The organism is Pseudomonas sp. B34(2017), from assembly GCF_002112915.1.
Taxonomy (GTDB): domain Bacteria; phylum Pseudomonadota; class Gammaproteobacteria; order Pseudomonadales; family Pseudomonadaceae; genus Aquipseudomonas; species Aquipseudomonas pharyngis.
This window is the reverse complement of record NZ_NEJA01000006.1, coordinates 1-230686: the sequence shown is the minus strand read 5'-3', so window position 1 is coordinate 230686 and position 230686 is coordinate 1. Positions and strand designations below refer to the sequence as shown.

Annotated in this window: 190 protein-coding genes and 5 pseudogenes; 90 read left to right on the top strand and 105 right to left on the bottom strand. The window is 60.8% G+C overall.

The window, feature by feature from the left end:
- Nucleotides 1-356 precede the first annotated feature (356 nt).
- Complete coding sequence (locus CAF80_RS20355; RefSeq protein WP_074687770.1) at nucleotides 357-902, top strand: RNA 2'-phosphotransferase; 546 nt, start codon at nucleotides 357-359, stop codon at nucleotides 900-902.
- Nucleotides 903-913: 11 nt separating this feature from the next.
- Here the strand turns inward: CAF80_RS20355 and CAF80_RS20350 are convergent, their stop codons facing one another.
- From CAF80_RS20350 to CAF80_RS20315, 8 genes are all read right to left on the bottom strand, one after another.
- Nucleotides 914-1288 carry a hypothetical protein gene (locus CAF80_RS20350; RefSeq protein WP_074687771.1) on the bottom strand — a complete coding sequence of 125 codons (375 nt, stop codon included), beginning with the start codon at nucleotides 1286-1288 and terminating at the stop codon, nucleotides 914-916.
- Nucleotides 1285-5979: an RHS repeat-associated core domain-containing protein gene (locus tag CAF80_RS20345; RefSeq protein ID WP_074687772.1), complete on the bottom strand. Its 4695-nt coding sequence runs from the start codon at nucleotides 5977-5979 to the stop codon at nucleotides 1285-1287. The genes CAF80_RS20350 and CAF80_RS20345 overlap by 4 nt, the downstream gene beginning before the upstream one ends.
- The gene (locus tag CAF80_RS20340; protein ID WP_074687773.1) at nucleotides 5980-6717 is read right to left on the bottom strand and encodes a DUF4123 domain-containing protein; all 738 of its coding nucleotides are present in this window, start codon (nucleotides 6715-6717) and stop codon (nucleotides 5980-5982) included. It abuts the gene before it with no gap.
- Nucleotides 6707-8749 carry a type VI secretion system tip protein TssI/VgrG gene (gene tssI / locus CAF80_RS20335; RefSeq protein ID WP_085667839.1) on the bottom strand — a complete coding sequence of 681 codons (2043 nt, stop codon included), beginning with the start codon at nucleotides 8747-8749 and terminating at the stop codon, nucleotides 6707-6709. Before tssI ends, CAF80_RS20340 begins: the two co-directional genes overlap by 11 nt.
- 130 nt (nucleotides 8750-8879) lie before the next feature.
- The gene (locus CAF80_RS20330) at nucleotides 8880-9395 is read right to left on the bottom strand and encodes an Hcp family type VI secretion system effector (RefSeq protein WP_039767797.1); all 516 of its coding nucleotides are present in this window, start codon (nucleotides 9393-9395) and stop codon (nucleotides 8880-8882) included.
- 314 nt (nucleotides 9396-9709) lie between these two features.
- Nucleotides 9710-11095 carry a VOC family protein gene (locus CAF80_RS20325; RefSeq protein ID WP_085667838.1) on the bottom strand — a complete coding sequence of 462 codons (1386 nt, stop codon included), beginning with the start codon at nucleotides 11093-11095 and terminating at the stop codon, nucleotides 9710-9712.
- 111 nt (nucleotides 11096-11206) lie between these two features.
- Complete coding sequence (locus tag CAF80_RS20320; RefSeq protein WP_085667837.1) at nucleotides 11207-12145, bottom strand: alpha/beta fold hydrolase; 939 nt, start codon at nucleotides 12143-12145, stop codon at nucleotides 11207-11209.
- Nucleotides 12146-12161: 16 nt separating this feature from the next.
- Entirely contained in the window at nucleotides 12162-13616 is a 1455-nt protein-coding gene (locus CAF80_RS20315) for an NAD(P)/FAD-dependent oxidoreductase (protein ID WP_074687777.1), read from the bottom strand.
- Nucleotides 13617-13806: 190 nt separating this feature from the next.
- Here CAF80_RS20315 and CAF80_RS20310 point away from each other — a divergent pair, with 190 nt between their 5' ends.
- The 3 genes and pseudogenes from CAF80_RS20310 to CAF80_RS20300 all read left to right on the top strand — a co-directional run.
- Nucleotides 13807-14880 carry a diguanylate cyclase gene (locus tag CAF80_RS20310; RefSeq protein ID WP_039767803.1) on the top strand — a complete coding sequence of 358 codons (1074 nt, stop codon included), beginning with the start codon at nucleotides 13807-13809 and terminating at the stop codon, nucleotides 14878-14880.
- Between the two features lie 84 nt (nucleotides 14881-14964).
- Nucleotides 14965-16191, top strand: a complete 1227-nt coding sequence (locus CAF80_RS20305; protein ID WP_085667836.1) for a M20/M25/M40 family metallo-hydrolase — start codon at nucleotides 14965-14967, stop codon at nucleotides 16189-16191.
- A gap of 129 nt (nucleotides 16192-16320) precedes the next feature.
- Nucleotides 16321-16512 (top strand): annotated as a pseudogene (locus tag CAF80_RS20300) (hypothetical protein); the annotation flags it as partial.
- Between the two features lie 78 nt (nucleotides 16513-16590).
- On the opposite strand, the gene CAF80_RS20295 reads toward CAF80_RS20300, so the two are convergent.
- From CAF80_RS20295 to CAF80_RS20260, 8 genes are all read right to left on the bottom strand, one after another.
- Nucleotides 16591-17460 (bottom strand): oxaloacetate decarboxylase, encoded by an 870-nt coding sequence (locus CAF80_RS20295; protein ID WP_007956238.1) that lies wholly within the window; start codon nucleotides 17458-17460, stop codon nucleotides 16591-16593.
- Between the two features lie 160 nt (nucleotides 17461-17620).
- Nucleotides 17621-18655, bottom strand: coding sequence for an arginine N-succinyltransferase (gene astA / locus CAF80_RS20290; RefSeq protein WP_074687779.1), 1035 nt, complete (start codon nucleotides 18653-18655; stop codon nucleotides 17621-17623).
- Nucleotides 18656-18710: 55 nt separating this feature from the next.
- Entirely contained in the window at nucleotides 18711-19727 is a 1017-nt protein-coding gene (locus CAF80_RS20285; RefSeq protein WP_039767807.1) for an arginine N-succinyltransferase, read from the bottom strand.
- Between the two features lie 118 nt (nucleotides 19728-19845).
- Entirely contained in the window at nucleotides 19846-21195 is a 1350-nt protein-coding gene (locus CAF80_RS20280) for an APC family permease (protein WP_039767808.1), read from the bottom strand.
- 87 nt (nucleotides 21196-21282) lie between these two features.
- On the bottom strand, nucleotides 21283-22035 hold the full coding sequence (locus tag CAF80_RS20275) for an N-formylglutamate amidohydrolase (protein WP_085667835.1): 753 nt from the start codon (nucleotides 22033-22035) through the stop codon (nucleotides 21283-21285).
- Nucleotides 22019-23350, bottom strand: a complete 1332-nt coding sequence (locus CAF80_RS20270) for a glutamine synthetase family protein (RefSeq protein ID WP_085667834.1) — start codon at nucleotides 23348-23350, stop codon at nucleotides 22019-22021. Before CAF80_RS20270 ends, CAF80_RS20275 begins: the two co-directional genes overlap by 17 nt.
- The gene (locus tag CAF80_RS20265; RefSeq protein ID WP_039767811.1) at nucleotides 23347-23991 is read right to left on the bottom strand and encodes an isochorismatase family cysteine hydrolase; all 645 of its coding nucleotides are present in this window, start codon (nucleotides 23989-23991) and stop codon (nucleotides 23347-23349) included. Before CAF80_RS20265 ends, CAF80_RS20270 begins: the two co-directional genes overlap by 4 nt.
- 2 nt (nucleotides 23992-23993) lie before the next feature.
- Entirely contained in the window at nucleotides 23994-24848 is an 855-nt protein-coding gene (locus CAF80_RS20260; protein WP_074687784.1) for a MurR/RpiR family transcriptional regulator, read from the bottom strand.
- A 319-nt stretch (nucleotides 24849-25167) separates the two neighbouring features.
- On the opposite strand from CAF80_RS20260, the gene CAF80_RS20255 reads away from it, so the two are divergent.
- Nucleotides 25168-25737: a histidine phosphatase family protein gene (locus CAF80_RS20255; RefSeq protein WP_074687785.1), complete on the top strand. Its 570-nt coding sequence runs from the start codon at nucleotides 25168-25170 to the stop codon at nucleotides 25735-25737.
- Nucleotides 25737-26492: a precorrin-6A synthase (deacetylating) gene (cobF, locus tag CAF80_RS20250; RefSeq protein ID WP_039767814.1), complete on the top strand. Its 756-nt coding sequence runs from the start codon at nucleotides 25737-25739 to the stop codon at nucleotides 26490-26492. The genes CAF80_RS20255 and cobF overlap by 1 nt, the downstream gene beginning before the upstream one ends.
- Here cobF and ftrA read toward each other — a convergent pair.
- A complete protein-coding gene (ftrA, locus tag CAF80_RS20245; protein ID WP_039767815.1) occupies nucleotides 26461-27450 on the bottom strand; it encodes a transcriptional regulator FtrA in 990 nt (329 codons plus the stop codon). The two genes, cobF and ftrA, sit on opposite strands and share 32 nt — an antisense overlap.
- A gap of 100 nt (nucleotides 27451-27550) precedes the next feature.
- Between ftrA and CAF80_RS20240 the strand changes: the two genes are divergently transcribed.
- The 4 genes from CAF80_RS20240 (at nucleotide 27551) to CAF80_RS20225 (ending at nucleotide 31042) form a co-directional block, all read left to right on the top strand.
- Entirely contained in the window at nucleotides 27551-27985 is a 435-nt protein-coding gene (locus tag CAF80_RS20240) for a rhodanese-like domain-containing protein (protein ID WP_039767816.1), read from the top strand.
- Between the two features lie 253 nt (nucleotides 27986-28238).
- The gene (locus CAF80_RS20235; protein ID WP_039767817.1) at nucleotides 28239-29018 is read left to right on the top strand and encodes an ABC transporter substrate-binding protein; all 780 of its coding nucleotides are present in this window, start codon (nucleotides 28239-28241) and stop codon (nucleotides 29016-29018) included.
- Between the two features lie 128 nt (nucleotides 29019-29146).
- The gene (locus tag CAF80_RS20230) at nucleotides 29147-30259 is read left to right on the top strand and encodes a succinylglutamate desuccinylase/aspartoacylase family protein (RefSeq protein ID WP_074687786.1); all 1113 of its coding nucleotides are present in this window, start codon (nucleotides 29147-29149) and stop codon (nucleotides 30257-30259) included.
- A 66-nt stretch (nucleotides 30260-30325) separates the two neighbouring features.
- A complete protein-coding gene (locus CAF80_RS20225) occupies nucleotides 30326-31042 on the top strand; it encodes an alpha/beta hydrolase (protein WP_074687787.1) in 717 nt (238 codons plus the stop codon).
- 3 nt (nucleotides 31043-31045) lie between these two features.
- On the opposite strand, the gene CAF80_RS20220 is transcribed toward CAF80_RS20225, so the two are convergent.
- Nucleotides 31046-31612, bottom strand: coding sequence for a hypothetical protein (locus CAF80_RS20220; protein WP_074687788.1), 567 nt, complete (start codon nucleotides 31610-31612; stop codon nucleotides 31046-31048).
- A gap of 86 nt (nucleotides 31613-31698) precedes the next feature.
- Nucleotides 31699-32472 carry a hypothetical protein gene (locus CAF80_RS20215; protein WP_074687789.1) on the bottom strand — a complete coding sequence of 258 codons (774 nt, stop codon included), beginning with the start codon at nucleotides 32470-32472 and terminating at the stop codon, nucleotides 31699-31701.
- A gap of 147 nt (nucleotides 32473-32619) precedes the next feature.
- On the opposite strand from CAF80_RS20215, the gene CAF80_RS20210 reads away from it, so the two are divergent.
- Together CAF80_RS20210 and CAF80_RS20205 are read left to right on the top strand one after the other, a co-directional pair.
- On the top strand, nucleotides 32620-33159 hold the full coding sequence (locus tag CAF80_RS20210; RefSeq protein ID WP_074687790.1) for a chalcone isomerase family protein: 540 nt from the start codon (nucleotides 32620-32622) through the stop codon (nucleotides 33157-33159).
- 76 nt (nucleotides 33160-33235) lie between these two features.
- On the top strand, nucleotides 33236-34555 hold the full coding sequence (locus tag CAF80_RS20205) for an Nramp family divalent metal transporter (RefSeq protein ID WP_085667833.1): 1320 nt from the start codon (nucleotides 33236-33238) through the stop codon (nucleotides 34553-34555).
- Nucleotides 34556-34669: 114 nt separating this feature from the next.
- Here the strand turns inward: CAF80_RS20205 and CAF80_RS20200 are convergent, their stop codons facing one another.
- Nucleotides 34670-35563, bottom strand: a complete 894-nt coding sequence (locus CAF80_RS20200; RefSeq protein WP_074687791.1) for a LysR family transcriptional regulator — start codon at nucleotides 35561-35563, stop codon at nucleotides 34670-34672.
- Nucleotides 35564-35678: 115 nt separating this feature from the next.
- On the opposite strand from CAF80_RS20200, the gene CAF80_RS20195 reads away from it, so the two are divergent.
- On the top strand, nucleotides 35679-36281 hold the full coding sequence (locus tag CAF80_RS20195; RefSeq protein WP_074687792.1) for an NADPH-dependent F420 reductase: 603 nt from the start codon (nucleotides 35679-35681) through the stop codon (nucleotides 36279-36281).
- A 106-nt stretch (nucleotides 36282-36387) separates the two neighbouring features.
- Here the strand turns inward: CAF80_RS20195 and CAF80_RS20190 are convergent, their stop codons facing one another.
- From CAF80_RS20190 to CAF80_RS20180, 3 genes are read right to left on the bottom strand one after another with little or no spacing between them, the layout of a single operon-like run.
- Complete coding sequence (locus tag CAF80_RS20190) at nucleotides 36388-37569, bottom strand: acetyl-CoA C-acetyltransferase (protein WP_039767824.1); 1182 nt, start codon at nucleotides 37567-37569, stop codon at nucleotides 36388-36390.
- An 11-nt stretch (nucleotides 37570-37580) separates the two neighbouring features.
- A complete protein-coding gene (locus CAF80_RS20185; RefSeq protein ID WP_039767826.1) occupies nucleotides 37581-38246 on the bottom strand; it encodes a CoA transferase subunit B in 666 nt (221 codons plus the stop codon).
- Nucleotides 38247-38270: 24 nt separating this feature from the next.
- Nucleotides 38271-38969: a CoA transferase subunit A gene (locus tag CAF80_RS20180; RefSeq protein WP_007956274.1), complete on the bottom strand. Its 699-nt coding sequence runs from the start codon at nucleotides 38967-38969 to the stop codon at nucleotides 38271-38273.
- Nucleotides 38970-39243: 274 nt separating this feature from the next.
- Here CAF80_RS20180 and CAF80_RS20175 point away from each other — a divergent pair, with 274 nt between their 5' ends.
- Nucleotides 39244-40122, top strand: coding sequence for a LysR family transcriptional regulator (locus CAF80_RS20175; RefSeq protein WP_039767829.1), 879 nt, complete (start codon nucleotides 39244-39246; stop codon nucleotides 40120-40122).
- Here CAF80_RS20175 and CAF80_RS20170 read toward each other — a convergent pair.
- Together CAF80_RS20170 and CAF80_RS20165 are read right to left on the bottom strand one after the other, a co-directional pair.
- Nucleotides 40106-40954 (bottom strand): NAD-dependent protein deacetylase, encoded by an 849-nt coding sequence (locus CAF80_RS20170; protein ID WP_074687793.1) that lies wholly within the window; start codon nucleotides 40952-40954, stop codon nucleotides 40106-40108. The genes CAF80_RS20175 and CAF80_RS20170 overlap by 17 nt on opposite strands.
- Before the next feature lie 81 nt (nucleotides 40955-41035).
- The gene (locus CAF80_RS20165; protein WP_074687794.1) at nucleotides 41036-42082 is read right to left on the bottom strand and encodes a class I SAM-dependent methyltransferase; all 1047 of its coding nucleotides are present in this window, start codon (nucleotides 42080-42082) and stop codon (nucleotides 41036-41038) included.
- Between the two features lie 343 nt (nucleotides 42083-42425).
- On the opposite strand from CAF80_RS20165, the gene CAF80_RS20155 reads away from it, so the two are divergent.
- Both CAF80_RS20155 and CAF80_RS20150 read left to right on the top strand, forming a co-directional pair.
- Nucleotides 42426-43265 (top strand): DUF692 domain-containing protein, encoded by an 840-nt coding sequence (locus tag CAF80_RS20155; protein ID WP_074687795.1) that lies wholly within the window; start codon nucleotides 42426-42428, stop codon nucleotides 43263-43265.
- The gene (locus CAF80_RS20150) at nucleotides 43258-44007 is read left to right on the top strand and encodes a DUF2063 domain-containing protein (RefSeq protein WP_074687796.1); all 750 of its coding nucleotides are present in this window, start codon (nucleotides 43258-43260) and stop codon (nucleotides 44005-44007) included. The genes CAF80_RS20155 and CAF80_RS20150 overlap by 8 nt, the downstream gene beginning before the upstream one ends.
- Nucleotides 44008-44009: 2 nt before the next feature.
- On the opposite strand, the gene CAF80_RS20145 is transcribed toward CAF80_RS20150, so the two are convergent.
- The 4 genes from CAF80_RS20145 to CAF80_RS20130 all read right to left on the bottom strand — a co-directional run bounded on the left by CAF80_RS20145 (nucleotide 44010) and on the right by CAF80_RS20130 (nucleotide 49345).
- Entirely contained in the window at nucleotides 44010-45044 is a 1035-nt protein-coding gene (locus CAF80_RS20145) for an NAD(P)/FAD-dependent oxidoreductase (protein ID WP_074687797.1), read from the bottom strand.
- A complete protein-coding gene (locus CAF80_RS20140; protein WP_074687798.1) occupies nucleotides 45031-47211 on the bottom strand; it encodes a hypothetical protein in 2181 nt (726 codons plus the stop codon). The genes CAF80_RS20145 and CAF80_RS20140 overlap by 14 nt, the downstream gene beginning before the upstream one ends.
- A gap of 92 nt (nucleotides 47212-47303) precedes the next feature.
- On the bottom strand, nucleotides 47304-48608 hold the full coding sequence (locus CAF80_RS20135; RefSeq protein ID WP_074687799.1) for an ATP-binding protein: 1305 nt from the start codon (nucleotides 48606-48608) through the stop codon (nucleotides 47304-47306).
- Complete coding sequence (locus CAF80_RS20130) at nucleotides 48605-49345, bottom strand: response regulator (RefSeq protein ID WP_011333526.1); 741 nt, start codon at nucleotides 49343-49345, stop codon at nucleotides 48605-48607. Before CAF80_RS20130 ends, CAF80_RS20135 begins: the two co-directional genes overlap by 4 nt.
- Nucleotides 49346-49651: 306 nt before the next feature.
- Between CAF80_RS20130 and CAF80_RS20125 the strand changes: the two genes are divergently transcribed.
- From CAF80_RS20125 to CAF80_RS20115, 3 genes are all read left to right on the top strand, one after another.
- Nucleotides 49652-49921, top strand: a complete 270-nt coding sequence (locus tag CAF80_RS20125; protein WP_039767844.1) for a DUF2790 domain-containing protein — start codon at nucleotides 49652-49654, stop codon at nucleotides 49919-49921.
- Between the two features lie 29 nt (nucleotides 49922-49950).
- Entirely contained in the window at nucleotides 49951-50331 is a 381-nt protein-coding gene (locus CAF80_RS20120) for a hypothetical protein (RefSeq protein ID WP_085667832.1), read from the top strand.
- A 77-nt stretch (nucleotides 50332-50408) separates the two neighbouring features.
- Entirely contained in the window at nucleotides 50409-51623 is a 1215-nt protein-coding gene (locus tag CAF80_RS20115) for a cytochrome c biogenesis protein DipZ (RefSeq protein ID WP_085667831.1), read from the top strand.
- An 18-nt stretch (nucleotides 51624-51641) separates the two neighbouring features.
- Here CAF80_RS20115 and CAF80_RS20110 read toward each other — a convergent pair whose 3' ends face one another.
- Complete coding sequence (locus tag CAF80_RS20110; protein WP_085667830.1) at nucleotides 51642-52103, bottom strand: GNAT family N-acetyltransferase; 462 nt, start codon at nucleotides 52101-52103, stop codon at nucleotides 51642-51644.
- A gap of 228 nt (nucleotides 52104-52331) precedes the next feature.
- Between CAF80_RS20110 and CAF80_RS20105 the strand changes: the two genes are divergently transcribed.
- Together CAF80_RS20105 and CAF80_RS20100 are read left to right on the top strand one after the other, a co-directional pair.
- A complete protein-coding gene (locus CAF80_RS20105) occupies nucleotides 52332-52604 on the top strand; it encodes a DUF4242 domain-containing protein (RefSeq protein WP_039767851.1) in 273 nt (90 codons plus the stop codon).
- A 25-nt stretch (nucleotides 52605-52629) separates the two neighbouring features.
- Nucleotides 52630-53442, top strand: a complete 813-nt coding sequence (locus tag CAF80_RS20100; RefSeq protein WP_074687803.1) for a class I SAM-dependent methyltransferase — start codon at nucleotides 52630-52632, stop codon at nucleotides 53440-53442.
- A 63-nt stretch (nucleotides 53443-53505) separates the two neighbouring features.
- Here the strand turns inward: CAF80_RS20100 and pcsA are convergent, their stop codons facing one another.
- Complete coding sequence (gene pcsA / locus CAF80_RS20095) at nucleotides 53506-54228, bottom strand: phosphatidylcholine synthase (RefSeq protein ID WP_039767868.1); 723 nt, start codon at nucleotides 54226-54228, stop codon at nucleotides 53506-53508.
- 261 nt (nucleotides 54229-54489) lie between these two features.
- On the opposite strand from pcsA, the gene CAF80_RS20090 reads away from it, so the two are divergent.
- The 4 genes from CAF80_RS20090 to ligD all read left to right on the top strand — a co-directional run bounded on the left by CAF80_RS20090 (nucleotide 54490) and on the right by ligD (nucleotide 60287).
- Nucleotides 54490-55215 (top strand): tellurite resistance TerB family protein, encoded by a 726-nt coding sequence (locus CAF80_RS20090; protein WP_085667829.1) that lies wholly within the window; start codon nucleotides 54490-54492, stop codon nucleotides 55213-55215.
- 166 nt (nucleotides 55216-55381) lie between these two features.
- Entirely contained in the window at nucleotides 55382-56758 is a 1377-nt protein-coding gene (locus CAF80_RS20085; RefSeq protein WP_074687805.1) for an iron-containing redox enzyme family protein, read from the top strand.
- Nucleotides 56759-56769: 11 nt separating this feature from the next.
- Nucleotides 56770-57723, top strand: a complete 954-nt coding sequence (locus CAF80_RS20080; protein ID WP_039770963.1) for a methyltransferase — start codon at nucleotides 56770-56772, stop codon at nucleotides 57721-57723.
- 17 nt (nucleotides 57724-57740) lie between these two features.
- Nucleotides 57741-60287, top strand: coding sequence for a DNA ligase D (gene ligD / locus CAF80_RS20075; RefSeq protein ID WP_074687806.1), 2547 nt, complete (start codon nucleotides 57741-57743; stop codon nucleotides 60285-60287).
- Here ligD and CAF80_RS20070 read toward each other — a convergent pair whose 3' ends face one another.
- Both CAF80_RS20070 and CAF80_RS20065 read right to left on the bottom strand, forming a co-directional pair.
- The gene (locus tag CAF80_RS20070) at nucleotides 60288-60692 is read right to left on the bottom strand and encodes a hypothetical protein (RefSeq protein WP_170928291.1); all 405 of its coding nucleotides are present in this window, start codon (nucleotides 60690-60692) and stop codon (nucleotides 60288-60290) included.
- A gap of 117 nt (nucleotides 60693-60809) precedes the next feature.
- Entirely contained in the window at nucleotides 60810-61124 is a 315-nt protein-coding gene (locus CAF80_RS20065) for a DUF2388 domain-containing protein (protein ID WP_039770957.1), read from the bottom strand.
- A gap of 247 nt (nucleotides 61125-61371) precedes the next feature.
- On the opposite strand from CAF80_RS20065, the pseudogene CAF80_RS29275 reads away from it, so the two are divergent.
- Together CAF80_RS29275 and CAF80_RS29270 are read left to right on the top strand one after the other, a co-directional pair.
- Nucleotides 61372-62130 (top strand): annotated as a pseudogene (locus CAF80_RS29275) (MCP four helix bundle domain-containing protein); the annotation flags it as partial.
- Complete coding sequence (locus CAF80_RS29270; protein WP_371855266.1) at nucleotides 62122-62985, top strand: methyl-accepting chemotaxis protein; 864 nt, start codon at nucleotides 62122-62124, stop codon at nucleotides 62983-62985. The pseudogene CAF80_RS29275 and the gene CAF80_RS29270, both read left to right, overlap by 9 nt.
- A 42-nt stretch (nucleotides 62986-63027) precedes the next feature.
- On the opposite strand, the gene CAF80_RS20055 is transcribed toward CAF80_RS29270, so the two are convergent.
- The 3 genes from CAF80_RS20055 to CAF80_RS20045 all read right to left on the bottom strand — a co-directional run bounded on the left by CAF80_RS20055 (nucleotide 63028) and on the right by CAF80_RS20045 (nucleotide 65348).
- Complete coding sequence (locus CAF80_RS20055; RefSeq protein ID WP_052266594.1) at nucleotides 63028-63534, bottom strand: hypothetical protein; 507 nt, start codon at nucleotides 63532-63534, stop codon at nucleotides 63028-63030.
- A complete protein-coding gene (locus CAF80_RS20050) occupies nucleotides 63531-64766 on the bottom strand; it encodes an AAA family ATPase (RefSeq protein WP_074687809.1) in 1236 nt (411 codons plus the stop codon). Before CAF80_RS20050 ends, CAF80_RS20055 begins: the two co-directional genes overlap by 4 nt.
- Before the next feature lie 156 nt (nucleotides 64767-64922).
- A complete protein-coding gene (locus CAF80_RS20045) occupies nucleotides 64923-65348 on the bottom strand; it encodes a nuclear transport factor 2 family protein (protein WP_039770952.1) in 426 nt (141 codons plus the stop codon).
- A gap of 433 nt (nucleotides 65349-65781) precedes the next feature.
- On the opposite strand from CAF80_RS20045, the gene mqo reads away from it, so the two are divergent.
- Complete coding sequence (mqo, locus tag CAF80_RS20040) at nucleotides 65782-67431, top strand: malate dehydrogenase (quinone) (RefSeq protein ID WP_074687810.1); 1650 nt, start codon at nucleotides 65782-65784, stop codon at nucleotides 67429-67431.
- A gap of 67 nt (nucleotides 67432-67498) precedes the next feature.
- Here the strand turns inward: mqo and CAF80_RS20035 are convergent, their stop codons facing one another.
- From CAF80_RS20035 to CAF80_RS20020, 3 genes are all read right to left on the bottom strand, one after another.
- A complete protein-coding gene (locus CAF80_RS20035) occupies nucleotides 67499-67927 on the bottom strand; it encodes a nuclear transport factor 2 family protein (protein ID WP_074687811.1) in 429 nt (142 codons plus the stop codon).
- 401 nt (nucleotides 67928-68328) lie between these two features.
- A complete protein-coding gene (locus CAF80_RS20025) occupies nucleotides 68329-69195 on the bottom strand; it encodes a CAP domain-containing protein (protein WP_039770949.1) in 867 nt (288 codons plus the stop codon).
- 130 nt (nucleotides 69196-69325) lie between these two features.
- Nucleotides 69326-70096: an alpha/beta hydrolase gene (locus CAF80_RS20020; protein ID WP_074687812.1), complete on the bottom strand. Its 771-nt coding sequence runs from the start codon at nucleotides 70094-70096 to the stop codon at nucleotides 69326-69328.
- A 111-nt stretch (nucleotides 70097-70207) separates the two neighbouring features.
- On the opposite strand from CAF80_RS20020, the gene CAF80_RS20015 reads away from it, so the two are divergent.
- Nucleotides 70208-71152 (top strand): aldo/keto reductase, encoded by a 945-nt coding sequence (locus CAF80_RS20015; protein ID WP_085667827.1) that lies wholly within the window; start codon nucleotides 70208-70210, stop codon nucleotides 71150-71152.
- Here the strand turns inward: CAF80_RS20015 and CAF80_RS20010 are convergent.
- Nucleotides 71149-72063 carry a LysR family transcriptional regulator gene (locus CAF80_RS20010; protein ID WP_039770944.1) on the bottom strand — a complete coding sequence of 305 codons (915 nt, stop codon included), beginning with the start codon at nucleotides 72061-72063 and terminating at the stop codon, nucleotides 71149-71151. The two genes, CAF80_RS20015 and CAF80_RS20010, sit on opposite strands and share 4 nt — an antisense overlap.
- Before the next feature lie 136 nt (nucleotides 72064-72199).
- Between CAF80_RS20010 and CAF80_RS20005 the strand changes: the two genes are divergently transcribed.
- Together CAF80_RS20005 and CAF80_RS20000 are read left to right on the top strand one after the other, a co-directional pair.
- On the top strand, nucleotides 72200-73255 hold the full coding sequence (locus tag CAF80_RS20005) for a tartrate dehydrogenase (RefSeq protein WP_039770942.1): 1056 nt from the start codon (nucleotides 72200-72202) through the stop codon (nucleotides 73253-73255).
- A 108-nt stretch (nucleotides 73256-73363) separates the two neighbouring features.
- On the top strand, nucleotides 73364-74707 hold the full coding sequence (locus tag CAF80_RS20000; protein WP_039770940.1) for a dicarboxylate/amino acid:cation symporter: 1344 nt from the start codon (nucleotides 73364-73366) through the stop codon (nucleotides 74705-74707).
- Between the two features lie 84 nt (nucleotides 74708-74791).
- On the opposite strand, the gene paoC is transcribed toward CAF80_RS20000, so the two are convergent.
- The 4 genes from paoC to CAF80_RS19980 all read right to left on the bottom strand — a co-directional run bounded on the left by paoC (nucleotide 74792) and on the right by CAF80_RS19980 (nucleotide 80559).
- Complete coding sequence (gene paoC / locus CAF80_RS19995) at nucleotides 74792-76990, bottom strand: aldehyde oxidoreductase molybdenum-binding subunit PaoC (RefSeq protein ID WP_085667826.1); 2199 nt, start codon at nucleotides 76988-76990, stop codon at nucleotides 74792-74794.
- Nucleotides 76987-77943 (bottom strand): xanthine dehydrogenase family protein subunit M, encoded by a 957-nt coding sequence (locus CAF80_RS19990; protein ID WP_085667825.1) that lies wholly within the window; start codon nucleotides 77941-77943, stop codon nucleotides 76987-76989. The genes paoC and CAF80_RS19990 overlap by 4 nt, the downstream gene beginning before the upstream one ends.
- Nucleotides 77940-78563 carry an aldehyde dehydrogenase iron-sulfur subunit PaoA gene (gene paoA / locus CAF80_RS19985; protein ID WP_371916420.1) on the bottom strand — a complete coding sequence of 208 codons (624 nt, stop codon included), beginning with the start codon at nucleotides 78561-78563 and terminating at the stop codon, nucleotides 77940-77942. The genes CAF80_RS19990 and paoA overlap by 4 nt, the downstream gene beginning before the upstream one ends.
- Nucleotides 78564-78804: 241 nt before the next feature.
- The gene (locus CAF80_RS19980) at nucleotides 78805-80559 is read right to left on the bottom strand and encodes an L-lactate permease (protein ID WP_085667823.1); all 1755 of its coding nucleotides are present in this window, start codon (nucleotides 80557-80559) and stop codon (nucleotides 78805-78807) included.
- Nucleotides 80560-80793: 234 nt separating this feature from the next.
- Between CAF80_RS19980 and CAF80_RS19975 the strand changes: the two genes are divergently transcribed.
- Entirely contained in the window at nucleotides 80794-81000 is a 207-nt protein-coding gene (locus tag CAF80_RS19975) for a hypothetical protein (RefSeq protein WP_039770932.1), read from the top strand.
- A 43-nt stretch (nucleotides 81001-81043) separates the two neighbouring features.
- On the opposite strand, the gene CAF80_RS19970 is transcribed toward CAF80_RS19975, so the two are convergent.
- On the bottom strand, nucleotides 81044-81316 hold the full coding sequence (locus CAF80_RS19970; RefSeq protein WP_039770930.1) for a hypothetical protein: 273 nt from the start codon (nucleotides 81314-81316) through the stop codon (nucleotides 81044-81046).
- A gap of 223 nt (nucleotides 81317-81539) precedes the next feature.
- On the opposite strand from CAF80_RS19970, the gene CAF80_RS19965 reads away from it, so the two are divergent.
- Nucleotides 81540-82619: a hypothetical protein gene (locus CAF80_RS19965; RefSeq protein ID WP_085667822.1), complete on the top strand. Its 1080-nt coding sequence runs from the start codon at nucleotides 81540-81542 to the stop codon at nucleotides 82617-82619.
- A gap of 2 nt (nucleotides 82620-82621) precedes the next feature.
- The gene (locus tag CAF80_RS19960) at nucleotides 82622-82975 is read left to right on the top strand and encodes a DUF1428 domain-containing protein (protein WP_039770926.1); all 354 of its coding nucleotides are present in this window, start codon (nucleotides 82622-82624) and stop codon (nucleotides 82973-82975) included.
- Nucleotides 82976-82990: 15 nt separating this feature from the next.
- Here the strand turns inward: CAF80_RS19960 and CAF80_RS19955 are convergent, their stop codons facing one another.
- Nucleotides 82991-83185, bottom strand: a complete 195-nt coding sequence (locus tag CAF80_RS19955; protein WP_007957125.1) for a hypothetical protein — start codon at nucleotides 83183-83185, stop codon at nucleotides 82991-82993.
- 107 nt (nucleotides 83186-83292) lie between these two features.
- Here CAF80_RS19955 and thpR point away from each other — a divergent pair, with 107 nt between their 5' ends.
- Complete coding sequence (gene thpR / locus CAF80_RS19950) at nucleotides 83293-83832, top strand: RNA 2',3'-cyclic phosphodiesterase (RefSeq protein WP_085667821.1); 540 nt, start codon at nucleotides 83293-83295, stop codon at nucleotides 83830-83832.
- A gap of 261 nt (nucleotides 83833-84093) precedes the next feature.
- Here the strand turns inward: thpR and CAF80_RS19945 are convergent, their stop codons facing one another.
- The 5 genes from CAF80_RS19945 to CAF80_RS19925 all read right to left on the bottom strand — a co-directional run bounded on the left by CAF80_RS19945 (nucleotide 84094) and on the right by CAF80_RS19925 (nucleotide 89170).
- Nucleotides 84094-85191, bottom strand: coding sequence for a polyamine ABC transporter substrate-binding protein (locus CAF80_RS19945; protein ID WP_039770922.1), 1098 nt, complete (start codon nucleotides 85189-85191; stop codon nucleotides 84094-84096).
- Nucleotides 85192-85260: 69 nt separating this feature from the next.
- The gene (locus CAF80_RS19940; RefSeq protein ID WP_074687818.1) at nucleotides 85261-86139 is read right to left on the bottom strand and encodes an ABC transporter permease subunit; all 879 of its coding nucleotides are present in this window, start codon (nucleotides 86137-86139) and stop codon (nucleotides 85261-85263) included.
- Entirely contained in the window at nucleotides 86136-87050 is a 915-nt protein-coding gene (locus CAF80_RS19935; protein WP_064595393.1) for an ABC transporter permease subunit, read from the bottom strand. Before CAF80_RS19935 ends, CAF80_RS19940 begins: the two co-directional genes overlap by 4 nt.
- Nucleotides 87047-88189 (bottom strand): polyamine ABC transporter ATP-binding protein, encoded by a 1143-nt coding sequence (gene potA, locus CAF80_RS19930; protein ID WP_007957110.1) that lies wholly within the window; start codon nucleotides 88187-88189, stop codon nucleotides 87047-87049. Before potA ends, CAF80_RS19935 begins: the two co-directional genes overlap by 4 nt.
- A gap of 219 nt (nucleotides 88190-88408) precedes the next feature.
- Nucleotides 88409-89170 carry a gamma-glutamyl-gamma-aminobutyrate hydrolase family protein gene (locus tag CAF80_RS19925; protein WP_074687819.1) on the bottom strand — a complete coding sequence of 254 codons (762 nt, stop codon included), beginning with the start codon at nucleotides 89168-89170 and terminating at the stop codon, nucleotides 88409-88411.
- 282 nt (nucleotides 89171-89452) lie between these two features.
- On the opposite strand from CAF80_RS19925, the gene CAF80_RS19920 reads away from it, so the two are divergent.
- The 6 genes and pseudogenes from CAF80_RS19920 to CAF80_RS19895 all read left to right on the top strand — a co-directional run.
- Nucleotides 89453-90829 (top strand): glutamine synthetase family protein, encoded by a 1377-nt coding sequence (locus CAF80_RS19920; protein WP_011333558.1) that lies wholly within the window; start codon nucleotides 89453-89455, stop codon nucleotides 90827-90829.
- 270 nt (nucleotides 90830-91099) lie between these two features.
- On the top strand, nucleotides 91100-92590 hold the full coding sequence (locus CAF80_RS19915) for an aldehyde dehydrogenase (protein WP_064595397.1): 1491 nt from the start codon (nucleotides 91100-91102) through the stop codon (nucleotides 92588-92590).
- A 53-nt stretch (nucleotides 92591-92643) separates the two neighbouring features.
- Nucleotides 92644-93927 (top strand): FAD-binding oxidoreductase, encoded by a 1284-nt coding sequence (locus CAF80_RS19910; RefSeq protein ID WP_074687820.1) that lies wholly within the window; start codon nucleotides 92644-92646, stop codon nucleotides 93925-93927.
- 205 nt (nucleotides 93928-94132) lie between these two features.
- On the top strand, nucleotides 94133-94681 hold the full coding sequence (locus CAF80_RS19905) for a cupin domain-containing protein (protein ID WP_011333561.1): 549 nt from the start codon (nucleotides 94133-94135) through the stop codon (nucleotides 94679-94681).
- A 44-nt stretch (nucleotides 94682-94725) separates the two neighbouring features.
- Entirely contained in the window at nucleotides 94726-95370 is a 645-nt protein-coding gene (locus tag CAF80_RS19900; RefSeq protein WP_074687821.1) for a hypothetical protein, read from the top strand.
- A 54-nt stretch (nucleotides 95371-95424) separates the two neighbouring features.
- Nucleotides 95425-95604, top strand: a pseudogene (locus tag CAF80_RS19895) (cupin domain-containing protein); the annotation flags it as partial.
- Between the two features lie 86 nt (nucleotides 95605-95690).
- On the opposite strand, the gene CAF80_RS28690 reads toward CAF80_RS19895, so the two are convergent.
- Both CAF80_RS28690 and CAF80_RS29105 read right to left on the bottom strand, forming a co-directional pair.
- Nucleotides 95691-96551, bottom strand: coding sequence for a hypothetical protein (locus CAF80_RS28690; RefSeq protein ID WP_074687822.1), 861 nt, complete (start codon nucleotides 96549-96551; stop codon nucleotides 95691-95693).
- 485 nt (nucleotides 96552-97036) lie between these two features.
- Complete coding sequence (locus CAF80_RS29105; protein WP_074687823.1) at nucleotides 97037-97312, bottom strand: fructose-bisphosphate aldolase; 276 nt, start codon at nucleotides 97310-97312, stop codon at nucleotides 97037-97039.
- A 602-nt stretch (nucleotides 97313-97914) separates the two neighbouring features.
- Between CAF80_RS29105 and CAF80_RS19885 the strand changes: the two genes are divergently transcribed.
- The 6 genes from CAF80_RS19885 (at nucleotide 97915) to CAF80_RS19860 (ending at nucleotide 101683) form a co-directional block, all read left to right on the top strand.
- Nucleotides 97915-98328, top strand: coding sequence for a hypothetical protein (locus tag CAF80_RS19885; RefSeq protein WP_074687824.1), 414 nt, complete (start codon nucleotides 97915-97917; stop codon nucleotides 98326-98328).
- Between the two features lie 201 nt (nucleotides 98329-98529).
- A complete protein-coding gene (locus CAF80_RS19880) occupies nucleotides 98530-98919 on the top strand; it encodes a hypothetical protein (protein WP_074687825.1) in 390 nt (129 codons plus the stop codon).
- 14 nt (nucleotides 98920-98933) lie between these two features.
- The gene (locus tag CAF80_RS19875) at nucleotides 98934-99356 is read left to right on the top strand and encodes an HD domain-containing protein (protein ID WP_074687826.1); all 423 of its coding nucleotides are present in this window, start codon (nucleotides 98934-98936) and stop codon (nucleotides 99354-99356) included.
- A gap of 39 nt (nucleotides 99357-99395) precedes the next feature.
- Complete coding sequence (locus CAF80_RS19870; protein WP_074687827.1) at nucleotides 99396-100418, top strand: AbrB family transcriptional regulator; 1023 nt, start codon at nucleotides 99396-99398, stop codon at nucleotides 100416-100418.
- Between the two features lie 149 nt (nucleotides 100419-100567).
- Nucleotides 100568-101044 carry a hypothetical protein gene (locus CAF80_RS19865; protein ID WP_074687828.1) on the top strand — a complete coding sequence of 159 codons (477 nt, stop codon included), beginning with the start codon at nucleotides 100568-100570 and terminating at the stop codon, nucleotides 101042-101044.
- 192 nt (nucleotides 101045-101236) lie between these two features.
- Nucleotides 101237-101683: a YMGG-like glycine zipper-containing protein gene (locus CAF80_RS19860; RefSeq protein WP_074687829.1), complete on the top strand. Its 447-nt coding sequence runs from the start codon at nucleotides 101237-101239 to the stop codon at nucleotides 101681-101683.
- On the opposite strand, the gene CAF80_RS19855 is transcribed toward CAF80_RS19860, so the two are convergent.
- The 3 genes from CAF80_RS19855 to CAF80_RS19845 are packed head-to-tail and all read right to left on the bottom strand — an operon-like array spanning nucleotide 101668 to nucleotide 105338.
- Entirely contained in the window at nucleotides 101668-102705 is a 1038-nt protein-coding gene (locus CAF80_RS19855) for a DUF2955 domain-containing protein (protein ID WP_074687830.1), read from the bottom strand. The two genes, CAF80_RS19860 and CAF80_RS19855, sit on opposite strands and share 16 nt — an antisense overlap.
- Nucleotides 102695-103792, bottom strand: coding sequence for an HlyD family secretion protein (locus tag CAF80_RS19850; RefSeq protein WP_074687831.1), 1098 nt, complete (start codon nucleotides 103790-103792; stop codon nucleotides 102695-102697). The genes CAF80_RS19855 and CAF80_RS19850 overlap by 11 nt, the downstream gene beginning before the upstream one ends.
- Nucleotides 103785-105338 (bottom strand): efflux transporter outer membrane subunit, encoded by a 1554-nt coding sequence (locus CAF80_RS19845; RefSeq protein ID WP_092163861.1) that lies wholly within the window; start codon nucleotides 105336-105338, stop codon nucleotides 103785-103787. Before CAF80_RS19845 ends, CAF80_RS19850 begins: the two co-directional genes overlap by 8 nt.
- Before the next feature lie 131 nt (nucleotides 105339-105469).
- Here CAF80_RS19845 and CAF80_RS19840 point away from each other — a divergent pair, with 131 nt between their 5' ends.
- Nucleotides 105470-105985, top strand: a complete 516-nt coding sequence (locus tag CAF80_RS19840; protein ID WP_074687832.1) for a transporter suffix domain-containing protein — start codon at nucleotides 105470-105472, stop codon at nucleotides 105983-105985.
- A 269-nt stretch (nucleotides 105986-106254) separates the two neighbouring features.
- Entirely contained in the window at nucleotides 106255-107040 is a 786-nt protein-coding gene (locus CAF80_RS19835) for a DeoR/GlpR family DNA-binding transcription regulator (protein ID WP_039770886.1), read from the top strand.
- A 48-nt stretch (nucleotides 107041-107088) separates the two neighbouring features.
- Here CAF80_RS19835 and CAF80_RS19830 read toward each other — a convergent pair whose 3' ends face one another.
- The 8 genes from CAF80_RS19830 to CAF80_RS19795 form a co-directional block, all read right to left on the bottom strand.
- Nucleotides 107089-108372, bottom strand: coding sequence for an FAD-binding oxidoreductase (locus tag CAF80_RS19830; protein WP_074687833.1), 1284 nt, complete (start codon nucleotides 108370-108372; stop codon nucleotides 107089-107091).
- A 143-nt stretch (nucleotides 108373-108515) separates the two neighbouring features.
- The gene (locus CAF80_RS19825; protein ID WP_064595435.1) at nucleotides 108516-109880 is read right to left on the bottom strand and encodes a glutamine synthetase family protein; all 1365 of its coding nucleotides are present in this window, start codon (nucleotides 109878-109880) and stop codon (nucleotides 108516-108518) included.
- 424 nt (nucleotides 109881-110304) lie between these two features.
- On the bottom strand, nucleotides 110305-111648 hold the full coding sequence (chrA, locus tag CAF80_RS19820) for a chromate efflux transporter (protein ID WP_074687834.1): 1344 nt from the start codon (nucleotides 111646-111648) through the stop codon (nucleotides 110305-110307).
- 284 nt (nucleotides 111649-111932) lie between these two features.
- Entirely contained in the window at nucleotides 111933-112394 is a 462-nt protein-coding gene (gene moaE, locus CAF80_RS19815; protein WP_074687835.1) for a molybdopterin synthase catalytic subunit MoaE, read from the bottom strand.
- Nucleotides 112395-112397: 3 nt separating this feature from the next.
- Nucleotides 112398-112649 carry a MoaD/ThiS family protein gene (locus CAF80_RS19810; protein ID WP_074687836.1) on the bottom strand — a complete coding sequence of 84 codons (252 nt, stop codon included), beginning with the start codon at nucleotides 112647-112649 and terminating at the stop codon, nucleotides 112398-112400.
- Nucleotides 112646-113131, bottom strand: coding sequence for a cyclic pyranopterin monophosphate synthase MoaC (gene moaC, locus CAF80_RS19805; protein ID WP_039770876.1), 486 nt, complete (start codon nucleotides 113129-113131; stop codon nucleotides 112646-112648). Before moaC ends, CAF80_RS19810 begins: the two co-directional genes overlap by 4 nt.
- The gene (fdhD, locus tag CAF80_RS19800) at nucleotides 113128-113970 is read right to left on the bottom strand and encodes a formate dehydrogenase accessory sulfurtransferase FdhD (protein WP_074687837.1); all 843 of its coding nucleotides are present in this window, start codon (nucleotides 113968-113970) and stop codon (nucleotides 113128-113130) included. The genes moaC and fdhD overlap by 4 nt, the downstream gene beginning before the upstream one ends.
- Nucleotides 113971-114130: 160 nt before the next feature.
- Entirely contained in the window at nucleotides 114131-115030 is a 900-nt protein-coding gene (locus tag CAF80_RS19795) for a LysR family transcriptional regulator (protein WP_007957027.1), read from the bottom strand.
- Nucleotides 115031-115328: 298 nt separating this feature from the next.
- On the opposite strand from CAF80_RS19795, the gene moaB reads away from it, so the two are divergent.
- The gene (moaB, locus tag CAF80_RS19790; RefSeq protein WP_039770868.1) at nucleotides 115329-115868 is read left to right on the top strand and encodes a molybdenum cofactor biosynthesis protein B; all 540 of its coding nucleotides are present in this window, start codon (nucleotides 115329-115331) and stop codon (nucleotides 115866-115868) included.
- Nucleotides 115865-117070 carry a gephyrin-like molybdotransferase Glp gene (gene glp, locus CAF80_RS19785; protein WP_085667820.1) on the top strand — a complete coding sequence of 402 codons (1206 nt, stop codon included), beginning with the start codon at nucleotides 115865-115867 and terminating at the stop codon, nucleotides 117068-117070. Before moaB ends, glp begins: the two co-directional genes overlap by 4 nt.
- A 6-nt stretch (nucleotides 117071-117076) precedes the next feature.
- On the opposite strand, the gene CAF80_RS19780 is transcribed toward glp, so the two are convergent.
- A complete protein-coding gene (locus CAF80_RS19780) occupies nucleotides 117077-117874 on the bottom strand; it encodes a MipA/OmpV family protein (protein WP_080770647.1) in 798 nt (265 codons plus the stop codon).
- A 100-nt stretch (nucleotides 117875-117974) separates the two neighbouring features.
- The gene (locus CAF80_RS19775; protein ID WP_085667819.1) at nucleotides 117975-118463 is read right to left on the bottom strand and encodes a GFA family protein; all 489 of its coding nucleotides are present in this window, start codon (nucleotides 118461-118463) and stop codon (nucleotides 117975-117977) included.
- A 354-nt stretch (nucleotides 118464-118817) separates the two neighbouring features.
- Here CAF80_RS19775 and CAF80_RS19770 point away from each other — a divergent pair, with 354 nt between their 5' ends.
- Nucleotides 118818-120203 carry a hypothetical protein gene (locus tag CAF80_RS19770; RefSeq protein ID WP_085667818.1) on the top strand — a complete coding sequence of 462 codons (1386 nt, stop codon included), beginning with the start codon at nucleotides 118818-118820 and terminating at the stop codon, nucleotides 120201-120203.
- A 99-nt stretch (nucleotides 120204-120302) separates the two neighbouring features.
- Here the strand turns inward: CAF80_RS19770 and CAF80_RS19765 are convergent, their stop codons facing one another.
- From CAF80_RS19765 to CAF80_RS19755, 3 genes are read right to left on the bottom strand one after another with little or no spacing between them, the layout of a single operon-like run.
- Nucleotides 120303-120923 carry a DNA-3-methyladenine glycosylase gene (locus CAF80_RS19765; protein ID WP_085667817.1) on the bottom strand — a complete coding sequence of 207 codons (621 nt, stop codon included), beginning with the start codon at nucleotides 120921-120923 and terminating at the stop codon, nucleotides 120303-120305.
- Between the two features lie 3 nt (nucleotides 120924-120926).
- On the bottom strand, nucleotides 120927-121724 hold the full coding sequence (locus tag CAF80_RS19760; RefSeq protein WP_085667816.1) for an isocitrate lyase/phosphoenolpyruvate mutase family protein: 798 nt from the start codon (nucleotides 121722-121724) through the stop codon (nucleotides 120927-120929).
- 23 nt (nucleotides 121725-121747) lie between these two features.
- Nucleotides 121748-122830 (bottom strand): bifunctional transcriptional activator/DNA repair enzyme AdaA, encoded by a 1083-nt coding sequence (locus CAF80_RS19755; RefSeq protein WP_085667815.1) that lies wholly within the window; start codon nucleotides 122828-122830, stop codon nucleotides 121748-121750.
- A gap of 109 nt (nucleotides 122831-122939) precedes the next feature.
- Between CAF80_RS19755 and CAF80_RS19750 the strand changes: the two genes are divergently transcribed.
- On the top strand, nucleotides 122940-123353 hold the full coding sequence (locus tag CAF80_RS19750) for a VOC family protein (protein ID WP_039770856.1): 414 nt from the start codon (nucleotides 122940-122942) through the stop codon (nucleotides 123351-123353).
- On the opposite strand, the gene CAF80_RS19745 is transcribed toward CAF80_RS19750, so the two are convergent.
- The 3 genes from CAF80_RS19745 to CAF80_RS19735 form a co-directional block, all read right to left on the bottom strand.
- Nucleotides 123350-123970: a LysE family translocator gene (locus CAF80_RS19745; protein WP_085667814.1), complete on the bottom strand. Its 621-nt coding sequence runs from the start codon at nucleotides 123968-123970 to the stop codon at nucleotides 123350-123352. The genes CAF80_RS19750 and CAF80_RS19745 overlap by 4 nt on opposite strands.
- A gap of 122 nt (nucleotides 123971-124092) precedes the next feature.
- Nucleotides 124093-124908, bottom strand: coding sequence for an HNH endonuclease (locus tag CAF80_RS19740; protein ID WP_134333566.1), 816 nt, complete (start codon nucleotides 124906-124908; stop codon nucleotides 124093-124095).
- A 53-nt stretch (nucleotides 124909-124961) separates the two neighbouring features.
- On the bottom strand, nucleotides 124962-126491 hold the full coding sequence (locus CAF80_RS19735; protein ID WP_074687846.1) for an AAA family ATPase: 1530 nt from the start codon (nucleotides 126489-126491) through the stop codon (nucleotides 124962-124964).
- A gap of 456 nt (nucleotides 126492-126947) precedes the next feature.
- Between CAF80_RS19735 and CAF80_RS19730 the strand changes: the two genes are divergently transcribed.
- Nucleotides 126948-127553, top strand: a complete 606-nt coding sequence (locus CAF80_RS19730; RefSeq protein WP_074687847.1) for a biliverdin-producing heme oxygenase — start codon at nucleotides 126948-126950, stop codon at nucleotides 127551-127553.
- Nucleotides 127550-129787 (top strand): ATP-binding protein, encoded by a 2238-nt coding sequence (locus CAF80_RS19725; protein WP_074687848.1) that lies wholly within the window; start codon nucleotides 127550-127552, stop codon nucleotides 129785-129787. Before CAF80_RS19730 ends, CAF80_RS19725 begins: the two co-directional genes overlap by 4 nt.
- Before the next feature lie 8 nt (nucleotides 129788-129795).
- Here CAF80_RS19725 and CAF80_RS19720 read toward each other — a convergent pair whose 3' ends face one another.
- On the bottom strand, nucleotides 129796-130551 hold the full coding sequence (locus CAF80_RS19720; RefSeq protein WP_074687849.1) for a type 1 glutamine amidotransferase domain-containing protein: 756 nt from the start codon (nucleotides 130549-130551) through the stop codon (nucleotides 129796-129798).
- 143 nt (nucleotides 130552-130694) lie between these two features.
- Between CAF80_RS19720 and CAF80_RS19715 the strand changes: the two genes are divergently transcribed.
- A complete protein-coding gene (locus CAF80_RS19715; protein ID WP_074687850.1) occupies nucleotides 130695-131321 on the top strand; it encodes a LysE family translocator in 627 nt (208 codons plus the stop codon).
- Nucleotide 131322: 1 nt separating this feature from the next.
- On the opposite strand, the gene CAF80_RS19710 is transcribed toward CAF80_RS19715, so the two are convergent.
- The 6 genes from CAF80_RS19710 to CAF80_RS19685 form a co-directional block, all read right to left on the bottom strand.
- A complete protein-coding gene (locus CAF80_RS19710) occupies nucleotides 131323-134976 on the bottom strand; it encodes a hypothetical protein (protein WP_085667813.1) in 3654 nt (1217 codons plus the stop codon).
- Nucleotides 134977-135308: 332 nt separating this feature from the next.
- Nucleotides 135309-136142 carry an AraC family transcriptional regulator gene (locus tag CAF80_RS19705; RefSeq protein ID WP_085667812.1) on the bottom strand — a complete coding sequence of 278 codons (834 nt, stop codon included), beginning with the start codon at nucleotides 136140-136142 and terminating at the stop codon, nucleotides 135309-135311.
- Nucleotides 136143-136209: 67 nt separating this feature from the next.
- Nucleotides 136210-136620, bottom strand: coding sequence for a hypothetical protein (locus CAF80_RS19700; RefSeq protein WP_134333565.1), 411 nt, complete (start codon nucleotides 136618-136620; stop codon nucleotides 136210-136212).
- A gap of 117 nt (nucleotides 136621-136737) precedes the next feature.
- On the bottom strand, nucleotides 136738-137241 hold the full coding sequence (locus CAF80_RS19695) for a VOC family protein (RefSeq protein ID WP_074687852.1): 504 nt from the start codon (nucleotides 137239-137241) through the stop codon (nucleotides 136738-136740).
- Nucleotides 137242-137359: 118 nt separating this feature from the next.
- Nucleotides 137360-138031: a bifunctional 2-polyprenyl-6-hydroxyphenol methylase/3-demethylubiquinol 3-O-methyltransferase UbiG gene (locus CAF80_RS19690; RefSeq protein ID WP_085667811.1), complete on the bottom strand. Its 672-nt coding sequence runs from the start codon at nucleotides 138029-138031 to the stop codon at nucleotides 137360-137362.
- A gap of 38 nt (nucleotides 138032-138069) precedes the next feature.
- On the bottom strand, nucleotides 138070-139218 hold the full coding sequence (locus CAF80_RS19685; RefSeq protein WP_085667810.1) for a GGDEF domain-containing protein: 1149 nt from the start codon (nucleotides 139216-139218) through the stop codon (nucleotides 138070-138072).
- 109 nt (nucleotides 139219-139327) lie between these two features.
- Between CAF80_RS19685 and CAF80_RS19680 the strand changes: the two genes are divergently transcribed.
- Nucleotides 139328-139720, top strand: a complete 393-nt coding sequence (locus CAF80_RS19680; protein WP_085667809.1) for a GFA family protein — start codon at nucleotides 139328-139330, stop codon at nucleotides 139718-139720.
- Nucleotides 139721-139758: 38 nt separating this feature from the next.
- Here CAF80_RS19680 and CAF80_RS19675 read toward each other — a convergent pair whose 3' ends face one another.
- Nucleotides 139759-140589 carry an alpha/beta fold hydrolase gene (locus tag CAF80_RS19675; RefSeq protein ID WP_085667808.1) on the bottom strand — a complete coding sequence of 277 codons (831 nt, stop codon included), beginning with the start codon at nucleotides 140587-140589 and terminating at the stop codon, nucleotides 139759-139761.
- A 240-nt stretch (nucleotides 140590-140829) separates the two neighbouring features.
- On the opposite strand from CAF80_RS19675, the gene CAF80_RS19670 reads away from it, so the two are divergent.
- From CAF80_RS19670 to CAF80_RS19645, 6 genes and pseudogenes are all read left to right on the top strand, one after another.
- Entirely contained in the window at nucleotides 140830-141285 is a 456-nt protein-coding gene (locus tag CAF80_RS19670) for a (2Fe-2S)-binding protein (protein WP_007956954.1), read from the top strand.
- A gap of 17 nt (nucleotides 141286-141302) precedes the next feature.
- The gene (locus CAF80_RS19665; RefSeq protein WP_085667807.1) at nucleotides 141303-143465 is read left to right on the top strand and encodes a xanthine dehydrogenase family protein molybdopterin-binding subunit; all 2163 of its coding nucleotides are present in this window, start codon (nucleotides 141303-141305) and stop codon (nucleotides 143463-143465) included.
- 1 nt (nucleotide 143466) lies between these two features.
- Complete coding sequence (locus CAF80_RS19660; protein WP_085667806.1) at nucleotides 143467-144045, top strand: hypothetical protein; 579 nt, start codon at nucleotides 143467-143469, stop codon at nucleotides 144043-144045.
- Nucleotides 144046-144106: 61 nt separating this feature from the next.
- Nucleotides 144107-145072 (top strand): diguanylate cyclase, encoded by a 966-nt coding sequence (locus CAF80_RS19655; protein ID WP_085667805.1) that lies wholly within the window; start codon nucleotides 144107-144109, stop codon nucleotides 145070-145072.
- Between the two features lie 144 nt (nucleotides 145073-145216).
- Nucleotides 145217-145411 (top strand): annotated as a pseudogene (locus CAF80_RS19650) (LysR family transcriptional regulator); the annotation flags it as partial.
- Between the two features lie 193 nt (nucleotides 145412-145604).
- A complete protein-coding gene (locus CAF80_RS19645; protein ID WP_085648920.1) occupies nucleotides 145605-146816 on the top strand; it encodes a hypothetical protein in 1212 nt (403 codons plus the stop codon).
- A 63-nt stretch (nucleotides 146817-146879) separates the two neighbouring features.
- Here CAF80_RS19645 and fabI read toward each other — a convergent pair whose 3' ends face one another.
- From fabI to gloB, 8 genes are all read right to left on the bottom strand, one after another.
- Nucleotides 146880-147674 (bottom strand): enoyl-ACP reductase FabI, encoded by a 795-nt coding sequence (fabI, locus tag CAF80_RS19640; RefSeq protein WP_003202751.1) that lies wholly within the window; start codon nucleotides 147672-147674, stop codon nucleotides 146880-146882.
- 19 nt (nucleotides 147675-147693) lie between these two features.
- Nucleotides 147694-149304 carry an ABC transporter ATP-binding protein gene (locus CAF80_RS19635; RefSeq protein ID WP_039770818.1) on the bottom strand — a complete coding sequence of 537 codons (1611 nt, stop codon included), beginning with the start codon at nucleotides 149302-149304 and terminating at the stop codon, nucleotides 147694-147696.
- Nucleotide 149305: 1 nt separating this feature from the next.
- Nucleotides 149306-150325, bottom strand: a complete 1020-nt coding sequence (locus tag CAF80_RS19630) for an ABC transporter permease (RefSeq protein WP_007956945.1) — start codon at nucleotides 150323-150325, stop codon at nucleotides 149306-149308.
- A gap of 1 nt (nucleotide 150326) precedes the next feature.
- The gene (locus tag CAF80_RS19625; protein ID WP_039770815.1) at nucleotides 150327-151400 is read right to left on the bottom strand and encodes a microcin C ABC transporter permease YejB; all 1074 of its coding nucleotides are present in this window, start codon (nucleotides 151398-151400) and stop codon (nucleotides 150327-150329) included.
- A gap of 4 nt (nucleotides 151401-151404) precedes the next feature.
- Nucleotides 151405-153246, bottom strand: coding sequence for an extracellular solute-binding protein (locus tag CAF80_RS19620; RefSeq protein ID WP_085667804.1), 1842 nt, complete (start codon nucleotides 153244-153246; stop codon nucleotides 151405-151407).
- Nucleotides 153243-155075: an extracellular solute-binding protein gene (locus CAF80_RS19615; RefSeq protein ID WP_085667803.1), complete on the bottom strand. Its 1833-nt coding sequence runs from the start codon at nucleotides 155073-155075 to the stop codon at nucleotides 153243-153245. The genes CAF80_RS19620 and CAF80_RS19615 overlap by 4 nt, the downstream gene beginning before the upstream one ends.
- Before the next feature lie 175 nt (nucleotides 155076-155250).
- A complete protein-coding gene (locus CAF80_RS19610) occupies nucleotides 155251-156726 on the bottom strand; it encodes a transglycosylase SLT domain-containing protein (protein WP_039770809.1) in 1476 nt (491 codons plus the stop codon).
- Nucleotides 156727-156825: 99 nt separating this feature from the next.
- On the bottom strand, nucleotides 156826-157593 hold the full coding sequence (gloB, locus tag CAF80_RS19605; protein ID WP_085667915.1) for a hydroxyacylglutathione hydrolase: 768 nt from the start codon (nucleotides 157591-157593) through the stop codon (nucleotides 156826-156828).
- A gap of 65 nt (nucleotides 157594-157658) precedes the next feature.
- Here gloB and CAF80_RS19600 point away from each other — a divergent pair, with 65 nt between their 5' ends.
- A complete protein-coding gene (locus tag CAF80_RS19600; protein ID WP_007956935.1) occupies nucleotides 157659-158417 on the top strand; it encodes a methyltransferase domain-containing protein in 759 nt (252 codons plus the stop codon).
- Between the two features lie 92 nt (nucleotides 158418-158509).
- Nucleotides 158510-158971, top strand: coding sequence for a ribonuclease HI (gene rnhA, locus CAF80_RS19595; RefSeq protein WP_039770807.1), 462 nt, complete (start codon nucleotides 158510-158512; stop codon nucleotides 158969-158971).
- On the opposite strand, the gene CAF80_RS19590 is transcribed toward rnhA, so the two are convergent.
- Nucleotides 158972-159277: a DUF2388 domain-containing protein gene (locus tag CAF80_RS19590; RefSeq protein WP_052266592.1), complete on the bottom strand. Its 306-nt coding sequence runs from the start codon at nucleotides 159275-159277 to the stop codon at nucleotides 158972-158974. It lies immediately after the preceding gene.
- A gap of 188 nt (nucleotides 159278-159465) precedes the next feature.
- Here CAF80_RS19590 and dnaQ point away from each other — a divergent pair, with 188 nt between their 5' ends.
- From dnaQ to CAF80_RS19575, 3 genes are all read left to right on the top strand, one after another.
- Nucleotides 159466-160224: a DNA polymerase III subunit epsilon gene (gene dnaQ / locus CAF80_RS19585; RefSeq protein ID WP_039770804.1), complete on the top strand. Its 759-nt coding sequence runs from the start codon at nucleotides 159466-159468 to the stop codon at nucleotides 160222-160224.
- A gap of 155 nt (nucleotides 160225-160379) precedes the next feature.
- Nucleotides 160380-162635 (top strand): arginine/lysine/ornithine decarboxylase, encoded by a 2256-nt coding sequence (locus tag CAF80_RS19580; protein WP_085667802.1) that lies wholly within the window; start codon nucleotides 160380-160382, stop codon nucleotides 162633-162635.
- Nucleotides 162636-162649: 14 nt separating this feature from the next.
- Nucleotides 162650-163264 (top strand): GNAT family N-acetyltransferase, encoded by a 615-nt coding sequence (locus CAF80_RS19575; protein WP_039770802.1) that lies wholly within the window; start codon nucleotides 162650-162652, stop codon nucleotides 163262-163264.
- Here the strand turns inward: CAF80_RS19575 and CAF80_RS19570 are convergent.
- Together CAF80_RS19570 and CAF80_RS19565 are read right to left on the bottom strand one after the other, a co-directional pair.
- Nucleotides 163230-164123 carry a LysR family transcriptional regulator gene (locus tag CAF80_RS19570; RefSeq protein WP_085667801.1) on the bottom strand — a complete coding sequence of 298 codons (894 nt, stop codon included), beginning with the start codon at nucleotides 164121-164123 and terminating at the stop codon, nucleotides 163230-163232. The two genes, CAF80_RS19575 and CAF80_RS19570, sit on opposite strands and share 35 nt — an antisense overlap.
- An 85-nt stretch (nucleotides 164124-164208) precedes the next feature.
- Nucleotides 164209-164445, bottom strand: a complete 237-nt coding sequence (locus CAF80_RS19565) for a hypothetical protein (RefSeq protein WP_007956926.1) — start codon at nucleotides 164443-164445, stop codon at nucleotides 164209-164211.
- A gap of 185 nt (nucleotides 164446-164630) precedes the next feature.
- Here CAF80_RS19565 and CAF80_RS19560 point away from each other — a divergent pair, with 185 nt between their 5' ends.
- Nucleotides 164631-165188, top strand: coding sequence for an NADPH-dependent FMN reductase (locus CAF80_RS19560; protein ID WP_039770799.1), 558 nt, complete (start codon nucleotides 164631-164633; stop codon nucleotides 165186-165188).
- Between the two features lie 102 nt (nucleotides 165189-165290).
- Nucleotides 165291-166574, top strand: coding sequence for an arsenic transporter (locus CAF80_RS19555; protein WP_085667800.1), 1284 nt, complete (start codon nucleotides 165291-165293; stop codon nucleotides 166572-166574).
- Here CAF80_RS19555 and CAF80_RS19550 read toward each other — a convergent pair.
- Nucleotides 166571-167521, bottom strand: coding sequence for a DUF1853 family protein (locus CAF80_RS19550; protein ID WP_039770796.1), 951 nt, complete (start codon nucleotides 167519-167521; stop codon nucleotides 166571-166573). The genes CAF80_RS19555 and CAF80_RS19550 overlap by 4 nt on opposite strands.
- A 114-nt stretch (nucleotides 167522-167635) precedes the next feature.
- On the opposite strand from CAF80_RS19550, the gene CAF80_RS19545 reads away from it, so the two are divergent.
- Genes CAF80_RS19545 through pepN form a run of 6 tightly spaced genes read left to right on the top strand, consistent with a single transcriptional unit; the run spans nucleotide 167636 to nucleotide 174149 of the window.
- The gene (locus CAF80_RS19545) at nucleotides 167636-168526 is read left to right on the top strand and encodes an NAD(+) kinase (protein WP_011333623.1); all 891 of its coding nucleotides are present in this window, start codon (nucleotides 167636-167638) and stop codon (nucleotides 168524-168526) included.
- Nucleotides 168523-169497, top strand: coding sequence for a metallophosphoesterase (locus CAF80_RS19540; protein ID WP_371916421.1), 975 nt, complete (start codon nucleotides 168523-168525; stop codon nucleotides 169495-169497). Before CAF80_RS19545 ends, CAF80_RS19540 begins: the two co-directional genes overlap by 4 nt.
- The gene (locus CAF80_RS19535) at nucleotides 169494-170363 is read left to right on the top strand and encodes a rhomboid family intramembrane serine protease (protein ID WP_039770792.1); all 870 of its coding nucleotides are present in this window, start codon (nucleotides 169494-169496) and stop codon (nucleotides 170361-170363) included. Before CAF80_RS19540 ends, CAF80_RS19535 begins: the two co-directional genes overlap by 4 nt.
- A gap of 30 nt (nucleotides 170364-170393) precedes the next feature.
- Entirely contained in the window at nucleotides 170394-170654 is a 261-nt protein-coding gene (locus CAF80_RS19530; RefSeq protein WP_011333626.1) for a YeaC family protein, read from the top strand.
- Nucleotides 170651-171481, top strand: a complete 831-nt coding sequence (locus CAF80_RS19525) for a DUF2797 domain-containing protein (RefSeq protein ID WP_039770790.1) — start codon at nucleotides 170651-170653, stop codon at nucleotides 171479-171481. Before CAF80_RS19530 ends, CAF80_RS19525 begins: the two co-directional genes overlap by 4 nt.
- 10 nt (nucleotides 171482-171491) lie before the next feature.
- Nucleotides 171492-174149: an aminopeptidase N gene (pepN, locus tag CAF80_RS19520; protein ID WP_085667799.1), complete on the top strand. Its 2658-nt coding sequence runs from the start codon at nucleotides 171492-171494 to the stop codon at nucleotides 174147-174149.
- Between the two features lie 331 nt (nucleotides 174150-174480).
- Here the strand turns inward: pepN and katG are convergent, their stop codons facing one another.
- Entirely contained in the window at nucleotides 174481-176748 is a 2268-nt protein-coding gene (gene katG, locus CAF80_RS19515; protein ID WP_085667798.1) for a catalase/peroxidase HPI, read from the bottom strand.
- Nucleotides 176749-177075: 327 nt separating this feature from the next.
- On the opposite strand from katG, the gene CAF80_RS19510 reads away from it, so the two are divergent.
- A complete protein-coding gene (locus CAF80_RS19510; RefSeq protein WP_085667797.1) occupies nucleotides 177076-179112 on the top strand; it encodes a TonB-dependent receptor in 2037 nt (678 codons plus the stop codon).
- A 49-nt stretch (nucleotides 179113-179161) separates the two neighbouring features.
- On the opposite strand, the gene CAF80_RS19505 is transcribed toward CAF80_RS19510, so the two are convergent.
- On the bottom strand, nucleotides 179162-181372 hold the full coding sequence (locus tag CAF80_RS19505; RefSeq protein WP_085667796.1) for an LTA synthase family protein: 2211 nt from the start codon (nucleotides 181370-181372) through the stop codon (nucleotides 179162-179164).
- A gap of 288 nt (nucleotides 181373-181660) precedes the next feature.
- On the opposite strand from CAF80_RS19505, the gene CAF80_RS19500 reads away from it, so the two are divergent.
- The 3 genes from CAF80_RS19500 to CAF80_RS19490 all read left to right on the top strand — a co-directional run bounded on the left by CAF80_RS19500 (nucleotide 181661) and on the right by CAF80_RS19490 (nucleotide 184423).
- Complete coding sequence (locus tag CAF80_RS19500; RefSeq protein WP_085667914.1) at nucleotides 181661-182692, top strand: sterol desaturase family protein; 1032 nt, start codon at nucleotides 181661-181663, stop codon at nucleotides 182690-182692.
- Nucleotides 182693-182834: 142 nt separating this feature from the next.
- Nucleotides 182835-183848: an ABC transporter substrate-binding protein gene (locus tag CAF80_RS19495; protein ID WP_074687870.1), complete on the top strand. Its 1014-nt coding sequence runs from the start codon at nucleotides 182835-182837 to the stop codon at nucleotides 183846-183848.
- 158 nt (nucleotides 183849-184006) lie between these two features.
- Entirely contained in the window at nucleotides 184007-184423 is a 417-nt protein-coding gene (locus tag CAF80_RS19490) for an organic hydroperoxide resistance protein (protein WP_007956881.1), read from the top strand.
- Nucleotides 184424-184506: 83 nt separating this feature from the next.
- On the opposite strand, the gene CAF80_RS19485 is transcribed toward CAF80_RS19490, so the two are convergent.
- The 4 genes from CAF80_RS19485 to CAF80_RS19470 form a co-directional block, all read right to left on the bottom strand.
- A complete protein-coding gene (locus CAF80_RS19485; protein WP_074687871.1) occupies nucleotides 184507-184983 on the bottom strand; it encodes a copper chaperone PCu(A)C in 477 nt (158 codons plus the stop codon).
- On the bottom strand, nucleotides 184983-185588 hold the full coding sequence (locus CAF80_RS19480) for an SCO family protein (protein WP_039770777.1): 606 nt from the start codon (nucleotides 185586-185588) through the stop codon (nucleotides 184983-184985). Before CAF80_RS19480 ends, CAF80_RS19485 begins: the two co-directional genes overlap by 1 nt.
- Nucleotides 185589-185739: 151 nt before the next feature.
- Nucleotides 185740-187158: an AdeC/AdeK/OprM family multidrug efflux complex outer membrane factor gene (gene adeC, locus CAF80_RS19475; protein WP_074687872.1), complete on the bottom strand. Its 1419-nt coding sequence runs from the start codon at nucleotides 187156-187158 to the stop codon at nucleotides 185740-185742.
- Nucleotides 187159-187220: 62 nt separating this feature from the next.
- Nucleotides 187221-188015: a helix-turn-helix transcriptional regulator gene (locus CAF80_RS19470; protein WP_074687873.1), complete on the bottom strand. Its 795-nt coding sequence runs from the start codon at nucleotides 188013-188015 to the stop codon at nucleotides 187221-187223.
- Nucleotides 188016-188507: 492 nt separating this feature from the next.
- On the opposite strand from CAF80_RS19470, the gene CAF80_RS19465 reads away from it, so the two are divergent.
- The 5 genes from CAF80_RS19465 (at nucleotide 188508) to CAF80_RS19445 (ending at nucleotide 219581) form a co-directional block, all read left to right on the top strand.
- Nucleotides 188508-194918, top strand: a complete 6411-nt coding sequence (locus tag CAF80_RS19465) for a non-ribosomal peptide synthetase (RefSeq protein WP_085667795.1) — start codon at nucleotides 188508-188510, stop codon at nucleotides 194916-194918.
- 185 nt (nucleotides 194919-195103) lie between these two features.
- Nucleotides 195104-208111: a non-ribosomal peptide synthetase gene (locus CAF80_RS19460; protein ID WP_085667794.1), complete on the top strand. Its 13008-nt coding sequence runs from the start codon at nucleotides 195104-195106 to the stop codon at nucleotides 208109-208111.
- Nucleotides 208108-216408: a non-ribosomal peptide synthetase gene (locus CAF80_RS19455; RefSeq protein ID WP_085667793.1), complete on the top strand. Its 8301-nt coding sequence runs from the start codon at nucleotides 208108-208110 to the stop codon at nucleotides 216406-216408. The genes CAF80_RS19460 and CAF80_RS19455 overlap by 4 nt, the downstream gene beginning before the upstream one ends.
- 66 nt (nucleotides 216409-216474) lie before the next feature.
- The gene (gene macA, locus CAF80_RS19450) at nucleotides 216475-217623 is read left to right on the top strand and encodes a macrolide transporter subunit MacA (protein WP_074687877.1); all 1149 of its coding nucleotides are present in this window, start codon (nucleotides 216475-216477) and stop codon (nucleotides 217621-217623) included.
- A 2-nt stretch (nucleotides 217624-217625) separates the two neighbouring features.
- On the top strand, nucleotides 217626-219581 hold the full coding sequence (locus CAF80_RS19445) for a MacB family efflux pump subunit (RefSeq protein WP_085667792.1): 1956 nt from the start codon (nucleotides 217626-217628) through the stop codon (nucleotides 219579-219581).
- Nucleotides 219582-219646: 65 nt separating this feature from the next.
- On the opposite strand, the gene CAF80_RS19440 is transcribed toward CAF80_RS19445, so the two are convergent.
- Nucleotides 219647-220417, bottom strand: a complete 771-nt coding sequence (locus CAF80_RS19440; protein ID WP_074687879.1) for a helix-turn-helix transcriptional regulator — start codon at nucleotides 220415-220417, stop codon at nucleotides 219647-219649.
- A 255-nt stretch (nucleotides 220418-220672) separates the two neighbouring features.
- Here CAF80_RS19440 and CAF80_RS19435 point away from each other — a divergent pair, with 255 nt between their 5' ends.
- Nucleotides 220673-220900, top strand: a complete 228-nt coding sequence (locus CAF80_RS19435) for a hypothetical protein (protein ID WP_052266591.1) — start codon at nucleotides 220673-220675, stop codon at nucleotides 220898-220900.
- 16 nt (nucleotides 220901-220916) lie between these two features.
- Here CAF80_RS19435 and glcF read toward each other — a convergent pair whose 3' ends face one another.
- Genes glcF through glcD form a run of 3 tightly spaced genes read right to left on the bottom strand, consistent with a single transcriptional unit; the run spans nucleotide 220917 to nucleotide 224701 of the window.
- Nucleotides 220917-222134 carry a glycolate oxidase subunit GlcF gene (gene glcF / locus CAF80_RS19430; RefSeq protein ID WP_085667791.1) on the bottom strand — a complete coding sequence of 406 codons (1218 nt, stop codon included), beginning with the start codon at nucleotides 222132-222134 and terminating at the stop codon, nucleotides 220917-220919.
- Nucleotides 222135-222137: 3 nt separating this feature from the next.
- The gene (glcE, locus tag CAF80_RS19425; RefSeq protein WP_085667790.1) at nucleotides 222138-223202 is read right to left on the bottom strand and encodes a glycolate oxidase subunit GlcE; all 1065 of its coding nucleotides are present in this window, start codon (nucleotides 223200-223202) and stop codon (nucleotides 222138-222140) included.
- Complete coding sequence (gene glcD / locus CAF80_RS19420) at nucleotides 223202-224701, bottom strand: glycolate oxidase subunit GlcD (protein WP_039770759.1); 1500 nt, start codon at nucleotides 224699-224701, stop codon at nucleotides 223202-223204. Before glcD ends, glcE begins: the two co-directional genes overlap by 1 nt.
- Nucleotides 224702-224854: 153 nt before the next feature.
- Here glcD and CAF80_RS29265 point away from each other — a divergent pair.
- From CAF80_RS29265 to CAF80_RS19410, 3 genes and pseudogenes are all read left to right on the top strand, one after another.
- Nucleotides 224855-224929 (top strand): annotated as a pseudogene (locus CAF80_RS29265) (LysE family translocator); the annotation flags it as partial.
- A gap of 141 nt (nucleotides 224930-225070) precedes the next feature.
- On the top strand, nucleotides 225071-226198 hold the full coding sequence (locus tag CAF80_RS19415; protein WP_085667789.1) for a saccharopine dehydrogenase family protein: 1128 nt from the start codon (nucleotides 225071-225073) through the stop codon (nucleotides 226196-226198).
- Nucleotides 226199-226200: 2 nt separating this feature from the next.
- Complete coding sequence (locus tag CAF80_RS19410) at nucleotides 226201-226692, top strand: DUF2269 domain-containing protein (RefSeq protein WP_085667788.1); 492 nt, start codon at nucleotides 226201-226203, stop codon at nucleotides 226690-226692.
- 57 nt (nucleotides 226693-226749) lie between these two features.
- Here the strand turns inward: CAF80_RS19410 and yghU are convergent, their stop codons facing one another.
- From yghU to CAF80_RS19395, 3 genes are all read right to left on the bottom strand, one after another.
- Nucleotides 226750-227589 carry a glutathione-dependent disulfide-bond oxidoreductase gene (yghU, locus tag CAF80_RS19405; protein ID WP_085667787.1) on the bottom strand — a complete coding sequence of 280 codons (840 nt, stop codon included), beginning with the start codon at nucleotides 227587-227589 and terminating at the stop codon, nucleotides 226750-226752.
- Nucleotides 227590-227781: 192 nt separating this feature from the next.
- Nucleotides 227782-228258, bottom strand: coding sequence for a hemerythrin domain-containing protein (locus tag CAF80_RS19400; RefSeq protein ID WP_039770748.1), 477 nt, complete (start codon nucleotides 228256-228258; stop codon nucleotides 227782-227784).
- Nucleotides 228259-228512: 254 nt separating this feature from the next.
- A complete protein-coding gene (locus tag CAF80_RS19395; protein WP_074687883.1) occupies nucleotides 228513-229355 on the bottom strand; it encodes an AraC family transcriptional regulator in 843 nt (280 codons plus the stop codon).
- Nucleotides 229356-229449: 94 nt separating this feature from the next.
- On the opposite strand from CAF80_RS19395, the gene CAF80_RS19390 reads away from it, so the two are divergent.
- Nucleotides 229450-230406 carry a threonine dehydratase gene (locus CAF80_RS19390; RefSeq protein WP_074687884.1) on the top strand — a complete coding sequence of 319 codons (957 nt, stop codon included), beginning with the start codon at nucleotides 229450-229452 and terminating at the stop codon, nucleotides 230404-230406.
- Nucleotides 230407-230686: the final 280 nt, after the last annotated feature.

Below are 230686 nucleotides of genomic sequence, written 5' to 3'. Positions count from 1 at the left end.
CGACCAGGGGCTGAAGACGAAAAATAAATCTGTCCCCTTTAGTTCTCTTGACAGGCTTGTCGCAATAGTAGCTTCCCATCTTGTGCAGCGAAATCAAGATAAATTCAATTTCCGCTAGAACCTCAAGGGCGTCCTCTCCATTGATTTCTATTGTTTTATTGTTTTCTAACATTGATTTTTCCGAAAGTGAGACGATTATTTTTGTCATGAAAAATTGGCTGGTGAGAAAGGTCGGATTTGTTTTCTTTGGCGGAAAATAAATTTGTAGCCTTTAATTGGTGATTTGTTTTTATGTTTTAATTGTTATATATTTTTGTATGGTCGTTATTCGTGCTCTTTGCTATTAGGAAATTGTTATGACTGGTGAAGTTGATCGTCTAAGTAAAACCATGAGTTTTCTGCTGCGTCATAAACCTGAATCTGTTGGGCTGCATTTAGATTCAGAGGGTTGGGCAAGGCTCGACAGTCTTCTGATAGGGATGCAAAAGTTAGGGGTGGTGGCGGATGATGAGGTTGTGAAGAGGGTAGTGTTGGGAAGCGATAAGCGACGATTTGAGATCTCAGAGGATGGGGTGTATGTTCGTGCTGTACAAGGGCATTCGTCAAAATTGGTAACTCGTGATTACCCTGTCGTTCAGCCTCCTTGTTATTTATATCATGGTACTGCCTATCGCTTTGTTGACTCAATTTTTAAAGAAGGGTTGCAAGCTGGGGCTAGGCATTACGTGCACTTGACTGAAAATAAGGGCTTAGCTTTTGACGTTGGTCAGCGGTATGGGTCATCCGTTGTTCTACGCGTGAAAAGTCATGAAATGTTTCTTGATGGGTTCGTTTTTTTTAGGGCAGAGAATAATGTTTGGTTGATATCCTCAGTGCCCCCTGAGTATTTAGATAAAATTTAATAGTTATTTTTTCAATTTTCTTCGTTCCATTCTGCATGGGTCTCAATGGCTGTTTTTAGCCAAGTGCAAAAATCAGGATATTCTCCATGAAGCTCCCATCCTTCCGAAGCATAGGCGTGTATTATTAAAACTTTTGGATTTCCAGATAAATCTTCGCCCTCAAAACAAGCAATGTCATCATTCGCGCTGAATTTTGCGAAAGGCACTAGAGTGCGTTTTGGGTAAAGTTTTTTTAGTGTGTTGTGCCAATTGTTTATTTTTCCTTCTTTGTATACTAATAGCCACCAAGGCTCAATGTCTGGTTTAGGCTCCATAGTTGCGAATTCTATAAATTCGCTTGGGAAGTTATAGTTTTCTATTTGTTCAATATCAAGAAAGATCTTCATTTTTTTCCTGTTAGTTTTGGCAAGTCGTCAGAGCCATGTGGGTTTTCATTGCCAAATCTTTTCGGCTTTTGTTTTTGAATTCTAAGTTGCAATGCCTCACCCCACGTGTCGGGCATCACATCGTTTACCTCAAATCGCTCTCTGTTACTTTCTGATAGTGGATCGTTTGGCTTCCACTCTCTCGCCTCAACTTTTATACCTGCCTCTCGTGCAGCTCTAACACGGGTGTTATCCATGCTGGTAAGCTTTCCATCTGGCATGCGGACTACATCAATAGGATCGCCCTGCCATCCATTTTTCTTCATCGAGCTGACAAGATCATCATAGTTGAAGTTTGCACCGGTTCCTCTATCCACTTTGTTATAGGAAACGCTATTTTGGGAGAAGCGTATCTCATTAGGGTCTATGGATTGAACTTTTGGACAAGCGCCAGGTGTGCAGCTCAGACCTAATGGATCGACCCATCCGGTAGGGTTGGGCACATACTGATAGCTGTTCAACCCACCCGCAAGCTTGATCGGGTCAGGGGTCAGAAAACGTCCAGACTCTGGATTGTAGTAGCGATGACGGTTGTAGTGTAGGCCTGTCTCCGCATCGAAGTACTGACCCTGGAAGCGCAACGGGTTATCGATTTCACTGACGTCCAGCGCCGCGAGGTTGCCGTAGGCGCGGTACTTCGCGGACCACATGATCTCGCCACTGTAGTCGGTGAGCTCCTGCGGTGTGCCGAGATGGTCGAGCTGGTAGTAGAACGGCGTTGCCTTGCGCGGGCCTTCGCCGTCGAGCATGGCCAGCGGGCGGAAGCTGCCGGGTTCGTAGATATAAGTGCGATAACGATTGTCACCGCTTTCGGCAATCAGACGTTCGCCTTGCCACAAGAATTCGGTGGTATGGCCATCGACAGTTTTCTCGATGCGACGACCGAAAGCGTCGTACTTGTAGGACGCGGTGCTGCCACCCGGCAGGCTCGCGCCGATCAGTCGATGCTGGGAGTCGTAGCGGTATTCAGTGACGAGTTTCTGGCCAGCGCCACGGCGTTCGCGAATCAGGTTGCCAAAGGCGTCGTAGTCGTAGTGGCGGTCGCCCTGCATCAGCAGACGGTTGCCTTTGACGTTGGCGAGGTTGGCTGTGCCTTCGTTGTTCTGGCCGAGCAGGTTACCGGCCGGATCATGAGCAAAGCTTTCCGGTGTCGAGCCACGAACGCTGATCAAGCGATCAAGCGGGTCGTAGTGGTAGCTGCGGCTACCTTTGCGGCTGTCGTCGATACCGGCGAGGTTGCCGTTTGCGTCGTAGTTGTAGCGGCGCTGGAACAGGTTTTTGTCGCGTTGGCTGACACTGTGAGCCTGCAAGCGGCCCTGTTCGTCATATTGATACTGGCTGAGCAGCAGGCCCTGCTGGCGCTGCTGTTCGCGACCACCGCTGAACTGGTGAGACGTCAGGCGCGAGCCGTTGAGATCGATGCCGCTGAGCAGGCCGCCGGGTTGATGGCGGTAATCGAGTTTGCTGCCATCGGGCAAGCGACAGTGCTTGAGCTGGCCGACGCTGTCGTACTCATAGCGCAAGGTGCCCCAGCCTTGGTGTTCGGTGACGAGGCGATCTTGCAGGTCGTATTCGTAGGCGAGCGGCCAGTGTCCGTCGTCGACGTTGACCAGGCGGCCGAGGGCGTCGTAGCTGTAGTGAATTTCTTCGCCATCGGGAAGAGTTTTCACCAGAAGCCTGCCTGCGGCATCGCGTTGGTATTCAGTCACCAACTCGCTGCCGTCATCGCCGAATTCGGTTTTCTTCAGCAACTGGCCATTTAGGTCGTATTCGTATGCAGTGCGACGACCGTCGAAGCCGGTTTCTTGCTGGATCAGGCCATTCGGGAAGTAATCGAGGTGGTAATGCTCGCCGCGTTCGTTTTCGATTTCGGTCAGCAGCAGGCGCGAGTTGTCGTAGCGATAGCGCAGCTGGCTGCCGTCAGGATTGATGCGACGGCTGACAAGGTGCAGGTTGTCGGCATATTCGTAACGGGTGACGCGGCCGAGTTCGTCGCGTTCGGCAGTCACGCGCCCATATGGGTTATAGGTGTAAGCGCGAGTGGCTCCGCCTGGCAGGGTGATTTGCGAGAGACGGTTAGCGGCATCCCACTGATACTGGGTAATCTGGCCGGACTCATCTTGGCGCGTGATTTGCCGGCCGAGTGCGTCGTAGCGATATTTACGCTTACCGCCGTCGGGGAGGCGCTCCTCCAACAATTGGCCAAGGTTGTTCCAGCCCAATTGATGACGGCCACCGTCGGCGTAACTGATTTCCAGCAGTCGTCCCCGGTTGTCGTAGCTGTAGTGGGTCGTGTTGCCATCTGGATCAGTCTGCTGCGTTACATCGCCCTGGTTGTTGCGTTGGTACTTCCAAGTGGCTTTTCCGCGACTGACCTTGCTCACGAATCCACGGCTGTACTCATAGCCGGTGGGTTCGTCTTCTGGTGGAATAACCGCAATCAGTCGCCCGGTTTCGTTGTAATGGAATTCAGTAATTGCACCTAAAGGATCTTGCTCTGCGACCAAACGACCCTTGTCATCATAGGCTTTGAGATTTTCAGCACCGTCAGGGTCAACTTTGGCGACCAGTCGTGCTTTGTCATCGTGGGTGTAGACCTCTTCACTGCCGTCCGCATTGGTGACAGTGACACTACCTTTATCATCCCAAGCGTAGTGCGTGTCCATTTGCGAAAAGTTAGCCCAGTGATGGATGCACCTGGCAGATTTACCTTCCTTCTCCCATTCCCAGTAAAAGATGGCACCACCAGCCAGGCGCCGTTCTAGGATTACGTTCTGAGCGTTGTATGCGTAGTGCTCCGTTTCACCTGCTGCGTTTTTTGCCGCGATCAGTCGATGTTCTGAGTCGTAGCTATAAGCAACTATGGTCTGGATTGTGCTCCATGCATCTTCCAGAGTGTCTGCTGGGATGAATTGCTGATATTCGATGGCTACGATGTGTTTGCGGTCATACCTCAGAAGCAACGCACGACCTGCGCCGTTATCGACTCGCTTGATGCGGCCATGGATATCGCGAGTGATATGCAGCCTGTTGCCATACGCGTCGCTGACAGCAATCAGTGTTGCGCCGGTGCGGTTGTAGCGGAAATGATAAAACTGGGAGCGTTCGCCAGCCTGAGCAAGGATGAGCTCAGAGGGATCATCACCAATAAAAATTGCGGCTTCAGAAAGGCTGTTTGTTATTGCTGGACGTTGCAGGCTCGGCAGCGGGAATGTGATAACTCGATTTTCGTGGTCAGTCCAGACTACTTCATCATTGTTGACGTCAACCCGTTGTGCCAGCGCATGACTCCAGCCATAGCCAAGGCCGCAATCGATTTCTGCTGCGCTAGTGCGATAAAGACGAGTCCAGGAAAAAGGCAAAGTACCATCCAGTTCCCCATCAGTCAGTGTCAGCAGTTCTTCGCCGGTCACCATCGAAACCGGGCAACCATTCGTGCATGTGTTTTTAGCGCAAGTTGCACTTTTTTCGTCAGGCGTCTTGGATTGTGCAGGCGCGTCGTGATGGGCTTTTGGTGCTTCGACGGTTGTCACTCGCTTACCGTCAAAACGCAATTCCGAGATGCCGTTTCTCACCTTTGCCGTCACCCCACGCGCCGCAACGGCGGTGTATTTGGCGACGTATTCCATGAATCCTTTGATGATCTTGAATACCGACTCCACAAAACCAGTGACAGCCTTGATGATGATTTGGCCGTATTTTTTCAGGCGGGCGGCGAGATAGATTACGCCCGTACCTTCGGCAGCAATGGTCAGCACGATACCAATCACGATGTCGATGGCGATGCCGACCACCACCGCAGTTGTCATCTTTGCTGATTCACCTGCCAGTTTCGTTGGTGGTAAACCTGCCAACCAGATCACGGCACTGCGTACCATCAAGAACAATGCAGCTTCGTCGCTGGCCAGTAACATCGCCTTTTTCATGACGTCTGGAGATTGTTTGGCCAGATCAATCAACTTTTGAGTGCCCGCTCCCAAATCTTTGGCAAACTTTCCCGGATCCTGAAGGATGTCGAGCACTAGGCTGATGCCATCCCACACCCCTTTGATGGCTTCCCAGCCACCCTCAAGAATCCCGCTGCCAACAGCCATAGCCATGCCGGATGCGGACAAATTCGACCATTGCGGTTTGAACCCGGCCCATTCTTTGCGCAGGAAGCCTTCCAGATCAGCCGTGATTCCTTTGTAGGAATTGAACAATGTATCGATCTGGCCAGGCGTCACTTCGCTGTGAACGCGGATTTTGTAAAACTTGCCGGGAATGCCGCCAGTCCAGCTTGCCTTACCTTGGGCGTCGAGCTTGACCTTGCTGATTGCCCCACCTTCCACAGCAATGATTTCGACGTCGATATTGCCCAGTGGAATGTCATAAACCGATTCGAATTTGCTTTCGATCAGCAGGGGGCCTTTCAGCGGGCACCGAGCCACGTTCGACGTGAAGTCGCCGTCGGTCATGCTCACCGATTTGCTGGTACTTCCGACCTTTATGATGCGTTCCATGCCCAACAGTGAAGGCAAGTCTGCAGTTCGGCTGCCTTTGTCAGCAAGTTGTGCATACCAGGTTTTTGTTTGCTCCTGATAAAGCGTCAAGCTGTCTTTGAAGGTGTTGAGTTGTTTGTCAATGAAAGCAATGCGTTCCTTCGCGATCATTTAGCCTTGCTCCAGAATCAGGTGGTTTAACAGTGCTTCTTTAAGGTTGTCCGGAGCATCCGGGCGACGTACGAAACGGGTGATTTTCAGTTTCAGGTTGTTCTCGGGCCACGCGCTGTAGACGTCCGGGCGTGCCTCTTCGAGCCATTGCATCAAGTTGCCGATCAAGGTCGTGTGATCCTCTTTTGCCAACTGATCCAGCAACTTCTTCGGCACCTCCCACCACGGCCAATCCTTCGCCTTCGGCACCACCCTCGGTCCGACCTCCAGGCTCCGCCCGTTGATCAGATACCGCTCAAATACCGGCAACACTTCCCCAGCCGTCTCACCCAACCCTTCAAGAATCGGATAGATATGCCGCCCATCCCAAAACCGGAAAAACACCTCGGTCTCGTCCGGCATTTTCACTTGGGTCAAACTGCGCAGGTGTTCGAAAACTTCGTTGGGCTCCGAGCGGGAGACCGCCAGCCAGCCCCAGTCGAGGGCGTCGGTTTCGGTGATCCAGGGCAGGAAGGCCGAGTTGGCCTTGAGTTCGGCGACGTAAGGCATCACCGGTTGCCAGGTGGAGTAGGGCGTTCCACCCCAGACGGGAATGGCCTGGACGGACGGTTCGCTCTGATACAAGGCCTTGAGCGCTTCGGCATCACTGGCGGCGCTGACGATCAGATACAGACGTTCATCTTTTTGCAGCGGCTGTTGTGCCAGCCAATCCTTGGGTGTCAGTCGATTAGATGGCACAGGCACCTGCCTTGCATTTTTCACATTCTTCACAGAACGGCGCATTACGCTTGAGGGTATTGATCTGCGCGGGCGTCAGTACAGCGCCAGCCTTGTCGGCATCCGCCTGCTTCAACACGCCCGGCATCAACGGCGCAGCACCGGTGCCGCTCCCCGGTCCACCACCGGAGTTGATGTTGATCGCCGGCCCGCTCATGGTCACGCCGCCGCCATCGATCTTGATGAAGCTGCCACCGCCGACCAGCGTCAGCTCAGCCCCGGCCTCCAGCACCACCTTCATGCCGCTGCTCAGGTGAATTTCCTGGCCGGCGTCGATGAATTGCCCGGTGCCGATCTTGATGTGCTGGTTCACGCCCACGGTCAGGTGGTCGTTGGCCCGTGCTTCGACTTTGCGGTCTTCGTAGACGGTGTGGTGTTCTTCGGCCTTGAATTCCGTGTAGCTGTTTTTTTCCACGACGTCGTGGCGTTCGTTGCCGACGCGGATTTTCTGGTCGTGTTCGATGTTCTCGTCCCAGTCGCGCTGGGCGTGGAGGAAGATCTGTTCCTGGCCTTTCTTGTCTTCGATGCGCAGTTCGTTGAAGCCGCCGCCACCCATCGAACTCAGGGTCTTGAAGGTGGTGCGGGTCTTGTTTGCCGGCAGGGCGTACGGGACGGTGTTTTCCTTGTGGTACAGGCAGCCGCTGATCAGCGGCTGGTCGGGGTCGCCTTCGAGGAAGGTCACCAGCACTTCCATGCCAATGCGGGGGATGGCGATGCCGCCGTACTGGGCGCCGGCCCAGGCGCTGGAGACGCGCAGCCAGCAGCTGGTCTTGTCGTCGGCCTGACCTTCACGATCCCAGTGGAACTGGACTTTGACGCGGCCGTATTCGTCGCAGTGGATTTCTTCACCTTTCGGTCCGGTGACCACGGCGCTCTGGCTGCCGAGGATGCGCGGTTTCGGGTGGCGCAGGGGCGGGCGGTTCGGCACGTCCCACGGGGTGGCCTGGAAGCGGTTGCGGTAGCCCTGATGGAAATCGTCTTTCAGCGCGGTGGTGTCGCTGGTGACCGACTCTTCCAGCACCTGCGGCTGCTTGCCTTCGTGGTGGACTTCGGTGAGCAGCCACAGATCATTCCACTTGGCCTTCGGGTGTTCTTTCAGCGCGAGGAAATGGCCGCTGACCAGCAACGGCTGGTCGCTCTTGCCTTCGGCGAGCTGGAAGTCGCTGCGATGGCGTTCGAGGGCGCGTTTGGCCAGGTGCTTGCCGCGTTCGCGGTCGATGAAACGGCCCGGGTAATCGTAGTCCTCGAGGTCGGGCAGGGCGTCGCCGCGGTTTTCGCTTTCCAGCGTCAGGCGCGGTTTTTCGAAGTCGTAGTCGCGGCGGGTGGTGCGGCTGGTACGGGTTTCCAGGCGCAGGTCGAAGCGTTTGATCACCGGGTTGCTGGCGACCATGCCGGAGTCCTGCTGATAGGCCACCGGCGCCAGTTTCTTGAACACCGTCTGGTCATCGCCGAACACCAGTTTGTGGCCCGTGGCGCTGTGCTGGAAGTGGTAGTGAATGCCCTCTTCTTCGCACAGGCGCTGGATGAAATGCAGGTCCGATTCGTCGTATTGCACGCAGTAAATGCGGTCGGGGTAGATCGAACCGGTCTGGAAGGCGTAGGCGTTGCCCTGGATGCCGTGTTCTTCGAGGACCTTGCCGATGATTTTCGGCACGCTGAGGTTCTGGAAGATCCGCTGGTTGATCCGGTGCGCCAGGTACGCCAGTTGCGGGCGCAGGGTCACGGAATAGCGCGTCAGGCGCTTGCCGGAATCGCCTTGCGCGGCGCGGTAGATCAGGCCGTGGATGCCGCTGCCGTCGGGCGACAGCTGCAGGAAGGCCGGTTTGTGCAGCAGGGTTTCGAGGTCCAGCGACGGCTGCTCACTGACCAGCTCCACCTCGAACACAAAAGGCTGGCTGATGGCTTCCCGACCGGTGAGGGTAAACACCTGAAAGTCGGCGGAAAGACCTTCGATGGTCAGGGCAAAGTGGGTTTCATTGGCCGGCGCGAACATCCCTTGTTCCTCGTGCTGCATACGGCGTGTGTCGACGACCGCCAGGCGGTTCAACGCACGCGAAATTCTGGAGGGGCGTAAACAACATCGACCAGCAGAGCTGGCCGATGCTTGTAACGATCAGCCGTAATTAAACGACTGGAGCACGCCAGTCATCGGAACCCGAAGTACCGGATACTTCGTGGGTCCAGGTGATTTTGCGGTAGGTGAACTGCACTTCTTCCAGGTGGGTGAAGTGGGCGTTCGATGGATCCTGGCAGTTGTGCATCTTGTTGTTGATGGCGACGATGATCGCGTCTTCCAGTTTGGTGGTGTAGTAGTGCTCTTGGGTGCCTTGAGCCGAAGTGCGGTACCACTGGATAACGATTTCGCTCATGCGCTCGCCGGAGGTCAGAGCAGCTTGCAGCAGTGGCGAAGCCTTGTCGTAGACCTTGGTGATGATCACTGGCTTGTGAACGCGCTGACCGGTTGGCTGACCGGATTGCGGGTCACGCGGGATGATCACGTCGTGGCTGAAAGCCTGAACCATGACCTGGTCTTCGTGGCCTTCCTGGTAGGTGTTGCCAACGGAGTCGGCGGTGAAGGCGCCGGCAGTGATCAGGCCTTGTTTTTCGCCGGTAACCGACATGTACGCTGGTGTTGCCATGGGATGCTCTCCTTGCGGATAAAGTTAGGGTGCCCGGGAGGCGAAATCGCCCGGTGGGTGCCTGACTGTTATCAAGGAGCGTGCCAGCTTTTTCCACGTCCCCGGGAGCCGGGGACTTGACCGCTTTGCATCGCGGGTTTGAGCGTATTTTGATCAGCCAGGTAGCTCAAAGTGCGCAAGAAGTTGCGCAGTACTGCGCAACTTCTTGCGCACTTGGCTGGAGGCCTTTAAACACATGGCCTCCAGCGGAATCGGTGAGCATTTTTACGAAACAAGTGCGCAACTTCTTGCGCAGTATGGCCAATCGCCGCTTTTCACGCGGATCGGGCGATTGTAGCGAGACATTCCTCAATCGAACGTTGCTGGGTTTCGGCATACAGGCCCAACTCATCAATGGTCGAACGCCCCAGGGCCAGCTCGAACGCCTGTCGATTGGAATGCTCGCCATAGTGTGTCTGCGCCGCATCCCCCAGGTTCGACTGAAAAATCCCTGCCGCACTGACTGGCAGGAAATCTTCGTACACCAGCGGTTCGGCTTTCACATAGCCTTCGCGTAATAACCCTTGCAGCGAAACATCAGCGGGACGACTCGCCTCAAGCCCTTTATCTGTCAGGAAATAACGGAAATACGCCAATTCCTGCTCGCGCATGCCCTCGAGGCTGTCAGGGAATTCGCTGAAGTGCCGGGCCATCAGCGAGTTGTAGCGTGAGGCATTGGCTTCGTTGGGGAAATCGCCCAGTTCATCGCGTGCCGCGTTCAGCAGCCGGTCGTACAACGCACGGCCCTTGGGGGTCAGCGCCGCGCCACGTTGTTCGATTTCGCCGAAGCGGGCGCTGTGGCTGCCGCGGGTTTGCGTCTGGTCGGTGAAGGCAATCGGCTCGTCCAGCGCCTTGAAACTAGTCTGACGCAACAGGATCGGATGCTGCCGGCGCGGAGGGCCTTCGATCACCGCTTTGGGCGTGATGCCATGCAGTGGCATCTGCGCCTGAACGATGTCGATGTCCAGCGTGCGTGGGGTCAGGTGGTTGATGTGCGGGCCCTTGAACGCGACGACATCGGCGATCAGGCGATGCTGGGCGCTGAGCGTCTGGTACTGCGCGGCAGTGACGGTGGCGCTGTGGTGCCAGCGAAAAGTCTCCAGCGCTTGCAGGATAAATTCCCCAGCCTCGGACTCATTCAGGCCGCCAGCAGATTCAGCCTGTTCGATCAGCCTTAGCGCCAATGGCGTAAAGATCGAACGCTTATCCAGCACCGATTCAGCAAAGGCCCGCAGCTCAGGATCTTCAATCAACTCCAGTCGCAACAACGAAGTGAACACCCGGAACGGGCTGACCTGCAGCGCATCTTCATGCACCGCCCGGAACGCCGTGGAATGCACTGGCACCCCGGCAGGGGTCAGGTCGTAATAGCCCACCGGTTGCATGCCCATCACTGCGAACAAACGGGCGAGGGTGGCGAGTTCGGTGGCGGTGCCGACGCGGATGGCGCCGTGGCGCTCCATGTCCAGCCGTTCGATTTCGCCGGTGCTATGCAGTTGACTGGCGACTTGCGGCTCGCGTGCCAGCACGTCGCGGTTGGTCTGTTCCACCAGTTCCATCAACGCGCCGTACAGCGGCACTTCTTCGCGGTACATGTCGGACATCGCTTTGGAGAAGCGTTGGCGGATCAGGTCGGGGCTGACGAAAGGCTGCACGGTCATGAAAAAAATTCCTGGCACGGTCACGTAAAGGATGTCGGAAAAGATCGCAGCCTTCGCCGACGCGGGCAAACGAAGAATCCTACGAACTTCATTCTGCCAACGACTGACCGTTTACCTGTCCTGGCGCGAGTTTTCCCCCAGAAACTCCCGATATAGACGTGCCGTGTTCGACGGCTGTTCGACCATCGGCATATGGCCGACGCCATCCCAGACATCGACCCGCAGATTGCTGATGCCTTTGCTCCACACCGGCACGCTGCTGACGTCGATCAGCCGGTCCTTGCGGCCCCATAGCAACAGCGCCGGGCATTTGATGTCCGGCAGTTTCGGTTCCATCGGCGGGCTGGCGCGAAAATCCCGGAAGATCTCTTCCAGTTCGTCGCGGCATTGTTCGTAGCGCTGGGCGATCGCGTCGAGCACCAGACCGGGCACCCACGGTGGCGAGGCCATGGTCATAGCATAGAAGCGTCGGAATTCTTCCCGGGAATTGATCAGAAACGGATTGTGCCCACGGGCCAGATGACGCTCCATGTCGCTGGGCTCGGGCGCGGTGACGCCGGCCGGGTCGATCAGCGCCACCGAAGCGATGCGATCCGGGTAGGTCGCCGCCAGCCACGCGGCGATGTAGCCGCCCATGGAGTTGCCGATCACGTGGACTTTCTCGACGCCGCAGACGTCGAGCAACTGGATCATGCGTTTGGCCTGCACCGGAATGTCGTAGCCACCGCCGGCCTTGAAGCCGGTTTCACCATGACCGGCGAGGTCCGGGATGATCACCCGATACTGCCCGACAAAATGCCGGGCGAAGCGCAGCCACAGGTTTTTTTCAGCGCTGTAGCCGTGCAGCATCAAAATGCTGCTCGACGCTTCATAAGGCCCGCCTTGCCAGGTCGACACGGTCATTTCGGCAATCGGCACTTCAATCTTGTGCAACCGGTATAGCCTGGCCTCCAGGGCCGCGCTCAGATCGTAGAGCCAGTGGCCGACCGCCGGGTAACTCGACCAGCTCCAGGCCACGAAAACCGCGAGGGCGACAAACAGCAAAAGCATCGTGGGTCTTCCTTGTTCAAGACAGAATGTGGTCGGCCGGTTTCAGCGCCCGGGTCAACCGGTGGTAGCTGAAACTGAAGCCGGGGAACATCGCGATCACATGACCGCTTTTGCTTTGATACCAACTGTGGCAGCCGCCGGTTTTCCAGACCGTGCGTTCCATTTCCCGGTGAATCATCTGAGTGTAGGTACGTTCTGCTTCGGGGCGAACCTCGATGCTGCGCAGACCATTGGCCTGCAAGATGCGGATGCAGTCGAGGATGTAGTTCATCTGCGATTCGATGATGAACAGCGCCGAGGTGTGGCCGATGCCGGTGTTCGGCCCGGTGACGATAAACAGGTTGGGAAAGTCCGGCAGGCTCGTGCCGAGGTAGGCGCGCGGGTACTGCGCCCAGACATCGCGCAGTTGCACGGCGTTTTTTCCGCTGACCGGGTAGGAAATCACGCCGTCGGTGGCGTCGTAACCGGTCGACCAGACGATCAGATCGACGTCGATGTGCTGGCCATCGGTGGTGACGATGCCGGTTTCGTCGAGGCTGGCGATGCCTTGCTCGCGGCTGTGCAACGTGACGTTGGGCCGGGTCAGTGCCGGGTAGTAGGTGCTGGAGAGCAGCACCCGTTTGCAGCCGATGGTGAAGTCCGGTGTCAGTTTTTTCCGCAACTCGGGGTCAGTCACCTGGCGTTTGAGAAACTTCAGGGCGTGTCGCTGCACCATGTGAATCGCCGGTTTCGAGTATTTGAAAGCGATGACCCGGGTTTCGAATTGCCAGTAGATCATCCAGCGCAGCAGTTTGTAGGCCGGTTTCAGACCCAGCAGCCAGCGCTGGAATCGCCCGAACGTACGATCAGCCCGGGGCAGCACCCAATGCGCTGTGCGCTGAAACACATGCAATTGGGCGACCTTCGGTGCAATGGCCGGAATCACCTGTGCCGCACTGGCACCGCTGCCGACAATCGCCACGCGTTTACCGTGATAGTCGTAGCTGTGATCCCAATTGTTTGTATGAAAGGTCTTGCCCTGAAAGCGATCCTGGCCGGGAAAGTGTGGGATAACCGGCTGGCTCAGCGGCCCGGTGGCATTGATCAGGAACTGCGCATAAAAAATGCCTTTGGTTCCGGTGTATACGGCCCAGCGTTTGTCGTTGTCGTTCCATTCGACGCGCTCGACATTGGCCTCCAGTTCTACCCGATCACCGAGGCCGAAGCGCTCCACCACATGGTCGGTGTAGCGGTGCAGTTCAGCCTGTTCGGCGAACATCTGCGTCCAGCGGTAAGGCGCAAACGATAGGGAATACAGCGGCGACGGCACATCCACCGCCGCGCCGGGGTAGGTGTTCTGGCACCAGGTGCCGCCGAAGAAGTCGCGGCGCTCCAGCAAGCGAAAGTCGTCGATACCGGCCTTGAGCAGGTTGACCGCCGCGCACTGGCCGCCAAAACCGCTGCCGATGATCAACACTTGATAGGTCTGCATGGGCCTCCTTCTTAGAGTCTTTTTTCCATTTTCTTCCTTTCATGTATAGCCAATCATTTGCTCGCCGTGTGGTGCTGATGACGGGGTATTCGGCCCGCTGGCCGGTGATGGCTATTTGACGTTGCCCTGATAGACTCCCAATACATCGGGTCTGCGGTCTGCGCAGTGCCGTCGAGTGGTCGAGGCCCCTATGGGAAGAACGGGAGGAAAGGGACTTTCACTGGCCAGGAGGCTCTATACATCGCGAATCCTCGGGCTGGTTCTGGGGCTTTTGTGCGTGAGCGTCGCGATGTATCCACTCGATCCGCCGGCCTGGGTCTGGGCGGTGATGCTGTTCAACGGCCTGGTCTGGCCGCACCTCGCGTATCAATGGGCGCGCCGGGCGAAGGTTCCGTACCACGCCGAACACCGTAATTTGTTGATCGACGCCTTTCTCGGTGGCTTCTGGGTCGCCGCCATGCACTTCAATCCCTTGCCCAGTGCCACGACCATTTCGATGATGGCGATGAACAACGTCGCTATCGGTGGTGCTCGTTTTCTATTGGCCGGAGCGGCGGCGCAGTTGCTCGGCGTCGGCGTCGGGCTGGTGGTGTTTGCCCCCGCGCTCGTCCCGATGACCACGCCGGCACAGCTCTATGCCTGTCTGCCGTTGTTGATGCTGTATCCGCTGGCGCTGGGCTGGATCTGCTTTCGCCAGGCCTACACCCTCGGCTTGCATAAACGCGAATTGCTGGCCCTGAGCCGCACCGACAGCCTCACCGGTCTGCTCAATCACGGCGCCTGGAAGGATCAACTGGAAGTCGAGTTTCAACGCTGCAAACGCCAGCAGAGCGGTGCGGCGATTGCGCTGATCGACATCGACCATTTCAAGGCGATCAACGACACCTACGGCCATGTGGCTGGCGATATCGTCCTGCGCCAGCTGAGCAAGATGCTCAAGCAGAACCTGCGTTTGGCCGATGTGGCGGGGCGCTACGGCGGTGACGAATTTTGCGTGATCCTGCCGGACTTGCCGCTGTTCAATGCGGTGCAGGCGATGGAAGCCTTGCGTGAGCGTTTTTCCTTTCTGGTGTACGAACAGAACCCGGCGCTGAAAGTCAGCCTGAGCATCGGTCTGGCGGCACTCGATCCGGCCCAAGGCGACGCGACGCGCTGGCTCGATGACGCCGATCAGGCGCTGTACGAAGCCAAGGCCGGCGGGCGTAACCGGGTGATTTGCTGCAGCGACGACAAGCCGCGGCGCGAGGTATTCGATTCGGTTTGAACGGATCGGGTGTCGCATCCGGGATGGAGCCTTGGGGCGATGTCAGGTACGGTTCAGTACCCGACACGAAACAAGGATTGATTCATGACGTTCAAATTCCGTCGTTCTCTGCTGGCCGGCCTGTCCCTCACTTTTGCAGCCTCCGGTGTTTTTGCCGAACCGCATAAACAAGTGCTGGCCGATGCCGAGCAATACAAGCCCGAAGCCCTGAAGTTGCTCGAGCGCCTGGTCACTATCGACTCCGGTTCAGGGTATGAGCCGGGGCTCAAGCAAGTCAGCGACATCGCCATCGACGAGCTGAAAAAGCTCGGCGCCACCATCGAGCTGGTGCCCAATACGCCGGAAAAAACCAACCACGTGCTCGCCACGCTCAAGGGCACCGGCAAGGCGAAAATCCTGCTGATGGCGCACATGGACACGGTGTTCAAGGAAGGCTCCGCCGCCGAGCGACCGTTTCACATCAAGGACGGCCGCGCCTACGGGCCGGGTGTGATGGACGACAAGGGCGGGATCGTCGCCGGCATCTACGCGCTGAAAATTCTGAAGAACCTCGACTTCAAGGACTACGCGCAAATTACCTTCCTGCTCGATGCCAGCGAAGAAACCGGCTCGGACGTCGCCACCGACCTGATCAAGAAAACCGCCAAACTCCACGACGTCACCCTCAACCTTGAACCGGGCCGTCCGGCCGATGGCCTGGTGGTGTGGCGCAAGGGCAGCGCAACCGCTCTGGTCGAAGTCAAGGGCAAGGCGGCCCACGCCGGCGTCGCGCCGGAACTGGGGCGCAACGCGGCGATGGAGGCGGCGCACCAGATTCTGCAACTGGGCAAGCTGGGCGACGAGGCCAGGAAAACCACCATCAACTTCACCGTGCTCAAGGCCGGTGATCGCACCAACGTGATCCCGGATCAGGCCACGGCCAAGGCTGACGTGCGGGCGGCGGTGCCGGAAGAATTTGACCGGATCGAGAAGGATCTGGCGCGGGTGTCGCAGGACAAGTTGATCCCCGATACCGAAGTGAAGACCTCGCTGCAACGCGGCTTGCCACCGATGCCGCAGACGGCGGAGTCGGATCGTTTGATGGCGATGGCGCAAGGGATTTACGGCGAAATCGGCCGCAAGTTGACCGAAGAAGGCAGCGGCGGGGCGGCGGATGCGAGCCTGTCGGCCGGAGTGGGGACGCCGACGCTGGACGGGTTCGGGATTGTTGGCGGCAACATTCATACGCCGGAGGAATACGCGGAGGTGGAGAGCGTGGCGCCGCGGATTTATCTGTTGTCGCGGATGATTATGGAGTTGGCGAAACGGTAACAGCCGCCTGATCGTTCCCACGCTCTGCGTGGGAATGCCTCAACGGACGCTCCGCGTTCGGCTCTGGAAGGGACGCAGAGCGTCCCGGGCTGCATTCCCACGCGGAGCGTGGGAACGATCGACGATCAGGTTCACCGTTTTGTAGTCGTGCGCGATCTGGCCGACACGTTTTCCAGTCTCGACCTCAAGGGCATTTCCGATTGTGATCTGACGCGCATTACCAGCGCAGTGCATCTGCTGATACGGGAGGGCTGCGCCATTCTGAACGTGATTCAGACGCGATCATTACAGCGAGAGGAAGGCTTCAAGACAGCGGTCTAGCGGTTTCGCGGCGGGCGCCATGCGAGTGGACTCGTGATGGCGTCGGGCCGCTCTGCCTCTTTGTAGCGTGGTGCGAGGTTACTCTTTGACGCTCATGTATTCCTTGGCCCAGAGGATGTATTCCTCAGGCTGGGTGTAGGTGTGGGTCAGTTCGGTGGCGCTCAGGTCGGAAGCCTGGGTGAAGATCTGGCGCTGTTCGCGAAGGCTGTCGTAAGTCGCTTTGATCGCCGCGAAGTAGGCACCGTGGCCGTCGATGGTCACGCGCACACCCAGTTCGGCCAAGCGTTTGTCGTCGCGCAGCGCCGGGTTGCCGTAGGTCACCAGCATCAGCGGGACGGTCAGGTGTTCGGCGATCTGCTCGAGCTGGTCGAAGTCCTGGATACCCACCATGCAGATACCGTCGGCACCGGCGGCCTGGTACTGCTTGGTGCGGCTGATGATTTCCTGGTTCGGCAGGATGCCGGCGTTGGTCCGGGCGATGATCGCCATTTCCGAATCGACCCGGGCTTCCAGTGCCGCGCGGATTTTGCCGACGCCTTCTGCGACGGTGATCAGGTCGGTGGATTTGCGGCCGAATTGTGCTGGCAGCAGGGTGTCTTCGATGGTCAGCGCGGCGACGCCAGCGCGTTCCAGTTCAACGATGGTGCGCATCACGTTGAGCGCATTGCCGTAGCCGTGGTCGGCGTCGGCGATCACCGGTAATTGGGCGACGCGGCCGATGCGGGTGGCCTGCTCAGCGAATTCGCTGAGGGTGATCAGAGCAAAGTCCGGAGCGCCCAGCACCTGCAATGAGGCGACCGAGCCGCCGAGAATCCCTACTTCAAAACCCAGGTCAGCGGCGATGCGGGCAGACATCGGATCGAACACCGAGGCGGTGTGATAGCAGGTGTCGGAAGCCAGCAGCTGACGGAAGTTACGGCGCAAATCTTGATGAGAAAGCCTGGTCATACGAGTTCCACCAATACAAAGGAATGGAAAGGCTTGAGCAAAGGTGTCAACGCCGAAGGTGAAAAGGCTATCACGCCAATGGGTCAAGGATCATGACGAATTAACGAGGACGTTAACCAGGAAAAACCTGTTCAGGCGCTTTCTCTCCAGGAATTTGAGCTCAGGCCGCCACCGCCTGCTGCTGTCGATTGGGCAACGGCACCGCCCGCACCGAGTTGCCCGGTTGCAATTGCAGGCGTTTGGCGGTCAGGCGGTCGATCACCAGACTACTGCCGACCCGGCGTCCCGCCGCGACGGTGATGCGGCAGTTTTCCAGGCGCCGATTGTGGATCAGCCACAGCGGCGCCTGATCGTCCGGCGTGCCGATGCTCAGGGTCAGTTCCAGGCTGTCGCGCACCGTGCGGATGCTTCGGATCGGCGCCTCGATCACCGGGCCGCCGTCAAATATGTCGATATAGCCTTTATGGGCAAAACCCTCGGCCTGGAGGATTTTCAGCGCCGGCTCGGTGTTCGGGTGGGCCTGGCCGATCACGGCCTGGGCCTGTTCGGTGAGCAGGCAGGTGTACAGCGGCTGGCGCGGCATCAGTTCGGCGATGAAGGCCTTGTTGCCGAGCCCGGACAAGTGGTCGGCGTGGCTGAAGTCCATCTGGAAGAAGTGCCGGCCCAGACTGTCCCAGAACGGCGAACGGCCTTGTTCGTCGGCACTGCCGCGCAGTTCGGCGATCATTTTTTCGCCGAACAGGTGCGGGAATTCGGCAACAAACAGCAAACGCCCCAGCGACAGCAGACGTCCATTGCTGCCGTGGCGCTGGTCGTGGCGCAGGAACAGCGAGCACAGTTCCGATTGGCCGGTCAGTTCATTGTTGAGGAACAGCGTCGGAATCTGCCGCTGAATACCCAGGTCCGGCGCCGAACTGACGGTCAGCCCGACCCGATAGTTGTACCACGGCTCGCGCAGGCCGACGGCCCCGGCCAGGGCGCTGACGCCGACCACGCGCTGTTCGTCGTCTTCAAGCACGAACAGGTAATCGGCATCGGCCCGCTCGACCTGCTCGGCGAACGCCCGTTGTGCCCAGCGCACCCGGTGGGCCAGGCGATCTTCGTTGGCGGGCAGGGTGGTGAACCCCGGCCCGGCCTGTTGCACCAGCGTCATCAACGCTGGCAGGTCGCTGACTTGGACCGGACGGACAATCATGCTGCAACTCCTTTTGCGCGCCTGCTCGGGCACTGTCGTTGGGTAGAGGCGCGGTTCACAGGGCGATTACCCGGATCGTACCGCCAGTGCGGACGTTGAGCGCCGCGCACAGGGCCGGGTCAAGCGCCAGGGGCTGACCGGGCTGGAAATCCAGCTCGGCGACCACCGCCCGAAAGCCATGCAGCGCCTCATTGCTCACCAGATAGCGACCGCGGGCATCAATCAGGGATTGCTCCTGAACCGTGGCGGTCTGGCTCTGCGCGATCGAACGGATGTTGGCGGTACGTGCATACAAGGTCGGGCCGGCATCGAACAGGTCGATGTAGCTGTTGGTTTCGAAACCTTCGCGCTCGAGGATGTCGAAGGCTTCCTGACCGTCCGGGTGGATGCGGCCGATGCAGTCCTGCGCCGCTTGCGGCAGCATTGGTACGTAGATCGGGTATTGCGGCATCAGCTCGGCGAGAAACGTACGGCTCTGCAAGCCGCACAGGCGCTCGGCCTCGACGTAGGGCAGGTCGAAGAAATGTTTGCCCAGCGCATCCCAGAACGGTGAATGCCCTTGCTCGTCGCTGTAACCGACGATTTCGGTGATCACCGCTTCAGCAAATCGAGGCGCGTGGCCGGCGATGAACAGCAGCCGTGCCCGCGACAGCAATTCGGAAAACGGCGTGCGCACCAGTGCCGCGTCGATGTGGAAACCGCGCAGCAGCGTATGCCCGCTCAGGTCGTGACACAGCGACAGCGCCGGCACGCCGTGCTCGATATTCAGCTCCCGCGAGGCGCTGGTGAAGTGGCGGTTGCGCAGACTGTAGAACGGCTCGTTGAAACCTGCGGTGGCGAGAATTTCCGAACAGCCAACCAGTTGGCGGCTGCCCAGGTCTTCCAGTACGAAGAAGTAATTTTCCGGGCCCTGGGCCTCAGCATCGCTGTCGAACGAGGCGCAGGACGCGGCGATTTTCTCGCCCAGGCGCTCGCTGTCGTCCGGCAGGGACGTGACGCCCACCAGACTGTCGCGCGCCAATTGTTGCAATTGAGGCAGGTCGTTTGGCTCGACTGGACGTAAGACCAGCATGGATGCACTCCTGTATCAAAAGGTTCGGCCCATTCGCCGAACCTGACTATCACTGTCGGTTTCCACGCGTTAAAGCGGCGGTCGCCTGATTTGTTGTCAGACGCCGCTCTTTTTCTTGTCAGCCATTGCTCGGGTCAGGCAGCGCGGTACTGGCGCCGAGCTTGTTCAGGAAGAACAGGTACACCAGACCCAGTGCGATCCAGATCAGGCCGAGTTTTTGTGCATCGACGCCCATGTTGTACATGATGGCCGCGACGATGATGAAGCCGATCACCGGGCAGATCAGGTGACGGATCACCTGTCCGGATCTCTGCCGGCGCCAGTAGTAGTTGATCACGGTCAGGTGCAGCAGCATGAAGCCGCTCAGGGCACCGAAGTTGACCAGCGAAGTCAGGGTGTCCACCGAATTGATGAACAGGTAGCAGATCACCAGCGACAGCACGGCCACCAGATAAATGCTCAGGTACGGCGTGTTGTGTTTCGGGTGCACCTTGGCCAGCACTTTCGGCAACTTGCCGTCGCGGGCCATGCCGAACAGCAGGCGCGAGACCGCCGCTTGCGAAGTGATTGCCACCGCCACGCCCCAGGCCAGGGCCGTGGCCACGCCGGTCAAGGTCGCGAGCCAGCTGCCGGCTGCGATTTCGGCGATTTCATAGAACGCAGTGTCGGCGGACTTGAAGCCCATGCCCGCTGCCAGATCGGTAGCGATCCAGGTTTGCGCGACGAAAATCACACCCATCACCACCAGCGTGATCAACGCCGCTTTGCCGACGCTGCGGCCCGGATCGCCCTTGATCTCCTCGGCGAGGGTGGAGATCGCATCGAAGCCGAGGAACGACAGCACCGCAATCGACACCGCTTGCATCAGCAGGGCGAAGTTGAAGGTTTCCGGGTGATACAGCGGCGCGAGGGTCAACTGGCCGTTGCCGCCACCGTTGTGCAGGGCGTTCCAGGCGTAGAACAGGAAAATCCCCAGTACCACCAGTTGCGCCAGCAGGAACAGGATGTTCATGCGAGCAGTGAAGGTGATGCCGCGCAGGTTGACGAAGGTCGCGCTGACCAGGAACGCCAGAATGAAGCCGACTTTCGGGATGTCCGGGTACAGATGGTTGAGCGCCATCGCCGCGTAGACGTAAAGCAGCGGCGGAATCAGCAGGTAATCGAGCAGCATCAGCCAGCCGGCGATGAAGCCGACGTGTTGATTCAGACCCCGTTGCGCGTAGGAATACACCGATCCGGCAATCGGAAAGGCTCGGGCCATGCTGCCGTAGCTGAGCGCGGTGAAAACCATCGCCACCATGCCGATGATGTACGCCAGAGGCACCATCCCCGGTGCCTCGGCGTTGACGTAGCCATACACGCCAAACGGGGCGATGGGGATCATGAAGATCATCCCGTACACCACCAGGTCGGTCAGTGTCAGGCTACGTTTCAACTCCTGTTTGTAGCCGAACTCTTCTATTTCCATGAAGCGCAACTCCTTGTCAGCCAATCGGTCGTTTTAGTTGTTATATCGGTCCGTCGTTTACAGCATCAGCAGTGGTTACAACATTTTTTACAGCAGTGGTGCCAGATAATTCGCCCAGCGAGAAACCGCTTCCGGGCTGCGCAGCAGGTCGTTGCGCACTTCGATCAACACCGAATCGAGGCCCCGGGCGTCGCCGTGCACCGGCACGGTCATGTCGCCCAGCGGGTCGATCTTGTACGGCTGGTTGCCGGCGACTTTCAGCGGGTGTCGTTCCAGACCGTCGAGCATCCGTTGGGCATAGGCCCGGGCCTGACCGAACAGTACGCCGACTTCCAGCTCGCGCGGCTGGCCGTAATACACCGGGGTGAAACTGTGAATCCCTACCACCCGCACCGGTCGACCTTCGGCCAGACGTGCATCGATCAGTTGTTGCAGCCGCGTGTGAAACGGCTTGAACAGGCACTGGCGACGGTATTCGCGGGTGGCCTCGTCGAGCTCACGGTTGCCCGGCACCTGATAGATCTCGCTCTGCGCCGAGATGCTGTCGGGCGCATGCCGGGGGCGATTGAGGTCGATCAGCAGGCGCGAATAGTTGGCGCTCAGCAGCGTCGCACCCAGTCGCTCCGACAGTTGCTCGGCCAGCGCCAGGGCTCCAATGTCCCAGGCGATGTGTTCGCGCGCGGCCGTGTCATCCAGGCCCAGGTTGTTCAGGGCCTCGGGGATGTAGCGGCTGGCGTGTTCGCACACCAGAATCAGCGGGTGCGTCGAATCTTCACGGCTCAGGTTGTAGACCGGTCGGGTGTACAACCCAAGCTCAACGGATTCAGTACAGGCGTGCATAGTGCTCACAAAGATCAGCGGGCGAGAGCTGTTCCGTCAGCGCCAGTTCCTCGGTTTTAAGGGCGAAAAAAGTATCGAGCAACGCGCTTGGCAGCGCTTCGACCAGCGCTTCACTGCGACGCAGGCAATCCAGTGCCTGGGCCAGGGAGGCGGGCAGGGCAACGATGCCCCGGGCCTTGCGTTGTTCGTCGTTGAGTGAATCGGGGATTTCATCGGTGATCGCGTTCAGCGCCAGACGCTGCTCGATGCCCAGGCGTCCGGCGATCAGCAGCGCAGCCATTGCCAGATGCGGTGAGGCGGTGGCGTCCATGGCGCGGAATTCCAGGTTGTATTGCCTCGCCACGGGCTTGTTGCCCACGCTCACGGTCGGGCAGATGCGCAGCGCCGCTTCGCGATTCTGCTGGCCCAGACAGGCGTAGGACGCGCTCCAGTGATGCGGTTGCAAACGCTCATACGACACCGGCGTCGGTGCAGTGAACGCGCACAGTGCCGGCAAGTAATGCAGCACACCCGCCGCCCAATGCTGGCCGAGGGTCGACAGGCCATTGCTGGTGCCGGCGTCGTAGAACATCGGCTGACCGGCCAGATCGAGCAGGCTGACGTGCAGGTGCACGCCATTGCACACCGCGTCGGCAGCGGTCTTCGGCGCAAAGCTCAGATCCAGGCCCATCTGCCGGGCGATTTCGCGGGTGATCTCGCGCACGTTGACCGCGCGATCGGCTGCCGCCACGCCGAGGGTCGGGCGGCAGGTGATTTCGTATTGGTGCTTGCCGTATTCGGGCAGGAACATTTCCGGCTCGACGCCACCGGCGCGCAACGCGCTGAGCAGCCAGCCACCGAATTCGGCGCCCTGGCGCTGGGCTTCGAGCGAGAACGCCAGATGTTCGGCAAACCCGGCGTGCAGGTTGAATTCGTGTTCGAACGCGGCGTTGATCTGCAGGCCAAGCTCATCGCGGTAGCGCTCGACCTCGTTGCGCAACAGCGTGCGCGGGCACGCCGCCCATGGCCGGCCATCAGTCTCGCGGATGTCGGCGTGGATGAAATCCAGCGCCGGCGCTGCGGCGTCCGGGCCGTTGCCGACGGTGACGCGACTGGTCAGATCGGGAATCAGCCGCAGATCGCCATAAGCGCCCCACGGACTGGTCGAGGCAATGATGTCCTGCGGCGTCAACGCGCTGTTGGCCGGCACCCAGCCACAACCGGCGGCCTGATAGTGCTCCAGCTCATCGCTGGGAAACGAGCGGCCACGGGTGACGCCGATCAGGTCGGTGGTGACGATGGTGGTCATCGGCAACGGCGACAGGCGTTCGCTCATGGCTGCATCTCCTGCAACCGGCCGAGCACGGTGTCGGTGTCGGTGATCCAGCAGTAGCCCTTGATCGCGTTCAGGCAGGCGTCGTGGCGTGCTTCGGTCCAGGTCGCGCAGGCGTCCGCCACCAGGGTGACGAGGTAGCCACGGTCGGCGGCGTCGCGCACAGCCATGTCCACGCATTGGTCGGTGACGATCCCTGCGATGATCAGGTGACGGGTTTGCAGATTGCGCAGCACGTAGTCGATGTTGGTCGAGTTGAAGACGCCGGAAGAGGTCTTCGGCAGCACGATTTCGTTTTCCACCGGGCTCAGTTCGGCGATCACCTGTGCCTGCGGGCTGCCCTTGGGCAGGTGCATGTCCGACAGCTTGTGATCCAGCGAGCGGTCGCGGCCGTCGGCGGTCAGGCTTTCGATCAGGGTGTGCAGTACGTTCTGCCGAGCGTCGCGGAAGGCCTTGAGCAGGCGGACTTGATTGGGCACCACTTGCGAGCGCGTGCGGTTGAGGAAGTACGCGGCGTCCGGGCCTTCGAGGTGCGGGTCGAACTGCGGCTCGAGCCAGGCACGCTGCATGTCGACCAGCAACAGGGCGGTGTGGTCGGTGACAAACGGCAGGTCCCGTGGCGAGCGATGGGGAAGGCTGAACATCCTTATTTATCCTCCAGCAAGTGGGTGTCGAAGTCGTTGCGCAGGGCATCGATGCCTTCCAGGCGATCGGCCAGGTCCGGGCTGCGCAGGGTCAGGCAGGCAATCAGTGCTTCAACCTGAGCCAGCGCCGGGACCATCGTGTCGAACGGCGAAGCCGACTCCACCGGGGCGCTGATGATCATGTCGGCCAGTTCGCGCAGCGGTGAGGCATAGATGTCGGTGAACAGCACGACGCGAGCATTGTTGTTTTTCGCGGCGCTGGCCACGCGCAAGGCCTGGGTCTGGTAACGGCGATAGTCGAACACCAGCACTACGTCCTGGCGTTGCAGATCGAACAGACGATCGGGCAGTTGCGCGTTGTCTTCCAGCGCAAAGCAGCCGGGGCGCAGCAGACGCAAATGATTGAGCAGGTAAGTCGCCATCAGGCTGCTGAAGCGTCCGCCGAAGCAGTAGACCTGATGCCGGGTGTCGAGCAGCCAGTCGGCGAGAATGCGCACGTCTTCCGGTTGGGTCAGGGCCTGGGTTTCGGCCAGCAGGTTGTGGCTGTGAGCCAGGTAATGACTCCAGGCATCGTCCTTGTTCTGATGCGAGCGCGGCTGCAACAGGGTACGCGGCGAGCGCAGGCGATGGTCCATGTCGCTGAGCAGGGCGTCCTGGAAGTCGGCGTAACCACCGAAGCCGAGTTTTTTCACCAGCCGCACGATGGTCGGATCGCTGACGCCGGCATGTTCGGCCAGGCGCGCCATCGGGCCAAGTCCGTTGCGTGGATACAGATCGAGCAAGGCGCGAACGACTTTGCGCTCCGACGGCGTCAGGTCAAGGCCGGGGTCGGTGATCAGGTCTCTTAAAGGGGGCATCCGGGCTCCTGCTGGATGGGGTGTTGAATTCGCTTCACAATCCGTTAAAACAGTATTTATGTAACTGGCGCTACATGTCTAGCGAATTTTTCGGCGTTTAGACCAGGCCCCAAAATGGGGCGCAATGCCCGTAACGCAAGGGCTACACGGATGTCGATCAGTCTTGTAGTCCATTGCCCATCGTGGTGTCAGACATTGCCGCTTTCAAATGCTTAAGGCATCAATCGACTTGTCCGGAGCCTCCCGGTTTACGGCACAATTGCCGCCGCATCAGCGACTTTGTCGATGACCGTCCTGTCTTCCAGCCGAGTGACTCCCCGTGCAGACCACCCGTTTGACATTGATCTGCCATGCCAGAACCGTCGCACAAAAATTGGCGTGTTTTCCTACGAACGAACCTGTTGAAGAAACGGCGCTGGCGTCCTGCTCGCTGGCTTTGCGTTTCGACACAGCATCGCGTCTGATTTGCGCCCCGGAACTGCGCACTCGCCAGACGGCGGCGTGGTTCGGCCATGAAGCGCAAATCGATCAGGCCCTGCGTGATTGCGACTGGGGACGCTGGCAAGGTCAGTCGATCAAGTATTTGCAACGGAACGAACCCGAGGCCTTGCAAACCTGGCTCGAAGATCCGCACGCCGCCCCCCATGGCGGTGAGTCGGTGGCGCAGTTGCGTGAGCGGGTCGCCGCGTGGCTGGTTTCACTGCAAGCCACCCCAGGGCACGTGGTGGCGGTTACCCATCCGTTCGTGATTCGTGCTGCCTTGATGCAGGTCGTGCAGGGTGAGGCGTTTCACAGCCTGGATGTCGAGCCGCTGGCGGCGGTCGATCTGCGATTTGCCGGGCGCTGGCGACTACGCTTGTCCGGCATGAGCCTGGAAGGAGCAGAGTAATGAAGCGATTGCTGGTGATCGGCATCGGTGCCGGTAACCCGGACTACATCACGATGCAGGCGGTGAAGGCGCTGAATCGGGTGGACGTGTTTTTCCTGATGGACAAGGGCCAGAGCAAGGACAAGCTGATCGACCTGCGGCGAGAAATCTGCGAACGCTACATCACCGATCGTACCTACCGTTTCGCCGAAGCCCACAGCCCGGAACGCGAGCGTGGCGATGTGGACTACAGCGCCAGCGTCGATGATCTGAACCGCGCCAAGCAGCAAACCTTCGAACGCCTGATCAATGACGAATTGTCTGACGGGCAGTGCGGCGGTTTTCTGGTGTGGGGCGACCCGGCGTTGTACGACAGCACCATTCGCATCCTGCAGGCGATTCTGGCCTCGGGGCGATGTGCGTTTGAATTCGAGGTCATTCCCGGCATCACCAGCGTTCAGGCCTTGGCGGCGCAACACAAGGTGCCGTTGAACACCATCGGCCGCTCGATTGAGATCACCACCGGCCGACGCCTGGCGGCGGGGCAGGTGAGTGACACGGACAGTCTGGTGGTGATGCTCGACGCGGAAGATTCCTACCACCAGGTGGCGGATCGGGAGACCGAGATTTACTGGGGCGCCTACCTCGGCACGCCGGACGAAATCCTCATCCATGGCAAGCTCAGCGACGTTGCCGATGAGATCGAGCGGGTGCGCAAAGCTGCGCGGGTCGAGCATGGCTGGATCATGGACACTTATCTGTTGCGCAAGCCTTGATCTCTCGACCAAAGCGTTCGCGATACACCGACGGCGGCACCCCGACCACGCTGCGAAACGCCACACGAAAGCTTTCCACCGAGCGATAACCGCAGCGCAAGGCGATCTGCTCGGTGTTCTGCGGCGTGCTTTCCAGTAATTCCCGGGCTCGGGCCAGGCGTTCGTGCTGCAACCAGGCCTTGGGTGACTGGCCGCTGGCTTCGCTGAATTTGCGCAGGAAGGTGCGTTCGCTCATCGCCGCTTCGCTGGCCAGATCGCGCACTTCCAGCGGTTCGTGCAGGCGCTCGCGGGCCCACTGCATCACGCGCGACAGATCGCTGCGCGGCGTCGGGCTGACCGGCGTCGGAATGAATTGCGCCTGACCGCCGGTACGTTGTGGCGACATCACCAGCCGTCGCGCCACCGAGTTGGCGATCTGGGTGCCGAAGTCCCGCGCCACCAGATGCAGGCAGGCGTCGATCCCGGCTGCGCTGCCGGCCGAGGTAATCAATTGGCCGGAATCCACGTAAAGCACATCCGGATCGACATCGATGGCCGGAAAGCGCTCGGCCAGCTCCGAGGTGTAGCGCCAGTGAGTGGTGGCGCCGTGCCCGTCGAGCAGGCCGCTGGCCGCCAGAACAAACACCCCGGAGCAGATCGACAGCAACCGGGCGCCGCGTGAATGGGCATCACGCAATGCTTCAAGCAAGGCTTCCGGCACCGGCGCATTTCGGTCGCGCCAGCCGGGAATGATGATGGTCCGCGCATCCGCCAACAATTCCAGACCACCGTCCGCCAGCACCTGAATCCCGCCCATCGCGCGCATCGGCCCTTGATCGACCGCCGCAATGCAGTGCGCGTACCACGGGAAATCGAACTCCGGCCGGGCCAGGCCAAAGATCTCCACGGCGATGCCGAACTCGAATGTGCAGAGGCCGTCGTAGGCCAGAATCGCGACCAATCCAGGTGAATCAGGCATTTGGCGGAAAATTCCCGGTGAGTGTCTTGTGCGCCACTGTAGCGGCAAGCGGCGCCTCGATAAAGTCTGTTCATGCCCACCGACAACGGAGTGATTCAACATGCCCAGCCTGGTTCGCGAGATTCCTGCAGCGCCTTCGGCCATTGCCCTGATGCATTTCAGCAACCGTCTGACCTTCGAAACCGATTGTTCCGATGTCTTCAGCAGCCAGCAGGCCGGCGAAGTCGACTTTGTGCTGGTGGACGTGCGCGGGCCGCTGGCCTTCGAGCGTGGACATGTGCCAGGGGCGATCAACATTCCCGGGCGTTTGCTGACGGCGGAAGGGCTGGTGGACTACCCAAAAAACACGCTTTTCGTGGTTTATTGCGCCGGCCCTCACTGCAATGGTGCCAATAAGGCCGCGGTGAAGCTGGCGGCGTTGGGCTATCCGGTCAAGGAGATGATCGGTGGAGTGACCGGGTGGCTGGATGAAGGCTTTCAGTTGAGTGTTGCGACACCACGCGTCGCCACCGCGCCGATCGCCTGCGATTGCTGATAGCCGGAGGGTTGCCGCTTCGGCGGCACTTTTGTCGGCTTTGTCCTACAACCCTCGCACCGCTCCGGCGCACACTTTTCCCACGTGATGGCACTCGCCGATTTTCTGTAAGTATTTGTCGCTTAAAAACAATTTGCCCCGTGCGCGCCGCCATAGACTGCCGGCCACTTCGGTTTTTTTGCGCTGTACAGCCCAAGGCCGAACCTGACAATCGAAAGCTGCCAATAAAAGCCTCCGCACACGGGAGTAATAAATGAAAAAGCTGGTTATGTTCGGTGCCCTGGCACTGTCGATGTTGTCCCTGACCGCCGTGGCCGAAGACGCCAAGCCGATCCGTATCGGTATCGAAGCCGGTTACCCGCCATTCTCGATGAAAACCCCTGACGGCAAACTGGCCGGTTTCGACGTGGACATCGGCGACGCGCTGTGTGAGCAGATGAAAGTCAAATGCACCTGGGTCGAGCAGGAGTTCGACGGCCTGATCCCGGCGTTGAAAGTGAAGAAGATCGACGCGATCCTGTCCTCGATGACCATCACTGACGACCGCAAGAAAAACGTCGATTTCACCATCAAGTACTACCACACCCCGGCGCGCTTCGTGATGAAGGCCGGTTCCGGCGTGAAAGACCCGCTGGTCGAGCTCAAAGGCAAGAAAGTCGGCGTGCTGCGTGCCAGTACCCACGACCGTTACGCCACCGAAGTGCTGGTGCCGGCCGGGATCGAGCTGGTGCGTTACGGCTCGCAGCAGGAAGCCAACCTGGACATGGTCTCCGGTCGTATCGACGCGATGCTGGCCGACTCGGTCAACCTGAGCGACGGCTTCCTGAAAACCGACGCCGGCAAAGGCTTCGAATTCGTCGGCCCGACCTACGAAGACGCCAAGTACTTCGGCGGTGGCGCCGGTATTGCGGTGCGTAAAGGCGATACCGAGCTGGCGGAGAAATTCAACGCCGCCATCAACGAAATCCGCGCCAACGGCAAGTACAAGCAAGTGCAGGACAAGTACTTCGACTTTGACGTGTACGGCCATTAATACGCCGTAGAAAAAAGTGGCCCCGTTGACGCGGTGGCCACTTTTTTTTCGCCCGTGATTTATCCTGTCAGCACATTTTCAATGCAGTCATTGCCTCGGCAACGACTACAGAATTTCCGGAGTTCCCCATGCAACGCATCGACCACCTTCTGCCCTGGAGCCACCTGGGCAGCGAACGTTCCCTGAGCGTGTTTCGTTACGGCGCCGGCCCGCGCAAGGTCTACATCCAGGCCAGCCTGCACGCCGATGAACTGCCGGGCATGCGCACCGCGTGGGAGCTGAAAAAACGCCTGGCCGAACTGGAAAGCAACGGCCAGTTGCAAGGCGTGATCGAACTGGTGCCGGTGGCCAACCCGATCGGCCTCGATCAGCACCTGCAAGGCAGTCACATGGGGCGTTTCGAGCTGGGCAGCGGCAAGAATTTCAACCGCTCCTTCGTCGAACTCAGCGCGCCGGTGGCCGAGCGCATCGGGAGTCAGTTGGGCGGTGATGCCCAAGCCAACATCGCGCTGATCCGCCAGGCCATGGGCCAGGTACTCGATGAACTACCAGCCCCGGCCTCGCAACTGGAAGCACTGCACCGTCTGTTGCTGCGCCACGCCTGTGAGGCCGACATCACCCTCGATCTGCATTGCGACTTCGACGCCGCAATTCATATTTACGCACTGCCGCAGCACTGGCCACAGTGGCAATCCCTCGCCGCACGGCTGAAGGCTGGCGTGGCGCTGTTGTGTGAAGACTCCGGCGGCAGTTCGTTCGATGAATCCTGCTCCTCGCCGTGGTTGCGACTGGCCCGGGCTTTCCCGAACGCGGCGATTCCACCGGCCAACCTCGCCACCACCCTGGAGCTGGGTAGCATGGGCGACACCCGCGTCGATCAGGCCCAGGCCAATTGCGAGGCGATCCTGGGCTTCTTGGCCGAGCAGGGCTTTATCAGCGGCGAATGGCCGAAAGCGCCGGACGAATGCTGCGAAGGCATGCCGTTCGAAGGCACCGAATACCTGTTCGCCCCGCACCACGGCGTGGTGAGTTTCCTGCGGGATGCAGGTGAGTGGGTCGAGCGTGGCGATGCGCTGTTCGAAGTGGTCGATCCGCTGAACGACCGCGTGACCACCGTTCGCGCCGGCACCAGCGGCGTGTTGTTCGCCATCGATCGCGGACGCTACACCCAGCCGGGGATCTGGCAGGCGAAAGTGGCGGGGCGTGAGCCGATTCGAGTCGGGAAGCTGATCAACGACTGACACCCTATCCTCCGGATCACAGTGTTAGGCTCTGCCCCGAACCCTGCACTGTGTGAAGGAAGGCTTATGTTGAAGGTGTTTGCGCTGTTGACGCTGCTGGCGTCCACTGCCGTTCAGGCTCAGACCTCGCTGCAAAACGATCTGCCGCTCAACTACCTGGCCCAGGTGCACCCGGACGCCGAACCGCGTCCGCTGGTGATTTTCCTGCATGGCTATGGCAGCAACGAAGCAGACTTGATCGGTATGAAATTTCAGCTGCCCAAGCAGTACAACTACCTGTCGGTGCAGGCACCGATGGCGTTGGGAGAAGGGCGTTTCCAGTGGTTTCGCAAGAAAGGCGAAGGTGCCTACAACGGCGAGACTGATGATCTGAAGGCCAGCAGCCAGAAACTGCGGGCCTTTATTGCCGCTGCAGCGCAGAAATATCACGCGCAACCGGAGAAGGTGTACCTGATCGGTTTCAGCCAGGGCGCGATGATGACCTACGAGGTCGGACTGCGGCAGCCAGCGGCGGTGGGTGGCATCGCGGCGTTGAGCGGGCGGCTGTTGCCGGTGCTCAAGAGCGAGCTGAAGTCGGAGCAACAGCATCCGCCGCTGGAAATCTTCATCGGCCACGGCACGGCGGATGACCGGGTGCCGTACAGCGGTGGCACCGAAGCCGATGCGTTGTTGCAGAAGCTGTCGTACAAAACGCAATTTCATGCCTATCCCGGCGTCGGCCACAGCATCAGCGCGGCCGAGCTTCGGGATTTGAACGACTGGTTGCAGCAACTCAACCCGTGAAGATCATTTTTCCTTGAGGATGGTTTTCACCAGCGCCTCGTGACCGCTCTTGTCGCTGGCCCGGGAAATCACCTGGACCAGCGCCATGCGCGTGCCGGAACCGGCCAGCAACGTGGTGTTGAGAGTCTGGCCGCCGCCCTGGGTGGCGGTGCTGTCGACTTGGCGCAGGCCCAGGCCGTTGCCTTTCTGGGTCAGGCTCTTTTCGCTGAGCTTGTTGAAGTCCGGCAGGGCCTTGCGTTGGGCGTCGATGAAATCGGAGACGGTGCCGTCCAGAAACGCACTGTCGTTGTCCTTGACGTTTTTGCCTTCGGGAATCTGGTTTTCGGCGACGATGACCACAGTCTTGGTGGCGTCGTTGCTGTACATGGTGCCCTTGGCACCGGTCGGGCCGGCGGGCAGCGGGTCGCCGACAAAGCCCTTGGGCAGGACGAAACTGAATTTGCCTTCCAGCATCGAGACTTTCTCGGTGACAGCCTTCTCTTTGGCCTTGGCTGCCTGAGCATTGATGGCGCCGAAACCGGCCACCGCCGCCAGCAACAGGACGACGGCTTTCTTGCTAAGCAATGACATTCGAATCTCCGAGGGATGGTCGCGCTTGGGCGGCGATCATCCCACGGAGCACACCTGGCACTCCAGAGCGGTTTGTCCGGGCGGGTTCAGTTCGGCGAAGGTGCCGACGCGGGTTTGGCCAGCAACTGCCGGGTGACGCCCAGCATCGCCACCGAAACGGCCACGGCCACCACGAAACCACCGAAACCCAGATTGGGAACCGTCAGCGCCAGCACCAGACAAAACGCCGAAAACGAATACATCCCCGTCGCCGTCGCCTGCAACAACGCGGCGGTAAACGCCGGGCCACGGGTCTGCTGGGAGAACACCGCCATCACGCTGCCGAGCACCGGGAACACCGCGAGCAGACCGCTCCAGCGTTCGCCGACGGTGCTGGCCAGCATTGTCACCACCAGCGTGAGCGCGGCCCCGGCAATCATCCGCCAGACCAGCTTGTCCGACTTCGGCGCCGGGCCACTCACCACCGGTTGCACCTTGGGAAACAGGTATGGCGCGGCAAGAAGGGCAGTTGCAGCGGCGGCAATCGAGAGGGGCAGAGAGGCCGGTATCAGCGACAGGATCAACGCCAGCACGGCCCAGACCGATAAAGAAACCACCAACGCCAGCGGCCAGCTCGCCCGCTGCGCCACCTGCGCGTAAGTGATGCAAAACGCGATCATCGCAAACATGGCCGACAGCGCCGCCACCGCCGATTGCGCGGCAAACGCCGGGCCTTGCTCGATGGCGAGGAAAAACAGAATCGGCCCGACTACCACCGGCAACCCCGACAGCCACCCGGCGACGCTGGGGCCCCAACGCTTGCCCGCGAGGGAAATCAGCAGCAGGAAACCGGGAATCAGCAGCAGTTTGAGGATCAGCACGCAGGTGTCTCCTTCGGGTCAATAAGGGCCACGTTAGCATTGTGGTTCACGGATTGCTGCATATGCATGCAAAACATGTATACAAAAACATGGGTGTGATTGCCGACTATGCTCTGGGTATCAGGGTTTACCGGAGTCGATATCGCGATGAGCAATACACCGAAGTTGTTGCGTGGATGCTGCGGGATCGGCTTGTGGGCCTTGTTGCTGACACCCACCTGGGCCAGTTGGCAAGACGTGGTGCCCGGTGCGCAAATCATTGGCACCGGCGATTTCAGCATTTTCGGTTTCGACGTTTACAACGCCCGGTTGTGGAGCGCCGCGCGTCCATTGGCCGATGGTCAGCCCTTCGCCCTGGAGCTGATCTACCGGCGCAGCGTGTCCCGCGAAGATTTGGTCAAGGCCAGCGTCGACGAGATCAAACGCCTGGCAGGCGCCTCCATCAGTCCTGCGCAACTGGCGGTGTGGCAGGCCCAGATGCAGCAATCGTTCGTCGACGTGCAGGCCGGCACGCGGATCACCGGGGTGTATCTGCCGGGGCAGGGCGCGCGGTTCTTTGTTGGCCAACAGTTGCAGCACGAAATCAACGACCCGTTGTTCGCCCAGGCTTTTTTCAACATCTGGCTGGATCCACGCACACGCAATCCCGAACTGCGCCGGCAATTGCTGGGTACTGCCCAACCCTGAACGCAGCACATCGGCGCTTGGGCCTGCCGACTGAAACGTCTAAGCTGCGCCTTTCGACTTGTTTCTGGATGTGTTTGTGAAGTTCAGCTTGCCCAAAATCGCCACGGCGCCGTTCTGCCCGCCGGAAGTGGCCGGAAGTGTCCCGGTCGATCCCAACGCCTCGTTCTTCAAACGCGTGCTGCGCTTTGCCGGCCCCGGTTTGCTGGTGTCGATCGGCTACATGGATCCCGGTAACTGGGCCACCGCCATCGAGGCCGGTTCGCGTTTCGGTTACAGCTTGCTGTTCGTGGTGTTGCTGGCGAGTCTGGCGGGCATGGTTGTGCAATGCCTGTGCTCGCGGCTGGGCATCGCCACCGGGCGTGATCTGGCGCAGCTTTCCCGCGAACGCTACAGCACTCCGACGGCGCGGCTGCAATGGGTGCTGGCGGAAATCTCGATCATCGCCACTGACCTTGCGGAAGTACTCGGCTGTGCGCTGGCGTTTCACCTGCTGCTGGGTTGTTCGTTGACGTTCGGCATCGCGCTGACCGCATTCGATACGCTGCTGGTGTTGGCCCTGCAAAACCGCGGTTTCCGCCGGCTGGAGGAGATCATGCTGGTGCTGGTGGGCACCATCGGCGCGTGTTTCTTCGTCGAGCTGCTGCTGATCAAACCGTACTGGCCGGACGTCGCCCAAGGCTTCAAACCCTCACTGTCGGCGATCAGCGATGCCGCGCCGTTGTACCTGGCCATCGGCATCCTTGGCGCCACGGTGATGCCGCACAACCTGTACCTGCACACCTCGATCGTGCAGACACGGTTGATCGGCAAGGATCTGGCCAGCAAGCAGGACGCGGTGAAACTGGCGCGCATCGACACCATCGGTTCACTGGCGCTGGCGTTATTGGTCAACGCGGCGATCCTGATTCTCGCGGCGGCAGCCTTTCATCAGTCCGGGCACACCGACGTGGTCGACATCCAGGACGCCTATCACTTGCTCGATCCGCTGGTGGGCGGCGCGCTGGCCAGTGTGCTGTTCGGCGTGGCGCTGCTGGCTTCGGGGCAGAGTTCGACCTTCACCGGCACCATCGCCGGGCAAGTGATCATGGAAGGCTATCTGAAACTGCGAATCCCTTGCTGGCAGCGACGCCTGATTACCCGTGGGCTGGCGCTGATTCCGGCGTTCATCGGCGTGTGGCTGATGGGCGACGGCGCGGTGGGCAAGTTGCTGGTGCTGAGCCAGGTAGTGCTGAGCCTGCAATTGCCGTTTGCGCTGTATCCGCTGATTCGCATGACCAACGACAAACGGCTGATGGGGCCGTTTGTGAACCGGTTGCCGACCAAGATTCTCGCGTGGGGATTGTTTGTAGTGATCAGTGGGGCGAATGCCTGGCTGATTCTGCAACTGGCCGCGTAGCCGGTGTGATCGGCCCGACACTCCGCGCTCCAATGGGACGCAGAGCGTCCCCGGCTGCATTCCCACGCGGAGCGTGGGAACGATCATGCGTGAAGCGTGGGGCGATCATTACGATCATGAGCCAAACGCTTCGACTACAAAATCAATGAACACCCGGGTCTTGGCCGGCAGCAAGGTACGGCTCGGGTAGTACAGCGAAATCGCGCCGGCATCGCATTGCCAGTCGGGCAACAGCCGCACCAGTTCACCGCGTTCGATCTGCGCGCTGACATCCGGCAGCACCAGCATCGTCACGCCCAAGCCCAGCAGCGCAGCCTTGCGCATGGCCATCGGATCATTCAGCACGATGTTCGGGTTGAGCAGGGCGCTGGCCTGTTCGCCGGCCTCGTTGTGCATCTGCCATTGGCGCAGGCGCCCGGTGCGCAGGCCGCGCATGACGATGCCGTGGTGATCGGCGAGATCGGCCGGATGTCGCGGCAGTGTGCGGCCCGCCAGATACGCCGGCGACGCCACCGCCAGCACTTCGGCGGACGACAATGGCCGGGCGACCACGCCGGGCGTCAGCTCGAAGCCGCCACCAATCGCCACGTCATAACCCTCGGCGATCAGATCCACCTGACGATTTTCGAAGTTCCATTCCGGGCGAATCAGAGGATAACGCGCCAGAAACTCCGGCAGCAGCGGCAGCATGTGATCGATGCCGAATGTCGGCGGCAGGCTGATCTTGAGCACACCCGCCGGCTCGCCGCGCTCGGTCGCCACCGTCGCAATCGCTGCCTGCAAGGCGTCGAGGTTGCCGCCGATACTCGCCAGAAAACCCTCACCGGCCTCGGTCAGCGATAGTTTGCGGGTCGAGCGTTGAAACAGCCGTACGCCGAGGTTGCGTTCAAGAATCGCCACGTTGCGACTGACCGCCGCCGGAGTCAGCGCCAGCAACCGCGCAGCAGCAGAGAAGCTGCCGGTCTCGGCGCTGCGAACGAAGGATTCGAGATTGGCGAGGGTTTCCATGGATTTCGACCTGATAGTGATACTTGAAGATCATTCAAGGCATTACCGGCTAATCAAGTGGGAATGGCAAGCGCAAGATTCGTTTCGAGTCTTACCCCACTTTGAGGAGAACACCATGAGCACTATCGGAATCATCGGCGCTGGCGCCATCGGTTCAGCGTTTGCCAAAGCCTTGTCGCGTCAGGGCATCCCGTTGGTCATCGCCAACAGTCGCGGGCCGGAGACTTTGGCCGAACTGGTCGCAGAACTCGGCCCGACTGCCCGTGCCGTTACCCGAGAAGAAGCGGCGGCCCAAGACATCGTGCTGGTCGCGGTGAACTGGTCGAAACTGCCGATGGCACTGGCCGGGCTGCCGGACTTTGGCGGGCGGATCGTCATCGACGCCAACAACTCGATTGAAGCGCCATCGTTCAAACCGGTGGACTTGCAGGGTCGACCTTCCAGCGAAGTGTTCGCCGAGTGGGTGCCGGGCGCGCGGGTGGTCAAGGCGTTCAACCATTTGCTGGCGCGCTTGCTGGAAGCGGATCCGGCGTCGGAGGGGGGCAAGCGCGTGTTGTTCCTGTCCGGGGATGATGCGCAGGCCAAGGCGGAAGTGGGTGCGCTGATCGATCAGCTCGGCTTCTTCGGTATCGATCTGGGCGAATTGAGCGTGGGCGCGCGGCTGGTGCAGTTCCCGGGCGGGCCGTTGCCGGTGCTGAATCTGGTGAAGTTCGCCTGACGTCCGGGCAAAAAAATACCCGGTGCGACGTGAGTCGTACCGGGTTTGTTGCCAACGGGCAGTGGATGTCGTGGATCCGCCGCCCGCTGTTGAACCTCTTTTGCGCTTAAGCGCGTTCCAGTGCCAGGGCCACGCCCTGACCGCCGCCGATGCACAGGGTCGCCAGACCCTTTTTCGCATCACGCTTGATCATTTCGTGCAGCAACGTCACCAGCACACGGCAGCCCGACGCACCGATCGGGTGACCGAGGGCAATGGCGCCGCCGTTGACGTTGACCTTGTCCAGATCCCATTGCAGATCCTTGGCCACCGCCAGGGACTGTGCGGCGAAGGCTTCGTTGGCTTCGATCAGGTCGAGTTGGCCGATGCTCCAGCCGGCCTTGTCCAGGCAGCGGCGAGTGGCGGAAACCGGGCCGATGCCCATGATCGCCGGGTCGACGCCGGCGTTGGCGTAGGCGGCGATTTTCGCCAGCACCGGCAGGCCCAGGGCCTTGGCTTTTTCGGCGCTCATCAGGATCACGGCAGCCGCGCCGTCGTTCAGCGACGAAGCGTTGCCGGCCGTGACGCTGCCGTCCTTCTTGAAGGCCGGACGCAGTTTGGCCAGGGATTCGGCGGTGGTGTCGCCGCGTGGCTGCTCGTCGACCTTGAACGCCACCGGATCGCCTTTGCGCTGCGGGATCAGGATCGGGGTGATTTCATCGACAAAACGACCGGCCTCGATGGCGGCGGCGGCTTTCTGTTGCGACGCGGCAGCGAAGGCGTCTTGCTGTTCGCGGCTGATCTCGTATTTCTCGACCAGATTCTCGGCGGTGATGCCCATGTGGTAATCGTTGAACGCATCCCACAGGCCATCGCTGATCATGGTGTCGACGATTTGTGCGTGACCCATGCGCAGACCGGTGCGCGCGCCCGGCATTACATAGTTGGCCAAGCTCATGTTTTCCTGGCCACCGGCGATGATCACGTCCGCGTCGCCGCAACGGATCGCCTGAGCGCCGAGGTGCAGGGCCTTGAGGCCCGAGCCACAGACCTTGTTCAGGGTCATGGCCGGTACGGCGTGGGGCAGACCGGCCTTGATCGCCGACTGGCGCGCCGGGTTCTGGCCGGCGCCGGCGGTCAGCACTTGGCCCATGATCACTTCATCGACCTGGGCACCGTCCAGACCGGTCTGCTCAAGCAACTGGCGGATGACCGCTGCGCCCAGATCCACGGCGGAGACGCTGGCCAGCGATCCCTGGAAACTGCCGATCGCGGTACGCGTGGCGGCAACAATGACGACGTCTTGCATTTTCGAATTCCTCACTCGGCAGCGAACTGCATTTCTGGTACGTGATCCGGGACGATCAGCTTACCAGCGGTTTTGGCGACGATTTCCTCGACGCTGACGCCAGGTGCGCGTTCCTTGAGGACAAAAGCGCCATTTTCGATTTCCAGGTAGGCCAGGTCAGTCAGGACGCGCTTGATGCACCCGGCGCCGGTCAGCGGCAGGCTGCACTGGCTCAGCAACTTGGACTCACCGTCCTTGGACGCGTGGGTCATGATGACGATGATGTTGTCGGCGCTGGCTACGAGGTCCATCGCGCCGCCCATGCCCTTGACCAGTTTGCCGGGGATCATCCACGAGGCGATGTTGCCTTGTACGTCGACTTCGAAGGCGCCGAGCACGGTCAGGTCGACGTGGCCGCCGCGGATCATCGCGAAGGACTCGGCGGAGTTGAAGATCGACGCGCCGATACGGGCGGTCACGGTTTGTTTACCGGCGTTGATCATGTCGGCGTCGATGGTGTCTTCAGTCGGGAAAGGGCCCATGCCGAGCAGGCCGTTTTCCGATTGCAGCATGACTTCCATGCCTTCGGGGATGTAGTTGGCGACCAGGGTCGGGATGCCGATACCGAGGTTCACGTAGTAGCCGTCCTGCATTTCGCGGGCGACGCGTTGAGCCATTTGTTCGCGGGTAAGTGCCATGTTCTTGTTCTCCGTCAGCCTGGATTATTTGCGGATGGTGCGTTGTTCGATGCGTTTTTCGAACGTGCCGCAAATGACCCGGTCGACGTAGATGCCGGGCGTGTGGATGTGTGCCGGATCCAGCTCGCCGGGTTCGACGATTTCTTCGACTTCGACCACGGTGATCTTGCCGGCGGTGGCGGCCAGCGGGTTGAAGTTCTGCGCGGTGTGGCGGTAGATGACGTTGCCGAAGTGGTCGGCTTTCCAGCCTTTGACGATGGCGAAGTCGCCGGTGATGGATTCTTCCATCAGGTACTTGCGACCGTGGAATTCACGCACTTCCTTGCCTTCGGCGACCGGGGTGCCGACGCCAGTGGCGGTGAAGAACGCCGGAATGCCGGCACCGCCTGCGCGCATTTTCTCGGCGAGGGTGCCTTGCGGGGTCAGGACGACTTCGATGTCGCCTTTGAGCAGTTGCTCTTCGAACAGTTTGTTTTCGCCGACGTAGGAGGCGACCACCTTGCTGATCTGGCGGTCGGTCAGCAGCACGCCGAGGCCGAAGCCATCGACGCCGCAGTTGTTGGAGACGACGGTGAGGTCGCGGGTGCCCTTGCGCTTGATCTCGGCGATCAGGTTTTCCGGAATGCCGCACAGGCCGAAGCCGCCGGCGATCACGGTCATGCCGTCTTCAAGACCTGCCATGGCTTCCTCGTAGGAATACACGCGCTTGTCGAAACCTGCCATATGCACCTCTTTTATTGTTTGTCGGGCGGCTGGCTAGCCGAATGACTGGAGTGTCGCGCTCAAGGATATATTTGTTAAGTTGATTTTTAAGGTTGATTGATTGATAAAGCTCAATAGTTGGCTTTGTTGATCGTTCCCATGCTCCGCGTGGGAACGCCTCCGGGGACGCTCTGCGTCCCAGTGACGCGGAGCGTCACGGGCTGCGTTACCACGCAGACGGTTCGACGCCTCGACGTGGGAACGATCAAGACTCTGATAGGGAAGCATAGCGTTCATGACCATCAAGCAGATCCGCGCCTTTCTCGCCGTCGCCCAGAGCCTGAGCTTCGCCGTGGCCTGCGAGCGTCTGCACCTGTCGCAGTCGGCACTGAGCCTGACCATCAAGGCGCTGGAAGAAGGCCTGGGCGGGCGCCTGTTCAGTCGCAACACGCGCAACGTGGCGCTGACCCCGGAAGGGGAATCGCTGCTGCCGCTGGCCCGGCGCCTGATCGCCGATTGGGACAACGCCGAAGACGAAATGCGCCAGCGCTTCAGCCTTCAGCGCGGGCGGGTGACGCTGGCGGCGATGCCGTCGTTTGCCGGCAATCTGCTGCCGCCGATCCTCAAGACCTTTCGCGCGCGTTATCCGAACGTCAACGTCACGGTCAACGACGTGATCAACGAGCAAGTGCTGGAAATGGTTCGTGATCGTCAGGTCGAACTCGGCGTGGCCTTCGAGCCGATGCAGAACACCTCGCTGACGTTCACGCCGCTTTACCGCGATCGTTTCGTTGCCGTGGTGCCGCAGGATTCGCCGCTGGCTGATCGCAGTGACATTGATTGGCAGACCTTGCTGCAGGAGCCGTTCATCACCCTGCAACGACCGTCCACGGTGCGTGTGATGCTGGAAGAACACTTGCAGGCTCGAGGGATGAAACTGCCGGTGGAATTTGAAAGCCATCAACTGGCGACGGTCGGGCGGATGGTGGCGAGCGGGCTGGGCGTCAGTGCGGTGCCGGCCTTGTGTGCCGGGCAGATGCGCGAGTTGGGCGCGCATTGCCTGACCTTGCACGAGCCGGTGGTGGAGCGGGCGATTGGCGTGCTGACGGATCCGGGGAATGAACTGTCGGCGGCGGCGCAGGCGTTGTTCGACATCCTTAAGGCTGAGCATTGAGGCGTTGTGCCAGTAGCGGCAGCAACTGTTCGCACGACGCTTCAATCTTCAAATCCAGCAACTCATCCGCCCGCGTCTTCCCCAGATTGATCGCAATCAGCGGCTTGCCCCGATCCGCAATCACCCGGCACAAGCGAAACGCCGAATACGCCATCAGCGACGAACCGACCACCAGCATCCCGGCGGCATTTTCCGCCAGCGCCATGGCCCGCGCCGCCGTCGGCTGTGCCACGTTCTCGCCAAAAAACACCACGTCCGGTTTCATCCGCTCGCCTGCGCAATGCGGGCAATGCGGCACCTGAAAGCGCGCCTCGAAAGCCGGATCGAGCAGAGTATCGCCGTCCGGTGCCTGCACGGCATCGACGCCCGCCAGATACGGGTTCTGCGTTTCCATCAGTTGCTGAATCGAGTCCCGCTCGCTGCGCTGGCCGCAATCCAGACACAGCACCCAGTGCAGGCTGCCGTGCAGTTCGATGACATCGCGACTGCCGGCCTGATCGTGCAGGGTGTCGACGTTCTGGGTAATCAGGCCGCCGATCCGGCCGTGGCTTTGCAGACTGGCCAGCGCCTCATGGGCAGCGTTCGGTCGCGCCTGGCGCACCCGTGGCCAGCCGAGCATGGCCCGGGCCCAATAGCGCCGGCGCGATTGCGGGGCAGCGAGGAATTCCTGGTACATCATCGGCTGCCGGCCCCGGCGCACACCGTCGCTGTCGCGGTAGTCCGGAATGCCTGACGGCGTGCTGATGCCGGCGCCGGTCAGCACAATGAAGTCGCCGTCGGCCATGACCTGTTGCAAATAGTCGAGCGGGTCGGGGAGGGGACGGTCGAGCATGATCAGCGCTCCGCAGGCGGTAAGTGCCTTGCAGGTTAGCACCGACGGACGCCTCTTTTCAGAGGCGTCCGCTGCCCGAGGTTACTTGCGCGCCTCCAGAATCAGGTTGAACGGCGTCTGCGTCGCCCGCCGGAAGTGTTTGAAGCCCGCTTCGGTAAATACCTTGCGCAGGCGCAACTCGCCGGCCTGCGCACCGAGGCCGAGGCCCACTTCCTGGGACAGCGAATTTGGTGTGCAGATGAACGTTGACGCGGCATAGAACAAGCGTCCGACCGGCGTGATGTTTTCGTCCAGGGTGTCGTTGGCAAACGGCTCGACCAGCAGCACCGTGCCGTCGTCTTTCAAGGATTCAAAGGCGTGTTTGGCAGCTCCGACCGGGTCGCCCATGTCGTGCAGGCAGTCGAAATAGCAGATCAGGTCATAGTCATCGCCGGGATAGCTTTTCGCCGTGCCCTGGAAGAACCGCGCGCGACTGCTGACGCCGCCTTCTTCGGCCCGTTGGGTGGCGACGGTGATCGAAGGTGCGTGATAGTCGAAGCCGACGAACCGCGAGTTGGGATAGGCCTGGGCCATGATCACCGTGGACGCACCGTGACCGCAGCCGATGTCGGCGACCTTGGCGCCTGCTTCGAGTTTGGCCACCACGCCGTCCAGCGCCGGCAGCCACTCGGCGATCAAATGCCCCTTGTAGCCGGGGCGGAAGAAGCGCTCGGTGCCGGTGAACATGCACGGATGGTGATCGCCCCAGGGCAGGGCGCCGTTGCCGCGCATGGCTTTGACCAGTTTGTCTTTGTCATGGAAAAACGACGCCACCACGCCCAAGCCGCCGGCCACGTACACCGGCGAATCCTCCTTGGCCAGGGCCAGCGCCTGTTCTTCCGGCAGACGAAATTTGCCGTCGTGGTGTTCCATGTAGCCGGACGCCGCGTGGGCGCTCAGCCATTCGCGCACCAGTCGCGGGTTGCAGGTGGTTTTTGCAGCGAGGGTTTCGGGGCTGATCGGCTGGCTGTCGGCCATTGCCCGATACAGGCCGAGTTCTTCGCCGACAATGACATTGGCCAGCATCGCCGCGCCGCCCATGTCGTTGACCAGTTTGCCCATGAATTCATTGAGTCTGGCCTCGTCCATTTCATGTGCTCCTTTGACAGGATCACAGTCCGGTGGCGTTGGGGGTCGAGGCATTCACCACCGGGCGGTGGTCGTGGAAACGGGCAGGGCGACACTGCTGTCCTGCGTCCCCCTCGACTGGGTACTGATTGAGTCTAGCCGCTGTTGGCGCTGGCGGGAGCGGGCTGTGTGGATTTCGGGGTTGTGTATCGCGACGGTGTCTGTATCCCACTGTGTACAGGCCCGCCGCCGATACAAATCCCGCCACTTCCCCCGCATTACCCACACAGCCGCGATACACCCGCCGGTTTTACTGAACCTGTCAGTCGCCACGCCCGGCGGCTCCTCAGTAGAGATCTTGCCCATGCAGATTCCCCACCCCTCCTTGCAGGCCAGCGTCGGGCTCGGCCTGCGTCGCGGCCTGATGAAAGACCTGCAGGCCGCGCGCACCGGCGATTTCGACTTTCTCGAAGTGGCGCCGGAAAACTGGATCGGCGTCGGCGGTGCCCATGGCGCCGCGTTGCGCGAGCTGGCCGAGCGCTATCCGTTGTCCTGCCACGGGTTGTCGTTGTCGCTCGGCGGTTCGGCGCCGCTGGACGTGGGCTTTCTCCGGGAAGTGCGAACCTTTCTCGATCAGCACAAGGTGCCGCTGTACAGCGAACACCTGAGCTATTGCAGCGACGACGGTCACCTCTACGACCTGCTGCCGCTGCCGTTCACCGAAGAAGCGGTGCACCACGTCGCCGCGCGGATTCGCCAGGCCCAGGACATTCTCGGCAGGCGGCTGGCTGTGGAAAACGTTTCCTACTACGCCGCGCCCCGGCAGGACATGGACGAAGTGACCTTCACCAACGCCGTGCTGCGCGAGGCCGATTGCGACCTGCTTCTCGACGTGAACAACGTCTACGTCAACTCGATCAACCACGGTTTCGACCCGCAGACGTTCCTGGCCGCCATCGAGCCGGGCCGGGTGGTCGGGATGCACGTGGCTGGGCACTTTGACGAGTCCGACACGCTGAAGATCGACACCCATGGCGCCTCGGTCAAACCGGTGGTCTGGTCGTTGCTGGCCGACGCTTATGCCCGATTCGGCGCGCAGCCGACCTTGCTGGAGCGGGATTTCAATTTCCCCGCGTTCTCTGAACTGGTGGCCGAGCTGCAAACCATTCGCCGTCTGCAAATCGAAGGAGGCCCGCGTGGATAATCTTCTGCGGCAACAACAGGCGTTGACCCGCTACCTGCGCGATCCAGAGCATGAAGCGCCGCCCGCCGACATGAACGCGGCACGGGTCAATGTCTATCGCGATCTGGTGTTCAACAACGTCTCGCAACTGCTGGGCAGCACGTTTCCTGTGCTGATCCGGATCATCGGCCAGGAACGCTGGCGCACATTGATTCGTGGCTTCCTGCGGGACTACCGGGCGCAGACGCCGAAATTCGGCGAGATCGCCGAGGAGTTTGTCGGTTACCTGGCGTCGGAGCCCGCTGTATTGAGCGCGGGTGACTGGCCGGCGTTTCTGGTGGAACTGGCGCATTACGAATGGGTGGAAATGGTATTGCAGCAGTCTGACGCTGAACCCTTGCCTGCGAGCAATCCGGCGCACTTGTTGGAGCGGCCGTTGCAGGTCTCGGCGCTGGCCTGGGCATTGGCGTACACCTGGCCGGTGCAGATGCTCGGGCCGGATCATCAACCGGCCACGCCGCCGGCCCAGCCGACGCTGTTGCTGGTGCGGCGCACGACGGACTGGAGTGTGAAGTTTTCCGAGTTGAGCCCATTGGCGTGGCGGCTGTTGCAGCGGATCGACGAGTTCCCGTTGCTGAGCGGTCGCGAGCAGTTGCAAGGGTTGGCGATGGAGGCGGGATTGCCCGGAACTGCGTCGTTCATGGACAGCGGACTGGCGTTGCTGCGCCAGATGCATGAGGACGGTGTGATCGGCATTGTCTGAAATCAGTCGTCAGCAGCCAGCCAGCGTGGAGGATCAGGATGAAGGCGGTAGAAGCGACGCAGTTGTGCCATGTCCTTCTCGAACCAGTCACCCAGCCATTGTTTGTATTGCCGCTGAGCCGACGTTTGGACAGAGGGTTGCCCGAGGCAGTCATACACCGCCTGCGCGGCTTGCATGCCGGTCATCAAGGCCTTGAGCACGCCATGGGAAGACGCCGGGTCAAGCTGACTGGCCGCGTCGCCGACCATGAAGTAGCCGCCACCGGCTGCTGCGGTGCTGATGCGCCACGTCACATCGGCGCCGTGGATGGCGCCTTGCGTGGGCAAGTGTTGCAGCGGTTCCGGCACGGTTGGGTGGCCAAGGTTTGGCGCTTCGAATGCCAGATGCGTCCAGTGCGTCAATTGCGCCTGTACCCTGGCGATCCACGTCCATCCAGCAGGGCCCGCCGACAAGTGCGGTGCGTGTTGGTAAGCGAGTGGACAACCCCGGACGTAACCGTAGCGGGCAATCAGGCGTGGCGAACAGCGGCGGATGGTCAATCCCAGCTGTCGATGCAGCCAGGCTGACGCGCCGCTGGCATCGATCACATAGTCGGCGTGCAACGGGCCTGAATCGGTTCTGACACCGGTCACACGATTTTTCTCGCTGAGGACGGCGAGCGCGCGAGACGGCTGGTACACCATCACCCCCAGCGCTGCGGCGTGCTGCAATAGCGCTGTGTCCAGCGTTGCCCGGGGAATCTGAAAGCCCCGCCATGGACCCTTGTCGTCACTACCGAAACCGTTGAAACGCAACGGCTCGTTCCATTGCACCCAATACCCGTTGAAACGCAACGCATCCTGCGCACACAGTTGCCCGGCGACGCCCAGTTGCTGCAAAACAGGTTCAATGCCTGGATGCAGGCTCTCACCGGGACGAAATCGCGGGAAGTCATGACGCTCGATCAATGCCGCGCGCAAGCCGCGCTGTGCGCAACCGATCGCCGCCGCAGACCCTGCCGGACCGCCGCCGATCACCACGACATCAAAGGACTTCAAGGGCGAGCTGCCACGTGGTGTTTTCGTGTTTGACCAGTATCGTTTCGGCGCTGGCAAACAGTCGTACCAGTTGCTTGACCTGCACATCCCTCCATCTGAAGTCTTCGACAGGGATGCTTTCGGTGCCACGTTTGTATATCAGGAAGCGAAAGACCCAACCGCGTAACACGATGCCGACCTGCTGTTGCGCCGAATCAAGTTCCGGGTCGGGGCGCTGCACACGGATGAAGGACAGCAACGGCCACGTATTACGCAAGGTCATGTCGGTTCCCGCACCGAGTACGTTGTACACGCGGTACATCGAGAGCACCCGGTCTTGATATTCCTGCTGGGTTATTGCGCCGGTCTGTTGCAGGGAGAATCTGTTTTCAAGGGCGACTTGTGTGTAATCGCTGTATTCGTAGGCGCGATAGCGGACGAACATCCGACCCTGATTCTGGATCAGTTGCGGGGGTGGCTGGTTGTCCCAGGCGACGTTGCCGGTTCCGGTTTCCGCATCGGTCAACGGGATGATGGTGGGCAGGCTGGAGCGTGGTTCGTATATGCGAGCGGAATCGGGTGCCAGGCCTGGCCAGAAAGAGCCCAATGCTGCGCAGATTCTTGCATCCTCGGGAAAAGGGCTGGCCATCTGGTAACCGGCGAGACGGTTGATCCAGCTGCCGTCCGGGCTCTGCTCGCGAACCTGGCCCACCCCCCACCCGGGGGCGAAAAGCCCGGCTTCGCCGTCCGGCAATGTAGAAGGGCGATCAATACCGGGAAGGTGTGTGCCTGCCAACGGCGTTGAGCCAAGCTTGTGCGGCAAGCCGACTATCGCGGTGACTCCTCGATCCTCCGGGGAGAACGGTTGACCCTTGAGGGCCAGGTTGGGGCAATAGCGCACATTCGATAACGCCTGCAGTCGGGCATGCCAGATGTTCGGGTCGGTAAAGGCTGGCACCTGGCTGGCCCAGTGCATCAGGCGGCGCGGGTGGCAAAACGGAAAGAAATCCGGGGGGGCAATGATCGAATAGGCAGGTATCGACTGCAGATGCCCCAGCGACGTGCAGTGCGCACTGATACAACCGTCGGCCGTGCCGTCCCGATGGTGCAGGGCGCGATAGCCGCCTTGCCTCACCAGCTCGGCGACACCCTCGCGGTGGTTCAGATCTTCGATCGTGCCATCGTCGTGGAGCATTGACCGACCGTGGATCATGCCTCCCGAGTCCCTGGGCATCGTGAATGACAACAACTGGCCCCGGTAATGGGCCTGCTCGGCGAGCCTGGGTCTGGGCCGGGGCAACAGTAGACTCGACCCCGATCCGCGCTCCACCTCCAGCGTTGCCAGACCATCGGTGATGACAAATGGGTATTGGGAAATATCCGGTTCTTGCCAGCCGGTGTCGCTGTGACGCAGATGGATGTGGCGAATCTTTTCATTGATATGAAAAGCTTTGAATTTCACCTCCAGATCCAGTCCCGCAAGGCATTCCTTGCCATCGAACAGCTTGTGCATCGGCACCCAGAATTTCAGTGCGGGATCGACGTCTGGCTGAGCATCCATCGGGCCGAACTGTTCGTGATTTCCTTGGCGTTGCACGGCGATATAGGCGCTGTAATGCACCGGCATTATGCGAATGCCATAGGCGTCATTCTCAACGAAGGGCAAGAATGAGCGCAGATCGGGGGAGTACAGTTCGCTGCTATTGCCTACACGGGCAATGCCTGTACGCGAATAACACAGATCGGCGTGCTCACCATGCACCGTGTCGGCGGCGCAACGGTATTCGCTGGCAAACACTGCCACGGCCAGCGGTTCGCCCTGGACTTGTCGCTGTAAATCCTTGAGCGTGGGCGGCTGGACGCCGAAGACATAGTTCAGCACCGCCTCGATTTCGGCTGGGGTTGGATACGTTTGCAGGGGCTGACCGCCCGCGTCGCGCGTGACCCGTGGTGACGCCAATGCATGAAAGAGCAGGCTCTGAGCGGGCCGGGAAGGTTCGATCGCTCGATTGCCGGCCGGGCAAAAGTCCTCGAAACCGGGAACAGTCCGGTCGATACGCAGCGGTTTGAGCAGTTCGGCCTTGAGCGGTACCGCAAGAATGTCCAGACCATGGGCCAGCAACAGCGAGTGCCAGCCACCCGGCGCGAGCCGCTGGCATGCTTGATTGACAGTTTCGAGCAGAGACATGGTTCACCACGCGACGGCTGAGCGAGGTGTCATCCCACAATAATTCTGCCCGGCCGGCTACTGTCAGATCTGACAGTAGCGACCGCTGGCGCTCAGCTCAGTGGCAATTTCAGCTCCGCACACAATCCGCCACCTTCACGATTGCTCAGGGTCAGCGAACCGCCCAGTGCCATCGCCAGTTGCTGGGCAATCGCCAGCCCCAGCCCGGTGCCGCCGGTGCTGCGGTTGCGCGAGTTTTCCACGCGGTAGAAGGGCTCCATCACCTGGGCCAGCTCTTCTTCGGCGATGCCCGGGCCGCGATCCATGACCTTGATCGAGAGGCCGTTCCTGTCGCGTTGAATCAGCAGTTCGGCAGCGCCGGCGAACTTCAACGCGTTGTCGGTCAGGTTGACCAGCACCCGGCGCAAGGCGTGGGGGCGGGTGTCGATGACCGCCTCACTCTTGCCGCTCAACTGCACTTGCTTGCCCATGTCCTGATAGTCGAACACCAGGCTGTCGAGGAACGAATCCAGGTTGGTGCGCCGGCTTTCCTCGGTCGAGCCGTGGATGCTGCGGGCATAGGCCACGCCTTCGCGCACCAGATGTTCCATCTCGCCGAGGTCGTTCCACAGTTTGTCTTTCTCGGCCGAATCGTCCATGAACTCCGCCCGCAGTTTCATGCGGGTGATCGGGGTTTGCAGGTCGTGGGAGATCGCCGCCAGCAGTTGCATGCGCTCTTTCAGGTACGCGGCGATGCGCGCCTGCATCGAGTTGAAGGCGCGGGCGGCGTAGGCCACTTCGTTCGGGCCTTTTTCGTCGAGGTTGATCGGGTGAGCGTTGGGGTCGAGGGTTTCCACGGCGTTGGCGAGGCGGGTGAGGGGGCGGATGGCGATGCGCACCGCCAGCCAGGTGCAGGCGAGCATCAGCGCCAGTTGCCCGAGCAACACCACCGGCAGCCACGGTGACAGCGGCACCATCGACGGGCGCACATCGATGGTCACCGGGCTGCCGTCGCTCAGGCGCAGGTGGCCCTGAAAGTGTTTTTTCGGGCCGGGAATATCGGTGAAGGTCAGCGGGTACGCTTCGCCGATCGCATCGGTGATCGAGGTGACGGCAATCGGCACGTCCTGCGGGTCCAGCGGTGTGCCCGGTTCGCCCTCGCTCAGCAGATAGCCGTAATTCTTGCGGGCCAGGCGCTTGAGCCACATCGGGCGTTCTTCGGCGGGCAGACGGTCGAGGATGGCAATCGAGGTCGAAACGTCGGTTTCGAGGTTGCCGAGCATGGTGTTTTTCGCGCTTTCGTAGCGCTCGTAATACTGTGCGCCGAACGACAGCGCCTGAGCGAGGATCAGGCCGATCAGGAAAATCAGCGACAAGCGGGAGGCGAGGGTGCGCGGCCAGCGCAGGGCGAGATTCATGCGGGGGCTCCGAGGACTTCGACCGGCAGCGAGAACACATAGCCTTCGCTGCGCACGGTCTTGATGTAGGCCGGTTCACGGGCGTCATCCAGCAGGCGCTGGCGCAGACGGCTGACCAGCAGATCGATGGAACGGTCGAACAGATCGGCGTCGCGGCCCTGGGTCAGATTCAGCAATTGATCGCGGCTCAACACCCGTTGCGGATGGTCGAGGAACACGCGCAATAGACGGTATTCCGCGCCACTCAGCGCGACCATGGTGCCGTCCTTGTCCAGCAGATGCCGGGCCGATGTGTCGAGCTGCCAGCGACCGAACGCCAGCAGCCGGCCACTTTCGGTGACCACCAGATTCGGCGGCAGCATTCGCGTGCGGCGCAGCACGGCGTTGATCCGCGCCAGCAGCTCGCGGGCGGCGAAGGGTTTGGTCAGGTAGTCATCGGCGCCCATTTCCAGGCCGAGGATGCGGTCGGTTTCATCATTGCGCGCGGTGAGCATCAGGATCGGCGTGGCCTTGTGTTTGCCCGAGCGCAATTCGCGGCACAGCAGCAGGCCATCGTCGCCGGGCATCATGATATCGAGCACGATCAGGTCGACGGTGTTGGCTTCCAGAAAACTGCGCATCTGCCGGCCATCGGCAACTACTGTGGTGCGCAGGCCGTTCTTCTTCAGGTAATTGCCGACCAGTTCGCGAATCTCGCGGTCGTCGTCGACGATCAGGATGTGATCGACATGTTCCATGGGGCCAAACCTCAATCAAAGGGGATTGCCGGGCAGTCTATCGAGCCTGCGCGAGGCCGCCTGCCTGCCTTTGTATTGCAGTGTATCCAGCGCTGTGACGGATACACACCGACGCAAAAAGCGGATTTTTACAGGGTTTTGTATCGCTGTGTATCCCGGGCGGGCGCGGATACGTAGCGATTTATACACGGCATTTGCCGACACATGCGCGATACCTCGCGAGCTTTAAATGAGCTCCATCGAGGCACACACAGAACGCCTCGGCCCAATCAACGATTCAACCATTGAAGCCCCGAGGAAAACGCCATGAACGCCAAGACCAAATCGATCGCTGCCGCTTGCCTGTTTGCCGCTCTGAACATCTGCACCCTGTCGGCCCGCGCCGAAGCCGATGTCACTCCGCAAACCTACTCCTACGGCAGCCACCTGGACATCCAGAAAGTGGTGTCGCTGAAACAGGACAACTCGATGACCTGCGGCATCGTCGACGCCCGCCTGACCTACCTCGACTCGGCCGGCAAGACCCAGGTGCTCGACTACCGCAAATTCGCCGACGGCTGCAACGAAGACAACTGATTACCTACCTCTATAAAAGGAACATCGCCATGAACAACGTATCGCGCTATCTGACCGCTGTTGCCTTCTCCCTCGCCGGCGTCGCGGCCCACGCCAACGCTGCCGTCGAACAGAACAGCTGTGGCAGCAGCACCTGCTTCCAACTGGCCCCGGTGGCCAAGCCGGGCAGCGACGGCCTGATCGCCGCCGACGGCGCCAGCCGCACACCACAAGGCCAAACACTGGCTGCCGACGGCTCCAGCCGCACGCCACAGGGCCAGACATTGGCTGCCGACGGCTCCAGCCGTACGCCACAGGGCCAGACATTGGCTGCCGACGGCTCCAGCCGTACGCCGCAAGGCCAGACGCTGGCCGGGAACGGTGCCAGCCGCACGCCGCAAAGCCAATGGCTGGACAGCCAGACGGTTTGAGGATTGAAGGGGGCTGCCCGTAACGGGCGCCCCCCGAACCACTCAACAGACCACCCCTCATTCAAAAGGTGAACCTCATGTTTCTCATCGCTTTCCTGGGCGGTCTGTTGACTGTCCTCAGCCCGTGCATCCTGCCGGTGGTGCCGTTTCTGTTCGCCGGAGCCGACCGCACCCGTTCTTCGATCCTGCTGACCCTCGGCGGCATGGCCCTGACCTTTGCCCTGATCTCCAGCCTGGCGGTGGTCAGCAGTGAGTGGGTGATTGAGGCCAGCAACACCGGTCGCCACATTGCGCTGGCGGTGATGGTGCTGTTTGCGCTGTCGCTGATTTCCGCGCGCATCGGTGACTGGCTGGCGCGGCCCTTCGTGCTGCTGGGCAATCGCCTCGACCCGGACAGCCGGAAAAAGACCGGCCCGATGGCGTCGATCATGATCGGCGTGGCCACCGGTCTGCTGTGGGCGCCGTGCGCCGGGCCGATCCTCGGCGTGATCCTCACCGGTGCCATGCTGCAAGGCGCCAATGCCCAGACCAGCCTGTTGCTGCTGGCCTACGGCGTAGGCAGTGCGCTGTCGCTGGGAACGCTGATCTTCGCCGGTCGCGGCCTGGTCAACCGACTGAAACCGTCGATTCCTTTCACTGGCTGGTTCCGCCGCGGTGCGGGTGTTGCGGTGCTGGCGACGGCGGCGGTGATCGCCACCGGTGCCGACAACCTGCTGCTGGCCAACACTTCGTCCCAAGGCGTGGCATCGGTCGAGAAAAGCGTGCTGGAGAACGTGCCGAAAGTCGTGGACTACTTCGTCAGCAAAGTCCGTGCAGACTCGACTGAAGACGAGGCGGGCAAAGGCGCGATGCCGTCGCTGTCCGGTGCGGTGCAATGGCTGAACTCGCCGGAACTGACGGCTGAGTCCCTGCGCGGCAAAGTGGTGCTGGTGGACTTCTGGACGTATGACTGCATCAACTGCCAGCACACCCTGCCGTACGTCAAAGAGTGGGAGAAGAAGTACGGCAAGGACGGTCTGGTGGTGATCGGCGTGCACACCCCGGAATACGGCTACGAGCGGATCATCGACAACGTCAAGGATCAGGTGAAGAAGCTTGGCATCACCTACCCGGTGGCCATCGACAACAACTACGCGATCTGGCGCAACTTCGATAACCAGTACTGGCCGGCGCATTACCTGGTCGACGCCAAGGGGCAGGTGCGTTACACCCACTTTGGCGAAGGCAGTTATCAGGCGCAGGAGCAGATGATTCAGCAACTGCTCAAAGAGGCCAAGGCGCCTGCTGCGTAAACCGCGAAACTCAATGGCTCACAGGTCGCGCACCATGAGCCATTGTTCGTTGCCCCAGGCATGAAAGCGTTCCAGCACCGTCCAGCCGCGTTTGGCGTAATAGTCCTGTTTGTTCTGGGTGTGCAGGTAGAAACGCGGCAGACCCCGTTTTTTCGCCTCGTCAGCAATTCCCTCGATCAACCTCTCTGCCAGGCCCTGGCCGCGTGATTCGGGGCTGACCAGCACACAGGCCAGCCACGGCCCCAGATCCGGTCGAAGGGCCAGATCCGCCCGGGCCAGTGCCGCACCGCCCAGCAGTCGATCCCCGTCCAGCGCAATCAGGCAACGCCAGTCGCCATTGGTCTGGCCCTCGGCAAATTCGCGCTGCCATTCGGCCAAAGGTTGCTCGGCATATTCGTAGTGAAACTGGCGGTGGATCCACGCCGCGTAAGTGTCGCTGTGCTGCAGGTGATCGGCGAGCCATTCGAAGCGCAAGGACATGATCGAATTCCGTTCCGGTGAGGGCCTGCATGAGAGCCGATCAGCCGGCGCGTTGGCAACCCCCGACAGTGTTTCGGGGCCTTTACAAAATCCCGCCATTCATCGGCCAATGCCCGGTTTTACGGGCTCTCCGGACGATTGGCAGGGACGCCGGACAGCGCCCGCGCGATAGTGGGCGAGCAGGGCCGCCAACGGCTCTGACATCCATAAAAAGAATGCGAGGTTGCCATGCCGAAGTTCGTGATTGAACGCGAGATTCCAGGAGCCGGAAAGCTATCGGAGCAAGAACTCAAGGCCGTATCGCAAACGTCCTGCAACGTGCTGCGTGAACTCGGGCCAGAGGTGCAGTGGCTGCAGAGTTATGTGACTGCCGACAAGATCTATTGCGTGTACATCGCACCCAACGAGGAACTGGTACGCGAACACGCCAGGCGTGGGGGATTTCCGGCCAACAGCGTGGCCCGGGTGACGAGCATCATCGACCCGACCACCGCCGATTGACCCCTCTGCCGTGGAGCACCGATTCATGAGTACCCCCATTGATCTCACCGCCCTGAAGGAACGCCAGAAAGTCGCCTGGGCCAGTGGCGACTACGCCGTGATCGGCACCACGCTGCAAATCGTCGGCGAAACCCTCGCCGAAGCCTGCGACCTGCGCTGCGATGAAGAAGTGCTGGATGTCGCCGCCGGCAACGGCAATGCCACGCTCGCGGCGGCACGCCGTGGTTGTCTGGTGACGTCCACCGACTATGTCGCGGCGTTGCTGGAACGCGGCCAGGATCGGGCGCGCGCCGAGCATCTGGAGGTGACCTTTCAGGTCGCCGATGCCGAAGCGCTGCCGTTTGCCGATTCCAGTTTTGACGCAGTGCTGTCGACGTTCGGTGTGATGTTCGCCCCGGATCAGGCGAAAGCGGCCAAGGAGCTGGGTCGGGTCTGTCGCCGTGGCGGACGGATCGGCCTGGCCAACTGGACGCCGGAAGGCTTCGTCGGCCAGATGTTCAAGACCCTCGGTCGCTACCTGCCACCGCCACCCGTTGCGCAACCGCCCTCGAACTGGGGCGCGGAAGCCTGGCTGCATTCGCATTTCGACGATCGCCAGTTTCAGTTGCAGGTGACTCGGCGCCACTTCAACTTCCGCTATCGCTCGGCGGCGCATTTCATTGATGTGTTTCGCCACTGGTACGGCCCGGTACACAAGGCGTTCGCGGCGTTGCCGCCGGAGAGCGGGCAGGCGCTGGAAACAGACCTGACGCTACTGATCGACGGGCTGAACCGGGCGGGGGCGGAATCGATGGTGGTGCCGAGTGAGTATCTGGAGGTAGTCATCACCAAACGCTGAGCGTCATGCAAAACAACTGTGGGAGCGAGCAGGCTCGCTCCCACAGGGATCGCGACAGGGCTTCTATTTCAGATGCGCGCTGTCAAACCACTCCAGCGCCGTGCGCCAGATGCAGATGCCGAGAAAGTACGCCGACGCCAGCAGCCACAGGCCCATCACCAGCGGGTTGATCACCGGGTGGTTCAGCACCAGTGACAAGCTGCACAACAGCCAGATCGCCGTCACCGCAATGTTGATCGGCATGAACCGGCGTACCCGGAACGGATGCAGGAATTTCATGCGGGTCACGGTCAGCAGCGCCAGGCCAATCACCGTCAGGAAGGTGAGCCACGGCCCCGGATCGATGATGTACAGACACAACGCAACCACGTTCCAGGCGGCGGGGAAGCCGACGAAGTAGTTGTCCTTGCTCTTCATGTTGACGTTGCAGAAGCAGAACAACGACGACACCAGAATCAGCGACACGGTCAGCAGCAGGGTGTAGTCAGGCAGGGGAATGTAGCGATAGATGAACAGCGCCGGGATGAACACGTAGGTCAGGTAATCGATCACCAGATCGAGGATCGATCCGTCGAAACTCGGCAACACCGACTGCACGTTGACCTTGCGCGCCAGCGCCCCGTCGAGGCCGTCGACGATCAGCGCCACGCCCAGCCACATCAGGCAGTGGATTGGCTGGTTTTCCAGCAGGGCAAGGGTGGCCAGGAAGGCGGTGACCACGCCGGTCGCGGTGAAACCATGGGCGCCCCAGGCCTTGAGCCTGGCGATGTGGACGGTCGATATCACGAAGGCGTTCTCCAGAAAATGCAGCAAGCCGCGTAAACCCTCGGGCAGCAAGGGCGGCGACCAACCGGGTCGGGGTTGCAGCTATCGACCGGTCGGGCCGGGTCAAGGTTCACCCATTCGTGAAGATTAGCTGGCCGGGGAAAAATTTCTCTGGAGAATCACTCGCCCCAGGGCCACGTCAGCCAAACGGTGCTGGCGCAACGCATCAGGAGGGCTATCGTTGCCTGACGCAGTCATACCCCTTTGCCTGAGGACGACGTCATGAACACCAGCGATCTGCTCGAACAACTGCTGCGAGGCCAGGCCTCGGCGGGACAACCAGGTGGCGCGTCGGCCGGCGGGGGAGCGGGTGGGCTTGGCGGGTTGCTCGGCGGTCTGCTGGGCGGCGGCAGTGGCGGCGGTTCTGCTGCCGGAGGGCTGGGTGGCCTGGGCGGGTTGCTTGGCGGATTGCTCGGCGGTGGCGGGGCGCTGGGTGGCGGCACGCAGCGTCGGTCCGGCGGCACCAATTACGCGGCGCTGGCTTCGCTGGGCATGATGGCTTTCCAGGCGTATCAAGCCTGGCAACGCAGCCAGGCGTCCGCCGCGCCGCAGCAGACGCCGCAAACTGCGGACCTGTTGTCCGGCCCGCAAGTCGAAGAACACAGTCACGCCGTTCTGCGTGCATTGATCGCGGCGGCCAAGGCTGACGGGCGGATCGACGAGTCGGAAAAACACCTCATCAGCAGCGAAATCGGCAAGCACACCGATGACCTGAACCTGCAGCAATGGCTCGACGACGAGGTCGCCAAACCGCTGGATCCCACCGAAGTGGCGCAGGCGGCGCAGAACGATCCGGCCATGGCCGCCGAGATGTACCTGGCCAGCGTGATGCTGGTGGACGATCAGCAGGACGCCGAGCGCAATTATCTGGATGAACTGGCAGCGGCGTTGCAGATCGACCCCGAGTTGCAGGTTCACTTGGAACAGCAGGCCAAGGGCACGGCCTGATCTCTCCTCTCAAAGCCTTCGACCGTTCCGTTCAAGCAAGGAGCGAGCCGAAGGCTCCGTCCGTCAGGGCAATTTTCAAGCCGATTGAATTTTTGACGCGCCAAGCCTCTCTGCTTTATTAGAGGCGAGTGACTGAGCGTCCTGCCAATCGATCGAGAATATTGCCATGACTGTCCTGACTCACCTGCAAGCTGCCCCCGCCCCATCGCGTCCGCTCGATTCTCCGGGTGGGTTGCGGCGTATCCATGCAGCACTTTTAGCCGACGAACATCCGCAGCCGCTGGCGTGCGCCTTTCTGGAAGATCAACTGCTGCAGGCCGCGCAGTTGAAGGATGAGCTGCCATCGGACCCCGCGCAGTGGCATGCCTGGGTGGCCGAGCACTGTGCCGATGTCGCCCGGCAATACGCCGACTACCTGCAACAACGCAAGGCTGGAGGCGCGCGGCAGTTCTTCAGTTGCAAGGCTCATGCGCTGTATTTCCTGCAAGCGGTGGCGCCGACCAAACTGGTCGATGGCGCCTGGCTCTACGGCTTGCTCGGACAGTGGCGCGATCCGCGCTTCAGCAGCCTGATCAGCACTTATCTGGAAGAACTGGGCGAGGGCAATCCGGCGCAGAACCACGTCGTGATCTACCGCCAGCTGCTCGCCGAACAGGGCCTCGAGCCGAGCAGTCCACTGCCCGACGAACGCTATCTGCAAGGCGCGCTGCAATTGGCCCTGGGTGCCGGCGGCATGGATTTTTTGCCGGAGGTGATCGGTTACAACCTTGGCTACGAGCAACTGCCCCTGCACCTGTTGATCAGCAGTTACGAACTCAGTGAACTGGGGATCGATCCTTACTACTTCACTCTGCACGTGACCATCGACAATGCCAGCACCGGTCATGCGCAAAAAGCCGTTCAGGCCGTTCTGGATCTGCTGCCTCTGGAGGCCGATCGCCGCGATTTCCTGCGTCGGGTATCGCTGGGCTATCGGCTCAATGACCTGGGACAGGGCAGTCGCGCAATCATCGAGGGGTTCGATCTGGAGCGCGAACTGTTGGCGATGCTTGAACGCAAGTGTCCGTTCGCTCAACACATGCACTCCGACTATTGCCGCTTCGAAGGCAAGACCGTCAATCAGTGGCTGGCCGATCCGCAGCAGCTGTCCGGGTTCCTGCAGGCCATGCAGGACAAGGGCTGGATCAAGCGCCACGAAGATCCACAGGGCAGCCGCTTCTGGCAATTGATCGATGGCGACGGTGCGGCGATGTTCGGCGTGTTCAGCGCCTATGAAAAACAACTGGTGCACGACTGGATTGCCGGTGACTGGATTTCTGCGGACAAAACCGTCGCGTTCCGCCGCCGCCCCTCAGTCCCCGCGCCGATCGAGGTGCCCGAGCAGGACCCCGATGTGCAACGCCTGAATGCGGCACTGCAAGGGCAGGACGCACACACCAGGTTCGCAACGTTGATCCCCTGGCTCGCGCCGGCCCGGCACGCGCATCCGGCCGGGCTGCTTGCCACTCGCCAATTCATCCAACTCAAATCCGGCCTGCGTTAAGGAAATATTCAATGAATCAGGAAGAACAACTGTCTGCCAACGATCTGGTGCTGCTGCAACTGGGGCGGCGCCTGCAGGCCGACGGCTATCGTTTCATCACCCCGACGCCGCTGACCCATCAACGGGTCAACCAGCGCGACGAAGGGCAGGCCGCCGATTGCCTGCGGGATGTGTTCGGATGGTCGCGCCCGTTCGAACCGGGCCTGCTGTCTGCCGATGAACAGCGACAATTGCAGGACGCCCAGGTGATTGATGCGTTCGACGGACGCTTGAAGAGCCGGGTGCGCTGGTCGAGCCTGGATGACTTGCTGTTCGTGCATTCCGGGTTTCCCACCGATGCCGCCGATTCGGTGTTCTTCGGCCCGGATACCTATCGCTTTGCCCAACTGATTCACAGCCATTTGCAGCAGAACTTTGCGCCTATCCACCGGGCGGTGGACATCGGTTGTGGCGCCGGAGTCGGCGCGATCCTGATTGGCCGTGCCCGGCGCGAAGCGCAAGTGCTGGCGGTGGATATCAACCCTGCTGCGCTGCGCCTGACCACGATCAACGCGGCGCTGGCCGAAGTGGCCAACGTCGAGGTGCGCGCCAGTGATGTACTGCAAGGCGTCGATGGTGAATTCGACCTGATCGTCGCCAACCCGCCGTACATGGCCGATCCGGCCGGACGAGCTTACCGCCATGGCGGTGGGACGCTGGGGGCGGGGCTGTCGTTGCGCATCGTCGAACAGGCGCTCAATCACCTGACGCCCGGTGGTTCGCTGCTGCTGTACACCGGCGTGGCGATGGTCGATGGCCGCGATCCTTTCCTCGACACGGTATTGCCACGGCTGGATGAAAAACGCTTCGGCTGGACCTACCGCGAACTCGATCCCGATGTGTTCGGCGAAGAGTTGCTCAATCCCGGCTATCAGCGCGTCGACCGGATTGCCGTGGTCGCGCTGACGGTGACTCGAACAGGTTGAAACAAGGCAGGTGCAGGATGAGCAGGAATCTCGACGACTACAACCGGATGCGCGACTTCTCGGCAACCTCGGAACCGGCAGCCGACCACCGGCGGGGCAAGAAGCCCGGCGGTGAGCAGGCTTTGCAATTCTGCATCCAGAAGCATGACGCCTCGCACCTGCATTATGACTTTCGCCTGGAACTCGACGGCGCGCTCAAGAGCTGGGCGGTGCCCAAGGGCCCGTCGCTGGATCCCAAGGTCAAGCGGCTGGCGGTGCACGTCGAGGATCACCCGCTGGATTACGCGACGTTCGAGGGCAGCATTCCCGAAGGGCATTACGGTGCCGGCGATGTGATCGTCTGGGATCGCGGCGTGTGGATTCCGCTGGAAGACCCGGAGAAAGCCTACGCCAAGGGCAAGCTCAAATTCGAACTGCGCGGCGAGAAGCTCGCCGGGATATGGAACCTGGTGCGCACCCACATGCCGGGCAAGAAAGAGCAGTGGTTTCTGATCAAGCATCAGGACAGCGCCGCACGCCCGCAAAGCGATTACGACGTGCTGGTCGCCGAGCCCGACAGCGTGCTCAGCGAGCGCACGATCGTCGACAAACCCCGGCTGAGTGCGAAGCAGGTCAAGCCACTGAAAGGCCCGGCGAAAGCACCGCGCAAGCCAGCTTCCGGCAAACTCACTGGCGCCCACAAGGCGAGTATCCCGGCGCAGTTGAAACCTCAACTGGCGACTCTGGTGGAGAGCGCGCCGGAAGGGGATTGGCAATACGAAATCAAGTTCGACGGCTATCGGATCATGGCGCGCGTCGATCAGGATGAGGTGCAGTTGTTCACTCGCAATGGCCATGACTGGACGCACAAATTGCCGAAACAGGCGCAAGCCCTGGCGGCGCTGGGCCTGGAGTCTGCGTGGCTGGATGGTGAGATGGTGGTCGCCGACGCGGACGGCGTACCTGATTTTCAGGCCCTGCAAAACGCGTTCGATTCGGGACGCAGCGAAAACATCGTCTATTACCTGTTCGATCTGCCGTATCTGAACGGCGTCGACCTGCGCGAGGTGCCCGTGGAGGAACGGCGTGCTGCGCTGGCCACGGTGCTGAAAACCCATCAAGACCCGCTGCTGCGTTTCTCCGAAGCGTTCGACGAAACCCCGCAGGCCTTGCTTAACAGCGCCTGCCAGATGCGCATGGAAGGCCTGATCGGTAAACGCCTCGGCTCGTCTTACGTGTCGCGCCGCAGTAGCGACTGGATCAAGCTCAAGTGCAAGCATCGCCAGGAATTCGTGATCGTCGGCTACACCGATCCGAAAGGCGCGCGCAGTTCGTTCGGCGCGTTGCTGCTGGGTCTGCATGATCGTGACAGCGGCGAGTTGCGGTACGCCGGCAAGGTCGGCACGGGATTTAATGAAACCACCCTCAAGAGCATCCTCGCGCAGCTCAAACCCTTGCGGGTGAAGAAGCCGGCGGTGGCCAACCCGCCCACGGGGTTCGAGGCCAAGGGTGTGCACTGGCTCAAGCCGAGTCTGCTGGCGGAAGTCGCGTTTGCCGAAATGACCCAGGACGGCTCGGTGCGTCACGCCGTTTTTCATGGCTTGCGCGAGGACAAACCGGCCAAGGACATCACCGAGGAGCGCGCCAAACCCATGAAGACTTCAAAGACTGAATCTACCGCGCCGTCGCAATCCGGCCTGGCCGACGGCAAGGTGCGGATCACCCATCCCGACCGAGTGATCGACGCCAGCAGTGGCACCACCAAAATGCAGCTGGCCGAGTATTACGCCAGCGTCGCCGAATGGATTCTGCCGCAGCTCAAGGATCGCCCGGTGGCGCTGGTGCGCGCGCCGGACGGTATCGCCGGTGAGCTGTTCTTCCAGAAGAACGCCGAAAACCTGGCGATCCCCGGCATCCGCACGCTGGACAAGGAACTGACCGGCCAGCCGGTGATGCTGATCAACAACGCCGAAGCCTTGATCGGCGCTGTGCAGATGAGCACGGTCGAACTGCACACCTGGAACGCTACCACCACCGATCTGGACAAGCCCGACCGTTTTGTCCTCGACCTCGACCCGGACCCGGCGCTGCCGTGGAAAAGCATGGTCGAAGCCACAGCGCTGACCCTGACCGTGCTGGACGAGCTGGGCCTCAAGGCGTTCCTCAAGACCAGCGGCGGCAAGGGCATTCATCTGGTGGTGCCGCTGACCCGCAAGCATGGCTGGGACGAGGTCAAGGATTTCAGCCACGCCATCGTCACGCACATGGCGAAATTGTTGCCGGAGCGTTTTTCTGCGGTGTCCGGGCCGAAAAATCGCGTAGGGCGGATCTTCATCGATTACCTGCGCAACGGCCTGGGCGCCACCACCATTTGCGCCTACGCGGCGCGTACCCGTGAAGGGTTGCCGGTGTCGGTGCCGCTGTTTCGGGAGGAGGTCGGCGAGATAAAAGGTGCCGATCAATGGAACGTGCGCAATGTTCACGAACGGCTGGCGGAAGTGGGCGATGAACCTTGGGCGGATCTGAAGAAAACCCGGCAGAGCATCACAGCGGAGATGCGCAAGCGGGTGGGCATGAAGAAATGATCAGGTGTCGCGCAGCAAGTCGTGGGCGTTGAGCAGATCGAAGGCGACTTGCGGATTGTTTTCCAGGCCACGGCGAATAGCGGCGGGGATGGTTTTTCGGGTTTTTCGACAGAGCCCCGGAAGCTCTTCGACCTCGATTTCAATGCCGCCTCGCACAGTCCGTACTTCACCGAACCTCGGTGCGATCAGCACACGAATGCCTAGCTGATCGAACATCTTGCCTTGCAGCCGCTGGAGGTCGACGAGGTCTTTGAGGTTTTCCAGACGCTCGAGCAGACGCTTTTCTTCCTCGCGGGTCAGCAACAGGATGCGCACATCCGCGCCGGGCGTATCCAGCAGCGGATCACGCCCGCAGATGCACAGACCCGGCGGGCAAGGGGAGCGGAGTGAGGCGGAAATCGTCATGGCCTCCATCATAGAGGCCGTTCGACGGTTTTGCCCATGGTCGTTCGCCAGCCGTCCATCGGCAGGGCGTAACGGTGGCAAGTCCGTCAGCCACCATCATCATCGAACGTGCCGTGGTTACTGCGACAGACCTTCGTAGTGAACCAGGATGGCGTTGGCCAGCTCTTCATCGCTGGCGTTCAGCCCAGGATTGTCCTGACGCACCTGCTGCAGTACCGATTCCAGGTACACGCCACGGATCGTTCCGCCGCTGGCGACGAATGCCGACAAGTCGTCACGGGCCGGAATCACCATTTTGTGATCCTTGAACGTGGAATACAGCGAGGCGGAAACGCCGGCCGAAGTCGCGACATCCCCCGCATCCACGCGGGCGAAAGCCGAACCGAAAGGCAGGCACAGCATAAGAGACGAAACCAGTAGTAAACGACGCATGACGGTGTTCCTCCAGCAGCGTAAAGCGAAAAGGAAGTACCACATAATGTGAGAGGTGTCGGCGGGCACGGGAGTTCCGTAAGTCGGCTCAGGCCGTAGGGGGCTGAATGAGAACCGTCGCACAGTGCGGCATTTTTACTGAATGTAACGACACACGCTGAGACGCTCTAACGCAGCGGGTTCATGGAAATAGGCTTAACTGAAGCGTTGAAAGGCGCCGTGTGGCGCAGCCTGGGAGGAAATCACGGTGTCGATCAAACTGCGTTTGGTGTTGCTGATTGCGACCAGCCTGCTGACGGCGCTGATCGTGAGCCTAGTCAGTTATGTGGGCAATCAGCGGATGGCTTCGGCGGTCAGTGATAACGCGGTCAGCATGAGCGCGCTGCGCAACCACATGGAAGCCGACATGATGCACGACGCCCTGCGCGCGGACGTGTATTCGGCGATGCTGGTGGGGCTGGGCAAAAGCACCAGTTCGGCGGACGAGGTGCGAAGTTCGGTCGAAGAGCATGCGGCGCATTTTCGCGAGGTGCTGGGTGAAAACCTCAAACTGCCGGTCAATCCCACGATCAAGTCCGCGCTCGAGCAGATCAAGCCTAGCCTCGACACCTACATCAGCGCCGGCGAGCAGATCGTCGGTCTTGCACTGGAAGATCCGGACAGCGCCCAGCAGCAACTGGGGACCTTCAATACCGCGTTCAGCCAGCTCGAAGAACAGATGGCCGCTCTCAGCGAGCTGATCGAAACCAATACCCGGCAAACCAGCGAAGGCACCGAGGCGGCGATCCACAATGCCAATATCGCTCTCGGCATTGTCCTGGTCGCCAGTCTGTTGCTGCTGTTGGCCCAGGGCCGCTGGGTGATCCTGAGCATCATGGGGCCGCTGAAATCCGCCAGCCGCATCGCCGAAAGCATTGCTCACGGCAACCTCAGCGAGCCGATCGCCGAACCGTCCGGCAAGGACGAAGCCAGTGCGCTGATCCGCACGCTGGCCACGATGCAGCGCGACCTGCGGGACATGATCGACGTGGTGCGGCGCAACGCCCACGGCGTCAGCGGCATGAGCGAACAATTGAGCCACGGCTGCCATCAGGTGGCCGACAGCAGTCAGCAGCAAAGCACCGCCGCCGGCACCATGGCCGCCGCCGCGAGCCAGATGACCGCGAGCATCGAGGAAATCACCCGGCACGCCGAGCGTGCACTGGACATGGCCAGCCAGGCCGAGTCACTGGCGAAGAATGGCGGACAGGTGATCCATCAGGTCGTCAGCGACATGGACGACATCGCCCGTTCCGCCCAGCAATCGGCGCAAGTGATCCGCACCCTCGATCAGGAATCCGAAGGCATTTTCAACATCATCCAGGTGATCAAGAGCATCGCCGACCAGACCAACCTGCTGGCGCTCAACGCAGCTATCGAGGCGGCCCGGGCGGGTGAGCAGGGCAGGGGCTTTGCGGTGGTGGCCGATGAGGTGCGCAGTCTGGCTGCGCGCACCAGCGCCTCGACCCAGGAAATCGCCGCGATGGTCGCGCGCATCCAGAACAGCACCCGCGAGGCCGTCAGCAGCATGGAGGCCGGTGTCGCCCAGGTCGACAAAGGCATGGCGGTCACCGCCGACGTCGAACGCGCCATCCGCGAAATCCTCGAGGCCACTCTCAGCACCACGCAGCTGGTCAACGACATCACCCGCACCATCGGCGAACAGAGCCAGGCGAGCAACGAGATCGCCCATCAGGTGGAAATGATCGCGGGCATGTCGGAGGGCAACAGCAAGGTCATCGGCCAGACGGCCAATACCACGGACGAGCTGTCGAGTCTGGCGGGGCGGCTGGCGCAGTCGGTGGACCGGTTTCGGTTGTGAGGGGAATGTAAGTATCTGCTCAAGGTGAGATGAGCCAGCGGATCACTGATCCGCTTTTCGCCGTACATTAATGGTCGCCTCAACCTTCAATCTGAAGTTGTACTTCTTGAAGCGGTTCTTCGCATTGAGTTCTGGTTTAACGAAGGGGGACTTTTTGTTGCAGACGTAGGCAATTTTGGGGTGGTAGTTAGCCAGGAATTGCTCGCCGTGTGCATCAATCAAAAATTGAATTGTAGACTCCAATTGTTTGATCCCTTGTCCTTGCCAGCCCCCTCCATCTCGGTCTTTCAACTCTACAAGGTACAGCGCGTCATCAGTCCTCAGCATGCAGTCACATCGATCCCGACCTATTTCCTCAGCGTCTTTGATCACGCATTTGTCAATTGCGGTAAAGACGATCGTTCTTTGGAGCGGGTTCGATACCGTGGCTACCCATTCTTTCGAATTGTCCAAGTCGACATAAGCGAGAGGGTGCTCTTGATCGTCGCGTAGTCCAAATTCGGCATCAGTAAACGGGCCTGTCTGGCAGCGGATATCAAGAAAATTCACCCTTTAAGCTCCTCCTCGATATCGAGGAGTGCGTCAAATAAATCATTGCCTTCTTGCAAGGATCTGTTCAGAAAATTGTCATCGGAAGGAATGCCATCAACCATAGGCAGTTTCGTGATCGATCCTGTTCTTTCATCGGCTTGGTATATCGCCAACTCTTCAGCGTCTAGCAAGGCATGCAAAGGAATAACGGCGGAGAGTTTAGGGAGTAGATCCTTGTCGCGCTTTTTCTGGAGAATGCTGTCTTGCAGGTGCTTGCCTTGTACCGAAATGGTCAGGTAATTCACTACGTATGGGCTGTGGGTTGTCAGCACCAGGCGGTTGGCCCGGCCTTGGTTGAATTGCAGAAGACTCTGCAAAACGCTCCATTGTGACTGGGGATAAAGGTTCTGCTCAGGCTCTTCGACGATGTTGATGAACGCTGACTTGTTGAATCTGGAGGATAGCGTGGAGAGAGCAATGCGCCTTTGTTCTTCTGTCAGCGAATCAATGGCAAAGATCTCTTTAACCTCTTTCCTGAAGCGATCCAGCTCATCGGCGCTCATGGTTTCCTGCCGCTCTTCGCTACGCTCTTGAACCGCGTTGGACAGGTAGTGGCTTACCAGATGCAATGGCACGGCAGACTGAAAGCCACTGGAGGCGTCTGCCAACCTGAGTTTGTAGTCGGACTCACGAATATTGAGGATATCGTTGAGCTTGTCATATTCGAGTTCTGCCTGATTGATAGGCAATAACAAAGTGCCTTTCATACTGGCTTTTGCAGCATCGAATTCGGTCAGGAATTCCTTGAGAGAGTCAGAGGACAGTTTTAGCTCGCGAGGGTGTCTGACATAGGAGATGAAGTTGCGCTCGGCAGGCACGTACATGATCTGAGGTAGATGGTAGCTACTACCTTTTGATTCAGTGATATGCAGCTGTCCCCTAATGAAAAAAATCGAGTAGGCCTCGCCCTCGTATTCGATCTCTGTTGCATCGGAGAGGTAGTGTTCCAGCCTGTGATAGGTCAGATACGGTTTGATGAATTTGTTCTTTCGTTCAAACCATTTCTTATCGTAATCACCCCGCACCAACGACTTCTCTATCCAGGAGAATGTCGAGTAAAGCTTGGCCAGCGTGCTCTTCCCGGAGCCCTGATTACCGACGAAAACCGTCACGCGTTTGAACTCTATCCAGCCATTGTTCTTAACACCATCGCGGATAGGGCCGAAATGCTTGACGCGTAGTCGGGTCATTGATCACTCCATAGGACGAGCTTGTACGGTTTAGCGATGCAGCATATCAGGGCAGGGGACAAACGGCAGGAGCAAATTGGAGCCAAATGGCAGGTAGGGGAAGTGCTGCCAGGGAGAGAGCTCTGACGAGGTACTCGACAGAGCCTTCTGCTTCAGTCAGAACTTGTACGCCTGACGCCCCACCAGCAACCACTTGCCAGACTGCTTCTGCCAGATCTGGAAGTTCTCGATTTCCGTCGGCACGACTTCGGTGCCTTTGAGGGCCTGCGCCGAGAAGTGATGGCGTACCAGCGCGGTGTCCCCGGACAGGGTGATGGTCTGGTTCTGCATCTCCAGGGTCTTGAACGCGCTCTTGCCGGTTTCGATATCGGCGATGAAGGCTTTCTTGTCCTGGATCTTGCCGCTGGAGTGGCCGTAGGTGAGGTTGTCGGCGGTCAGGGCGTTCAGTTCGGCGATGTCCTTGTGCAGCATCGCCTGGGTCAGGTGATCGACGGCCTGGGCGACATCCTGTTCCGCCGGGGCGGCGGCGACGTAACCACTGAAGAGGCAGGCGAGAACGAGCAGCAATCTGGTTTTGTTCATGGCTATTCCTTGTTGTTGTAGGTGATGAGAGCGACCGAAATATTTGTCAGTCGTCGTACAACTTAGCAGGAATTCATCGGCGTTAGAAAGCGCTTGAGGAACCAATCGAAAACTATCCGGTCGCGAACAGACGCGCGGGTTTGCCATGACGTGATATTCTTCGCGCCACTTGTTTTGACCCAATTCAGTCTGGTGCGCTTTTCGGCGGGCCAGGCAGAACCCCTGTCGCTCAAGTAGCTGAAGCCAATAATGATAAGAAGTCAGTTCAGAAGGGACATATAACTGAGGTCGACACTGCCTGTCGGTCTTGTGTGCCCACCCGTCAAAATTGAAGTGTGCCGGAACCCGCGACGCTGGCCTGAGTGTCGCTAAAGAGGGGACCTCATACGTACAACAGCGGCGGGCGGAAGGCGTTTTATCATAGGTGCAACAGATGTTTAAAAAAGTGAACACAGCCTTGCTGGGGCTGGCTTTGGCGATGGGGATGTCTTCCGCCAATGCCGAAGAAGCGAAGAAAGTCGACGTCCTGCTGATCGGCGGCGGCATCATGAGCACCACCCTGGGTGTGTGGATCAATGAGCTGGAACCGACCTGGTCGATGGAAATGGTCGAGCGCCTCGATGGCGTCGCCCTGGAAAGCTCCAACGGCTGGAACAACGCCGGTACCGGTCACTCGGCGCTCGCCGAGTTGAACTACACCCCGGAAGACGACAAGGGCAATGTCACCATCCCGAAAGCCGTCGAGATCAACGAAGCGTTCCAGGTCTCCCGTCAGTTCTGGGCCTGGCAGGTTCGTCAAGGCGTCCTGAAGGACCCTCGTTCGTTCATCAACACCACTCCGCACATGAGCTTCGTGTGGGGCGATGACAACATCAAGTTCCTGAAAAAACGCTACGAAGCCCTGCAAGCGAGCCCGCTGTTCGCCGGCATGCAGTACTCCGAAGACCCGGCTGTGATCAAGAAGTGGGTTCCGCTGATGATGGAAGGGCGTGACCCGAACCAGAAAATCGCGGCCACCTGGAGCCCGCTGGGTACCGACATGAACTTCGGCGAAATCACCCGCCAGTTCGCCGGTTACCTGCAGACCAAGCCTAACTTCAACTTGAAGCTGTCCAGCGAAGTACAGGACATCACCAAGAATGCCGATGGCACCTGGCGCGTCAGCTACAAGAACCTGAAAGACGGCACCAAGACTGAAACCGACGCCAAGTTCGTGTTCATCGGCGCCGGCGGCGGTGCCCTGCACCTGCTGCAGAAGTCCGGTATCGAAGAAGCCAAGGAATACGCTGGCTTCCCGGTAGGCGGCTCGTTCCTGGTGACCGATAACCCGGCCATCGCCGAACAGCACCTGGCCAAGGCCTACGGTAAAGCTTCGGTGGGCGCGCCTCCGATGTCCGTTCCGCACCTGGACACCCGTGTCCTGGACGGCAAGCGCGTCATCCTGTTTGGCCCGTTCGCGACTTTCAGCACCAAGTTCCTGAAAGAAGGTTCGTACCTGGACCTGCTGACCACCACCACCACCCACAACATCTGGCCTATGACCAAGGTCGGCATCAAGGAATACCCGCTGGTCGAGTACCTGGCCGGTCAACTGATGCTGTCGGATGAAGACCGTCTGAACGCGCTGAAGGAATACTTCCCGAACGCCAAAGCCGAAGACTGGCGCCTGTGGCAAGCCGGCCAACGCGTGCAAATCATCAAGCGTGATGAAACCGCTGGCGGCGTGCTGAAACTGGGCACCGAAATCGTTGCTTCGAAAGACGGCTCCATCGCCGGTCTGCTGGGCGCATCGCCAGGCGCATCGACCGCTGCACCGATCATGCTGAGCGTGCTGCAGAAAGTCTTCAAAGACAAAGTCGCTACCCCTGAGTGGCAAGCCAAACTGCACCAGATCGTTCCAAGCTACGGCACCCAGCTGAACAACGATCCAGCCAAAGTGGCTGAAGAGTGGGCTTACACCGCCAAGATCCTGCAACTGCCAACCCCTCCGGTGATTGGCCAGGTTGCAGCTCCAGCGGCGGACGCCTCGGCTGAAAAAGCCCCGGCTCCGAAAGAAAGCGCTGCACGTGACATGGCTCTGTAATTCAGACGCCTGACACAAGAAGCCCACTGAACCGGCGACGGTCAGTGGGCTTTTTTGTGTCCGGGTTTCAGGCTTTGGCGGCCGCCAGATAAGCTCCCAACCGCCGTCCCATCTCTTCGCCCAACGCCTGCAACCCGCTCAGCGGCCGCACCATCACCTCGAACTCGACGATCTTGCCCTGTTCATCGAAGCGGATCATGTCGATGCCCTTGAGCTCTTTTGAACCCACTTTGGCGCTGAATTCCAGCACCACATTCAGGCCATCGGCTGTCGCCAGTTCACGGTGGTATTTGAAGTCTTCAAACACCTCGAACACGGTATTGAGGATCATCGAAACCACCGGCGCGCCTGGATAAGGCGTGTGGGCCATGGGCGAGCGGAACACCGCTTTGGGACCGAGCAATTCGGGCAGGGCCTTGAGATTGCCGGTGCGGATCATTTCGTGCCAGCGGTTCAGGGATTCGGCGGCGTTGGTGTGCAGGTTCAAATCGGACATGGTTTCACTCCTGTATTTTTGTTGTTCTTGGCGCGGCGCCCATGACTCTAGATCAAAGCGGCGCGATGGAAACCCTCTGTACCGATCTGAATATCGCCCCATGCGTCAGCCCGATCCATCTGATCCGCTTTTTCCTGTCGAATCTGCATCTGTAACCATCTCAGCCACGGGCCCAAAATGGCCCTGCCGTTCGGCCATACGCGACGCGCTTCATTCCGAAGCGCCCGGTGCGCCGGACATTCAGTATTCAGGAGGCCTTCATGGCTAAGATGGCGATTTTCCTCGGCGGCTTTCTTGTGTTGACCATCATGATTGGCGTCCTTGCCACGATTTCTCCGGTCTGACGATCAGCTGTTGCGTTGCGGCATGCAGCGTTCTTCAACGTTTTGAAAGGAACCTGATCAAGGCGCCCCGAACAGCATCGTCCAGTAAACCCCTTCATCACTGCGCGCCTCACTGGCATATCCGGCGCCGACCTGGGTGAACATCGGGTTCATCAGGTTGGCGCAGTGTCCGGGGCTGGCCAGCCAGCCGGCCATGGCCTTGCCCGGTGAGCTTTGTCCGGCGGCGATGTTTTCGCCGATCTGCCGGCCACGGTAGCCGGCCGCACGGGCGCGATCTGCCGGGCCGTCGCCGTCCGGGTCGCGGTGGGCGAAGTAGTTGCCGTAGGCCATGGCCTTGCTGTGCCCTTGGGCGGCGGCGCCAAGGGCCGGGTTCCAGCTCAACGGGCGGGCGGCGGCGAAGCGCTGGCGGCCGCACATGCGCGGTCGGGCGCGGGCGGCGTTGACCTCGGCCAGCAAGGCCTTGCCGACACTGCGGTTGTCGCCGACGCGACTGTCGAGCACCGGCCGGGCCAGCACCACCTGCCATTCGCTGCGGGCGCGGCTGATGCCGATGTCGGCGTATTGACCGTCGAGCAGCGCGCCGCAGTAATCGTCTTGCAGCATTTCGAACGCCTCTTCGGCGTCCTGTGCGCCGACGATCCGGATGCTGCGCACCGCCACGGCGGCATAGCCGGAGTCTTTCAATCGTTCGCGCAATCCACCGCCGTAGCCATAGCCGACCGGCAACGCCAGATTCGACTTCAACGTCAGCGGCGCCAGCCGTTGGGCCGGGCGACGGTCACAACGTTGCGGATGGGCGCGGTAGTCGTTGATGGCGGCCACCAGTTGCCGCTCGGCGCCGGCGTGGGCAGAGGGAGAAAGCAGGGGAGAAAGGATCAACAGGCACAGCGAAACGAAGCGAGACGAACGAACGGCGTGGCGCATGGGACGCAAAGCTCTGAACAAAGACAAGGCTGAAGGAAAGTGAACCGCAGAACGCGGCGCGGGTAGGACTGGCCTTTTTGCACTTGGTTCACGAAGCAGCGCCGGGTTTCATCGACTGCCGACGAAGTGCTCAGCGATTCAACGCATCCTCGATCCATTGCAGGTATTGCGGCCGTTCGGAAATCGAATTGTGTGCCGAATCCGCCACCACTTTGAGCGTGGCCACACCGTCGGGAAAACTGTGCAGCAAGCGCTCGGTGCTGGCCCGTGGAATCACCTCGTCGTCGCTCGCCGCCAGCAGCAACGTCGGCACGCGGATGTGCGCCGCGTACTGGCCCGACCGGAAACGATCCTTGAGCAACCACTGCACCGGCACCCACGGGTATTGACGGGCGGCGATTTCCTCGAGGCTGTTGTAAGGCGTGACCAGAATCAACCGTTCCACCGGTCGCTGGCTGGCCAGCCGCACCGCGACCCCGGAACCGAGGCTGCGCCCCAGCAGCGCGACCTGCGGATGACTGGCATATACCTGATCGAACAGCGCCAGCGCATCCTCGGCGATCGCTTCTTCGGAGGGCGAACCGCCGCTGCCACCAAAACCCCGGTAATGCAGCAGATACAGCGAATAGTCAGGAAACGCCTCGGAAAACTCCGGCAGATTGCGCGAAACATCCTCGGCATTGCCGCCGAAATAGATCAGCGCTCTGGGGCCGGCGCGCTCGCGCACCGTCACGCGGATCTCGGCGTCGGGCATGGCCAGCGTCAACCGTGACTCCGGCGAATCGAGGGCGGCGGGCTGCGGAAAATAGATCAGCGCCCGCTGAAACACGAACAGCGCCGCGCACAGGATCAAGTACACGGCGAGGATCAATGCGACGAGTGACAACAGGGTTCTGGACATTCGACTAACGTTAACCGGGCGCGCAGGTTGGCTGTCGCAGTGTAGTCCAACGGTTTTGCGGGCTGCATCCAAACACAAGGTGCAACAGATCCACAGGGCAAGGGCGCCAGCATGAACCACACTGAGGGATATTCCCGCCGCCGGTTGCTGACGCTGGCAGCCGGGGTGTCAGCGGTTTTCACCTTTGACCGGGCGCTGGCCGCCATTACGTCGCCGAACGCCACAGGAGCCCAGACCATGCAGACCCGCGCCATCCCTTCGAGCTCCGAGCCACTGCCGCTGGTGGGGTTGGGCACTTATCGCGGTTTCGACGTCGGCCCTGGCGATCCGGTCTACAAACAATTGCCGGCGGTGCTCGGCGAGCTGTTCAAAAAGGGCGGCACGATGATCGACAGCTCGCCCATGTACGGCCGCGCGGAAGAAACCACCGGTGAATTGCTGTCGATCCATGAACCGCGCTCACCGGCATTTCTGGCGACCAAGGTCTGGACCCGTGGCCGCGAAGAGGGCATTGCGCAGATGGAGCAGTCGTTCAGCCTGCTGCGCACCGAGCGCATCGACCTGATGCAGATCCACAACCTGCTCGACTGGCAAACCCACCTGCCGACCCTGCGCGACTGGAAAGAGCAGGGCCGCATCCGCTACATCGGCATCACCCACTACACGCCTTCGGCCTATGACGAGGTCGAAGCGGTGCTCAAGGCCGAGCCGCTGGATTTCCTGCAAATCAACTACGCGCTCGATGATCGCGGGGTCGAGAAGCGCATCCTGCCGCTGTGCCGCGAGCGTGGGGTGGCGGTGATCTGCAACCGGCCATTCGGCGGTGGCGACCTGCTCGCGCGGCTCAAGGGCAAACCGCTGCCAGGCTGGGCGGCGCAAGTCGGGGCCAGAAGCTGGCCGCAACTGGCGCTGAAATTTCTATTGGCGCATCCGGCGGTGACTTGTGTGATTCCCGGCACCAGCAATCCGCTGTACATGGCCGACAACGCCGGCGCCGGGTTCGGGCTGATGCTGACCGATGCGCAGCGTCAGCAGTTGATTGCCTTGGTCAGTTAGTCGCCTGGGTCATCCAGATTGTCGATGTGCTTGAAGCGCTCCACCAGAAAATCGATCAGGCTGCGAACCCGTGCCGACAGGTGCAGCTGTTGCGGATACACCGCGTACACATCGGCGCGGGTCGGGGTCTGGTCTTCCAGAACCAGGCGCAAACGGCCGCTGCGCACGTAGCGGGCGATGTCCCATTCGGCACGCAGCAGAATGCCATAGCCTTCCAGGGCCCAATTCAAAGCCACCTCACCATCGTTGCAACCCAGGGCACCGCGCACTTTGATGTTTTGCGTCCGTCCGCCGTCAGTGAAACTCCAGACGCCGTAGGGCGTTTCGTTCTGCCGCAGGAATATACAGTTGTGTTGCGGCAGGTCCGACAGTTTCTGTGGCACCCCGTGTTTCTCCAGATACAGCGGCGAGGCACAGAGCAAGCGGCGGTTGGAGGCGATCTTGCGGGCATGAAATGCCGCGTCGGGCAGGGTGCCGAAACGGATCCCCAGATCAAAGCCGTGGGTCGTCAGATCCAGTGGGTGGTCGCTGATTTCCAGCTGGATTTCCACCTCCGGGTATCGGGCAAAAAACGCCGCCAGGGCCGGACCGATGTAGCGACGACCAAAGCCCAGCGAGGCATTGACCCGGATCAGCCCTTTAGGGGTTGCCCGGCTGGCGCCGATCAACTGCTCGACCTCGTCGATCTGCGTCAGGATCCGCGCCGCATGGGAAAAATACAGTTCGCCTTCTGCCGTGAGACTCATTGAGCGCGTGGTGCGATTGACCAGCCGCACACCCAGACGAGCCTCCAGCGCACTCAGGCGTTTGCTTACGGCTGGAGGCGTCACACCCAATTCCCGAGCCGTGGCGGCCAGGCTGCCTTTGTTGGCCAGCAAATGAAAAAACGACAGATCGAGGGTCTGGCTCATTGGTAACTCAAAGTTATGGATGTAGTGATTTTCTGTAACTCACCGCTTTCTGGTCACTACATATACTCCGATCACACCCCGCCTGACAGCCCTGTCCGGCAGGCAAAACAAAAACGTGAAGAGAGTGGAGTTGACCATGAGTGCATACAAGATTGCAGCGGTTCCGGGTGATGGCATTGGTGTGGAAGTGATTGCCGCCGGCGTCGAAGTACTACAAGCCCTGGCGAAAAAATCCGGTTTTGAACTGGATTTCAAACACTTCGACTGGAACTCCGACAACTACCTGAAAAACGGTCACTACATTCCTGAAGGCGGCTTGCAGGAACTGAAAACCTTCGACGCAATTTTCTTCGGTGCGGTCGGCGCACTCAATGTGCCGGATCACATTTCCCTGTGGGGCCTGCGTCTGCCGATCTGCCAGGGTTTCGATCAATACGCCAACGTGCGTCCGGCCCGCGTGCTGCCGGGGGTGAAAAGTCCGCTGCACAACGGTGAGCAGATCGATTGGGTCGTGGTCCGGGAAAACTCCGAGGGCGAGTATTCCGGCAACGGCGGCCGCGTTCATCGAGGCTTGCCGGAAGAAGTGGCGACCGAAGTGTCGGTGTTCACCCGTGCCGGGGTCGAGCGCATTCATCGTTTCGCCTTCGAACTGGCGCAAAGCCGCCCGCGCAAACATTTGACCATGGTCACCAAATCCAATGCCCAGCGGCACGGCATGGTGCTGTGGGACGAAATCTTCTACGAAGTCGCCAAGGACTTTCCGGACGTGAAGATCGACAAGGAACTGGTCGATGCCGTGACCACTCGCATGGTGCTCAAGCCGGCGACGCTGGACGTGATTGTCGCGACCAACCTGCACGCCGACATTCTGTCTGATCTGGCCGCTGCGTTGTCCGGCAGCCTCGGCATTGCGCCCACGGCCAACCTCAATCCAGGGCGTGATTTCCCTTCGATGTTCGAGCCGATCCACGGCTCGGCGTTTGATATCACCGGCAAAGGCGTGGCCAATCCGATCGCGACGTTCTGGACTGCCGCGATGATGCTTGAGCATCTGGGCGAAAAAACAGCCGCCAAACACCTGATGTCGGCAATCGAGGCAGTCACGGAAAGCGGTCTGCACACCCCGGATCTGGGTGGCACCGCCACGACGCGCCAAGTCACCGACGCGGTGATCGCGCTGATCAACCGCTGATCAACCGCTGATCCCTCTGCAATTCAAATCAGTACTGCGGCACACCGCCGAGGGGCGTATCGCGCCCCTCGGCATTTCCTGACAACAATAAAAAATCAGGGCCCTGTCATGAAAAGAATATTCGGCAAACTTTACGTACAAGTCCTTGTCGCCGTGATCCTCGGCGCACTCATCGGCGTGCTGGTGCCCGAGACCGGCACCGCGCTCAAACCCTTGGGCGACGCCTTCATCAAACTGATCAAAATGCTGCTGGCACCGGTGATTTTTCTCACGGTGGTGACCGGTATCGCCCGCATGGAAAACATGAAGGAGCTGGGTCGGGTCGGCTTTCGTGCTTTGATTTATTTCGAGGTGGTGTCGACGCTGGCGCTGGTCATCGGGCTGATCGTGGTGGACGTGTTCAAGCCTGGCGCGGGCATGAATGTCGATGTCGCCAGTCTCGACACCAGCAGCCTGGCGACGTACACCACAGCGGCCAAACATGCGTCGTTCATGGATTTTGTGATGGGCATCATCCCCGACACGATCGTCGATGCATTTGCCAAGGGCAATGTTTTGCAAATCCTGTTGTTTTCGATCCTGCTGGGCATCGCCCTGGCCCATGTCGGGCCGCGTGGCAAGGTGTTTGTCGATGCGCTTGAGAGTCTGATGCAGGGCATGTTTCGAATCGTCAACATGGTCATGCGTCTGGCGCCGATTGGTGCGTTCGGCGCCATTGCCTTCACCATTGGCAAGTACGGTTTCAGTTCGCTGTTTTCGCTGGGAAAACTGATGGCCTGCGTTTACCTGACCTGTGCGGTGTTCGTGATTTTTGTGCTCGGCCCGATCTGCCGTTACAGCGGTTTCAGCTTGTGGAAATTCCTCAGGTTCATCAAGGAAGAGCTGTTTACGGTACTCGGCACCAGCTCCTCGGAGTCGGTGCTGCCGCAGATGATCTCGAAGATGGAAAAGGCCGGCGTATCGAAACCGGTGGCCGGGATGATCATCCCCTCGGGGCTGACCTTCAACCCGGACGGCCAGGCCATCTACTACACCATCGCGGCGATCTTCATCGCTCAGGCGACGAACACACCGCTGACGCTGACCGACCAATTGATTGTGCTGGCGGTGTTGATGTTCACCTCCAAGGGCTCGGCGGGGGTAACCGGTTCAGGGTTCATCATACTGGCCGCGACATTGGCCTCGCTCGGCACGATTCCGGTGGCAGGCATGGTGCTGTTGCTCGGGGTCGATCGCTTCATGTCGGAGGCTCGGGCAATCACCAACACCATCGGTAATGGCGTGGGCACCATGGCCATCGCCAAATGGGTCGGGGCGCTCGATAGCGAAAAAATGCACAGGGCGCTCAATGGCGAGGCCGAGGAACGGAGTGCGCAGGTGCCGGAAGCCGAGATCACTCTCCACGCCAGCGAATCTCTGCGCCCAGGCCTTGAGCGCGTGGCCGCCAGGTAGACGAATCGGATACAGCAACCGCAGGTGCCATGCCGTCTCAGGCACAAAAACGCCCGGCTCACGCCGGGCGTTTTTCATTCGGTTTCAGATCATCTCAGGCAACGCATCCAGAACCTTGTCCAGAGTAATCGGATACTCCCGCACCCGTGCACCGGTGGCGTTATAGATCGCATTCGCCACCGCCGCACTCACGCCGCAGATCCCCAGTTCACCGACCCCCTTGGCTTTCATCGGCGAGGAAATGGGGTCGGTTTCATCGAGGAAAATCACCTCCTGATGCGGGATGTCGGCATGCACCGGCACTTCGTAGCCCGCCAGGTCATGGTTGACGAAAAAGCCCTGGCGCTTGTCCACCGCGAGTTCTTCCATCAATGCTGCGCCGACGCCCATGGTCATCGCGCCGATCACCTGGCTGCGGGCCGATTTCGGATTGAGAATCCGCCCGGCGGCGCACACCGCGAGCATGCGCCGCACGCGGACTTCGCCGGTGGCGGCATCGACGGCGACTTCGACGAAGTGCGCGCCGAAGGTCGATTGCTGGTACTGCTTGGCGAGGTCGGCGAATTCGATGCTGTCCTCGACTTCGATCGGGGCATGTTGCGCGGCCTCGCGTAACGGCACGTTCTTGCTGCCCAGTCGCACGTGGCCATCGGCAAACTGCGCATCACCCGCACTCATGCCGAGTTTGGCCGTGATCGCTTCGCGCAGTTTCATGCAAGCCGCGTAAACCCCGGCGGTCGAGCAATTGGCGCCGAACTGGCCGCCGGAGCCTGCCGACACCGGGAAATTCGAATCGCCGAGTCGCACCACCACATCGTCCAGGCTGACCCCCATCATTTCCGCTGCAGTCTGACCAATGATCGTATAGCTGCCGGTGCCAATGTCGGTCATGTCGGTTTCAACGGTGATCTTGCCGTCGCGCTCCAGTCGTACCCGTGCGCCGGACTTCACCAGCAGGTTGTTGCGAATCGCCGCCGCAACGCCCATCCCGATCAGCCAGCGACCTTCGCGACGGGTGCCGGGCGTCGCATTGCGCTTATCCCAGCCGAAGCGTTCGGCACCGGTTTGCAGGCATTCGATCAGGCGTCGCTGGGAGAACGGCCGCTCGGTTTTCACCGGATCGACCTGCGTGTCGTTGAGGATGCGGAACTGGATCGGATCGAGTTTGAGCTGTTCCGCCATCTCGTCCATGGCGATCTCCAGTGCCATCAGCCCCGGCGTTTCACCCGGTGCGCGCATGGCGTTGCCTTCCGGCAGATCGAGCGGCGCAAGGCGCATGGTCACCAGGCGATTTTCTGCGGCGTAGAGCAACTGACTCGGCTGCGCCGCGACTTCGACCTTGCCGTCGGCGAGGTTGCCCGACCAGCCTTCATGGGCGATGGCGGTGAGTTTGCCGTCAGTCGTGGCGCCCATGCGAATGCGTTGAATGGTGGCGGGTCGGTGGGTGGTGTTGTTGGCGATCTGCGGGCGGGCGAGGGCGACCTTCACTGGCCGGTTCGCCAGCCGTGCACCCAGAGCGGCGAGGATCGCGTCGGCGCGAATGAACAGCTTGCCGCCGAAACCGCCACCAATGTACGGCGAGATCAACCGCACGTTTTCCTTGGGCAGGCCGAGGGTGGCGGCAATGTCGCCGACGCTCCAGGCGATCATCTGGTTGGAGGTCCAGAGCGTCAGTTGATCGCCTTTCCACGCGGCAAGTGTCGCGTGGGGCTCCATCATCGCGTGGGACTGATCCGGCGTGGTATAGGTCTGATCGAATTGCACGGGTGCGGCGGCAAAAGCGCTGGCGAAATCGCCGTGTGTGACGTCCGGCAATTCGTCTTTCGGCTCCACGCCCTGATCGCGCACGCTGGCCAGATCAAATTGGCCCTTGTCTTGCGCGTATTCGACGTTGACCAGTTGCGCAGCGGCCCGCGCCTGTTCGAAGGTTTCGGCGACCACCAGCGCTACTGCCTGGTGATAGTGCTGCACTTGCGGCCCGGCCAGCAGGTGTGCGGCGTTGTATTGGCCTTTGCCGAGCTTGCCGGCATTGGCGGCGGTGACGATGGTCAGCACGCCCGGCGCGGCGCGGGCGGCCTCCAGATCGATGCGGGTGATGCGACCCTTGGCAATGGCCGAACCGACCATCACGCCATAGGCCTGATTCTTGACCGCCTCATGTTGCTCGTAGGCGTAAGGCGCCTGGCCGCTGGTTTTCAGCGGACCTTCGATGCGGTCGGTGGGTTTGCCGATGACGTTCAACTGATCAATTGGGTTGGTCGTGGCGGGCGTGTCGAATTTCATGCTTCGTCCCTCGCTTGGGCCAGCACCGAGGCAATCGTGCGCTCGACCAATGTCACTTTGAACTGGTTGTCAGAAGTAGGCGTGGCGCCGTCGAGCAGGCGCGCACTGACGGCTTTCGCACCTTGCGGCAGCAGCGCTTCCGCCGCTTCGACTCGCCAGGGTTTCGGCGCGATGCCACCGACGGCGATGCGGCCGCTGCCATCCTTCTGCAGGATCAGGCCGACGGAGACCAGGGCGAAGGCGTACGACGAGCGGTCGCGCACCTTGTGATAGACATGGGTACCGCCCACTGGCGCGGGCAGGGTGACGGCGGTAATCAGCTCGCCCGGCATCAGACTGGTTTCGACATTCGGTGTGGTGCCGGGTAATTGATGGAAATCCGCCATGGCGATGCGCCGGGTGCTGCCATCGGCCTTGAGCGTTTCGACCTGGGCATCCAGCGCCCGCATCGCAATCGCCATGTCACTCGGATGGGTCGCAATGCAGGCGTCGCTGACGCCGATAATGCCGAGTTGTCGACTGACCCCGCCAATCGCCGCGCAACCGCTGCCGGGATTGCGTTTATTGCAGGCTTGATTGGTGTCGTAGAAATACGGGCAGCGGGTGCGCTGGAGCAGATTGCCGGCGGTGGTCGCCATGTTGCGCAACTGGCCCGATGCACCGGCGAGCAAAGCGCGGGACAGCAGCGCGTAGTCTTTCCGGACGCGGCTGTCGGCGGCCAGATCGGTGTTGCGCACCAGTGCGCCGATGCGCAAGCCGCCGTCTTCGGTGGCTTCGATCCGGTCGAGGCCCAGGTGATTGACGTCAATCAGCTGCTGCGGCGTTTCGATGTCGAGCTTCATCAAGTCCAGCAGGTTGGTGCCGCCGGCGATGAAACGCGCACCTTCGATTTGTGCAGCTTGAGCGGCGGCTGCGGCGGGAGAGTCGGCGCGGCTGTAATTGAACGCTCTCATGCTGGCACCTCCGCGACTTCGCTGATGGCTTCGATGATGTTCGAATAGGCGCCGCATCGGCAGATGTTGCCGCTCATGCGTTCCTGCAATTCGCTGGCGATCAGTTGCGGTGCGTCGGTGAGGCTGGCGCTGGCGTGACTGGGGATGCCGTCGCGGATTTCCTGAAGCACGGCGACCGCCGAGCAGATCTGCCCCGGCGTGCAGTAGCCGCATTGATAGCCGTCATGCTTGACGAACGCGGCCTGCATCGGGTGCAGGTGGTCCGGCATGCCGAGGCCTTCGATGGTGGTGACTTTGGCGCCGTCCTGCATTACCGCCAGGGTCAGGCAGGAATTGATTCGCCGGCCATCGACGATCACCGTGCAGGCGCCGCACTGGCCGTGGTCGCAGCCCTTTTTGCTGCCGGTCAGCTGCAGGTGTTCGCGCAGGGCGTCGAGCAGGGTGGTGCGAGTATCAACCTCCAGCGCCTGTGGCTTGCCGTTGACTTCGATGGTTACTTTGGCCATGGCCGGTTGCTCCAGGCTGGCCGCGTAGGCCTTGAGGCTGATGAAAGGGGGCATCGCGAACGCGGTTGCGGTCACGGCACCGAGAATCAGGAAACGGCGTCGGGAGATCGCCATTGGCGGATGGTCGTTCATTGGCTTGGCTTCCTCTATCAGGTCGGCAGGGTGTGAAAGACCCGCACGGGTACGCTGGCGTGGTTGCCAGTCTCGCTCTGTTCTAGGAGTGACCACGCTGGAGAGGAAAAGGTTTTCTTTGATTTGCGCATGGCCTCATGCGCGCGGTTCATGAATCGACAGAATGAACGCGGGTGCCTTGGCTGTGAGCCAGATCGCTCTCACAACCGAGACACCCAAGATCTCAATGCGCGCCGACCACCATGGACGTAAACGGCGCCACATACGCCTGCAACGTCACCAGACCGCCGACCAGGATTGCCAGCACGATGGAATGGAAGAACACGTAACGCAGGATTTCCCCTTCATGCCCGTACCAGCGAGTCGCCGTCGAGGCGACCACGATCGACTGCGCGTCGACCATTTTGCCCATCACTCCGCCGGAGCTGTTGGCCGCCGCCATCAGGACCGGGCTGATGCCCAGCTGTTCCGACGTCACCCGTTGCAAGCCGCCAAACAGCACGTTGGACGCGGTATCCGACCCAGTCAGTGCTACGCCAAGCCAGCCGAGCAAGGTGCCGAACATCGGGTAGAAAATCCCCGTGGCAGCGAATGCCAGGCCCATGGTCGCGTCCAGCCCCGAGTAGCGGGTCAGGAATCCCAGCGCCAGCATCGCGGCAATTGTGATCAGCGAAAAGCGCACCACCCACAGTGTGCGAAGGTACTGTTTGATCAGTTGGGGGATCGAGTAGCCCATCAGCAATCCACCGACAATCGCCGCGAGCAGGATGCCGCTGCCGGTGGCAGTGAACCATGTGAACTTGTACACCGCCTCTTCAGCTTTCGGCGCGGCGACCACCGGCGGGACTTTTTCGATCTGCAGATGCAGGGAGCTGAAAGTCACGGCCGGGGCGAACACCGGATTGGCCTCGCGCAGCGGTTTGCCCTGCGGATCGAGCCTGGCCGATTGGCTGACGGGATCAATCGCCGGACGGGTGTCGAACATGTTCTTGAAACCCTGGGTGCCCCAGGCAAACACGAACACCGTGAGGATGATCCACGGCATCCACGCGCGCATCACTGCCGGGCGCGCCTGATCGCTGAATGCGGCGCTGGCCGTGACCTTTTCTTCGTCGACCTTCGAGTCGTCATGCCGCCCCGACAGCGCGGCCGAGGTGTGGACGGTTGCCGGTTTCCACACCTTGAGGAACAACGTCAGGCACGCCATGGAAATCAGCGCGGCGATCACGTCCACCAGCATCGGCCCGTGGTAGTTCGAAACCAGAAACTGCGGGATGGCGAAACTGACGCCCGCCACCAGAATCGCCGGCCATACCTCCAGCATCTTGCGCCACCCGGCGAAGGCCCAGATCAGCCAGAACGGCACCAGCACCGAAAAGAACGGCAGCTGCCGTCCCACCATCATCGAGAGCTCCATCTCATCCAGCCCGGTGACCTTGGCCAGCGTAATGATCGGCGTGCCCAGTGCGCCGAAGGCCACCGGCGCGGTGTTGGCGATCAGCGCCAGACCGGACGCTGCCAGTGGCGAAAAACCAAGACCGATCAGAATGGCGCCGGTGACCGCCACCGGCGTGCCGAATCCGGCGGCACCTTCAAAGAAGGCGCCAAAACAGAAGGCGATCAGCAGCAATTGCAGGCGCCGGTCGTCGGTGATGCGGGCTAGCGAATCCTGCAACACCTTGAACGAGCCGTTCTCGGTGGTCAGGCGATGCAGAAAAATGATGTTGAGCACGATCCAGCCAATCGGCAGCAGCCCGTTGGCCGCACCGAACAGCGCCGCCGAACCGGCCATGTTGGCGGGCATGCCGAAGGCGAAGATCGAGATCAGCAGTGCCGAGGCCAGCGCCAGCAGTGCGGCCAGATGCGCCTTCACATGAAAGAAGGCCAGCGCCGCCAGCATCACCACCACTGGAACGGCGGCCATGATCGTGGAAATCACCGGATTGCCGAACGGGTCATAGACTTGTTGCCAGACCATGTCGCACCTCTACTTGTTGTTTTTGAGGGGCAGATCCTTTGCGCGTTGCAAGCAGTATAGGTGGCATTTGGCCGCCGCTCGGGCGAGGCGGGCGAGGCGATCAACGGTCATCGGCGGTCGGTGAATCATCGTCGTTTTCCCCGGTCGTATCTGCGGCAGCGCACACCGCGCCTCTTCGGTGCGGGCAGCGCTGCCGTTTCCGTCGTCAAGACCTTGGTTTTAGGGAAATTCTGAATGATGCGTGCAACAAGCCTGCTGCTGACCGTTTCCGCCGCTGTACTGCTGGGCGGCTGTGTGGCGGATTTCGATGATGACCATCGCCATGGCCGGCATTACGACCGCGATCATGGCCGTTATTACGATCACGACCGGCGCTGGGACGACCGCGATGACGACCGCCGCGACGGGCGTCGTTATTACCGCGACCGGGATGATGACTGACTGAAACGAAGAGGGCGTTCCCCGACGGGAACGCCCTCTGGCATTAAAAATGAGCGCTCGCCCGGACGCTGGATCGCGCAGGCACTGAGGCCTCGATGTCCAGCAAATGGGTGGCGAGAATGTCGCTCAGAAACCGGAACTGATCGTTGAGGCCGACCACTTCATTGCTGAAATGATTGCTCGCGGCGGGCATCAACAGATCTTCGAAGGCTTCGTCGAACACCAGCGCCTGGGTCTTGCGCGACACGGCGTGCTGATCGTAGTAGTTGCTGCCGAAGACCGGGAAACTCACGGCGAGGGTGACGGTATTGATCATGATGTGAACTCCTCGTGCTGTGTGTTTCGGATGGGCTAATCGTGCCTTTGGCGAGCAACATGCGGAAGGCAATCGTCGCGATGGTGAATATTGACGGCATTGATGGTTGGACCGGAGCGGCCCTGACCAGCGGATAAACGGCGCACCGCACGCACCTATACTCATGTCATCTCCCCCGGATTCTTCAGGTCTTGCGACCAAAGAACAGATAAGGACCGCCACCGTGAACCTGCGTGCGCTGCTCGTCGCCGCACTGGTGTTGCTGGCCGGCTGCGCCACCACGGCGCGGGCCCCGGTGACCGCGCCGGCGGTGGTGGTTTCGCCGGCGACCTGGCAGCAGATCGACCGGGAAATCGTCAGCGCCTCGAAACAGGCCACCGAGCAGGTCAAGGTGTTCGCCCGTGGCTCGATGGAACATTGGCGCATTCGGGTCTATGAGCAAACTGAAGAAAATTTCATCCCGTGGTTCAGCAGTTACTGGACCCAGGAATGGCTGTCGATGAAGGTCAGCTGGTACACGATCAGTGCCAGCGGCGAGCAGGATGCTTCGGCCAAACGTCTGGCGGCCTATCTGCTGGAGCAATATCAGGAACGCGTGCTGGCGCCGGTGGCGGTGGAGATCGACCCGGACGCGATCCTCGGCCAGTCCACCGCGTTCTACGCGCAACTGATGGCGCAGCAGATGCCAGTCATTGCCCAGCGCCACGGCGTGCCCATCGCCCAGCTCAACGGACGATTGCAGAAAATCCCTGCCATCGCCCTTGGCCCGCCGCCGGCGAGGGATGCTTCGCTGTATCAGGTTGTCAGCACTGAACCGTTGAACACGCTGCCGGCCTACGCGGCGCTGATCGACAAGATCCACACCGACGGCGGCTCCAAAGGCGTGGCTTCGACCGAATCGGCCATGGCGCCGGTGGCCAAGCGCGCCAGTCAGCGCATGGAGGCGGAAATGGCCCCGCGCGGCGCGGCCAGTGCGGTGGCGGCAGCGGCAGGCAAACTGGCCGGGGCGCTGATTTCGGTCGGGGTGGCGGGCGTGCGCGCAATCATTCAGGCCAACGACCGCCCGGACAGCGAAGCGCTGATCCGCAGCAGCCTGGGCAACACCTTCGACAAGGCCTGGCTGAAACTGGTGCAAAACCCGACCACCGGCGTGATGGCCGGCACGCTGCACATGGCGGCGCAGGTCGAGGGCAATCTGGGCGGGCGAGATGAACCGTCGGTCGGGTTGGGCGTCAACCGTGTCGAATGGCGGCCGCCCGAGTCGACTACTCAGCAGATCGAACCCACCCTGCAAGGAGAATGATCATGGCTTACATCGATGTTTTCGTGGCTCCCGTGCCGAATGCCAACCGCGAACAGTACAAAAAACACTGCGAAATCGCCGCGAAGCTGTTCAAGGAATACGGCGCGCTGGAGGTGATTCAGGGCTGGGGCGATGACGTGCCGGACGGCAAGGTCACCTCATTCCCGATGGCCGTAAAACTCAAGGAAGGCGAAGTCGTATCGGCCGGTTGGCTGGTCTGGCCGGACAAGGCCACCCGCGACAGCGGCATGGCGAAAATGATGGAAGACCCGCGCATGCAGCCAGACGTCAATCCGATGCCGTTCGATGGGCAGCGGATGATCTTCGGTGGCTTCAAGGACATTCTCGAACCTTGATGCCGCGTTGCCGGGTCACTCCGCCGACGGGGTGATCCGGCAGCCTTTGCGGTTGCGGATCTGCTCGTCCGTCGGCCGCTCGCGGACGAATTCGAAACGCGGCTCACCTTCGCTGTAATGCACCAGCCAGCCCCATTCCAGTTCGCTCTCATCCTGTCCGGGATTCGGCGGTCGGGCCCACCAGGGTTCTTTGCTGAGGATCTCGCGCATGACGTCCTCCGGTTGATGGCAATCGTTGAACTATAAACCCCATGCCGAGAGTCGCCAGAAACGGGCGTGTAGAATCCAGGGATCTCGACGAACGAAGGAGCGTGGCCATGACGGACGAAACGCGCGGGGATCAACCGTTCAAGCGGCTGTTCTTCGCCCTGGACTGCCCGCCGGCGCAGCGCAAGGCGATTGCCCAGTGGCGCAGCGAACTGGGGTTGCGCACCGGCAAACCGGTGCCGGCGGACAACTTTCACCTGACACTGCTGTTTCTCGGCGCGGTGCCGTTGGCGCAGATTGGCGAAGTCTGTGAGGCGGCGGCGAAGGTACGTACGCCGGGGGAGGCGCTGAGGATTTCGCTGGATCGGTTGCAGGTCTGGCGCCGCGCCGGGGTGTTGTCGCTGGCGCCGGAGCAGGCGCCGCAGGGATTGTTGCGGCTGGTTTACGCGCTGGAGCAGGCGATGTTGCCGTTCGGATTTGAAGAGGCGACGCGCGAGTATCGTCCGCACCTGACACTGGCCCGGGACTATCGGGCGCCGGAACCGGAATCCGCCACGCCGCCGGAGTTCTTCCTGCGGGCTGAACGCTTTGCGCTGTTCGAATCCCACAAGGGCCGCTACCGCTCGCTGGCCGATTGGCCACTGATCTGAGCCCACAAAAAAAGGCGCCCGAGGGCGCCTGAATTCACCTGAACCGAGGAAGCCAGGTGAGGCCGTTCAGAGCAGGGGGCAGCGGTGGTAAGGCGCTGCATGAACGGAAACTTTCTAGACTGATCGCTGACTGTCTGATCGTTCCCACGCTCCGCGTGGGAATGCAGCCCGGGACGCTCCGCGTCCCTTCCGGAGCTGGAACGCGGAGCGTCCCTTGAGGCATTCCCACGCAGAGCGTGGGAACGATCATCGGTGGTGCCATTACTTGCCGAGTTTCACGCGGGTCCAGCCCCGGGTCATGATCCGCTGGGTGGCAATCGGCTGATCCGGCACCGCATACAACGTGGCCATCACCGCTTGCGGCGGGTACGAGCCCGGGTCGTTGCGGATCGCTTCGTCCACCAGCGGCGTCGCGGCTTCGTTGGCGTTGCTGTAGCCGATGCTGTTGGTGACTTCGGCGATGATGTCCGGGCGCATCAGGAAGTTCATGAACAGGTAGGCGTTCTCGACGTTGGCGGCATCGCGAGGGATGGCGACCATGTCATAGAAACTGCCGGCGCCTTCCTTGGGAATGCTGTAGTCGATCTCGACCTTGTTGCCCGATTCCACCGCGCGGGCCTTGGCCTGCAGCACGTCACCCGAGTAACCGACCGCCACGCAGATGTTGCCGTTGGCCAGATCGGAGATGTACTTCGACGAATGGAAATACGCCACCGACGGCCGGATTTTCATGAACAGCGCTTCGGCTTCGGCGATGTGCTTCACGTCCTTGTCGTTCACCGGATAACCCAGGTAGTGCAGGGCGGCCGGGAGCATTTCGGTCGGCGAGTCGAGGAAACTGATGCCGCAGGCCTTCAGCTTCTCGGCATTCTCCGGTTTGAACAGCAGATCCCAGGAATTGGTCGGCGCATTCTTGCCGAGCACTTCCTTGACCTTGTCCGGGTTGAAGCCGATGCCGATCGAGCCCCACATGTACGGGAACGCGTGGGCGTTGTCTGGATCACTGGCGGAGGCGTTTTTCAGCAGCACCGGGTTGAGGTTTTTCCAGTTTGGCAGCTTCGATTTATCCAGAGTCTGGTAGACCCCGGCCTTGATCTGCTTGGCCAGGAAACTGTTGGACGGCACCACGATGTCGTAGCCGGATTTGCCCGCGAGCAGACGTGCCTCAAGGGTTTCGTTGCTGTCGAACACATCGTAGGTCACGCGGATGCCGGTCTCGTCCTCGAACTTCTTGACGGTGTCCGGGGCGATGTAATCCGACCAGTTGTAAACGCGCAGCACCTTGTCGTTGGCCTGGGCGCCCGTGGCGATTGCGCCCAATAAGGACAGTGTCAGCAGAGTCCTGCCAAACATTTTCATCGGTGAAACTCCATTCTTTTTATTCAAAAGCTTTTAAGCCAAAGCGCAAAGCCGTAAAACGCGACGGCCCTAGGCCGTCGCTGCCACTCGTTGAGGTTGCTGCCACGATTCGTTGGCGGTCTGATCCATGGCTTCCTGAATCGCCCGCTTGCGGTTGGCTTCTGCCTTGCGGCCGAAGTACCAGACCAGGAAGGTCACCAGCGACACTGCCAGCAGAATCAGGCTGGCCACGGCGTTGATCTCGGGCTTAACGCCCAGACGCACGGCCGAGAAGACTTCCATCGGCAGGGTCGTCGAACCCGGGCCCGAGACGAAGCTCGCCAGCACCAGGTCATCCAGCGACAGGGCGAACGACATCATGCCGCCCGCCGCCAGCGACGGCGCGATCATCGGGATGGTGATCAGGAAAAACACCTTGAACGGTTTCGCGCCCAGATCCATCGCCGCTTCTTCGATCGACAGGTCCAGCTCGCGCAAGCGGGCGGAGACTACCACCGCCACATAAGCGGCACAAAACGTGGTGTGGGCGATCCAGATCGTGACGATGCCACGCTCCTGCGGCCAGCCGATCAGTTGCGCCATCGCCACGAACAGCAGCAACAGCGACAGACCGGTGATCACCTCAGGCATCACCAGCGGCGCGGTGACCAGACCACCGAACAGCGTACGACCCTTGAAGCGCGTTACGCGGGTCAGCACGAAAGCGGCGAGGGTGCCCAGCGCCACGGCGGCAATCGCGGTGTAGCAGGCGATTTCCAGCGAGCGCACCACCGAGCCCATCAGTTGGGTGTTGTCGAGCAGGCCGACGTACCACTTCACCGACCAGCCACCCCAGACCGTCACCAGTTTCGAGGCGTTGAACGAGTAGATCACCAGAATCAGCATCGGCAGATAAATGAACGTCAGGCCGAAGATCAACATGAACTTTGCAAAACCGAAGCGTTTCATCCCCGTGCCTCCATCTCTTTGGCCTGGCTGCGGTTGAACAGCAGAATCGGCACAATCAGGATCAACAGCATCACCACCGCCAGCGCGGACGCCACCGGCCAGTCGCGGTTATTGAAGAACTCTTGCCACAGCACGCGACCGATCATCAGGGTCTCCGGGCCGCCCAGCAGTTCCGGAATCACGAACTCGCCCACCACCGGAATGAACACCAGCATGCAGCCGGCGATGATGCCGTTCTTGGCCAGCGGCACGGTGATTTTCCAGAAGTTGTTGAAGTTGCTCGAACCCAGATCCTGCGCGGCTTCCAGCAGGCTTCCGTCGTGCTTCACCAGGTTGGCGTAGAGCGGCAGCACCATGAAAGGCAGGTAGGCGTAGACCACGCCGATATACACGGCCGTGTTGGTGTTGAGGATCTCGATCGGGTGATCGGTGAGCCCGGTCCACATCAGGAACGCGTTGAGCAGACCGTTGTTGCTGAGGATGCCCATCCACGCATACACGCGGATCAGGATCGCGGTCCAGGTCGGCATCATGATCAACAGCAGCAGGACGTTTTGCGTTTCCTTGCCGGTCTTGGTGATCGCGTAGGCCATCGGGAAACCGATCACCAGGCACATCAGCGTACTGAGCAGCGCCACCTTCAACGACCCGAGGTAGGCCGACAGGTACAGCTCGTCTTCGCCGAGCAGGGTGTAGTTGCCGATGTTCAGCAGCAGCTGGAATTTCTGTTCGGCGTAGGTGTAGATCTCCGAGTACGGCGGGATCGACAGCGCGGCTTCCGAGAAACTGATCTTCATCACCAGGAAGAACGGCAGCATGAAGAACAGGAACAGCCAGATGAACGGGATGCCGATGACGAACTTTCGCCCGCTGGGCACCAGACGCAGGAATTGCTGATTGAAGGTTCTCATGAGCGCAGTACCACGCCGCTGTCGTCTTCCCACCAGACGTAGACCTTGTCGTCCCAGGTCGGCCGCGCGCCACGGCGTTCGGCGTTGGCCATGAACGACTGGACGATCTTGCCGCTCGGCAACTCGACGTAGAACACCGAGTGGCCGCCGAGGTAGGCGATGTCATGCACCTTGCCTTCGGACCAGTTGTAGCGGGTCTCCGGCTTGATCGTGCTGACGAGCATTTTTTCCGGACGGATCGCGTAGGTGATCGACTTGTCCTGCACCGAAGTGCTGACGCCATGACCGACGTAGATCTTCTGCTGCAAGTCCGGGCTGTGGATGATCGCGTGACCTTCAAGGTCCTCGACCACGGTGCCGTCGAAGGCGTTCACGTTGCCGATGAATTCGCAGACCATGCGGCTGACCGGCGCTTCATAGATGTCGACCGGGCTGCCGATCTGGGCGATCCAGCCCAGGTGCATGATCGCGATGCGCTCGGCCATGGTCATGGCCTCTTCCTGGTCATGGGTCACCATCACGCAAGTCACGCCGACGCGTTCGATAATCTCAACCAGTTCCAGCTGCATTTGCGAGCGCAGCTTTTTATCCAGCGCGCCCATCGGTTCGTCGAGCAGCAACAGCTTCGGACGCTTGGCCAGCGAGCGGGCGAGGGCCACGCGCTGACGCTGGCCGCCGGACAGCTGATGCGGGCGGCGTTTGGCATATTGGGTCATGTGGACGAGGCGCAGCATTTCTTCGACGCGGGCGTCAATTTCGCTGGCCGGCAAACGGTCCTGCTTGAGGCCGAAGGCGATGTTCTGCGCAACAGTCATGTGCGGGAACAGGGCGTAGGACTGGAACATCATGTTGATCGGCCGCTCGTACGGCGGCATGTCGGTGATGTCGACACCGTCGAGCAGAATGCGTCCTTCAGTCGGCCGTTCGAAACCGGCGAGCATGCGCAGCAGGGTCGATTTGCCCGAGCCGGAGCCGCCGAGCAGGGCGAAGATTTCGCCCTGATGGATCTCCAGGGACACATCGTCCACCGCCGTGGTTTCGTCGAACTTCTTGGTGACTCGATCGACTTTCACCAGAACCTTTTTCGGTTGCTGATGACCTTCAAGAGCCTTCCTGTAAGTGCTGGAGGCGTTTGCCATGTGAAACTCCCAACAGGTTTCAGTCGCCGGGCCAACGCGGCCTGGCTTAAGAGTGGATTGCAGACCCGCACCGTGCGGGTTGTTCGGCGCCGCCGTCCTGGCTGCCGGGTGGTGCTTTTTGTTTTCGCGGTGTGTTGCTGATCGCGGATGACGGATGCGCAAGCGCGCAACCGCCGACCCCGCGGGGGCAGTAAATGGTTTTGCAATCTTTGGGTGGCGTCAGCGCTGGTTGCGTCGCGCCGCACGCTGGCGGCAAGCCTCGCCGAATGCCTGGAAAATCCGCAGGTAGTTCGGGTTGTCCAGCACCTGCCATTCCGGGTGCCATTGCACGCCGAGGGCGAAGGTCGGGCTGTGCTCCACCGAGACCGCCTCGATCAGGCCATCCGGCGCCACGGCTTCGGCGCGCAGGCCGGGAGCGAGGCGGTCGATGCCCTGACTGTGAATCGAGTTGACCTGGAATTCACCCGGCAGCTCCAGCGCTTCGAACACACCACCCGGCAATACCTTCACGGCGTGGGCCGGGGCGTATTGCACGGCGACGTCCGGGCTGTCGGCTTCGCGGTGATCGAGCATGCCCGGCAGCTCATGCACCTTCTGGTGCAGGCTGCCGCCAAACGCCACGTTCATTTCCTGGAAACCGCGGCAGATGCCGAGTACCGGAACGCCCGCCGCGATGGCTGCACGCAATAGAGGAAGGGTAGTGGCATCCCGCGCCGGATCGTGGTCCGTGCCGGGAGCGCTGTCCGGGCCCTGATAGTGGAAAGGCTCCACGTTGGACGGCGAGCCGGTCAGCAACAGACCGTCGAGCTGACCCAGCAGGTCTTCGATTTCAGTCAGTTGGCCAAGGGAAGGAATGACGACGGGCAACCCCAGCGCCGCAACGCTGACAGCGCGAACGTACTTGTCGCCGCTGATGTGATAGGGGTGCAGGCCAATCTGTTTGACGCACGCAGTAACGCCGATCAATGGCTTGAATGCCATTTTTATTCACCTCGAAGTTTGACACTTGAACGAGCTTTTCCGGAGCTTAGCCTCGTTGATTTTAATTAACAACTCCCATGTAAAAAATTCTAAACGCCGCTCATCAAATCTTTATCAAGACCGGGGCTCTGGCGCCTGTATTGGCACGAGAGTGTTAAAAAAAGCCCGAAAAATAAACGCTGGGCGGCCCTGTGTTCGCTATTGACTTCACTTTGCCGTTCGGGTTGACTGGCTCAGCGAAACAGCAGTGAACATAATAATTAACAGCTAAATAGGTGCATCATGTCGGTCCCTCTGCGTGCCGTTCAACTCAACGAAGCAAACGCATTCCTTAAGAAACATCCTGAGGTTTTGTACGTCGACCTTCTGATTGCAGACATGAACGGTGTGGTGCGCGGCAAGCGCATCGAGCGCACCAGTCTTCACAAGGTTTACGAGAAAGGCATCAACCTGCCGGCCTCGCTCTTTGCCCTCGACATCAATGGCTCCACGGTGGAAAGCACCGGCCTGGGCCTGGACATCGGCGACGCCGACCGCATCTGCTACCCGATCCCCGGCACCCTGAGCATCGAGCCCTGGCAGAAGCGTCCGACCGCGCAACTGCTGATGACCATGCACGAACTGGAAGGCGAGCCGTTCTTTGCCGACCCGCGTGAAGTGCTGGCCAACGTGGTGCGCAAGTTCGACGCACTGGGCCTGACTATCTGCGCCGCGTTCGAACTCGAGTTCTACCTGATCGACCAGGATAACGTGAACGGCCGTCCGCAATCGCCGCGTTCGCCAGTCTCCGGGAAGCGTCCGGTGTCGACCCAGGTCTACCTGATCGACGACCTCGACGAGTACGTCGACTGCCTGCAAGACATCCTCGAAGGCGCGAAGGAGCAGGGCATTCCTGCCGACGCCATCGTCAAGGAAAGCGCCCCGGCGCAATTCGAAGTCAACCTGCACCACGTGTCCGACCCGATCAAGGCGTGCGACTACGCCGTCCTGCTCAAGCGTCTGGTGAAGAACATCGCCTACGACCACGAGATGGACACCACCTTCATGGCCAAGCCGTATCCGGGCCAGGCGGGCAACGGTCTGCACGTGCACATTTCGATCCTGGACAAAGAAGGCAACAACATCTTCGCCAGCGAGGATCCCGAGCAGAACGCCGCGCTACGCCACGCGATCGGCGGTGTGCTGGAGACCCTGCCTGCGCAAATGGCTTTCCTGTGCCCGAACGTCAACTCGTACCGCCGCTTCGGCGCACAGTTCTACGTGCCGAACTCGCCGAGCTGGGGCATCGACAACCGTACCGTGGCTGTCCGTGTGCCGACCGGTTCGCCGGATGCCGTGCGCATCGAGCACCGTGTCGCCGGTGCCGACGCCAACCCGTACCTGCTCATGGCTTCGGTGCTGGCCGGTATCCACCACGGCCTGACCAACGAAATCGAGCCGGGCGCCCCGGTTGAAGGCAACAGCTACGAGCAGAACGAACAGAGCCTGCCGAACAACCTGCGCGACGCCCTGCGTGAGCTGGACGACAGCGAAGTCATGGCCCGCTACATCGACCCGATGTACATCGACGTGTTCGTCGCGTGCAAGGAAAGCGAGCTGGCCGAGTTCGAAAACTCGATCTCTGACCTTGAGTACAACTGGTATCTGCATACGGTGTGAGGCCTTTAAAAGCCCCTCACCCTAACCCTCCCGATACGTCGGACCGCCCGGAGGGAGAGGGGACTGACCGAGTTGTCTCGGGATTTCCGGCGACCTGACCGATCCAGTCGATTATGGATTCGGAAGAGATGTTTCAGGTCGGCGGAGCTCTCCAGCATCCCCCGGTCGGTCCCCTCTCCCCCCGGGAGAGGGCTAGGGTGAGGGCAGCCATCTCAAGCCGAACACACACACACCAGACACCCCCAAATTCCCCCGCGTCGAGCCACCACCATGACAACGACCCGCAACGACTGGGAACAACGCTTCCAGTCCCTGACCCTCGAATCCCGTGCCTTCATCAACGGCGAATACCGCCCGGCCATCAGCGGCGAAACCTTCGAATGCCTGAGCCCCGTCGACGGCCGTTTCCTGGCCTCCGTCGCCAGCACCGATGAAGCCGACGCCAACCTCGCCGTCGAAGCCGCGCGCCAATCCTTCAATTCCGGCGTGTGGGCGAACAAGGCCCCGGCCGAACGCAAACGCATCCTGATCCGCTTCGCCGACCTGATCCTGCAACACCAGGAAGAACTGGCGCTGCTCGAAACCCTCGACATGGGCAAACCGATCAGCGACTCGATGAGCATCGACATCCCGGCGACCGCCAACGCGATCCGCTGGAGCGCCGAAGCGATCGACAAGATCTACGACGAAGTCGCCGCCACCCCGCACGATCAACTCGGTCTGGTCACTCGCGAGCCGTCCGGCGTAGTTGCTGCGATCGTGCCGTGGAACTTCCCGCTGATCATGGCCAGCTGGAAATTCGCCCCGGCGCTGGCGGCAGGTAACTCGTTCATCCTCAAGCCTTCGGAAAAATCCCCGCTGACCGCGATCCGCATCGCGCAACTGGCGCTGGATGCCGGCATTCCGAAAGGCGTGTTCAACGTCCTGCCAGGCTTCGGTCACACCGTCGGCAAGGCGCTGGCGCTGCACATGGACGTCGATGTGCTGGCCTTCACCGGCTCCACCGCGATTGCCAAGCAACTGATGATTTATGCCGGCCAAAGCAACATGAAACGCGTCTGGCTCGAAGCCGGGGGCAAGAGCCCGAACGTGGTGTTTGCCGACGCACCGGACTTGCGCGCGGCAGCACAAGCGGCGGCCGGCGCCATTGCGTTCAACCAGGGCGAAGTCTGCACCGCCGGCTCGCGCCTGCTGGTGGAGCGTTCGATCCGCGAGCAATTCATCCCGCTGCTGGTGGAAGCGCTGCAAGCGTGGAAACCGGGGCACGCCCTGGATCCGGCGACCACCGTCGGCGCCGTGGTCGATCAGCGTCAACTGGACAACGTGCTGCGCTACATCAGCATCGGCCGCGAGCAGGGCGCCGAACTGATCGCCGGCGGCCGACGCACCCTCGAGGAAACCGGCGGCACTTACATCGAGCCGACGATTTTCGACGGCGTGACCAACGCCATGACCATCGCCAAGGAAGAAATCTTCGGCCCGGTGCTGTCGCTGATCACCTTCGACACCGTTGAAGAAGCACTGCACATCGCCAACGACAGCATCTTTGGCCTCGCTGCCGGGGTCTGGACCAGCAACCTGAGCAAGGCTCACACCTTCGCCCGTGGCCTGCGCGCCGGCAGCGTGTGGGTCAACCAGTACGACGGCGGTGACATGACCGCGCCGTTCGGTGGCTTCAAGCAGTCGGGCAACGGTCGCGACAAATCGCTGCACGCGTTCGACAAGTACACCGAGCTGAAAGCGACCTGGATCAAGCTCTAATTCTATTTACAACGGTGGACGCCGGTTTTTCCGGCGTTCCTCGGAGAACAATAATGAAACAACAACACGTCAACAGTTATTACGCCGCCACCCGCAACGAAGTCATCGACTTCCCGACGCTTGAAGATTCGGTGGAGTGCGATGTCTGCATCATCGGCGCCGGCTACACCGGCCTGTCCTCGGCGCTGTTCCTGAGCGAAGCCGGCTACAAGGTGACGGTGCTGGAAGCGGCGAAAGTCGGCTACGGCGCCAGCGGTCGCAACGGTGGCCAACTGGTCAACTCCTACAGCCGTGACGTCGACGTGATCGAAGAGCGCTACGGCGACAAGACCGCGGAAATCCTCGGCAGCATGATCTTCGAAGGCGCCGACATCATTCGTTCGCGCATCAAGGAATACGACATCAAATGCGACTACCGCCCGGGCGGCATCTTCGCAGCGATGAACAAGAAACAATTGAACGGCCTGGCCGAACAAAAACGCAGCTGGGAACGTTACGGCAATAAAAACCTGAAGATGCTCGACGCTGCGGACATCCGTCGCGAAGTCGGTTCCGACGCCTACGTCGGCGGTCTGCTGGACATGCAGGGCGGCCACATTCACCCGCTGAACCTGGCCCTCGGTGAAGCCGCGGCCATCGTGCGTCTGGGCGGCAAGATCTACGAGCAGTCCGCTGCCGTGGAAATCAAATACGGCGAGCCCAACGTCGTGCGCACCGCCAAAGGCCAGGTCCGCGCCAAGTACCTGCTGATCGCCGGCAACGCCTATCTGCCGCAAGGCCTCGACAATCGCGTGACGGCCAAGAGCATGCCGTGCGGCTCGCAGATCTGCGTCACCGAACCGTTGACCGAAAAACAGGCCCGCAGCCTGATCACCAACAACTACTGCGTCGAAGACTGCAACTACCTGCTCGACTACTACCGCCTCACCGCCGACAACCGTCTGCTCTACGGCGGCGGCGTGGTTTACGGCGCCCGTGAACCGGACGACATCGAAACCCTGATCCGCCCGAAGATCCTCAAGACCTTCCCGCAGCTCAAGGACGTGAAAATCGACTACCGCTGGACCGGCAACTTCCTGCTGACCATGTCACGCATGCCGCAATTCGGCCGCATCGAAAAAAACGCCTACTACATGCAGGGCTACAGCGGCCACGGCGTCACCTGCTCGCACCTGGCCGGCAAACTGATCTCGGAAATGATCCGCGGCGACGCCGAACGCTTCGACGCCTTCGCCTCCCTGCCACACATGCCGATGCTCGGCGGCCGCACCTTCTCCGCGCCGCTGACCGCCCTCGGCGCCGTGTACTACTCGCTGCGCGACCGTTTCGGCATCTGAGTTACCTCCCCGGCGGCTGCCCCAAAAAGGGCGTCGCCGGCTTTTTCATGTGCCGTCTATCGAACCTGCTGAGCAACACCGACAAACGTGATTTAATAGCCGCCTTTCACGGTTCCGGGACACGGGAGCAACGTGATCCGCGCGCCTTGCGCGGCACCCGCCACCCACCCCCATCGCCCTTAAGTCGTTCTCACATAAGGCTGTCATGGATACGGGTTCTCGACTCAAACTAGTACGCGAAAGCTACAAACTCTCCCAGCGCGAGCTGGCCCGGCGTAGCGGCGTGACCAATGCCACCATCTCCCTGATCGAACAGAATCGTGTCAGTCCTTCCGTCAGCTCACTGAAAAAGCTGCTCGAAGGCATCCCGATGTCCCTGGCCGACTTCTTCACCTTCGACCAGCCCCCCCGCGAACACCAATACGTCTTCCGCGCCAACGAACAACCCGACCTCGGCCGCCACGGCCTGCGCCTGCTGCTGATCGGCGCCTCGGTCCCCAGCCGCCAGATGCGCTTGCTGCGCGAGCAATACGCACCGGGCGCGAGTTCCGGGGAAGAGCCGATTGTTCACGCGGAAGGTGAAGAGTGCGGGTTGGTGACGCGCGGCACCGTGGAGTTGACGGTGGATGGGCAGGTGAGCGTGTTGAGTGCGGGGGATGGGTATTACTTTCCGACGACACTGCCGCATAAGTTCCGGAATATTGGAGCGGATGAGGCGGAGATTATTAGTGCGAATACGCCGGCGAATTTTTAAAGGTTGTTGGTCGCCATAATTTTTTTTGATTAAGGGAATAGTCAATGCAGTTCAGCTTTACACAAGTGACGGTGGGTGGTTTTGCTTTGGTTTGTGCTGTTGCGACAGCTACCTGGAATATGCGAAATGATAGGCTTGCGGAATTAACATCCATTGTTGAGGGCTATGAGAAAGCTGACAAATGGACGCTGCCTGAGACGATAAAGAGAATAGACGCTGCTTCTGCCCATCTTGATCAAAAACTATCAACTATTTTTGATTATGAAAAATTGAAGGTCGAGTTAAGTCAGGCCCGATCGGACCTTTCGGAAAAAAATCTGGAAATGGATAGAGTCAGAGCTGAGCACGACCGAAAAGTATTAGATTTACAAGGCCAAGTTGAGGTCGCGAAGAGTGACCTAAAGAAAAAAAGTGATTTTTTGTCCAGTTTGTATAGTGATGCTTCCGAGTTTTCTATTGCAGAGCACGCATCTAAGAAAATTTCAGGACTGGATATGGTAGTTTCTGTTACTTCTTTGTATCTGAATGATTCTGCAAGCGTTCTTGTGAATAATAAATTGTGGAATATGTACCCGGGTAGCGTTGTTTCTGAGAGCTTCAAGGGTAAAGACTGCAAGGTTATGATGAATGAAATTACAGATTATAAATTGGCGCATTTCACATATGTATGCGAAAAAAAACTCGAGTGATTTGTTAGAGAAATGCAGAAAAGGTGCAGATCTATTTGTGTGAGTCTGTCCTCGGAAGGTGAGGAGCTTGGGTTGGTGACGCGTGGGACTGTGGAGTTGACGGTGGATGGGTCGGTGAGTGTGTTGAGTGCGGGGGATGGGTATTATTTTCCAACGACGCTGCCGCACAAGTTCCAGAATGTCGGGGCGGATGAGGCGGAGATTATTAGTGCGAATACGCCGGCGAATTTTTGACGAAGTTTTTGCTTCTGATTATTACGTATTTGATTTTTTTCCTTGCAAAAGAAATCACAGGGGGGGCTACTTTCATAGGTTGCTTCCTAGGTTTTTTTTAGCCGGTATTCGACCTCAACAATAAATTTTGTACTTGCCGAAATTATAATTGCGTCATGTAGTGTTATGTCTGGTTGGGCAATGCTGCCGTGCCCGCTCAGTGGGGTGCTGTTTCTTAAATTGTAAATCTCCTTTGCGACGCTTTTTAGGATGGGCGGGAGTTTTGATTCATTTTCATATTTACTTATAAAGCTTCCTAGTGTCTGGTTTTGTATGCTCGGAACTCCAAGAAGGTCTTTTGCCATGGTTTCCAAAATGTTTGCTGCTGCATGTAGTGTTCCCGTTGGGTCGCTGTTTTCGAGGCATAGCTCCATTCTTTCAATAAGCTTGATAATGTTTTGGTGTGCTAGCTTTTCAAGTGTGGTTGCATTTTTTTTATTAAATATCTCTGTTTGATTGAAAGCTGTGCATTCTAAATAGTGGCAGGCTGATACGCTGCTCCAGTAGTGCCGCCAGTTGTTATCTAGATTTTCTTTCTCTGCAATTCGCTGGCCAATATCTTGATCTATTTCATCTGCGTAGCTAATCAGGTTGTTTGCATAATACCCTAGATATGAAAAAGCTATTTCCGGGCAAAAATTTATATATGATTTCTTTCCATCGCTACCAAAAATGCTGCTGTCGTCTTCTGCGATGATTGGTAGTATTTCAGATTTTTCCCAGAATTCGTCAAGTGCTTTTATTTTATCTTCTGCAATGGAAGTCGTGACTTTTGTTTTTCCAAGCAAATATAAGCTTGAATAATATCTCGGGCATTTATGTGCGTTGGCATAAGGGCATGCACTAGCGACGTTGCCGTCTGCACTTTTGCTTTTGTACCATTCGGCATTTGGTATTACTTTTCTCATCTAATGCCTAGAGCTCCTTCTAACTGGAGTATTTATGATCTACGGAAGAAAGGTGACAGATCTTCTTTATGAATCTGTCACCTTTAAGTTTATTTTTTCTTTGGCTTGCCCGCATCACTGCGTTTGTCGCGGATTTGGCCATCACTATTTCTGGAGCGAGGTTGCTCCCCGCCGCCAGGTTTAGGAACCGTGACGTTAGGGTTAATAGGTCTTCTGTCTGTCATATTTCCTTCCTTACTTTTTGAAGGTTTCGTTAGAAAAATCACAGCCGCGAGTCACTAAATACTCGGCGTTTTTCTGCTTGCCGAACTGCTGATGGCCAATGGCTGGTGTTGAAGCTATCAAATTGAAATCGTGAATTCCATAGCCGCTTCTGAGAAACACAGGGGTGGTTTCTGAGCTGTATCGGGAGTCGGCCCTTGAGCTAATTCGCAAAAGAAGCATGATCTCTGTTGCTGAAACGTAGCGAGTCCTAACTTAGGGCGTCAAATCTCCCGCTTCTCTATCACCCGAAACACGTCACTCACGTCCTGAACCAAGATTCTGGCGATTGTAGTGACGGTATTGATGTCGTGCTCTGCGTGGTCGGGGAGTTGAGCGCAGGCAATTAGGTCGAGGTATTTGAGGACAGCATTGAGGCGCTCACTAGCGCAGGCGTGGAGGTCATTCAGTGGCGCGTCGGTATCCACGAACAGGACGGGCTGCTCAGTGGCGGGGTGGGACATATTCGCGTAATTGCGGAGCGGTTTATCCATCGGCATAAGTAAAGCTTCCTCGTATCCGTGAGAAGAGCTACTGCCGCTCGCTGCGAGTCGAAGGGTGGTAGCCATGTGCGGGTTCGCAGACCGAGGATACGAGGAACCCGGCAGACCCGAAGATCTCCCACACACAGCCACCATTGAGTGGTTGTCGGACGCTATTGCGACCGTCACCGTTTTGGGGGCGTCAGGTTACTACACGTATCGTCAGGGCTGCGAAACCCTATCGCCAAATTCGTTCAGCGACAGACCCACTCTAGGCACCGATTCCCACCGTCGCAATCAGCCTGTAGGACGCAAAATAGCCATGTCTGGTCAGAGAGTTGACTCCCGTTCCGCCGCGCAGCCGTTGTAAATCAAGGGTTACGGAGTGTCAGGGAAAATGACTCATCGAATCTCGGCCTGCTTCGCATCCCATCGAGACCAAGCTCCCTCACCACGCGCGGTCATTTCCTACGAAGTTTTCAGATCCCAAAATCCAGTCCTCATCCCCGCCCCGGAACTTTCCTGAAAAGCGATGTCAATTTGATGGCGTGTCGCGACGCTCATTTCGAACGGATCAACCAGTGCCAGGCTGTTTCCCGGCAACCCCAGGGATGTGTGAGATGAAACTGATTCTTGCGATGTTGTTGCTGTTCAGCGGTTACGTTTCCGCCAGTTGTGCCAGCATCACTGACCCAGACAAACGCAATTATTGCCAGGCCATGGAGGAAGGCAGCAGCTGTTATTCCATCGACAATTACGATTTGCGCACGGCCTGCCAAGCGGAGAAGGGTGGTTCATGCGCTGGTATCCAGGATCGTGACCAGCGCGCCTATTGCGACGCCAAGAAAGGCAGTAGTTGTGCCTCGATCGATAATTACGATCTGCGCACCGCTTGCGAAGGGGAGAAAGGCGGTTCATGCGCGAGTATCCAGGATCGTGACAAACGCTCCTTCTGTGAAGCGATGCAGGGCAGCAGCTGTGCGAGCATCGGTGACGGGGATCTGCGCAACCAGTGTGAAGCCATGAAACGCTGATCCATCAACCTGAATCCAAACGCAAAAAGGGACACCCAACGGTGTCCCTTTTTTGTGGCCGACTGAAACGAAATCCCCGGACTACCCAGTCAAATTTTTCACTTGCCACACCCCGGCTCATCGCCAAAGGTTCCCCCCATTGGCACCACGACGTAGACTGCGAAACAAGTTGTAACGCCTCTCCCACGGACGGAACCGCGCATGATTCACATCGGCAGCCGCAACAACGCCCCCACGCCGCAGCACCAAACCCAGGACATCTACATCTTCAGCATCGACCTGTCCCGCCCGGCGACGCCGTTCTGCTTCGAGCAATCGATTGGCGGCGGGCATGTCGAGCAGGGTGGTGCGCGGTGGTTGGCGCTGGATGAGCTGGATGGCTGGCCCGGTGAATGGCGTGAGCATTTGAAGAAGGCCGGATGTGCGTGGGTGGTCGAATTGATGGACGCGCATTCGGGGGAGAGTCAGGCTGATCTGGTCTCGCTGATCCTCCAGCGCTACGCCGAGCCGGCGCAGCCAGCCGGGCGTTTGCAGGCGATCGGGCGCTGGTTCAAGCGCCACTTCTATATTGGCGGCCGGTACGGCGTCTGACCGAGGAAACCTCCATGACCCAGACTCTGGAACGCGCCATCGCGATTGCCGCCACGGCCCACGCGGGGCAGGTGGACAAGGGTGGTGCGCCGTATATTTTGCATCCGCTGAAGGTCATGTTGCGCATGAGCAGCCTGGAAGAACGCATCGTCGCGGTGCTGCACGATGTGGTCGAAGATTGCGGCATCAGCCTGGATGATTTGCGCAAGGAAGGCTTCAGCGAAGAAGTGTTGTCAGCCATCGAGTCGGTGACCAAAGTGCCCGGCGAATCCTACGAGGACTTCGTCGAGCGCGCGGCGCAGAACCCGATCGGACGGCTGGTGAAGCTGGCGGATCTGGAAGAGAACAGCGACCTGTCGCGGATTGCCTCGCCGAGTTGGGAGGATCTGGAGCGGATCGAAAAATATCGGCGGGCGATTGGACGGTTGCGCGCCTGACTTAACTGAAAAGCACCTTGAATAGCCAGGAAGGCGACCATGAAATCCATTCTGTGTTTGTTGATTGCTGCCGGCTTCGGCGCGCTGTTGCAGTTCGAAGGCGTGCCCCACGGTTTGCTGTTGGGCTCGATTCTTGTGACGGCACTGGTCGTCACCAAATTCAAATTCGCGCCAGCGACGCCCTATGGTCTGGGCTACATACAGGTCACGCTGGGCATCGCTACCGGGTTGATGTTCGAAGCGTGGGACAGCGCGACTGTTTCGACGATGTTGCCGAGCCTTGGCATGTTGTTGCTGTGTCTGGCAGTGCAGGTCGCGCTGGCTGCTTGGTGGCTGTCGCGCGGGGCAGGGTGGAATCGCACGGATGCGTTGCTGGCGGTGTATCCGGGGGCGCTGGCGGCGGTGTTTGATTTGCTGGAATCGCATCAGGCGTCGAGCAAGGTGATCATCGTGCACTTGATGCGCCTGCTGCTGATCACGGTGCTGGTGAGTTTGCTGATTCCCGGAACGGCACCGGTTGCGGCGGTCGAGGTCGATCCGCTGTCGACGGGCATGGCGTTGACCGTGCTGGCAGTGATCGGTTTAAGCGTGGTGGTCGGGCGTTTGCTGCTGGCCGTTGGCGTGCCGGCGCCGTTCATGTTGACGGCAATCATCATCACCGCCGTGTTCGTGAAATCGGGATGGCTGCAGGGTTTTCATATGCCGGACTGGAGTTTGAATCTGGCGGCGCTGATTCTGGGTGTGCGGATCGGCTCCCGATTCCAGGGCTTGGGCCTCGCGGAACTGGGACGTCATGGCCGCACGGCGTTGGTGTCGGTGGGTTTGATGATTCTGGTCGCGGCGGTTTTTGCATTGGCGGCGGCACGATTGCTGGGCAGCGATGCGTTGTCGCTGTGGCTCGCGTACATGCCAGGAGCAATCGAAACCATCGCAATCGTCGCGTTCGCCGGCGGACTGAATGTGGTGTTTATCCTGACTCACCATCTGGCGCGAATGGTGGTGCTGCATTTTGCGCCGGCGTTGTTGGTGCAGGCTCGGCGGGAGAGGAACACAGCCGATTAGGATCTTGATTGATTTTGTGTCTTAAAACGCTGATCTATATATCGAACTGTTCTTCCATACTGTCAAAATTGACAGGGGAGTTTATTGGTTTAATTGTATAGATTGTGTAGCCGAAAGGGTCTTTATAAAAAATCTGAAGGTGGCTAATCATGCATAAAATCAGCGTTGATGAAATTATCCCTGTTGACCGTGTAGAGGTAGGGAAGTTGGTCGCGGAATTCAAAATTGCACTCGCGAATAGCGATTTTGAACCAATAAAAAAAATTGCATTCGATGGCTATCATACGATTGAAGGTCAAAGATATTTTTGGGGGTTTGGGCCAACTCAGGATGAGAAGGGTTGGGTGTTTCGCCTGGATTTTAGGCACTTTGATTTTAAACCGGGTACTGATTACAACGTTGGCTCAGGCGGTTTTAGTGCGTTGCTGGTGGAGGGTGGAGAGTTGATGATCAGCGGCGGCAGGATAAGCGAAGGCATCATGCGAATCGCTGAAATGGAACCACACGAAGGCAAGATCACAGGGAAGCTAATAAATGCAAAAGCCGAAGGCGGTCGGCCCGATGGAAGTGATATGGATCCTGCTTACGCGCGTGAAATAAATTTCGAAATTAAATTGGAGAAGTAAGTATCTGAAAGTTGATGTGAAAGTATTGATGCTGACATCTTTGAACCATATTTGCTCTATAGCTTGAATTACCCCCAGACTGACCCTCTCTTTACGGGTGAACGTCAGGCTGGGGGAATTTTGACTAGGCACTGAACTACACTCCTTGATTACCCCGCATTACAGCTAACCCGAGCGCCGTCGGAGGTAATCATGATCCGCAAAAGGTCCATCCTGCTTTTACTTGCTGCCATATGCGCCACACAGGCCAGCGCTGAATCCGTCGTCCCGCTCAAGGGCCAGACTTCCCAGCAAACCCAGATCGATATCAACGATTGTCATTCCATCGCATCCACCTCAACCACGTCGACACCCCAGGCCGGTGGTCGGCTGAAGGGCGCTGCCGCGGGTGCGGCGGCCGGCGCTACTGCCGCTGAAGTGCGCGGTCGTCAGCACGACGAGTTCTATGAAGCCGTGGACGATGATCGCAAGCAGGATTACCGCCAGAACCGAGCCAAAGAGACGGCTGCCGCCGGTGCGGTAGTCGGCGGTGCGCGGCAGCGGCAGGATCGACGCGAGCAGCGGCGGACCGATGCTTCAGCCAGTTCAAGCGCCTACACCGGTTGCCTGCAAGGGCGGGGTTATCAGGTCACGCCCTGACGGTTTTCCCGGTGCGCGACGAGCAGGTGCATCATTACGCCGCTGTAGAGCGTCACCAGAATGAACAAGCCCATGCGCACCGCGAAGGCGGTGTAGACGTCCTTGCCCGCCGCGCTGTCCTCAACAGACTGGCCGAGCAGGATGATCATGGTGATCAGCGTATTGAGCCAGAACCCTGGCGCGAGCTGCGTCGGGTGCAGCCGATAGAGTTTGCGCGCCACCAACAGCCCGAACAGCAGCATCCACAGAAAGAACATCCACAGGTGCACGAACAGGCTCAACGCACACCAGAACAACACCGCCAGCAGCCCGCCCAATAAGGTCGAGCCGAGCAATTCGCGCCCGGCGTGGTGGGTGCGGGTGGTGGTGCTCTGCTGGCCGAGGCTGACGGCTTTGAGGATGATCGGCAGGTAGCTGGCCGGGTCGATCAGCACCAGCAGAAAGGTCGGCAGCACGATCAATGTTGCGCGCATCGCTACGCGAGGCACGTCTTCGGCGGGCAGGGCGGGAGCGGGTGGTGGCGCGGGGCTGTTGGCCGGTTCCGGGAACAGGACGTGGCTCAGGCCGACGATGACGACGGCCAGCAACAGGCCTTTGACCAGCGCGCCGATCACCGCCATGGCCAGCTCGAATGAGGCGAAACCGGCGGCGGAAATCATGGTCATGCCGATCACCAGAAACGTCATGATCAGCACGTTGCCGCCGCGCAAACCGTAGGTGAACACCAGAAACAGACCGACACCGATCAGCAGCACGCCGCACACCGGGTAATAACGCAGCAACGGCACCAGCAACAGCCCGATACTGGTGGTGAACGCGGCGACCAACGTCAGCACCAGCGCCATTTTCACCGGCAACGGTCGGGGCATGCTGGCCAGCAGCAACACCGCGAGCACCGGCGACAGAAACGACAGCGGCAAGGCGAGGCCGTAACTGGCGGCGGTGCACAACGCGGTGCCGCAGGCCAGGCGCAAGGCACGTTGCGCCGGGACGCTGCGCTCAATAGGCCGCTCAGTAGGCATAGCTCAGCCAGCTCATCAGCCAGACAAACATCCGGCCCAACGGATTGAGCAGATTGCCTTCGCTGGGAAACGCCATGACTTCCGCCTGCCCACCGGCGCGAATCGAACGACTCTCGAACAGGCGCCTTTTCGCCTCTTCGCTGAACTCGATGATCACCGGAAAACGCTGGGCCGGACGCAGCCAGTCGCGGCTGTTCTGGATCGTCGGCAGGGTGCCGGGCGGCGGCGTCTGGCCGACGCTGACCCCGTAACCGACGCTGCGCACCCGGCCGTCGAGCACTTCGCCGGGCAGGGCGTCGAGGATGATCGACACCGGCGTGCCGGGCTTGATCCGGCCGAGGTTGTTTTCGGTGAGATCGGCGCTGACCCACACGTCCTGGATCGTGATCAGCGTCATCACCGGGCTGCCGGCAGCGGCGAACTGGCCGACGTCGGTGCGCAAGTCGGTGATCAGGCCCGCCGAACGCGCACCAATGCGGGTGTTGGCCAGATCCAGTTCGGCCTTGGCCAGCGTGGCGGCGGCGCTGAGCAGTTTGGCGTTGGTGTCGGTGTTGCCGCCTTCCTGCTCCTGCGCGCGCAGCACTTCGGCCCGGGCGGCGGCGACCTGGCTGACAGCGGCCTCGTGGTTGGCCCGGGACACTTCCAGCAGCCGAACCGAAACCGTGCCCGGATCTTCTTTGTACAAGCCTTCCAGCCGTCGATTGTCCTGGCGCGTTTTGAGTTCATTGGCTTGCGCGGCCCGCAACGACGCCTGTGCCGAAGCGATGCCCGCGGTGCTGGCGCCGACCGTGCGCCGGGTGTTTTCCAGATCGGCGCGGGCCCGGTCGACAGCAATTTGCAGCGGCTGTGGATCGAGCTCGAAAAGGATGTCGCCGGCCTGCACGTCCTGATTGTTGCGCACGTTGACCTTGATCACCCGGCCCGCGACTTCCGCTGCCACCGGGATCACGAATGCGCCGACCCGCGCCTGTTGGGTGTAGGGCGTAAAACGGTCGGCCAGCAGATACCAGACTAGGCTCAGCACAATCACCAGCAGCACCCAGCGGATGCCTTTTTTCGCCGGATCCGGCGGCGCTTCATCACTCATGGCGGTCTACCTGCGAGGGAATCGGATAGGTCGGTTGCGGCGGCGGGGCGCTCAGCAGATCGCCCCAGTCGGTGCGTTGTTGCATCTGCTGGCGGGTTGCTGAATCAATCTGCGGCCCGGCGCTTTGCCAGCCACCGCCAACGGCGCGGTACAGGGCGATCAGATTGCTCACGGCGTTGCTGCGGCTGACCAGATAGTTGTCCTGAAGCTCCAGCAACGCACGCTGGGCATCGAGCACCCGCTGAAAGTCTGAATAGCCTTCGCGGTATTGGGTGTTGGCCAGCACCAGCGAACGCCGCGCTGCACCTTCGGCCTCGCCGAGAATGCGCTCGCGTTCCAGCGCTTTGGTCAGGCCGCTGGCGGCGTCGTCGGCTTCGCGGGCAGCCTGGCGGACTTTGTCGCGATAGGCCTCGATCAGTTGCTGCAAGCGCGCATCCTGCACGCGGATGTTGTTGTGGATGCGGCCGTAGTCGAACAGGTTCCAGCGCAGGCTCGGGCCGCCGATCAGGTCGAAGCTGCGCGGGGTGGCGCCGAGGGTGTCGCTGGACCAGACAATGCTGCCCAGCAGGGTCAGCGAGGGATACAGATCGGTTTCCGCCACGCCGACCAGCGCCGATTGCGCGGCCACGTTCAGCTCCGCCGCGCGCACATCGGGACGGCGCAGCAGCAGGTTGGCCGGGACATCCTGCAACACGGCGCGATCCACCAACGGAATCAGCCCCGGTTGTTCGGCCAGGAACGCCGCGCCACCGGGCGGCTGGCCGACCAGCACCGCCAGCGCATTGCGGGTGCGCAGCAATTGATCTTCGAACGCCGGAATGCTGCTGAGGGTGCCGAGGTATTGGGTCCTGGCCTGTTGCAGGTCGAGTTCGGCGGTCTGGCCGCTGCGAAAGAGTTTTTCGGTGATCTCGAAGTTACGCTTTTGCTGGGCGGCATTTTCCCGTGCGACCCGCAGCCGGGCTTCGGTGGTGCGCAGGGCAAAGTAGGTGTCGGCCACTTGAGCGCGCAGCAGCACGAGGGCGTCTTCGTAGTTGGCCTGGGCGGCGAAGTAGCTGGCGTCGGCGGATTCGATGGCGCGGCTGAAGCGACCCCAGAAATCCAGTTCCCAGCCGACATCGAATGCGGCGCTGTGCTGCCAGAAGTGCAAGTCCTGCGGGTTGTTGCCGCCGGACTGACGGCGGTCGATGTACAGGCTGTCGGCGCTGGCCTGTTGCAGCTGCGGGTAGCGACCGCTGTCGGCGATGCCCAGTTGCGCGCGGGCTTCGAGGACCCGCAGGCCGGCGATTTTCAGGCTGCTGTTGCGGGCTTCGGCGTCGCTGATCAATCGGTCCAGCACCGGATCGGCAAACACCTGCCACCACTGACGCAGATCCGGTACCGCGCCGCGCTCGCTGGCCTGCTCGAGCGCCGGACTTTGCCACTGCTTGCTCCAGGCCTCGGCCGGCGGCTGGAAATCCGGGCCCAGCCGCAGGCAGCCGCCAAGGCTCAGCGCACCGAGCAGCAGCAGGTGGCCGGGACGGATCAGCAGGGCTGGCGTTGCAGGCATACCGGGAGGCCCCAGCGGGAAATGTCACTGGAGCATAGACCGCAGATTGCGGGTTGTTCGAAGCAATCAGCTGCTACGCTTTTTCAGGCGAACGCCACCGAACCCCGCCCCGGATAAAAAGGTAGGAAGCCATGGACACTGCTCAAGAACCGCTTGCCCCCACCAGCGCCAGCTGGCGTTTCAAGGTTGGCGTGGCAATCATCTGCCTGATGCTCGGTTCGTGGCTGATGGTGCCGATTGCCGCCGCCCTCGACGTGCCGGGCTCGAAAGTCGCGGCGCTGACCGGGGTGCTGTTCATCAGCAATAAAGTGCTGTTGCTGCTGGTGATCGCGGTGATGGGCAAGGCCGGGTTCGCCGAACTCAAGCGCACGATCGGCCACTACATTTCCGGCGTGATTCCGACTCCGGTGGCTGAAGTCAGCCCGCTGCGCCACAAGATCGGCGTGGTGATGTTCTGCCTGCCGCTGCTGTCGTCCTTCCTGGAACCATATTTCGATAACTTCTTCCCGGGCGTGCGGCCCAATCTCTGGCAGTTGCAGGCGCTGGGCGACTTGATGTTCATCGGCAGCTTCTTCGTGCTGGGCGGCAATTTCTGGGACAAGGTGCATGCGCTGTTCGTGCGCAAGGCGCGGGTGGTGGCGGAATGATCGCCAACTAAGTCTTGATTTTGATCAGGCATGCCCAAGCGCGATGGCAAACGACACGACGACCATGCAGGCGAAAGCGAAATTGAGGTTCATGGGGGGTTCATCCTGGTCCTTTTGAAAGTGGGGCCATTCTGCCGGGGGCGGGTCAAAAGAAAAAATTCGGCTTCGTGATTCCAATGATCGAAGCCATTGATACCGGCGTTGTGTTTGCCGGTTTGCTTGGCTAAGCTCGCGCAAACCTGCAATTAAAAGCACAAACAGGCAAAACCATGCACGATCATTCCGCTTCCGAGCTTCCCTCCCTGCGCCGGCAGAAAATCCTTCTGATCCTCGAACGTGACGGCAAGGTCATGGCGTCCGAGTTGAGCCAGCATTTTGCGGTGTCCGAAGACACCATCCGCCGCGATCTGGCCGAGCTGGACAACGCCGGACTGGTGCAGCGGGTGCACGGCGGCGCACTGCCGAGGCCCAAGGACACCGGCAAGGACTACTTCACGCGGCTGGACGAGATCGACGAGGTGAAGATTCGTCTGGCGCAGTTGGCGGCGCAGCAGGTGCGGAACGGGCAGACGGTGATGTTCGACTCGGGTTCCACCTCGTTGCAGGTGGCGCGCTCGTTGCCCAGGGACATCAGCCTCACGGCGGTCACGGCCTCACCGATGACGGCAATTGCGTTGTCCGAATATCCGGGCATCAAAGTGATTCTGGCGGGCGGGCAGTTGAATCCGAAAACCCTGTCTGCTGGCGGTCACGAGGCGCTGCGGCTGCTGTCGGGGATCAAGGCGGATCTGGCGATCACCGGCGTCTGTGCGATTCATCCGGAGGTGGGCATCACCTCGCTGCATTTCGATGAAGTGCCGGTCAAGCAGGCGCTGCTCGACTGTGCGGCGCGGGTGATTGCCGTGACCACGGCGGACAAGCTCGGTGCGGTGGAGCCGTTTGTGGTGGCGCCGTGCGAGCGCTTGCACACGCTGATCACCGAGCGGCATGTGGCGTCGGGGAATATTGAGGACTACCGGCGGTTGGGGATTGAGGTGGAGCAGTTGCCTGACTGAGGTTTTGCGGCAAAAAAGGCCCCATCACTGGCGATGGGGCCTGTTCGATCAGCGCAGTTTTTCCAGCATCTGGTAGTACCACATGCCCGCCGCCAACATCGGATTCCCCAGCAGATCGCCCATCGGCACGCGAATGTGCGAGCACGCGGCAAACGTGTCGAACTGCTGCATCTGCCCGGTGATCGCCCGGCTCATGATCTCGCCCATGATGTGGGTCGTGGCGATGCCGTGGCCGGAGTAACCCTGGCAATACCAGACGTTGTCCGAAAGCTTGCCCAGTTGCGGGATGCGGTTGATGACGATGCCCATCGCGCAGCTCCACTGGTAATCGATCTTCACCCCTTTGAGCGCCGGGAAAGTCTGTTCGATGCACGGCCGCAGTTCGCCGGCGATGTCTCGTGAGTCCTTGCCGCTGTAGTTGGCGCCGCCGCCGAACAGCAGGCGCCCGTCGGCGGTGAGGCGGTAGTAATCAAGGACGAAGCGGCAGTCGTAGACGGCGAGGTCTTCAGGGTTGATCTGTTTGGCCAGATCGCCCAATGGTTCGGTGGTGACGATGCCGCCCATGGCCGGGAAGATCTTGCCCTTGAGCTGGCCCGGCTCGAGTTTGTGGTAGACGTCGCCCGCCAGCAGCACCTGATTGGCGTCGATCCGGCCGTGGGCGGTGCGCACGCCAGGGCTGTCGCCGTGAATGATCTCCAGCACTTCGCTGTTTTCGAAGATCTGCGCGCCGAGGCTTTGCGCCGCCCGCGCTTCGCCGATGCACAGGTTGAGTGGGTGCAGGTGCATGTTGCGGGTGTTCTTGATGGCGCCGTGGTAGAGCTCACTTTGCAGCAGATCGCGCACCTGGCTGCGGTCGAGCAGACTGACCTCATCGCCCATGCCTCGGCGCACGGCTTCGTCGTAGTCGCTGCGCAAACCGGCCATGTGGCTCGGCTTGTAGGCGGCGTGCAAGTGGCCGTGCTTGAGGTCGCAATCGATCGTGTATTTCTCGACCCGTTGCTTGATGATTTCGTGGCCGCGCCAGCGCAGGTGCCAGATGAAATCATCGACCTCATCGCCCAATGTATTGCGCATCTGTTTGCGCATCGCGCCGTCGCCGGACAGGCTGCCGGTGACCTGCCCACCATTGCGCCCGGTGGCGCCCCAGCCGATCTTGTGGCTTTCGACGATGGCGACTTTCAGGCCTTTTTCGGCCAGTTCGACGGCGGTGGCGACGCCGGTGAAGCCTCCGCCGATGATCACCACATCGACCTTGTGCCGGCCTTGCAGGGTCGGGTAGTCGGTGTCGCGGTTGAGGGTCGCGGTGTAGTAGGAATTGCTGCGTTGAGTCATTTCAGTGTCCAGATTCGGAAGTCGGTGCACGGACCCTGTGGTAGCGGGCTTGCTCGCGAAAGCGATGTGTCAGTCACCTGAAGTGTTGGATGTGACGACGCCTTCGCGGGCAAGCCCGCTCCCACAGGGGGAGTTGTGAAAGATCAGGCCTCTGTGAGGTACCAGCGCCAGTCCTGCTCGCCCACTTCGGCCATGAACTGCCGGTATTCCGCACGTTTCACTGCCAGATACACCCCGAGAAACTCCTGCCCCAGCGCATCCCGCGCCCACACCGAATTCTCCAGCGCCGTAAGCGAGGTCAGCCAGTCGGTCGGCAGCAATTCTTTCGCCTGCGCGTAACCGTTGCCTTCCACCGGTTCACCCGGATCGATGTCTTCTTTTATCCCGCGATGAATGCCCGCCAGGATCGCTGCCGCTGCCAGATAGGGGTTGGCATCGGCGCCGCAGATGCGGTGTTCGATGTGTCGGGTGTTGGCCGGGCCGCCGGGCACGCGCAGGCTGACGGTGCGGTTGTCGACGCCCCAGGTCGGTGCCAGCGGTGCGTAGCTGTTGGCCTGGAAACGGCGGTAGGAGTTGGCGTTCGGGCAGAACAGCAGCAGCGAATCGAGCAGGGAGGCGAGCATCCCGCCAATCGCCGTGCGCAACAGCGGCGTGCCGGCCGGGTCTTCGGAGGCAAACAGATTGCGCCCCTCGGCATCGGCAAGGCTGACGTGCATGTGCATGCCGGTACCCGCCAGATGATCGAACGGCTTGGCCATGAACGTCGCCTGCATCCCGTGCTTGTGCGCCACGGCTTTGACCAGCCGTTTGTAGCGCACGGCCTGGTCCATCGCCTCCAGCGCATCGCCGTGTTCGAGGGTGATTTCCACCTGGCCCGGCGCGTATTCCGAGATCGCCGTACGCGCCGGAATGCCGTGCAGTTTGCAGGCGCTGTAGAGGTCGGCAAGGAACGGTTCGATCTGCTCCAGCTCACGCAAACCGTAGACCTGCGTGTGTCGCGGTCGCCCACCGTCGGCATCCAGCGCCGGTTGCGGACGACCGTTGTGATCGCGTTTGGCGTCGAGCAGATAGAACTCCAGCTCGCAGGCCATCACCGGGTGGTAGCCCTCGGCTTTCAGGCGGTCGATGACCTTGATCAACAGGTGACGCGGGTCGGCAATGCTCGCCGGCATGCCTTGTTCCGGGTGCATGCTGACCTGCACCGCCGCAGTCGGAATCTGCCGCCACGGCAGGCGCACCAGACTGCCTTCCAGCGGGTAGGCGCGGCAGTCGATGTCGCCGACGTCCCACACCAGGCCTGAGTTTTCCACGTCTTCGCCATGCACAGTCAGACCGAGGATGGTGCTCGGCAGCGGGCGACCGCTTTCGTACACGGCGAGCAGTTCTTCGCGGTGTAACAGCTTGCCGCGCGGCACGCCGTTGGCGTCGAGGATGAACAGCTCGATCATGTCGATGTCGGGGTTCTGCTCGAGAAAATGACGGGCGTCTTCAATGGCTGCGAATTTCATAATCAATCACTCACGATGGCGCCGCACAGGCGCGCAGATTCGGGCCGGACGCAGCTCGGCAAAAGGCGCGGGCGTCCTGGCAGGGATATCGAAAAAAGAGGGGGAGCTGTCGCGATTTTTACCGGCGCGATCAGACGGGCAGGCAGATATCCGGCGGGCGTGCGGAGTGACGCAGCTTGGAACGGCTCAGGGCCATGGGGAGATTGACGATGCGATTCATGCGCGGCCCCTGTGAAGAAGGGCGCGCAGTGCAGAGACGTTCAACGATTCTGATTGTTGGAGTGACGTGCTCATGACGCGTGTTTCCGTTGGCGGAAAACGTCGGCGGCGGGAGCGTCCCGCCATGCCGGTGTGGCTGGATAGTAAGGGGGAATCCCCGGATAAGTAAACGCCTGTTTCCGCAGGCGTTGGCGTGCACCCCGGTTCAGCGCAGCAGGTAAAACCCCAGCCCGACGAGGGCGCAAACGATCAACACCTCGATCACGCCGCGCTTGAAAAAGAACAGGGCGAGGGCGGCCATGAGGGCCAGCACGATCGAGAACACATCGGGCTGACCGGTAAAACCGGCGGGCCAGAACACGTGGTAAGCAAAGAAACACGCCAGATTGAGGATCACCCCGACCACCGCCGCCGTGATCGCGGTCAGCGGCGCGGTGAACTTCAATTCGTTGTGGGTCGACTCCACCAATGGCCCGCCGGCGAGGATGAACAGGAACGAAGGCAGGAAGGTGAACCAGGTCACCAGCGTCGCGGCCAGCGCGCCGGCGGCGAACGCGTGTTCCGGACCGAACGTCGGTTGCACGTAAGCGCCGACGAACCCGACAAACGCCACGACCATGATCAGCGGCCCCGGCGTGGTTTCGCCCAGGGCCAGGCCGTCGATCATCTGCGTTGGCGTCAGCCAGCCGTAATGTCCGACCGCGCCCTGATACACGTAGGGCAGCACGGCATAAGCACCGCCGAATGTCAGCAGCGCCGCTTTGGTGAAGAACCAGCCCATCTGCGTGAAGGTGCCGTCCCAGCCGAACAACGCGGTCAGCAACGCCATCGGCAGGCACCACAGCAGCGCACCGATCAGCACCAGACGCAGCAGCCTCGGCAGGTTGAACCGCGCATGTTCGGGTGGCGGTGTGTCGTCATCGATCAGCGCCGGGCCGAAGGATTTTTCGCCGCCGCGATGGCCGCCGTTGCTGAACCGCTGCGGCGCCCAGCGTCCGCCGAAATAACCGATCAATGCCGCGCCGAGCACGATCAGCGGGAACGGCAGGTTGAAGGCAAAAATCGCCACGAACGCTGCCCCGGCGATCGCCCATAACCAACTGTTCTTCAACGCTCGCGAACCGATGCGATGGGCCGCGTGCAACACAATCGCGGTCACCGCCGGTTTGATTCCGTAAAACACCCCGGCTACCGCCGGCACATCGCCGAGCGCGATGTAGACCCACGACAGAGCGATCAGAATCAGCAGCGAAGGCAATACAAACAGCACTCCGGCCAATATGCCGCCAGGGGTTCGGTGCAGCAGCCAGCCGATGTAAGTCGCCAGTTGTTGGGCCTCGGGGCCTGGCAGCAACATGCAGTAGTTGAGCGCATGCAGGAAACGTCGCTCCGAGATCCAGCGCCGGCGCTCCACCAGTTCCTGATGCATGATCGCGATCTGCCCGGCGGGGCCGCCGAAGCCGATGCAGCCGAGTTTGAGCCAGAACGGCCAGGCCTGGCGCAGGGTGATGGGTTGAGGACGGGGCAAGTCTTTTGGCGTTTGGCTCAAGTGTGGCTCCCGAGTTGAGTTGTGGTGGAGCGGCTATCTAATCAGGCTTTTGTTAAGGAGTGGTATCGAGATTGCAGCCCTCACCCCAGCCCTCTCCCGGAGGGAGAGGGGCCGACCGAGGTGTCTTGCGTCAAACATCGACCTGAAAGTCCGAGTCGATTATGGATTCGAAACTGCTGGCATCCGGATTCAACGCTATAGGTTCAGGTCGGCGTAGTACTGCAATATCCCCGGGTCGGTTCCCTCTCCCTCTGGGAGAGGGCCAGGGTGAGGGCTTTCGGTCTTCAGGCATGCGCCAGACTCCAGCGAAACGCCGCATTCTGATCACTCTCCCGAGCCTCGACCCATTGCGAACCCTCCTGGGTAGTCTCACGCTTCCAGAACGGCGCACGCGTTTTCAGCACATCCATGATGAACGCACAGGCCTCGAACGCCGCATGCCGATGCTTGCTGCTGACGCCAACGAACACGATCGGTTCGGTCACCGACAACGCACCGACCCGATGCACAATCTCCACCGCCAATAGCGGCCACCGCTCGCGGGCCTGTTCGGCGATCTGCTCCAAGGCCTTTTCGGTCATGCCCGGATAATGCTCCAGAGACAGCTCGGTCACCGACTGCCCGACGTTCAGATCCCGCACATAACCAATGAAATTAACCACCGCGCCCACCCGTGGATTGCGCGCATGCAGGTCGGAAATCAACTGACCGGCATCGAAGCCTTTACGCTGGACTCGAACACCCATGCCTCAACCCCCCGTAACTGGCGGGAAAAACGCAATCTCGTCGAAATCCTCGATCGTCTGATCCGGCTGACACAGCTCCTGATTCACCGCGCACATCAGGTTGCCGGCGCCGAGCACTTCACGCCAGACATCGCCGCGCTGCATCAGCATCTGTCGTACATCCTCGACACAAGCGAGGGTGTCGCTGGCCGGGATCTTTTCACCGCCCAGATTGAGCCGGTCACGGTAGCTGGCGAAGTAGTTGATCAGAATCATTGCGGGTTCTCCCATTGAAAGTGGCCGGAGCGGCCGCCCTGTTTGCTCAGCAGGCGGATGTCGCCGATGACCATCGCCCGGTCCACCGCCTTGCACATGTCGTAGATGGTCAGTGCGGCGACGCTGGCGGCGGTCAGGGCCTCGAGTTCGACGCCGGTCTGGCCGGTGAGGCGGCAGGTGCTGGTGATCTGTACGCGGTCCGGTTCGCAGGCTTTGAGCTCGACGTGGATCGAGCTGAGCAGCAGCGCATGACACAGTGGAATCAACTCATGGGTGCGCTTGGCCGCCTGAATCCCGGCGATCCGCGCCACGGCGAACACATCGCCCTTGGGGTGGCCGTTGGACTGGATCATTTGCAGGGTTTCCGGACGCATCTGCACCCAGGCTTGCGCGGTGGCTTCGCGGCGGGTGGCGGCTTTGTCGCTGACGTCGACCATGTTGGCGCGACCCTGATCGTCGAGGTGGGTGAGGGTGTTGCTCATGCGGTGGGCTCCTGGATCGGGCTGTAGATTCGCGGGGCGTTGCGGTGCGGGACGTGGATCAGGTTCAAGCGGTGCTTGAGCGCCCAGCGCACGGTCAGCGCGGTGGGGGCAGACAGGCTGACGAGGGTGCCGAGGCGGGCGCGCACGGCTTTGTGAATCAGTTCGAGGCTGCAACGGCTGGTGACCACGACGAAGCCCTGACGCGCATCGAGACCTTCGAATTGCAGGGCGCCGATCAGCTTGTCGAGGGCGTTGTGGCGGCCGATGTCTTCGCGGCACAGCAACGCTTGGCCGTCGGCATCGAAGTACAGCGCTGCGTGCAGGGCGCCGCTGCTGCGGGCCAGTTGCTGGGCCTGCTCGATGCGTTGGCGGATCCCCTCGAAATGTGCGGAAGGTGGCAAGGGTGTCGGGGTCAGGATCTCCAGTTGCGGCAGCGCCTGCTCAAGGGCTTCCACGCCGCAGAGGCCGCAACCGCTGGTGCCTGCCATCTGCCGCCGGTGATCCTTCAGGGCCCAGAACGCACGGCTGGAAATCTGCACGTCGGCCTGGCAGGCCTGGTCGAAATGGGTCAGGCGGATGTCATGGATATCGTCGAGGCGGTCGACGATGGCGTTGCTCAGGCTGAAGCCGCGAATGAAGTCTTCGATGTTGCCTGGCGAGACCATCATCACCGCCTGATTCAGGCCGTTGTAGCTGATGGCCAGGGCGATTTCCGCCGCCAGCGCCGCGTGGGACACCGGCGCGTCGTCGAGGTATTCGCGATAAGCCACTGACGCCGGTTGTGGCGCGGGGGCGTTGGCGTCGCCCGGTTCGATGAGTTGTTCAACTTGGCACAGCATCTTGAAAGTCCCACGAAGCGCTGAAGTGGGTTCAGGCTACGGGGCAGGGAAAAGTGCGTCCAATCGCTTGTTCCGATGCAGTGATTGGATTGGTCGATGACCGCAGGCGGACCTGAAGTCGTTGCACCGAAGTGCAACGTTTCAGGCAACTTGGGGAGGGTTAAACGGCAGGCGCCTCGATCCCGAACATCTTGCGCGCCTCGGCAAAACACTTCTCGGCAATCGCCGAGCGCGGTTCGGTCTTGCGCATCACCAGCCCCAGCGGCGCGAGCACGCTGGCATCCGGCAGGTTAATGAAAGCCAGATGTTCGATCGGCTCTTCCAGCCCGCTGTCCAGCGGCATGATTGAGCAGCAGAAGCCTTGGTGAATCGCCTGCAGCAATTGATAGGTCGAGTCGCTTTCCATGATCGGCTGCGGATTCAGCCCGCGACTGCGGAAACTCAAGTCGATGGACTTTCGATAGTGCATGCCGGTGGTGATCATCCCCAGCGGCAGTTCGGCGGCGTCTTCCCAGCTCATTTCCGGGCCTTCGAAATGGAAGTGGCGGGTGTCGTAGAGCAGGCCGACACGGGTTTCGCCAATCTCGAAGAACTCGAAATAGTTCGGGTTGACGTGGTCCAGATAACACACGCCCAGATCCAGCTGATTGTTGCCCAGGCCTTCGATGATCTCGTCCGAACTCAGCGACGACAGGCTGTACTTCAGCTCCGGATAAGTCCCGGACAAACCCTGAATGTAATTCACCGGATTGAAGTTGCTCAGCGGCACCAGCCCCAGGCGCAGGCTACCCACCAGTTGCCCCCGGCAGGCCGCCGCTTCGGCAAACAGCCCGTCGTGAGCGGCCAGCAACGTGCGGGCCCAGGCGAGGACGCGCTCGCCGGCCTGGGTGAAACCTTCGAAGCGCTGGCCGCGATTGACCAGCACCAGATCCAGCTCGTCTTCCAGATTGCGCAGGCGCATCGACAGGGTCGGCTGGGTGATGTGGCAGCGCGCGGCGGCCTGGCCGAAGTGGCGGGTTTCGTCCAGCGCGATCAGGAACTTGAGTTGTTTGATGTCCACGACGGCACCTGCTCGATAAGGAATTTTGATTGAGTATTGACGCAGATGCGTACAGCGCACGGAAAGCGCAGGGAACGACGATCCCATTGATGGTTTTTTTCGTCCAATCGGCAGTGTCTAAGAGCCTATCGAGGATTTCGATGACGCCCGGTTTCATTGGGCCGGACAGTGGTCGAGGGGCTGAAAAAAATCACCGATAGAGCAGGTCGATAGTGTGGTTGGCCAGAGTGATTAGACAGCTCTCACAAGCGGCACTTAGGCTCGTCACCCACTGAATTGACGACGGCCGGAGAGTGCCATGAGTGTGAAATCGGATGCCTTGTTCGTTCCCCTGAATATTGCCGTGCTGACGGTCAGCGATACCCGCGATTACGCCAGCGACACCTCCGGCCAGTTGCTGGTCAGCCGCCTGCTGGAGGCCGGCCACACCCTGAGCGAACGCAACCTGCTCAAGGACGACCTGTACAAGATCCGCGCCCAGGTCGCGCAGTGGATCGCCGACGACGGCATTCAAGTGGTGCTGATCACCGGTGGCACCGGTTTCACCGGTCGCGACAGCACTCCGGAAGCCGTGGCTTGCCTGCTGGACAAGCAGATCGACGGCTTTGGCGAGCTGTTCCGCGCCATCTCGATTCTCGACATCGGCACCTCGACCGTACAAAGCCGCGCGCTGGCCGGCCTGTCCAACGGCACGCTGGTGTGCTGCCTGCCGGGTTCCACCGGCGCTTGCCGCACCGCGTGGGAAGGCATCCTCGCCGAACAACTGGATAACCGTCACCGCCCGTGCAACTTCGTTCCGCACCTCAAACCGGTGCAAGCCTGCGGGCCGCGCGGATGAGCAAGCCGGGATTGATGCCGGTCGAGGACGCCCTCGACCAACTGCTGGCCATGGCCAATGAACAACGCCTGCCGGACAGCGAATCGGTGCCGCTCAACGAAGCGCGCGGGCGCGTGCTGACCAGCGATCTGGTCGCCACCCTCGACCTGCCGCCGTGGCCGAACAGCGCCATGGACGGGTATGCCTTGAACCTCGCCGACCTGCATCGCCAGCCGTTGAGCGTGTCACAGCGGGTCTACGCCGGGATGGCGCCGGACGCCTTGCTGTCCGGCACCTGCGCACGGATTTTCACCGGTGCGCCGTTGCCCATGGGCGCCAATTGCGTGGAGATGCAGGAAAACGTCGAAGTGCTGGAGGACGGTCGCGTACATTTCCTGCAACCGCTGAAGGTCGGGCAGAACATCCGTCCCCAAGGCCAGGAAAACCGCGTCGGCGACACCTTGCTGCGCGCCGGCAAACGCCTCGGCCCGTTCGAGCTGGCCGTCGCCGCAGGGCAGGGCATGACCCATTTGCCGGTGGTGCGTTGTCCGCGCGTGGCGTTGCTATCGACCGGTGACGAGTTGGTGGAACCGGGCCAGCCGCTGCGTCCCGGCAGCATCTACAACAGCAACCGCACCTTGCTCGATCACTGGTTGCGTGAACTGGGATGCGAAGTGATCGACGCCGGGATTCTGCCTGATCGCCCGGCGCAGACCCGACTCAAGCTTGAGCAGTTGCAAGTGGCGGCCGATCTGATTCTGACCACCGGCGGCGTGTCTGCCGGTGACGCCGATTTTCTCGGCCAGGTGCTGCGCGACAACGGCAAACCGCTGCTGTGGAAACTCGCGATCAAACCCGGTAAACCGCTGACGGTCGGCCATTTTGGCTCGGTGCCGGTGATCGGCCTGCCGGGCAATCCGACCTCGGCGCTGGTGACCTTCGGCCTGCTGGCGCGCCCGTACCTGCTGCGCATTCAAGGCGTGGAAGAGGTGATGCCGCTGAGCTTCACGGTCAACGCCGGCTTCGATTGGCCGAAACCCGGCAGCCGTCGCGAATACCTGCGCGTGCGTCTGGAGGGCGGTCAGGCGGCGCTGTATCCGAACCAGAGTTCCGGGGTGCTGCTCGGCGCGACCTGGGCTGACGGGCTGGTGGAAATCCCCGAGAACAGCACCTTGCGGGTCGGTGATCCGCTGCGCTTCATCCCGTTCAGCGAGCTGTTCTGAGCGCGATCAAAAGCTGTAGACCACTTGCCCGGCCAACGAGGTCTGCAACCGGCGCTCGACAATCGGGCTGTCGGCCGCTTCGTGGCTCAGGTACTGCACCGCCAGAACGGTCGACACGCTCCATTGCTCATCCAGCGGCAACGACCAGGTCAGATCCGCACCGCGACTGACCAGGCCACCCCGGGCGTTGTAGGCCCGGAACTGGCTGCGCGAGGCCTGGGTGTCGCTGACGCCGTACCAGGTGCGCATGTAGTTGCTGTCGCCGAACTGGCTGTTGAGGCCGCCGGTAACCTTGCCGTAACGGCCTTCGTAGAACGGCGCGCTGATGCTCAGCTTGAGGCGGTTCCACGACGAGCCGGTGTCGTGGTCATCATCGTCCTTTTCCAGCGCATGCTCGAAACTCGCGCCGAGAATGATCGGGCCCATGTGATAGGTCCCGTCGAGCCCGATCACCGGGCGCGACTTGATCGAACCCATGCCGTTGAGCTCGTCCGAGCCTTTGAATCCGGTCTTGCGATCCTTGCGCACGTCGCTGGCGCCGACGTAGACGCTGAGGCCGAAATCCTCTTCGTCGAAGCCCCAGCCGAGGCCTCGGCTGCTGTCGAGAAACACACCATAAGGGCTGACGATTTCGACCCCCACCAACGGCGCCACCACCCGTTCATCACTGCCGCTGTAACGCGGCGCACTGGCCGCCCCGGCACGCAGGGTGGCGTGCCAGTCTTCGGCACGCAACGAATCGCCCGGCAGCAGCAGGCAGAGGGAAGTCAGGGACAGCGAAAGTGTGCGTAACGAAACCGGCATGGGGCACCCGAGGGAAGATTGGATGCGCCCATGCTAGTGAGGGGGCGGCCGGCAATCTTTGGCAGCTTTGTCGGGAAACTGTCAAAGACTGTGAAGGCGGTTATCGGCTCAGTCCCAGCCGTTCGTGCCACTGGGCGATGGACTCTCCGGGATAGACCTCGAATTGTTGATCCTTCTTGCTCGACTGCACTTCGACCCACGGTGCCTTCGAACCGAGCATCAGGTGGGTATGTTCCGGCGGCACCGGCAACGGCGTGTCGATGGCCGAGGCGAACGGGTGGATCAGCTCCGGCCATTCCGGGCTGAACAGCCACAGTCCGCTGCCGCACAACGAGCAGAAGTGCCGCTCGGCGCTGCTGCGGTGGGCGCGGGCATCGCCTTCGTCTTTCATTTTCGCGTGGTAGATCGTGATGTGTTTGCGTCCGCGCACCGTGAGGCTGGCCGCGTCGCCGCCGAGATTGATCGCATAGCCGCCACCGCCCTGGGTCTTGCGGCAGATCGAGCAGTAGCAGCGCTGATAAGGGTAGGGGTGGGCGCTGTCGAGGGTGAATGAAACCGCGCCGCAGTGGCAGGAGCCTTCGAGTTGCATGAGTGGCCTCCGGTTGGGCTGAAGTCGTTCGATTCAGCCTAGACGAGAAGATCCCGGGCGCCCGGAGCGTCAGTTGTATCTTTACCCCGCGCCGGTCTGGTGCTGGAAACTCGGCGCAAGGGCAGGCGTGGTGATGGATCACACAATCAGGGCGCAGAAACATCTGCAGAACGGCCGCAGACGCTGTTGGCCGGAGCGCGCCGGGAATCAATTTGAAGCGGTTTGTGCGTGGGTGGGTGTGGTCGGAGTCTGGTAGCCTTTTTTCGCCATGTAGATGAACCGGCAATGACGCCGAACACCGGCCGGCTTCAGATTCACAGGATTTGATCCGGCCATTTATCAAGGAAGTTGGATATGCCAGTCAAACCGCCAACCAAGGGTGCAGGCCCGGTTGATGTCCATTTTAAACCGCCCGCTGATGGCGCGGTGTCGGGGCCGACGATTCGCCCCGGTGGCCACTTCACGCAGCCAGATCCACCCGCTTTTTCCGGAGGCTCAAGGGCCCCGCATGACCGCACTGGAGAGGTCGTCAGTCCTCCGGCTTCGATCACTGTTCACGAGGCGCAGCCGACGATTGAAATACCCGCCTCCGGGCAACAGTCGTTGGAGGCCTACCACGTCCCGGGGGCAGGCCGGCTGACGGAGATCGATGCCGATGGCTTCAGGACGTTCAAAGGGCGCCAGTTCGCCGAATTGCCCGATCAGGCCATCGTCCAGGTCAGTGCCGATCCGCAGACGGGGTTGTACCGTGCCAGGCTGGCCAGCGAACTCAATCCTTCCGGCCCGGTTCTGGAGCGCGATAGCGATGGCAGGCGCTGGCACCCGCTTCAAGAGTTTGACACTGACCGTTTTCGCACCCCGGACCCGCGCAGTGAAGTCGACTCGCCCCTCGAGACAATGCCTCACCCGGAAGGTGACGAAGGGCGCAGTCGTCAGGACGCTTCTGACGACGAGTTCGAGCTGGCTTCCGAATCAATGCAGATCAAGCCTTACACCGAACAGGAACTGGCGGCCATGCGTCACGAGGTGCGCTATTCGTTCCGGGCCAATCGTCTGGCTTCGTACGACCGCACCAACAACGGCAAATACCCGTTGCGCGATCCGCAGGGCAGGCCGGTACGGATTCGCAAACTGGAAACGCTGGTGACCTTGCGCACGGGGGAGCGATATCGTTCGGAGCTGATCAAGCCTTACATCAAGTTCGAAGGCTATGAAGACGTTGCCAGGCTCTATGAAGAGAAACTCGAGCTGCGTACTTTCACCAGTGCCGACGTGAAAGTACCCGGCGAGAAAGCGCTGATCGGCCAGCTTATGGTGGTCGCGAACAAGCGAATCACCAGAGGCGAGGCGCTGGGCCTTTACGGCGGAACGATCAGCCGGACAGGGCTGCTGCGGCCAGAGGAGCAGACGTACACCATGCTCGCGGGCACTTATTTGCATTACGGACCGGGAAGGTTCATCGAAGAGCCCCTGGTGGTCATCGGTGACAATATTGTTTCGCGGATCAACTCGAACTTCGAATATGACGCCGCCGACAAGCCAGTCGGGCAAGCGGCGGAAGGCTATAACGTGAAGATAATCGGGTTCAAGGTTGAAGCAGACCTGCAGATCGGCACCCGGTTCGAACGTCGGCGTTACATCCTGAGTGCGCTGTTCGCCGCGGACGATATTCCGGCGGGGACCGAGTTGCGCTGCAAGTACAATTATTCGGAACAGGACATGAAGCTGCTGTTTCCATGAGAAAACGGCGTGCGGCCGACTCCCTGGGGAGGAGCGAGATGAACGGCTCCTCACCCCGGCCTGTCGAAACATCCGACTGAACAGGGTAATGGGGCAAGGTCAGAGCGCCTTAGGCACACGCCACAGGTACCACGCCGCCACCGTGCGAAACGGACTCCACGCCAATCCGATGTCAATCATCTGCTTGCGCGTCGGCTGCACCTCCAGCCCCTTCAACCGCCGATAGCCCTCGCGCACGCCAAAGTCATCCGCCGGCAGAATATCCGGCCGCTCCAGGCTGTAGATCAGCAACATCTCTACAGTCCAGCGGCCAACCCCGCGCAGGCTGACCAGACGCTCGATCAGCGCTTCGTCCTCCATCACCAGCGCGCTCGAGTAATCCGGCACCACACCGTCCAGGGTCGCCTGGGCAATCCCCTGAATCGTCGCAATCTTGCCCGCCGAAAACCCGCAACCGCGCAATTGATCGAAGTCCGTCGCCAGAATCTGCTCGGGACGCGGAAACGTCTGCCCGGGAAACAACCCCACCAGCCGCCCGACAATCGCATCGCCTGCCTTGGCGTGCAGTTGCTGATAGGCAATCGCCCGCACCAGCGACTCATACGGATCGCGCGTCGGATGCGGCTGATGTAGACAAGGGCCTATGGCAGCAATGTGGCGCTGCCAGTCGGCGTCGAGGCTGGCCAGAAACTCGCTGGCCGGCTGATAGGGATCAGGCATGGTTTACTTCAGCAGACCGTTGACTTCGCCATAGGTGAAGGCCTTGAGGTGATGGGTGTCGAGCTTGCCGCTGGCGAGAAAACTTTTCACCAGTGAGCCCATGGCGCCGTACAGGAACTCGGCGATCCCGGAGCCTGCGCTCAAGCGGCGCACGCCGAGGGTTTGCAGTTCTTCGGGGGAGGGCAGGCAAGCGAAGCCCAGGACGTTGACCGGCAGGGTCGTACCTTTGCAGATCGCTTCGATTTCGTAGGCGGACGTCACCCCGGCAGCGAACAACCCATCGGCCCCGGCTGCCTGATAAAGCGCGGCGCGGTGCAGGGTTTCGGCGACGCGATCCTCGGCAGGCACCAGGCTTTTCAGATAAACGTCGGTGCGGGCATTGATGAAAAGCTTCACATTGCGCTTGTCGGCCACCTGTCGCGCGACTTCGATCTTGCGCACCAGCAGTTCCGGCGTGCCGCTGCCGTCTTCGATATTGATCCCGACCGCACCGGCGGCGATCACCGCATCGATTACTTCAGCGACCCGGCCGAGGTCATCGGAGTAACCGGCCTCGATGTCCACGCTCAACGGCACTTTGATGACTCGCGCAATCGACTCCACGCTGCTGATCAAACGCTCGAGCGGCAGAGTGTTGCCGTCCGGGTAACCGTGGGCCCAGGCGACCGCGGCGCTGCTGGTGGCGACCGCTTTGCCACCCAGTTGCTCGACCAGTCGCGCGCCGGTGGCGTCGGCGACGTTGGTCAGGATCAGCAGGCCATCGTGGTGCAACTGGTGAAACTGAGTGTCGAGCGCGTTCATCGAGATCCCTTCTTGTCGGTTGTTCAGAAAGCCAGTGGTTGCGTCAGCTGCACGGCGGCGTTTTCCAGCCGGAGCAAAAACGCCTTGCGCGGTTGCCCACCACCATAGCCGGTCAACGAGCCGTCCGCACCGATCACCCGATGGCATGGCACCACGATCGACAGCCGATTCTGCCCGTTGGCCAGCCCCACAGCGCGACTGGCGCCGGGTTTGCCCAGCCGCGCTGCGATGGTGCCGTACGTGCTGGTGTGGCCGTAGGGGATTTGCCGCAGTTCGCTCCAGACCTGCCGGGCAAACTCGCTGCCGGGCAGGTGCAGCGGCACGCCGAATTCGCTCAGCTTGCCGGCGAAGTACAGCGCCAGCTCGTTTTCGAGCTGCTGCAAATGCGCGTTGTGCCCCGGTGCGACCACGTAGCCGTAGCGGTTCTGCAGTTCTTCGACTTCCCGGGTCAGCGCCGGGCGGTCGAGAAACTCCAGCAGCACCAGTCCACGGCGTTCGGCCATGGCGATCATCGGCCCCAGCGGCGTGGTCAGGCGAGTGAACAGCAGCGGCTCGCTGGCTGCCGCGCGTCCCGGCGTGATGTGGAACGATTTCTGAAACGCATCGCGAAAACCGCTGAGGGATTCATAGCCGGAATCGAACGCGGCGTGGTCGATGGACGTGCCTTGCTTGATCCCGCCCAACGCCATGCCGAGCCGGCGGGTGCGCAGCCACGCGTGGAAGGTCATGCCGAAATGCTGCTTGAACCAGCGCCGCAGCTTCAGCGGCTCGATGCCCTCGGCGAGCAATTGCGCATCGCTCCAGCGCAGCTCCGGATCGGCGTCGACCGCTTTTAGCAGCCGCTGCACCCAGTCCGGGGCGATGGCCGCAGCGTCCAGCGGTTTACAACGCAGACAAGCGCGGTAACCGGCGGACAGGCACTCGTCAGCGTGGGCGAAGAACTCGACATTTTCCGGTTTCGGCTTGCGCGCCGTGCAGGTAGGGCGGCAAAAGATCCCGGTGGTTTTCACGGCCGTGAAGAACACGCCTTCATAGGCAGTGTCGCTTGCGAGCATGGCGCGAACCATTTCGGCGTGAGGGGGCAGGACAGCGGTCTGTATGTTCATGGGCCGAGGATAAAACCAGTTATTCGATGGCTCCACCGAAAAATCGACAGTGAATTTTCGGGCCGCTGCACTACAGTGATCGGGTCGCTACAACTCGGGAAATGAAGGTATGCCACCGTTCACGATTCAACACATCGATCACATCGTGCTGCGCGTTGCGGATCTGCAACGCAGCATTGATTTCTACGACCGGGTTTTCGGTGCCGAAGTGGTCAAGCGCAATGAAAAGTTCGGTCTGGTGCACCTGCGCGCCGGTACGTCGATGATCGATCTGGTCGACCTCGACGGGGAAATCGGCCGCAAGGGCGGCGCCGCTGCCGGCAGCGAACGGCGCAATGTCGATCACTTCTGCCTGCGCATCGAGCCGTTCGATGAAGCGGCGCTGGTCAGTCATTTGCAAGCCTGCGGCCTGACCGTCGAAAAAGCCGCCACCCGTTTTGGCGCCGAGGGCTACGGCCTGTCGCTGTACTGCTTCGACCCGGACGGCAACCAGGTCGAACTCAAGGGCCCTTCCGAAGCTTAGGCGCGCTTGGCCATTAACAATACCGAAGCTGCCGCCGACAGCAGCCCGGCGCAGCAACGGTTGAAAATGCGTTTGCCGCGCGGCTCGGCGAACCAGCGGCGCATGTGCAGGCCCATGTAGGCGTAGGCGCTGATGGCGATCCATTCGAGCAGCAGGAACAGCACGCCCAGCAGCATGAACTGCGAGGTGATGGCGCGGGTCGGGTCAACGAATTGCGGCAGGAATGCGGTAAAGATCAGGATTGCCTTGGGATTGCCTGCCGCCACCAGAAACTCCTGACGCGCCAGGGCCAGAAGCCCGTTCGCCGGCGCCGCAATGGCGTCTTCGGCGGCAGGATTGGCTCGCCACAGCTGCCACGCCAGATACAACAGATACCCCGCGCCAATAATCTTGATCCCATAGAACAACAGTTCAGACGTTTGCAGCACCACCGCCAGCCCCGCCGCCGCGAGGGCGATCATCCCGGCGAACGCCAGCAACCGCCCGATCCCGGCCACGCAGGCGCGACGATAGCCGTAGCGGGTGGCATTGCTGACCGACAGCAGGTTGTTCGGCCCCGGCGCCATGTTCAAGGCGAAACAGGCGGGCAGGAACAGGGAGAGGGTAGTGAGATCCATAGCAATAATCCTGCACTGATCAGATTTGCCAGAGATTTTAAATGTAAACTTCGAATAACGCCTAAATTCTGACGTATCGCTGTTGTTGTCGAAATTTATAAATACCTGATTTCTAACTCCAATTATTCTAGTTTGTAACCTTCGCATTGATACCATTTGCTCTGCACTAAAGCATAGTACATCGCTGTTTTCCATGAGTTTTGATGCTTCATTTGTTCTGCCTCCAACGCTTCGTCCAATATTTCTCTTATCTGAGCCGGGCTATCATTTTTGTGTCGTCTAGATAGGCGCAAACTCAAGGTTGAAAGTTCTTCTGCTGCTTCGACGGCATATCTCTCTTGCAGTCCGAACTCCTTAAAATGATTGCGTACTCTGCTTTTTGCCGATTCAGTCCAGTTGAGTGGGCAGGAAACATAGAAAAATATCGTGGCAGGTACACTGTACTTTACTTCTGCAAAAAGCCATTGTTGCTCATAGTAGTATCCTTTTTCGAAGTAAGGATGAAGGAACTGCTTTGATTCGGAGTTTCCGGCTTTATCGCTTTTGTAACCTTCATTGCAATCCCGGCAGGAAGGAACCAGATTAGGCATCAGAACAGAAAACTGAGGGTGTGAAGCCTTGGATAAATAATGGTCTAATGTAAATACTTGTCCAAATCCACAATAAGGGCATTTTTGGTTTGGTGAGCTAAAGAAGATATCGTTGTAATGTTTTCTTGCTATTTTTTGCTCGCCGACAAAGTATTGTGAGTACAACTTCATCAGATTGTCTTTCGTAAGGCGAGAAAGGACTATATCGTTCTTCTCGTATTTTTTGCCCCTGATTGTATGGAGTAGGTTTGCCTTTGCCTCTGTTAGATAACTCTTATACGCCACCTGAATATCAGGCGCCGCACTTTTGAATCTGCTGCGCAATTCTTCGTTGAATATGCCATTCACGCAGTCTCTGTAGACCAACATGTTGTCTTGTTTTGGAATGGGCAAGCTTCGCATTATCTGTTGCCCCCTTTTCCTCTGGTAGCAATGAGATTTCTGAGTATGGAGCGGCCCTCGAATCCGATTTGGTCGTTGTATTCATCTATTATTTGGTTGTATGTTTTGCTGTTGTCTTCTACAGACTTTCTTAAAAGATTATGAAATCCTGATGCAGAAACCTCCAAGCTAAAGATTTCGCTTGTCAGTACGCCAAGGTTTTCACCAAATGTCTCATCTAAAGGGCGCTCGGCTTTAATTTCATCATCGATTCGATATAACTTCCACACGCAATTTTTAGGCACCTCCTGGAGGATGACAGGAGAGTGTGTAGCTATTAAAGCAATGGCATTACGTTCGGCAAGTATGTTGGAAATCGCTCTTGTAAAAGCGGAAAGCAGTGGTGGGTGCAGATGGCTTTCGGGTTCGTCCATCATAACTAAGGACTTCTCCTCAATGTAGGCGATCAACCGAGATAAAGACTGAAGTACGATTGCATGCCCAGAACTCATTTCTTTATAGATTTTTTTAAAATCTGGAACTGTTTTTCTATCGTAACGGGATTCTATGAGTTCTACTAATCCGATTTGTTTAAAATTGTCATCTGATTCGAGTGTTTTTATTGCATCTAATAGTAGTGTGCGCTTGTCCTCTTGGTTTAAACATGTCTCGATGGCTTCGAGTAACTCGGTTTCTAAAGTTTTATCAGATTTCGGCTGGAGTTCATCATCAACAATCTGCTTCAATCCTATGTGGTGATATCGTAACCCTTTGGCGCTATCTGGTTGATCTTGCGGGGGGACGAATTTGTCAAACGCGCTAAAGGATACGGATATTACTCCACTAAAATAATTGCTACCAATCAGAGGTGAGTGAGTGTTGCGCTTCTCAAAAAAAGCACCTGACTCATTGTTGTTATGTACCAAGCTAGTAATCATGCTATTAAGTAGTTTTGTTTTCCCTGTACCATTCCTGCCAATGAGTACGTGCATGTGGGTCGGTGGTTTTGAGTCAATTTTTACTGAAAAATCAAAACGAGTACTTGTGCCTGATCTTTGTGGTGATTTTTGATAGCTGAAATCAAAGCTCTCATACGTAACCCCACCTTCAAGGATTCGAGTGAATTGATTTTTTATTGTCGTTGAGCTGGTGAATCGCATCAGTGAGGAGTAAAGAACGTGTTCCTCCATGACTGAATTAAAAATGCTTTTGTTGAATGCGATGTCGCGCAGTTTTTTAAGGATTTCAAAGCCTTTTCTTTTGGGAAGTGCAATGATTCGCTCGTAAAACTCTGAACTTTGACCTAGTGAGAAATAATTATCTTTTAAATGAGGAAAGTTGTCAGGAAGCGCATTTGCAGTTTGTTCGCTATTTGCTTGTCCAATAAAACCTATTTTTATCGTGCCTAGATCATGTCTTTCTAGGTTTTCATCGTAATATGTTACATAGAACTGAGTACGATAGCCGTAGTCATCCCAATCTGACTTGTCGAGTGTGACTATATCTTTTTGGTGTTCTAGGTTCTTTGATTTACAGAAAATCATGAGCATCAACCTCCTTTTGAATTTGGGAAAGGTATCAAAAAGCCACCATTGTGTCGAGTTTTGCTTCGCTGTGTTGTCTTTATTAGGTCGGGGTTTCCAAGGAGTAGTTTGGTTATCTGGATTGGGTTGATCTGAATGGTGATACTTTGCTTTTATTGAGGTTGTAAATATATGCTTTAGTGGGAAGGGTGAGGTGCGCAAAGAAGCCTATCAGGAGTTGTTTGTTGTAAGTGCTTTATGAGTATCATTCGAAGTGCCTCGTTATGTGATTTTTTAATACATCATCGATCAAATCTTTCAGGTCGAACTTTCAGCGGGTGTTGGAACTCATAATCAAGGCGAGGAGGGTGTGAATGGATAGATGATCCCTCCGGTTGGAATGGGAGGGAGATTATCGTGTAAGGTTTCTCCCCGTTTCACTGATCACGCACGGCCTAAGTGGCCCTACCAAGAGCGACCTACATGCAAGCAAAGGCCCGCGAGGTTCATGTACCACCGGTGTTGCAGGACCTGCGCGCCGGCACGGCCGAACTGCACATTGCACTGGAAAAACGCCTTCCTTTCTTCTCCGACACCCTTGATCTGCAAGCTTTCGAGCGATTGATGCGGGCCTATTACGGCTTCTATCAGCCACTGGAAAGCGCATTGCAGGACAGCGGCGAGATCCCCGCCGATTTCGATCTGGTTTCGCGCCTCAAAGCGCCGACCCTGCAACGCGATCTGCAAGCGCTGGATGCTAACGGCAAGGACTTTCCGGTCTGCCGCCAGTTGCCCACCATCGACTCCGCCGCCGCCTGCCTTGGAGTGCTGTACGTGCTGGAAGGCGCCACCCTCGGCGGACAGATCCTGCGCCGGGAAATCGCCACGCGGTTGAGCCTGGGCGCGGACAACGGCGCAGCGTTTCTGGACATCTACGGCGCTGCCACCGGCCGGCGCTGGCGCGATTTCATCGAATACCTGGGCAGTCGCCCGATGGACGCCGACGAGCGTGAAGCCGTCGTGGCGGCCGCCCACACTACATTCAGCTGTTTCGAGCGCTGGCTCGAAAGCCAGGAGGTTCTGGTATGACCCCGCAAGACAAAGAAGCCTTTGAAGAGTTGCTGGCCAACTGTGCCGACGAGCCGATCCGCTTTCCCGGCGCTATCCAGCCGCACGGTTTGCTGCTGACCCTGAGCGAGCCGGACCTTTCGATCATCCAGATCAGCGCCAACGTCGAAACCTTGCTCGCGCGCCCGGCGCAAGAGCTGATCGGCCAGCCCCTGCAAAGCCTGATCGGCGATGCCCACGCTGCGCAGGTTCGCCAGGCCTTGCAACAACCGACCCTGTCCGATGCGCCGCCGCTGCACTTTCGCCTTAATGGCACGGCGTTCGAAGGCTTGGTGCACCGGCATCAGGATGTGCTGATTCTGGAGCTGGAAATCCACGTCGAAAACTTCCAGCCGCGCAACGTCGCCGGCACCGAGACCCATCTGGGGCGGATGCTCGCGCGCCTGCAAAAGGCCCAGAGCCTGCAGGCGCTGTACGACATCAGCGTCAAGGAAATCCAGGCCATGACCGGTTACGACCGGGTATTGATCTACCGTTTTGAGGAAGAGGGCCACGGCCAAGTCATTGCCGAAGCGTCCGACCCCTCGATGGAAGTGTTCAACGGTCTGTTTTTCCCGGCCTCCGACATCCCCGAGCAGGCCCGCGAGCTGTACCGCACCAACTGGCTGCGGATCATCCCGAATGCCGACTACCAACCGGTGCCGCTGGTGCCCAAGTTGCGCCCGGACACCCAGACTCCGCTGGACCTGAGCTTCGCGACGCTGCGCAGCGTGTCGCCGATCCACTGCCAGTACATGAAGAACATGGGCGTGCTGTCCTCGATGAGCATTTCCCTGCTCAAGGGCGACAAGCTCTGGGGCCTGATCAGTTGCGGCAATCGCCAGCCGCTGCATGTACCGCATGAATTGCGCACCGCGTGCCAGACCATCGGCCAGGTGCTGTCGTTGCAGATCAGCGCGATGGAAGCACTGGAAGTCAGCCGTCAACGGGAAGAAAAAGTCGAAGCGTTGGCGCTGCTCAATCAAGCAATGATCGATTCGCCACAGAACGTATTCGATGGTTTGGCCAACCAGCCACAAGTCCTGATGGCGCTGGCCAATGCCGGCGGCATCGCGATCATCGAAGACAAGCAATTGCACCGTTACGGCAACTGCCCGGAGCCGGAAGAGATCCGTGCCCTGCACAAATGGTTGCAGGAGCGTGGCGAGCCGGTGTTTGCCAGTCACCACCTGGCCAGCGTCTATCCGCCGGCCGCGCACTATCAGCAAGTTGCCAGCGGCGTGCTCGCCATGAGCCTGCCCAAACCGGTGGACAACGGCGTGCTGTGGTTCCGCCCCGAAGTCAAAGAGAACATCAACTGGAGCGGCGACCCGCGCAAGCCGCTGGATTTGGAAAACTCCGACGCCGGCCTGCGCCTGCGGCCGCGTACTTCGTTCGAAATCTGGAAGGTCGAGATGGCCGGGATTTCCACCAAGTGGAGTCACGGCGATCTGTTCGCCGCCAACGACTTGCGTCGCTCGGCGCTGGAAAATGATCTGGCCCGTCAGGTGCGCCGGGAGCAGGAGGCGGTGCGTGCCCGCGATGAATTGGTTGCTGTGGTTTCACACGATCTGCGCAACCCGATGACCGTGATCTCGATGCTGTGCGGCATGATGCAGAAGGCTTTCAGCTCCGACGGGCCGCACACCTCGCGGCGCATCTCCACCGCCATCGACACCATGCAACAAGCCGCCGGGCGCATGAACACGCTGTTGGAAGACTTGCTCGACACCTCGAAAATCGACGCCGGGCGCTACACCATCTCGCCGCAGAAACTCGATGTCGCGCAGATGTTCGAAGAGGCGCAATCGCTGCTCGCGCCGCTGGCGCTGGACAAGGACATCAGCATCTCGTTCGAGGCCGATCCCGACCTGAGCATCCATGCCGACCCCGAGCGACTGTTTCAGGTGCTGTCGAATCTGGTCGGCAACGCGATCAAATTCACTCCGCGCCTGGGCACGGTCGACGTGTATGCCAAATCGGTCGGTGACGACATCGTCTTCACGGTCCGCGACAGCGGCGAAGGCATTCCCAAGGATCACCTGCCGCACGTATTCGACCGTTACTGGACGGTGAAGGAAGGCAATCCGACCGGCACCGGGCTGGGCCTGTATATCACGCAAGGCATCGTCGAGGCCCATGGCGGGCAGATCGTTGCCGAGAGCGAGCCGGGGCAGGGCAGTGAGTTCCGTTTCACCGTGCCGCGTCTGGACTGAAACGCGGATCAGCGCTCGGGTGGCTGCAACATGGCCACCCATTCTGCGGCGAATCGATGGCAATCGCCTGGCCAGCGCGCTGTCAGCAGTTGGCCGTCGCGCACCACAAATCCTGATTGCAGTTTCTGCGCACAATCGCGCTTGGCGATCAGCGGCCCGCGTTGGAAGTCGGCTTTGCTGGCCAGCGCGGTCTTCACTTCCGCTTCGACGGTCTGCTTGTAGGTGCGGTAGTAGCGCCCCAGCCACGCAGCTGTCATCAGCCACGCCGGCAACTCCATGGTTGCCGCGAGCAACGCCGTCACCTTGCGCCCGAACAACACCGAACGCCCGGTGTCGGGGTCGAGCGTCCGGGCCAGCAACAGCACGCCGTGGCACACCGCCGCCACGGGTTTTTCGGACTTGAAAAATTGCAGGGCGATCTGCTGGGCCTGCGTGGATTCCAACAACGTGCGCATGCCTTTGGCATGCCCGCCGGGGATCAGCAGACCATCGAAGCGGTTCGTGTCGACATCGGCATACGCCAGCGGCTGCTTGAACGCTTCGGACTCGATCATCTGCGTGTAACTGTCCAGATCGGCCTTGCGCGTCATCAGCATCGGGCTCAACAGGCCGAAGCCGATATTCACCAACCGTGGATCGGCGTGGGCAGGCAAGCCTTGCGGCGTGGCAAAACGAACTTCGATGCCCGCATTGCGCATCGCCTGCCAGGGCACGCTGCTTTCCGTCGGGTCGTAATCGGCAGAGGGCAACAGAATCAGAATCATCGAGGGGCAGACCTCCTGGTCAAAAGTGATCGCATAGCCAGAGCGTAGTGGGTCTGCGCGAGCGGGGGTAATTTCCTTCAATACCGCCTGCTGTGCGCCGGCTACCGTGAGCGCCTTGTTCCTAGATTTGAAGCAGGTGTGCGATGAGTCTGATTGTATCGATGGCGGCGTTTGCCCTGGCCGCGTCCATTACCCCGGGGCCGGTGAATATCGTGGCGTTGAGTTCGGGGGCGCAGTTCGGCTTTCGCGCGAGCCAGCGGCATGTGGCCGGGGCGACGCTAGGGTTTGTGCTGTTGCTGGTGTTGATGGGACTGGGGCTGCACGAAGTACTGAAACTGTGGCCGTCGCTGACCCGCGTGGTGCAACTGGCCGGGGTGGCGTTTTTGCTGTTCATGGCCTGGAAGTTGGCAACGGATGACGGGCAGTTGAATGCGGGAGAATCGGGCAGGGCGCCATCAATGCTCTACGGCGCAGTAATGCAATGGCTCAATCCCAAGGCCTGGCTGGCCTGCGTGGCGGGGATGGGCGCGTTTGTCGCCGACGGCGAGGCGCGGCTGGTGTGGCAGTTTGCGGCGGTGTATCTGGTGATCTGTTATCTGTCGGTCGGGTGCTGGGCGTATGCCGGGACGTTTTTGCGTGGCTATCTCGGCAACCCGGCAGGGATGCGTTTGTTCAACCGGGTGATGGCATCGCTGCTGGCGGTGAGTGCGATTTACCTGCTGGCGCCTCAAGCCCCGTGGGAATCACTCCCACGGGTATTTGCAGGTTGAATCAGTTCAGTCCGCTCAGGGCGTCTTCAGCCGCTTTACCTAAAGGATGAAAGCGATTTTTGCGCAGCTCCGCAATCGCATACACCGCTCGCGCCGTGCGCCCGTTGCCATCGACAAAGCTGTGATAACCGAGCATCGCTCCCAGCATCTGCCTGGAAAAATGTTCACCCGCAGGATCCAGAGCCTTGGCGTGTTGTTCCAGCAACGCTGCGCCTGAAACATTGGAAGGATAGCGTGCCTCCCCCGTTGGACTGCGCAAGCCGCCGGCATCCTTGGGAGCAATGCGTTTGTGCAGCTCGGCGTATACCGCCGGATCGTTCAGTGGCTTGTTGTTACGGCTGAATTCGAGCAGAAGGTCCTTCACACGATCGACGTCGTTACGAGAACTGGATGCGTGAACAATCCAGGCCGCGGCGCGATCTGTGTTATCGGTCAGTCCAGCGGGATTGAACTTCAGTTCATCCAGTAGGCTGTCGAATGGCGCCTTGCCCAAATCCGTGGTCAGCAGTGTGCGCTGGTGGTTGTGCATGAACTGCAGGTTTTTGTATTCAATGGTCAACGTCGTTTCGAACAACTCGGGCAGTGTATTGTGATTGCTGAACTGGTGGAGATTAGCCAGCGTATATTTTTTCGCCTGTTGCCTGATCAGACTTTCGACCACTTGTGGATCCAGCACTTTCTTCAACGACTGGGCCGCGTCGGACTGGCGCGCAATGTCGCCCAATGTCTTTTCCAACAGGTGCGCGAGCTCCGACTCGGGAATCTTGCTCAATCGTTTTGCGTCGTTTGCATGCAGTTTCTGCAGAACCTGATGCGCATCCTCTATGAGATCATTTTTGAACAGTGCTCGAGCGTGAGCGACGGTATCCAGCGACGTTCGAAGTTGGGTAGCCGAGCCGGTGTGCTCAATGGCTTTGATCAGGTCGTAGCTGTTGGCACCGGTCAGAAACCTGAGTTGCTGCTTGGCTTGATGTGCCAGTGAGAGCGTATGGCCGCTCAGTTTCGTCAGCCCTCGTCCGATCAGTTTGCCACCCGCCTTGAGCAGTTGCGGCAAACCCGATAACGGATTGAACAGGCTGAGGGCCGTCTTTGCCAGAACCCGCGAAGCGGACAGCAGTTTGCCGGCGATGGCCGCAGCTTTGCTGGCAGCGGCAGCGATGGCGACGGGCGCGGCAAAAATGGTCATCGCCAGTACGGCAGCGTCGACAATACAGTCGAAAATGGCACCGCCGTGTTTCTTCGGATCCCCTGAAGTCAGTCCTTCCACGCAGCCTTTGAAGGGAATGATCAGGTTGAGAATAATGTTGAAGATAGCGTCGGTTTTTTCGATCGCCTTTTCTCGTGCGGTTTGCTGCAGGCCCAACTGGTGAATCTCTTTTTCGGTGATGTACGGATTTTGCCTGGCGACCAGCCTACCCAGTGTTTCCATGCGTGAGGATCGATAAAAGGGTATTTGATTATCCCGGTCGCTGTGGTCGGCAGGTGCTTCAAGTACGCCGATCCTGCGGACGTGGACTCTGGACAGGACACCCGTTTTGGGTGGCACGTTTTGCAAGTAGGCCTGAAGGTCGACGGGGATCAATTCAAATTTTTTCTTGTCTGCGAAGCGAGTGTCGAGCGGGTAGCCGTTTCCGGTTATCAGCGGCTTGAAGAACGCTTCAAGATTTGGGTTGTACCGGCATTCCATCCTGAGTGGAAACAGTTCAAAGCACTTGACGGCATAACCGTGCTTTACACAAAGAATGACGCCGTAGCGCCCGGTTTCACCCGGGACGTAAGTCGCCGGACTGAAACCATAACGCCCGGTAACTCTCGCCGGTTTGTAGTTCATATTCTGAACGCAATAGATCCCGATCGCACCGTATTCGAGGGACGCTGTATCTTCCGGGAGTACCTGAGAAATGGCGATCTGGATATTGCGCGCCAGCCCCTCGAGTACAGACTCGAAATGACTGTTGGTCGCCGACTCGTAAAGCTCGGTAACGGGATAGAGATAGGGCAGGTTCGGGAAGGATTTGTAGATACTGGTGCCTTTGATGCGATCCCAGTCTTGAGTGTGAAGTTCGTCGCCCATGTAAAGGTCCAGCACTGACACTTTACGACCGGCGCCACCACCACTGCCGCGATGTTTGACCAGCAGTTCATCGGGGTCGCAATGGCGCTCCTGCGATTTCAGCTCTTGCAACGCAAGTTGTCTTCGGTCGGGCAATGGTGTGGAAAAACATTCAGCGGCTTTCAGCGTCATGTCGATGTACTGATCGTATTCGCGCATCGCGCGTTCGATTTCTTTTGCGCTGAGATCGCCTTGCGCATCTCGCGTGATGACACCGTTCATCCAGGCCCAGGTCACCACCGGGTCCACCGAGCCCTCAGCTTGTAACGCAGCCAGAGGCGCGAGTGATTTCGTCGATTGGCTGAATCCCATCAGATGTTGATAAGTCATTTTGCGGCTGGCACCGGGTGCCAGTGCTTCTACCAGATGCACCGCCTGAGTAGCGATCACCCAGGCTGGTGTTCCCATTCGCAGGCTGGACGGCCAGTCTGCAAAAAGGTACTCCGGCGCCATGCCTGCCAGAATCATCTGTGCCACCAACGGAGCGAGTGGGGGGGCGACGTGCAAATGCTTGATCAGATGCGCTTCCAGTTCCGTTCGAACCTGGCTCGGATGCTGTTTGAAGTAGCGTCTGGCGTATAGATCGAAACCGGCGAAGTGGGTATTGGCAATATCGAGCGCCGGGTCGAGATCAAGCAATATCGCGGCAACCGCCAGTTGCTCTGCGAGTTCAGTCGATTGTTGAGTGGCAGCTGCTTCATTAAGCCAGCCCAGTCGGGACAGATAATCTTGCCCGTGCCGGGACGCTGTACTTTCGAGCAATTGTTGAAGGCGGTAGTCCATGCTGGTTGTAGCGCCGTCACTTGGTCCGCTCTCAATCAGCACGCTTCTGCCGAGGACATTGACGATGGCTTCAGAATACATAGTGAAACTTTGTTTCAGATCAAGAATGATTGCCCGGTTGTTTCCTTCAAGCTTGAATGGCGACGTATCTGGCGCGTCCAGCAGTTGCCAATAGTTTCCATACTTCGGGGGCTCGGGCAATGTCGAGAAGTTCAACAGGTCCAGCAGGTCACGGGTCTCTTGTTCGTTTGTCGGTACTTGCAATCCGTTGAATCGCAGCCACTGGCCGACACTGATTTCGTCTCCTGACACGATCCATCCGCCGCTGGATGCGGCGATCCTGGCCAACAATCGCAGATCGTCTTCCAAGTCCGCCCGACCTGTGACATCCACGGTGATATCCCGGAGAGAAACAAACGGGGTAGCAGGCCGACCGTTGCTGGAAACCAGATTTCGATGACTGAAGTAGAGCCGGCCTCGCTCATCCAGCAGAAAAATCGCGTTGTCCGGAATCTGGTGGCGAGCGCGGACAAAGTGAAAATCGTCGTGGCGAAGAAGTATGGAAAGCGAAACTTTACTGCTGCGATGAATCTGGTCAAATGTGCTGTCCTCCACGCACGGAACCAGAATTTCATCCCATTTCCAGCCAAGGCGTTCATTGGCGTATTTATCGTCGATAAAGTTTGTAATGGTCTGGCTTACTGTCTTCTTTTGAAGTGTGTTGTTGGAGTTGTAAACATAGTTGTCCATTGGCTTCATGACTCGGAATCCATTCTCTGGTAGCGAAATAAATGAGATGTGTGGTGGTTGTTTATTGACTGTCGTTTTTGTGCGGTAGACAGGTTTTTAGAGTAAGGCGCCAAGGCGAAAATTGGCGTGGATTAATGTTCGAAGTGTTTCTTTGTCGTGGCGGGAATGAGAGGGGGGATTATTTTTAAAGGCCTGAAGCTTTGTTGGCGATAAATATGTATATCTTTCCGGGTATGTAGACTTATCAAAGTGACCGAGGCGCCTCTGTAACCTGATCGTTCCCACGCAGAGCGTGGGAACGATCCAAAACATTTCAGTGCGACGGGATTGAGCGTGTGGAGCTATCCCCGATACTGCCCCGGCGTAGCCGCCAGATGCTGCTTGAACGCCCGCTGAAAATGCGCCTGATCAGCAAACCCCGCCTCCAGCGCCACATCCGCAATCAACTGCCCGCGCCGCAAGCGCTCGCGGGCGAACTGGATGCGCTGGTTGACCAAAAACGCATGGGGCGTCATGCCGTAATGCTGTTTGAAGGCGCGGATCAGGTAGGACGGTGACAGCTCGGCAGCGGCGCAGATGTCGTCGAGGCTGAGCAGGTCGGTGCAGTGTTGGCGGATGAAGTCGGCGGCGCGTTCGAGTTTGCAGTTCGGTTCGCGCAACGGTTGCTCGATGGGATTCAAACGTAGTTGCAGGTCGCTGAAAAACTCGACAGCCGCGCTTTGTTTGCGCAGCACGTCTTGCTGATCGTCGACTAACACGCCGTACAACCCATTCAAGTCGCGAAACAGGTGGGCGTCATTCAAATGGGTATCGGAGAACCGCCGAAACTCAAGCTCCGCACTGAACCCCAGTTGATGCTGCAGATCCGTCAGCCACGGCGTTTCCACATACAACATCAAATACGACCACGGCTGGTCATCGATCGGGTTGCACGCGTGCACGTCCCCCGGATTCATCAGCACCACGGTGCCGGCCGCCACTTCGAACGAGGATTGCTCATGCACATAGGTGCTGCGTCCGGCGGTGATCGCGCCGATGGAAAAGTGCGCGTGGGAATGACGGGAATAGCAGACCTCGCGGCCATCGGCGATGGCCCGCGCTTCAATGAAGGGCAGGGCGTCGTCGCGCCAGAAGCGAGGGGCTTGTTCGGGGTTCTTGGCGGCAGCGTGTTTCATCGTTGTGATTCTCGGCAGTCGGGCCTGAGTTTAGCGAGCGCTGACTGCCGTTGGCCAGTCATCGTTATTACACGAACTCCAGCTTATCGATTAACGCACTATCACCGTGGACTTCGATCTGAACCCTCGTGAATGAAGGCTGGATGGTATGTCCGAATGCTTTCTCGCCAGCACCATGCGCAGGTTCAATGAACTCGTCAATCTTCGAACCATCCTGCGCAAAAAAGCGCACAGTCAGTCCTTTATCTGCGTTTGCAAACCAAAAGCTGAAGCTGTTTTGGGCCGGGTTGAGGTCGATCTCCACGGTGCCTGGACGAATGACCAGGACTTGCCCATTAACGTGGGTACCGCTTGATCCCTGAATGGACATCGGTGCTGTAGATCCTGGCAAAAGGTGAAAAGGTACCCCGTAGCTGGTGAATGTCTGCCCGGGAGCATAAGTTTTTGATGCCTGATCTTCGAAATCCACTGTGTTCATGGCGGCATACCTTCAAATGGAGGAATGGCCATGGTCAAGCACCGTCAGATCAAAAACACCTGTCATATCTGACAGGTTACGTGGATTCCCGATGAGCGGTTGGCTGCGCTCAGCGGCTTAGCTCTGGCCGGCAAAGGCTCGTTCCAGTTCGGCGATGTCGAGTTTTTTCATCCCGAACATGGCCTGCATTGCCCGTTGGACTTTGGTCTGGTCGGGGTCGGTCATCATGTGCATGAACGCCACCGGCACGATCTGCCACGACACGCCGAACCGGTCCTTGAGCCAGCCGCATTGCTGCGCTTGCACCGGCCCGCCGGCGCTGAGGTTGCCCCAGAAATGGTCGACTTCCTCCTGGTTCTGGCAATTGACCTGAAACGAAATCGCCTCGTTGAACGTGAACACCGGGCCGCCGTTGAGTCCGGTGAAGGTCTGGCCGTCGAGTTCGAAACTGACGGTCATCACCGAGCCTTCCGGGCGGCCGTGGAATTCCTGGCCGACCTTGCTGTAGTGGGTGAGGGCGGTGATTTTCGAATGATCGAAGATCGAGCAGTAAAACTTCGCCGCCGTTTCCGCCTGATCGTCGAACCACAGGCACGGAGTCAGCTTTTGAAAGCGTTGCATGGCAGTCATCCTCGGCAGGTTGGACACGCTGGATTAATAGCGTAGTCAGTCTGTGTTCGGCTGGCAGCGCAACGGGCCGAATGGTCGGTTGCTGCGAATCAAGCCGAGGCTGCAGGGTTTACCCGCGACGCTCGGCAATCATCAGCAACGACTGCGGCACCGGGCTTTGCGGATGCTGCGGCTCGCGCAGGCCGGTCAACTGCAGGCCGGCCATGTCCAGCGCATAGAGCCAGCTGGACAAGGTGCGGAAATACCACGGCATCGGCTGCCAATCGCCCTGGAGTCCGTCGAAGGTTTCTTCCCGCCAGCCGTCCTGATAATCACCGGCAGCCACCGACCACGGATGTAGCGTCTGGATCACCAACGCACCGCCCGGCACGAGCAGTGCATGCATCGCCGCGAGCAGCGGAATGATGTCCTGATGCAGCAGGGAAAAATTGGCGCAGATCAGGTCGTAATCGCGGCCAATGTCGACCTTCGCCTCAACCAAATCTTCGTAGCTGGCGACCTGCGCGGGCGATGATCCTGCCTCGCGCGCGGCCTCGATCAGCGTCGGATCACCGTCCACGCCTAACGCGTCGACCCCGCGCTCGGCCAGCGCCCGCAACAGCCAGCCCTCACCGCATCCCAGATCGAGAACCCGTTCGGGCTGGCGCCCCATCACCGCCAGCAGCATGGCCTGATCGGTCACCTGCCGGCGACTCTCGATGGCGCCGCTGCGCACGGCTTCGGTCCAGGCCCGGGCGTTGTGCTGCCAGCTCTGGAGGAGGGTGGATTCAGGCGAGGACATGACGGACTCCTTGATCGCGGGATGCAGGCAAGGATAGGTCAGGTGTAGTCGGCCAGCTGAATCCGGTTACGACCGCCGCGCTTGGATTCGTAGAGCGCGCTGTCGCCCTGTTCGATCAACGCCGCGAGGCTGGCCGGCGGCTGATCGAACACCTTGGCGCCGATGCTCAGGGTGACGGCCTGCGGGGTGGTGTAGGTCTGGGAAGTCATCTGCTGAAACTGCTCACGCAGCGCACAGCCCAGATCCATGATCTGTGCGTGGGACGCATCGCCCAGCAGCATCACGAATTCGTCACCGCCCAGCCTTGCTGCCAGCGCGCCTTTGGGCAGCACCGCGCGGATCATTTCGCTGAGGGCGATAAGCAACCGGTCGCCGGCGGTGTGGCCGTACAGGTCGTTGATCAGTTTGAAATTGTCGATGTCGATCAGCAGCAGCGCGCCGGGGCGGGCGCTGGAGACTTCGTCGAGCAGACGCGGCGCGCGGACTTCCAGGGCGCGGCGGTTGTACAGCGCGGTCAGCGGGTCCCGGGCGGCCAGTTCGGCAATCTGTTTTTCCCGCCGGTAGCGCTCGGTGCCGGTCATCGACAGCGCGATCAGCATGATCGCCATCGCGCCCTCGACCAGGGAAATCTGAATGATCTCGCCGCGCAGCGACGCCAGATCGATCAGCGTGCCTGGAATCACCGCGATGATCGCCTTGATGAAATAGAACGCGCCGTGGATCAGCAACACATAACGCAACTGCACCGCGCCGACGCTCAACGACTTGCCATGAGGGCGCAGCAACAGGCTGGCCCGCAGCATCGATGCGGCCACCAGCAGCGAGTTGGCCATCAGCATGATCTTCGACCACGACGGATCTTCCGGTAACAGCAGCAACGACAGCCAGAGCAGGAACATCAAGTACCAGGCCCGCGACAAGCGCTGCTGGGTAAACCGCGCGACTCCCAGCAGAAACAGCCAGTGTGCGACCACCAGCAAACCGTTGGCGAACCAGATGCCGATCAGCGGATAACCGTTGGCGCGCAACAGGGCCAGGCTCGAGCCGACGGTGATGGTGGCGAAACCGGCGCTCCAGAACAGCAGGGAAGATTCGCGGATACTGCGCCATTCGACCGCCAGATACAGGGCGGCCGCCGCGGCCAGGGCGGTGGAAATGGTGAGCATCGTGAGAGGATCGAGCGCCATGAAAGGACAGGTCTGCCTGGATAGTGTTAATGGGCCACGATTGTAAGCGTTCCCCCAATGGGCTGCTATTTTCACTCACCGGATATTCCATTTTCAGACGAGGTGTCCCATGGACCGATTGACCGGCGGTTGTCTGTGCGGCGAAGTGCGGATCGAGGCGTCAGGGCGCCCCTACAGGGTTGGCGTTTGTCACTGTCTTGATTGCCGCAAACACCATGGCGCGCTGTTTGCCGCGTCGGCGATCTTTCCCGAGGATGCTGTGACGATCAGCGGTGAAACCCGTGACTATGCGGGGCGGCATTTCTGTCCGCGCTGTGGCTCGTCGGTGTTCGGCCGCAGCGGCGATGAAGTCGAGGTCAATCTCGGCGCGCTGGATGCACCGGATCAATTCCAGCCCACGTACGAGCTGTGGACGGTGCGTCGCGAGTCGTGGCTACCGGCCTTTCCATTGGCCAGACACTACGTGCGCGATCGTGAGAGAACGGGGCGAACCGAAGAATAGCCGGGGTCAGGCAGGGCGCCTGACCCCGGCGGGTATGATCAGCCGCGAATGAACGCCAGCAGATCCGCGTTGATCGTCGCAGCCTCGGTGGTCGGCATCCCGTGGGGGAAGCCCGGATAGATCTTCAGCGTGCTGTTTTTCAGCAGTTTCGCCGACAGCACGCCGGCGTTTTCATAGGGCACGATCTGGTCGTCGTCGCCGTGCATGACCAGCACCGGGATCGAGATGCTTTTAAGGTCAGCGGTGAAATCGGTCTGCGAGAAGGCAACGATGCCGTCGTAGTGCGCCTTGGCGCTGCCGATCATGCCTTGGCGCCACCAGTTCGCAATGATCCCTTCCGATGGCTTGGCGCCGGGGCGGTTGTAGCCGTAGAACGGCCCGCTGGGCACGTCGCGATAGAACTGCGCGCGATTGGCTGCCAGTTGCGCCTGAAGATCGTCGAACACTGATTTGGGCAGGCCACCAGGGTTGCTTTCGGTTTTCACCATCAGCGGTGGCACGGCGCTGATGATCGCGGCTTTCGATACCCGATCCTCGCCGTGCCGGGCGATGTAGTGAATCACTTCGCCGCCACCGGTGGAGTGGCCCACATGCACGGCTTTCTGCGTCCCCAGATGATTGACTACCGCCGCCACATCGTCGGCGTAGTGATCCATGTCGTGACCGTCCCAGACCTGGCTGGAACGCCCGTGACCCCGTCGATCATGGGCCACGACCCGGAACCCCTGCGCCAGGAAGAACAGCATCTGCGCATCCCAGTCGTCCGCACTCAGCGGCCAGCCGTGGTGGAAGTGAATGACCGGGGCGTCCTTGGGCCCCCAGTCCTTGTAGAAGATTTCGACGCCGTCTTTCGTTGTGACAAATCCCATGTTCGCGACTCCTGGAAAGTGTGAAAGGGCAGTTCTTGCGGTGACAAGCGGTATCAACTGTAGGAGCAAAAACGACACCCTGATCGATGATTTTCCGAACGGTGCCGGATGACCGGTGGTCGCGGCGGCTGGTCGTCGGGTCAAAATGCGCTTAGCTGAAAGGGATAAGCCGAGGCGCGCACCGCCAACGATGGCCGTAGCAGCGCCCTTCAGAACACTGTGAGTCTGAGGAAGTCCCCGATGCTGACCTTGAACATCAATGGCAAGGATCAGGAGCTCGATGTCCCCGCGGACATGCCGTTGCTCTGGGTCCTGCGCGATGTCGCGCACCTGACCGGTACCAAATTCGGCTGCGGCATGGCCCAGTGCGGTGCCTGCACCGTGCACGTCGATGGCGCACCGCTGCGCTCGTGTATCACCCCGGCCACGGCCGTCGCCCATGGCCAGAAAATCCTCACCATCGAAGGCCTGTCGAGCGACGGTTCGCACCCGGTGCAGCAGGCCTGGGCCGAACTGGACGTGGTGCAATGCGGCTACTGCCAGTCCGGGCAGATCATGTCCGCCGCCGCGTTGCTGGCGAAAATTCCCAAACCCACCGACAGCGATATCGATCAGGCGCTCTCCGGCAACATCTGCCGCTGCGGCACCTATCCAAGAATCCGCGCGGCGGTCAAACGTGCTGCCGACATCGGCTGAACGAGGGGAGGTGAGTGATGAACAGTCCTGTATCCCGTCGCGGATTTCTCAAGGGCAGCGCCGTGCTTGGCGGTGGTCTGGTGGTGGCGTTCGTGGTGCCTGGCGGCAACCGGTTCGCCATGGCGGCCGAGAACGAAGGCAAGGTCTTTGCGCCGAACGCATTCCTGCGCATCGCGGCAGATAACAGCGTCACCGTGCTGCTCGGCCATTCGGAAATGGGCCAGGGCATCTGGACCGGCCTGACCATGTTGATCGCCGAAGAGCTGGACGCCGACTGGTCGAAGATCCGCGTCGAGCATTCCCCGGCTTCGGCTGCCGATTACGGCATGCCTGCGTTTGGCGGGATGCAGATTACCGGCGGCTCCACTTCAACCTGGATGGAGTTCGACCGCTACCGGCTCGCCGGCGCCACCGCGCGGCAGATGCTGATCGAAGCGGCGGCCAAGCGTTTCAATGTGGCACCGTCGACGATTCGCACCGAATCCGGCGTGGTGATTGCCGGCGACAACCGCGCCACCTATGGCGAACTGGCGGACGCCGCCGGGCAACTGCCGGTGCCGGATCCGAAGTCGATCACCTTTAAAGAAGCCAAGGACTGGAAAGTCATCGGCAAACCCACCAAACGCCTCGACACCCCGGAAAAAATCACCGGTCGCGCCAAATTCGGCATGGACGTGCAGTTCGACGGATTGATGACCGCGATGGTCGCGCGGGCGCCGGCGTTCGGCGCCACGGTGAAATCCTTTGAAGGCGCTGAGGCGTTGGCGATCCCCGGCGTGCACAAAGTGGTGCAAGTGCCGACCGGTGTGGCGGTGGTCGCCGAGCATTACTGGGCGGCGAAGCTCGGTCGCGATGCGTTGAAGGTCGATTGGGACCTGGGGCCGAACGCTGATCTGAGCAGTGAAAAGTTGTTGGCGAGTTTCCGCAAACTGGCGGCCACGCCGGGCACCTCGGCGGCGCAGGCCGGCGATGCCAAGGGCAATTTCGGCAAGGCAGCGAAGAAGATCGACGTCGAATACAGCGTGCCGTACCTGGCCCACGCGCCGATGGAGCCGCTGAACTGCACGGTGAAGATCAGCGCCGACAAGTGCGAGATCTGGACCGGCACCCAGTTCCAGACGCTGGATCAGATGGTTGCCGGCAAGATCACCGGGCTCAAGCCGGAGCAGGTCGAGATTCACACCGAATTCCTTGGCGGCGGTTTCGGCCGGCGAGCCAACCCGACCTCGGACTTTGTCGCCGAAGCGGTGCAAGTGGCCAAGGCAGCTGCGATGCCGGTGAAAACCGTGTGGTCGCGCGAAGACGATATTCGCGGTGGTTACTACCGTTCGATGTTTCTGCATCAGGCGAAGATCGGCCTCGGCGCCGACGGCCTGCCGCTGGCCTGGCAGCATGTGCTGGTCGGGCAATCGATCATGGCCGGCACCATGCTTGAGAAAACCATGGTCAAGAACGGCGTCGACCAGACCTCGGTCGAGGGCGTTTCCGACAGCCCGTACATCAAGGGCCTGGCCCATCATCAGGTTGATCTGCACTCGCCGACCACCGGGATCAACGTGCTCTGGCTGCGTTCGGTGGGCCATAGCCATACCGCGTTTGTCATGGAATCGCTGATCGATGAAATGGCCACGGCGGCGGGCAAGGATCCGGTGGAGTACCGACGAACGCTGCTCAAGGATCATGCCCGGCATCTCGGCGTGTTGAACCTGGCGTTGGAGAAGGCCAACTGGAAAGCGCCGCTGCCGGACGGCCATGCGCTGGGCGTGGCGGTGCATGAGTCGTTCGGCAGTTATGTGGCGCAGGTGGCGGAGGTGTCCCAGGACAATCTGGCGATCCGCGTACACCGGGTGGTCTGTGCGGTGGACTGCGGAATTGCGGTCAACCCGCAGAGCATCGCGGCGCAGATGGAGTCGTGCATCACCTTCGGCCTGGGCATGGCGCTGCACAGCAAACTGACCCTCAAGGACGGCCATGTCGTGCAGTCCAACTATCACGACTATCAGGTGTTGCGGCTCAATGAAATGCCGCTGGTCGAGGTACACATCGTGCCGAGCAGCGAGAAACCCGGCGGCATCGGCGAGGCCGGTGTGCCGCCCACGGCGCCGGCGGTGGCCAACGCAGTGTTCGCCCTGACCGGGCAGCGCCTGCGGGAACTGCCACTGCAAATGTCGGGGGTGTGAGATGAAACGACATCTGTTGTTGGGCACGGTGATTCTGCTTGGGCTGGGCGGTTACGCCTCGGATCTGTTCGCCGACGATCAGGAAGCCTTGAAAGCTTTCGGCACGGTGCAGAAAGTCTTCCAGAGCCCGCGCTGCCAGAATTGTCACATTCCCGGCGATTCGCCGTTGCAGTTCGACGCCGGCATCCCCCACGCGATGAACGTGGTACGCGGCATGGACGGCAAGGGCGCCGCCGGTTTGCCCTGCGCCACCTGCCACGCTGAAAGCAATCCGCCGGCCAGTTACGGCCCCCATGCGCCACCGGGCGCGCCGCACTGGAGCCTGCCGCCGGCCGCCCACAAAATGGCCTGGATCGGTCTGCCGCCGGATCGTTTGTGCGCAATGATCAAGGATCGCGCCAGCAACGGTGACCGGGATTTCGCCGCGCTGATCAAACACGTCAGCGAGGACAAACTGGTGCTCTGGGGCTGGAATCCCGGGGCAGGGCGCGCGCCGGTGCCGGTGCCGCACGATATCTTCGTGACCCAGTTCAAGCTTTGGGCCGATGCAGGCGGGCCGTGTCCGGTGGCCGGCGGATGAGAGGTTGAGTCATCGCTGATTCGGGCTACGCTCAACTGCATCGACGACAAAGGAGTGTGTGATGCTGGTACCCGGCAAACCTGCCAATGAAGCTGTCCGAGTTCAAGTACTGCAAGATTTGAAATTGCTCGATTCCGCACCGGAAGAGCGCTTCGACCGGCTGACGCGACTGGCCAAGCGGCTGTTCAACGTGCCGATCGCCCTGGTCACGCTGGTGGATAAGGAGCGGCAATGGTTCAAGTCCTGCGTGGGTCTGGACACGACCGAAACGCCACGCTCTGTTTCATTCTGTGGCCATGCGATTCTCAGGGACGAGCTCATGCTAGTACCTGACGCCCGAGAGGACGAGCGTTTCCACGACAACCCTTTGGTTACCGGGGAGCCGAACATCCGGTTCTACGCCGGGTATCCGCTGACCGTGCCCAACGGCAACAAGATGGGCACCTTGTGCCTGATCGACACCCGGCCCCGTGACCTCGACGAAGAGGAGCGCGCCCTGTTGCGCGATCTGGCCGGCATGGCCGAGCAGGAACTGATGGCCGTGCAGATGGCGAGCATGGACGAGCTGACGCTGCTGTCCAACCGTCGCGGCTTCAAGATGCTCGCCCAGCACGCGCTGGACGCCTGTGCACGGCTGGAAAAACCGGCGACGCTGCTGTTTTTCGACCTCAATGACTTCAAGCAGATCAACGACCTCTACGGCCATGCCGAGGGCGACAGCGCGCTTAAGACCTTCGCCGATGTTTTACGCATCGCCTTTCGCGAGAGCGATGTGGTGGGACGGTTAGGCGGCGATGAATTCGTGGCGCTGCTGACCGGCTCAAGCCATGTCGAAACCACGGCGATCATGGCGCGACTCAAGGAAATCCTCGAAGAACGCAATGCCACGTTGCACCGCGGTTACGCGATTCGCTTCAGCGTCGGCCAGATCGAATACAACCCGCAGCGCCATGACACCGTGGATAAGTTGCTGGCGGATGCGGATGCAGCGATGTATGCGCACAAGCAGGCGTTGAAGCGTTGTTAGTCCTGACCTCATCGCGAGCAAGCTCGCTCCCACAGCAGGCGTATTTCAACGGTTGGGATGAACTGAGTCTAGCGCCGTGCTTTTCGATTGAAAGACGATAGTTTTTGCGCCGAGCACAAATTATTTCGATCAATCGAGGCGGCCATGCTGCGTGAATTGAAAACCTTTCTGGCAGTGGCGCGGCATGGCACGTTTGCCGCGGCGGGCTTGCATATCGGCCTGACGCAATCGGCGGTCAGTGCGCAGATACGCAATCTGGAGCAGGCCTTGGGCGTGCGTCTGTTCGATCGCACCGGGCGGCAGGCGATTGATCATCCAGCGATACGCAACTTGCCGCTGCGAATAATGTTCAACAAATGTCTGCAGATCGAAAGCGAAAAGCCCTTCTGATGAAAGTCAACTGTCAGTCCTGACAGTGTCTTTATCTGTTTTCAGGCGCTAGCGTGGGCGCTGTAAAAGACATTCTGCTGGAGTCGGGAAGACTGGTTGTTTTTCTCAGGGCGGAGAATATTGACAATCAGAGAAAAACTCCATGTCAACCCTGGCCAAAACACATCGCAATGCTGGTGATCTGGATCCAACTTTTGCCAAAGATGGAGTCATTAATATCGGACCAGGCAGCTGCGGCTCCGTGGTGGAGACAAAAACTGGACGTATTGTTTATGTTTATGATTCGGCAGGCAAATTGCAGCTGATTCGGGCCTACGGCGATGGTTCTATCGACCCTTCATTCGTGAATCCACCTTGGCAATTTGGGCCAAAATATTCCGCTTCGCGTCAACTTGACATTCAAGACGATGGCGGTTTCGTTGCTATCGGTAGCACTGGCGATGGCTTAAACCGGTTAGCTGCAGTCACGAAGTTCAATGAGCACGGCAGTCAGAATCTGGTCTTTGGCACGAAAATCTTTCCCGACATTCCACTTGACCCTGGGCAAAGTGTGATAACTGACGAAGCAAAGGGTTGTGCCCTCTCCGATGGGCGTGTCCTGTTGGGTCAAAGCCACATTCTGCATGATGGAACAGGAGCTGCCGTTGAGGGGAGTGGAACCATCCGCTGCTATCTCCCTAATGGCGATCTTGACGATACATTCGGTGGAAATGGCGAAGTTAAGATCATATTCGACAACGCACGCTACTCGAGTATCGAGAGCATCAAGCCGAAGCTGCAGGGAGGGTTTATAGTCAGTGGATCGCTCGATAACTCCACCGGCAATGAATCAGAACCCAAAAGTGTTCTGGCTAGTTATGACGAAAGCGGAAAGTTGGACAAAGGGTTTGCGACAGGCGGTCTGTACAAGATTTCTGAGGAATACGGTTTATTTAACAACGTGGGCATATCGCGTCACGGAATAACCTTTGCCGCATCCGTACGCTCTGCCGCAGGAATTAGCGTCGCAACTGTACGCTTGCAGAATGATGGAACACCCGATCCCCGTTTCAACAATGGCCAAGTACTGTGGACCGACATTAATGGACGCTTCGTGACTATTCAAAACGTGGTCGTTCAACCAGATGGAAGCATCATTGTGGGGGTGCGTTCCGACCTTGTGCTGACCCTTCTGCGTATTCTGGAAGACGGTAAACTCGATGATAACTTCGGGGTTGGAGGCGTTGCCAGGTTGGAGGGGTGGCGCATGAATGACTGCATTGTCCAGAGCATTACAGGGAGAATCATCGCTGCTGCTGACGAGATTGATCCTGCGGGTAAACCGCTGGCGCAGGTGTTGGGTTTCGTGGGATGAAGGGGCCCCGCGAGCAAAAAAAACCCGCCAGCACTGGCGGGTTTTTTAGCGGCTAGCCGAAGATTACTCTTCGATGTTGCCCATGGCGGTGGTGTTGAAGCCGCCGTCCACGTACATGATTTCACCGCTGATGCCCGACGCCAGGTCGGAGCACAGGAAGGCGCCGGCGTTGCCGACTTCTTCGATGGTGACGTTGCGGCGCAGCGGGGTTTGCGCTTCGTTGGCGGCCAGCATCTTGCGGAAGTTCTTGATGCCGGAAGCGGCCAGGGTGCGGATCGGGCCGGCCGATACGCAGTTGACGCGGGTGCCGTCCGGGCCCAGGGAGCCGGCCAGGTAACGCACGCCGGCTTCCAGCGAAGCCTTGGCCATGCCCATCACGTTGTAGTTCGGCATGGTGCGCTCGGCGCCCAGGTAGGACAGGGTCAGCAGGCTGCCGTTGCGGCCTTTCATCATTTCGCGACCGGCTTTGGCCAGGGCCACGAAGCTGTAGGCGCTGATGTCGTGAGCGATGCGGAAGCCTTCACGGGTGGTGGCTTCGGTGAAGTCGCCGTCCAGTTGGTCGCCCGGGGCGAAGCCGACGGAGTGCACGATGCAGTCCAGGCCGTCCCACTTCTTGCTCAGTTCTTCGAAGACCTTGGCGATTTCTTCATCGCTGGCCACGTCGCACGGGAAGCACAGCTCAGGGCTCGAACCCCAGCCCTGTGCGAACTCTTCTACGCGACCTTTCAGTTTGTCGTTCTGATAAGTGAAGGCAAGCTCAGCGCCCTCGCGATGCATGGCGGCAGCGATGCCGGATGCGATGGACAGCTTGCTGGCGACACCGACGATCAGTACGCGCTTACCGGCGAGAAAACCCATGTGTTGCTCCTCTTTCAGGTTATTGCGCAGTGGCTGGTGCCAGGAAAGCGGCCTCCAGCAACTGCTGTGTATACGGATGTTGGGGGGCGGCAAAGATACTTTGCGCGTCTCCCTGTTCGACCACTTGGCCATGCTTGACCACCATCAGCTGGTGGCTCAGCGCTTTGACGACAGCCAGGTCATGGCTGATGAACAAATACGTCAGGTTGTACTTGGCTTGCAGTGAACGCAACAGCTCCACCACTTGCCGCTGCACCGTCCGGTCGAGGGCCGAGGTCGGCTCGTCCAGCAGGATCAGCGCCGGTTTGAGCACCAGGGCCCGGGCTATGGCAATCCGCTGCCGCTGCCCACCGGAAAATTCGTGGGGGTAGCGGTGCCGGGTTTCCGGATCCAGACCTACCTCCTTCAATGCCGCAATAATCGCCGCTTCCTGCTCGGCGGCGGTGCCCATCCTGTGGATCCGCAGGCCTTCGCCAACGATGTCATTCACGCACATCCGCGGGCTCAGGCTGCCGAACGGGTCCTGAAACACCACCTGCATCTCCCGGCGCAACGGCCGGACTTCGCTCTGCGTCAGGCAGTCTAGCTGCTTGCCCTCAAAACGGATCCCGCCCTGGCTGCCGATCAATCGCAGGATCGCCAGACCCAGGGTGGATTTACCGGAACCGCTTTCCCCCACGATCCCCAGGGTCTGACCCTGAGGCAGGCTGAAATTGATGCCGTCCACTGCCTTGACGTGATCCACCGTGCGCTTGAGCAGGCCTTTCTTGATCGGGAACCAGACTTTCAGATCCTCGACCTCAAGCAGCGGCGCCCCGATTTTATTGCTCGCCGGGCCTCCGCTGGGCTCCGCGCCAAGCAGTTCCCGAGTGTACGGATGCTGCGGCGAACGGAACAGCTCTTCGCACGATGCCTGTTCGACGATGCAACCGCGCTGCATGACACATACACGATGCGCAATTCTTCGCACGAGGTTCAAATCGTGACTGATCAGTAACAGCGCCATGCCCAATCGGGCCTGCAATTCCTTGAGCAGGTCGAGGATTTTCAGCTGAACGGTCACGTCCAGCGCAGTGGTCGGTTCGTCGGCAATCAGCAGTTCCGGCTCGTTGGCCAAGGCCATGGCGATCATCACCCGCTGACGCTGGCCGCCAGACAATTCGTGGGGCAGGGCCTTGAGGCGCTTGTGCGGCTCGGGGATGCCGACCATCTCCAGCAACTCCAGCGTACGCTTGGTCGCGACCTTGCCGGTCAGGCCCTTGTGGATGCCCAGCACCTCGTTGATCTGCTTCTCGATCGAGTGCAGCGGGTTGAGCGAGGTCATCGGCTCCTGAAAAATCATCGCGATCCGGTTGCCACGGATATGACGAATGGTCTTTTCACTCAGCTCCAGCAGGTTCTGCCCGGAATAATTGATGCTGCCGGCCGGATGCCGCGCCAGCGGGTAGGGCAGCAGGCGCAGGATCGAATGCGCCGTAACCGACTTGCCCGAGCCTGACTCGCCCACCAGCGCCAGGGTTTCGCCGCGCTTGATGTCGAAACTCACGCCTTCGACCACCCGTTGCACGCGATCACCGATGCCGAATTCGACGGCCAGGTCGCGGATTTCGATCAGATTGTCCTGATTCATGTCACTTCCTCGGGTCGAAGGCATCGCGAGCGGACTCGCCGATGAACACCAGCAAACTCAACATCAGCGCCAGCACCGCAAACGCGCTCATGCCCAGCCACGGCGCCTGCAGGTTGGATTTGCCCTGGGCCACCAGTTCACCCAGCGACGGGCTGCCGGCCGGCAAGCCGAAACCGAGGAAGTCCAGGGCGGTGAGGGTGCCGATGGCGCCGGTCAGGATGAAGGGCATGAAGGTCATGGTCGAAACCATCGCGTTAGGCAGGATGTGGCGGAACATGATCGCGCCGTTCTGCATGCCCAGCGCCCGGGCCGCACGCACGTATTCGAGGTTGCGCCCGCGCAGGAACTCGGCACGCACCACGTCCACCAGGCTCATCCACGAGAACAACAGCATGATGCCCAGCAGCCACCAGAAGTTCGGCTGGACGAAACTGGCGAGGATGATCAGCAGGTACAGCACCGGCAACCCCGACCAGATCTCCAGAAAGCGCTGGCCGGCCAGATCGACCCAGCCGCCATAGAAACCCTGCAAGGCGCCGGCGATCACGCCGATGATCGAGCTGAGCACGGTCAGGGTCAGGGCGAACAGCACCGAGACCCGGAAACCGTAGATCACTCGCGCCAGCACATCGCGGCCCTGATCGTCGGTGCCCAGCAGGTTGTCCGCCGACGGCGGCGCGGGGGCCGGGACTTTCAGGTCGTAGTTGATGCTCTGGTAGCTGAACGGAATCGGCGCCCACAGTACCCACGCGTCCTTGGCCTTGAGCAGTTCGCGGATGTACGGGCTCTTGTAGTTGGCTTCCAGGGGGAATTCGCCGCCGAAAGTGGTTTCCGGGTAGCGCTTGATCGCCGGGAAATACCAGTTGTTGTCGTAATGCACCACCAGCGGCTTGTCGTTGGCGATCAGCTCGGCACCGAGGCTCAGGCCGAACAGGATCAGGAACAGCCACAGCGACCACCAGCCACGCTTGTTGGCCTTGAACAGTTCGAAGCGCCGGCGGTTGAGAGGGGACAGGTTCATCTCAATGCTCCCGGCTGGCAAAGTCGATACGCGGATCGACCAGGGTGTAGGTGAGGTCGCCGATCAGTTTCACCACCAGCCCCAGCAGGGTGAAGATGAACAGGGTGCCGAAAACCACCGGGTAGTCGCGGTTGATCGCCGCTTCGAAACTCATCAGGCCGAGGCCGTCGAGGGAGAAGATCACTTCCACCAGCAGGGAACCTGTGAAGAAGATGCCGATGAACGCCGAGGGGAAACCGGCGATCACCAGCAGCATCGCATTGCGGAACACATGGCCATAGAGCACGCGGTGGCGCGTCAGGCCCTTGGCCTTGGCGGTGACCACGTACTGCTTGTTGATCTCGTCGAGGAAGCTGTTTTTGGTCAGCAGGGTCATGGTCGCGAAGTTGCCGATCACCAGCGCCGTCACGGGCAGCGCCAGGTGCCAGAAGTAATCGAGGATCTTGCCGCCCAGGCTCAGCTCGTCGAAGTTGTTCGAGGTCAGTCCGCGTAAAGGAAACCAGTCCAGATAACTGCCGCCGGCAAACACCACGATCAGCAAAATCGCAAACAGGAACGCCGGAATCGCATAGCCGACGATGATCGCCGAACTGGTCCAGACGTCGAAATGGCTGCCGTGCCGCGTGGCCTTGGCAATCCCCAGCGGGATCGACACCAGGTACATGATCAGCGTGCTCCACAGCCCGAGGGAGATCGACACCGGCATCTTTTCCTTGATCAGGTCGATGACCTTGGCGTCGCGGAAGAAGCTGTCGCCGAAATCCAGCCGGGCGTAGTTCTTGACCATGATCCACAGACGTTCCGGGGCCGATTTGTCGAACCCGTACATCTTCTCGATTTCCTTGATCAGCGCCGGGTCCAGGCCCTGCGCACCACGATAGGAGGAGCCGGCCACCGACACTTCGGCACCGCCGCCGGCGATGCGGCTGGTGGCGCCTTCGAAACCTTCGAGCTTGGCGATCATCTGCTCCACCGGCCCGCCGGGCGCGGCCTGGATGATCACGAAGTTGATCAGCAGAATGCCGAACAGGGTCGGGATGATCAGCAGCAGTCGCCGAAAAATGTACGCCAGCATCTGATTACTCCGTGCCCACAGGGTCGGCTTGCAGTTGGGTTTCGACTTCTACCGCAGGTTTCGCATCGGGTTTGACCCACCAGGTGTTAATGCCGATGTCGTACTTGGGGGAGACTTTCGGGTGGCCGATGTGGTTCCAGTACGCCACGCGCCAGGTCTTGATGTGCCAGTTCGGGATCACGTAGTAGCCCCATTGCAGCACACGGTCCAGAGCGCGGGCGTGGGCCACCAGGCTTTTGCGCGAGTCGGCGTTGATCAGGTTTTCCACCAGATGATCGACCACCGGGTCCTTGAGGCCCATCGAATTGCGGCTGCTGGACTTGTCGGCGGCGGCGCTCATCCAGAACTCGCGCTGTTCGTTACCCGGCGAGTTGGACTGCGGGAAGCTGCCGACGATCATGTCGAAATCCCGCGAACGCACGCGATTGACGTATTGCGAGACGTCGACGCGGCGGATCACCAGATCGATGCCCAGATCGCTGAGGTTGCGCTTGAACGGCAACAGCACGCGCTCGAATTCGGTTTGCGCCAGCAGGAATTCGATGGCTACCGGTTTGCCAGTGGCGTCGACCATTTTGTCGTCGACGATTTTCCAGCCGGCCTCTTGCAGCAGTTGATACGCCTCGCGCTGTTGCGTGCGGATCATGCCGCTGGCGTCGGTTTTCGGATTCTCGAAGGCTTCGCTGAACACCTGCGCCGGCAGCTGGCTGCGGAACGGGTCGAGGATTGCCACCTGTTCTGCATCCGGCAGGCCGGTGGCGGCCATTTCCGAGTTTTCAAAGTAGCTGCGGGTGCGCGCATAAGCGCCGTTGAACAGTTGCTTGTTGGTCCATTCGAAGTCGAACAGCAGGCCGAGGGCCTGGCGTACCCGCACGTCCTGAAACACCGGACGGCGCAGATTGAAGACGAAGCCCTGCATGCCGGTCGGGTTGCTGTTGGCAATCTGCTCCTTGATCAGCCGCCCTTCGGTCACTGCCGGCACGTTGTAGGCATTGGCCCAGTTTTTCGCGGCCATTTCCAGCCAATAGTCGAATTGCCCGGCCTTCAACGCTTCCAGCGCGACGGTGTTGTCGCGGTAATAGTCGGTGGTCATCACATCGAAGTTGTAGAAACCGCGATTGACCGGCAGGTCCTTGCCCCAGTAGTCCTTTACCCGCTCGTAACGCACCGAACGCCCGGCCTTCACTTCGGTGACCTTGTACGGGCCGCTGCCCAACGGGATTTCCAGGTTGCCCTTGTTGAAATCACGCTCGGCCCACCAATGTTTGGGCAGCACCGGCAACTGGCCGAGGATCAGCGGCAGTTCGCGGTTGTTGGTGTGCTTGAACTTGAACAGCACCTTGAGCGGTTCTTCGGCGACTACCTCCTCAACGTCGGCGTAGTAACCGCGATACATCGGCGCGCCTTCCTTGGTCAGGGTCTGGAAGCTGAACACCACGTCGTCGGCGCGTACCGGGTGGCCGTCGTGAAACTTCGCTTCGGGACGCAGGTAGAAGCGCACCCAGCTGTTGTCCGGAGCCTTTTCGATTTTGCTGGCGATCAGGCCGTATTCGGTGAATGGCTCGTCCAGGCCCTGTTTGGCCAGGGTGTCGTAGATCAGGCCGATATCGTCCGCCGGCACGCCTTTGCTGATGAACGGATTGAGGCTGTCGAAGCCGCCGAAGCCGGCCTGGCGGAAGATCCCGCCCTTGGGCGCGTCGGGGTTTACATAGTCGAAGTGCTTGAAGTCGGCGGGGTATTTCGGCGGCTCGTTGTACAGGGTCACGGCGTGTTGCGGGGCGGCACAGGCCAGCCCGGCGAACAGCAGACCGCTGGCCTGCACAAGCAGGGCGCGGATAGGCTTCATCGATCTTTCTCCGAAGATTTCAGCCACCACGCGCTCAGGCCCAGGGTGTAGGGCGGCGTGGTGACGAAGGCGAACCGGTTGCGGTACGCCAGACGGTGATAATTGAGGTACCAGTTGGGAATGCTGTAGTGCTGCCAGAGCAGCACGCGGTCCAGCGCTTTGCCGGCGGCGACCTGTTCATCGCGGGTTTGCGCGGCGAGCAAGTGTTCAAGTAGATGATCGACCACCGGGTTGGCGATGCCCGCGTAATTCTTGCTGCCCTTGACGTTTACCTGGCTGGAGTGGAAGTACTGCCATTGTTCCAGGCCCGGGCTTAAGGTCTGGCCTAGCGTCATCGAGATCATGTCGAAATCAAATTGATCGAGGCGCTGTTTGTACTGCGCGCGATCGACGGTGCGCAGGCGCGCCTCGATGCCGATACTGTTGAGGTTCTCGATGTACGGCTGATAGAGACGCTCCAGGCTGGGATTGACCAGCATTAGCTCGAAGCGCAGCGGCTGGCCGGCGGCGTTCTGCAGGCGCTGGCCGTTGAGCCTCCAGCCGGCCTCGGCCAGCAACGCCAGGGCTTTACGCATGGTTTCCCGGGGGATGCCGCGCCCGTCGGTCTGCGGCAGCGTGAATGGTTCGGTGAACAGACGCGCCGGCAGTTGATCCTTGTACGGCTTGAGCATCAGCCATTCATGGCCGACCGGCAGGCCGACGGCGCTGAACTCGCTGTTGGGGTAGTAGCTGGTGGTGCGCTTGTAGGCGTCGCTGAACAGCGCGCGGTTGGTCCATTCGAAATCGAACATCAGGCCGAGGGCTTCGCGGGTCTTGACGTCAGCGAAGGTCGCGCGCCGGGTGTTCATGAACAGACCCTGGCTCTGGGTCGGGATCTGGTGCGGGATCTGCGCCTTGATCACGTCGCCACGGCGCACGGCCGGGAAGTTGTAGCCATTGGCCCAGTTCTTCGCCTGATGCTCGATATAGATGTCGAACTCGCCAGCCTTGAACGCTTCGAAGGCCACATCGCTGTCGCGGTAGAACTCGACTTCCATGCGATCGAAGTTGTATTTGCCGCGATTGACTGGCAGGTCCTTGCCCCAGTAGTCCTTGACTCGCTCGAATATCAGCTGCCGCCCCGGCGTGACCGAGGTGATGCGGTAAGGCCCGCTGCCCAGTGGGGGCTCGAAGGTGGTGGCCTTGAAGTCGCGGCCCTTCCAGTAATGCTGGGGCAGCACCGGCAATTCACCGAGGCGCAGGATCAGCAACGGATTGCCGCTGCGCTTGAGCACAAACCGGATGCGCTGCGGGTTGAGGATGTCGACGCGCAGCACTTCCTGAAGGGCGGTGCGGTACAGCGGGTGACCTTCCTTGAGCAGCAAGCGATAGGAGAACGCCACGTCGTAAGCGGTGATCGGCGTGCCGTCGTGGAAGCGCGCTTGCGGGCGCAGGTTGAACACCACCCAGCTGCGATCTTCGCTGTACTCCACCGACTGGGCGATCAAACCGTAACTGGAGGCCGGTTCGTCACCGGACGGCGCGTATTGCCCGGTGCCGACCATCAGCGGCTCGTTCAGCTCGTTGATGCCGTATTGCAGGAAATTCGCCGTGGTGACCGGGCTGGTGCCCTTGAAGGTGTAGGGGTTGAGCGTATCGAAGGTGCCAAACGCCATCACCCGCAACGTACCGCCCTTGGGCGCTTGCGGGTTGACCCAGTCGAAGTGGGTAAATCTGGCCGGGTACTTGAGCGTGCCGAACTGCGCATAACCGTGGCTTTCGGTGATCGTCGCGCTGACGGGGGAGCTCAAGGCCAGGCTGATCAGGAGCAGGAGGAGGGGACGCTTCAAGTCAGATCCGATCCAGGCGGCTTGGGCTTTGTGGGCCGTACAGTAACAGCTTGTATGGACAGGAAAAAGACAGGGGCTTAATGCGCGGTTAATTGTGGGAGCTGTCTGCGCCGATCTACGGAAATATCAAAAAATGACAGGCGAAAAAAAGCCCCTGAAATTCAGGGGCTCCTGGTCAGTGCGGCTGGTAGACCGTGAGCATCTGCCCAGGTTTGAGCGCCTTGCCGGCGCCCGGATTCCAGCGCTTGAGATGTTGCATCTCGACGTTGAAACGCTTGGCGACCACGTACAGTGTGTCGCCGCGTTTAACCTTGTACTGGGTCTGTTTACCGTCGTCCTTTTCTCTGATCTTGCTGCTGGTCTTGCTGTTGGCTGCGATGACGGTGTTGATGCGCCCGCCACTGCTGCGCGCCGGTGTGCGCTTGCTGGTGTCCTGCATGACCAGGGTCTGGCCGACCTTGAGGTTCTTGCCGGTCAGCTTGTTCCAGCGTTGCAGGTCCTTGACCTCGACCTTGTTGGCCTTGGCGATGGAACCGAGGTTGTCGCCACGCTTGACCCGATAGGCACGCTTGGCCTGGGCGATCTCGCTCGGATCGGCGCCTTCGAACACCGGTTTCAGCGAACGCGGGCTGATCAGTTCGTCAGGACGCATGGTCTGCAGGCTGGCGGTCAGCAACTGCGCCTTCGAGGTCGGCACCAGCAGGTGCTGAGGGCCGTCGATGGTGGTGCGCTGCTTGAACGCCGGGTTGAGCTGGAACAGCTCGTCTTCGTCGATGTTGGCCACCGCCGCGACCTTGGACAGGTCCATGCGCTGGTTGATTTCGACAACCTGGAAATACGGTTCGTTGGCGATCGGGTTGAGGTTCACGCCATAGGCTTCAGGCGTCAGGACCACTTGCGAGAGCGCCAGCAGTTTCGGCACGTAGGCTTGGGTTTCCGCCGGCAGCGGCAGGTTCCAGTAGTCGGTCGGCAGGCCCAGCTTTTCGTTGCGCTCGATGGCGCGGCTGACCGTGCCTTCGCCGGCGTTGTACGCGGCCAGTGCCAGCAACCAGTCACCGTTGAACATGTCGTGCAGGCGGGTCAGGTAGTCCATCGCTGCCGTGGTCGAGGCAGTAATGTCGCGACGGCCATCGTAGAAACGGGTCTGACGCAGGTTGAAATAACGCCCGGTGGACGGGATGAACTGCCAGAGGCCCACCGCGTCGGCCCGGGAATAGGCCATCGGGTTGTAGGCGCTTTCGATGACCGGCAGCAGCGCCAGTTCCAGCGGCATGTTGCGTTCTTCGAGGCGCTCGACGATGTAATGAATGTAGAGGCTGCCGCGTTCGCCGGCGTTTTCGAGGAAGGAAGGGTTACTGGCGAACCACAGGCGCTGTTGCTCGATGCGCGGGTTCACGCCCAGACCTTCCTGCAGCTGGAAACCCCCGCGCATGCGCTCCCAGATGTCCTGAGGCACCTGCGGGCTGGGCTTTTCCGACAACCAGATGGGCTTCTGCTTGGCTCGCGCAGCAATGTTCGGCGTATGTGTCGCTTCAGTCTGCGGAGCATGGCTGGAACAGCCCGCCAGTGTGGCGGACACAGCCACCGCGATGGCTTGCGCCAGGCGGGTCAATGCATCTGAATTGACGGACTTACGTATGGATGACGACATTGGCTGGAAGTAAGTTCCGGGCAAAAATGTCGGGCGATTCTAGAAAGCGCACCCCCTGCGGTCAACCATTCAGAATTTTTGGACCAGGCGGCGAGCCACTCAGAACGTATCTTTCCATGCCCGCAGAGCCGCAAAAACCTCACTCGGCGCCCGGTTTTGAGGGCCGTTCCGTTCGTCCACTTTTTGTGTAACCAATATTTCACCGGTGCGCAAAAACGGGTTTGTGAGCTTTTCCAGCGCAAGGGTCGAGGGCAGTGTCATCACGCCATTCGCACGTTGCTGGCTGACTTTTTCCAGACGGGCGGCGATGTCCCGGTTGCCCGGCTCCACGGCGGCGGCGAATTTCAGGTTGCTCAGGGTGTATTCGTGGGTGCAGTAGACCAGGGTGTCTTCCGGCAGCGTCGCCAGACGGCTTAACGACTGATGCATCTGTTGCGGCGTGCCTTCGAACAAACGGCCGCAGCCGGCAGCGAACAGGGTATCGCCACAGAACAGCAGGCCATGATGGTAGTAGGCGATGTGTCCCAGGGTGTGGCCGGGAACGGCATGGACGTCGAAGTCCCAGCCGAGCACGCGCACCGTGTCGTTGTCCTTGAGGGCCACGTCGCGCCCCGGAATGCTTTCGCTGGCCGGTCCGTAGACCGTGGCCCCGGTGGCCTTTTTCAGCGTCTCGACGCCGCCGACATGGTCGTGGTGATGGTGAGTGATGAGGATGTCGCCGAGCACCCAGCCCGGATGCGCGTCGAGCCACGCCTGCACGGGGGCGGCATCCCCCGGATCGACCACTGCGCAACGCTGGGTGGCATGATCCTGTAACAACCAGATGTAGTTGTCGGTGAAGGCGGGCAGGGCACTGATCTGTATCATCGTCGAATTCGCCAAGCGGGTAACATTGGCGCATCTTAGAGGTTCCTGGCGTGTTGGAGAATGCAATGATCGATAAAGCGTTCGCTCAGGCCGATCCTGACTGGCTCGCGCTGATCGGTGCAGCCCGTGAATGGCTGTCCGGCCCCCTCGGGCAATTTCTGCTGGACGAAGAACGGCGCATGCTCGAAGACGAGCTGGGCCGGTTCTTCGGCGGCTATCTGGTGCATTACGGCCCGTCCGCCGAAACGCCGCCGTCGGCGCCGCAGGTGCAGCGCAACGTGCGGCTGGGCGCGCCCTTGCCGGGCGTGGAAATCGTCTGCGAAGAACAGGCCTGGCCGTTGAGCGAGCACGCCGCCGATGTGGTGGTGTTGCAGCACGGCCTGGATTTCTGTCTGTCGCCCCATGGCCTTCTGCGCGAAGCGGCCAGCAGCGTGCGCCCCGGCGGGCATCTGCTGATTGTCGGCATCAACCCCTGGAGCACCTGGGGGCTGCGCCATGTGTTCGCTCATGATGCGTTGCGCCAGGCGCGCTGCATCTCGCCGTCAAGGGTGGCGGACTGGCTCAACCTGCTGGGCTTCGCGCTGGAGAAACGCCGCTTCGGGTGCTATCGTCCGCCGCTCGCGTCACCCAAGTGGCAGGCCCGTCTGGCCGGCTGGGAACGCAAGGCCGGCGATTGGCAACTGTCGGGCGGCGGCTTCTATTTGCTGGTCGCGCGCAAGATCGTGGTCGGCCTGCGTCCGGTGCGTCAGGAACGCCGCGAGCCGATGGGCAAGCTGATTCCGCTGCCGATGGCCAAGGTCAACCGCCGACGCATCGAACCGTAAACCTTCTTTTATTTATGGCCGGGTATATCCCGGCCTTGGCCATCGTCGATCCGTGATCGGCGAGGCCACGCATTTTTTCTGGATAGACTGGCATGAGCGAAAGCGTCGATAGCGTAGAACTGTTCACTGACGGCGCCTGTAAAGGCAACCCCGGCCCCGGCGGCTGGGGCGCCTTGCTGGTGTGCAAGGGTGTTGAAAAGGAACTGTGGGGCGGCGAAGCCAACACCACCAACAACCGCATGGAGCTGCTCGGCGCGATTCGCGGCCTGGAAGCCCTCAAGCGTCCGTGCGAAGTGCTGCTGGTGACTGACTCGCAATACGTGATGAAAGGCATCAACGAGTGGATGGCCAACTGGAAGAAACGCGGCTGGAAAACCGCCGCCAAGGAGCCAGTCAAAAACGCTGACCTGTGGAAGGAGCTCGACGAGCAGGTCAATCGCCACAAGGTCACCTGGAAATGGGTCCGCGGCCACATCGGCCACCACGGCAACGAACGGGCTGACCAGTTGGCCAACCGTGGGGTGGATGAGGTTCGCGGTTACAAGCAGGATTGATCAAAGCATCAAAATGGCCTTGGCCAGTTGCAGGTCGGTATAGGGCTGACCTGGCAGCAGGCTGCGAATTCGCGTCAGCGCCGCTTCCATCTGTGCGCCGCGAATGTTCCCGTCGCTGGCAACGAACGCCGCCGCGTCATCCTTGGCCGCCAACACGATCTTGTCGTCCTTGAACGAACCGCTGGTGCCTTTGCTGGCGCTGAGCGTAAGGCTCATGGTGATGTCGGTGCTGATGACGAAACTGGTGGCGTGCGCCTCGGCCGTCAGCAGGCAGCCGCCGAGCATTAAAACGTATGCAGTCTTCATGACGCTCTCAATTCGCAGGAAACAAGGCGCGCACGCTAACAAGCCGGTTTGCCGCCGACTTTATGAACATTGCTAATGATTGTTAAAAACTGCATGAGCGCCGATCACCTGACGGCGCGCGACGTGTACCGCGAGCGTGTTAACATCGCCGCTTTTGCACGATTGACCCCGTTGAGAGCTGAACACTGATGGCCACCAGATCCGTTGTACTCGATACCGAAACCACCGGCATGCCAGTGACCGACGGCCACCGGATTATCGAAATCGGTTGTGTCGAGCTGATCGGTCGACGTCTGACGGGCCGGCACTTTCACGTTTACCTGCAACCGGATCGCGAGAGTGATGAAGGCGCGATCGCCGTTCACGGCATCACCAACGAATTCCTGGTAGGCAAGCCGCGTTTTGCCGAAGTGGCCGACGAATTTTTCGAGTTCATCAACGGCGCGCAGCTGATCATCCATAACGCGGCGTTCGACGTTGGCTTCATCAACAATGAATTCGCCCTGATGGGCCAGCAGGATCGCGCGGACATCACGCAGCACTGCACGATCCTCGACACCCTGATGATGGCCCGGGAACGTCACCCGGGTCAGCGCAACAGCCTCGATGCCCTGTGCAAACGCTACGGCGTCGACAACTCCGGCCGTGAGCTGCACGGCGCATTGCTCGACTCGGAGATTCTCGCCGACGTCTACCTGACCATGACCGGTGGCCAGACCAGCCTGTCGCTGGCCGGCAACGCCTCCGACGGCAATGGCACGGGCGAGGGCGCGGACAACTCGGCCACCGAAATCCGCCGTCTGCCGGCAGATCGCAAACCGGGGCGGATCATTCGCGCTACCGAAGCCGAGCTGGCCGAACACCAGGTGCGCCTGGAAATCATCGCCAAATCGGCCGGTGCCCCGGCGTTGTGGACTCAACTGCTGGAAGCCGAAGCTCAGGCGTAAGGCAAAAAAGGATCGCCCGAACATCCAGGCCGTGTTCAGGCGATCCTTTGTTTTTGGCAGTACTGACAACTGGCCACCCTCGCCACATCCGCTCCGACCCTCTACCCTGAGGACATTGGCAGATCACTCTCCGCCGCCTCAGGACACTGAGCCTCATGTACAAAGATTTGAAGTTCCCGGTGTTGATCGTCCACCGCGACATCAAGGCCGACACGGTTGCCGGTGAACGCATTCGCGGCATCGCCCGAGAGCTGGAGCTGGAAGGTTTCAGTATCGTTTCGGCCACGGACTACACCGAAGGACGGCTGGTGGCGTCGACACACCATGGTCTGGCGTGCATGCTGATTGCCGCCGAAGATGCCAGCACCAACTCCCATCTATTACAGAACATGGCCGAACTGATCGGTCTGGCCCGGGTGCGGGCGCCGGATCTGCCGATTTTTGCCCTCGGCGAGCAAGTCACCCTGGAAAACGCCCCGGCCGATGCCATGGCCGAGCTCAATCAGTTGCGCGGCATTCTCTACCTGTTCGAAGACACGGTGCCGTTTCTCGCCCGGCAAGTGGCGCGGGCGGCACGCAAGTACCTGGACGGCCTGTTGCCGCCATTCTTCAAGGCGCTGGTGCAGCACACCGCCGATTCCAATTATTCCTGGCACACCCCAGGCCATGGCGGCGGGGTGGCTTATCACAAGAGTCCGGTGGGGCAGGCGTTTCACCAGTTCTTCGGGGAAAACACCCTGCGTTCGGATTTGTCGGTGTCGGTGCCGGAGCTGGGCTCCTTGCTCGACCACACCGGGCCATTGGCCGAGGCGGAAGCACGCGCCGCGCGCAATTTCGGCGCCGATCACACCTTTTTCGTGATCAATGGCACCTCGACCGCCAACAAGATCGTCTGGCACTCGATGGTCGGGCGCGATGATCTGGTGCTGGTGGATCGCAACTGCCACAAGTCGGTGTTGCACGCGATCATCATGACCGGCGCGATTCCACTGTACCTGTGCCCGGAACGCAATGAGCTGGGGATCATCGGCCCGATTCCGCTCAGTGAATTCAGCCGCGAATCGATCCAGGCCAAGATCGATGCCAGCCCGTTGACCAAGGGCCGCGAGCCGAAAGTCAAACTGGCGGTGATCACCAACTCCACCTACGACGGCCTCTGCTACAACGCCGAGCTGATCAAGCAGAGTCTGGGCAATAGCGTCGAAGTCCTGCATTTCGACGAGGCCTGGTACGCCTACGCCGCGTTTCACGAGTTTTTCGCCGGCCGTTACGGCATGGCTACCTCGCGCAGCGAGGACAGTCCGCTGGTGTTCACCACCCATTCCACCCACAAACTGCTGGCGGCGTTCAGTCAGGCTTCGATGATTCATGTGCAGGATGGCGGGGCGCGGCAGCTGGATCGCGACCGGTTCAACGAAGCGTTCATGATGCACATCTCGACGTCGCCGCAGTACAGCATCATCGCCTCGCTGGACGTGGCGTCGGCGATGATGGAAGGACCGGCCGGACGCTCGCTGTTACAGGAAACCTTCGACGAAGCCCTGAGTTTTCGCCGGGCGCTGGCCAATTTGCGCCAGCACATTGCCGCCGACGACTGGTGGTTTTCGATCTGGCAGCCGCCGGGTGTCGAAGGCATCGACCGGGTGCAGACCGAGGACTGGCTGCTGAAGCCTGATGCGGACTGGCATGGTTTCGGTGAGGTCAGCGACGATTATGTGCTGCTCGATCCGATCAAAGTGACTTTGGTGATGCCGGGCCTGACTGCTGGCGGCGCTTTGAGCGACAAGGGCATCCCGGCGGCAGTGGTCAGTCGCTTCCTCTGGGAGCGCGGACTGGTGGTGGAGAAAACCGGCCTGTATTCATTCCTGGTGCTGTTCTCCATGGGCATCACCAAGGGCAAGTGGAGCACGCTGCTGACCGAACTGCTGGAGTTCAAGCGCAGTTACGACGCCAACGTCAGCCTCGACATCTGCCTGAAGTGTGTGGCCCAGGAAGATCCTGTGCGCTATCGCGGCATGGGCCTGCGCGATCTGTGCGATCAACTCCATGCCTGCTATCGCAGCAACGCCACCGCCAAGCACCTCAAGCGCATGTACACCGTGCTGCCGGACATCGCCATGAAGCCGGCCCATGCCTACGATCAACTGGTGCGCGGCGAAGTCGAGGCGGTGCCGATCGATGAGCTGGAAGGCCGGGTGGCGGCGGTGATGCTGGTGCCGTACCCGCCGGGCATTCCGCTGATCATGCCTGGCGAACGCTTTACCGAATCCACGCGCTCAATCATCGAATACCTCAGGTTTGCCCGCACGTTCGACGCAACGTTTCCGGGGTTCGTGGTCGATGTGCACGGTCTGCAACACGAAGATGAGGGCAATGGACGGCAATACACCGTCGATTGCGTCAAGGAATGAGGGCTTTTCCGAGTATGCAACCGGTCATGAATCCGAAATACCCAGGGTTGTCGGTGCGAGTCGCCGACGACGGTTTTGCCGCTTACATCTGGGGCAGCGATTTCAGCTTCGAGGTGGCTGCCTACGGCGCGGCCGAAATCGGCAAACCCGTGGCGCAATGGGCCGTGACGCCCATCGTGCCGTATCGCAAGTGCTATGGCATCGATCCGGAGGAATTCAGCAGTTTTCGCGATGCTGCCGACAGCGCGATTTTCATGGCGTATCTGGAGGACGAACCGGTCGGCCATCTGGTGATCAGCACCAACTGGAACGGCTTCGCCCATATCGATGAACTGGCGGTGCATGCCCCGGCGCGGCGCCATGGTGTGGCCAAGGCCTTGCTGGATGTGGCGCAGTTCTGGAGCCGCAAGAAAAAGCTGCCGGGGATCATGCTGGAAACCCAGAACAACAACCTCGGCGCCTGCCGTCTGTATGAGCGTTGCGGGTATGTGATCGGCGGCATCGACCACCTTCGTTATCGCGGCATCGATCCGAACACCGCCGAAGTGGCGTTGTTCTGGTATCGCTTGTTCGATAACCCGCTGGAACATCCGATCAGTTCGCCAGCATCGCCTCGGCTTGTTCCGTGACGATCCCGAGCAGCGTCTGAATCGCCGCTGACGGCGGGGCGTGTTTGAAGGTCAGGGCATAGAGGCTGATCGGCACCGCCGGCGACAACGGGCAGACGTCGAGACCGCCCGCCCGTGCACCGAGGGCGGTGAACGGGTCGACGATCGCCAGGCCTTCGCCGGCCTCGACCATGCTGCGCATCATCTGGTGGGTTTGCACGCGGGTCTGGATGGTCGGCGCCGGGCGCAGGGCCTGGAGCTTGTTTTCCAGCGCCGGACTCAACGGGTCCTGGCCTTCGAGGCCGACCATCGCCTGGCCGGCCAGATCCTGCAGGGAAATGTACTTCTGCTTCGGTTGCAGCCAGCCGTGGGGCGCGAGCAATTGCAGTTTGCCCTGGGCCAGCGGCTGGCAATCAATGTCGGGATGTTGTGGGTCGTGCAGGCTCAGGCCCAGATCGCTGTCGCGCAGCAGCAGGTGGCGGACGATGTCGCGGGTCGGTTCGCTGAGCAGGGTGCAGGGCACGTCGGGCAGGCGCCGACGCAGGGCAGCGAGGCTTTGCGGCAGCAGTTGCTGGGCCAGCGGTGGGGTGCCGATGATCCGCAAGGGTGGGGCGAGGTATTGCTTGAGGCTGCTGGCCAGCCGTTGCACCGGTTCCAGCGCTTCATAGATGTGGCCAATCTCGACTTGCAGCGCCCGGGCCTCCGGGGTCGGCTGAAGTCGTCCGCGTACACTGGCGAACAGCATGAAACCAAGCTGGCTCTCGGCTTCGCGCAAACGCTCCTCGACCTCAGGCGCCGCTAATTGCAGCCATTCGGCGGCGGTGCCCATGTGACCGGTCTGCAAAAGCGCCTGAATCACTTCGATATGACGTAAACGCATGCGTGAAGTCCATGTCCGGCCGTTGGGGTCAGTGGCTGAATCCTACCCCAACTCGGCGCGGATGACTTCTGCTCATAACGATCGGTTATGAAGCGACCGATGGCTCGGGTTCGCGGATCAGGGTGATGCCCGACTGAACCAGCAGGAACTCGTTGTCGTCGATCTTGTTGACGCGGTCGCCAATCGCCAGCTTGTAGGTGGTAACGGGCTCCGTGCCGGTGAAACCGTCTGCCGACGGGTTGGATTCCTGGAACTCATGCACGGAATAAACGCGGCCTTCCGCATCTCTTGCATGGAACTGACCGACGAGTACTGCTGCCATCTGCTTAGAACCTCTGGAGATAAAACGCTTGATTTGCGGCTTGGTAGACCGTCATCGAGCTTGGTAAGTTTTCCTACATGAAAAAAATATTCCAGACGCGGGAAATAACCTTCGGCGTCTGGTGGAATCGTCATCGGATCATCTATAACTACTGGCTCCTCCCACGGACAGTCGAGAGTCTTCCAATGAGCAATGTCTATAACGTCGCAGTAGTGGTCGGCAGCCTGCGCAAGGCGTCCATCAACCGCAAGGTCGCCCTGGCGCTGGCGGAACTGGCACCGGCCAATCTCAAGCTGAACATTGTCGAAATTGGCGATCTGCCACTCTACAACGAAGACATTGACGGCGATTCACCGCCGGCAGCCTACAGCACTTTCCGGCAAAAAGTGGGTTCATCCGACGCTCTGCTGTTTGTCACCCCGGAGTACAACCGCTCGGTGCCGGCGCCTTTGAAGAACGCGATCGACGTCGGTTCGCGGCCGTATGGCAAGAGCGTCTGGAGCGGCAAACCGGGGGCGGTGATCAGCGTTTCGCCGGGTGCCATCGGCGGTTTCGGCGCCAACCAGCACCTGCGTCAGTCCTTCGTTTTCCTCAACGTGCCATGCATGCAGCAGCCGGAAGCCTATCTGGGCGGCGCGGGCACGGCGTTCGATGAAGCTGGCAAGCTTAACGAGTCGGTGAAGCCGTTCCTGCAGAGCTTTATCAATGCGTTTGGTGAGTGGGTGACGCAGCACAAGAAGTGATTCGCTGATTTTTCTGACAAGATATCGAACCTGTGGGAGTCAGCTTCCACAGGTTTTTTTGTGTGGTCTGATTCTTTCCCCTTTTATTGAAGGCTGTCGCGAATGCTCGCTGCTTCACTGATTTTCCTGCTGACCATTACCCTGGTGATCTGGCAACCCAAAGGCCTCGGGGTCGGCTGGAGTGCAACGTTCGGCGCCATCGTTGCGCTGATTTTCGGCGTGGTGCATCTGAGCGACATCCCGCTGGTGTGGCAGATCATCTGGAACGCCACTGGCACGTTCGTAGCGCTGATCATCATCAGCCTGTTGCTCGACGAGGCGGGGTTCTTCGCCTGGGCGGCGTTGCACGTAGCGCGGTGGGGACGGGGCAGCGGGCGCAAGCTGTTTGCCTTCATGGTGCTGCTGGGTGCGCTGGTCTCGGCGCTGTTCGCCAATGACGGCGCGGCGCTGATCCTCACGCCGATCGTGATTTCCATGCTGCTGGCCCTGCGGTTTTCTCCGGCGGCGACCCTGGCGTTCGTCATGGGCGCGGGGTTCATTGCCGACACCGCGAGCCTGCCGCTGGTGGTGTCGAACCTGGTGAATATCGTCTCGGCCGATTTCTTTCACATCGGATTCAACCGTTATGCGGCGGTGATGGTGCCGGTCAACTTTGTCAGCGTCGCGGCCACGCTGGGCATGTTGCTCTGGTTCTTCCGCCGCGACATTCCCAAGGCCTACGACCCGGAACAGCTTGAACACCCGGAAACCGCCATCCACGACAAAGCCACGTTCTACGCCGGTTGGGCGGTGCTGGTGATTCTGCTGATCGGCTGTTTCGCGCTGGAGCCGCTGGGCATTCCGATCAGCGCGATCTCGGCGGTGTGCGCGGCGCTGTTGCTGGCGATTGCCGCGCGCGGGCACAAGATCTCCACGCGCAAGGTGATGAAAGAGGCGCCGTGGCAGATCGTGATTTTCTCGCTGGGCATGTATTTGGTGGTCTACGGACTGCGCAATGCCGGGCTCACCGATTATCTGGCCGGGTGGCTCAATGTGTTCGGCGAATACGGTGTATGGGGCGCGGCGATGGGCACCGGGGTGCTGACGGCGTTGTTGTCGTCGATCATGAACAACCTGCCGACGGTGCTGGTCGGTCTGCTGTCGATCGATGCCAGCCAGGCCAGCGGTGTGGTGAAGGAGGCGATGATCTACGCCAACGTGATCGGCAGCGACCTGGGACCGAAAATCACCCCGATCGGCAGTCTGGCGACCTTGCTCTGGCTGCATGTGCTGGAGCGCAAGAACATCAAGATCGGCTGGGGATATTACTTCAGGGTCGGGATCGTGCTGACGGTGCCGGTGTTGCTGGTGACGCTGGCCGCACTGGCTGTGCGGTTGTCGGTTTAACTCTGGCCCGGCACATTCGGCCACAGATCCGACACCAGAAACAGCCGCTCGGCTTCTTCCCACTCGCCCCGGGCATTTTCGGTCAGGCGCACCATCAGTTGCGCCGGGGCCAGCGGTTCGAGCTCATCGAGCCAGGCCTGCAAATGCCCGTTGCTCCAGGTCTGCTCCGCCGGGTAGTGCGCCGGCGCCAGCCAGGCGTGGCGGGGCAGGGGTTGCCAGCGTCCGGCCGGGCGCTGAGCGACAAACGCCGGCCAGTCTTTCTGATGCAGCCAGCTGCCGCGCAAATGCTGCGGGTGGGCGCCGCTGGGCGGCACGGACTGACCGGGCCACGGATACAGCAAGTATCCGCCCAGCCACAGTTGCGCACTGAACGACCCGACATCCAGCGCCGCCAGCACTTCGCGGCTTTCCGGGCGCGCGGAGATCGGCAGCTGATGTTCGCTCAAATGCGCCAGTTTGCGATCCAGTCGATCATGACAACCCGGCCCCAGCCATGACGCCGGATCATGCCCGTCGCCGTTCTGCGGGCCGAGGTAGAGCTTGATGGCCAGTTCCAGGTGGTGCACGCCGTCGCGATCGCGCAGCAGCATGTCCAGCTCGCCGAGGGTGTGACCGTCGCGGCGGATCGGCAGGTTGGCGGCTATCAGTTCGATACCCGGCGCGTGTTCCACCGCAAATTGCCACAAACGCTCGTAATACAGGCCCAGGCGCCGGGTGCGGGCCTGGGACAGCCAGTGCAGCAGGCCGTAACTGTCGCGGTCGAGCTGGCGCAGCCAGTGTTCAAGGCGCTCGGGATCGCCGACCCAGTCGCTGCCCGCCAGCGGATGGCGCTGCGGCCACGGGGTAGCGGCGAGCATTGGCGGGGCGAGGATCACCCACGCCAGATCACGCACCTCGGGGTGGCGTAACTGGTGGGGCAACTGCAGCAAATCGGGAAATAGGATCATCTTGCGAGCATAGCCTCAAACACCGGTGCAGCCTCGGGGCTGAAAGGATTTTGTCTATCCGGCGCTTTCGCCCATAATCGTGCTTTTCGCCGTCTCAGTCCCCGCAGGAGTCCCATGGAGCAATTTCGTAATATCGGCATCATCGGTCGCTTGGGCAGCTCCCAGGTGCTGGATACCGTCCGCCGACTGAAACGCTTCCTGCTCGATCGTCACCTGCATGTGATTCTCGAAGACACCATCGCCGAAGTCCTGCCGGGCCATGGCCTGCAAACCTCGTCGCGCAAGATGCTCGGCGAAGTCTGCGACATGGTCATCGTGGTCGGCGGTGACGGCAGCCTGCTCGGCGCGGCGCGGGCACTGGCCAAACACAATATTCCGGTACTCGGGATCAACCGTGGCAGCCTCGGCTTTCTCACCGACATCCGCCCCGACGAGCTGGAAATCAAGGTCGCCGAAGTGCTCGACGGCCATTATCTGGTGGAAAACCGCTTCCTGCTGCAGGCCGAAGTCCGTCGCCACGCCGAAGCCATCGGCCAGGGCGATGCGCTGAACGACGTGGTGCTGCACCCGGGCAAATCGACGCGGATGATCGAGTTCGAGCTGTACATCGACGGCCAGTTCGTCTGCAGCCAGAAGGCTGACGGCCTGATCGTCGCCACCCCGACCGGTTCCACTGCGTACGCACTGTCCGCCGGCGGCCCGATCATGCATCCCAAGCTTGACGCTATTGTGATTGTGCCGATGTACCCCCATACCTTGTCGGGCAGACCGATCGTGGTCGATGGCAACAGTGAGCTGAAAATCGTCGTGTCCAAAGATATGCAGATCTACCCGCAAGTCTCCTGCGACGGGCAGAACCACTTCACCTGCGCGCCGGGCGACACCATCACCGTCAGCAAGAAAGCGCAGAAGCTGCGGCTGATCCATCCGCTCGACCACAACTACTACGAAGTCTGCCGGACCAAGCTCGGCTGGGGCAGCAAGTTGGGTGGTGGAGGCGACTGATGCTCGATCCCGCGCGCAGTTATGACCTGATTGGTGACGTGCACGGATGCGCCCTGACCCTGGAACACCTGCTGGACCGTCTCGGTTATCACAAGCAGGGCGGAGTCTGGCGGCATCCGTCGCGCATGGCCGTGTTTGTCGGCGACATCATCGACCGCGGCCCGCGGATTCGCGAGGCGCTGCACATCGTCCACGACATGGTCGAGGCCGGTCAGGCGTTGTGCATCATGGGCAACCACGAGTTCAACGCCCTCGGCTGGAGCACCCCGGCGCCTCCGGGCAGCGGCAAGCAGTTCGTCCGTGAACACACCCCGCGCCATGCCCGATTGCTGCACGAAACCCTGACCCAGTTCGAAGACCATCCGGGCGACTGGCACGACTTCCAGCAGTGGTTCTACAAACTGCCGTTGTTCGTCGACGCCGGACGTTTCCGCGTGGTGCATGCCTGCTGGGATGCCGGCCTGATCGAGCCGTTGCGCGCGCTGTTCCCCGATGGCTGCATTGATGAACACTTCCTCCAGGCATCGGCCGTACCGGGCAGTTTCGCCTGCACCGTGTTCGATCGCCTGCTGCGCGGCACCGACATGCGCCTGCCGGATGGCCTGACCATGACCAGCGGCGATGGCCTGGTGCGCTCGTTCTTCCGCACCAAGTTCTGGGAAGACGACCCGCAAACCTACGGCGACATCGTGTTCCAGCCCGATGCACTGCCCGAACCGGTGGCGCAGAAGCCGCTGACCTCCAGCGAAAAGAATTCCCTGCTGCGCTACGGCGTCGATGAGCCATTGTTGTTCGTCGGCCATTACTGGCGCAGCGGCAAACCGGCGCCGATCCGCCCGAACCTCGCGTGCCTGGATTACAGCGCGGTGCTCTACGGCAAACTGGTGGCCTATCGTCTGGATCAGGAAACTCGCCTCGATCCGAATAAATTTGTCTGGGTCGACGTCGAGCGGCCGGAGGTGCTGCGATGAGTGCCATAGCGGTCTTGCGTGTGCCGTTGGCGGCGGACCTGAGTGGTTTCGTCAAACTGCTGCAACGCATGCAAGTGCCCCATCGTGTCAGCGAAGAGGCGGGCGAGCAGGTGTTGTGGGTGCCCTCGGAAATCAGCGACGACGTGCGCTCGCTGTACGAGCGTTTCCCGGCGGGTGATCCGGATCAGCAGCTGGAAATTCCGTCGGCGCCGACGCTCAAGCGCCCGAGCTTCGCCGAGCAACTGAAACATGCCAAAGCCACCGGATTCATTCTGCTGCTGAGCCTGATCGTCGGCGGGTTGACCTTCCTTGGCGATAACCTCGACACGATGCGTTGGCTGACCTTCCTCGATTTTCGCGTGGTCGGCGACTACATCCACTTCACACCACTGGCCGACAGCCTGGCGGCGGGGCAGTGGTGGCGCCTGTTTACGCCGATGCTGATCCACTTCGGCATCCTGCACCTGGCCATGAACGGCATGTGGTACTGGGAGCTGGGGCGGCGCATCGAGTCGCGCCAGGGCAGCGTCAACCTGATCGGCCTGACGTTGCTGTTCGGCCTGGTTTCCAACTATGCGCAGTTCGCATGGAGCGGCCCGAGCCTGTTCGGCGGCCTGTCCGGCGTACTTTACGGATTGCTCGGTCACTGCTGGATCTTCCAGTTGCTGGCGCCGAACCCGGCCTATCGCCTGCCGCGCGGCGTGCTGGCAATGATGCTGGTGTGGTTGCTGGTGTGCATGTCCGGGCTGATCTCGATGATCGGTTTCGGCGAAATCGCCAACGCTGCCCACGTCAGCGGGTTACTCATCGGATGCTTAACCGGTTTGTTGGGCGGTTTGTACAACCGCCGTAAACTGGCCGCCTGAATTTTTTGAATAAAGAGCACGGAGACCCTGATGTCCTCTTTTAACGATTTGATCAAGAACATCACCCCGGACATCTACCAGAGCCTGAAACTGGCGGTAGAGATCGGCAAATGGTCCGACGGCGGCAAACTCACCGCCGAGCAGCGCGAGCTGTCGTTGCAGGCGATGATCGCCTGGGAAATGCAGAACCTGCCCGAGGAAGAGCGCACCGGCTACATGGGCCCGCAGGAATGCGCGTCGAAGTCGATCGAAGTGCCGAACATCCTGTTCAAGTCGGACGCCCTCCATTGATCGAGATCGGCCGCGGTGCAATCAGCAAAATGTCGGCGCGCCTGGACGGGCCGAACGTGCAGTACGCGTTTCGTCTGGATGACGTCGAGGTGCCGGTCAACCCGTTGATCGGCAGCACGGTGCGTCTGGAATACCTGGGGGCGATTCACTGCACCCATTGCGGGCGCAGGACCAAGACCAGTTTCAGTCAAGGCTACTGCTATCCGTGCATGACCAAACTCGCCCAGTGCGACATTTGCATCATGAGCCCGGAGCGCTGCCACTTCGAGGCCGGCACCTGCCGTGAGCCGGAGTGGGGCGAGAAGTTCTGCATGACCGACCACATCGTCTACCTGGCCAATTCGTCGGGGATCAAGGTCGGCATCACCCGCGCCACCCAGTTGCCGACCCGCTGGCTCGACCAGGGCGCCAGTCAGGCGCTGCCGATCATGCGCGTTTCGACGCGGCAGCAGTCGGGCTTCGTCGAAGACCTGTTCCGCAGCCAGGTGGCGGACAAGACCAACTGGCGCGCCTTGCTCAAGGGCGACGCGGCGGCGGTGGATCTGGCGCAAGTGCGCGATCAACTGTTCGAAAGCTGCGCCCCGGGTCTGCAAGGTTTGCAGGAGCGATTCGGTCTCCAGGCCATTCAGACCATCGCCGATGTCGAGCCGCTGGAAATCCGTTACCCGGTCGAGCAGTACCCGGCCAAGATCGTCAGCTTCAACCTGGACAAGAACCCGATTGCCGAAGGCACGCTGCTGGGGATCAAGGGCCAGTACCTGATCTTCGACACCGGCGTGATCAACATTCGTAAATACACGGCCTACCAGCTCGCCGTGCATCAATAAGGACTTCAGCATGCGCACCGAACAACCGAAGATGATTTACCTGAAGGACTATCAGGCGCCCGAGTACCTGATCGACGAAACACACCTGACCTTCGAGTTGTTCGAGGACCACAGTCTGGTCCACGCGCAACTGGTGATGCGCCGCAACCCGGCCCGTGGCCCGGGCCTGCCGCCGCTGGTGCTCGATGGTCAGCAGCTGGAACTGCTCTCGGTGACCCTGGCCGACCAGGAACTGAGCGCCGACGATTACCAACTGACCGAGAACCACCTGACCCTGCAACCGGCCAGCGAAACCTTCACGGTGGACACCAGCGTCAGGATCCATCCGGAAACCAACACCGCACTGGAAGGCCTGTACAAGTCCGGCACGATGTTCTGCACCCAGTGCGAGGCCGAAGGCTTCCGCAAGATCACCTATTACCTCGACCGCCCGGACGTGATGAGCAAGTTCACCACCACCGTAGTGGCCGAGCAGCACAGCTATCCGGTGCTCTTGTCCAACGGCAACCCGATCGCCAGCGGCCCCGGCGAAGATGGCCGGCACTGGGCGACCTGGGAAGACCCGTTCATGAAACCGGCGTACCTGTTCGCGCTGGTGGCCGGTGACCTGTGGTGCGTTGAAGACTCCTTCACCACCATGACCAACCGCAATGTGGCGCTGCGCATTTACGTCGAGCCGGAAAACATTGACAAGTGCCAGCACGCCATGAACAGCCTGAAGAAGTCGATGCGCTGGGACGAAGAGGTCTACGGTCGCGAGTACGATCTGGACATCTTCATGATCGTCGCCGTGAACGACTTCAACATGGGCGCGATGGAGAACAAGGGCCTCAACATCTTCAACTCCAGCGCCGTGCTGGCCCGCGCCGAAACCGCCACCGACGCCGCGCACCAGCGGGTCGAAGCGATCGTCGCCCACGAATACTTCCACAACTGGTCGGGCAACCGCGTGACCTGCCGCGACTGGTTCCAGCTGTCGCTCAAGGAAGGCTTCACGGTGTTCCGCGATGCCGGTTTCTCCTCTGACATGAACTCGGCCACGGTCAAGCGCATTCAGGACGTGGCGTACCTGCGTACCCACCAGTTCGCCGAAGATGCAGGTCCGATGGCCCACGCCGTGCGCCCGGACAGCTTCATTGAGATTTCCAACTTCTACACCCTGACCGTGTACGAAAAGGGCTCGGAAGTGGTCGGCATGATCCACACCCTGCTGGGCGCCGAAGGCTTCCGCAAGGGCAGCGACCTGTACTTTGAGCGCCATGACGGCCAGGCCGTGACCTGCGATGACTTCATCAAGGCCATGGAAGATGCCAACGGCGTCGACCTGACCCAGTTCAAGCGCTGGTACAGCCAGGCCGGCACACCGCGTCTGGCGGTGAGCGAGTCTTACGATGCGGCCGCGAAAACCTACAGCCTGACCTTCCGCCAGAGCTGCCCGGAAACCCCGGACAAGGTTGAAAAACTGCCGTTCGTGATCCCGGTCGAACTGGGCCTGCTCGACAGCCAAGGCAACGAGATTGCCCTGCGTCTGGCCGGCGAAGACTCGGCTCAAGGCACCACCCGAGTGATTTCGGTGACCGAAGCCGAGCAGACCTTCACCTTCGTCGACATCGCCGAACAACCGCTGCCGTCCTTGCTGCGTGGCTTCTCGGCGCCGGTGAAACTGAGCTTCCCGTACAACCGCGATCAGCTGATGTTCCTGATGCAGCACGACACCGATGGTTTCAATCGTTGGGATGCCGGCCAGCAACTGTCGGTGCAGGTGCTGCAAGAGTTGATCGGCCAGCAGCAGAAGGGCGAAAGCCTGGTGCTCGACCCACGTCTGGTTTCCGCTTTGCGCACCGTGCTGTCGGACGAAACGCTGGATCAGGCGATGGTCGCGGAAATGCTCTCGCTGCCAAGTGAGGCGTACCTGACCGAAATCAGCGAAATCGCCGATGTGGACGCGATCCACACCGCCCGCGAATTCGCCCGTCAGCAACTGGCGGAAAACCTGTTCGAACCACTGTGGCTGCGTTATCAGGCCAACCGCGACTTGTCGAAGCAAACCCCGTACGTGGCCGAGGCCGATCACTTTGCCCGTCGCGCGTTGCAGAACATCGCGCTGTCGTACCTGATGCTCAGTGGCAAGCCGGAAGTGCTGGCGGCAACGCTGGAACAGTTCGACACCTGCGACAACATGACCGAGCGCCTGACTGCGCTGGCGGTGCTGGTCAACTCGCCGTTCGACGACGAGAAGGCCAAGGCGCTGGCCAGTTTCGCCGAGCACTTCAAGGACAATCCGCTGGTCATGGATCAGTGGTTCAGCGTGCAGGCCGGCAGCACCTTGCCGGGCGGTCTGGAACGCGTGAAGGCGCTGATGCAGCACCCGGCGTTCAACATCAAGAACCCGAACAAGGTGCGCGCGCTGGTCGGTGCGTTCGCCGGACAGAACCTGATCAACTTCCACGCGGCGGATGGCTCGGGTTATCGCTTCCTGGCGGACCTGGTGATTGAGCTGAACGGCTTCAACCCGCAGATCGCTTCGCGTCAACTGGCGCCGTTGACCCGCTGGCGCAAGTATGACGGCGCTCGTCAGGCGCTGATGAAGGCTGAGTTGGAGCGGATTCTGGCTTCGGGGCAGCTGTCCAGCGATGTGTATGAGGTGGTGAGCAAGAGTTTGGCTTGAGGCTGGTTGGTTGGGGGTGGTCTTGAGGTGGTGTTTCAACTTTAGATCCAGCCCTCACCCTAACCCTCTCCCGGAGGGAGAGGGGACTGACCGAGTCGTTCTGTCGAGCTGCATCGACCTGATAGTGCTTTGCCGAATCCATAATCGACTCGATTCTTCAGGTCGATGTATCGCGCAATACACCTCGGTCGGCTCCCTCTCCCTCGGGGCGGTCCGACGTTTCGGGAGGGCTGGGGTGAGGGGGTTGGGTTTCAGCCGCACCACATCACTCACGCCGAATAGAAAAACGCCGCTCGATGAGCGGCGTTCTTTGTGGCTGGATGAAAAGCCCTTATTGCCGCAAATCAAACCGATCCAGATCCATCACCTTCGCCCATGCAGCAACGAAGTCGTTGACGAACTTTTCCTTCGCATCGGAGCTGGCATACACCTCGGCCAGCGCCCGCAGTACGGCGTTGGAACCGAATACCAGATCGACCCGGGTCGCCGTCCATTTCACGCTGCCGGTTTTACGGTCGCGGCCTTCGAACTCGGTTTTCGACGTCGGTTTCCATTCCACGCCCATGTCCAGCAGGTTGCGGAAGAAGTCGTTGGTCAGGGTGCCGGGTTTGTCGGTGAACACGCCGTGTTTCGTTTTACCGACGTTGGTGTCCAGCACGCGCAGGCCGCCGATCAGTACGGTCATTTCCGGGGCGGAAAGGGTCAGCAGTTGCGCCTTGTCGATCAGCAACGCTTCGGCCGGCACCCGGTACGTGTTGGCGGCGTAGTTGCGGAAGCCGTCGGTATGCGGCTCGAGGAAGCCGAATGACTCGACATCGGTTTGCTCCTGAGTTGCATCGGTGCGCCCCGGATTGAACGGCACGGTCACGGTATGCCCGGCGTTTTGCGCCGCTTGCTCGACACCGGCGTTACCGGCCAGCACGATCAGGTCCGCCAGCGAGACTTGCTTGCCTGTCGCCCCGGCGTTGAACTCGTTCTGAATGCCTTCAAGAACTTTCAGCACCTTGTCCAGTTGCTCAGGCTGGTTGGCCTGCCAGAATTTCTGCGGTGCCAGACGCAGACGCCCGCCATTGGCGCCGCCGCGTTTGTCCGAGCCCCGGAAGGTCGATGCGGCCGCCCAAGCGGTGGAAACCAGCTCCGAAACGGACAGCCCCGACGCCAGTACTTTGCCTTTCAACGCCCTGATATCGCTGTCGTCCACCAGTGGATGCGTGGCCACGGGAATCGGGTCTTGCCAAAGCAATTCTTCCTGCGGCAGTTCCGGGCCGAGATAGCGTGACAGCGGGCCCATGTCGCGGTGAATCAGTTTGTACCAGGCGCGGGCGAAGGCATCGGCCAGTTGATCGGGATTGGCCAGGAAGCGCCGCGAAATCTTCTCGTAGGCCGGGTCGAAACGCAGGGCCAGGTCGGAGGTGAGCATGGTCGGGTCGATGCGTTTGTTCGGGTCGTGGGCGTGGGGGATGGTGCCGGCGCCGGCGCCGTTTTTCGGTTTCCACTGATGGGCACCAGCCGGGCTTTTGGTCAGTTCCCACTCGAAGCCGAACAGGTTTTCCAGGTAATTGTTGCTCCACTTGGTCGGGGTGGTGGTCCAGGTCACTTCCAGGCCGCTGGTGATGGTGTCGGCGCCTTTGCCGGTGCCGAAGCTGTTTTTCCAGCCCAGGCCCTGTTCTTCGAGGCCGGCGGCTTCCGGTTCCGGGCCGACGTTATCGGCGGGGCCGGCGCCGTGGGTCTTGCCGAAGGCGTGGCCGCCGGCGATCAGGGCGACGGTTTCCTCGTCGTTCATGGCCATGCGGCCGAAGGTTTCGCGGATATCCTTTGCCGAGGCCACCGGGTCGGGATTGCCTTCGGGGCCCTCCGGGTTCACGTAGATCAGGCCCATCTGCACGGCGGCGAGCGGGTTTTCCAGGTTGCGTTCGCCTTGGTTGGTGCGGCTTTCCTCATTGCCGTGTTCGGCGGGTTCCGCGACCAGTGTGCCTTCGCCCGGCGGCTGCATGGATTCCGGATCCTTGCCGTAGCGGTTGTCGCCGCCCAGCCACTTGTTTTCCGAGCCCCAGTACACGTCTTCATCGGGTTCCCAGACGTCCGCGCGGCCACCGGAGAAACCGAAGGTCTTGAAGCCCATGGATTCCAGCGCGACGTTGCCGGTGAGCACGATCAGGTCGGCCCAGGAAATGTTGCGGCCATATTTCTGCTTGATCGGCCACAGCAGCCGTCGGGCCTTGTCGAGGCTGACGTTGTCTGGCCAGCTGTTGAGCGGGGCGAAGCGTTGCTGGCCGGAGCCGGCGCCACCACGGCCGTCAGCGGTGCGATAGGTGCCGGCGCTGTGCCAGGCCATGCGGATGAAGAGCGGGCCGTAGTGGCCGAAGTCCGCTGGCCACCACTCCTGGGAGTCGGTCATCAGCGCCGTCAGATCGCGTTTGAGGGCCTGGAAATCCAGGCTCTTGAAAGCCTTGGCGTAGTCGAAGTCCTTGCCCATCGGATCGGATGCGGGCGAGTGCTGACTCAGGATTTTCAGGTTCAGTTGATTCGGCCACCAATCGCGGTTCGTCGTGCCACCGCCGGCGGCGTGATTGAACGGGCATTTCGATTCATTTGCCATGTTCGGGATCCTTATCAGGTCTTCTGCGGCCGGCTCGTGCCGACTTCGGACTAGTAAGGCTAGACCCGACTTGGCAAGTCAGCTAATAGGCCGACTATTGGTGCCTGATAGGCGCAGTCTCTTATGCGAAGTGCGGGGAACCTGCAGGGGCAGGGCGCTGAAATGCCCGTGCTTGAGCGCTGGTTTGCATGTGTCTGGGCGAAACGGGATGGTCATTGGAAATGTTATTGTATAACATAAAAATGATTTCATCTGATCGATGCCGGTAATACACCCCTGTGTAGCGCTGGCATCGATCCTCACTTTTCTGCCTGACGGATTCCTGAAATGCCTTCCCGCTTCCACACCTTCCAACCCCGCCTGACGCTCATGGCCTCGGCGCTGCTGATCGCTTCGCCCGCATTCGCCGCCGACCCGCTGGAACTGCAACCGCAAGTCATCACCGGCAATCCGCTGGGCAGTCAGACGCTGGCCTCGCCCTCGACCGTGTTGAGCGGCGACAGCCTGACGCTGCAGCAAAAGGGCAGTCTCGGCGAAACCCTGAACAAGCAGCCGGGCGTGTCGTCGTCCTACTTCGGCCCGGGTGCGAGTCGGCCGATCATTCGCGGGCAGGACGGCGATCGCATTCGCATCCTGCGCAACGGCGTCGGCGCGCTGGACGCGTCGTCGTTGTCCTACGATCACGCAGTGCCGCTGGACCCGGTCAATGTCGAGCGCATCGAAATCGTCCGTGGCCCGGCGGCCTTGCTGTACGGCGGCAGCGCCATCGGCGGGGTGGTCAACACCTTCGACAACCGCATCCCGACCGAAGCCATTGAAGGCATCCACGGTGCCGGCGAGTTGCGCTACGGCGGCGCCGACACCACCCGCAGCAGCGCCGGCAAGCTTGAAGCCGGTAACGGCCAGTTCGCCTTGCACCTGGACGCCAGCGCCCGCGAGTTCAATGACCTGAAAATTCCCGGCTACGCCAAGACCGGCCGTGAACGGGCGAACGACGATGGCGATTCGAAGAAACATCGGCTGGCCAACAGCGATGGTCGTCAGGACGGCGGTGCGGTGGGCGGGTCGTACACCTGGGATGACGGTTACGCGGGGCTGTCGTACAGCAATTACGATTCCAATTACGGCTCGCCGGCCGAAGACGATGTGCGGATTCGCATGGAGCAGGAGCACTACGCGTTCGCTTCGGAAATCCGCAACCTCGACGGCCCGTTCAGCTCGGTTAAGTTCGACGCTGGTTACACCGATTACCAGCACCGGGAAATCGAGGGCGGCGAGGTCGGCACCACGTTCAAGAACAAGGGCTACGAGGCACGGGTCGAGGCCCGGCATCAGCCGCTGGGGCCATTCAACGGGGTGATTGGTGCGCAGGTCAGTCGCAACGAGTTCTCGGCGCTGGGCGAAGAAGCCTTCGTGCCGCACACCGATACCGACGCCGGTGCACTGTTCATTCTCGAAGAGTTGCAAGCCACGGATCGCCTGCTGTTTACCCTCGGCGGACGCCTTGAGCACACCACAGTCGACCCGGACGCCAAAGGCAACGAGCGTTTCGCCAATGCCGATCGCTCCAGCAGTTTCACCGCCGGCAGCCTGTCATCCGGCGCGGTGTACACGCTGACGCCGGTCTGGTCGGTCGCCGCCACGCTGGGCTACACCGAACGCGCGCCGACGTTCTATGAGCTTTACGCCAACGGCGCCCACGTCGCCACCGGCACTTATGAGGTCGGGGACGCGGGGCTGTCGAAAGAGAAAGCCGTCTCCAGCGACCTGGCCCTGCGTTTTGACAACGGCACCCACAAGGGCAGCGTCGGCGTGTTCTATAGCCATTTCTCCAACTACATCGGACTGCTCGGGACAGGGCGCACGCTGAATGACGAAGGGGAGGAGGACGCCGACGGCATCCCCGAATACACCTACTCCGGCGTACGGGCGCGCTTCAGCGGTATCGAAGCGCAGGATCGCTGGACCCTCGGCGAAAACGCCTACGGCAAGTTTGCTCTGGAACTGTCGGGCGATTACACCCGCGCCAAGAACCTCGACAACGGCCAGGACCTGCCGCGCATCGCACCGCTGCGGTTGAACACCGGTCTGTTGTGGGAGCTGGATCGCTGGCAGGCGCGGATCGATGTGGAACACGCCAGTTCCCAGCACCGGGTGCCGGACAATGAAAGCAGCACCGACGGCTACACCACGCTGGGGGCGAATGTGGGTTATCACTTTGATGTTGGCCAGAGCAAATGGCTGGCCTTCGTCAATGCCGAGAACCTGACCAACCAGACCGTGCGTTATGCCAGCTCGATCCTGCGCGATATTGCACCGGCAGAAGGGCGCAGCATTCAGGTCGGACTGCGCACCACGTTCTGATCGGTCACATCGGACAGGCGCCAGCGTCGTTGCGACGCTGGCGTCGACCTCAACTCGATTGAGCGGTGTCTTCTTCCGGGATCTCGTCCAGCAGATCCTGTTGCCCTGGCAGTTCGGTGATCACGCTGAAATCACTGACCTCCACGGCGCCCAGGCCATACCCCAACAAGTGAAACGAGAACGCCTTGCGCGGTTGCGGGTTGTCGAAGCTGAAATCCATCTCCAGCGGCTGATCCGCCGTGGCGACCATCTCGGTCGGCAGGCCCAGTTGCACGTCCTGTTCGAATTCCTTGGCCTTGAGCTGAATGTACGCTGCCTGCTGCGGATCGACCGAACGTACGGTCAGGCGTACGCGGGTGTGGGAGCCTTTAGGCATCTCCAGGTATTGCGCGCCGATCAGGTTGTCGGCCCAGTCGTCCTTGATCTGCGCTTGCAGCGGAATGACGTTGGTGCTGCCGAACTGATAACGCTGGTTCAGCGGGGTACGCAGCAGCGACAGGTCCAGGGCCGAGGCGCGGGCGGCGATGTCCCGGGCATTCTGGCTGCTGGCGTTGCCCTTGAACGTGGCGCTTTCGGCGATGAATCCATTGCTTGCGTAATTGCGGCAGCGGCGCGGCATGTCGCATTCGGTCAGCAGGCCGCGACCGTCGTGGTAACGCAGCTTGCCGTTGGTGAACGACATGATTTCGCGGCCCGAATCGTAATCGCGAAACAGCGAACGGCCGCTGAGGGCGGAAGGCACCGGAAAGTCGAAGTAATCCAGAATCGACGCACTCAGATCGACGTGACCGTAGACCCCGGCGTTCAGGCGCGGCAACTGCGCCTGCTCCGGCGCGAGGGTCAGGTTGAAGCCCCAGGACGACGCGAGGCGGACACCGTCGATGCCGTGGGACTCGTCCGAAGTGATCACCACCAGCGTGTCTTTCAGCACGCCCTGGCGTTCGAGGCCGCTGAGAAACTGCTCCAGCGCATCGTCCAGATAACCGACGGCGGCCTGCTTGGGTGTGTCGTAGCGTTGCAGGTAATCCTCCGGCGCGGAGTAGGGCTGGTGGGTGCCGACGGTTAGCAGCGTGAGCATCCACGGCTGCTTCTGCTTTTTCAGGTCGCCGACGTATTTCAGCGCGCCTTCGAAGAACGCCTTGTCATCCTTGCCCCACGGGAATTCCAGGTAGTTGGCGTTGGTGAACCATTCCAAGCCATGGGTCGCATCGAACCCGATGTGCGGCATGATCTTGTCTTTGGCCATGAACCGCAGCCCTGCGCCTTGCAGGTAGTGAGTGGCAAAACCATGCTGACGCAACTGAGCCGGCAGACAGGCCTGATTGCGTTCGTGCTGGGTCAGCATTTCCACGCCTTTGGGCGTGCCGTTGTCGAGTTTGTCGTAATCGCCGCAGAGCATGGCGTACAGACCGCGAATGGTCTGGTGGGTGTGCAGCACGTAATCCGGGGTGTTCATGCCGCGCTCGGCCCAGCGGCTGAGGTTGGGCATCAGGTCTTCCTGATAATGGCTGCCGATGGCCTGGCGATTGGCGCCGATGTAAGCGCCGGGAATGCCTTCGAGGGCGACGATCAGCACATTGCGCGCCTGGCCCTTGGCCGCCAGCAACGGGTGACCGTTCAGATCGACATCGGTGAGCCCGGCCATCGGTGGAGGCGCGACTTGAGTGTTGCCGTCCAGCCATTCTTCAGCCTGCATCTGCACGTCGGCAACCTGCGCGGCCAGCAGTTGGTGCGGCAGGTTGTACAGACGCCACGGATCGGCATCGCTCGGGTTCAGGTGCTGCGCGCCCCAGTACGCGCAGAACAGCAGCACCGGGGTCGCCCAGGCTGCTTGGGGCAGAGCGCGAACCGGTGTCGCACGTCGAGTCCAATGACTGAGCAGCCACAGGGCCAGGGCCACAAGCAGCGCAACCGCCACGCCGGGATGGGCGAAGCCGCCGCCGGTGGAGTTTTCCACGAACTGCGGGTCGATCAGATAATGCAGGTCCGCCACGGTCGGCAGGCGGCCGACCGCGCTGACCAGTTCCGCGGTCGCCACCGCCAGCAATCCCCAGAACAGCAGCACCGGCAGCGCCAGCCACCAGGGGCGGCGGTGCAACACCACCACCAGCAGACTGCCGATGGCCAGATCCGACAGGTAACCAAACAGGCTCGACCAGCCGAGTGCCGCCCGCAGGCACACCGGCACGATCAGTACCAGAAAAACCAGAGAGAGAAGGCGGGCATCCAGGCACCGCAGCCGTTGAAAAAGAGCGCTCACAAAAAAAGACCTTCCAGCCATTAAACCGTCATAAAAGTGTGGGCGATGATACCAAGCGTCGGCAGTCTGATCGCCTTTTTAAACGGCTGGATGATCCGGTCCCGAAGAGCGCTGTGAACCATCCGCAAGGGGCGGGACCTTGATCGGCGTACGTCCTGGCGGTTTTCCGACCTGAGCGAGGCGCCGGTTTTATTGTTTCAGGCTGTTTAAGCGGCCTTTGATCCGTTCGTGCTGCATTTGCGAACCAGTGCGATTTACAATGCGCGACCCTTGATGGAGTCGTTCGTCGTGGATTTACTCGCGCAACTTCACGCGCAGCTCAGCCGCTGGGTGATCGATCCGGTCACCGAACGGTTCCTTGGCCTGTTCGATTTGAACGGCCGCCTCGGTGTGGTGTTTCTGCTCACGTCCTACGGCGTGGCATACGGCCTTTATCGCCACCGAAAATCCCGGCACCTGACGCAAGCCCGATCCTTCTGGCAATTTGTCGGCGGCGGTCGTGTTCACGGGCATCGTTCGGCCTGGCTGGATTACCGTTATTACTTCATCAAGGCGATTCTTCGGGTGACGCTGGTGTTGCCCGTGGTCGGCCTGGTCGACCCGCATATTCTGCGTTCGGGCGACTACGCACAGTTTTTCACTCAGCTGTGGGGCGCGCGCGAGCAAGTGCCGGATCACCCGATGATCGCGCTGTTCTACGGACTGGGCGTGTTCCTGCTCAGGGACTTTCTGCATTACTGGATTCACCGTGCCTTTCATTCCCGCTATCTGTGGGAGTTCCACAAGGTTCACCATTCGGCGCCGGTGCTGGTGCCGGCCACGGCCAGCCGGATTCACATTGCCGAATCGATCGTTGAACGAATCGTCATCACCGCCGGCCTCGGCGCGTTTGCCGGGGTGGTCTGGTACGCCTGTGGCGGTGAGGTCAGCCGCTACACGCTGTTCGGCGTGACCTGGCTGGTGCTGATCATCAACAGCCTGGGCTCCAATCTGCGCCACAGCCATGTCTGGCTGTCGTTCGGGCCGGCAGTCGAGCATGTGCTCAGCAGCCCGGCCCAGCACCAGATTCACCACAGCGACGCACCGCGCCATTTCAACAAGAATTTCGCGATCAATCTGTCACTCTGGGACTGGCTGTTCGGCACACTTTACGTCACCACTTCAAAGCCCGAAGCCTTGCGCTTCGGCACGGGCGAGCAGGACCGCACGCGTTATCTGACGCTGTACAGCCTGATCGTCACGCCGTTCGTGGACACCGCGAAGCGCCTGTCGTTGAACGCCGACGGTCTTAGAACCCGGTTCAATCAGCGTACGCCTTGAACTTCGGTATCAGCCTGTTCATCAGTTTTTCGAAGCTGGTTTTCCAGTGATATCAATATGCGATAACGGTATTTAAATTTCGTTTTTTATAGCGATAAAGTCCGGCCTCACAGATTTCTCTATAAATCGTTGCGAGGTTGTCATGGCCCTACCGTTCAAACGTTCTGCACTGACGCTGCTGGCGGCCTCGCTGGCCGGCGCGTTGCTCGGCAACACTGCACAAGCCGAAGGCAAGATCAGCATTGCCCAGCAATTCGGTATCGGTTATCTGATTCTGGATGTTGTGCGCGATCAGCAGTTGATCGAGAAACACGGCAAGGCCCTGGGCCTGGACATCAAGGTCGACTGGAACAGCATTTCCGGCGCCACCGCCATGAATGAAGCGCTGCTCACCGGATCGCTGGACGTGGTCTCGGCGGGCGTGCCGCCGATGCTCACCGTGTGGGATCGCACCAAAGGCAAACAGAACGTCAAGGCCATCGCTTCGCTGGGCTCGATGCCCAACTACCTGCTGACCAACAACCCGAACGTCAAAACCCTCAAGGACTTCAGCGACAAGGATCGCATCGCCGTGCCGGCGGCGGGTGTGGGCTTCCAGTCGCGCACGCTGCAAATCGAAACGGCCAAGGAATTCGGCAATGACCAATACAAGAAATTCGACGATATTTCCGTCAGCCTGCCGCACCCGGATGCGACGGCTGCACTGATCGCTGGCGGCTCGGAAATCAACGCGCATTTCTCCAGCCCGCCGTTCCAGTATCAGGCACTGCAGAATCCCAACGTGCATAAAGTGCTGAGCTCCTACGACGTGCTCGGCGGCCAGGCCACGTTCAACGTGCTCTACACCACGGAAAAATTCCACGACGAAAACCCGAAAACCTACAAGGCGTTCTACGACGCGCTGGCCGAGGCCGCGAAAATCATCAAGGCCGACAAGCCTGCGGCGGCTCAGGCCTACATTCGGGTTGAACAGTCAAAGCTGCCGCTGGCGCTGGTCGAGAAAATCGTCACCGATCCGGAAATCGATTTCACCGTGGTGCCGCAGCGCACCTTTATCTATGCAGAGAAATTGCAGGAGCTGGGCGTGCTGAAAAACAAGGCGGACAGCTGGAAGGATTATTTCTTTGAAGAGGCGCATGGTGGGGCGGGGAGTTGAACGGCCGTCATTTCTGAACAACCCGCACGTCCGCCGACCGGGTAAGCGACAAACCCACGTCTATAGTGAGAGGGCTGTGTGAAACCGGTGGCGCACCTCAAGGCTGCGGGGAGAGGCGCCGAGTGAACAATCTGCTGTTATTCATTCAGGAGAACGCCATGAGTCAGATCGAAAAAGTCCTCTACACCGCGAAAACCCACACCACCGGCGGACGTGACGGCGCCTCGCGCAGTTCCGATGGGATCCTCGACGTAAAACTGTCGTCGCCCGGCTCCAGTGGCGGCGGGACCAATCCGGAGCAATTGTTTGCCGCAGGCTGGTCGGCATGTTTCATCGGCGCGATGAAAGCGGTGGCGGGGCAGCAGAAAATCAGCCTGCCAGCGGACCTGGCGGTGGATGCCGAAGTGGACCTGGGTACCAACTCGGGAGGGTATCTCCTGCAGGCGCGACTGAATGTAAGCCTGCCGGGTATGGAGCGCGGTGCGGCGCAGCAGTTGGTGGATGCGGCGCATCAGGTGTGCCCGTACTCCAAGGCCACGCGCAACAATATCGAGGTCGAATTGAAACTGGTCTGACATCCGGATGCAAAAGGGGCGGCATGATCATCGATCATGCCGCCCCTTTTGTTTTTTGAGGCCGTAAATCTGTCAGTCAGCGATCAATGCATCTTGCTGTGATCGTGGCCTTCCATGGTCAGCGCCTTGACCGGCGCTTTCACTTCCACGGTTTCCTTTTCGCCCTTGGCGTTTTCGATAGTCAGGGTCAGCGGGACGCTGTCGCCTTCCTTCAGTTGAGCGGTCAGGCCCATCAGCATCACGTGGTAGCCATTCGGATCGAAGTTGACGGCTTTGCCCGCCGGCAGGTCGACCGATTTCACCGGGCCCATGCTCATCACGTCGTTTTTCATGGTCATCTCATGAATCTGCACGTCCTTGGCCGCCGGCGAGGCAACGCTGAGCAGCTTGCTGTCGCTGTCGGCGGTGACGGTCATGAACGCGCCGCTGGCCGACTGGTTCGGCACGGTCGCACGCACCCAGGCGTCGTCGACCCTGGTCTGCGCCGATACCTGGAAAGCCAGGCCCAGCAGGGACAGGCCCAGTGCGGCACGTTTGATGTGGTTCAGAAAAGGGTTCATCAGCAGACCTCCATGACGGTAAGCAAATCTTCCGTGCACTCTTGTGCAGAAAGCGATTGAGACAGGCCCACACGCAACGTGCCCCGGGTGTCGTAGACATAGCTGGTGGCGGTGTGGGAAAGGGTATAGGTGTCGCCGGCCGGGACTTTTTCGTAGAAAACGTCGAATTCCTTGGCGGTGGCCTTGGTTTCTTCGAGGGTGCCGTACAGCGCGACGAAGCTCGGGTCGAAGGTCTTGACGTAGGCGTCGAGGATTTCCGGGGTGTCGCGTTCCGGGTCGAGGGTGATGAACACCACTTGCAGGATGTCGCCGTCCTTGCCCATCAGCTTCTTGATTTTCGCGGCGCGGGCCAGCGTCGTCGGGCAGATCGCCGGGCACTGGGTGAAGCCGAAGAAGATCATCGGCATCAGGCCGCGAAAGCTCGACAGCGTCACGGTGTTGCCTTCGGTGTCCTTGAGCTTGAAGGTGCGTCCGAGGATCTTGTCGCTCAGATCCTTGCCGTACTTGTACGACAGTTCGCCGCGGGTGTCGCAGCCGGCGAGCAGGCCGAGACCGAGTACGCCCATTCCCGCAAGCACCTTGCGGCGAGTCAACAAAGCCGTCATTTCATACCGCCCTTTGGAGCCCGCCGGTCGGCAGGACAGGCGGGCGGGTTAACCGTAAAAGCGGCGCATGATACCAAAATGATCCGGCAGGTCGGTTTTTGATCACCTGTCAATGTCGGAACAGGCGACAAAAGGTGTAAGAAAAAATGACTCAAGGCGATGGTGGAAGCGGCTCGACCGGGCTCCAGCCACCACCCAGCGCGGTGTACAGGTTCACTTGCGCAACCAGTTGCGCCAACCGGTCGGTAATCAGCCCTTGCTGGGAACTGAACAGCGAACGCTGGGCATCGAGGAACGTCAGGCTGCTGTCGACGCCGCTTCGATAGCGGTGCTGCGCCATGTCGTAGTAGTCCTGGGTCGCCTGCACCAGATCGCGTTGGGCCTGGAGTTGCTGTTCGTAGGTCTGGCGCGCCGCGAGGCCGTCGGACACTTCCTGGAATGCCGTCTGAATGGTCTTTTCGTACTCGGCGACGCTGATGTCTTTTTGCAGCTTCGCGTAGTCCAGGCTGGCGCGCAGACTGCCGGCGTTGAAGATCGGCAGGTTGATCTGCGGCTGGAACGTCCAGGCCCCGGAGCCGCCCTTGAACAGCCCGGACAGGTCGCGGCTGGACGTCCCGGCATTGGCGGTCAGGCTGACACTCGGGAAAAACGCCGCCCGCGCCGCGCCGATGTTGGCATTGGCAGCGCGCAGCTTGTATTCGGCCTGGAGAATGTCCGGCCGACGTTGCAGCAGATCGGACGGCAACCCGGCCGGCACGGATGCCACCAGGTCACTGTCCAGCGGACGCGCCGGAAGGTGCTCGGGCACCGGCGCGCCTACCAGCAGCGTCAGGCTGTTCAAGTCCTGGGCGACTTGACGCTGATAGCGGGCCAGGCTTGCGCGGGTGCTGTCGACGCTGGTCTGCGCCTGAATCTGGTCCAGCGCCGAGGATTTGCCGGCCTCGCGGTTGCGGGTGGTCAGGTGCAGGCTTCGTTCGTCGGCGGCCAGCGTTTCCCGGGCCAGCACCAGCAACTCCTGATCGGCGCGCCAGGTCAGGTAAGCGTTGGCGACATTGGCCACCAGACTCAATTGCGCACTGCGCCGGGCCTCTTCGGTGGACAGCCAGGTCAGCAGCGCCTGCTCGCTGAGGCTGCGCACCCGGCCGAAGAAGTCCAGTTCATAGGCGCTGATGCCCAGATTCACCGAGTAGGTCGAGGTGATCGCCGCTTGGGTTCGGGTCACGCTGGACGGCACCCGCTGACGCAGTTGGTTGGCATTGGCCGAGACCGCCGGCAGCAGATCGGCGCGCTGGATGCGGTACTGCGCCTGAAACGCCTCGACATTCAGCGCGGCCACCCGCAGATCACGGTTGTTGACCAGCGCGCTTTCAATCAATTGCTGCAACGCCGGGTCATTGAACAGCGCGCGCCAGTCTTCCACCCGGGGCGTGACCGGGGATTGCGCGGCATACGCCGGACCTTGCGGATACTGCGCAGCGCTCGGCGATGCCGGTCGCTGGTAATCGGGAATCAGTGAGCAACCGCCCAGCAGCAGCGCAGCGGACAGCAGGGAAATCGGCAATCTGAACATCAAACAGCCTCGTTCACGAATGAGAGCGGACGCCGGGCGCCCGGAATGAGAAAAATGCCGGATCAGGCCCCGGCCATCCATTTCGCCAGACCGTGTCGCCCGCTGACCCCGAGCTTGGCGGCCGCACGTTTGAGGTAGGTCTCTATCGAGCTGTTCTTGACCCGCAACTTTTCCGCCATCTGCGGCACGGTGCCGCCGGTCAGCAGGCCCAGACAGACCTCTTTCTCACGCACCGACAAGGTGATGTCACCCAACGCCAGGCGTTCGTCGAACACCTGTTGCAACGGCGTCTGGGGTTGATCGGCTTGTGGCGCGCGGGGTTGGCGGGCGATGGCTTGTCGACTGATGTGCGCGTGGCGCTCGATCAAGGGCAACAGGGTGTCGGACAGGCGCTTGAGAAACGACAGCTCTGGCAGGGAAAACACCCGATGCGTGTGGGGACGGTAGAACGAAATGACGCAACGGCGGTTGGACGTGCGGGACACCAGATTGCATTGGTGGACGCTGTGGTGCGGGTGTCGATGCTGGAGCGAGGCTTTCAATTGAATCAATAGCGAGTCGTTCATCTCGATCATCTGTTGCAGCAGCGGGTGGTCGTCCGGGTGCTGCGACGGGGCTGGGGGCGGGAAGGTGTCCGGCAAACCGGCGCTGCCCAATGCCCTGATCTCGACCACACTGGACTCCCGTTCGTCCAGGGTCCACTCACTGAGATCGACGCGATTGACCGGAACGAGGTTGTCGACCAGCTGGAACATGTTGGTGGCAAAACGCTCGTTGCCGGTGCTGGCGATCAGTTCTCCCAGTTGCCAGTAAAAGTGCGGATTTTCCATGTTGCGAAGACTGCCGGTCAGGTTCATATCCTTGTCATCCTTGATTTAGAGCCATTGCCGAATCGTCTGCCGTGCATGCACCCGTGAAACGCCCACCCAGTTGTTTCTCCTGAAAATCGATCTGGAACGGGATTTAAGCCTATGCATTTGTCCTACGTCTGTAGGGGAAAACAGGGACACAAAGTGCCACCATTTCCGAAAAAATGGCGTCACGTTTCTGTCAGATCAATGTGTACGGACTCGTAGTCTATGACTGTACGATCTAGTACGAACCCCGGATTCCGGGGCTCGGACCGCGGTGCCCCGCCATTGCGGGGCACTAACGGGTAGTCGAGTGTGGCGATTGTCCTACAGGATTTTCAGTCATTTCTTTCCGAACTTTTAGGGGATTAGCTGACTTCTCAGGCCCTGTTGGTTCGCACAACTGTACAAAGTGGGGAGTGCTGTCCGGGTTTTACGTGTCACGCGGATTTCGGGGCCGATGCTTGAATACGCGCCAAATCACGTGAGATGGATCTTATGAACCAATTTGCTGCCGATGCGGCGGACGGTCTGTCCGCGATTTCCGAGGCCTTTCCGCTGACTGCCGCCCAGCGCGACATCTGGCTTGATCAACTGCGTCAGGGGAACTCGCCGATGTACAACATCGGTGGCTATGTCGAACTGACCGGGCCGCTGGATCCGGCGCTGATGCAGGCGGCGCTTGAAGGGCTCGTGGCCCGGCATGACGCGATGCGCACCAGCCTGCTGCCGGGGGCCGGCGAGGATGGGCTGCCGTTGCAACGTTTTGCCCGGTCCATGCCGGTGCCGATGCCGGTACACGATTTACGCAGCCATCCCGATCCATACGCCGCAGCGCGCCAACTGACGCAGGAAAATATCGAGCAACTGTTTACGCTGGATGGCGGGCCGTTGTTCCGGTTTCGTCTGCTCTGGCTCGATGACGACCGTCATTGGCTGTCACTCCAGGCCCACCACCTGATCGTCGATGGCTGGGGTTTCGGCGAGATGCTCAAATCCCTCGACGAGATCTACAACGCGCTGGCGCTCGGGCAATTGCCGCCCGATTCGGCGCCGTCCTATGTCGATTTCATCCGTGACGATGCGCGGTATTTTCAGTCCGACCGTTACGCCCGTGACCGGGCGTATTGGCTGGACAAATACCAACATCGGCCCGAGCCTCTGTTGCTGCCGCGTTATCAAGAGCGCTTTGCCAGTGCTGCGGCACCGACCCGGATTTTCTCGCAAGTGTTTCCGGCGCGTTTGCACGAGCGCATGACGCACGTGGCCCGAGAATACGGCGCATCGGCATTTCATGTGCTGCTGGCAGCGATCCATGTGTATTTCAGCCGCAGCGCCCAGCGTGACGAATGGGTGGTGGGCGTGCCGCTGCTCAACCGCTCCGGCGCCCGGTTCAAATCGACCCTGGGGCTGTTCACCCAGGTCAGCGCGGTGCGCATGGGGTTTGGCCGCGAGTTGTCATTCAAGACGCTGGTCAAGGCGATTCACGACGAGTTGAAAAAAGACTTTCGCCACCAGCGTTTTCCCTTGAGCGAAATGAACCGTGCCCTCGGCTTGCTGCGCGAGGATCGCTCGCAGTTGTTCGAAGTGACCGTGTCCTATGAGCGCGATGCGCATGAATACCGCTACGGCGAGGCGCAGGGGCGGGTGGTCAAAGTGTCGAACCACGAAGAGGGCACGCCGTTGTCGGTGCACCTGCTGAGCAGCCGTGGTGACTACGAGGACAGTTTGTACATGGTGTACAACGAGGCCTACTTTGACGCCGATGAAATCGCGGCGCTGAGCGGGCGCTTGCTGTGGGTGCTGGAGCAGGGGCTTGAAGACCCGGCGCTGATGGTGGGTGATTTCAGCCTGAGCCTGCCGGCCGAATCGGCGCTCTTGCAGCAGTGGAACGACACACGCGCGCAATACCCTCAAAACCAGACCATCCACCAGCGCATCGAAGCGCAAGTGGCGACACGCCCGGATGCGGTAGCGGTCGAACTTCAGGGACAGCGGCTGACCTATGCCGAGCTGAACCGACAGGCCAACGCCCTGGCCCATCATTTGATCGGGCTTGGCGTACGACCCGACGCCCGCGTGGCGCTGGTCGCGCGCCGAGGACTGGACACGCTGGTCGCGCTGCTGGCGATTCTCAAGTCCGGCGCCGGTTATGTGCCGGTCGATCCGGCTCATCCTGCGGAACGGCTGAGCTATTTATTGCGCGACAGTGCTCCGGTCGTGGTCCTGACCCAGCACGATCTGCGCGAACGTTTGCCGATGCTCGACGTGCCGGTGATTGAAATCGACACGCGCGGCTGGCCGATCAACGATCTCAACCCTGACGTTTCGGGTCTGACCACTGCACATCTGGCCTACGTGATCTACACCTCCGGCTCCACCGGCCAGCCCAAGGGTGTGATGGTCGAGCATCACACGCTATCGAATCTGGTCGACTGGCATTGCACGGCCTTCGACCTGAGCGCCGGTTGCCACACGTCAAGCCTCGCCGGCTTCGGTTTCGACGCCATGGCCTGGGAGGTCTGGCCGGCGTTGTGTACCGGGGCGACTTTGCACCTGGCGCCGTCTCGTGACGGCGGCGAAGACATCGACGCGCTGCTCGACTGGTGGCGTGCGCAACCGCTGGACGTGAGTTTCCTGCCGACCCCGATTGCCGAGTACGCTTTCAGTCGTCACCTCGAACACCCGACCTTGCGCACACTGCTGATCGGCGGCGATCGCCTGCGCCAGTTCAATCGCCAGCAGACGTTCGCGGTGATCAATAACTATGGCCCGACCGAAGCCACAGTCGTCGCTACCTCGGGGCGAATCGAACCGGGCCGGACGCTGCACATCGGCAAACCCGTGAGCAATGCCACGGCCTATCTGCTGGATGACCGACAACGCCCGGTGCCGATTGGCGTGGCCGGTGAACTGTACGTCGGAGGCGCCGGGGTGGCGCGGGGTTACTTCAACCGGCCGGAGCTGACCGCCGAACGCTTTCTCGACGATCCTTTCAGCCGCCAGCCCAACGCCCGGATGTACCGCACCGGCGACCTCGCACGCTGGCGCCCGGACGGCACCCTCGAGTACCTGGGCCGCAACGACGATCAGGTGAAAATCCGTGGCGTGCGCATCGAGCCCGGTGAAATCGAAGCCGCGTTGAGCAGCCACGAATCGGTGCGCGATGCGGTGGTGCAGGTGCGCGACGGGCAATTGCTGGCCTGGTTCACCGAACGCCAGCCACTGGATATCACGCAGCTGCATGCTCACCTCAAGACCCGTCTGCCCAGCGCGATGCTGCCATCGGCCTATGTGCGTTTGACGGCGCTGCCGCTGACGGCCAACGGCAAACTGGATCGCCAGGCGTTGCCGGCGCCGGGGCCGGAGGCGTTGATCCGCCGCGAATATGAAGCCCCGCAAGGCGACGTCGAAATTCTCCTGGCGCAGATCTGGGCCGAGGTGCTGCAAGTCGAGCGGGTGGGGCGTCACGATCACTTCTTCGAGCTGGGCGGGCATTCGTTGCTGGCGGTCAACCTGATCGAACGCATGCGCCAGCTCGGCATGAGCAGCGATGTGCGCGTGCTGTTCGGCCAGCCGACATTGGCGGCACTGGCCGCGTCGGTGGGCAGTGGCCGCGAGGTCGAAGTGCCGGCCAACCGTATTCCGCCAGGTTGCACGCAGATCACCCCGGATCTGTTGCCGTTGGTAGAACTGGATCAGGCCACCCTCGACCGGATCATCGCCACGGTGCCGGGTGGGGCGGCCAACGTGCAGGACATTTATCCGCTGGCGCCGTTGCAGGAAGGCATCCTTTATCACCACATCACGGCCGCGCAGGGCGATCCGTACCTGCTGCAGTCGCAGCTGGCGTTCGACAGCGTCGAGCGGGTCGAGGCCTATGCGGCGGCGCTGCGTCAGGTCATGGCGCGCCACGATATTCTGCGCACTGCGGTGGTCTGGGAAGGTTTGACCACTCCGGTGCAGGTGGTCTGGCGCGAAGCCGAGTTGCCGGTGCAGGAAATCAATCTTGATCCGGCCGAGGGCGATGTCCTCGCGCAACTGCATGAGCGCTTCGATGCCCGGCGGTATCGCATCGATGTCAGTCAGGCGCCGCTGATCCGGCTGATGTATGCGCGCGATCCGGCCCTCGGGCGGATCGTGGCGATTCTGTTATTCCATCACCTGGCGCTGGATCACATCGCGCTGGAAGTCCTGCGCCATGAAATGCGCGCCAATTTGCTTGGGCAGGGCGAACCGCTGCCGCCAGCGGTGCCGTATCGCAATTACGTGGCCCAGACCCGATTCGGTGTCAGCGAGCAGGAACACGAAGCGTTCTTCCGCGAGATGCTCGCCGACATCGACGAGCCGACCTTGCCGTTCGGCTTGCAGGATGTGCAGGGCGACGGTCGCGGCATCGATGAAGCCGTACGCACGCTTGCGCCGGAACTGGATCGGCGTTTGCGTGTTCAGGCGCGGCAGGCCGGCGTCAGCGTGGCCAGCCTGATTCACCTGGCTTGGGCCCAGGTGCTGGCGGCGACCTCGGGGCAGGGACATGTGGTGTTTGGCAGCGTTTTTATGGGCCGGATGCAAGGCGGCGAGGGCGCGGATCGGGCGCTCGGGGTGTTCATCAACACCTTGCCATTGCGGGTGGACATGGACCGAGGCGCGCGCGATGCGGTGCTGCTCACCCACGCCCGACTGACCGACTTGCTCGGGCACGAACATGCGTCTCTGGCGCTGGCCCAGCGTTGCAGCGGCGTTGCGTCACCGGCGCCGCTGTTCAGTGCGTTGCTCAACTATCGGCACACCGAACTTGAGGCGCAGGAAGCGGCGTCGGACCAAGCCTGGCAAGGCATTCAGACCCTGGAGAACGAAGAACGCACCAACTACCCGCTGACCCTGAGCGTCGATGATTTGGGCAGCGCCTTACAGATCACCACGCGAACCCTGATGAGCATCGGTGCGCAGCGCATCGGCGACTACGTGCAAAGCGCGTTGCAGGCACTGGTCGATGCCCTTGAGCAAACCCCGCAACAGCCGCTGAATCGCTTGCCGATCCTGCCGGCGGCGGAGCTTGAGCAACTGCTGGTCGAGTTCAATGCCAGCGAAGTCGATTGTCCGCTTGATCAGCCGCTTCAGGTGTTGTTCGAGCAACAAGTACAGCGCAGACCCGACGCCATCGCATTGCAGGCTGGCGAGCAACAACTGACCTATCGCCAGCTGAACGAACAGGCCAACCGTCTGGCGCATCATCTACGCGAGCACGGCGTGCAACCCGATTTGCGGGTGGCGATCTGTGTCGAACGCAGCCTGGATCTGGTGATCGGCTTGCTCGGCATTCTCAAAGCGGGCGGTGCGTATGTGCCACTGGATCCGGACTATCCGCTGGAACGCCTGCATTACATGCTGCAGGACAGCGCCCCGGTGGCGGTGCTGGTGCATGACGCCACCCGCAATCTGTTGGGCGATCCGGGTGTGCCGGTCATCGATTTCGACCGCTGCACCTGGCAGGGCGCATCGACTGAAAACCTGCAAGTACCGGGTTTGAGCGCTTCAAACCTGGCCTACATGATCTACACCTCGGGCTCCAGCGGCACGCCGAAGGGCGTGATGATCGAGCACCGAAGCGCCTGCAACATGGTGCACTGGGGCTCGCAGATCAGCCCGCCGACCGAGCACGGCGCGCTGTTGCAGAAGGCGCCGTTCAGCTTCGACAGTTCGGTGTGGGAGATTTTCTGGCCGCTGTGTTCCGGCCTGCGGCTGGTACTGGCGCGTCCCGACGGCAACCGCGATTCGGCCTATGTGACCCAGGTGATTCGCGAACGGCAGATCACCGTGGTCAAGTTCGTGCCGGCGCTGCTGCAACAGTTCATCGAACAGGACGATGTCAGCCAGTGCACCAGCCTGACCGACGTGCTCAACGGTGGCGGTGAGCTGACCGCCGCACTGGCCCGGCGCGTCCGCGAGCGCCTGCCGTGGGTGCGTCTGCACAATGTCTATGGCCCGACCGAAACCACCGTCGACAGCACCGGCTGGACGCTGGAGCCGGGTCAACCGGTGCCGGAGGCCGTGGTGCCGATCGGCAAGGCGCTGAGTAACACCCGGCTCTACGTTTTGGACGCCCACGATCAAGCGGTGCCATTCGGTGTCAGCGGCCACCTGCACATCGGCGGGGTCGGGGTCGCGCGGGGTTATCTGGGACTGCCGGACATGCAGGCCGAGCGCTTCATCGACAGCCCGTTCGTGGCCGGTGATCGCCTGTACCGCACCGGCGATCTGGTGCGCTACCGGGCGGACGGCAACCTCGAATTCCTCGGCCGCAATGACTTCCAGATCAAGCTGCGCGGCTTGCGTCTGGAGCCGGGGGAAATCGAAGCACGGCTGATCGAGCATCCCGCCGTGCGTGAAGCGGTGGTGCTGGTGCGGGACGAGCGACTGGTGGCGTATTTCACCGTGCGCGAAGGCTTCGACGCGCCTCCCATCGAAACCTTGCGCGCCCATGTGCTTGAGCGTTTGCCGGAGTACATGGCGCCGGGCGCTTACGTGAAACTCGACGCATTGCCCCTGACCCCCAACGACAAGGTCGACCGCAAAGCCTTGCCGGCACCGGGGGCTGAGGCGGTGCTCAGTCGCCGCTACGAGGCGCCCGAGGGCGAAGTCGAAATCCGGCTGGCGCAGATCTGGGCCGAAGTGCTGCAACTGGAGCAGGTCGGGCGCAACGATCACTTCTTTGAACTCGGCGGGCATTCGTTGCTGGCGGTCAGTCTGGTGGCGCGCATGCGTCAGGCCGGGCTGCACGTCGATGCGCGAACGCTGTTCAGTCAGCCGACCCTGGCTGCGCTGGCGGCGCAGACCTCGGCACAGGCAAAACAGCTGGAAGTACCGAAAACCACCATTCCGACGCTCAACCACAAACGCCGGCTCTGAGCCGACACCGGCGTCGATTCGCGGTTCCCGCGGATCGGCGCCATGACTGGTCGGTCACGGGTCTTGTCCCCGCTTCCCATGTCAGACACCCAAGCCCCGATGTTTTAGCTTTTCCAGGCTGCGCGCCGCCGTACGGACTCGCCGCTGCGCGCTCCTTTTTTCCGAATTTACAGCAGGTTACCCCCATGCAATTTCGCGAGCTGATGGCTGTTATTTCCACCCATGCGATCCGCCTTCAACAGGACGATGAAGACCTGGTCATTCTGGGCGATGACGACGCACTGGACGATGCATTGTGGGACAGCCTCGCCAAACACAAGGCGCAGTTGCTGGAACTGGTGGCGAGCCACGGCGGCGACTGGTCGAGCCCGGCGCTGCGCATCACCCCGGACATGCTGCCGCTGGTGCAGCTGGATCAGTCGGCCATCGACCGGATCGTCGCCACCGTGCCGGGTGGCGTGGCGAATGTGCAGGACATCTATCCGCTGGCTCCACTGCAGGAGGGGCTGCTTTATCACTACCTTTCCGCCCCCGAGGGTGATCCCTATGTGTCGCAGGCGCGGTTCACGTTCGACAGTCGCGAACGGCTGGAGGCATTCACCGAAGCGTTGCGTCGGGTGATCGAGCGCCATGACATTTTGCGCACCTCCATCCTCTGGGAGCATCTGGACGAACCTGTGCAGGTGGTCTGGCGTGAAGCCCCGCTGGTCTGTGAGGAAGTCGATCTGAATGACCGCGAGGACGTACTCGCGCAATTGCTGGCACGCCACGACCCGCAGTACTTCCGCCTCGACCTGCAACAGGCCCCGTTGCTGCGGCTGGTGTTCGCCGAGGATCCGGTCAACGACCGGGTGGTCGCATTGTTGCTGTTCCATCACATGATCATGGATCACGTCGCGCTCGATGTGGTGCGCCGGGAAATTCAGGCCTACCTGTCCGGCCGCGATGCCGAAGTCGCGAGGGCGGTGCCGTTTCGCGACCACCTGGCGAGGGCACGTCTGGGGTCGGATGAGCAAGCGCATCAAGACTTTTTCCGCGAGATGCTCGGCGACATCGACGAGCCGACACTGCCCGGTGGCTTGCACGATGTACAAGGTGACGGGCAGGGCATCGAGGAAGTCTCGTGCATGCTCGACAGCGATCTGAGCCAGCGCCTGCGTACTCACGCGCGACAATCGGGGGTGAGCGTGGCGAGCCTGATGCACCTGGCCATGGCGCGGGTGCTGGGTCAGCTGTGCGGGCGCTCGGCGGTGGTGTTCGGCACCGTTCTGTTGGGACGGATGAACGCGGCTGACGGTGTCGAACAGGCCTTGGGGATGTTCATCAATACCTTGCCTTTGCGGGTGGATGTCGGCGCGTCGAGCGTTCATGACGGCGTGCTGACGACGCACCGGCGCCTGACCGCGCTGCTCGCCCATGAGCAGGCGTCCCTGGCACTGGCCCAGCGTTGCAGCGCCGTGGCGGTCCCGACGCCGCTGTTCAGCGCCATGCTCAATTACCGCCACAGCAGCGTGGAGGAAGTCGCCGAAGTGATCGAGCTGTCGCCGGGGGTGCGCGTGTTGGGTGCCCGCGAGCGCACCAATTACCCGCTGACCGTCAACATCGATGACCTCGGTCAAGACCTGCGCATCACGGTGCTGGCCGACGCGACGCTTGGCGCCTCACGCATCGCCGGTTACCTGCGCACGGCACTGGCAAGTCTCGTCGATGCGCTGCAGAACAACCCGCAAGCCGCATTGCACAGCCTCAACATCCTGCCGCCCGCCGAGCGTGAGCACTGGCTGTATGGCGTCAATTCACCGAAGGCGACGTTTCCCGATACGCCTTTGATCCATCAGCAGTTCGAAGCGCATGCGCACACTCGGCCCGAGGCGGTCGCGTTGCTGTTCGAGGGACGAACTTACAGCTATGGAGCACTCAACCGACAGGCCAACCAGGTGGCCCATCGTTTGCTCGCCCTTGGCATCCGTCCGGATGACCGGGTAGCGATCTGCGTCGAGCGCGGCCCGCAAATGATCGCCGGCCTGCTCGGCGTGCTCAAAGCGGGTGCCGGATATGTGCCGATCGATCCGGCTTATCCGCTGGAGCGCATCACCTTCACACTGCAAGACAGTGCGCCGGTGGCGGTGCTGATGCAGGCCGCGACTCTGGATCGGATTGCCGGGCTATCCGTGCCGCGGATCGACCTCGATAACGACGATTTGCAGACCGAACCTGAATTCAACCCGCAGATCCCGGACTTGAATCCGGCGCATCTGGCCTACGTGATCTACACCTCTGGCTCCACCGGGCTGCCCAAAGGCGTGATGGTCGAGCACCGCAACGTGGCCCGCCTGCTTGGCGCGACCCACGATTGGTTCCGGTTCAACGGGCAAGACGTCTGGGCATTGTTCCATTCGTTTGCCTTTGATTTCTCGGTCTGGGAAATCTGGGGCGCGTTGGCGTACGGCGGACAGTTGCTGGTGGTGCCGCAACACATCAGTCGCTCGCCGGACGAGTGTTACGCGTTGCTCTGCCGCTCGGGTGTCACCGTACTCAACCAGACGCCGAGCGCTTTCCGCCAGTTGGTCGCCGCTCAGGGACGCAGTCCGCTGCAGCATTCGCTGCGCGAGGTGATTTTTGGTGGTGAGGCGCTGGAGCCAGGATCGCTCAAGCCCTGGTATGCGCGGGTCGGCAACGCCGGCACCCGGCTGGTGAATATGTACGGCATCACCGAAACCACGGTGCATGTGACCTATCGCCCGCTGGTGGTGGCAGACGCGCAACTGACCGCCAGCAGCCCGATCGGCGTGCGCATTCCCGACCTGCAGCTGTACGTCCTCGATGCCCGGCGGGAACCCGTACCGGCCGGAGTGACCGGGGAGTTGTATGTGGGTGGCGCCGGGGTTGCCCGTGGTTACCTGAATCGTGAGGCGTTGACCGCCGAGCGCTTCATTGCCGACCCGTTCAGCGAGCATGCCGAAGCGCGTTTGTACAAGACCGGCGATCTGGCACGCTGGACGGTGGAGGGCGAACTCGAATACCTGGGACGCAACGATGACCAGGTGAAAATCCGTGGTTTCCGTATCGAACTTGGCGAGATTCAGGCACGTCTTGCAGCCTGCGACGGCGTGCGCGATGCGCTGGTGATCGCCCGCGAGGACAGCCCTGGCGACACGCGTCTGGTGGCCTACTGGCTGGCCGCCGAAGGTGTCGAACCGAGCGTTGCGCAATTGCGCGATCACCTGCTGGCATCGCTGGCCGAGCATATGGTGCCGGGCGCGTTCGTGCGCCTCGATGCCTTCCCGCTGACGGCCAACGGCAAACTCGATCGCCGGGCGTTGCCGCAGCCGGACAACGAAGCCTTCGCCCGGCGGGCGTTTGAAGCACCGCTTGGCGAAATCGAAACCCGCATCGCTGTGATCTGGCAGACCTTGCTCGGGCTGGAGCAGGTGGGCAGGCATGACAATTTCTTCGAGCTGGGCGGTCATTCGCTGCTGGCGGTGAAGCTGATCGAGCGCATGCGTCAGCAGGACATGCAGTGCGACGTCCGTGTGCTGTTCGGCCAGCCAAGCGTGGCTGCACTCGCCGCGACGCTGGGAGGGGACGCCACGGTCAGCGTGCCGGCCAACCGCATCGAACCCGGTTGCACCCGCATCACCCCGGACATGCTGCCGCTGGCCACGCTGGATCAAGCGGCCATCGACCGTATTGTCGAGACCGTCGACGGCGGTATCGACAACGTGCAGGACATCTACGCCCTGGCACCGTTACAGGCGGGGATCCTCTATCACCATCTGGCCATTGCCGACGGTGACCCGTACGTGTTGCAAGCGCAGTTCGCCTTCGACGGACTGGCGCAGATCAAGGCGTTTGTTCGCGCGTTGAACAGTATCATCGCCCGGCACGACATCCTGCGTACCAGCGTGGTCAGGGAAAACCTCGAGGAGCCGGTGCAAGTGGTGTGGCGTGCGGCGCCGCTGGCACTGGAGCGGGTGGATGCCGATCCGCAGGACGGTGATGTGTTACAGCAAATGCAGGCGCGCTTCGATCCGCGACACTATCGCCTGGACTTGCAGCGTGCGCCGTTGATGCGCTTTGCCTACACCGAGGACCCTTTGCAAAACCGCTGGGTCGGGATCCTGCTGTTGCACCACATCGTGCTCGATCACACCGCGCTTGAGGTGTTGGTGGCCGAGATGAGCGACGCACTTGACGGGCAAGTCGGCGCGCTGCCACCCCCCGTGCAATACCGCAGCTATGTCGCTCAGGCCCGTCTCGGTTCGAATGCCGAGGCCCATGAAGCGTTCTTTCGCGAGATGCTCGGCGACATCGTCGAACCGACCCTGGCGTTCGGCCTGCGGGACGTACTCGGTGATGGCACAAACATCGTGGACAGCGAGCTGGCACTGGATGAGCGTCTTGCCGCACGCCTGCGCAAACAGGCCCGCACGCTGGGCATCAGTGTTGCGAGTCTGGTGCATCAGGCCTGGGGCCAGGTACTTGCCCAGGTCTGCGGGCGCGAGGAAGTGGTATTCGGCACGGTGTTGCTGGGGCGCATGCAGGGGGGAGAGGGCGCCGATCGTTCGTTGGGCATGTTCATCAACACCCTGCCGCTGCGGGTCCATGTCGGGGCAACGACGGTGGAGGCGGGTGTCAGGTCTACCCACGAGCGTCTGGCGCAACTGCTGGTGCATGAGCAAGCGCCGCTGATGCTGGCTCAACGTTGCAGTGGCGTGACGGGTTCGCAACCGCTGTTCAATACCTTGCTCAACTATCGCCACAGCGCGCAACAGACGGCGACGCCGGGCTGGGAAGGCATCCGGATTCTCGATTCTCGTGAGCGCAGTAACTATCCGCTGGTGGTCAGCGTCGACGACCTTGGACAGGGCTTCCGGCTTTCTGTGCAGGCAGTGCCCCAAGTGGATGGCGCGCGGGTCTGCGATTACCTGCAAACGGCACTGCACAATGTGCTGAGCGCGCTGGAGCAGGATCGCCATGCGCCATTGAATCAGGTGTCGATTCTGTCGGCGGCCGAACGCCAGCGCGTGCTGGTCGGTTTCAATGTCACCGGTCGCGACTTTGCTCACGGCCATGTGGTGCACCAATTGTTTGAAGCGCGAGCGGCGAGCCAACCCGATGCTGTGGCAGTGGTGCAGGGCGGGCAAAGTCTGAGCTACGACGGCTTGAACCGCTGCGCCAATCGTCTGGCCCATCACCTGATCGGCCTCGGTGTGCAACCGGACGATCGCGTCGCGCTCTGTGTGCAGCGGGGTCCGCAGATGCTGGTCGGGCTGCTGGCGATCCTCAAGGCTGGCGCCGGTTATGTTCCGGTCGATCCGGCACATCCGGCGGAACGGATCGCTTACCTGCTGCAGGACAGCGATCCGGTGGCGGTTCTGGCACAGACGGCCACTCGCGACCTGCTGGGTGCCGTGCCGGTGATCAATCTTGACAGCGACGCCTGGCAGCATCTGCCGGACAGCAATCCACGACTGCCGAACCTGACCCCCGAGCATCTGGCCTATGTGATCTACACCTCGGGCTCCACTGGCCAGCCGAAAGGCGTGATGGTCGAACACGCGACCTTGGAAAATCTCGTGCACTGGCACGTCGATGCCTTTGACCTGCAGGCCGGCAGTCACACCGCCAGCGTGGCCGGTTTCGGTTTTGATGCGATGGCCTGGGAAGTCTGGCCGGCGCTGTGCGTCGGCGCGACATTGCACCTGCCGCCGGAATCGGTGAGCAACGAGCACCTGGACGAACTGCTCGACTGGTGGCGGGCGCAGCCGTTGCAGGTCAGCTTCCTGCCGACGCCGGTGGCCGAATATGCCTTCAGCCGCGAACTGCAACATCCGACCCTGCGCACCTTGCTGATCGGCGGCGACAAGCTGCGTCAGTTCAATCGTGAGCAAAGCTTTGCGGTGATCAACAACTATGGCCCGACCGAAGCCACGGTGGTCGCGACGTCCGGCCGGGTCGAAGTCGGCCAGCCGCTGCACATCGGCCGGCCGATAGCCAACGCCAGGGTTTACATTCTGGATGACCAGCAACGGCCAGTGCCGGTGGGCGTCACCGGCGAGCTGTACGTCGCCGGCGCCGGTGTCGCACGGGGTTATCTGAACCGTCCCGATCTGACCGCCGAGCGCTTCCTGAATGATCCGTTCAACGAAGGGCGCATGTACCGCACCGGCGACCTTGCGCGCTGGTTGGCAGACGGCAACATCGAATACCTGGGCCGCAACGACGATCAGGTGAAACTGCGTGGCGTACGGGTTGAACTGGGGGAAATCGAAGCGGCGCTGGCCAGCCATCCGGCAGTGCAGGACGCAGTAGCGCTGGTGCGCGACGGGCAATTGCTGGTGTGGTTCACCGAGCATGCGCCTACCGATATCGAAGCCCTGCGCAATCATCTGCAAACGCGTCTACCGCAAGTGCTGATCCCGGCGGCTTACGTGCGCCTCGACGCCTTGCCGCTGACCGCCAACGGCAAACTCGACCGCAAGGCCTTGCCGGAACCGGATCAGAACGCCTGGCTCAGCCGCGAATACGAAGCCCCGCAAGGCCCGGTGGAAACCGCGCTGGCGCAGATCTGGGCTGACGTGTTGAAACTGGAGCAGGTCGGACGCCACGACAACTTCTTCGAACTGGGTGGCCACTCGTTGCTGGCCGTGAGTTTGATCGAACGCCTGCGCCAGATCGGCCTGAACACCGACGTGCGCGTGCTGTTCAGCCAGCCGACCCTGGCAGCCCTGGCGGCTGCGGTGGGCAGCGGCCGCGAAATCGAAGTGCCGGCCAATCGCATTTCTGCCGACTGCACCCACATCACCCCGGAGCTGCTGAGTCTGACCGAACTGGATCAGGCCAGCATCGACCGGATCGTGGCCAGCGTGCCGGGCGGCGCCGCCAACGTGCAGGACATTTATCCGCTGGCGCCGTTGCAGGAGGGCATCCTTTATCACCACTTGAGCGCGGAGCAGGGTGACCCGTACCTGCTGCAATCATGCCTAGCCTTTGCCAGCGTCGAGCGCTTGCACGCTTTTGCCAACGCCTTGCAAAAGGTGATTGCGCGCCACGACATCCTGCGCACCAGCCTGGTGTGGGAAGGATTGCCGAGCCCGCAGCAAGTGGTATGGCGAGAGGCCGCGCTGGCGGTGCAATCGGTCGCTCTGAGTCCGCTGGATGGCGATATCCTCGATCAGTTGCGCGCACGCTTCGATGCCCGGGATTATCGCCTCGACCTCGGTCAGGCACCGCTGATCCGTCTGGTATATGCCGAAGATCCGCTGCATGACCGGGTGGCAGGTGTGCTGTTGTTTCATCACGTCGTGCTGGATCACACCGCGCTGGAGGTGGTTCGCCGGGAAATGCAATTGTATCTGCCGGGGCAGGTTGAGTCTTTGCCGCCTGCCGCGCCCTACCGCAACTACGTACATCAGGCTCGCCAAGGCATCAGCGAGGAAGAACACGAAAGCTTCTTTCGCGAGATGCTCGGTGATATTGACGAGCCGACCCTGCCATTCGGCTTGCAGGACGTACAGGGCGACGGCCGCAACATCGAGGAGCATTCGCTGGCGCTGCCGGTGGAATTGAATCGGCACCTGCGCCGACAGGCGCGGCAATACGGGGTCAGCGTCGCAAGCCTGTTTCATCTCGCCTGGGCGCGGGTGCTGGCGGCGACTTCCGGACGCCGGGACGTGGTGTTCGGCACCGTGCTGCTGGGGCGGATGCAAGGCGGCGAGGGCGCGGATCGGGCTTTGGGGATGTTCATCAACACCTTGCCGTTGCGCGTGGAAGTTGCCGGGCAAAGTGTGAGCGAAGCGGTTCGAACGGTTCATGAGCGGTTGGCGGCTTTACTGGGACATGAGCATGCGTCGCTGGCACTGGCTCAGCGTTGCAGCGCCGTGGCCGCCCCTTTGCCGCTGTTCAGCGCGGTACTCAACTATCGACACAGCGGCCACGACGCTGCGCGACAGACGGTTGACCCGGTCTGGCAAGGCATCGAATTCCTGGCCCAGGACGGGCGCACCAATTATCCGCTGACCTTGAGCATCAACGACCGGGGCGATGGCTTCAATCTGTCGGTGCTGACCCCGGATCATGTGGGGGCGCAGCGGGTCTGCGAGCTGATGCACAGCGCTCTGACGGAGCTGGCGACAGCGTTGGCTGACAACCCCGGACAGGCCTTTGAACGTCTCAACGTCCTGTCAGCGGCGGCGCGCGCGCAGCTGCTTGGCGACTTCAACGCGAGCACGGCGGTTTACCCGTCAGCGCAAGGTGTTCATCGTCTGTTCGAAGCACAGGTTGCGCGCACGCCGGATGCCGTGGCGGTTCAGGCGGGCACGCAGCGCCTGACGTTCAGGCAATTGAACCAGCGCGCCAATCGCCTGGCCCATCATCTGCAGGGGCTGGGGGTCACTACCGAGACACGAGTGGCGATCTGTCTCAAACGCAGCCCGGACATGCTGGTCGGCTTGCTGGCGATCCTCAAGGCCGGCGCCGCTTATGTACCGGTCGACCCGGCTTATCCGCCCGAGCGAATTGCTTACATGCTGGCCGACAGTGCGCCGAGGGTGGTACTGGTTCGCGATGTAGCTTTGCCGAATCAGGCTGGCGTACCTGTGATTGATCTTGCCCATGAGACCTGGCAAGACCTGTCGGTTGCTGATCCGCAGGTTGCCGAGTTTACGCCGGACGACCTGGCCTACGTGATCTACACCTCAGGCTCCACCGGCCAGCCGAAAGGCGTGATGGTCGAACACGCGACCCTGGAAAACCTTGTGCACTGGCACGCCGAAGCCTTTGACCTGCAGGCTGGCAGCCACACCGCCAGCGTGGCCGGGTTCGGCTTCGATGCGATGGCCTGGGAAGTCTGGCCGGCGTTGTGCGTCGGTGCGACGTTGCATCTGCCGCCGGAATCGGTGAGCAACGAGCATCTGGACGAACTGCTTGACTGGTGGCGGGCGCAGCCGTTGCAGGTCAGCTTCCTGCCAACCCCGGTGGCCGAATATGCCTTCAGCCGCGAACTGCAACACCCGACCCTGCGTACCTTGCTGATCGGCGGCGACAAGCTGCGGCAGTTCAACCGCGAACAGACCTTCGCGGTGATCAACAACTACGGCCCGACCGAAGCCACGGTGGTCGCGACGTCCGGCCGGGTCGAAGTCGGCCAGCCGCTGCACATCGGTCGGCCGATGGCCAACGCCCGAATCTATCTGCTCGATGACCAGCAACGTCCGGTGCCCGTGGGTGTGACGGGTGAGTTGTACGTCGCCGGCGCTGGCGTGGCGCGCGGTTACCTGAACCGTCCCGATCTGACCGCCGAACGCTTTCTTACTGATCCGTTCAGCGATCAGCCGCAGGCGCGGATGTACCGCACCGGCGACCTCGCACGCTGGCTGGCGGACGGCAACATCGAATACCTGGGCCGCAACGACGATCAGGTGAAACTGCGTGGCGTGCGGGTTGAACTGGGAGAAATCGAAGCCGCCCTGACCACACATCCGGCAGTGCAGGACGCAGTGGCGCTGGTACGCGACGGCCAGTTGCTGGTGTGGTTCACCGAGCGAGCCCCGACCGATATCGAAGCCCTGCGCAATCATCTGCAAACCCGCTTGCCGCAAGCCCTGATCCCGGCGGCTTACGTGCGCCTCGACGCCTTGCCGCTGACCGCCAACGGCAAACTCGACCGCAAGGCCTTGCCGGAGCCGGATCAGAACGCCTGGCTCAGCCGCGAATACGAAGCCCCGCAAGGTCCGGTGGAAACTGCGCTGGCGCAGATCTGGGCCGACGTGTTGAAGCTGGAGCAGGTCGGACGTCACGACAACTTCTTCGAACTGGGTGGCCACTCGCTGCTGGCCGTCACCCTGATCGAACGCCTGCGCCAGATTGGTCTGAGCACTGACGTGCGTGTGCTGTTCAGCCAGCCAACGCTGGCTGCACTGGCCGCAGCGGTGGGCAGCGGTCGCGAAATCGAAGTGCCGGTCAATCTCATTCCTGCCGACTGCACCCGCATCACTCCGGAGTTGCTGAGCCTGACCGAGCTGGATCAGTCGAGCATCGACCGGATCGTGGCCAGCGTGCCGGGTGGCGCCGCCAACGTGCAGGACATTTATCCGCTGGCGCCGTTGCAGGAGGGCATCCTCTATCATCACTTGAGCGCGGAGCAGGGCGACCCGTACCTGCTCCAATCGCGGCTGGCCTTCGACAGCGTCGAGCGTGTGGAAGCGTTCGCGGCGGCGCTGCGCCAGGTCATTGCCCGTCACGACATCCTGCGTACGGCAGTGATCTGGCAGAAACTGGCCGAGCCGATGCAAGTGGTCTGGCGTCACGCAGATCTGCCAGTGCAGGAGATCGTGCTTGATCCGGCGGATGGCGACATCCTCGAGCAATTGCACGGGCGTTTCGATGCCCGGCACTACCGGCTCGACATCAGCCAGGCGCCGTTGCTGCGTCTGGTGTATGCCCGTGATCGGGCACACGACCGGGTGCTTGCGATGTTGCTGTTCCACCATCTTGTGCTCGATCACACCGCGCTGGACGTGGTGCAGCAAGAAATGCTCGCCTGCCTGCAAGGGCATGAAGCTTCGTTGGGCGCGGCCGTGCCTTACCGCAACTACGTAGCGCAGGCGCGGCTGGGTGTCAGCGAGCAGGAGCACGAGGCGTTCTTCCGCGACATGCTCGGCGACATCGACGAGCCGACCCTGCCGTTCGGTTTGCAGGATGTGCAGGGAGACGGTCGCGACATCGAGGAAACGCAACAGGCCCTGACCGCCGCCACCGGCCAGCGTCTGCGCAGTCTCGCGCGGCAACTGGGCATCAGCGTGGCCAGCCTGTTTCATCTCGCGTGGGCGCAGGTGCTGACGGCGACATCCGGGCAGGAGCGGGTGGTGTTCGGCACGGTGCTGATGGGCCGGATGCAGGGCGGCGAGGGGGCCGACCGGGCGTTGGGGATGTTCATCAACACCTTGCCGCTGCGGGTCGATCTGGGAGCAACCCCGGTGCGTGATGGGGCTCGGGCGACGCATGCGCGGCTCAGCGCGCTGCTCGGTCATGAACACGCCTCGCTGGCGCTGGCCCAGCGTTGCAGTGGCGTCGCCGCGCCGTCACCGCTGTTCAGTTCGATGCTCAACTACCGGCACAGCGCCGACGCGGCGCAACAGCAAAACCGGCGTCAGGCCTGGCAGGGCATCGAGACCCTGAGCAGCGAAGAGCGCACCAACTATCCGCTGAGTCTGGGCGTCGATGATCTGGGCAGCGGGTTCGTGCTCACCGCCATGACCCCGGCGAGCATCGGCTCGCAGCGGATCTGCGACTACATGCAGACCGCGCTGGAGCAACTGGCGGATGCTCTGGAGCAGGCTCCGGATCAGCCGCTGAACCGCTTGCCGATCCTTGACGGCGCAGAACGTCAGCGGGTGCTTTACGACCTTAACGTCACCGGCACCGCCGACGATCTGGAGCAAACCGTTCACGCTATGTTCGAGGCGCAAGTGCAACGCACGCCGCAAGCCATCGCGTTGCAGGCCGGTGAGCAGCGGCTGACCTACGCCGAACTCAACGCACAGGCCAATCGCCTGGCCCATTACCTGCGTGAGCTGGGCGTGGGGCCGGATTCGCGGGTGGCGATCTGTGTCGAGCGCGGGCTGGAGCTGATCGTCGGTCTGCTCGCCATCCTCAAGGCCGGCGGTGCCTATGTGCCACTGGACCCGGCGTACCCGGCGGAACGTCTGGATTACATGCTCAAGGACAGCGCGCCGGTAGCGGTGCTGGTGCATGGGGCGACTCGCGCTTTGCTCGACGAGAGCACCGCGCGGGTGATCGATCTGGATCAGGCGCAATGGACATCCAACCCGGAGGACAACCCGCAAGTGCCGGGCCTGAGCGCCTCGAACCTTGCCTACGTGATCTACACCTCCGGCTCGACGGGGGCGCCGAAGGGCGTGATGGTCGAGCATCATGGCGTAGGCAATCTGCTGCACTGGAGTTCGCAGCTGTGTCCCGCCGTGGCCGACGGCGCCCTGTTACAGAAAACCCCGTTCAGTTTCGATGCCTCGGTCTGGGAGCTGTTCTGGCCTCTGAGCGCTGGCCTGCGTCTGGTGCTGGCACGTCCTGACGGACACCGCGAACCGGCGTATCTGGCGCGGGTGATTCGCGAGCAGCGGATCAGCGTGATCCAGTTCGTGCCAGTGTTGTTGCAACAGTTCCTCGAGCAGGACGACGTCAGCCAGTGCAGCAGCCTCACCGACGTGTTCTGTGGCGGCGGTGACCTGACGCCGGCGCTGGCTCGCCTTGTGCGCGAGCGTTTGCCGCAAGTGCGCTTGCACAACGTTTACGGCCCGACCGAAGCCACGGTCGACAGCACGGTGTGGACGCTGGAACCGTCGATGCCGGTGCCGGACAGTGCTTTGCCGATCGGACGGCCGATCAACAACACCCGTCTATATGTCCTCGATGCCGCTCAGCGGCCGGTGCCGATGGGCGTGATCGGTCAGTTGTTCATTGGTGGTGCCGGGGTTGCGCGGGGCTATCTGGGCCTGCCGCAATTGATGGCCGAACGGTTTATCCCGAGCCCGTTCGTGGCCGGCGATCGGCTGTACGCCACGGGCGACCGGGTGCGCTATCGCACCGATGGCCAGCTCGAATTCATCGGGCGCAACGACTTCCAGGTCAAGCTGCGTGGCTTGCGTCTGGAACCGGGTGAGATCGAAGCGCAACTGCTCAGCCATCCAGCCCTGCGCGAAGCCGTGGTGCTGGTGCGTGATGAGCGTCTGGTGGCGTACTTCACGTGGCACGCCGAAGCCGGGCAGCCGGGGATCGAGGCGTTGCGCGAACACTTGCTGGCACGCTTGCCCGATTACATGGTGCCGTCGGCATTCGTCGCGCTCGACAGCCTGCCGCTGAGCCCCAACGGCAAGGTCGATCGCAAGGCGCTGCCCGCACCGGATTCGGCTGCAGTCAGCATTCGCGAATACGAAGCGCCGGTCGGCGAGATGGAAATCCTCCTCGCGGTACTGTGGTGCGAATTGCTCAAAGTCGAGCGCGTCGGGCGGCAAGACCATTTCTTTGAGCTGGGAGGGCATTCGTTGCTGGCGGTCAGCCTGATCGGGCGCCTGCAACAGGCAGGTATCGAAGCCGATGTCCGGACGTTGTTCGAGCAACCGACTCTGGCTGGTTACGCGGCTATCACGGAAAGAATGGAGATCGTCCTGTGAACCTGAATGAACTGTTGGCGACGCTGAAGACAAAAGACATCCAGTTGGCAATCACGGACGGGCAATTACGGGTCAATGGCAACAAGCAGGCCCTGAGTGAACCGGCCTTGCTGGCCGCATTGCGCGAGCACAAACCGGCATTGATCGAGCTGATCGAGGCGGGCGGTTACTCGTCCGCACGGGAAGGGCAGGTTGCAGTGCCGGTCAATGGCATTTCACCGGGCACAACACGGGTCACCCCGGCGATGCTGACAATGGTTGACCTGAGCCAGGACACCCTCGATCAAATTGTCGCGCAGATCCCTGGCGGCGGCGCCAATGTCCAGGACATCTATCCACTGACGCCGTTGCAGGAGGGCATCCTCTACCACCACGCGAGCGCTGCACAGGGTGATCCGTATGTGATGCAGGCGAAATTCGCGTTCAGCGGACCCGAGCGGTTCGAGGCATTCGTTCGGGCTCTGCAGACTGTCATCGAGCGCCACGACATTCTGCGCACCGCCATCGTCTGGGAAGGACTGGACACGCCGGTGCAAGTCGTCCTGCGAAGTGTCGAGTTGCCTTTGGAGAACGTGCAGCTTGATGCGGCTGAGGGCGATGTCCTTGAGCAGTTGCATGCGCGATTCGACGCCCGGCATTTCCGTCTCGACGTGACACGTGCGCCGCTATTGCGCCTGGCTCATGCCCGGGATTCAGAGACCGGGCGTATCGTCGCGATGTTGCTGTTTCACCACATGGCGATGGATCACTCGGCGCTCGCGGTGGTCAGCGAGGAAATGCAGGCGTGCCTGTCAGGACAGAGCACCAGACTGGGAGTGCCCGTACCGTTTCGCAATTATGTCGCCCAGGCGCGGCTAGGCATCAGCGAGTCCGAGCACGAGGCGTTTTTCCGCGAGATGCTCGGTGACATCGACGAGCCGACGTTGCCGTTCGGCCTGCAGGGCGTGCATGGCGACGGCAGCGACATCGAAGAGTGCGGTGTGCCACTTGACCCGTTGCTGGGGCAGCGCCTGCGAGCCAGTGCCCGCTCGCTCGGGGTGAGTGTCGCGAGTCTGTTCCATCTCGGCTGGGGGCAGGTCCTGAATGCACTCACCGGCAAGTCCGCCGTTGTGTTCGGTACCGTGCTGATGGGGCGAATGCAAGGGGCGGAGTCGACCGACCGCGCGCTGGGCATTTTCATCAACACCTTGCCGCTCCGGGTCGAGGTCAGCGCGCTGGCAGCGAATGAGTCGGTGAAGGCCACCCATGCACGTCTGACCAGCCTGATGCGCCATGAGCACGCACCGCTGGTGCTGGCCCAACGCTGCAGTGGGGTGGTCGGGTCATCGCCGCTGTTCAGTTCGCTGCTCAATTATCGGCACAGCACCTCAAGTGCCAATGCCAGTGCCGAAGCGCTCTCGGCCTGGGAGGGGATCAGCGTCCTGCATGCGGAGGAACGCACCAATTACCCGCTGACCTTGAGCATCGATGACTTTGGTGATCGCTTCAGCCTGACGCTGCTGGCCACCCGTGAAGTCGAGGCGCAGCGCATCTGCAGCTACATGTTGTGTGCCATGGAAAACCTGTTGCAGGCGCTGGAGCACGCGGCGGATACGCCGTTGAGTCAACTGTCGGTGTTGCCCGGCCTGGAGCGCGAACAGTTGTTGACGGGGTTCAACGCCAGCAATGTCGAATACGTTCGCGGACAGACCATTCATCAACGCTTCGAGGCGCAGGTCGTCGCGCGACCGCAAGCGCTGGCGGCGGTGCACCTGGACAAGCAACTGACGTTCCACGAACTGAACCGCCAGGCCAACCTTCTGGCGCATCGCTTGATCGATCTGGGTGTGCAGCCGGATGACCGGGTAGCCATCGTCGCCCGGCGAGGGCTGGATACCCTGGCCGGATTGCTCGCTGTCCTCAAGGCAGGCGCCGGGTATGTGCCGATCGACCCCGCGCATCCGGCCGAACGCTTGAGTTATCTGCTGAGCGATTGCGAGCCAGTGGCGATTCTGACCTCGAGTGACCTGCTCGCACGGCTGCCGGGACAGGAGCTGCCGGTACTCGATCTCGACCCGCGCACCTGGCGCTCAGGCAATGACGCAAACCCAGTGGTAGCAGGTCTGTCCGAGGCGAACTTGGCTTATGTGATCTACACCTCGGGCTCCACCGGTTTGCCCAAGGGGGTGATGGTCGAACACCAGACACTGGCCAATCTGGTCGACTGGCACTGCAACGCCTTTGACCTGCGTACCGGTCGCCATACGTCGAGTCTGGCCGGGTTCGGCTTCGACGCAATGGCATGGGAAGTCTGGCCAGCTCTGTGCGTCGGCGCGACCCTGCACCTGGCGCCTGCGCAGGACGGCGGTGAAGACGTCGACGGGCTGCTGGCCTGGTGGTGCGCGCAACCGCTGGACGTGAGTTTCCTGCCGACTCCCGTCGCCGAATACGCCTTCAGCCGGCATCTCGAGCACCCGACATTGCGTACCCTGCTGATCGGCGGCGACCGCTTGCGTCAGTTTTCGCGCAATCAGCATTTCGATGTGATCAACAACTATGGCCCGACCGAAGCCACCGTCGTTGCCACGTCCGGACGGATCGAGGCGGGGGAGGCGCTGCACATCGGTAAACCGGTGAGCAATACCTCGGTGTATCTGCTCGATGGCCAACAACGTCCGGTGCCGATCGGGGTGCCCGGCGAGCTGTATATCGGTGGCCGAGGCGTGGCGCGTGGTTACTTGAACCGTGCGCAACTGACCGCCGAACGCTTTCTGCCGGACCCGTTCAGTGAACGACCGAATGCGCGTATGTATCGCACTGGCGACCTTGCTCGCTGGCGCCCGGACGGGACGATCGAATATCTGGGGCGCAACGATGACCAGGTGAAAATCCGCGGCATGCGCATCGAACTGGGGGAAATCGAAAGCCGTCTGCAGCAACTTCCCGGCATTCAGGAAGTGGTGCTGCTGGCCCGTGAAGACGAGCCCGGACAACCACGGCTGGTGGCCTATTTCACCGAGCAGGCGCAGGTGCAGCCACTGGCTGTGGCGCAACTGCGCGAGCATCTGCTGGGCCAGTTGCCCGAGTACATGGTGCCGGTCGCGTTCGTCAGACTCGACAGCCTGCCGCTGACCGCCAATGGCAAACTGGATCGCAAGGCCTTGCCGTTGCCGGAGCGCACGGCGCTGCTCACTCGTGAATACGAGGCGCCGCAAGGCCAGCTCGAATGCACGCTGGCGCAGATCTGGGCCGAGGTTCTGCAGGTCGAACGGATAGGGCGTCAGGATCATTTCTTTGAGTTGGGCGGCCATTCGTTGCTGGCCATGCGCATGGTCGCGCAAGTGCGTCAACGGCTGGGTGTGGAGCTTGCGCTCGGCGAGTTGTTCGCCAATGCCGAGCTGGCGTCGGTGGCGCAGTCGCTTGCCCGGGCCGGACGCTCGACGCAGCCGCCGATCCTGCCGGTGCCACGGGAAGGCGCATTGCCGCTGTCGTTTTCCCAGCAGCGCTTCTGGTTTCTGGCGCAGATGGAAGGTGCCAACACCGCTTACAACATTCCGATCGGTCTGCGTCTGCGCGGTGTGCTCGACGCCGATGCGCTACAGCGGGCGCTGACCCGGATTGTCGCCCGCCACGAAAGCCTGCGCAGCCGTTTCACGCCGTACAACGGCGAAGCCCAGGTTCTGATTACTCCGCCCGACAGTGGCGTGCTGCTGCGGGTCGAGGACCTGCGCCAGCACCCGCAGGCCGATGAAGCCTTGCAGGCGCTGATTCAGGGGGAAGCTTCCGGCCCGTTCGACTTGCAGGATGATCCGTTGATTCGCGGACGGCTGGTGCGTATGGCCGACGATCACCATGTGTTGCTGATCACCTTGCATCACATCATCTCCGACGGTTGGTCGATGGAGGTGCTGACCCGCGAGCTGATGGCGTTGTATCAGGCTTTCAGTCAGGGGTTGGCGGACCCTTTGCCGCCGCTGGCGTTGCAATACACCGACTATGCCGTCTGGCAGCGACGCTGGCTGAGCGGGGAGGTTTTGCAGCGCCAGAGCGATTATTGGCAACGCACGCTGGCCGATGCGCCAGCCTTGCTGACGTTGCCTGCCGACCGACCGCGACCACCGCAACAGGATTACGCCGGCAGCAGCGTCGAAGTGTGCCTGGACGAGCGCTTGAGCGCCGGCCTCAAAGCCTTGAGCCAGCGCCATGGCGTGACGCTGTACATGACGATGCTGAGCGCGTGGGCGATGCTGCTCAGTCGTTTGGCCGGGCAATCGGACGTGGTGGTCGGTTCGCCGGTGGCCAACCGTTTCCGGGCCGAAATCGACGGATTGATCGGGTTGTTCGTCAATACCCTGGCGTTACGCATTGATACTTCCGGTGAGTTGAGCACCGAAGCGCTGCTGGCGCGGGTCAAGGCGCTGACCCTGCAGGCCCAGGCCCATCAGGACCTGCCCTTCGAGCAAGTGGTGGAAATCGCCCGACCGGCCCGCAGTCTGGCCCACAGCCCGCTGTTCCAGAGCATGTTCAACTGGCGCAGCAGCGACGGGCCGGTATTGGCGCTGGGGGATCTGACCCTGGAAGCGGTGGCGGAGCCGAGTCACTTCGCCAAGTTCGACCTGACCCTGACCCTGGGTGAATCGCCCAACGGGATAAATGGCTGGATGGAGTACGCCACAGCGCTCTTCGATGAGGCGACGGCACGGCGTTATGTCGGGTATTTCCAGCGCTTGTTGCAGGCCATGGTCAACAACGACCAGGCAGTGCTGGAACACGCGCAGATAATCGAGGATCAGGAACGCACGCAGTTGCTCGACGAATTCAACGCCACCGCGCGGAACAGTCCGCAAGCGCTGACCGTGCACCGTGTATTCGAGATGCAGGCCGCCGAGCATCCGCAGGCCGTTGCCGCGGTGCACGGGACGCAGGTGTTGAGTTACGCAGAACTGAACCGCCGCGCCAACGGCCTGGCTCATCATCTCATCGCTCAAGGTGTGCAGCCTGGCGATCATGTGGCGATTCTGTTGCCACGCTCGCTGGAACTGTTGATCGCGCAGTTGGCGATCATCAAGTGTGCGGCGGCCTATGTGCCGCTGGACATCAACGCACCCGCCGAGCGTCAGGCATTCATGGTGCAGGATTGTCAGGCGGTCGCGCTGTTGACCGGCAGCGATCAGGCCTTCGAGTACCCGGTGCGACGAATGGATCTGGATACCCTGGCGCTTGCCGGGAGTCCTTCGCACAACCCGGATCTGCCTCAGTCCTCGGAGGCGCTGGCGTACATCATGTACACCTCGGGCTCCACGGGCACGCCGAAGGGGGTCATGGTGCCGCATCGCGGCATTACCCGCCTTGTGATCGACTGCGGCTACGCCGATTTCAACCCGAGTGATCGCGTGGCATTCGCTTCGAACCCGGCGTTCGATGCGAGCACCATGGATATCTGGGGCGCTTTGCTCAACGGTGGCCAGGTGGCCGTGATCGATCATGGGATTTTGCTCGACCCACAGGCATTCGGCCGGGAGCTGAGCCGGTGCGGGGCCACGATCCTCTTCGTCACCACCGCATTGTTCAATCAGTATGTGCAATTGATTCCCGAGGTGCTCAAAGGGCTGCGCATCCTGCTGTGCGGTGGGGAGCGTGGCGATCCGGCAGCGTTTCGAAAGCTGCTCGCCGAAGCACCGGACCTGCGCCTGGTGCATTGTTATGGCCCGACCGAAACCACGACGTACGCCACCACCTTCGAAGTGCGTGAGGTGGCGCCGGATGCCGACAGCGTCTCGATTGGCGGCCCCATCGGCAATACCCGCGTGTATGTGCTGGATAACCGGCAACAACCGGTGCCGTTCGGCGTCACCGGCGAGTTGTACATCGGTGGTCAGGGGGTTGCGCTGGGCTATTTGAATCGGCCTCAACTGAGTGCCGAGAAATTCCTCCGGGATCCGTTCAGCGATAACCCGCAAGCCTTGATGTATCGCACGGGCGACCTGGTCCGCTGGCAGTCGCCGGGGCGACTGGAATGTCTCGGCCGCAATGATGACCAGGTGAAGATCCGCGGCTTCCGGATCGAACTCGGAGAAATCGAAAACCGCCTCTTGAGCTGTCCGGGGGTCAAGGAAGCGGTGGTCCTGGCCCGACGCGGCGGCCAGGAGCCAACGCGGCTGGTGGCCTATTACACGGCGCACGATCCTGCATTGCAGGGCGCTACCCTTCGCGCGCTGCTGCAAGCCAGGTTACCGGAGTACATGGTGCCGACCGCCTGGGTGGTGCTGGAGAGCCTGCCGCTGAACAACAACGGCAAGGTCGATCGCAAAGCCTTGCCCGCGCCGACACACCAAGCGCTGGTCATGCGTGACTATCAGGCGCCGGCCAATCCTCTTGAGGAATCACTGGCCGGGCTATGGGCTGAAGTGTTGCAAGTCGGGCGGGTAGGCCGCCATGACAACTTCTTCGAACTGGGCGGGCATTCGCTGCTGGCGGTGCGGCTCGTCGATCTGATGCAGAAGGCCAACAGGCCGATTTCGTTGGCCGAGCTGTTCCAGCATCCAACTGTCGAGTCTGCTGCCACGCTGTTGTGCCAGCGCGATGACGCTGTGCAACACCATGACGGCGTGGTCGTGGTGCGGGCAAGCGAGCGGGGCACGCCGTTGTTCCTGGTGCATGAGTTCAGTGGTCGGGACCTGTATTTCCCGGCGCTGGGCCTGTACATCGGCGGCGAGTTCCCGATTTACGGCTTGCCGGGTATCGATCCCGGTATGGCGCAACTGCGCACCATGGAATGCCTGGCAACCCGGCTGGTCGAGGTGATCCGCGCCAGACAACCCCACGGCCCCTATCGGCTTGCCGGCTGGTCGTTCGGTGGCGTGCTGGCTTATGAAATCGCGGCGCAACTACTCGGGATGGACGAGTCAGTGGCGTTCGTCGGGCTGATCGACTCCTACGTGCCACGTCTGGCCGATCCGGATAAGGCGCTGTGGAACGATGCACATGTACACAAGCGCCAATTGCTTCTGCATTGCACGGCGCATTGGGCCGGACGCGAGACGCAGGGGCAGCAGGCACTGGCGCGTCTGGCCATGTTGCAGACCGAACTTGAGCAGTGGGCGTTCGCCGATTTGTTCAACCATTGTCACGAACAACAGTTGCTCAGGCCCGAACTGGCGGCTGTCTCGTCGGCGGATGCCTGGCATTACCTCGACCGGGAAGTGGCCCACGGGCATGCGTTGGCGCATTACCGGATCAACCCGATCGGCCTGCCGTTGCATCTGCTGCGTGCCACGGAGCGTTCGGCGCAAATGTCACGACTCAGCGCCACGCGCGGTTGGGCTGAAGAATTGCCAGGTGCCGAGTTGCACTGCATCGACGTACCGGGCGATCACCAGAGCATGATGAAAGCACCGCACGTTCAGGCTCTGGGGCAGGCCCTGACTCAGGCGCTGGAAACGGCAACTGCGCCAGCGCCAACGGCCTATCAGCCGATCCTGACCATTCAGACCGGTCACACCGGACATGCACCGATTTTCTGCGTGCCGGGTGCCGGCGACAGTGTTACCGGGTTCCTCCACCTGACTGAGGCGCTGGGGCCGGAGTGGCCGATTCATGGGCTGCAACCCCGAGGCCTGGACGGCGCGACGGTGCCGCACAGCCGGGTCGAAAGCGCCGCCACGTTCTACCGGCGGGCGCTTGAACAGCTGTATCCGCAAGGACCGGTGCATTTGATCGGGCATTCGTTCGGTGGTTGGGTGGCCTACGCCATGGCGGCGCAGTTGCAGGCGGCGGGGCGCGAAGTGGCATCCCTGACGCTGATCGACAGTGAATCGCCGGGCGGCAACAGTGTGGTGGGCAAGCCTTACACCACGACGGCGGCGCTGTTGCGGCTGATCGAGTCGCTGCAACTGTCCAGCGGCAAGTCCCTGGGCATCGATGCGCTGACCTTCGCCGAAGCCGACGACAGCACGCAAATGCGCCTGCTGCACGAGGGGATGGTGCGCGCGGGTGTGCTGTCGGAGCGCGCGTCACTCGATGCGATGCAGGGCCCGGTGCGCACGTTCGCCGCCGCACTGCGCACGGTCTATCGGCCGGCGCTGGCCTACACCGGTCCGGTGCGTCTGGCGCTGGTGGACGACCCGACGCTGGACGCCTCGGGCAACCAGCGCGAACAGGCGGCGATGCTCGAAGGCTGGCAGCGTGAGGCCAGGGATCTGGCGGTGTGGTACGGCCCGGGCAACCACTTCACGATCCTCAAGGCGCCCAACGTCTTCAGTCTTGCAGCGTGGTGGCATGACGGGCTGACGGTGGCGGCGGGCCAAGTGTTGTCCTGATTGAAGTGTTTATCCTGGAACCCGGCCGCTGGCCGGGCTCAACCCTGAACGGAATTGTGGTCATTTATGGAACAGTCGAAGGTGCGCAAAGTCGGTCTGGGAATCGCGTTGACGCTGGTGGCCGGGTTGGTGTTCTACACGGTGCAGGCGCCGGCCGAAGCACCGCAATACCTGACCGCCACGGTCGAACGCGCTGACATTGAAAACGCAGTGCTGGCCACCGGTTTGCTGGAGGGCATCAAGCAGGTGGACGTCGGCGCCCAGGTTTCGGGGCAGTTGAAGTCGCTGAAGGTCAAGGTCGGCGACAAGGTCAAGAAGGGCCAGTGGCTGGCGGAAATCGATCCGTTGGTGCTGCAGAACACCCTGCGTCAGGCACAGGTCGATGAGGAGAATCTGCAAGCCCAGCGCCGGGCGACGCAGGCTCAGCTGCGCCAGACCAAGGCCATCTACGAGCGCTATCAGAATCTGCAGGAAGACGCCTCGATCTCGCGGCAGGATTTCGAAACCGCGCAATCGAACTACGAAGTGCAGCAGGCCAATCTGTTGTCGCTGGACGCGCAGATCAAGAGTGCGCATATCCAGATCGACACGGCCAAGGTCAATCTGGCCTACACGCGGATCGTCGCGCCCATCGACGGCGATGTGGTGGGCATCGTGACCCAGGAAGGCCAGACCGTGATCGCCAATCAGCTGGCACCGATCCTGCTCAAACTGGCGGACCTGGACACCATGACCGTAAAGGCTCAGGTGTCGGAGGCCGATGTCATCCACATTGCACCGGGGCAGGAGGTGTACTTCACCATTCTTGGTGAGGACAAACGTTATTACGGCAAACTGCGCGGCACTGAGCCTGCGCCGCAGAACTTCCTCGAAACCCCGCCCGCCGGCACGCCGAAGCAGAACACTGCGGTGTTCTATAACGCGCTGTTCGAGGTGCCGAATCCCGATCACCGTTTGCGTATTTCCATGACCGCTCAGGTGCGGGTGGTGCTCGACACCGCCAAATCGGTGCTGACGATTCCGGTCGCCGCGCTGGGCCCACGCAACAGCGATGGCAGCTTCCCGGTGCGGGTGCTGGACGCCAAGGGCCAGGCGCAGTCGCGCAATGTGCAGACCGGGATCAACAACAACGTCAAGGTGCAGGTCAACGAAGGCCTGGCCGAAGGCGACCGGGTGGTGATCGGTGATCCGGTGACGAAAGTGGCAGGGGCATGAGCATGAGCGAACCTCTGCTGCAACTGACCGGCATCAGCCGCAGCTTCACGGCTGGCGATCGCGAATTCCTCGCGCTGAAGAACATCAACCTGACGATCAATGCCGGGGAAATGGTGGCGATCATCGGCGCCTCGGGCTCCGGCAAATCGACCCTGATGAACATCCTCGGCTGCCTCGATTACGCCACGGCCGGCAGCTACAGGATCAACGGCCGGGAAACCCGCGATCTGGACAGTCAGGCGCTGGCCGAACTGCGTCGCGACTATTTCGGCTTCATCTTCCAGCGCTACCACTTGCTGCCGCACTTGAGCGCGATGCACAACGTCGAGATGCCGGCAATCTACGCCGGCACGCCGGAACCACAGCGTCATGCGCGAGCCCGTGAATTGTTGGCGCGCCTTGGGCTGGAAGGGCACCTGACCCATCGTCCGAGTCAACTCTCGGGCGGTCAGCAGCAGCGGGTCAGTATCGCCCGGGCACTGATGAACGGCGGCGAAGTGATCCTCGCGGACGAGCCGACCGGCGCCCTCGACACCACCAGTGGCAAGGAGGTGATGCGCATCCTGCTGGAGTTGCACGCGGCCGGGCACACGGTGATTCTGGTGACCCATGACCCCAAGGTCGCGGCCAATGCCGAGCGCATCATTGAGGTCAGTGACGGCGAAATCCTTAGCGACCGTCGCAACGAGCGCGACAGCACGGCATTGAGCAATGAGGACGCGGTCCCCAAATCCACGGGGGCGCGGCGTCTGGTGGCCAGCCTCGGGTTGTTCAAGGAGGCCTTCAACATGGCCTGGGTCGCGCTGATTTCCCATCGGATGCGCACACTGCTGACCATGCTCGGGATCGTCATCGGCATCACCTCGGTGGTGTCGATTTCGGCCATCGGCGAAGGAGCCAAGCGCTATGTGCTCAAGGACATTCAGGCCATCGGCAGCAACACCATCGATATCTATTCCGGCACCAGTTTCGGCGACAGCCGTTCGGCGGCCATCGAAACCCTGGTGCCGGCGGATGTAACGGCGCTCAACCAGCTGTACTACGTCGACAGCGCCACGCCGGTGGTCGGGCGCAATCTGTTGCTGCGCTATCGCAACATCGACCTCGATGCCCAGGTCAACGGCGTCAGCGATCTGTACTTCCAGGTGCGCGGAATCAAGATGGAGTCGGGCATTGCGTTCAGCGAAAACGATGCCCGACGCCAGGCGCAGGTGGTGGTGATCGATCACAACACCCGCCAACGGTTGTTCGGCGAGGGGGTTGATCCGCTGGGACAGGTGATCCTGATCGGCAACCTGCCGTGCACCGTGATCGGTGTGGCGGCAGAAAAGAAGAACATCTTCTCGTCGAGCAAGTCGCTCAATGTCTGGGTGCCTTACGAAACCGCAGCCGGTCGACTGTTGGGCCAGCGCTACCTGGACAGCATCAGCGTGCGGATCAAGGACGGCCAACCGAGCAAGGTCGTGGAGGACAACGTCAACAAGCTGATGCTGCAGCGCCACGGCACCAAGGATTTCTTCACCAACAACCTCGACAGTGTCATGCAGACGGTGCAGAAAACCAGCCGCTCACTGGCGCTATTGCTATCGCTGATTGCAGTGATTTCGCTGGTGGTCGGCGGCATCGGGGTGATGAACATCATGCTGGTGTCGGTCACCGAACGGACCCGCGAGATCGGTATCCGAATGGCGGTCGGGGCGCGGCAGTCGGACATTCGTCAGCAGTTTCTGGTGGAGGCGGTGATGGTCTGTCTGCTGGGCGGGGCGATTGGAATCTCGTTGAGTTACGCCATCGGCCACCTGTTTTCGCTGTTCATCAAGGAATGGGAAATGGTGTTCTCGTTGAGCTCGGTGTTGACGGCGGTGATCTGCTCGACGCTGATCGGCATCGTGTTCGGCTTTGTGCCGGCGCGCAATGCATCGCGGCTCGACCCGATCGAGGCGTTGGCGCGGGACTGAGGGCCGGACATGAAAAAAACCGCCGTCCCTGGCAGGACGGCGGTTTTTTTCCGGCGTGTGATCGATCAGGCCGCGTTGGACGGGTCGCAGGCGGCCGGGCAGTCCTCAGGCGAATACATCCAGCGCATCAGCGAATGGCGGCCGCTGATTCCCAGTTTGATGGCAGCACGTTTGAGGTAGCTCTCGACGGTATTGACCTTCAGTTGCAATTGCTCGGCCAGTTCAGGCGCGGTGCGCCCGGCCAGCAGACCGACGCACACTTCCAGTTCACGGTTGGACAGGCTCAGGCCCAGTTGCTGCACGCGCTCGCAAAAACGCAGGCGCAGGGTTTCAAGGCCTTGAAGCGAGGCTTCGGTCGCTGCGGCTTGCGCCTCGGGATCCGCACTCGCCGGTTGCAGCGCGTGGATGTGCTTTTCCACCATCGGCAGCAACACCGGGGAGATGTCCTGCAACAGACTGCGCTCGCGCGCGGAGAAGCGCTTCGACGGTCCGCAGCGGTACACGGAAATCACATAACGGTAACCGTCCTTGCGCCGGGTCAGGTGCAACTGCGAAGCATCGGTGACCGTGGAGGGTTCGGGGGCGGGCACGTCACTGTTGCCGGGATCGGTGCTCAGTTCGGAATACACCGTCTCGGCCGTCAGGGTTGCCTCTTTGGGGCATTCCGGCTCGGTGCGCGGTTGCGTACGTGCGACCGGCTCCACGCGCATCTGCCGGATGTGTGTGGCATCCACGGCCAGTTGGGTGAGGATCAGGTCGTGCAGCATCCGCGGAAAATGCCGGCTGCCGGTGCTGGCGATGACTTTGCCGATGTGAGGGAACAGGTGTGAGTTCATGTGTTTCATCCATGAGTAGCAATGGGGGAATTGCGCTTTCCCGAGTCTCCGGCGGATATCCTTGGCCGGCGACCTCAAATCGGGAAATTTGGATCCTATCCTAGTACAACGTTTGAGCGACCGTTTAATGAAGGGGTTATTAGCTCATAACGAACATTGAGTGCCGCAACCGCATTGCCTTCCACTCGTCGCATGTATCGAACGACGCAGAACCGAACCGGCTCTACCCGATGTCATCTTCGCGAGGCATTCGATATGTTTGATCAACGCAAAAAAGAGTCCCTGTCGGCCTGGCGCAATCTGGCAACACAGTCCCGGGAGCAGCTCGACCCACAGGATCAATATGATGAGTTGCTCAAGGGGGCCGACGAGATGCTGGAGCAGGGACTTATCAACGCTTCCGAGTGGCGACAGTTGGTGCGCGATGCAGGCCACATCTTTATCCGTCACGAAGACTTGTCTGCGCCACCGCTTGAAGGGTAGCAGGCACTCCGGACATTCAGCGGCAATGCGCGTCCACCAGTTCGATCCAGTGCCTGACGGGCGTGCGGCCGGCGCCATCGAGGTGTGCCTGACAGCCGATGTTGGCGGTGGCGATGATCTCGGGATGACCACTCTCCAGCGCAGCGAGTTTGTTGTCGCGCAGTGACCTGGCCAGCGCCGGTTGGGTGATCGAGTAAGTACCTGCCGAGCCGCAGCACAGATGAGCGTCGGGGACGGCAGTCAGGTCGAAGCCCATTCGGACCAGCACCGACTCCACCACACCGCCAAGTTTCTGCGCGTGCTGCAAAGTGCAGGGGCAATGGAAAGCCACACGTTGATTGGCGTGAATGCCTAAGGATTCGAGCGGCTCTTCGCGCAGCACCTCAACCAGATCTTTTGCCAGCGCGCTGACGGCTTTGGCCTTTTCGGCATAAGTTGGATCGGCGCGAAGCAAATTCCCGTAATCCTTGATGAACGCACCACAACCGCTGGCGGTCTGCACGATCGCCTCGGCACCCTGTTCGATGGCCGGCCACCACGCATCAATGTTGTGGCGGGCGCGCTCAAGGCCGGTGGCCTGGGCGTCAAGGTGATAATCCACCGCGCCGCAACAGCCAGCCTCGCGGGCAGGAATCACGCTGATGCCCAGACGATCCAGCACCCGCGCCGCTGCGGCATTGGTGTTGGGTGACAGGCCCGGTTGCACGCAACCCTCCAGCATCAGCACTTGCCGGGCATGGCGGATGCCGGGAACTGATGCAGGCATTACCGCGTTGTGTGGCAGCTTGTCTTGCAAGGCGTCGGGCAACCATCTGCGCAACATCTGACCGCCGTTGATCAACCCTTTGAACAACCGTGGATTGGGCACGATATTTCGCAGCCCTTCACGTAACAGGCGCTGCCCGAGCGGACGCGGGACGGCGGCGTCCACCACCGCCCGGCCGATGTCGAGCAGGTTGTGATAGTCCACGCCGGAAGGGCAGGTGGTTTCACAGTTGCGGCATGACAGGCAGCGATCCAGATGTTGCTGGGTTTTCGCCGTGACTTCGTTGCCCTCAAGCACTTGCTTGATCAAGTAAATGCGTCCGCGCGGGCCGTCCAGTTCATCGCCGAGCAATTGATAAGTCGGACAGGTCGCATTGCAGAATCCGCAATGAACGCACGTGCGCAGGATGCTTTCGGCCTCTTCGGCGCGGGGCAGTTGCCGGGCTTGCGGGCTGAGGGTGGTCTGCATGGCTCAAAGCTCCGCGTACAGACGCCCGGGATTGAAAATGCCCCGGGGGTCGAGTTGTCGTTTGAGTTGGCGGTGATAGTGCAGCAGGGCGGGCGCCAGAGGATGGAACGGCTCGTCGATCAGACCGTGGCTATAACAGGTCGCATGCCCGCCGACTTCGTCGACCACTTTGCGAATGACCGCAGCTTCGGCCGTCGATTTGAGCCAGCGTTGCGCGCCGCCCCAGTCGAGCCACTGCTGGCCGGGCAGGTTCAGCGGCGGCGTGTTCAGCGGCACGGACAGGCGCCAGAGCGGTTGGTCTTCGTCGAAGAAGCCCAGGCGTTGTTCGTTGAGATCGGCCCAGAACGAACTGTTGAGCGGCTCGCCGCCAAGGCGATCATGGGCGGCCGCCACCGAACCTTCGCCACCCTCCAGGCGCAAGTGCAATTGCCGGCCATCGTGACACGCGGCGCTGATCGGCAACGGCTGCTGGCCCCATTCGGCCAGACGCAGCAACGCCTGTTCGCTGGGCATTTCCAGACTGAGGCTCAGGCACGCTCGCGGTTTGGGCAGCACCTTGAGCGAGACTTCGGTGATCACGCCCAGTGAGCCATAACTGCCGGTCATCAGGCGCGACACGTCATAACCGGCGACGTTCTTCATGACTTCGCCGCCGAAGCGCAGGTGTTTGCCATGACCGGTGATGATTCGCGTGCCCAGCACGAAATCGCGCACCGATCCCGACCAGGGCCTACGCGGCCCGGACAGGCCCGTGGCGACCATGCCGCCGACCGTGGCATCGTCGGCGAAGGCGGGTGGTTCGCACGCCAGCATCTGTTCCGAAGCGTCCAGCACGGCCAGCAGTTCCACTAGTGGAGTGCCGCAGCGTGCGGTGATCACCAGTTCGGTCGGGTCGTAGCTGACGATGCCGCGATGGGCGCGAGTGTCGAGAATCTCGCCACCGACGATGCGCCCGAGAAACGCCTTGCTGTTGGCGCCCTGGATGCGCAGCGGGGTAGCGTTTTCCAGTGCCCGGTTGACCTGTTCGAGCAGCGCGGCGCTGTCATCGAAATCCATCGCGTCGCCCATCAGAACCGCTCCAGTTCGGGGAAGGGCAGTTGCCCGTGGTGTACGTGCAGGGCGCCGAATTCGGCGCAGCGGTGCAGGGTCGGAATGTTTTTGCCGGGGTTGAGCAGGCCGCCGGGATCGAACGCGGCTTTGACGGCGTGGAACAGGGTCAGCTCATCGCTGTTGAACTGCGCGCACATCTGGTTGATTTTTTCCCGGCCCACGCCGTGTTCTCCGGTGATGCTGCCGCCGACCTTGACGCACAGTTCGAGGATCTTGCCACCCAGCGCTTCGGCACGCTCCAGCTCGCCGGGCAGGTTGGCGTCGAACAGAATCAGTGGATGCATGTTGCCGTCGCCGGCATGGAATACGTTGGCGACTCGCAGGCCGTATTCGGCTGAAAGCTGTGCAATCGCATGCAGTACGCCAGGCAACTCGCGGCGCGGGATGGTGCCGTCCATGCAGTAATAGTCCGGCGACAACCGGCCCACGGCAGGGAAGGCATTCTTGCGCCCGGCCCAGAATCGCACGCGCTCGGCCTCGTCTCGGGCCTGGCGCAGTTCGGTGGCGCCGGCGTGTTCGAGCACTTGCCGGACCCGCGCGCAATCATCGTGGACATCGGCTTCAACGCCATCGAGTTCACAAAGCAGAATGGCCTCGGCATCCACCGGATAACCGGCGTGGATGAAGTCTTCGGCAGCGCGGATCGCCAGGTTGTCCATCATTTCCAGGCCACCGGGAATGATGCCGGCCGCGATGATATCCGCCACGGCGCGGCCGGCCCTTTCCACGGAGTCGAACGCCGCCAGCAGCACTTTGGCCGTCTGCGGTTTGGGCAAGAGTTTGACCGTGACTTCGGTGATGACCCCGAGCAGGCCTTCGGAACCGGTGAACAGCGCCAACAGGTCGAAACCGGGGGAATCCAGTGCGTCCGAACCCAGCGTCAGGCGTTCGCCATCGACGGTGAGGATCTCGACCTTGAGCAGGTTGTGCACGGTCAAGCCGTACTTGAGGCAATGCACACCACCGGCGTTTTCCGCCACGTTGCCGCCGATCGAGCAGGCGATTTGCGAGGAAGGGTCAGGTGCGTAATACAGCCCGAACGGCGCGGCGGCCTGGGAAATCGCCAGGTTGCGCACACCGGGTTGCACCCGTGCAGTGCGGGCCTTTGGGTCGATCTGCAGGATGTTGTTGAAGCGCGCCATCACCAGCAGCACGCCTTTTTCCAGCGGCAAAGCACCGCCAGACAAACCGGTCCCCGCGCCCCTGGCCACCACCGGCACCCGTCGTTCATGGCAGATCTGCAACACGCCCTGAACTTCATCGATATGCCGTGGCAGTACCACCAGCAGCGGCGTGGTGCGGTAGGCCGAGAGGCCATCGCACTCGTACGGTTTCAGTTCCTCGCGCTGATGCAGCACGTCCAGGTCTGGCCATTGGTGCTGCAGGGCTTGCAGAAGCGCGACTTTGTCGACGTCGGGCAAGGCGCCGTCGACCTGTTCGTCGTAGAGAATGTTCATGATCGGTGGGCGACCCTCCGTTGTCGTTATTCGAGGTCGGTGCCGGTTTCCATCATTGGGCCGCTGACACCGAGAAGTAAAGCGTAGCGTCCGGTAGTTCGTTGTCCCGCGTGCTCCTGTAATATGCCGCCACTTCACCCCAATGAGCATGGAATGCACTCTCACTCGATTCTGGCCTTTACCCAGGTTGCCGCGATTGCCATTGCCAGCCCTGGACCCGAGCCGCTTAGCCTGCGCTGTCCCGTTGGGCCATCCGGGTGGTGAGACCGGTTCATCGGCTTCGGGGCTGCGATTCTGACGATGCGTCAGCAGGTGCGTAGCTCACAGAGGTACGACTGAAATCAATCAATCATTTCAAGGAAGCATTGCGTGGCACTCAGGGTTTTAGTGGTCGGCGGTTACGGGAATTTCGGCAGCATTGTCAGTCGGCATTTGATTGCGATGCCGGACATCACGCTAGTGATCTCCGGTCGCGACCCTCAGAAACTGATGCGCAAAGTCGACGAGCTGAAAACCCTGTCGGGCGTCGTCTGCGAGAGTTGGTGCGGCAATGCGATGGGGGACGGGCTTGAAGCGGTTCTGAAATCGATGAACATTCAACTGGTCATCCACACCGGGGGCCCGTTTCAAGGGCAATCCTATGCGGTCGCCGAGCGCTGCATAGACGCGGGTGTGCATTATTGCGACTTGTCCGACTGCCGAACGTTCGTCAACGGCATCGGAGCCCTCGATGCCCGCGCGAAACAGACTGGCGTGGCAATTCTCAGCGGTTGCAGTTCGGTGCCGACACTTTCATCGGCACTTATCGATGAGCATCAGTATCGCTTCTCTCGTATCGATTCGATCGAACATGGCATTTCCTCATCGGCGAAAATGCCGGGCCTTTCGACGGTTGAAGGTGTTCTGGCCTACGCCGGCAAGCCGATCAGGCAGCTCAGGAATGGCCAGGTTCATGAGGTGGCAGGCTGGCTCGACCTGACGTTGCGCAAGATGCCTCACCTGGGCGTTCGGGTGCTGGCGAATGTCGACGTGCCGGACATGGACATTTTTGCCAGCCGCTATGGTGCCCGAACCTTGAGTTTCAAGGCGGGTGCGGGCCTTAAGCTGGGTGGAGTGGCCAACGGCCTGTTCGCCCTGGCCCGCAGGTTTGGTGCGTTTCGTGATCATGTTCCCTGGGCGGCGCGGCTTCATCGTTGGGGCACCTGGTTCGAGCGATTCGGTGATGGCAAAAGCGCGATGTACATCGACGTGAAGGGGCTCGGCATCGACGGCAATCCGCTGGCCATGACGGTCCAGCTCACCGCCCGCAATGACAAGGGGCCGGAGATCCCGAGCTGCGCAGCCGTTGCCCTGGCTGCGAAAATCGCCCGGGGATATCGGCCCGAGGCTGGCGCGCGTCCTTGCGTGGGCGTGATCACTGTCGACGAATACATGGCAGCCATCAACGATCCGCAGAATCTGAGCCTGTCGATGCATTTCTCTGATGGGCAGAACTGACCGTGCTCTATCTGTGCCTCAAATACATTCACATCGTCGCCGCGGTTTTCCTGTTCGGATTCGGCATGGGCTCGTACCTCTACCTGATCGCCGCTAGCCGTACAGCCAACCCTTTGGTGATAGCGCACGTGTCGAGAATGGTCGTACGGTTCGACGCCTGGATCACCACGCCGGCGGGCTTTATCCAGATCGTGACGGGTTACGGGTTGACCAGGCTTGCCGGACTGCCTCTGACCACGGAATGGGTACTGACCTCCTTGGTCATTTTCCTGTGCGTCGGGTCGCTCTGGTTACCGGTATTGGTGCTTCAGAAGCGTTTGTACATGATGGCGTCGAGCGCAGTCGAAACGGGGGGCGGGCTTGCCGATGAGTACCGTTGCGTGTACCGAAAATGGTTCTGGATGGGGGTTGCCGGTTTTCTGGGGATGTTCGTGATCGTGCTGCTGATGGTGACGAAGATGACGCCGGGACAGTGGGCTGACTTGTTGGTGTAGCGAACGCAACGCCCGATACAGACTTCGCACCGGACGTTGCGTCGTATCAGGTGAAGTTCAATCGAGATCGCTTGCTTGATGCCGTTCTGGAACCTGGCTCGCTTCATCGCCCCACGTCCGGTTGACGCGCTGGCCGCGAATAACCGCAGGTCGTTCGGCAATCTCTTGCGCCCAGCGCTGCACGTGGGTGTATTCATGGGCGCTCAGAAACTCGGCGGCGGAGTACACATTGTTGCGCACCAGTTGTCCGTACCACGGCCAGACCGCTATGTCGGCGATGGTGTAGTCGTTGCCGGCAAGGTAAGGGCTTTCGCTCAGGCGGCGATCGAGTACATCCAGCTGACGCTTGGCTTCCATGGTGAATCGATTGATCGGGTATTCGAGTTTTTCCGGCGCATACGCATAGAAATGCCCGAAGCCACCGCCCAGATACGGCGCAGCACCCATTTGCCAGAACAGCCAGTTCAGGGTTTCGGTGCGACCCGCCGGATCGGAGGGCAGGAAGGCGCCGAATTTCTCCGCCAGATACAACAGGATCGAGCCAGATTCGAACACGCGAATGGCCGGCTCCACGCTGCGGTCCAATAGAGCCGGAATTTTCGAGTTGGGGTTGATCTCGACAAAACCGCTGGAGAACTGGTCTCCTTCGTTGATGCGGATCAGCCAGGCATCGTATTCAGCGTCGGTGTAGCCAAGCGCCAGTAATTCCTCGAGCAGAATGGTCACCTTCACACCATTGGGCGTGGCCAGCGAGTAGAGCTGCAGCGGGTGCTTGCCGATCGGCAGCGTTTTTTCATGCGTCGGCCCGGCAATCGGGCGATTGATATTGGCGAATTGGCCGCCGGAAGGCGCGCTGTGTTTCCAGACCTTGGGTGGCACGTAAGACGTATTGCTCATGAAACGGACCTCATCGGTTAATGGCCGGAATGTTGTGAGCCCGAATGGGAACAGCGGGCTCATGACGAACAGCACACCACACAACGGCGTTTGAATGCCACCGGCGGGCGGATGAAAATTCGCGGGACTCGAGCGTGATATCAACCCAAAGAAAAGCCCGGCAGATGCCGGGCTTTCTGGGTTTCGGGAGCATCACGCCGCCACGTTGCCGGCCATCATTTCCTTTTTGTAGCTGGCTTTCATCGCTTCCATTTGTTCGCCCAGTTCATCGAGCTTCGCTTTGCCGAGGAGTTTTTTTGCCTGCGGAAACATCTCGGTTTCTTCCTCTTCGATGTGATGCTCCAGAAGCTCCTTGACCACTTTGACCCGGCCAGCGAACTCGGGCGTCCCCGGATCAGTCAGTTTGAGGTCTGGCAGCACCAGCGAATCCACGGTGCGGTGCTCTTCCTTGGCTTCGAAGTACATGATGTCCTGTTCCTTGGTGCCGGCTTCCTTGAAGGCCGGATAAAGGATTTCCTCTTCGAGTCGGGTGTGGATCGAGATCTCCATTTCCAGTTTGCCCAGTAGCTCGACACGTTTTTTCAGGGCCCGGTCCGTCGATTCGCTGAGTTGACTCAGGATCCCTTTGACTTTCTCGTGGTCGGCTTTCAGAAGGTCGATCGCGTTCATGTTGGTTGCCTCTGCTATTCAGGGTTAGAACACAGTCCGATGTCTCTCGGCGCCGTGGATTCCCGAAGAACAACGCATTTGCCATGCCAGTCGTGCGTCCCGGCCAAAGGCGTCTGGATCAGGGGTTGTGCGGTAGCAGGGTTGAGGGGGTTCGTGCAGCCTGCATGAACGACGTGCAATCGGCATTGCAGAACACGACCCGAAGGGTTGCAGGCGCGGCTTTCCGGATCAGAAGACAGAAGGCACGAAAGCCATCACGACGGATGTTGTTTGCCGGTGCTGGCGCTGTGGCAAGTACTTTTGCGCAATTGTGCCGGACTCACGCCAAGTCGTTGTTTGAAGGCACTTGTCAGGTGCGCCTGGGAATTGAATCCACAGGCCAGGGCGACCTGCGACAAGGCCGTTTTCCCGTCGCATATCATCGCCCGAGCCCTGGCCAGGCGCCGGTCGATCAAATAGCTATGGGGGCTTTTGCCCGTGGCTTGTTTGAAGGCGCGAGTGAAATAGCCTTCGGACAATTCGAGCAGGTGTGCCATCGACAGTACATCGAGCGGGCCACTGAGACCTGCGTCAATGAACTCATCCAGCCGTCGCATTCGGCTGTCGGTGATCGAGCCGCGGTGCACTGGCACGTCCTGAACGGCGGCGCGCTCAGCCAGCGCAAGCGCCCAGGTTTCCCAGTCATCGTCCCATTTGGGCTGCAACAGCGCGCTGCGCATTCGCTGGGCGAGGAGAATGGCCTGCGGGTCGGTGCGGTTGTTGAATGGCCGATCTCCGGCCAACGCATCCCCTTTGGTGCGGATGACCCGCAGGTATTCACCGCCCATGGGGGACTCGGACAACACATCACAGCCGACCGGGACGAACGCCAGGCCATTGGGCATCGCGTCGAAGGGACGTACCCGGTCAGTACCGATGGCATGCAGGCCGCGTTGGCTGTCGAAGGCAAAGCCAATCGCTGACTGGGTCGCCACGTAGCGAGCCGAGTAGGCTGCGCCGGGCAGCAATTCGATCGTCCACGAACCTGCCTCGATGCGACGGACCGGTTCCGCAAGGGGGGTGATGTGCTGACGGTTTCGATGACTCATGATCGTCATAGTAGTGAAGGGATGGCATAAAAGTCAGGTTCGTTTTTTGAAAGCCGACGCGACGCCTGCGTGCCTAGACTGGGGCAAAGCCAAGGAGACGCTCATGCATACACTCAGTCGCGATGACCTCGAACACGCTGCTCGCCAGGTTTACCAGGTGATGCCAGCTACCGCCCAGTATCGCTGGCCTCTGCTGGCCGAGCGATTGGGATGCACCGTTTGGGTCAAGCACGAAAACCACACGCCGACCGGTGCCTTCAAGGTGCGCGGCGGCATTACCTTCATGAACTGGCTGCGCCGTGAGTACCCGAGCGTCAAAGGCATCGTTTCTGCGACGCGTGGCAATCATGGCCAAAGTCTTGCACTGGCAGCCAGTGCCGTGGGGCTGAGGGCATTGATCGTTGTGCCACAGGGCAACTCGCAGGAAAAGAACAACGCCATGCGCGGGTTCGGCGGTGAGGTGGTCGAGTACGGGCGTGACTTCGATGAAGCTCGCGAAGAGGCTGCTCGCCTGGCGCAGGAACATGACTTGTACCTGGTGCCGCCATTTCATGCCGAACTGGTCAAGGGCGTTGCGACGTATGCGCTTGAGCTGTTCAGTGCAGCGCCAGAGCTGGACACCGTCTATGTACCCATCGGCTGTGGTTCGGGAATCTGCGGTGTGATTGCTGCCCGGGATGTGTTGGGCCTGAGTACCGAGGTAGTAGGGGTGGTGTCGACGGAAGCAATGGCCGCCAAACTGTCTTTCGAAGCGAAAACGATCTGTGAAACCGCGTCGGCCAACACTTTTGCCGACGGCCTTGCCGTGCGCAGGCCTGTTGCCGAGGCGTTCGACATTTATAGGAAGGGGGCAGCGCGGATCGTCTCGGTAAGCGAAGATGAAATCGCCGAGGCCATGCGCGTGTATTACACCGATACCCATAACCTTGCTGAAGGGGCGGGCGCGTCCGCGTTGGCGGCCTTGATGCAGGAGCATGAAAGGCGGGAGGGGAAAACGGTCGGTGTGATTCTATCCGGGGGAAATGTTGATCGAGCGATCTATGCGGGGGTGATTGGATGATTGCTACCTTATATAGCCGGTACGGGGGGTAGTTTTCGCAAACGCGACCTGGCCTGTTGAGTATGGAAAAGAATTTTCACACGGGGGTTGACCACCTGTTTTGATCCTGTATTATTCGCCTCCCGCTAGCGAGCAACTTGAGTTGCTTCTAGCGCAAGTGATTGAATTCAAATGAAAATAGTCACTTGACAGCAAATGAGGCTGCTGTAGAATGCGCGCCTCGGTTGAGACGAAAGATCTTAACCAACCGCTCTTTAACAACTGAATCAAGCAATTCGTG

What these genes read in the sequence shown, in the direction of transcription:
- CAF80_RS19810 (WP_074687836.1), bottom strand. Translation starts at nt 112,649, where the DNA reads ATGATTCTGATCAACTACTTCGCCAGCTACCGTGACCGGCTCAATCTG.
- CAF80_RS19510 (WP_085667797.1), top strand. Translation starts at nt 177,076, where the DNA reads ATGCCTTCCCGCTTCCACACCTTCCAACCCCGCCTGACGCTCATGGCC.
- CAF80_RS19490 (WP_007956881.1), top strand. Translation starts at nt 184,007, where the DNA reads ATGAGTCAGATCGAAAAAGTCCTCTACACCGCGAAAACCCACACCACC.
- paoC (WP_085667826.1), bottom strand. Translation starts at nt 76,990, where the DNA reads ATGAAATTCGACACGCCCGCCACGACCAACCCAATTGATCAGTTGAAC.
- CAF80_RS20175 (WP_039767829.1), top strand. Translation starts at nt 39,244, where the DNA reads ATGACCATCAAGCAGATCCGCGCCTTTCTCGCCGTCGCCCAGAGCCTG.
- glcD (WP_039770759.1), bottom strand. Translation starts at nt 224,701, where the DNA reads ATGAACATTCTCTACGACGAACAGGTCGACGGCGCCTTGCCCGACGTC.
- CAF80_RS19565 (WP_007956926.1), bottom strand. Translation starts at nt 164,445, where the DNA reads ATGGCAGCAGTACTCGTCGGTCAGTTCCATGCAAGAGATGCGGAAGGC.
- CAF80_RS19625 (WP_039770815.1), bottom strand. Translation starts at nt 151,400, where the DNA reads ATGCTGGCGTACATTTTTCGGCGACTGCTGCTGATCATCCCGACCCTG.
- CAF80_RS20295 (WP_007956238.1), bottom strand. Translation starts at nt 17,460, where the DNA reads ATGACCAGGCTTTCTCATCAAGATTTGCGCCGTAACTTCCGTCAGCTG.
- mqo (WP_074687810.1), top strand. Translation starts at nt 65,782, where the DNA reads ATGTTTAAAAAAGTGAACACAGCCTTGCTGGGGCTGGCTTTGGCGATG.
- astA (WP_074687779.1), bottom strand. Translation starts at nt 18,655, where the DNA reads ATGATTGTCCGTCCGGTCCAAGTCAGCGACCTGCCAGCGTTGATGACG.
- CAF80_RS19825 (WP_064595435.1), bottom strand. Translation starts at nt 109,880, where the DNA reads ATGAAATTCGCAGCCATTGAAGACGCCCGTCATTTTCTCGAGCAGAAC.
- CAF80_RS20015 (WP_085667827.1), top strand. Translation starts at nt 70,208, where the DNA reads ATGAACCACACTGAGGGATATTCCCGCCGCCGGTTGCTGACGCTGGCA.
- CAF80_RS19645 (WP_085648920.1), top strand. Translation starts at nt 145,605, where the DNA reads ATGTCAACCCTGGCCAAAACACATCGCAATGCTGGTGATCTGGATCCA.
- CAF80_RS20345 (WP_074687772.1), bottom strand. Translation starts at nt 5,979, where the DNA reads ATGATCGCGAAGGAACGCATTGCTTTCATTGACAAACAACTCAACACC.
- CAF80_RS20005 (WP_039770942.1), top strand. Translation starts at nt 72,200, where the DNA reads ATGAGTGCATACAAGATTGCAGCGGTTCCGGGTGATGGCATTGGTGTG.
- CAF80_RS19695 (WP_074687852.1), bottom strand. Translation starts at nt 137,241, where the DNA reads ATGCAACGCTTTCAAAAGCTGACTCCGTGCCTGTGGTTCGACGATCAG.
- CAF80_RS19635 (WP_039770818.1), bottom strand. Translation starts at nt 149,304, where the DNA reads ATGAATCAGGACAATCTGATCGAAATCCGCGACCTGGCCGTCGAATTC.
- CAF80_RS19395 (WP_074687883.1), bottom strand. Translation starts at nt 229,355, where the DNA reads ATGACGATCATGAGTCATCGAAACCGTCAGCACATCACCCCCCTTGCG.
- macA (WP_074687877.1), top strand. Translation starts at nt 216,475, where the DNA reads ATGGAACAGTCGAAGGTGCGCAAAGTCGGTCTGGGAATCGCGTTGACG.
- thpR (WP_085667821.1), top strand. Translation starts at nt 83,293, where the DNA reads ATGACGGACGAAACGCGCGGGGATCAACCGTTCAAGCGGCTGTTCTTC.
- CAF80_RS19620 (WP_085667804.1), bottom strand. Translation starts at nt 153,246, where the DNA reads ATGAAGCCTATCCGCGCCCTGCTTGTGCAGGCCAGCGGTCTGCTGTTC.
- CAF80_RS19970 (WP_039770930.1), bottom strand. Translation starts at nt 81,316, where the DNA reads ATGATCAATACCGTCACCCTCGCCGTGAGTTTCCCGGTCTTCGGCAGC.
- CAF80_RS20355 (WP_074687770.1), top strand. Translation starts at nt 357, where the DNA reads ATGACTGGTGAAGTTGATCGTCTAAGTAAAACCATGAGTTTTCTGCTG.
- CAF80_RS20080 (WP_039770963.1), top strand. Translation starts at nt 56,770, where the DNA reads ATGAATCAGGAAGAACAACTGTCTGCCAACGATCTGGTGCTGCTGCAA.
- adeC (WP_074687872.1), bottom strand. Translation starts at nt 187,158, where the DNA reads ATGTTCAGATTGCCGATTTCCCTGCTGTCCGCTGCGCTGCTGCTGGGC.
- CAF80_RS19735 (WP_074687846.1), bottom strand. Translation starts at nt 126,491, where the DNA reads ATGCTCATGATTTTCTGTAAATCAAAGAACCTAGAACACCAAAAAGAT.
- CAF80_RS20135 (WP_074687799.1), bottom strand. Translation starts at nt 48,608, where the DNA reads ATGAATCTCGCCCTGCGCTGGCCGCGCACCCTCGCCTCCCGCTTGTCG.
- CAF80_RS20165 (WP_074687794.1), bottom strand. Translation starts at nt 42,082, where the DNA reads ATGGACGAGGCCAGACTCAATGAATTCATGGGCAAACTGGTCAACGAC.
- CAF80_RS19975 (WP_039770932.1), top strand. Translation starts at nt 80,794, where the DNA reads ATGATGCGTGCAACAAGCCTGCTGCTGACCGTTTCCGCCGCTGTACTG.
- CAF80_RS20210 (WP_074687790.1), top strand. Translation starts at nt 32,620, where the DNA reads ATGAGCAATACACCGAAGTTGTTGCGTGGATGCTGCGGGATCGGCTTG.
- CAF80_RS20025 (WP_039770949.1), bottom strand. Translation starts at nt 69,195, where the DNA reads ATGCGCCACGCCGTTCGTTCGTCTCGCTTCGTTTCGCTGTGCCTGTTG.
- CAF80_RS19865 (WP_074687828.1), top strand. Translation starts at nt 100,568, where the DNA reads ATGCATAAAATCAGCGTTGATGAAATTATCCCTGTTGACCGTGTAGAG.
- CAF80_RS20085 (WP_074687805.1), top strand. Translation starts at nt 55,382, where the DNA reads ATGACTGTCCTGACTCACCTGCAAGCTGCCCCCGCCCCATCGCGTCCG.
- tssI (WP_085667839.1), bottom strand. Translation starts at nt 8,749, where the DNA reads ATGTTCGCGCCGGCCAATGAAACCCACTTTGCCCTGACCATCGAAGGT.
- moaE (WP_074687835.1), bottom strand. Translation starts at nt 112,394, where the DNA reads ATGGGTGTTCGAGTCCAGCGTAAAGGCTTCGATGCCGGTCAGTTGATT.
- CAF80_RS19485 (WP_074687871.1), bottom strand. Translation starts at nt 184,983, where the DNA reads ATGAACCCTTTTCTGAACCACATCAAACGTGCCGCACTGGGCCTGTCC.
- CAF80_RS20180 (WP_007956274.1), bottom strand. Translation starts at nt 38,969, where the DNA reads ATGGCAGGTTTCGACAAGCGCGTGTATTCCTACGAGGAAGCCATGGCA.
- CAF80_RS19845 (WP_092163861.1), bottom strand. Translation starts at nt 105,338, where the DNA reads ATGCCTGCAACGCCAGCCCTGCTGATCCGTCCCGGCCACCTGCTGCTG.
- CAF80_RS20305 (WP_085667836.1), top strand. Translation starts at nt 14,965, where the DNA reads ATGACGTTCAAATTCCGTCGTTCTCTGCTGGCCGGCCTGTCCCTCACT.
- CAF80_RS19630 (WP_007956945.1), bottom strand. Translation starts at nt 150,325, where the DNA reads ATGAACCTGTCCCCTCTCAACCGCCGGCGCTTCGAACTGTTCAAGGCC.
- CAF80_RS19900 (WP_074687821.1), top strand. Translation starts at nt 94,726, where the DNA reads ATGCAGTTCAGCTTTACACAAGTGACGGTGGGTGGTTTTGCTTTGGTT.
- potA (WP_007957110.1), bottom strand. Translation starts at nt 88,189, where the DNA reads ATGGCAAACGCCTCCAGCACTTACAGGAAGGCTCTTGAAGGTCATCAG.
- CAF80_RS19435 (WP_052266591.1), top strand. Translation starts at nt 220,673, where the DNA reads ATGTTTGATCAACGCAAAAAAGAGTCCCTGTCGGCCTGGCGCAATCTG.
- CAF80_RS20310 (WP_039767803.1), top strand. Translation starts at nt 13,807, where the DNA reads ATGGGAAGAACGGGAGGAAAGGGACTTTCACTGGCCAGGAGGCTCTAT.
- moaB (WP_039770868.1), top strand. Translation starts at nt 115,329, where the DNA reads ATGAGTGTGAAATCGGATGCCTTGTTCGTTCCCCTGAATATTGCCGTG.
- CAF80_RS19880 (WP_074687825.1), top strand. Translation starts at nt 98,530, where the DNA reads ATGATTCACATCGGCAGCCGCAACAACGCCCCCACGCCGCAGCACCAA.
- CAF80_RS20195 (WP_074687792.1), top strand. Translation starts at nt 35,679, where the DNA reads ATGAGCACTATCGGAATCATCGGCGCTGGCGCCATCGGTTCAGCGTTT.
- fdhD (WP_074687837.1), bottom strand. Translation starts at nt 113,970, where the DNA reads ATGCTGTGCCAAGTTGAACAACTCATCGAACCGGGCGACGCCAACGCC.
- CAF80_RS19870 (WP_074687827.1), top strand. Translation starts at nt 99,396, where the DNA reads ATGAAATCCATTCTGTGTTTGTTGATTGCTGCCGGCTTCGGCGCGCTG.
- CAF80_RS19720 (WP_074687849.1), bottom strand. Translation starts at nt 130,551, where the DNA reads ATGATTCTGATTCTGTTGCCCTCTGCCGATTACGACCCGACGGAAAGC.
- CAF80_RS20010 (WP_039770944.1), bottom strand. Translation starts at nt 72,063, where the DNA reads ATGAGCCAGACCCTCGATCTGTCGTTTTTTCATTTGCTGGCCAACAAA.
- ftrA (WP_039767815.1), bottom strand. Translation starts at nt 27,450, where the DNA reads ATGCCTGATTCACCTGGATTGGTCGCGATTCTGGCCTACGACGGCCTC.
- CAF80_RS20050 (WP_074687809.1), bottom strand. Translation starts at nt 64,766, where the DNA reads ATGACCCGACTACGCGTCAAGCATTTCGGCCCTATCCGCGATGGTGTT.
- CAF80_RS19715 (WP_074687850.1), top strand. Translation starts at nt 130,695, where the DNA reads ATGAGTCTGATTGTATCGATGGCGGCGTTTGCCCTGGCCGCGTCCATT.
- rnhA (WP_039770807.1), top strand. Translation starts at nt 158,510, where the DNA reads ATGAGCGAAAGCGTCGATAGCGTAGAACTGTTCACTGACGGCGCCTGT.
- CAF80_RS20115 (WP_085667831.1), top strand. Translation starts at nt 50,409, where the DNA reads ATGTTTCTCATCGCTTTCCTGGGCGGTCTGTTGACTGTCCTCAGCCCG.
- CAF80_RS19725 (WP_074687848.1), top strand. Translation starts at nt 127,550, where the DNA reads ATGACCCCGCAAGACAAAGAAGCCTTTGAAGAGTTGCTGGCCAACTGT.
- CAF80_RS20265 (WP_039767811.1), bottom strand. Translation starts at nt 23,991, where the DNA reads ATGTTCAGCCTTCCCCATCGCTCGCCACGGGACCTGCCGTTTGTCACC.
- CAF80_RS20105 (WP_039767851.1), top strand. Translation starts at nt 52,332, where the DNA reads ATGCCGAAGTTCGTGATTGAACGCGAGATTCCAGGAGCCGGAAAGCTA.
- CAF80_RS19700 (WP_134333565.1), bottom strand. Translation starts at nt 136,620, where the DNA reads ATGAACACAGTGGATTTCGAAGATCAGGCATCAAAAACTTATGCTCCC.
- CAF80_RS19860 (WP_074687829.1), top strand. Translation starts at nt 101,237, where the DNA reads ATGATCCGCAAAAGGTCCATCCTGCTTTTACTTGCTGCCATATGCGCC.
- CAF80_RS19655 (WP_085667805.1), top strand. Translation starts at nt 144,107, where the DNA reads ATGCTGGTACCCGGCAAACCTGCCAATGAAGCTGTCCGAGTTCAAGTA.
- CAF80_RS19960 (WP_039770926.1), top strand. Translation starts at nt 82,622, where the DNA reads ATGGCTTACATCGATGTTTTCGTGGCTCCCGTGCCGAATGCCAACCGC.
- CAF80_RS20230 (WP_074687786.1), top strand. Translation starts at nt 29,147, where the DNA reads ATGCAACGCATCGACCACCTTCTGCCCTGGAGCCACCTGGGCAGCGAA.
- CAF80_RS19905 (WP_011333561.1), top strand. Translation starts at nt 94,133, where the DNA reads ATGGATACGGGTTCTCGACTCAAACTAGTACGCGAAAGCTACAAACTC.
- CAF80_RS20240 (WP_039767816.1), top strand. Translation starts at nt 27,551, where the DNA reads ATGCCCAGCCTGGTTCGCGAGATTCCTGCAGCGCCTTCGGCCATTGCC.
- CAF80_RS19535 (WP_039770792.1), top strand. Translation starts at nt 169,494, where the DNA reads ATGAGTGCCATAGCGGTCTTGCGTGTGCCGTTGGCGGCGGACCTGAGT.
- pepN (WP_085667799.1), top strand. Translation starts at nt 171,492, where the DNA reads ATGCGCACCGAACAACCGAAGATGATTTACCTGAAGGACTATCAGGCG.
- CAF80_RS20275 (WP_085667835.1), bottom strand. Translation starts at nt 22,035, where the DNA reads ATGCACGCCTGTACTGAATCCGTTGAGCTTGGGTTGTACACCCGACCG.
- CAF80_RS19465 (WP_085667795.1), top strand. Translation starts at nt 188,508, where the DNA reads ATGAACCAATTTGCTGCCGATGCGGCGGACGGTCTGTCCGCGATTTCC.
- fabI (WP_003202751.1), bottom strand. Translation starts at nt 147,674, where the DNA reads ATGGGTTTTCTCGCCGGTAAGCGCGTACTGATCGTCGGTGTCGCCAGC.
- CAF80_RS20155 (WP_074687795.1), top strand. Translation starts at nt 42,426, where the DNA reads ATGCAGATTCCCCACCCCTCCTTGCAGGCCAGCGTCGGGCTCGGCCTG.
- CAF80_RS19840 (WP_074687832.1), top strand. Translation starts at nt 105,470, where the DNA reads ATGGACACTGCTCAAGAACCGCTTGCCCCCACCAGCGCCAGCTGGCGT.
- CAF80_RS19580 (WP_085667802.1), top strand. Translation starts at nt 160,380, where the DNA reads ATGTACAAAGATTTGAAGTTCCCGGTGTTGATCGTCCACCGCGACATC.
- ligD (WP_074687806.1), top strand. Translation starts at nt 57,741, where the DNA reads ATGAGCAGGAATCTCGACGACTACAACCGGATGCGCGACTTCTCGGCA.
- CAF80_RS20110 (WP_085667830.1), bottom strand. Translation starts at nt 52,103, where the DNA reads ATGTCCTTGCGCTTCGAATGGCTCGCCGATCACCTGCAGCACAGCGAC.
- CAF80_RS20130 (WP_011333526.1), bottom strand. Translation starts at nt 49,345, where the DNA reads ATGGAACATGTCGATCACATCCTGATCGTCGACGACGACCGCGAGATT.
- CAF80_RS19675 (WP_085667808.1), bottom strand. Translation starts at nt 140,589, where the DNA reads ATGGGATTTGTCACAACGAAAGACGGCGTCGAAATCTTCTACAAGGAC.
- katG (WP_085667798.1), bottom strand. Translation starts at nt 176,748, where the DNA reads ATGGCAAATGAATCGAAATGCCCGTTCAATCACGCCGCCGGCGGTGGC.
- CAF80_RS19775 (WP_085667819.1), bottom strand. Translation starts at nt 118,463, where the DNA reads ATGCAACTCGAAGGCTCCTGCCACTGCGGCGCGGTTTCATTCACCCTC.
- CAF80_RS20285 (WP_039767807.1), bottom strand. Translation starts at nt 19,727, where the DNA reads ATGCTGGTCTTACGTCCAGTCGAGCCAAACGACCTGCCTCAATTGCAA.
- glp (WP_085667820.1), top strand. Translation starts at nt 115,865, where the DNA reads ATGAGCAAGCCGGGATTGATGCCGGTCGAGGACGCCCTCGACCAACTG.
- CAF80_RS19765 (WP_085667817.1), bottom strand. Translation starts at nt 120,923, where the DNA reads ATGCCTGATCCCTATCAGCCGGCCAGCGAGTTTCTGGCCAGCCTCGAC.
- CAF80_RS20235 (WP_039767817.1), top strand. Translation starts at nt 28,239, where the DNA reads ATGAAAAAGCTGGTTATGTTCGGTGCCCTGGCACTGTCGATGTTGTCC.
- moaC (WP_039770876.1), bottom strand. Translation starts at nt 113,131, where the DNA reads ATGAGCAACACCCTCACCCACCTCGACGATCAGGGTCGCGCCAACATG.
- CAF80_RS19545 (WP_011333623.1), top strand. Translation starts at nt 167,636, where the DNA reads ATGGAGCAATTTCGTAATATCGGCATCATCGGTCGCTTGGGCAGCTCC.
- CAF80_RS19850 (WP_074687831.1), bottom strand. Translation starts at nt 103,792, where the DNA reads ATGAGTGATGAAGCGCCGCCGGATCCGGCGAAAAAAGGCATCCGCTGG.
- CAF80_RS19835 (WP_039770886.1), top strand. Translation starts at nt 106,255, where the DNA reads ATGCACGATCATTCCGCTTCCGAGCTTCCCTCCCTGCGCCGGCAGAAA.
- CAF80_RS19955 (WP_007957125.1), bottom strand. Translation starts at nt 83,185, where the DNA reads ATGCGCGAGATCCTCAGCAAAGAACCCTGGTGGGCCCGACCGCCGAAT.
- CAF80_RS20140 (WP_074687798.1), bottom strand. Translation starts at nt 47,211, where the DNA reads ATGTCTCTGCTCGAAACTGTCAATCAAGCATGCCAGCGGCTCGCGCCG.
- CAF80_RS19530 (WP_011333626.1), top strand. Translation starts at nt 170,394, where the DNA reads ATGTCCTCTTTTAACGATTTGATCAAGAACATCACCCCGGACATCTAC.
- CAF80_RS19780 (WP_080770647.1), bottom strand. Translation starts at nt 117,874, where the DNA reads ATGCCGGTTTCGTTACGCACACTTTCGCTGTCCCTGACTTCCCTCTGC.
- CAF80_RS19560 (WP_039770799.1), top strand. Translation starts at nt 164,631, where the DNA reads ATGAGCAATGTCTATAACGTCGCAGTAGTGGTCGGCAGCCTGCGCAAG.
- CAF80_RS20120 (WP_085667832.1), top strand. Translation starts at nt 49,951, where the DNA reads ATGAACAACGTATCGCGCTATCTGACCGCTGTTGCCTTCTCCCTCGCC.
- CAF80_RS20020 (WP_074687812.1), bottom strand. Translation starts at nt 70,096, where the DNA reads ATGTCCAGAACCCTGTTGTCACTCGTCGCATTGATCCTCGCCGTGTAC.
- CAF80_RS19830 (WP_074687833.1), bottom strand. Translation starts at nt 108,372, where the DNA reads ATGACTCAACGCAGCAATTCCTACTACACCGCGACCCTCAACCGCGAC.
- CAF80_RS19685 (WP_085667810.1), bottom strand. Translation starts at nt 139,218, where the DNA reads ATGGCGCTCGATCCTCTCACGATGCTCACCATTTCCACCGCCCTGGCC.
- CAF80_RS19855 (WP_074687830.1), bottom strand. Translation starts at nt 102,705, where the DNA reads ATGCCTACTGAGCGGCCTATTGAGCGCAGCGTCCCGGCGCAACGTGCC.
- CAF80_RS19460 (WP_085667794.1), top strand. Translation starts at nt 195,104, where the DNA reads ATGCAATTTCGCGAGCTGATGGCTGTTATTTCCACCCATGCGATCCGC.
- CAF80_RS20185 (WP_039767826.1), bottom strand. Translation starts at nt 38,246, where the DNA reads ATGGCACTTACCCGCGAACAAATGGCTCAACGCGTCGCCCGCGAAATG.
- CAF80_RS19690 (WP_085667811.1), bottom strand. Translation starts at nt 138,031, where the DNA reads ATGTCCTCGCCTGAATCCACCCTCCTCCAGAGCTGGCAGCACAACGCC.
- CAF80_RS19910 (WP_074687820.1), top strand. Translation starts at nt 92,644, where the DNA reads ATGAAACAACAACACGTCAACAGTTATTACGCCGCCACCCGCAACGAA.
- CAF80_RS19705 (WP_085667812.1), bottom strand. Translation starts at nt 136,142, where the DNA reads ATGAAACACGCTGCCGCCAAGAACCCCGAACAAGCCCCTCGCTTCTGG.
- CAF80_RS19920 (WP_011333558.1), top strand. Translation starts at nt 89,453, where the DNA reads ATGTCGGTCCCTCTGCGTGCCGTTCAACTCAACGAAGCAAACGCATTC.
- CAF80_RS19550 (WP_039770796.1), bottom strand. Translation starts at nt 167,521, where the DNA reads ATGATCCTATTTCCCGATTTGCTGCAGTTGCCCCACCAGTTACGCCAC.
- paoA (WP_371916420.1), bottom strand. Translation starts at nt 78,563, where the DNA reads ATGGCGATCTCCCGACGCCGTTTCCTGATTCTCGGTGCCGTGACCGCA.
- CAF80_RS20045 (WP_039770952.1), bottom strand. Translation starts at nt 65,348, where the DNA reads ATGAACAAAACCAGATTGCTGCTCGTTCTCGCCTGCCTCTTCAGTGGT.
- glcE (WP_085667790.1), bottom strand. Translation starts at nt 223,202, where the DNA reads ATGGGCGACGCGATGGATTTCGATGACAGCGCCGCGCTGCTCGAACAG.
- CAF80_RS19570 (WP_085667801.1), bottom strand. Translation starts at nt 164,123, where the DNA reads ATGCGTTTACGTCATATCGAAGTGATTCAGGCGCTTTTGCAGACCGGT.
- CAF80_RS19555 (WP_085667800.1), top strand. Translation starts at nt 165,291, where the DNA reads ATGCTCGCTGCTTCACTGATTTTCCTGCTGACCATTACCCTGGTGATC.
- CAF80_RS19480 (WP_039770777.1), bottom strand. Translation starts at nt 185,588, where the DNA reads ATGACGGCTTTGTTGACTCGCCGCAAGGTGCTTGCGGGAATGGGCGTA.
- glcF (WP_085667791.1), bottom strand. Translation starts at nt 222,134, where the DNA reads ATGCAGACCACCCTCAGCCCGCAAGCCCGGCAACTGCCCCGCGCCGAA.
- CAF80_RS20090 (WP_085667829.1), top strand. Translation starts at nt 54,490, where the DNA reads ATGAACACCAGCGATCTGCTCGAACAACTGCTGCGAGGCCAGGCCTCG.
- CAF80_RS19470 (WP_074687873.1), bottom strand. Translation starts at nt 188,015, where the DNA reads ATGAACCTGACCGGCAGTCTTCGCAACATGGAAAATCCGCACTTTTAC.
- CAF80_RS19600 (WP_007956935.1), top strand. Translation starts at nt 157,659, where the DNA reads ATGATCGATAAAGCGTTCGCTCAGGCCGATCCTGACTGGCTCGCGCTG.
- cobF (WP_039767814.1), top strand. Translation starts at nt 25,737, where the DNA reads ATGAAGCGATTGCTGGTGATCGGCATCGGTGCCGGTAACCCGGACTAC.
- CAF80_RS20035 (WP_074687811.1), bottom strand. Translation starts at nt 67,927, where the DNA reads ATGTCCGATTTGAACCTGCACACCAACGCCGCCGAATCCCTGAACCGC.
- CAF80_RS19665 (WP_085667807.1), top strand. Translation starts at nt 141,303, where the DNA reads ATGAACAGTCCTGTATCCCGTCGCGGATTTCTCAAGGGCAGCGCCGTG.
- CAF80_RS20190 (WP_039767824.1), bottom strand. Translation starts at nt 37,569, where the DNA reads ATGCAAGACGTCGTCATTGTTGCCGCCACGCGTACCGCGATCGGCAGT.
- CAF80_RS20065 (WP_039770957.1), bottom strand. Translation starts at nt 61,124, where the DNA reads ATGCGTCGTTTACTACTGGTTTCGTCTCTTATGCTGTGCCTGCCTTTC.
- CAF80_RS19770 (WP_085667818.1), top strand. Translation starts at nt 118,818, where the DNA reads ATGCCAGTCAAACCGCCAACCAAGGGTGCAGGCCCGGTTGATGTCCAT.
- CAF80_RS20315 (WP_074687777.1), bottom strand. Translation starts at nt 13,616, where the DNA reads ATGCAGACCTATCAAGTGTTGATCATCGGCAGCGGTTTTGGCGGCCAG.
- CAF80_RS20100 (WP_074687803.1), top strand. Translation starts at nt 52,630, where the DNA reads ATGAGTACCCCCATTGATCTCACCGCCCTGAAGGAACGCCAGAAAGTC.
- dnaQ (WP_039770804.1), top strand. Translation starts at nt 159,466, where the DNA reads ATGGCCACCAGATCCGTTGTACTCGATACCGAAACCACCGGCATGCCA.
- CAF80_RS19400 (WP_039770748.1), bottom strand. Translation starts at nt 228,258, where the DNA reads ATGAACGCGATCGACCTTCTGAAAGCCGACCACGAGAAAGTCAAAGGG.
- CAF80_RS19745 (WP_085667814.1), bottom strand. Translation starts at nt 123,970, where the DNA reads ATGGATCTCACTACCCTCTCCCTGTTCCTGCCCGCCTGTTTCGCCTTG.
- CAF80_RS19670 (WP_007956954.1), top strand. Translation starts at nt 140,830, where the DNA reads ATGCTGACCTTGAACATCAATGGCAAGGATCAGGAGCTCGATGTCCCC.
- CAF80_RS19980 (WP_085667823.1), bottom strand. Translation starts at nt 80,559, where the DNA reads ATGGTCTGGCAACAAGTCTATGACCCGTTCGGCAATCCGGTGATTTCC.
- CAF80_RS19610 (WP_039770809.1), bottom strand. Translation starts at nt 156,726, where the DNA reads ATGTCGTCATCCATACGTAAGTCCGTCAATTCAGATGCATTGACCCGC.
- CAF80_RS20350 (WP_074687771.1), bottom strand. Translation starts at nt 1,288, where the DNA reads ATGAAGATCTTTCTTGATATTGAACAAATAGAAAACTATAACTTCCCA.
- CAF80_RS29270 (WP_371855266.1), top strand. Translation starts at nt 62,122, where the DNA reads ATGCAGCGCGACCTGCGGGACATGATCGACGTGGTGCGGCGCAACGCC.
- CAF80_RS19660 (WP_085667806.1), top strand. Translation starts at nt 143,467, where the DNA reads ATGAAACGACATCTGTTGTTGGGCACGGTGATTCTGCTTGGGCTGGGC.
- CAF80_RS20125 (WP_039767844.1), top strand. Translation starts at nt 49,652, where the DNA reads ATGAACGCCAAGACCAAATCGATCGCTGCCGCTTGCCTGTTTGCCGCT.
- CAF80_RS19750 (WP_039770856.1), top strand. Translation starts at nt 122,940, where the DNA reads ATGCCACCGTTCACGATTCAACACATCGATCACATCGTGCTGCGCGTT.
- CAF80_RS19915 (WP_064595397.1), top strand. Translation starts at nt 91,100, where the DNA reads ATGACAACGACCCGCAACGACTGGGAACAACGCTTCCAGTCCCTGACC.
- CAF80_RS19935 (WP_064595393.1), bottom strand. Translation starts at nt 87,050, where the DNA reads ATGAGAACCTTCAATCAGCAATTCCTGCGTCTGGTGCCCAGCGGGCGA.
- CAF80_RS20330 (WP_039767797.1), bottom strand. Translation starts at nt 9,395, where the DNA reads ATGGCAACACCAGCGTACATGTCGGTTACCGGCGAAAAACAAGGCCTG.
- CAF80_RS29105 (WP_074687823.1), bottom strand. Translation starts at nt 97,312, where the DNA reads ATGCCGATGGATAAACCGCTCCGCAATTACGCGAATATGTCCCACCCC.
- CAF80_RS20200 (WP_074687791.1), bottom strand. Translation starts at nt 35,563, where the DNA reads ATGGAAACCCTCGCCAATCTCGAATCCTTCGTTCGCAGCGCCGAGACC.
- gloB (WP_085667915.1), bottom strand. Translation starts at nt 157,593, where the DNA reads ATGATACAGATCAGTGCCCTGCCCGCCTTCACCGACAACTACATCTGG.
- CAF80_RS19440 (WP_074687879.1), bottom strand. Translation starts at nt 220,417, where the DNA reads ATGAACTCACACCTGTTCCCTCACATCGGCAAAGTCATCGCCAGCACC.
- CAF80_RS19575 (WP_039770802.1), top strand. Translation starts at nt 162,650, where the DNA reads ATGCAACCGGTCATGAATCCGAAATACCCAGGGTTGTCGGTGCGAGTC.
- CAF80_RS20000 (WP_039770940.1), top strand. Translation starts at nt 73,364, where the DNA reads ATGAAAAGAATATTCGGCAAACTTTACGTACAAGTCCTTGTCGCCGTG.
- CAF80_RS19390 (WP_074687884.1), top strand. Translation starts at nt 229,450, where the DNA reads ATGCATACACTCAGTCGCGATGACCTCGAACACGCTGCTCGCCAGGTT.
- CAF80_RS19885 (WP_074687824.1), top strand. Translation starts at nt 97,915, where the DNA reads ATGAAACTGATTCTTGCGATGTTGTTGCTGTTCAGCGGTTACGTTTCC.
- CAF80_RS20225 (WP_074687787.1), top strand. Translation starts at nt 30,326, where the DNA reads ATGTTGAAGGTGTTTGCGCTGTTGACGCTGCTGGCGTCCACTGCCGTT.
- CAF80_RS19925 (WP_074687819.1), bottom strand. Translation starts at nt 89,170, where the DNA reads ATGGCATTCAAGCCATTGATCGGCGTTACTGCGTGCGTCAAACAGATT.
- CAF80_RS19730 (WP_074687847.1), top strand. Translation starts at nt 126,948, where the DNA reads ATGCAAGCAAAGGCCCGCGAGGTTCATGTACCACCGGTGTTGCAGGAC.
- CAF80_RS20325 (WP_085667838.1), bottom strand. Translation starts at nt 11,095, where the DNA reads ATGACCGTGCAGCCTTTCGTCAGCCCCGACCTGATCCGCCAACGCTTC.
- CAF80_RS19875 (WP_074687826.1), top strand. Translation starts at nt 98,934, where the DNA reads ATGACCCAGACTCTGGAACGCGCCATCGCGATTGCCGCCACGGCCCAC.
- CAF80_RS19940 (WP_074687818.1), bottom strand. Translation starts at nt 86,139, where the DNA reads ATGAAACGCTTCGGTTTTGCAAAGTTCATGTTGATCTTCGGCCTGACG.
- CAF80_RS20270 (WP_085667834.1), bottom strand. Translation starts at nt 23,350, where the DNA reads ATGAGCGAACGCCTGTCGCCGTTGCCGATGACCACCATCGTCACCACC.
- CAF80_RS19760 (WP_085667816.1), bottom strand. Translation starts at nt 121,724, where the DNA reads ATGAACGCGCTCGACACTCAGTTTCACCAGTTGCACCACGATGGCCTG.
- CAF80_RS19710 (WP_085667813.1), bottom strand. Translation starts at nt 134,976, where the DNA reads ATGAAGCCAATGGACAACTATGTTTACAACTCCAACAACACACTTCAA.
- CAF80_RS20260 (WP_074687784.1), bottom strand. Translation starts at nt 24,848, where the DNA reads ATGCCCCCTTTAAGAGACCTGATCACCGACCCCGGCCTTGACCTGACG.
- CAF80_RS20220 (WP_074687788.1), bottom strand. Translation starts at nt 31,612, where the DNA reads ATGTCATTGCTTAGCAAGAAAGCCGTCGTCCTGTTGCTGGCGGCGGTG.
- CAF80_RS19445 (WP_085667792.1), top strand. Translation starts at nt 217,626, where the DNA reads ATGAGCGAACCTCTGCTGCAACTGACCGGCATCAGCCGCAGCTTCACG.
- CAF80_RS19680 (WP_085667809.1), top strand. Translation starts at nt 139,328, where the DNA reads ATGGACCGATTGACCGGCGGTTGTCTGTGCGGCGAAGTGCGGATCGAG.
- yghU (WP_085667787.1), bottom strand. Translation starts at nt 227,589, where the DNA reads ATGAGCAATACGTCTTACGTGCCACCCAAGGTCTGGAAACACAGCGCG.
- CAF80_RS20280 (WP_039767808.1), bottom strand. Translation starts at nt 21,195, where the DNA reads ATGGAAATAGAAGAGTTCGGCTACAAACAGGAGTTGAAACGTAGCCTG.
- CAF80_RS28690 (WP_074687822.1), bottom strand. Translation starts at nt 96,551, where the DNA reads ATGAGAAAAGTAATACCAAATGCCGAATGGTACAAAAGCAAAAGTGCA.
- CAF80_RS20320 (WP_085667837.1), bottom strand. Translation starts at nt 12,145, where the DNA reads ATGCTTTTGCTGTTTGTCGCCCTCGCGGTTTTCGTGGCCTGGAGCTGG.
- CAF80_RS19495 (WP_074687870.1), top strand. Translation starts at nt 182,835, where the DNA reads ATGGCCCTACCGTTCAAACGTTCTGCACTGACGCTGCTGGCGGCCTCG.
- CAF80_RS19755 (WP_085667815.1), bottom strand. Translation starts at nt 122,830, where the DNA reads ATGAACATACAGACCGCTGTCCTGCCCCCTCACGCCGAAATGGTTCGC.
- CAF80_RS20170 (WP_074687793.1), bottom strand. Translation starts at nt 40,954, where the DNA reads ATGCTCGACCGTCCCCTCCCCGACCCGCTCGACTATTTGCAACAGGTC.
- CAF80_RS19945 (WP_039770922.1), bottom strand. Translation starts at nt 85,191, where the DNA reads ATGAAAATGTTTGGCAGGACTCTGCTGACACTGTCCTTATTGGGCGCA.
- CAF80_RS19990 (WP_085667825.1), bottom strand. Translation starts at nt 77,943, where the DNA reads ATGAGAGCGTTCAATTACAGCCGCGCCGACTCTCCCGCCGCAGCCGCC.
- CAF80_RS19590 (WP_052266592.1), bottom strand. Translation starts at nt 159,277, where the DNA reads ATGAAGACTGCATACGTTTTAATGCTCGGCGGCTGCCTGCTGACGGCC.
- CAF80_RS20070 (WP_170928291.1), bottom strand. Translation starts at nt 60,692, where the DNA reads ATGACGATTTCCGCCTCACTCCGCTCCCCTTGCCCGCCGGGTCTGTGC.